The 169,962-nt window shown below is 45.5% G+C and carries 148 protein-coding genes, 1 tRNA gene and 2 pseudogenes; 49 read left to right on the forward strand and 102 right to left on the reverse strand.

Translation table 11 applies throughout. The features are described 5' to 3' along the window. Window positions 1-184 precede the first annotated feature (184 nt). The 4 genes from JMX92_RS01470 to JMX92_RS01485 all read right to left on the reverse strand — a co-directional run bounded on the left by JMX92_RS01470 (window position 185) and on the right by JMX92_RS01485 (window position 4,746). A complete protein-coding gene (locus JMX92_RS01470; protein WP_110817335.1) occupies window positions 185-1,546 on the reverse strand; it encodes a serine hydrolase domain-containing protein in 1,362 nt (453 codons plus the stop codon). Window positions 1,547-1,618: 72 nt separating this feature from the next. Beyond that, the gene (locus JMX92_RS01475) at window positions 1,619-2,149 is read right to left on the reverse strand and encodes a beta-lactamase hydrolase domain-containing protein (protein WP_201543492.1); all 531 of its coding nucleotides are present in this window, start codon (window positions 2,147-2,149) and stop codon (window positions 1,619-1,621) included. 134 nt (window positions 2,150-2,283) lie between these two features. After that, window positions 2,284-3,180 (reverse strand): MaoC family dehydratase, encoded by an 897-nt coding sequence (locus JMX92_RS01480; protein WP_011960629.1) that lies wholly within the window; start codon window positions 3,178-3,180, stop codon window positions 2,284-2,286. 165 nt (window positions 3,181-3,345) lie between these two features. After that, window positions 3,346-4,746: a 3-oxoacyl-ACP reductase gene (locus tag JMX92_RS01485; protein ID WP_011960630.1), complete on the reverse strand. Its 1,401-nt coding sequence runs from the start codon at window positions 4,744-4,746 to the stop codon at window positions 3,346-3,348. Between the two features lie 640 nt (window positions 4,747-5,386). Between JMX92_RS01485 and JMX92_RS01490 the strand changes: the two genes are divergently transcribed. Continuing rightward, window positions 5,387-7,213, forward strand: a complete 1,827-nt coding sequence (locus JMX92_RS01490) for an acetyl-CoA C-acetyltransferase (RefSeq protein WP_227675228.1) — start codon at window positions 5,387-5,389, stop codon at window positions 7,211-7,213. Window positions 7,214-7,322: 109 nt separating this feature from the next. On the opposite strand, the gene JMX92_RS01495 is transcribed toward JMX92_RS01490, so the two are convergent. The 7 genes from JMX92_RS01495 to rsmG form a co-directional block, all read right to left on the reverse strand. Next, window positions 7,323-8,450 carry a DNA polymerase III subunit delta' gene (locus JMX92_RS01495; protein WP_227675234.1) on the reverse strand — a complete coding sequence of 376 codons (1,128 nt, stop codon included), beginning with the start codon at window positions 8,448-8,450 and terminating at the stop codon, window positions 7,323-7,325. A gap of 69 nt (window positions 8,451-8,519) precedes the next feature. Next, entirely contained in the window at window positions 8,520-9,347 is an 828-nt protein-coding gene (kdsB, locus tag JMX92_RS01500; protein WP_201543496.1) for a 3-deoxy-manno-octulosonate cytidylyltransferase, read from the reverse strand. A 133-nt stretch (window positions 9,348-9,480) separates the two neighbouring features. After that, the gene (gene lpxK / locus JMX92_RS01505) at window positions 9,481-10,608 is read right to left on the reverse strand and encodes a tetraacyldisaccharide 4'-kinase (RefSeq protein ID WP_201543498.1); all 1,128 of its coding nucleotides are present in this window, start codon (window positions 10,606-10,608) and stop codon (window positions 9,481-9,483) included. Window positions 10,609-10,778: 170 nt separating this feature from the next. After that, window positions 10,779-12,611 (reverse strand): lipid A export permease/ATP-binding protein MsbA, encoded by a 1,833-nt coding sequence (gene msbA / locus JMX92_RS01510; RefSeq protein WP_413786851.1) that lies wholly within the window; start codon window positions 12,609-12,611, stop codon window positions 10,779-10,781. A 128-nt stretch (window positions 12,612-12,739) separates the two neighbouring features. Further along, on the reverse strand, window positions 12,740-13,828 hold the full coding sequence (locus tag JMX92_RS01515) for a ParB/RepB/Spo0J family partition protein (RefSeq protein WP_155587385.1): 1,089 nt from the start codon (window positions 13,826-13,828) through the stop codon (window positions 12,740-12,742). Window positions 13,829-14,068: 240 nt separating this feature from the next. After that, a complete protein-coding gene (locus JMX92_RS01520) occupies window positions 14,069-14,842 on the reverse strand; it encodes a ParA family protein (protein ID WP_011960638.1) in 774 nt (257 codons plus the stop codon). A 119-nt stretch (window positions 14,843-14,961) separates the two neighbouring features. Next, window positions 14,962-15,639: a 16S rRNA (guanine(527)-N(7))-methyltransferase RsmG gene (gene rsmG, locus JMX92_RS01525; protein WP_011960639.1), complete on the reverse strand. Its 678-nt coding sequence runs from the start codon at window positions 15,637-15,639 to the stop codon at window positions 14,962-14,964. 176 nt (window positions 15,640-15,815) lie between these two features. Here rsmG and JMX92_RS01530 point away from each other — a divergent pair, with 176 nt between their 5' ends. The 3 genes from JMX92_RS01530 to JMX92_RS01540 all read left to right on the forward strand — a co-directional run bounded on the left by JMX92_RS01530 (window position 15,816) and on the right by JMX92_RS01540 (window position 20,196). Then, the gene (locus tag JMX92_RS01530; protein ID WP_201543512.1) at window positions 15,816-18,248 is read left to right on the forward strand and encodes a Lon protease family protein; all 2,433 of its coding nucleotides are present in this window, start codon (window positions 15,816-15,818) and stop codon (window positions 18,246-18,248) included. A gap of 107 nt (window positions 18,249-18,355) precedes the next feature. Further along, window positions 18,356-19,423, forward strand: coding sequence for a helix-turn-helix transcriptional regulator (locus tag JMX92_RS01535; RefSeq protein WP_201543514.1), 1,068 nt, complete (start codon window positions 18,356-18,358; stop codon window positions 19,421-19,423). Between the two features lie 113 nt (window positions 19,424-19,536). Continuing rightward, entirely contained in the window at window positions 19,537-20,196 is a 660-nt protein-coding gene (locus JMX92_RS01540) for a TerD family protein (protein WP_110816643.1), read from the forward strand. Window positions 20,197-20,287: 91 nt separating this feature from the next. Here JMX92_RS01540 and JMX92_RS01545 read toward each other — a convergent pair whose 3' ends face one another. From JMX92_RS01545 to aceE, 3 genes are all read right to left on the reverse strand, one after another. Continuing rightward, entirely contained in the window at window positions 20,288-21,283 is a 996-nt protein-coding gene (locus JMX92_RS01545) for an ion transporter (RefSeq protein ID WP_011960643.1), read from the reverse strand. Between the two features lie 177 nt (window positions 21,284-21,460). Beyond that, window positions 21,461-23,146 (reverse strand): 2-oxo acid dehydrogenase subunit E2, encoded by a 1,686-nt coding sequence (locus JMX92_RS01550; RefSeq protein ID WP_201543516.1) that lies wholly within the window; start codon window positions 23,144-23,146, stop codon window positions 21,461-21,463. 128 nt (window positions 23,147-23,274) lie between these two features. Further along, window positions 23,275-26,100 carry a pyruvate dehydrogenase (acetyl-transferring), homodimeric type gene (gene aceE / locus JMX92_RS01555; protein ID WP_011960645.1) on the reverse strand — a complete coding sequence of 942 codons (2,826 nt, stop codon included), beginning with the start codon at window positions 26,098-26,100 and terminating at the stop codon, window positions 23,275-23,277. A gap of 586 nt (window positions 26,101-26,686) precedes the next feature. Here aceE and JMX92_RS01560 point away from each other — a divergent pair. Beyond that, window positions 26,687-27,235, forward strand: a complete 549-nt coding sequence (locus JMX92_RS01560) for a hypothetical protein (RefSeq protein WP_227675229.1) — start codon at window positions 26,687-26,689, stop codon at window positions 27,233-27,235. A 75-nt stretch (window positions 27,236-27,310) separates the two neighbouring features. Here the strand turns inward: JMX92_RS01560 and zapE are convergent, their stop codons facing one another. Together zapE and JMX92_RS01570 are read right to left on the reverse strand one after the other, a co-directional pair. Further along, the gene (zapE, locus tag JMX92_RS01565; RefSeq protein WP_011960647.1) at window positions 27,311-28,429 is read right to left on the reverse strand and encodes a cell division protein ZapE; all 1,119 of its coding nucleotides are present in this window, start codon (window positions 28,427-28,429) and stop codon (window positions 27,311-27,313) included. 56 nt (window positions 28,430-28,485) lie between these two features. Next, entirely contained in the window at window positions 28,486-29,151 is a 666-nt protein-coding gene (locus JMX92_RS01570) for an alpha/beta hydrolase (RefSeq protein ID WP_201543518.1), read from the reverse strand. Window positions 29,152-29,613: 462 nt separating this feature from the next. On the opposite strand from JMX92_RS01570, the gene JMX92_RS01575 reads away from it, so the two are divergent. Continuing rightward, complete coding sequence (locus tag JMX92_RS01575; RefSeq protein ID WP_110816645.1) at window positions 29,614-29,997, forward strand: hypothetical protein; 384 nt, start codon at window positions 29,614-29,616, stop codon at window positions 29,995-29,997. Window positions 29,998-30,058: 61 nt separating this feature from the next. Here JMX92_RS01575 and JMX92_RS01580 read toward each other — a convergent pair whose 3' ends face one another. The 11 genes from JMX92_RS01580 to JMX92_RS01630 all read right to left on the reverse strand — a co-directional run bounded on the left by JMX92_RS01580 (window position 30,059) and on the right by JMX92_RS01630 (window position 41,616). Further along, the gene (locus JMX92_RS01580) at window positions 30,059-31,096 is read right to left on the reverse strand and encodes an ABC transporter permease (RefSeq protein ID WP_110816646.1); all 1,038 of its coding nucleotides are present in this window, start codon (window positions 31,094-31,096) and stop codon (window positions 30,059-30,061) included. A gap of 1 nt (window position 31,097) precedes the next feature. Next, window positions 31,098-32,165 (reverse strand): microcin C ABC transporter permease YejB, encoded by a 1,068-nt coding sequence (locus tag JMX92_RS01585; RefSeq protein WP_201543520.1) that lies wholly within the window; start codon window positions 32,163-32,165, stop codon window positions 31,098-31,100. A gap of 69 nt (window positions 32,166-32,234) precedes the next feature. Continuing rightward, window positions 32,235-33,014: a hydroxyacylglutathione hydrolase gene (gloB, locus tag JMX92_RS01590; RefSeq protein ID WP_201543528.1), complete on the reverse strand. Its 780-nt coding sequence runs from the start codon at window positions 33,012-33,014 to the stop codon at window positions 32,235-32,237. A 69-nt stretch (window positions 33,015-33,083) separates the two neighbouring features. Next, window positions 33,084-34,943: an extracellular solute-binding protein gene (locus JMX92_RS01595; RefSeq protein WP_193564709.1), complete on the reverse strand. Its 1,860-nt coding sequence runs from the start codon at window positions 34,941-34,943 to the stop codon at window positions 33,084-33,086. 36 nt (window positions 34,944-34,979) lie between these two features. Continuing rightward, window positions 34,980-36,125 carry a 3-phosphoserine/phosphohydroxythreonine transaminase gene (gene serC, locus JMX92_RS01600; protein ID WP_201543530.1) on the reverse strand — a complete coding sequence of 382 codons (1,146 nt, stop codon included), beginning with the start codon at window positions 36,123-36,125 and terminating at the stop codon, window positions 34,980-34,982. 113 nt (window positions 36,126-36,238) lie between these two features. Continuing rightward, window positions 36,239-37,171 carry a hypothetical protein gene (locus JMX92_RS01605; protein WP_201543532.1) on the reverse strand — a complete coding sequence of 311 codons (933 nt, stop codon included), beginning with the start codon at window positions 37,169-37,171 and terminating at the stop codon, window positions 36,239-36,241. A 254-nt stretch (window positions 37,172-37,425) separates the two neighbouring features. After that, complete coding sequence (locus tag JMX92_RS01610; protein ID WP_201543534.1) at window positions 37,426-38,325, reverse strand: MetQ/NlpA family ABC transporter substrate-binding protein; 900 nt, start codon at window positions 38,323-38,325, stop codon at window positions 37,426-37,428. 244 nt (window positions 38,326-38,569) lie between these two features. Then, window positions 38,570-39,253, reverse strand: a complete 684-nt coding sequence (locus tag JMX92_RS01615; protein ID WP_011960657.1) for a methionine ABC transporter permease — start codon at window positions 39,251-39,253, stop codon at window positions 38,570-38,572. Window positions 39,254-39,256: 3 nt separating this feature from the next. Then, window positions 39,257-40,012: a methionine ABC transporter ATP-binding protein gene (locus tag JMX92_RS01620; protein ID WP_110816651.1), complete on the reverse strand. Its 756-nt coding sequence runs from the start codon at window positions 40,010-40,012 to the stop codon at window positions 39,257-39,259. 251 nt (window positions 40,013-40,263) lie between these two features. Beyond that, the gene (locus JMX92_RS01625) at window positions 40,264-40,470 is read right to left on the reverse strand and encodes a DUF2905 domain-containing protein (RefSeq protein ID WP_155587429.1); all 207 of its coding nucleotides are present in this window, start codon (window positions 40,468-40,470) and stop codon (window positions 40,264-40,266) included. A 39-nt stretch (window positions 40,471-40,509) separates the two neighbouring features. Further along, the gene (locus JMX92_RS01630) at window positions 40,510-41,616 is read right to left on the reverse strand and encodes an RNA-guided endonuclease InsQ/TnpB family protein (RefSeq protein WP_201543536.1); all 1,107 of its coding nucleotides are present in this window, start codon (window positions 41,614-41,616) and stop codon (window positions 40,510-40,512) included. A 281-nt stretch (window positions 41,617-41,897) separates the two neighbouring features. Between JMX92_RS01630 and JMX92_RS01635 the strand changes: the two genes are divergently transcribed. Further along, on the forward strand, window positions 41,898-42,572 hold the full coding sequence (locus tag JMX92_RS01635) for a hypothetical protein (RefSeq protein ID WP_110816123.1): 675 nt from the start codon (window positions 41,898-41,900) through the stop codon (window positions 42,570-42,572). On the opposite strand, the gene JMX92_RS01640 is transcribed toward JMX92_RS01635, so the two are convergent. The 4 genes from JMX92_RS01640 to JMX92_RS01655 form a co-directional block, all read right to left on the reverse strand. Beyond that, complete coding sequence (locus JMX92_RS01640; protein WP_201543538.1) at window positions 42,567-43,205, reverse strand: DUF4112 domain-containing protein; 639 nt, start codon at window positions 43,203-43,205, stop codon at window positions 42,567-42,569. The two genes, JMX92_RS01635 and JMX92_RS01640, sit on opposite strands and share 6 nt — an antisense overlap. Window positions 43,206-43,229: 24 nt before the next feature. Then, on the reverse strand, window positions 43,230-44,177 hold the full coding sequence (ubiA, locus tag JMX92_RS01645) for a 4-hydroxybenzoate octaprenyltransferase (protein ID WP_011959764.1): 948 nt from the start codon (window positions 44,175-44,177) through the stop codon (window positions 43,230-43,232). A 109-nt stretch (window positions 44,178-44,286) separates the two neighbouring features. After that, the gene (locus JMX92_RS01650) at window positions 44,287-44,982 is read right to left on the reverse strand and encodes an HAD-IA family hydrolase (protein ID WP_201543540.1); all 696 of its coding nucleotides are present in this window, start codon (window positions 44,980-44,982) and stop codon (window positions 44,287-44,289) included. 27 nt (window positions 44,983-45,009) lie between these two features. Continuing rightward, complete coding sequence (locus JMX92_RS01655; protein ID WP_011959762.1) at window positions 45,010-46,104, reverse strand: RluA family pseudouridine synthase; 1,095 nt, start codon at window positions 46,102-46,104, stop codon at window positions 45,010-45,012. Between the two features lie 1,284 nt (window positions 46,105-47,388). Between JMX92_RS01655 and JMX92_RS01660 the strand changes: the two genes are divergently transcribed. Then, window positions 47,389-51,489 (forward strand): Rne/Rng family ribonuclease, encoded by a 4,101-nt coding sequence (locus tag JMX92_RS01660; RefSeq protein ID WP_201543542.1) that lies wholly within the window; start codon window positions 47,389-47,391, stop codon window positions 51,487-51,489. Between the two features lie 136 nt (window positions 51,490-51,625). On the opposite strand, the gene JMX92_RS01665 is transcribed toward JMX92_RS01660, so the two are convergent. Then, on the reverse strand, window positions 51,626-52,543 hold the full coding sequence (locus JMX92_RS01665) for a DUF808 domain-containing protein (RefSeq protein WP_011959760.1): 918 nt from the start codon (window positions 52,541-52,543) through the stop codon (window positions 51,626-51,628). Between the two features lie 389 nt (window positions 52,544-52,932). On the opposite strand from JMX92_RS01665, the gene JMX92_RS01670 reads away from it, so the two are divergent. Both JMX92_RS01670 and JMX92_RS01675 read left to right on the forward strand, forming a co-directional pair. Continuing rightward, window positions 52,933-54,648, forward strand: coding sequence for a vWA domain-containing protein (locus JMX92_RS01670; protein WP_201543543.1), 1,716 nt, complete (start codon window positions 52,933-52,935; stop codon window positions 54,646-54,648). A 108-nt stretch (window positions 54,649-54,756) separates the two neighbouring features. After that, on the forward strand, window positions 54,757-55,416 hold the full coding sequence (locus JMX92_RS01675) for a hypothetical protein (RefSeq protein ID WP_201543545.1): 660 nt from the start codon (window positions 54,757-54,759) through the stop codon (window positions 55,414-55,416). A gap of 170 nt (window positions 55,417-55,586) precedes the next feature. Here the strand turns inward: JMX92_RS01675 and JMX92_RS01680 are convergent, their stop codons facing one another. The 3 genes from JMX92_RS01680 to ligA form a co-directional block, all read right to left on the reverse strand. Beyond that, window positions 55,587-55,925 carry a RidA family protein gene (locus tag JMX92_RS01680; RefSeq protein ID WP_201543547.1) on the reverse strand — a complete coding sequence of 113 codons (339 nt, stop codon included), beginning with the start codon at window positions 55,923-55,925 and terminating at the stop codon, window positions 55,587-55,589. A 170-nt stretch (window positions 55,926-56,095) separates the two neighbouring features. Next, window positions 56,096-57,361 (reverse strand): NAD(P)/FAD-dependent oxidoreductase, encoded by a 1,266-nt coding sequence (locus tag JMX92_RS01685; RefSeq protein ID WP_155586592.1) that lies wholly within the window; start codon window positions 57,359-57,361, stop codon window positions 56,096-56,098. A 208-nt stretch (window positions 57,362-57,569) separates the two neighbouring features. Further along, a complete protein-coding gene (ligA, locus tag JMX92_RS01690) occupies window positions 57,570-59,630 on the reverse strand; it encodes an NAD-dependent DNA ligase LigA (protein ID WP_201543549.1) in 2,061 nt (686 codons plus the stop codon). Between the two features lie 327 nt (window positions 59,631-59,957). Between ligA and JMX92_RS01695 the strand changes: the two genes are divergently transcribed. The 4 genes from JMX92_RS01695 to JMX92_RS01710 all read left to right on the forward strand — a co-directional run bounded on the left by JMX92_RS01695 (window position 59,958) and on the right by JMX92_RS01710 (window position 64,304). Next, complete coding sequence (locus JMX92_RS01695) at window positions 59,958-61,202, forward strand: acyl-CoA dehydrogenase family protein (RefSeq protein WP_201543658.1); 1,245 nt, start codon at window positions 59,958-59,960, stop codon at window positions 61,200-61,202. Between the two features lie 150 nt (window positions 61,203-61,352). Further along, window positions 61,353-62,564 carry a phosphotransferase family protein gene (locus JMX92_RS01700; protein WP_227675230.1) on the forward strand — a complete coding sequence of 404 codons (1,212 nt, stop codon included), beginning with the start codon at window positions 61,353-61,355 and terminating at the stop codon, window positions 62,562-62,564. A 60-nt stretch (window positions 62,565-62,624) separates the two neighbouring features. Further along, complete coding sequence (locus JMX92_RS01705; RefSeq protein ID WP_201543551.1) at window positions 62,625-63,359, forward strand: histidine phosphatase family protein; 735 nt, start codon at window positions 62,625-62,627, stop codon at window positions 63,357-63,359. 66 nt (window positions 63,360-63,425) lie between these two features. Continuing rightward, window positions 63,426-64,304 (forward strand): SDR family oxidoreductase, encoded by an 879-nt coding sequence (locus JMX92_RS01710; RefSeq protein ID WP_011959751.1) that lies wholly within the window; start codon window positions 63,426-63,428, stop codon window positions 64,302-64,304. 153 nt (window positions 64,305-64,457) lie between these two features. Here the strand turns inward: JMX92_RS01710 and JMX92_RS01715 are convergent, their stop codons facing one another. The 3 genes from JMX92_RS01715 to JMX92_RS01725 all read right to left on the reverse strand — a co-directional run bounded on the left by JMX92_RS01715 (window position 64,458) and on the right by JMX92_RS01725 (window position 70,458). Next, a complete protein-coding gene (locus JMX92_RS01715; protein WP_155586596.1) occupies window positions 64,458-65,483 on the reverse strand; it encodes a cell division protein ZipA C-terminal FtsZ-binding domain-containing protein in 1,026 nt (341 codons plus the stop codon). A gap of 183 nt (window positions 65,484-65,666) precedes the next feature. Further along, the gene (locus JMX92_RS01720) at window positions 65,667-69,527 is read right to left on the reverse strand and encodes an AAA family ATPase (protein WP_201543552.1); all 3,861 of its coding nucleotides are present in this window, start codon (window positions 69,525-69,527) and stop codon (window positions 65,667-65,669) included. A 118-nt stretch (window positions 69,528-69,645) separates the two neighbouring features. Then, window positions 69,646-70,458 carry a sulfite exporter TauE/SafE family protein gene (locus JMX92_RS01725; RefSeq protein ID WP_201543553.1) on the reverse strand — a complete coding sequence of 271 codons (813 nt, stop codon included), beginning with the start codon at window positions 70,456-70,458 and terminating at the stop codon, window positions 69,646-69,648. A 265-nt stretch (window positions 70,459-70,723) separates the two neighbouring features. Here JMX92_RS01725 and JMX92_RS01730 point away from each other — a divergent pair, with 265 nt between their 5' ends. Then, a complete protein-coding gene (locus JMX92_RS01730; protein WP_201543554.1) occupies window positions 70,724-71,788 on the forward strand; it encodes a biotin--[acetyl-CoA-carboxylase] ligase in 1,065 nt (354 codons plus the stop codon). 37 nt (window positions 71,789-71,825) lie between these two features. On the opposite strand, the gene JMX92_RS01735 is transcribed toward JMX92_RS01730, so the two are convergent. Then, window positions 71,826-72,809 carry an NUDIX hydrolase gene (locus tag JMX92_RS01735; protein ID WP_227675231.1) on the reverse strand — a complete coding sequence of 328 codons (984 nt, stop codon included), beginning with the start codon at window positions 72,807-72,809 and terminating at the stop codon, window positions 71,826-71,828. 229 nt (window positions 72,810-73,038) lie between these two features. Between JMX92_RS01735 and JMX92_RS01740 the strand changes: the two genes are divergently transcribed. Continuing rightward, window positions 73,039-73,602 carry an NUDIX hydrolase gene (locus JMX92_RS01740; RefSeq protein ID WP_011959745.1) on the forward strand — a complete coding sequence of 188 codons (564 nt, stop codon included), beginning with the start codon at window positions 73,039-73,041 and terminating at the stop codon, window positions 73,600-73,602. A gap of 105 nt (window positions 73,603-73,707) precedes the next feature. Further along, complete coding sequence (locus JMX92_RS01745) at window positions 73,708-74,283, forward strand: hypothetical protein (protein ID WP_201543555.1); 576 nt, start codon at window positions 73,708-73,710, stop codon at window positions 74,281-74,283. A gap of 71 nt (window positions 74,284-74,354) precedes the next feature. Here JMX92_RS01745 and JMX92_RS01750 read toward each other — a convergent pair whose 3' ends face one another. Continuing rightward, window positions 74,355-76,034 carry an NAD(P)H-hydrate dehydratase gene (locus JMX92_RS01750; RefSeq protein ID WP_201543556.1) on the reverse strand — a complete coding sequence of 560 codons (1,680 nt, stop codon included), beginning with the start codon at window positions 76,032-76,034 and terminating at the stop codon, window positions 74,355-74,357. 135 nt (window positions 76,035-76,169) lie between these two features. On the opposite strand from JMX92_RS01750, the gene queG reads away from it, so the two are divergent. Next, window positions 76,170-77,324 (forward strand): tRNA epoxyqueuosine(34) reductase QueG, encoded by a 1,155-nt coding sequence (gene queG / locus JMX92_RS01755; protein WP_201543664.1) that lies wholly within the window; start codon window positions 76,170-76,172, stop codon window positions 77,322-77,324. A gap of 243 nt (window positions 77,325-77,567) precedes the next feature. On the opposite strand, the gene lysM is transcribed toward queG, so the two are convergent. From lysM to JMX92_RS01785, 6 genes are all read right to left on the reverse strand, one after another. Beyond that, window positions 77,568-78,074, reverse strand: coding sequence for a peptidoglycan-binding protein LysM (lysM, locus tag JMX92_RS01760; protein WP_201543557.1), 507 nt, complete (start codon window positions 78,072-78,074; stop codon window positions 77,568-77,570). 368 nt (window positions 78,075-78,442) lie between these two features. Further along, on the reverse strand, window positions 78,443-78,685 hold the full coding sequence (gene acpP, locus JMX92_RS01765; protein WP_011959740.1) for an acyl carrier protein: 243 nt from the start codon (window positions 78,683-78,685) through the stop codon (window positions 78,443-78,445). A 227-nt stretch (window positions 78,686-78,912) separates the two neighbouring features. Next, window positions 78,913-79,641 (reverse strand): 3-oxoacyl-ACP reductase FabG, encoded by a 729-nt coding sequence (fabG, locus tag JMX92_RS01770; RefSeq protein ID WP_011959739.1) that lies wholly within the window; start codon window positions 79,639-79,641, stop codon window positions 78,913-78,915. Beyond that, complete coding sequence (gene fabD / locus JMX92_RS01775) at window positions 79,641-80,639, reverse strand: ACP S-malonyltransferase (RefSeq protein ID WP_011959738.1); 999 nt, start codon at window positions 80,637-80,639, stop codon at window positions 79,641-79,643. Before fabD ends, fabG begins: the two co-directional genes overlap by 1 nt. A gap of 122 nt (window positions 80,640-80,761) precedes the next feature. After that, a complete protein-coding gene (gene rpmF, locus JMX92_RS01780; RefSeq protein ID WP_201543559.1) occupies window positions 80,762-80,944 on the reverse strand; it encodes a 50S ribosomal protein L32 in 183 nt (60 codons plus the stop codon). Between the two features lie 268 nt (window positions 80,945-81,212). Next, window positions 81,213-81,827, reverse strand: coding sequence for a YceD family protein (locus JMX92_RS01785; protein WP_041773272.1), 615 nt, complete (start codon window positions 81,825-81,827; stop codon window positions 81,213-81,215). Window positions 81,828-81,940: 113 nt separating this feature from the next. Here JMX92_RS01785 and JMX92_RS01790 point away from each other — a divergent pair, with 113 nt between their 5' ends. Both JMX92_RS01790 and JMX92_RS01795 read left to right on the forward strand, forming a co-directional pair. Then, complete coding sequence (locus JMX92_RS01790) at window positions 81,941-82,612, forward strand: elongation factor P hydroxylase (protein WP_201543567.1); 672 nt, start codon at window positions 81,941-81,943, stop codon at window positions 82,610-82,612. A 171-nt stretch (window positions 82,613-82,783) separates the two neighbouring features. Continuing rightward, the gene (locus tag JMX92_RS01795) at window positions 82,784-83,404 is read left to right on the forward strand and encodes an L-threonylcarbamoyladenylate synthase (protein ID WP_201543576.1); all 621 of its coding nucleotides are present in this window, start codon (window positions 82,784-82,786) and stop codon (window positions 83,402-83,404) included. 279 nt (window positions 83,405-83,683) lie between these two features. Here the strand turns inward: JMX92_RS01795 and rplQ are convergent, their stop codons facing one another. The 33 genes from rplQ to JMX92_RS01960 all read right to left on the reverse strand — a co-directional run bounded on the left by rplQ (window position 83,684) and on the right by JMX92_RS01960 (window position 103,899). Beyond that, window positions 83,684-84,043, reverse strand: coding sequence for a 50S ribosomal protein L17 (rplQ, locus tag JMX92_RS01800; RefSeq protein WP_011959733.1), 360 nt, complete (start codon window positions 84,041-84,043; stop codon window positions 83,684-83,686). A gap of 20 nt (window positions 84,044-84,063) precedes the next feature. Next, entirely contained in the window at window positions 84,064-85,071 is a 1,008-nt protein-coding gene (locus tag JMX92_RS01805; RefSeq protein ID WP_011959732.1) for a DNA-directed RNA polymerase subunit alpha, read from the reverse strand. Between the two features lie 39 nt (window positions 85,072-85,110). Then, the gene (gene rpsD / locus JMX92_RS01810) at window positions 85,111-85,752 is read right to left on the reverse strand and encodes a 30S ribosomal protein S4 (RefSeq protein WP_011959731.1); all 642 of its coding nucleotides are present in this window, start codon (window positions 85,750-85,752) and stop codon (window positions 85,111-85,113) included. A 112-nt stretch (window positions 85,753-85,864) separates the two neighbouring features. Beyond that, window positions 85,865-86,257, reverse strand: coding sequence for a 30S ribosomal protein S11 (gene rpsK, locus JMX92_RS01815; protein ID WP_007394225.1), 393 nt, complete (start codon window positions 86,255-86,257; stop codon window positions 85,865-85,867). A 20-nt stretch (window positions 86,258-86,277) separates the two neighbouring features. Beyond that, window positions 86,278-86,634: a 30S ribosomal protein S13 gene (gene rpsM / locus JMX92_RS01820; RefSeq protein ID WP_011959730.1), complete on the reverse strand. Its 357-nt coding sequence runs from the start codon at window positions 86,632-86,634 to the stop codon at window positions 86,278-86,280. 240 nt (window positions 86,635-86,874) lie between these two features. After that, window positions 86,875-86,991: a 50S ribosomal protein L36 gene (rpmJ, locus tag JMX92_RS01825; RefSeq protein WP_007394227.1), complete on the reverse strand. Its 117-nt coding sequence runs from the start codon at window positions 86,989-86,991 to the stop codon at window positions 86,875-86,877. A 55-nt stretch (window positions 86,992-87,046) separates the two neighbouring features. Further along, window positions 87,047-88,378: a preprotein translocase subunit SecY gene (gene secY / locus JMX92_RS01830; protein WP_011959729.1), complete on the reverse strand. Its 1,332-nt coding sequence runs from the start codon at window positions 88,376-88,378 to the stop codon at window positions 87,047-87,049. Window positions 88,379-88,383: 5 nt separating this feature from the next. Continuing rightward, a complete protein-coding gene (gene rplO, locus JMX92_RS01835; protein ID WP_011959728.1) occupies window positions 88,384-88,842 on the reverse strand; it encodes a 50S ribosomal protein L15 in 459 nt (152 codons plus the stop codon). Next, window positions 88,842-89,021, reverse strand: a complete 180-nt coding sequence (rpmD, locus tag JMX92_RS01840; protein WP_011959727.1) for a 50S ribosomal protein L30 — start codon at window positions 89,019-89,021, stop codon at window positions 88,842-88,844. The genes rplO and rpmD overlap by 1 nt, the downstream gene beginning before the upstream one ends. Before the next feature lie 33 nt (window positions 89,022-89,054). Beyond that, window positions 89,055-89,552 carry a 30S ribosomal protein S5 gene (rpsE, locus tag JMX92_RS01845; RefSeq protein WP_011959726.1) on the reverse strand — a complete coding sequence of 166 codons (498 nt, stop codon included), beginning with the start codon at window positions 89,550-89,552 and terminating at the stop codon, window positions 89,055-89,057. 2 nt (window positions 89,553-89,554) lie between these two features. After that, window positions 89,555-89,905, reverse strand: coding sequence for a 50S ribosomal protein L18 (gene rplR / locus JMX92_RS01850; RefSeq protein ID WP_011959725.1), 351 nt, complete (start codon window positions 89,903-89,905; stop codon window positions 89,555-89,557). An 11-nt stretch (window positions 89,906-89,916) separates the two neighbouring features. Continuing rightward, window positions 89,917-90,450: a 50S ribosomal protein L6 gene (gene rplF / locus JMX92_RS01855; RefSeq protein WP_201543578.1), complete on the reverse strand. Its 534-nt coding sequence runs from the start codon at window positions 90,448-90,450 to the stop codon at window positions 89,917-89,919. Between the two features lie 194 nt (window positions 90,451-90,644). Continuing rightward, window positions 90,645-91,043: a 30S ribosomal protein S8 gene (gene rpsH, locus JMX92_RS01860; protein ID WP_011959723.1), complete on the reverse strand. Its 399-nt coding sequence runs from the start codon at window positions 91,041-91,043 to the stop codon at window positions 90,645-90,647. A 12-nt stretch (window positions 91,044-91,055) separates the two neighbouring features. Then, window positions 91,056-91,361 (reverse strand): 30S ribosomal protein S14, encoded by a 306-nt coding sequence (rpsN, locus tag JMX92_RS01865; RefSeq protein WP_011959722.1) that lies wholly within the window; start codon window positions 91,359-91,361, stop codon window positions 91,056-91,058. A 12-nt stretch (window positions 91,362-91,373) separates the two neighbouring features. Further along, window positions 91,374-91,910: a 50S ribosomal protein L5 gene (gene rplE, locus JMX92_RS01870; protein ID WP_007394236.1), complete on the reverse strand. Its 537-nt coding sequence runs from the start codon at window positions 91,908-91,910 to the stop codon at window positions 91,374-91,376. A 21-nt stretch (window positions 91,911-91,931) separates the two neighbouring features. Continuing rightward, window positions 91,932-92,249 (reverse strand): 50S ribosomal protein L24, encoded by a 318-nt coding sequence (gene rplX, locus JMX92_RS01875; protein ID WP_011959721.1) that lies wholly within the window; start codon window positions 92,247-92,249, stop codon window positions 91,932-91,934. Window positions 92,250-92,258: 9 nt separating this feature from the next. After that, complete coding sequence (rplN, locus tag JMX92_RS01880) at window positions 92,259-92,627, reverse strand: 50S ribosomal protein L14 (RefSeq protein WP_007394238.1); 369 nt, start codon at window positions 92,625-92,627, stop codon at window positions 92,259-92,261. 148 nt (window positions 92,628-92,775) lie between these two features. Then, a complete protein-coding gene (gene rpsQ / locus JMX92_RS01885) occupies window positions 92,776-93,063 on the reverse strand; it encodes a 30S ribosomal protein S17 (protein ID WP_011959720.1) in 288 nt (95 codons plus the stop codon). Then, window positions 93,063-93,257 (reverse strand): 50S ribosomal protein L29, encoded by a 195-nt coding sequence (rpmC, locus tag JMX92_RS01890; RefSeq protein ID WP_007394239.1) that lies wholly within the window; start codon window positions 93,255-93,257, stop codon window positions 93,063-93,065. Before rpmC ends, rpsQ begins: the two co-directional genes overlap by 1 nt. Then, a complete protein-coding gene (gene rplP / locus JMX92_RS01895) occupies window positions 93,257-93,670 on the reverse strand; it encodes a 50S ribosomal protein L16 (protein ID WP_011959719.1) in 414 nt (137 codons plus the stop codon). Before rplP ends, rpmC begins: the two co-directional genes overlap by 1 nt. Before the next feature lie 3 nt (window positions 93,671-93,673). Beyond that, window positions 93,674-94,417, reverse strand: a complete 744-nt coding sequence (gene rpsC / locus JMX92_RS01900; RefSeq protein WP_011959718.1) for a 30S ribosomal protein S3 — start codon at window positions 94,415-94,417, stop codon at window positions 93,674-93,676. A gap of 3 nt (window positions 94,418-94,420) precedes the next feature. Next, window positions 94,421-94,750, reverse strand: coding sequence for a 50S ribosomal protein L22 (gene rplV / locus JMX92_RS01905; RefSeq protein WP_011959717.1), 330 nt, complete (start codon window positions 94,748-94,750; stop codon window positions 94,421-94,423). 10 nt (window positions 94,751-94,760) lie between these two features. Further along, window positions 94,761-95,036: a 30S ribosomal protein S19 gene (gene rpsS, locus JMX92_RS01910; protein ID WP_007394243.1), complete on the reverse strand. Its 276-nt coding sequence runs from the start codon at window positions 95,034-95,036 to the stop codon at window positions 94,761-94,763. Window positions 95,037-95,047: 11 nt separating this feature from the next. Next, window positions 95,048-95,878, reverse strand: a complete 831-nt coding sequence (rplB, locus tag JMX92_RS01915; protein WP_011959716.1) for a 50S ribosomal protein L2 — start codon at window positions 95,876-95,878, stop codon at window positions 95,048-95,050. Window positions 95,879-95,889: 11 nt separating this feature from the next. Beyond that, on the reverse strand, window positions 95,890-96,240 hold the full coding sequence (rplW, locus tag JMX92_RS01920; protein ID WP_011959715.1) for a 50S ribosomal protein L23: 351 nt from the start codon (window positions 96,238-96,240) through the stop codon (window positions 95,890-95,892). Next, on the reverse strand, window positions 96,237-96,839 hold the full coding sequence (gene rplD, locus JMX92_RS01925; RefSeq protein WP_011959714.1) for a 50S ribosomal protein L4: 603 nt from the start codon (window positions 96,837-96,839) through the stop codon (window positions 96,237-96,239). Before rplD ends, rplW begins: the two co-directional genes overlap by 4 nt. A gap of 14 nt (window positions 96,840-96,853) precedes the next feature. After that, entirely contained in the window at window positions 96,854-97,492 is a 639-nt protein-coding gene (rplC, locus tag JMX92_RS01930) for a 50S ribosomal protein L3 (protein ID WP_011959713.1), read from the reverse strand. A gap of 94 nt (window positions 97,493-97,586) precedes the next feature. Then, window positions 97,587-97,898 carry a 30S ribosomal protein S10 gene (gene rpsJ, locus JMX92_RS01935; protein ID WP_007394248.1) on the reverse strand — a complete coding sequence of 104 codons (312 nt, stop codon included), beginning with the start codon at window positions 97,896-97,898 and terminating at the stop codon, window positions 97,587-97,589. 575 nt (window positions 97,899-98,473) lie between these two features. Beyond that, window positions 98,474-100,315 carry an Rne/Rng family ribonuclease gene (locus tag JMX92_RS01940; protein ID WP_201543580.1) on the reverse strand — a complete coding sequence of 614 codons (1,842 nt, stop codon included), beginning with the start codon at window positions 100,313-100,315 and terminating at the stop codon, window positions 98,474-98,476. Window positions 100,316-100,484: 169 nt separating this feature from the next. Next, window positions 100,485-101,123, reverse strand: a complete 639-nt coding sequence (locus JMX92_RS01945) for a Maf family protein (protein WP_201543582.1) — start codon at window positions 101,121-101,123, stop codon at window positions 100,485-100,487. Between the two features lie 102 nt (window positions 101,124-101,225). Next, on the reverse strand, window positions 101,226-101,714 hold the full coding sequence (gene mreD, locus JMX92_RS01950) for a rod shape-determining protein MreD (protein ID WP_011959710.1): 489 nt from the start codon (window positions 101,712-101,714) through the stop codon (window positions 101,226-101,228). A gap of 213 nt (window positions 101,715-101,927) precedes the next feature. Beyond that, window positions 101,928-102,848 (reverse strand): rod shape-determining protein MreC, encoded by a 921-nt coding sequence (mreC, locus tag JMX92_RS01955; protein WP_011959709.1) that lies wholly within the window; start codon window positions 102,846-102,848, stop codon window positions 101,928-101,930. 22 nt (window positions 102,849-102,870) lie between these two features. Further along, window positions 102,871-103,899 carry a rod shape-determining protein gene (locus tag JMX92_RS01960; RefSeq protein WP_201543584.1) on the reverse strand — a complete coding sequence of 343 codons (1,029 nt, stop codon included), beginning with the start codon at window positions 103,897-103,899 and terminating at the stop codon, window positions 102,871-102,873. Window positions 103,900-104,562: 663 nt separating this feature from the next. Between JMX92_RS01960 and gatC the strand changes: the two genes are divergently transcribed. The 17 genes from gatC (at window position 104,563) to JMX92_RS02045 (ending at window position 117,768) form a co-directional block, all read left to right on the forward strand. After that, window positions 104,563-104,901: an Asp-tRNA(Asn)/Glu-tRNA(Gln) amidotransferase subunit GatC gene (gene gatC / locus JMX92_RS01965; RefSeq protein WP_011959707.1), complete on the forward strand. Its 339-nt coding sequence runs from the start codon at window positions 104,563-104,565 to the stop codon at window positions 104,899-104,901. A 209-nt stretch (window positions 104,902-105,110) separates the two neighbouring features. Beyond that, window positions 105,111-106,610, forward strand: coding sequence for an Asp-tRNA(Asn)/Glu-tRNA(Gln) amidotransferase subunit GatA (gatA, locus tag JMX92_RS01970; protein ID WP_201543586.1), 1,500 nt, complete (start codon window positions 105,111-105,113; stop codon window positions 106,608-106,610). Continuing rightward, window positions 106,610-108,130 (forward strand): Asp-tRNA(Asn)/Glu-tRNA(Gln) amidotransferase subunit GatB, encoded by a 1,521-nt coding sequence (gene gatB, locus JMX92_RS01975; RefSeq protein ID WP_011959705.1) that lies wholly within the window; start codon window positions 106,610-106,612, stop codon window positions 108,128-108,130. The genes gatA and gatB overlap by 1 nt, the downstream gene beginning before the upstream one ends. Window positions 108,131-108,291: 161 nt before the next feature. Then, a tRNA-Pro gene (locus JMX92_RS01980) sits at window positions 108,292-108,368 on the forward strand. A 163-nt stretch (window positions 108,369-108,531) separates the two neighbouring features. Next, entirely contained in the window at window positions 108,532-109,773 is a 1,242-nt protein-coding gene (locus tag JMX92_RS01985; RefSeq protein WP_201543588.1) for a tyrosine-type recombinase/integrase, read from the forward strand. A gap of 116 nt (window positions 109,774-109,889) precedes the next feature. Then, complete coding sequence (locus JMX92_RS01990) at window positions 109,890-110,702, forward strand: hypothetical protein (RefSeq protein ID WP_201543591.1); 813 nt, start codon at window positions 109,890-109,892, stop codon at window positions 110,700-110,702. A gap of 196 nt (window positions 110,703-110,898) precedes the next feature. Continuing rightward, window positions 110,899-111,195, forward strand: a complete 297-nt coding sequence (locus JMX92_RS01995; RefSeq protein WP_227675232.1) for a helix-turn-helix transcriptional regulator — start codon at window positions 110,899-110,901, stop codon at window positions 111,193-111,195. A 4-nt stretch (window positions 111,196-111,199) separates the two neighbouring features. Continuing rightward, complete coding sequence (locus JMX92_RS02000) at window positions 111,200-111,487, forward strand: helix-turn-helix domain-containing protein (protein ID WP_201543592.1); 288 nt, start codon at window positions 111,200-111,202, stop codon at window positions 111,485-111,487. Further along, a complete protein-coding gene (locus tag JMX92_RS02005; protein WP_201543593.1) occupies window positions 111,488-111,775 on the forward strand; it encodes a hypothetical protein in 288 nt (95 codons plus the stop codon). It begins immediately after the preceding gene. Further along, window positions 111,768-112,043, forward strand: coding sequence for a hypothetical protein (locus tag JMX92_RS02010; protein ID WP_201543594.1), 276 nt, complete (start codon window positions 111,768-111,770; stop codon window positions 112,041-112,043). The genes JMX92_RS02005 and JMX92_RS02010 overlap by 8 nt, the downstream gene beginning before the upstream one ends. Then, window positions 112,030-112,557 (forward strand): hypothetical protein, encoded by a 528-nt coding sequence (locus JMX92_RS02015; protein ID WP_201543595.1) that lies wholly within the window; start codon window positions 112,030-112,032, stop codon window positions 112,555-112,557. Before JMX92_RS02010 ends, JMX92_RS02015 begins: the two co-directional genes overlap by 14 nt. Further along, window positions 112,550-113,083 carry a hypothetical protein gene (locus JMX92_RS02020; RefSeq protein ID WP_201543596.1) on the forward strand — a complete coding sequence of 178 codons (534 nt, stop codon included), beginning with the start codon at window positions 112,550-112,552 and terminating at the stop codon, window positions 113,081-113,083. The genes JMX92_RS02015 and JMX92_RS02020 overlap by 8 nt, the downstream gene beginning before the upstream one ends. Window positions 113,084-113,233: 150 nt before the next feature. Beyond that, a complete protein-coding gene (locus JMX92_RS02025; protein ID WP_201543597.1) occupies window positions 113,234-113,419 on the forward strand; it encodes a hypothetical protein in 186 nt (61 codons plus the stop codon). Then, complete coding sequence (locus tag JMX92_RS02030; RefSeq protein ID WP_201543598.1) at window positions 113,419-113,625, forward strand: hypothetical protein; 207 nt, start codon at window positions 113,419-113,421, stop codon at window positions 113,623-113,625. The genes JMX92_RS02025 and JMX92_RS02030 overlap by 1 nt, the downstream gene beginning before the upstream one ends. Next, window positions 113,618-113,944, forward strand: a complete 327-nt coding sequence (locus tag JMX92_RS02035; RefSeq protein WP_201543599.1) for a CHC2 zinc finger domain-containing protein — start codon at window positions 113,618-113,620, stop codon at window positions 113,942-113,944. The genes JMX92_RS02030 and JMX92_RS02035 overlap by 8 nt, the downstream gene beginning before the upstream one ends. A 3-nt stretch (window positions 113,945-113,947) precedes the next feature. After that, window positions 113,948-116,344, forward strand: a complete 2,397-nt coding sequence (locus tag JMX92_RS02040; protein ID WP_201543600.1) for a DUF927 domain-containing protein — start codon at window positions 113,948-113,950, stop codon at window positions 116,342-116,344. A 1,040-nt stretch (window positions 116,345-117,384) separates the two neighbouring features. Further along, the gene (locus JMX92_RS02045; protein ID WP_201543601.1) at window positions 117,385-117,768 is read left to right on the forward strand and encodes a hypothetical protein; all 384 of its coding nucleotides are present in this window, start codon (window positions 117,385-117,387) and stop codon (window positions 117,766-117,768) included. Here JMX92_RS02045 and JMX92_RS02050 read toward each other — a convergent pair. Next, window positions 117,769-118,569, reverse strand: a pseudogene (locus tag JMX92_RS02050) (IS3 family transposase). A 269-nt stretch (window positions 118,570-118,838) separates the two neighbouring features. Beyond that, window positions 118,839-119,294: a PH domain-containing protein gene (locus tag JMX92_RS02055; RefSeq protein WP_201543602.1), complete on the reverse strand. Its 456-nt coding sequence runs from the start codon at window positions 119,292-119,294 to the stop codon at window positions 118,839-118,841. 388 nt (window positions 119,295-119,682) lie between these two features. Between JMX92_RS02055 and purU the strand changes: the two genes are divergently transcribed. Continuing rightward, on the forward strand, window positions 119,683-120,567 hold the full coding sequence (gene purU / locus JMX92_RS02060) for a formyltetrahydrofolate deformylase (RefSeq protein WP_011959702.1): 885 nt from the start codon (window positions 119,683-119,685) through the stop codon (window positions 120,565-120,567). A 96-nt stretch (window positions 120,568-120,663) separates the two neighbouring features. Here purU and JMX92_RS02065 read toward each other — a convergent pair whose 3' ends face one another. The 3 genes from JMX92_RS02065 to dxs all read right to left on the reverse strand — a co-directional run bounded on the left by JMX92_RS02065 (window position 120,664) and on the right by dxs (window position 124,556). After that, window positions 120,664-121,311, reverse strand: a complete 648-nt coding sequence (locus tag JMX92_RS02065) for a hypothetical protein (protein WP_201543603.1) — start codon at window positions 121,309-121,311, stop codon at window positions 120,664-120,666. Between the two features lie 127 nt (window positions 121,312-121,438). Next, window positions 121,439-122,269: an inositol monophosphatase family protein gene (locus JMX92_RS02070; RefSeq protein ID WP_201543605.1), complete on the reverse strand. Its 831-nt coding sequence runs from the start codon at window positions 122,267-122,269 to the stop codon at window positions 121,439-121,441. A gap of 154 nt (window positions 122,270-122,423) precedes the next feature. Continuing rightward, entirely contained in the window at window positions 122,424-124,556 is a 2,133-nt protein-coding gene (dxs, locus tag JMX92_RS02075; protein ID WP_201543607.1) for a 1-deoxy-D-xylulose-5-phosphate synthase, read from the reverse strand. Window positions 124,557-125,192: 636 nt separating this feature from the next. On the opposite strand from dxs, the gene ribA reads away from it, so the two are divergent. The 3 genes from ribA (at window position 125,193) to JMX92_RS02090 (ending at window position 127,635) form a co-directional block, all read left to right on the forward strand. Further along, complete coding sequence (ribA, locus tag JMX92_RS02080; protein WP_011959698.1) at window positions 125,193-125,879, forward strand: GTP cyclohydrolase II; 687 nt, start codon at window positions 125,193-125,195, stop codon at window positions 125,877-125,879. A gap of 60 nt (window positions 125,880-125,939) precedes the next feature. Next, entirely contained in the window at window positions 125,940-126,938 is a 999-nt protein-coding gene (gene hemF, locus JMX92_RS02085; protein ID WP_011959697.1) for an oxygen-dependent coproporphyrinogen oxidase, read from the forward strand. A gap of 250 nt (window positions 126,939-127,188) precedes the next feature. Beyond that, window positions 127,189-127,635 carry a c-type cytochrome gene (locus tag JMX92_RS02090; protein ID WP_110816091.1) on the forward strand — a complete coding sequence of 149 codons (447 nt, stop codon included), beginning with the start codon at window positions 127,189-127,191 and terminating at the stop codon, window positions 127,633-127,635. Between the two features lie 103 nt (window positions 127,636-127,738). Here JMX92_RS02090 and JMX92_RS02095 read toward each other — a convergent pair whose 3' ends face one another. The 12 genes from JMX92_RS02095 to pilM form a co-directional block, all read right to left on the reverse strand. Then, complete coding sequence (locus tag JMX92_RS02095; protein WP_201543609.1) at window positions 127,739-128,686, reverse strand: mechanosensitive ion channel family protein; 948 nt, start codon at window positions 128,684-128,686, stop codon at window positions 127,739-127,741. Window positions 128,687-128,899: 213 nt separating this feature from the next. Then, entirely contained in the window at window positions 128,900-129,445 is a 546-nt protein-coding gene (gene gloA / locus JMX92_RS02100) for a lactoylglutathione lyase (RefSeq protein WP_201543611.1), read from the reverse strand. Between the two features lie 120 nt (window positions 129,446-129,565). Continuing rightward, window positions 129,566-130,213 carry a carbonic anhydrase gene (locus JMX92_RS02105; RefSeq protein ID WP_201543613.1) on the reverse strand — a complete coding sequence of 216 codons (648 nt, stop codon included), beginning with the start codon at window positions 130,211-130,213 and terminating at the stop codon, window positions 129,566-129,568. A gap of 382 nt (window positions 130,214-130,595) precedes the next feature. Further along, window positions 130,596-132,014, reverse strand: coding sequence for a glutamate synthase subunit beta (locus JMX92_RS02110; RefSeq protein ID WP_201543615.1), 1,419 nt, complete (start codon window positions 132,012-132,014; stop codon window positions 130,596-130,598). Window positions 132,015-132,230: 216 nt separating this feature from the next. Beyond that, a complete protein-coding gene (gene gltB / locus JMX92_RS02115) occupies window positions 132,231-136,754 on the reverse strand; it encodes a glutamate synthase large subunit (protein WP_227675233.1) in 4,524 nt (1,507 codons plus the stop codon). Between the two features lie 818 nt (window positions 136,755-137,572). Then, window positions 137,573-138,622 (reverse strand): hypothetical protein, encoded by a 1,050-nt coding sequence (locus JMX92_RS02120; protein ID WP_201543617.1) that lies wholly within the window; start codon window positions 138,620-138,622, stop codon window positions 137,573-137,575. Window positions 138,623-138,735: 113 nt separating this feature from the next. Beyond that, on the reverse strand, window positions 138,736-139,818 hold the full coding sequence (gene aroB, locus JMX92_RS02125; RefSeq protein WP_201543618.1) for a 3-dehydroquinate synthase: 1,083 nt from the start codon (window positions 139,816-139,818) through the stop codon (window positions 138,736-138,738). Between the two features lie 110 nt (window positions 139,819-139,928). Further along, window positions 139,929-140,471 carry a shikimate kinase gene (locus JMX92_RS02130; RefSeq protein WP_011959688.1) on the reverse strand — a complete coding sequence of 181 codons (543 nt, stop codon included), beginning with the start codon at window positions 140,469-140,471 and terminating at the stop codon, window positions 139,929-139,931. 240 nt (window positions 140,472-140,711) lie between these two features. Then, window positions 140,712-142,640 (reverse strand): type IV pilus secretin PilQ, encoded by a 1,929-nt coding sequence (locus JMX92_RS02135; protein WP_201543625.1) that lies wholly within the window; start codon window positions 142,638-142,640, stop codon window positions 140,712-140,714. A gap of 67 nt (window positions 142,641-142,707) precedes the next feature. Beyond that, window positions 142,708-144,117, reverse strand: coding sequence for a pilus assembly protein PilP (locus tag JMX92_RS02140; RefSeq protein ID WP_201543627.1), 1,410 nt, complete (start codon window positions 144,115-144,117; stop codon window positions 142,708-142,710). A 9-nt stretch (window positions 144,118-144,126) separates the two neighbouring features. After that, complete coding sequence (locus JMX92_RS02145) at window positions 144,127-144,708, reverse strand: PilN domain-containing protein (RefSeq protein ID WP_201543629.1); 582 nt, start codon at window positions 144,706-144,708, stop codon at window positions 144,127-144,129. Continuing rightward, a complete protein-coding gene (pilM, locus tag JMX92_RS02150; protein ID WP_201543630.1) occupies window positions 144,705-145,907 on the reverse strand; it encodes a type IV pilus assembly protein PilM in 1,203 nt (400 codons plus the stop codon). Before pilM ends, JMX92_RS02145 begins: the two co-directional genes overlap by 4 nt. 561 nt (window positions 145,908-146,468) lie before the next feature. Here pilM and JMX92_RS02155 point away from each other — a divergent pair. Together JMX92_RS02155 and JMX92_RS02160 are read left to right on the forward strand one after the other, a co-directional pair. After that, window positions 146,469-149,291 (forward strand): penicillin-binding protein 1A, encoded by a 2,823-nt coding sequence (locus JMX92_RS02155; RefSeq protein ID WP_201543638.1) that lies wholly within the window; start codon window positions 146,469-146,471, stop codon window positions 149,289-149,291. 299 nt (window positions 149,292-149,590) lie between these two features. After that, window positions 149,591-150,604, forward strand: a complete 1,014-nt coding sequence (locus JMX92_RS02160; RefSeq protein WP_155586631.1) for a rhodanese-related sulfurtransferase — start codon at window positions 149,591-149,593, stop codon at window positions 150,602-150,604. Window positions 150,605-150,699: 95 nt separating this feature from the next. On the opposite strand, the gene topA is transcribed toward JMX92_RS02160, so the two are convergent. The 3 genes and pseudogenes from topA to JMX92_RS02175 form a co-directional block, all read right to left on the reverse strand. After that, a complete protein-coding gene (topA, locus tag JMX92_RS02165) occupies window positions 150,700-153,354 on the reverse strand; it encodes a type I DNA topoisomerase (protein WP_201543640.1) in 2,655 nt (884 codons plus the stop codon). 200 nt (window positions 153,355-153,554) lie between these two features. Further along, entirely contained in the window at window positions 153,555-154,118 is a 564-nt protein-coding gene (locus JMX92_RS02170) for a hypothetical protein (protein ID WP_011959680.1), read from the reverse strand. Window positions 154,119-154,331: 213 nt separating this feature from the next. Next, window positions 154,332-154,973, reverse strand: a pseudogene (locus JMX92_RS02175) (ParA family protein); the annotation flags it as partial. A gap of 475 nt (window positions 154,974-155,448) precedes the next feature. Between JMX92_RS02175 and JMX92_RS02180 the strand changes: the two are divergent. Further along, window positions 155,449-155,940, forward strand: coding sequence for a DUF2799 domain-containing protein (locus tag JMX92_RS02180; RefSeq protein ID WP_110816080.1), 492 nt, complete (start codon window positions 155,449-155,451; stop codon window positions 155,938-155,940). 178 nt (window positions 155,941-156,118) lie between these two features. Here JMX92_RS02180 and JMX92_RS02185 read toward each other — a convergent pair whose 3' ends face one another. The 3 genes from JMX92_RS02185 to JMX92_RS02195 form a co-directional block, all read right to left on the reverse strand. Further along, entirely contained in the window at window positions 156,119-157,333 is a 1,215-nt protein-coding gene (locus tag JMX92_RS02185) for a multidrug effflux MFS transporter (RefSeq protein WP_155586634.1), read from the reverse strand. A gap of 317 nt (window positions 157,334-157,650) precedes the next feature. Continuing rightward, a complete protein-coding gene (locus tag JMX92_RS02190; protein WP_155586635.1) occupies window positions 157,651-158,478 on the reverse strand; it encodes a crotonase/enoyl-CoA hydratase family protein in 828 nt (275 codons plus the stop codon). A 52-nt stretch (window positions 158,479-158,530) separates the two neighbouring features. Continuing rightward, entirely contained in the window at window positions 158,531-162,004 is a 3,474-nt protein-coding gene (locus tag JMX92_RS02195; RefSeq protein WP_201543642.1) for a histidine kinase dimerization/phospho-acceptor domain-containing protein, read from the reverse strand. A gap of 179 nt (window positions 162,005-162,183) precedes the next feature. On the opposite strand from JMX92_RS02195, the gene cysM reads away from it, so the two are divergent. From cysM to mutM, 5 genes are all read left to right on the forward strand, one after another. After that, a complete protein-coding gene (gene cysM, locus JMX92_RS02200; RefSeq protein WP_110816076.1) occupies window positions 162,184-163,131 on the forward strand; it encodes a cysteine synthase CysM in 948 nt (315 codons plus the stop codon). A gap of 133 nt (window positions 163,132-163,264) precedes the next feature. Then, complete coding sequence (locus tag JMX92_RS02205; protein WP_011959673.1) at window positions 163,265-164,074, forward strand: 3'-5' exonuclease; 810 nt, start codon at window positions 163,265-163,267, stop codon at window positions 164,072-164,074. 251 nt (window positions 164,075-164,325) lie between these two features. Then, a complete protein-coding gene (rlmD, locus tag JMX92_RS02210; protein ID WP_201543651.1) occupies window positions 164,326-165,876 on the forward strand; it encodes a 23S rRNA (uracil(1939)-C(5))-methyltransferase RlmD in 1,551 nt (516 codons plus the stop codon). Window positions 165,877-166,119: 243 nt separating this feature from the next. Next, complete coding sequence (locus tag JMX92_RS02215) at window positions 166,120-168,813, forward strand: RelA/SpoT family protein (RefSeq protein WP_413786852.1); 2,694 nt, start codon at window positions 166,120-166,122, stop codon at window positions 168,811-168,813. Between the two features lie 2 nt (window positions 168,814-168,815). Beyond that, the gene (gene mutM / locus JMX92_RS02220) at window positions 168,816-169,739 is read left to right on the forward strand and encodes a bifunctional DNA-formamidopyrimidine glycosylase/DNA-(apurinic or apyrimidinic site) lyase (RefSeq protein WP_201543654.1); all 924 of its coding nucleotides are present in this window, start codon (window positions 168,816-168,818) and stop codon (window positions 169,737-169,739) included. Window positions 169,740-169,962 lie beyond the last annotated feature (223 nt).

Consider the following 169,962-nt stretch of genomic DNA (forward strand, 5'->3'; position numbering starts at 1 on the left):
GGCTTTGCCCATACTGTATTGGTATAAGATGAGCAGGCGTAGTCGGGCTCTGGGATTGCGCTCAGTCTTTGAGTGTTTGCCAAAGTCATGGTCTTCTAGGTTATGTATTGGTATGGTCATCAGTAGACTATACTATATATTTTGGGTTTGGTATTATTTTCAGGTTTAATTTACGAATCTACGCTTAATCAATTGACTTGCTAAAGTGCGCCAAAATAGCCTCAATTAAAGCGAACTGACGAATGTCAGTGGTCATAGTAACGTCATAATTGTGCACATAGGCCACCGCCAGCTGTTTTTGGGTATCACACCAAGCCATAGAGCCGTTGTAACCCATATGACCGAAAGCATACTGCAGATTCTCAGCAGGCTGACAGCGGCTAAATATACGGTGATACCCTAGGCGCCAATGCATGCTTTGAGGATGAGTGGCCGGCATAATCGCATCACTGCCTGCCACATGAACACTCGATAACTCATCAAACACCGACTCATCAATCAACCGTTTGCCTTGCCAAATCCCTTTATTGGCAAGCATGGCGTACATCTTAGCCAAGGCGTCGGCTGAAGCCACATTATTGGCCGCCGGTATTTTTGCCATCAAAGATTCAGGGGTATGATAATTAAATTCAGAGCGGCCGGCCGGCACCAACGCATACTTGAAGTCTTGCATCTTAACGCCACTCATATCAAAGTATAAATTGGCAATCTGCAAGGTTTTAAGCGGTGCATCAGACTGCTTTTGACCCAGTAGCTGCTGCCAGCAGCTGTAGCTTGGCAAGCTTTGATAAGCGGCCAAGGTGGCCTCTGAATCAGAGCGCAGCTTGGGTTTAGCACTTCTTTTTTTGACAGCTTTGTCAGCCTCATCTTCATTGATAGCGTCAGCTTCTACTAAGCCCATCACCGTATCAAAGTCGTCAAAGTTGCTAACCACCGTGCCCACCTCACCAATCTTATCGGCCGGCACCCCAAAATACATACTGTCACTAATACCTAAAGGCTCAGTCAAATACTGCTGTAAGGCTTCATTTAGAGACAAGTTAGTGGCTTTCTCGATTAGGCCCCCAATCACCCATCCCGAGACTAAAGCACTATAGGCACTTTCGGCCTGCTCATTAAAGGTGGCTTGGGGCGGCATCTGCTCAACACGCTGCAGCATCAGTTGCCAATCTGTTAGCTCTGGGGCAAAGTCAGTGATGGCTTGAATATTAAACAGTCCTGAGCGGTGAGTCAGCACTTGTCTCAAGGTAATTTGTTGCTTGCCATTGGCGGCAAATTCAGGCCAGTACTGGCTAATGGGCTGATCATAAGCCAAAATCTTATTAGAGACTAAGATATGGACTAAAGTTACCAATACGCCTTTCCCAGTCGAAAAATTCAGCCCCAATCTGTCTTTGTTCCAGCTTAAACGCGGGGTCGCTTGTCCCACAGAAGCCTGGGCCACAAGCTGCCCTTTATGATAGACCACCACAGCGCCGCCAACAGGGGCATCTTCAAGCTGTAGCTGGGTCATGATTTGGGTCAGTTGGTTTTGCAAGTTATCCATAAAGTCACTCAATGTATCGGCAAATAACGTGGTAAAGGTAAAAGCATTAAGCTTATTAGCGCTCTTAATCAATCAGCGAGGTACCAATAAGCGCATACGCACCTCTTCTTCTAGCCCCGTTAGCCCATGTTCTTTGCCTTGCTGCATGGCAGTGTCCATCTTGCGACCTCTTAACCAGCCCGCTCGCAGCGCCATACAAGCCCCGACACGATTGCCTGAGCCGCAGTGTATTAAGGTTTTTTTGCCATGATGGGTGCGCAGGGCTTTATCGAATTCTAATAAATTGACTTGTTTTAAGTCCTCTGCGCCAGCAATGGGCAAGTGAGTATAGCTGATGCCCTGAGCCTCTACCGCCGCTCGCTCATCAAAGCTTAGCTCAGACTCAGGTTGTAGGTTTATGATATGCTCAATACCCGCTTCAGCCGCTTTTACTACCTGTTCAGCAGACAGCTTGCCTGATACCACAGTCTGAGCATTGGGGAATTTGGCATTTTCTAATACTGGGGCTAAAGCAGCTTCAAGTGATATCTCAGCAGACTCACTGACACCTTCATCCTTAGTATCAGCAGATAAATTTTCGGACGTTGCCTCATCTTTTGACATATTAAATCCTTAAAAACACAACAAATTCAGCTAAGGAGTCCCTCCCTAGCTGACTAAACAGCTTCTTTTATACCAGCCGCTGTGCCCTTATTACCAATAAAACGTCTGGTATAAACATCAGCGTACCTGTCATCTTACAGTTTCTTGATAACACCGGTTAAATGGGGTCTTTTATTTTTAGCATTGTATAGATTAAATACAACCTGCTCTGAGTCTTTTAGGTTGTCTGCATTGTCGCCAATAAGCTCAACTTCTGATGGCAAGAAGATAGGCAGCTTAAAGGTAACATCCACGCGATAAGCTTCTGGCAGATCCATAAAGCTTAAGCATTTAGCTTTTGACCACATCCCATGTGCAATGGCTTTCGGAAAGCCAAAAGCTTTCGCGGTCACAGCATGCAAATGAATTAAGTTAAAATCCCCTGAAACCATAGCATAACGACGACCAATATCTTCTGGCACGGCAAAGATACTGTGAATATCATTTTGCTGAGCCTCAAGCGTTTCGCTCACGACCTTTGGTTTTTTGGTCGGACTACCGCCCTTGGTCTTTTGGCGGGATAGATAAGTAGAGGTGCCTTCCCAAACCAGCTCATCTGCGCTGTGAACTTGGGTAACAAAGTCAAACTGCTTGCCTTTGTCATGATCACGTAAATTGGCAAAGCTCACTTCCATAGTGACCACTTCGGTATCAGCAATGCGGCGATATTGAGTCACTGAGTTGGTGACGTGTACTAGCCCTAGCATAGCAAATGGGAAGGCTTCATCAACCATCATGTTCATCTGCAAGGTTTGAGATAAAACCGCAAAGTAAGTGGGCGGTACTTGACCATTGTCGGCAAAGCCACAAATGCGGCGGTAATCTTGTAGATTTGACTGATCAATGATTAACTCACCGACCTTGTAGCTGGCTTCTGGTAGAGCTTGTTGTTCTTCCTTATGGCTCTTTCCTATGACCGGTAATAATGATTTTAGTATTTTGGTATAGGTTTTACTGGCTTCAGGCAAGCTCTTGAATTCACGGGCTGTCATATAAAATCCTTGTTAAAATGTCATCTCAACTTTGTAAAATAGCCATCACTTCGATGGCTATTTTACAATACAGCGGCAGGTTTGGGTAAATTACTGCTATTTAGTTACGGCTTAGCACCTAGCATGACTGGGTTCATGTCAAATAGCAATAAAATTTATAGGCAATTAAGCGCCCAATAGACTTTGACCACAGACACGTACGATGTTGCCATTTACGCCGCCTGAAGCAGGTGCTGCCAACCAAGCAGTGGTTTCTGCCACATCAATGGGTAGACCACCTTGACTCATAGAGTTCATACGACGGCCCGCTTCACGGATAGTCAAGGGAATGGCGGCTGTCATTTGGGTTTCGATAAAGCCAGGTGCGACTGCATTAATAGTGATGCCTCTACCTTCAGCTTTTAGCTTCTTAGCGGTGGCTTGAACCAAGCCGATGACGCCCGCTTTCGAGGTAGCATAGTTAGTTTGACCTAGGTTACCGGCGATACCTGAGATTGATGATACACAGACGATACGTGCATTTTCATTCAATACATCATTATCAAATAGGTAATCGTTAATCATGGCGATACTTTGCAAATTGATGTTGATAACCATATCCCACTGCTTGTCATCCATCTTAGCCAGTGTCTTATCACGGGTTATCCCTGCGTTATGAATAATGGCATCTAGACCATTACGTTTGGCTGCAGCTTCTGCAATCTTCTCGCCAGCATCATCAGCTGTGATATCTAGAGCGAGGGTTGAGCCACCAATTTCGCCAGCCACTTTTTGTAAATCGGCTTGCTGCTGCGGCACATCTAAGCAAATAACATGTGCGCCATCACGCGCCAATACGCGTGACATAGACTCACCAATACCACGGCTTGCGCCGGTCACAAGTACCGTCTTGCCAGCCAGTGGCTTAGACCAATCTACATCGACCACACTGCCTGCACCCACACGAACTACTTGACCTGAAACATAAGCAGAGCGTGCCGACATAAAGAAGCGTAGCGTTGAGTCTAAATTCGCCTCTTCACCTTCACTCACATAAATAAGCTGCGCGGTAATACCGTTTTTGAACTCTTTACCGACAGATTTTACAAAGCCTTCTAGGGCGCGCTGTGATAATGTTTTGCCAATACGGTCGCACTCTTCTGGTGGACGACCAATAATGATCACACGGCCTGATTTTTCAACTTGACGTGCCACAGGATGGAAAAAGTCATACATCTCTTTTAAGTCAGGGGCATGAGCAATGTTACTGGCATCAAAAACCAATACTTTATATTTTTCAGTGTGCCCTTCGCTGTCTTTGGCTTCTACGCCTGCACCTGACAAAACGTCTTTGTGTGCATCATCGCCAGCAACGTATACCTCAGCATGTAGTGAACTTAACACTTGGGCGATGGCATCACTTAGACGGCTATCGTCTCCTGAGGCTGAGCCAAATAATACGCTACCACGGACGACTTTTTCACCCGGCTCAAAACGATCTAGTTTAGTCGGTAAAGGCAGTCCTAAATTTTTAGCCACTTTTTTTCCTAGCGGTGACTGTACAAACTCTCCATAGCGATCTGACATAATATCTCCTAATTTATAATATGGTGGATGAAACAATAGAATGCTTTAGCAATTCAGGGTCATGATAATGAGTGATATTTTCAGATTTAATAAGGGTTATTACACAGAAAACTGCGACTGATCAGTTCATATTTACTACCAAATCGTGCACAGCTCACCCACCTCACGACGCCTTAAAACTTACTAACTACTACCGCTGATTATCAGTGCAACCCTTAATCTCAAAGAGATACGGCCCTCATGTAAATGCAGGGTATCTAAGTTTTATCTTAGCAACATTCGCTTCACACTGGTAACGAGTTGCCCACTAACAGAAACGATATAAGATTGCCTATTATTAATGATGTGATAAAATAAAACCTAATGTTATGAGTGCACTTAACAACGATAACATTATATTATTATAGACCAACACGCCATACAATGCTTTAGTAACAATGTTAAAATTATCTCTACTTACCTAACAAGTATATTGCTGTAATCTAAACAACAATTTGAATAACAATGAACTGGGATTATATACGATTATAGCAAGCACCTAAAGCAAACAGGCCCTGCAAATGACCGTCTTTGACTCTCATTGGGTGGCTTTTAAATAAAACTTTTGGTAAATAAAACTTTTGGAATATAAGGACGTTAAATGAGTAATTCTAATCAATCAAATAAATCTGCTGACAAATCCTCTGCGGTGACCTCCACTGTGGTGAACAAAGCGGGTGAGTCATTACTAAACGATACTAACAATGCCGCCCCGACCAAAGACTCAAACACCACATCAGACTTCTCAAAATTACAGCAAGAAGTCGTCTCCACCTCAAAAACTGAGGCAGATACCGTCATCAGCGAAGATCGCGCTGCCAAACAAAAGATTATTGCCGAAGCCAAAGCACAAGCACAACAAGAAGACAATCTGTCTCAAATCGATGAGCCTGCGCAAGAAGCCACACAAGTTAAAGACAATAAAGCGGACGACGCTCAAACTCAAAAAGAGTCTAATCAAACTGAATCTAAACAAGCGCAAGAACAAGCCACCAAATCTACTGCTGAGGCGCCCAAGCAAGAAGCTTCAGACAACACCAATCAAACCCAAAAACAGTCTGGTGATAAGCCCGCTAACCAATCACCTGCTGATAAGTCAAAAACCAACAAGGAAAGCTCAATGTCAGACAATTCAAAAACCTCGAATCTTCCTCGCCGCGTCGCTATTTTAGGCGGTAACCGTATTCCATTTGCACGCTCTAATGGTCCCTATGCTGACGCCAGCAACATTGACATGTTAAGCGCCGCTTTAAACGGTCTGGTTGAGCGTTATGAATTACAAGGTGAGCGTGTTGGTGAAGTCGTGGCCGGTGCGGTATTAAAACTAAGCCGTGACTTAAACCTAACCCGTGAGTCGGCGCTTAATACCGCTCTTGACCCACAAACACCTGCCTATGATGTCTCTCAAGCCTGTGGCACTGGTTTACAAGCCACTTTTGCTGCCAGCAATAAAATTGCTCTAGGCATTATCGATTCGGCCATTACTGGTGGTGTGGACACCACTTCAGATGCCCCTATTGCTGTGGGTGATGGTCTACGCAAAGCCTTAATCAAACTAGGCGCCGCTCGCAATAACAAACAGCGCCTAAGCGCCCTAACCAGCATCAATCCAAAAGAGCTTATCGATGCGCCGCAAAATGGTGAGCCACGTACCGGTCTATCTATGGGTGATCACCAGGCCATTACCGCTTTAGAATGGAACATCAGCCGTGAAGCACAAGATGAGTTGGCAGTAAAAAGCCATCAAAACCTAGCCCGTGCCTATGAAGAGGGCTTCTTTGATGACCTAATTACCCCATACAAGGGCTTAACCCGTGATAACAACTTACGTCCAGACTCTTCACTAGAAAAATTAGCGACGCTAAAACCTGTATTTGGTAAACGTAACGCTAACCCAACCATGACAGCAGCCAACTCTACCCCTCTAACCGATGGTGCTTCTTGTGTCCTACTGGGTACAGATGAGTGGGCTGAAGCTCATGGCCTAAAACCACTGGCTTATATTGTCCATCAAGAAACTGCTGCTGTTGATTTTATTGGCAAAAATGGCCCTAAAGAAGGTCTGTTAATGGCACCTGCTTACGCTGTACCTCGTATGCTTGCACGTGCTGGCCTAACTTTACAAGACTTTGACTTCTATGAAATCCATGAAGCCTTCGCCTCACAAGTACTGTCGACTCTAGCCGCCTGGGAAGATGAGACTTTCTGTAAGGAGCGTTTGGGTCTTGATGCCCCACTAGGGTCTATTGACCGCAGTAAACTAAACGTTAATGGCTCATCACTGGCTGCAGGCCATCCATTTGCAGCAACCGGTGGTCGTATCCTAGCCACTGCTGCTAAGCTACTGGATCAAAAAGGATCAGGCCGTGCACTGATTTCAATCTGTGCAGCAGGTGGTCAAGGTGTCACTTGTATTTTAGAAAAATAAGCCCTTAGCTATTTTAATGAACCTTAGCTATTTTAATAAAGATAAAATAAGTTAAGCACAGCTAAAAAAAAGAGCCTCGGTGATGAATCGAGGCTCTTTTTTTATGCGGTTATAACAAGGCTAACGCTGCCAATAATTGATCATAAGCCATTTTATCGTTGACGTTTTGCTGACACGCTATTTTCACATCCTCAATCACAGTCATTAACGCTTGGATGGACTCAAGCTTAAGCTCAGTAATAGATTGATATTGCGCCAATGCCAAATCTTGCTGCAAGGTGGGCATCCCTAAGCATTGACGGCTAAAATCCATCAGCATAAATTCTGATAGTTTAATAAAGTCATCCAAAGACAGCTGCTTTTGCCAATAATCACTGGCCGCTATGGCGCTGCGCTTGCCGGCTCTGAGTGCCAGCCAAACCTTAACCCAAGTACCACGCTGCTGGTACCAAGCACTGCTTAGCATCTCTAAGGCAGCCAGCGGCGCGCCATTAGACAGCTTCAATGCTTGGGCCACTTGCTCAGATAAAGGCGCCGCATTATCCGATTGAGCGGGGTTTTGAGTGTGTTGTGAGACATGATTCTCTAAATAAGCAACAACCTGTTCATGCGCCATAGGATCCATCGCCACTTGCTGCACCCGGCTTCTGATGGTGGGCAATAATTTGGTAGGCATATCGCTAATCAGCAGCAAATGAATGCCCTCACGCGGCTCCTCTAAGGTTTTAAGCAGCGCATTGGCTGCAGCCACTGTCATCTTATCGGCATAATCAATAACGCAAGCCCGGCGTCCACTACTGCCCTGGCTAATAAAAGGCTGCAGCTCTCGAATGTCATCAATCTTTATAGACGGCTTTACCAAAGCTTTAGCCGCCTCATTCTCAGACGCTTTTTTGGTATTGGATTTACCGCCTTTGGTTGCAGTTGCGGCCTCCACCTCTAAACTTGGCAAACTGCTGATGGGCAACACCTGCAAATCAGGATGCGTCCCAGAGGCGAGCCATTGACAGCTTTGACACTGACCACATGCGCCTTGCTGCGAGCTTGGCTGCTCACGATTATCACAAAGTAGCCAAGCCACAAAGCGCCATACAAAAGCACGTTTACCAATCCCCTGCATCCCAGCAAATAACAAGCCATGCGGTAGACGCTCATAGCGTGCTATCAAGTTGTCCCAAGCAGTTTGCTGCCAAGGTAATACTGGGGCAAAATAGACCGGCTGCTCAGTGCTCATGATTTATAGATTTCCTAATAAAGAATGGGTGGAATATGATAAATATAGACTCAAACCTATCTAACCCTCTGCTTACTGTAGCTCGCTAATCGGTAATGCGTTAAGACGGTCTAAATCCTCTTGCAGATCTACTCCTGGCGGCAGCTGAACCGAGGCAGCTTCGATGGCAATTTTGCCTCCATTTTCAAGCACCCGCAGTTGCTCTAAGCTCTCTAAATTCTCCAAGATGCCCGGCGACCAACGCACAAAGTCTTGCAGTAGTTTTACACGATACGCATAGATACCTAGATGACGGTAAGCCTGCTTAGGCACTGTCAGCGGTGGCTGATGCGATCCCTCAGGCTGCTGCACCATCGCCATCGCATGATCTCTATCACAAGGGATAGGCGCACGACTAAAGTATAGGGCATGCTTTAAGTTATCAGTCACCACTTTGACGACCGAAGGACGCATGAATTCTTGGTAATCTAAGATAAGCTCATATAAGGTGGCCATCACGCAATCGGGTTTATTTACTAACAAGTCTTTGACCTGCTCTAATAGCTGTGGTGGCACCAAAGGCTCATCACCTTGCATATTGACCACGATATCCTCTGCGTCCCAGCCTTTTTTTTGTGCCACCTCACTGAGTCTATCGGTACCTGAGGCATGATGGGCATCGGTCATTACTACCTCATAACCAGCTTGCTGGCATACTGCTGCAATGCGCTCATCATCAGTGGCAATACACAAGTCATCCGCAAAGGTAGCTTGACTGGCTTTTTGTGCCACCCAAAGAATCATAGGTTTACCATGAATCTCTAATAGCGGCTTACCGGGCAAACGGGTGCTCTTAAAGCGGGCTGGAATTACAATATGTACTTTTGGCTTTGGGAGGGCTAAGTCAGATACTAAGGTCATAAACGCTCTCTTTATTATTTAATGCAAGCAGATTATTTAGTGCAAGCAGTGACCGCTAAACATACCGCACTGCACATTATTGGCTTCAATTATCCATAAAATCATATCAGCTGAATATACTTAGGCCCGCAGTCTACCTGTTAACACCCAGCGAGGCCAGCTGACTCATTAAAGTGCGATAACAAGGCTGGGATAAGACCGCTTGTACCGGTAACACCCAGATAGACAACTGCTGCAACTCAGGGCTAGAGGCTACCAAAGGCGCAATTTTTACCGCATCTTTTGAAGTAATAACTACCGGATACTCAGTCAAACTGGCCAAATCTTGAGCAGTAAACTGATGATGGTCGGGCATGGGTTTTTCAATCACCTCATAGCCTAGTGCGCTTAGGGTATTAAAAAACCGCTGTGGATAACCAATCCCGCTCACAGCATATACTTGATTAACAGTGGCAGGATTGATAGCCACTTGATGGGCTAATAATGGGGTAAGCTTACCCGGCTGCAAATGCATGGTGAGCTTGGGCTCCGCTGAGGGTGCGCTATCGGCGTTAAACTTAGTGGGCGACTGATGATAAATCACCGTACCTTGTCTGAGTCGGCGAATCGGCTCACGCAAAAACCCAGTGGGCAACAGCTGTTTATTACCAAAGCCACGTGCACAATCTACCACAATCCACTCAAGATCACGCTGCAGCTTATAGTGCTGTAAGCCATCATCAGCGATGATAAGCTCGGTGGCAGGCTGATATTGCATGATACTGGCAATGGCCTGCTGACGATTGGGGCATACCGCAACCACTGCTTGAGTCTCACGTACAATTAAGCAGGGCTCATCGCCCACCTCACTAGGCTTACTGTCTACGGTGACGACCTGCGGCATCGCTGACTCATCTCCACCATAGCCACGGCTTATCACTGCAACAATGATACCTTGCTGTTGTAGATAATTGACCAGTGCGATGATCAATGGCGTTTTACCACTACCGCCCACTGTGATGTTTCCCACCACCAACACTGGGACAGGCGCTTTATAAGAGGACAATACCCCTGTTTTATACAGCTTACGTCTAAGATAAGTTACTGCCCCATATAGACCACTGAACGGCCATAATAACCACAGCCACCAAGCCTGCTTTTGCCATGCATTAACCAGCCCAAGCTCAAGATTTGAAGCGCTGTTCTCTGCGCGACTCTCAGCTTGCGCCTTAGCTGCATGCGTCGTTTGGTTGGCATTATTTTTTGATGGCAGTGTGGTCATAATGAAGGCTACAAAAGTAGAAAAGAGAAGATGCCTAAGCGAGTATTAACAAGACATACGCTTCGTAACACGGCCCATTTTAAACAGGGTAGCTTACGAAGTGTGTATTTTACTGCTTAGGCTATTTTAGATGTTAATCCATATGTTAGGTTATCACTGTATTTATAACCTCAGTGGTTTTTATTAAACTCACTCTCTGCAAAATCTCTATCATACATGTGCGCATAGTGCCCCGACAAGGCCATCAAAGACTCATGTGTGCCTGATTCAATAATGCGCCCACCTTCCATCACTACAATTTTGTCAGCGGACTCAATGGTGGTTAAACGGTGCGCAATAACCAAGGTGGTTCTGTCTTGCATCACGTTATCCAATGCCTGCTGAATATAGTACTCAGACTCGTTGTCCAAAGCACTGGTGGCCTCATCTAATATCAGTACCGGTGCATCTTTTAGTAAGGCGCGTGCAATCGATAAACGCTGACGCTGACCACCAGATAGCTGTAGGCCTTCGGCACCAATATTACTGTCATAGCCTTGCGGCAATGCCATGATAAAGTCATGCGCAAAAGCAGCTTTGGCTGCCGTCACCACTTGCTCATCAGTCTTGGTAGATAAGTCGCCATAAGCAATGTTATGGCGCACTGTATCATTAAATAGGACCACTTGTTGATTGACCATACCCACCTGAGCCCGTAGCGCCGTTAGTGAAATCTGATTTAGAGGTAGACCGTCTAAATAGATGGTGCCTTCAGTGGGGTCTAAAGTACGTGTTAATAAGTTGACCAAGGTGGTTTTACCGGCGCCACTTTTGCCGACGAAGGCGACTGTCTCACCAGCGTTAACTGTCAGATTAAAGTCTCGTAAAGCCTGGGTACCATCAGGATACTGCATAGAGACATGCTCAAAGCGAATCTCGCCTTTGGCCTTATCTAAATGCTCTCCTGTATCCTGCTCTTCAGGCTCATCTAAAAGCGCAAAGATAGATTCACCAGCGGCAATACCACGCTGTAGTTTTTCATTGACATCCGTCAGATTACGTACTGGCTTACTAAGTAGACCGGCGGCGGTCAAATAGGCAATAAACTCACCTGCCGTGGTATTGGAGATCACATCAGGACGCAGCGCCAGCCAAATCACAACGGCCAACGCAGAGGCCATTAACAGCTGTACTGCAGGGGTATTAATGCTATTGGTCACCACAATTTTCATGCCCTGCTTTAGGTTTTTTAGCGAGGCTCTTTCAAAGCGGCCTTGCTCATAGCTTTGACCGCCATAGTTTTTGACCACCTGATAGCCTGTGATAACCTCATTGGTAATGTGGCTGACATCCCCCATGGTCTGCTGAATACCTTTTGACAGCTTAAGATAGCGCTTAGACGCCTTTTGTACCAATAACAAAATCGGTGGTAGCACCACAAATAAGATTAAGCTTAATCGCCAGTTGGAGTACAACAAATAACCCAATAAAGAGACCACCGTTAAGCCATCACGCAGCATGGTCTTTAACGAGTCGGTACTGGCAGATGTCACCTGCTCGACATCAAAGATAAGCTTGGAGGAGATGGTGCCTGAGGGATTGGCTAAAAAGAAAGCGTTTGGTAGCCGCAGCAGCTTATCGAACACTTCAACACGCAGTTTATAGACGAGGTTTCGTGAGATTAAAGCTGAGAAATAGTTGCCCAAAAAAGAGCCTAATCCCCGCACAAAAAATAGCAACACGATCAAAAAGGGAAACAAGTTGCGCTGCGACTGATTGCCGTGGTTAATGGCATCTGTGATGTACTGAATTAACTTAGCAATACCCACCTCAGTGGCGGAGTTGATTGCAAAGCCTACTATGGTTAAGGCAATCGCCCACCAATAAGGCTTGATATATTGCATTAAACGCAAATAAGTTTGAGTACGGGTTTTTGTTTCTGGGTTGCCAGAGACAGGCTTTGGCGGGTGACTCTGGCCAGAAGAAGTTGACGACGCCTGATTAGCCGATGGATTAGTCATCATATGCCTTATTATCAATTATAATTTAAAGCGCTAGCAAAACTGCTGACAGCTTTAAGCTAACTATATTATATGGCTCGCCTTTGACTGGCTTGAATAATAACAGTAAAGCTGTCCTTCAAGCTTTTGGACTATGTCTTAAAGTGCTGTAGCAGTGACTCAAGCTCTTCGTGACTTTGGAAGAATATCTCCATACTGCCCTTGCCACCTTTTTTCTGCTTTAATTTTACGGTAGCCCCCAGATAATCTGATAACTGCTGACTGAGCTTTTCCACTTCTGCATCTGCTTCAAGTGTGGCAGGCTTACTGCTTTTTTCAGGGTTTAAAATAGACTTTACAAGTTTTTCTGCATCACGGACAGTCATAGAAGACTCTATGATCCTCTCAGCGATGATCGGCTGCTGCTCAGAGGACAGTGATAAAAGTGCGCGCGCATGCCCCATATCTAAGTGGCCTTCGCTTAAATGCGTTTTGACCTCTTCATGCAAGTGATTAAGACGCAGCAAGTTTGATACCGTGGTTCTCGCCTTTCCAACCACGTCAGCAATCATGGCATGGCTCATACCAAACTCGGTATGAAAGCGCTGTAAAGCAGCAGCCTGCTCTATCACAGACAAGTCTTCACGTTGAATATTTTCGATAAGCGCCAGCGCAATGGCCAGCTCATCAGACAAGGCGCGTTCAATAGCAGGGATGGTCGGCTGTCCTGCCATTTTTGCGGCCCGCCAGCGGCGCTCACCAGCGATGATCTCATGGGTGATACTGTCTGAGACTTTCTCTTCTGTGGCCAAAAGCGGGCGAATGACGATTGGCTGCATCACGCCATGCTGTTTGATAGAAGATGCCAGCTCGCTAAGCGCTGTCTCGCTCATATCACGTCTGGGCTGATATTTACCAGCCTGTAGACGCTCCACCGCCATCTGCACCAAAGTCATCTCTTCTTCGGCATCACTGGGCAGCACCTCAGATTTTGGGCTAACCGCCGCAGCTTTTGGCCCCGCTATTTTCTTTTTTAGTGCCGCTTTTTTGGCACCATCAGCCCCTAAGCTTGCCACTGATTTTTCAGCAGAAGGGGCTGTCTGAGCTAAGGCTTCTTTGGCCTCGCGCTCAACTTGTCTATCGTCACGTAAGGCGGCAGCTGTGATTGCTTTTTCTTTTTTAATAGACCCGAGTAGAGCATCTAACCCTCGGTTTGCAGCTAATCCACGCTTTTTTGCCATGTTGGTTATCCTCTACTACCTGCTTACCTGATCTATGAAGTTATTTGTTGGCTGCTGTATCATTTAAGCCGTTTTATCACAAATAACCAAAAATCTGAGATGATTAATGATATTAAACCCCGTCACTTAAGGGGGGTTCATTTTAATGAATTGTACGCAGCTTGCAAGGGCAATCCTCACTTATTGCCGTGTTTGCCCCATTTATTTTACCCACCTGTACCAAATACTGGCGTATAAAAACTACTCAGGCGTTATTTGCAATTGACGCGATTGCTTAATAACTTCTGTGGCAAGCTTGCGATAAGCCTGTGCCCCTTTTGAGCTTTTTTCATAATCTAGTACTGGCATACCATGAGCCGGCGCTTCGGCCAAACGTACGTTTCTTGGAATAATGGTTTTGAACATTAAATCGCCAAAATGTGCTTCAAGCTCAGCCGATACATCATTGGCCAAGGTATTACGTGAATCAAATAAGGTTCTCAGCACGCCACGGATATGCAGCTGCGGATTAAGCTCTTTGAGTCTATCGATGGTCTGTGACAAGTCAGCCAAGCCCTCTAGTGCATAGTACTCACACTGCATAGGAATGATGACCCCTTGAGTGGCTACCATGGCATTAATGGTGAGCAAGTTTAAACTTGGCGCACAGTCAATAATCACATAATCGTAGCCTCGTAGCGATGTCATGGCTTGACTGAGCAGTAAGTGACTGTCGCTTTTGCCCATCAAAGTGATATCAATACCTGACAGATCACGGTTTGAGCCAACCACATCAAAGCCGGCAGGGCTTGGGTATACCGCCTCAGTTAACTCAACCCCATCAAGCAGCACATCAGCAATGGTCAACTCAAGCGCCCGCTTCTCAAGACCAGTACCTGATGTGGCATTGCCTTGCGGATCTAAATCAATAAGCAATACTTTTTTGCGGCGGCCTGCCAAGCTTGACGCTAGGTTTACGGCTGTGGTGGTCTTTCCCACCCCGCCTTTTTGGTTTGCAATTGCCAGAATTTCCATAGGGTTACTCGTGTTACCTCAATAAAAGCAGGTTGGTTTAAATGTTAGGATAAAAACGATAGATTAAAAATTTTACTTAAGATGTTGCAAGCAAGCGCTATAAATACAGGTGCCAATACTTAGATCACAATCTTATGTAACTCAGTTAAATGCCGTGTCTCATGCAAATAAGGCACACTCAAAGCGATATTATCGATTTGCCATTGATCTTGAAGCACCTGAAGCTCTTGTGGCTCAGGTATCAAGCCCTTCATGGCTTGTAGCCAACCGCCTTGTGCTAATCTTGGCGCCGCTGCTTCTACAAAATCTGTCAAACTGGCAAAGGCTCGAGAGGTCACCACAGCAAATTTATCCCCTTCATCAGGATTAAAGTTCTCAATGCGGCTGGCCACAGGTGTGACATTCGTCACTTGCAGCTCGCTTATCGACTGACGGATGAAGCGAATCTTTTTTTGATTGCTATCAAGTACAGTAATGGGTCGCTCAGGCTCACAAATGGCCACGATAACGCCAGGCAAGCCGGCACCGGTACCAATATCTAACAGCTTACCTGGCTTTAGATGCGGTAAAATGGCTAAGCAGTCAATGACATGCTTAATCAATGCCTCTTTTGGCTGCTTGATTGCGGTCAAATTATACGCTTTATTCCAAAATAATAGCTTGTCTAAATATAGCAATAATTTGCGGCGTTGTTCAGCGCTAATGTCTATTTTTAATTGAGTAATCGCCTCTAATAACAGCGTATCAAGCTCATCGTATTGATTAAATATCACTTTAAATTCAGCGGTGTTCATCATCTTATCAGTACCATACTGTATTATAATACAGGCAAACCCTGGGTTTAATTAAAGCCAAACAGCCTAGCGGGGCATTATAACACGTTCATGATTTTTTTAGATGTTATCCCCAATTTATCCTACGAGATACTCAGCAATATTTCACTTTTTGTTTTACTATTTGATTTGAGCCAATTATGTCTACCCCTAAGTCGCCGAGTGCTACTACCAAAAAAATGTCTGATAAAAAAAACAGCCCATCAAGCTTAAACTGTCATTCCGGCGCTGCTCGCTTTGATAAATCAGGCAATCGTACCAACAAATCTAAGCCAACTGAGCGAACAGTAGCGCAGATTAAGCATCACTGCAAAGTCGCCGCTAACAAACTCAAAAAGCACACTGACCCCTCACAGCTACCGACATCTACCCAAGTAGCAAATAAGCTTGAGCTAGGCTTCGGTCAAGCGCGGGCCGTTCACGCCCTACAGACTGCCTTTGATATCTGCGCCAATGGCTACCATGTGTTTGCGGTGGGTGAGAATGGCCTGGGTAAACGTACCTTTATTACTCAGTATCTCATAAACCAAGGTCATAACTGTCAAAAATATACAGACCCTTTAGACTGGATTTATACTTATAACTTTATCGAGCCTACTAAGTCTTGTGCCTTGGCGCTAAAAGCTGGGCATGCACGCGTCGTCGAGCAAGCGTTACTCACCATTTGGCAGGCACTTAGCCAAGCGCTTGCCGATCAGTGGCAACAAGCGCAACACAACGCCCAAAGCGCTCATTGTAGTGTCTTAGCCGCGTCGCTGCAACAAAGCGCAGATAAGCTATTAACCTCTTTATTCACACAGCACGTTGATGCGCTGCTAGATCAGTATGCTGATGACACAGCGCTTGCCGAGCCTTTTATGCGCTATGTGGCTCAGGTTAAGCAAGATATGATCCAAAATGCGGTGGCCATCGCTTGCAGTCAAATTGCCAACCAAGCCCACAGCCATGACAGTCGCTTTTATGTAGGGCCATTACAGCGCTTACCGGAGCGCTACAGCCTGACGATTATGGTCAGCCCAAGCTTAGCATCGACGCCATCGCTGACCAAGCCTTTAGTGCAGCACACACCGGATGGGGCACCGATTGTATTTGAGCCTTATCCCAAGTTATCGAATTTGCTTGGATATATAGATCAAGCCCGCCATCATGGCAGCGATGTGAGCAGCCATCGCTTGATTCAGCCAGGCGCGCTGCACAGAGCAAATGGGGGCTATCTGCTTATTGAGGCGGCAAGTCTGGCCAATCATCCAGAGGCCTGGCAGGCCCTTAAGCTTGCGTTACAAACTGGCCGCTTAGATTTGGCCCATTACCGTCAAAGCGATCATATTGGTGGGTGGTCGCTTATCCCCGACCCCATAGCCTTGAATGTCAAAGTTATTTTGTTGGGCGATTCAGAGTTATATGATCAGTATGCTGAGCAAGATACTGAGTTTAATGCACTATTTAAGGTACGCGCGGACTTTCATGAAGAAATCAGACGCACCGCCGACAATGAGCACGCCATGAGTGGCAAAATGGCTGATATTGTTAATAAATATCAGCTCAAGCATTTTGATAATAAGGCGCAAGCTGTCGTGCTTGAGTATTTAAGTTTGCAATGTGAGGATCAAAACAAGCTAAGCTTACACACCGATAGCTTAATTCAAGTATTGCTAGAAGCCAATCGTCATGCCCAACTTGCTCAATTAGCTTTGGTGGGTGCCGCTCAGGTCAAGCAGGCGCTACAAGACATCAGCTATCGCTCAAGTTATCTAAAAGAGCTGTATTTGCAAGAAATTACCGATGGCCAGCAGCTCATTAACACCTCAGGCACGGCTGTGGGACAAATCAATGCGCTGACCATTATTGACTATGCCGACAGCGAATTTGGTATGCCTGCACTGCTAACTGCTGTGGTGCAACACAGTGTCGGCTCATCCGGCGATATTTTAGACATTGAGCGTGATGTGGAGCTTGGCGGCAGTCTTCATGCTAAGGGCATGCTGATTATGAACAGCTATTTGCGCGCGCTATTTAGCCCTTATCACCCACTAAATTTCACCGCTTCACTGGCCTTTGAGCAAAGCTATGCTCATATTGATGGAGACAGCGCCACTTTGGCTGAAGCCTGTGCACTACTGTCTGCGCTGGCAGACATCCCCATCTCTCAGGCTTTAGGCATCACCGGCTCAATGAACCAATTAGGCCGAGTACAAGCGGTCGGTGGTATCAATGCTAAGGTTGCCGGCTTCTTCGATGCCTGCCTGCACCAAGGTTTAACCGGCAATCAAGGCGTTATTCTACCGCATGCCAATATCTCTCAGCTGATGCTACGTGATGATATCATTGCTGCCGTAAACGCCAAAAAATTTCATATCTATGGGGTAAAAAGCTTGAGTGATGCACTGACCATCTTAGCCGACATGCCGGTGGATACTTTAAATAAAAAGGGCCGTTATCACAAATCAAGCTTATTTGGCAAAATCATTAAAAACTTAAAAAAATGGGAAGAGCAGCTCAATCCGCCTGAGGAAATGGAAGATGAGTCAAATTCTGGAGAACAAAAACCAACCAAGCCCAATAAAACCCAGTAACCAGTATAAGCCCTACTACCTGCTGCTAAAATGTGCTATTTTTTGATAGGTGGTATGTGTTTTATTAACCAATCTATAATTGATGATGACCTTTGTGAGCATAAGATATGAGCCTAAGTAAGGACACCTCCAATGATAAAAGCGGTGCGACAGAAGCCAAGTCTGCCAATAACAGTACCGCTACCACAGCCCGACAATGGGAGTTACTGAACCTATTAGAACGTGGGAGCTGGCGGGGCACCCATCATTTACATGAGCAGCTGCACTTGGCCAACTTCGATGTCAGTCTACGCACTGTACAGCGTGATCTTAACGCGTTATCCAAACGCTTTCCTATCGAAAAAAACAACGCCAACCCCCAAGGCTGGCGCTGGAAGGAAGATGCGCCTGTACAAAGCTTACCGCACATGAACTTATCGCAGGCTGTGGCGTTCAATATGGTTGAAGCCAATTTAGCCCAGCTGTTACCACCGGCCATATTAGATGAGCTGTTCCCTTGGTTTGACTTGGCGCGCCGTCAGCTTAAAGACAGCAAGATTACCCACAATTGGCTAGATAGAGTCCGCATTGAGCCCGCCACTCAGCCCCTCATTGCCCCTGAGATTTGCCGCGAATCCAAAGACTCTATTTATCAAGCCATTTTTTATGAGCGTCAAATCAGCGCGCACTATACCCGCCGTGATAAAGATACCGCCGGTGAGTATCATCTCAACCCCATTGCCATTGTGCAGCGCGGTGTGGTGATTTATCTGCTTGCCACTAAGGTCGATGACCCTGATGAGGTGATACGCACCTTTGCTCTACACCGCTTTACTGAAGTTAAGGTAGAAGATACTCAAGCCGTCATTCCTGCCAACTTTGACCTAACCACCTATCTTGACTCAGGCGGTATGGGCTTTGCGCACTACTTATTTAGAGAGCTGCCCAATCACGGTAAAAACACTCAGATAAAACTGGTCTTCAATGGCAAAGCCGGCACCAGCCTGACTGAAAGTCGCCTCAGTGAAGATCAAAGAGTGGTCGATGATGAGCAAAGCAATACGCAGACCATCACGGCCACTGTGAACTTGACCTCTCAGCTGGTATGGTGGCTGCGCGGCTTTGGCAAACGACTGATTGCTATTGAACCTGAGATATTGGCTCAAGCGGTTTATCAAGATGAAGCTGCTCAATAGCGGATAGACTCAAAAGCTAGCAAAAACCAACAAAGTGCGATAATCTTATTTATGACACTGCCTTTAAATGGTCTAATTTTTTTTAATTGCCTTAATTCAATCAGGAGTTTCACTTGGCCTTTAGTACTTCAAGCTCAGCTGCCGCATTAGATACCAATAGCCGCACTCCCTCACACCTGCTAAGTGAGCTGCCAATAAAGGGCTCAACCTTGCTGTTTGGACTTAACTTTAAATACACTCAGGTGGTCAAAAAAGGGTTTATCAACCGCATTAAGGGCAATAAACAAACCTTAGATTTGGATTTGTCTTGTCTATTGTTCGACGAGCGGCTGCACTTGGTCGATACTGTCTGGTTCAAACAGCTGCGCGATAACTCCAGCGCCATACGTCACCAAGGTGATAGCCTAAATGGTAAGGACAGAGGCTCAGCCGCTGAGCTTGACCGCAATGTCGATATGGAAACTATAGAATTAAGACTGCCTCGCCTGCCTGATGAGGTGCATCACGTGGCGCTGTTGTTGTCTTCTTATTATGGCTATCCACTCAATCAAGTGGAGCGTGGCAATATCTACATCAGTGACGATGAGGGCAATGAGATATATACCACTGACCTAACCTTACTTAGTGGTGACAGTGCTGCTTTGTGTGTGGCAGTGTTGAGCCGAGAGCTGGGTGAATGGCGCTACACCCAGCAAGAGCTACCGCTAACTGAGTGCGCCATGCCAAAAATGACTGAACAAGTGCGCCGTGAGTTAGCGCGTATTTACGGTTAAATTAACCCTCAAAAAAGCAGGCCTAGATATGATGTCTAGGCCTGCTTTTTTTGGTCGCTGCGATACTGGTTAGACACTAAGTCTTGATATATTACAAATGCTCACCGCAATGCGGGCAGTAGTTTTTCTTATCAAGCTCTGCCATTTTGTGCTCGTATTCTTTTTCACGCAGTAGCTGTAATATCACCTCTTCAGCCTGATCTTTACTCAGTCCCAGCTCACGCCTGGTCTGGTCTATTTTAAACCTATCTTTTATTAGGTTCATGCTCTCATCTTCTAACAACAGCTCACGAAATCTTTGTTCCAATTGATCGCGTCTCTGCTCAAGCTCACTGGCCAAGCCTGAGGCTAAAATACCCGCGGGTAAGGCGGCCAAACCCACCCCTAAGATGGTAATCACTGCCCCCAAAAACTTACCCACTGTGGTCACCGGAATAACATCACCATAACCCACTGTCGTTAAGGTCACTACCGCCCACCACATAGACTTGGGAATAGACTCAAATACTTCAGGCTGTGCTTGGTTTTCGACGACATAAATACCACTAGCTGCCGTGACAATCATAATCAGCAAAATAAAAACAACCGCTTTAAACGATTCTTTTTCTTTGTGTAGCACAATCAATAAGATGCGCATAGCCGCAAAGTAACGGGTCAATTTAAGCAATCTAAACAGTCTTAATACCCGTAAGAAGCGCAAATCTACGGTGACAAAGTAATTTAAAAATGCTGGCGCAATAGACACAAAATCAATAATTGCGCCCGGGCTCTTTATCCAGTTCCAGCGGCGGCGCCAATGAGACAGCGTAGGATCAGCATCTTTATCGCGCTCGACAATGGCCCAAAGCCGCATTAAATACTCTACACTGAAAATGACCAAAGAAAAGTTTTCAAAGGCAGTAAACAAAGCTTGATTGGGAAAATACCACGCATCAACTGACTCAGCGATAACGGCTGAGACGTTAAGTAAAATCAGCACTATTAAGAACCGATCAAAGAAACGGCTCAATGACGTCTGATAGGATTCATTTTCAATAATGTTATAAACTCGTTCTCTAAACTGCAGGTATAGCGGATTGGTAAACATAGCAAACTTCAGTGAGTGAGGGTCAAAAGCAAGACAAAAAATGCGTTCTTCAGCCGATATTATAAAGGAGCGCCTGTCGATATACTAACACCCTTTACCAAAGTCAAAAAAAAGCCTTTGATGGGACAACCCATCAAAGGCAATTGTTGTGACTTATTGTTTAGCAATACGCTGTGACTATAGCAAAATACGTCTTGGGTCTGCCAACAGCTTAGCAATGTAGCGGGTAAATACAGCGGCATCTGCACCATTAATAACGCGGTGATCATACGACAAAGACAGCGGCAGCATTAAGCGTGGCTCAAAGTTTTGTGTTTTCTCATTCCAGCGAGGCTGCATGGTCGCTTCAGAAACCCCTAAGATGCCCACTTGTGGCCAGTTGACCAGCGGCGTAAAGTAAGTACCGCCTAGGTTACCTTGACTTGAGATGGTAAAGCTTGCGCCTTGTAAGTCTTTGGCACCCAACTTCTTATCACGCGCTTTGGCAGCCAGCTCACCAATTTCGATGGCGATCTGTTTAATGCCTTTGTCTTGAGCGTCTTTAATGACCGGCACAATCAAACCATCATCTGTCGCAACCGCAATACCCATATTCACCGTTTTTCTAATATGAATTTGAGTATTATCATCACTTAGGTGACTGTTGAACTTAGGATGCTGCATCAATGCGTAGGCGGTGGCTTTGACGATGAAAGCTAGGATTGTTAAGCCAATGCCTTGCGCCTTAAATTCACCTTTTAACTCACCACGCAGTTTCTCAGTCTCAGTAATATCAGATAAGTCAAACTGAGTCACCTGCGGCAAATAAGTGTTGTAATTTAGCTGCGGAATAGACACTTTTTGCAGGCGACTTAAGTCTTGGGTCTCAATCTCACCCCAGATATCTGTCTTACTCATGTCTGGTAAACTTGGCAGACCTGAGCTGACTACAGCACCAGTAGATGCAGCGGCAGAGCCCGTTTGCATATGGGCTTTTACGTAATCAAACACATCTTCTTTTAAGATGCGTGCATTAAGCGCTGTGCCCTCTACTTGAGTGATATCTACGCCTAGCTGACGCGCAAGCTTACGCACCGCAGGTCCTGCATAGACATCGGTAAGCTTGGCATTGACTTGCTGCTCACTAAGCTTCGCTGGTGCCTGACTTTGATTTTGCGCTGTTGGTTTTGGTGCGGCTTGCTTGGCGCTCTCAGGCTTATCTTGTGCTTGAGGCAGCGCTTTATTCGACTCGCTTTCTGACTTAGCCGGCGCGGCGCTTGCAGCAGCTTCTGGCGCACCTGCTGCCTTAATGACAATAAAATCTTGACCGTTGGCTACTTTATCACCAGCGGCCACCAAAATCTTCTCGACAACGCCGGATACTGGCGATGGTACTTCAACAGAGGCTTTGTCTGATTCTACCAATAATAAAGACTGCTCAGCTTCTACGCTATCACCGACGCTGACCATAATCTCAGCAATCTCAGCTTCATCCACACCCAGGTCTGGTAGCGGATAGGTCTGAGAAGTGGCAGCAGCCGGCTTATCTGCTGCTTGTGTTTGAGTTTGAGCTTCAGGCTGTGACGCTTCTTGTGATGCTTGCTCAGGCTCAGCTTCAGCTTCTGGCTCAGCTTTAGGCTGTGAGTCTGTCTGTGCAGCGTCTGCTTCAATCTCAATAAGTACTGAGCCTTCGCTAACCGTATCACCAAGTGACACCACAATCTTAGTCACAGTACCACTGGCTGAGCTGGGCACTTCTACCGCAGCTTTGTCTGATTCTAATAAGACAATATTATCATTTTCTGTAATGACATCACCGACCGAGACCATAATCTCGCTTACTTCGGCACTATCCACACCTAGATCGGGGGCTTTAATTTCCATATCTGTTCTCCAGCATTTATATAATTAGACAATGAGCGCTCATTGGATAAGCTCAAGCGATGACTGATCATATCAAGCCAGTTTGCTTTGGCTTTATCCAATGAGGCTTAACGAGAAACTAAGGCTTGCTACTCTTTGACATCATCGTCATTTAACAAAGCAGCATCGGCTTGATCCTCTGCACGCCCTTCATCTCGAATCTCATCATCGTCTTCTTCTACCAAATCTGGTACTGGATTTGGATTTACGTTGTCTGGCGCTGGAGCATCTGGGAAGTGGTCAAACTGTGGCTGTGGCTGCCAAGCAGGTGCTTGATCGGCGTCAATACCTAAGCTGGTAATGGCGTCTTTTACCAAGCGCATCTCAACTTCCCCTTCATCGGCCAAACGCTTCAAGGTAGCCACAACAATGTGCTCAGCATTGACGTGGAAGAAGTTACGTAACTGGGCACGGCTATCAGAGCGGCCATAACCATCGGTACCTAATGTAGCATAAGGACGGTTGTCTGGTAACCAAGCACGGATCTGCTCAGAGTAGTTGCGCATGTAATCAGTTGCGGCAACCACCACACCTTCATGCTGGGCCAATTGTTCAGTAACCCAAGGCACCTTCTCTTCTTCCATAGGATGCAAGCGGTTGTAATCGTCACATGCCATACCTTCACGGGCCAACTCGTTAAAGCTGGTCACGCTCCATACGTTAGCGCTTACATTGAACTCTTCATATAAGATACGTGCCGCTTTTTGTACTTCACGTAAGATAGTACCTGAGCCAAGTAATTGGACATGCGCGCTGGCATGTAGCTGGCTGTTATCTTCTAACAGATACATACCACGTTTGATGCCTTCTTCTGCGCCCTCTGGCATCGCAGGTTGGTCGTAGTTTTCATTCATTAAGGTAATGTAGTAGTACACACGCTCACCTTCACCATACATGCGGCGTAGACCATCATGCATAATGACCGCCAGCTCATAACCGTAGCATGGATCATAGCTGACACAGTTAGGTACGGTGCTAAATAGGATGTGCGAGTGACCATCTTGGTGTTGTAGACCTTCACCATTTAGCGTAGTACGGCCTGCAGTACCGCCCAATAAGAAGCCTTGTGCCTGACAATCCCCTGCTGCCCAAGCTAAGTCGCCCACGCGCTGGAAGCCAAACATTGAGTAGTAAATGTATAACGGAATCATCGGCAAGGCGTTGACCGAGTAGCTGGTGGCCAAAGCAATCCAAGCACTCATAGCGCCTGCTTCGTTAATACCTTCTTCTAACATGTGGCCATCTTTGGCTTCTTTATAACCCATTAACGCTTCGCTGTCCTCTGGGGTATAAGTCTGACCGGCTGAAGAGTAAATACCTAATTGACGGAACATCCCCTCTAGGCCAAAGGTACGAGCCTCATCAGGCACAATAGGTACCACACGATCTTGAATGTTTTTGTCTTTTAGCATTGCTGATAACAGACGTACGAACACCATAGTGGTCGACTGCTCTTTACCATTACTGCCTTTTAGCACTCTATCAAAGATAGATAAATCAGGAATATCTAACGGAATATGACCACTGCGGCGGTTAGGCAAATGACCACCTAATGACTCACGGCGACCTTTTAGGTACTTCATTTCAGGTGAGTTTTCATCAGGACGATAAAACGGCAGATGCTCTAAATCTTCATCTTTAAAAGGCAGATCAAAGCGGTCACGGAAGTATTTTAGGGCTTCTTTATCAAGTTTTTTGATTTGGTGCGCCTTGTTGACCGCTTGGGCTTGGGTAGATAGACCATATCCTTTAACGGTCTTAACCAAGACTACCGTAGGCTGACCTTTGGTCTTCATTGCTTCACTAAACGCGGCGTAGACTTTGATAGGATCATGGCCACCACGGTTTAGATGGCGGATGTCGTCATCAGTTAATTGATCAGCCATCTCTGCAAGCTCTGGGTACTTACCAAAGAACTCTTTGCGAGTGAAGGCGCCATCACGGGCTTCATACAGCTGATACTCACCATCAACCGCTTCTTCCATACGTTTTTTAAGTACGCCAGTGTGGTCTTTATCCAACAAGCTGTCCCAGCGGCCACCCCAGATAACTTTAATCACACGCCAGCCGGCACCACGGAATACAGACTCAAGCTCTTGGATAATCTTACCGTTACCACGAACTGGGCCATCTAGACGCTGTAAGTTACAGTTAACCACCCAAATTAGGTTGTCTAGCTTTTCACGACCTGCAAGCGAGATAGCGCCTAAGCTTTCTGGCTCATCCGTCTCGCCATCGCCCAAGAATGCCCAGATTTTACGGTCTTCTTTTTCTAATAAGCCACGGTTCATCATGTAGTTGTGCACGTGGGCATGATAAATAGACATGATAGGGCCTAGACCCATAGAAACCGTTGGGAACTGCCAGTAGTCAGGCATTAAGTATGGATGTGGATAGCTTGAGAGACCTTTACCCCCCACTTCGCGTCGGAAGTTCTCCAACTGCTCTTCAGTCAAACGACCTTCTAAGAAAGAGCGGGCATAGATACCTGGTGCTGAGTGACCTTGATAATAGATCATATCACCGCCGAAGTGATCGCTGGCGGCACGGAAGAAATGGTTAAAGCCAGTTTCATACAAAGTCGCACTAGACGCAAAAGTGGCTAAGTGCCCACCCAAATCATCATCGTTTTGGTTGGCACGCATGACCATCGCTAGGGCGTTATAACGAATTAAAGCGCGGATTTTGCGCTCAATACCCAAATCACCTGGGTAAGTTGGCTCATCTTCTACCGGAATGGTGTTCACATAAGCGGTATCTAGGCGGTTAAATGGTAGGCCTTCTTGCACCGCCATATTGTATAGCGCTTTTAATAAAAAGCGTGCCCGCTCTTTATCACTGTGCTTAATAACTGACTCAAATGCATCAAGCCACTCTTGGGTTTCGGTGTGGTCAGCATCGTTATAATAATTCATGACTATTGTCCCTGGTTTTTAATTTGAAAGCATAGCTCATTCACTTGACTACACTTCGTTAAATAATAGCAATTATCGTGTTCTTATGAGTAAACACTTGTAGCACCCCTAAGTATAACGCTATTGATGGCTGTTACCTATCCCTTATAAGAAATGGCTTTGGCAATAGTATTTAGATACTAAATGTTCACAATACGAAAATTAATACAATTGCAGTACAATTAAATTATATATGTAAATAAAATAAGTAAAAATACTTTATTCGTTAACATTTCTCGCTTTAATACAATGATTGTAATAAAATTATAGCAAGGGTACTTGAAACCCGTATCTATCCCTTGCTGAAAAGCAAAATAGTCAATGTCGTGAGCATATAAAAAAGTGACCTAAAAATAAGTTGGTGCCACTATCACGCCAGCTAGCACGTTATGGATAACCTACAGCGTCATTTTTACAGCGTAGAGGTTATTTATAAGCTGATTGGATTAGTTGATTTTTAGTCTGTAGCCTTGGTCCTAGCAGACCAGCTTCAAGTACAGACGCTTGTTAGTTAAACAATTTAGCAAGTATCATAAAGGAGTTCATCTTGACCCCAGTTAATTCAAGAACAGTTTCATTCTTTGCCCGCCCTGCCGCTTTTCATCCGCTAGATTATTCATCATATTATGTATCTTATAAGCGCTTTATAAAGTTTATGCTATCAAGCAGCTTGTGTTTTTTGGTGATGACTCCCGCTCAAGCAAGCCCTAGAGATCCCTTAAAAATGAGCCTGACTGCAAGCAAGGTTGTGGTGGACAAACAAGGTAAAGCCCATTATATTCCGGTAAATACAGCCAAAGTTGGCACCGTCATTCAATACAAAGCCACCTTTAGCAATACGCTACACACAGCGATCCAAAACACCACAGTCACCCTGCCTATCCCCACCAATACCGAGTTTACCGGAGAGGTATATCCACCCAGCGCTCAGGCCTCAGTTGATTATTACAACTATCGAGATTTACCCCTAATGCGCATGGTTGATGGTCAATTGGTAGAGGTTCCTAAGTCAGAATATAAGTCTTTGCGCTGGGATATCAAATACATTCCGCCACGCAAAGCGGTCAATGTGGCCTTTAATACCATCGTGCATTAAAGCGCCTACAACGCTGCAAAAAAAGGCAGATAGCCGCTATGGGTTATCTGCCTTTTTTGTGGCTAGATTTTACAGTTAGGCTTCTTGTAGCGCTGCAGGATCAACATCTAGGCGATGCTCAAGCTTTAAGTAATCCTCAGATTGCATCTCAAGCAAGCGTGAGCGTGTTCTTTCAATTTCAAAAGCCAGCTTCTCACCTTGATATAACTCTAAGATACTTTGTTCAGCTCGAATCAATAACTTAACACGGCGATCATAAAACTCATCTACCAAGTAGATAAAACGGCGGGTTGGATCACGCAGCACGTCGTTTAAGGCGGGCACGTCATCGACCAAGACTGTGGTAAAGTGATTGGCAATTTCAATAAAATCATTGGCCGATCTAGGCTCCATACACAGCTGTCTAAAGTCGCAATACAAGACGGTTTTGGTACGGGCATTGATTTTAATCTGACGACCATTAATCTCAATAGGCTCTTTAGATATTTTTTGATTGTTGGCCAAAGAGGTAAAGCGGTTAGCCAGCCAGTGACTGTTTTCTTTGGTCAATGGGTACTTATAAAGCTCAGCTTGCTGTAGTAAGCGCAAACGATAATCAATGCCTGAGTCGATATTCATTACTGTGGTGTGTTTTTCAAGCTCAGCAATGGCCGGCATAAAGCGGTCACGGTGCAGACCATCTTTATAAAGGCCCGTTGGCTCAATATTTGAGGTTGCCACCAGCGTGATACCGCGCTTAAATAGCATGGTGAATAAGTCGCCAAGTATCATAGCGTCGGATACGTTTGACACAAAAAACTCATCAAAACAAATCAGTACCGCTTCACTATGAATAATATCAGCTACTTTTTCGAGGGGATCACTGCGGCCTTGTAGCTTATTAAGCTCTTTGTGTACTCGTAGCATGAAGTGATGAAAATGCATGCGCATTTTACGCTCAATGGGTACGGACTCGAAGAACATATCCATCATCCAAGTCTTACCTCGGCCAACCCCACCCCACATATACAAGCCTTTGGGCGGCACAGGCTGTGATTTAAAAAAGCCAAACAGCCCCTTTTTTTCTTGTGAATTTTCTAATAACTGATGATAAACCCCATCAAGATAGGTCATGGCCTCTTGCTGAATAGGGTCGTGGTTAAACTCATCCGTGGCAATGGCTGCCTCATACCTTTGTAAGGGGGTTTTATTCATAGTGTCATAACCAGTTGTGTTAAAGGGTTGTCAATTAGGCGACGTGTTATCGTCAGTTATAGCGCGTGCTGCTCTAGTAGAGATCTAATTTCAGTCAGTCGACCATGGAAGAAGTGACCTGCCCCTTCTACCACATAGCTGGCAATTTGCTTATCATCGGCGAACTGCTGCATCAGATGTGGCTTGATGACGTTATCAGCATCTCCGTAAATCTCGAGGGTCTTTTGAGTCGGCAACAGCACATCAGAGGCGTCGTTATTCTCTACAGAGGGCGCCATTAATACCACTTTCACCAGCTCCATATCGCTTAGGCCCCAAATATGTGGGGTGACCATCAGCTGCTCAGCGACGCAGGCGGTAATATAGCCCCCAAAAGAAAAGCCGCCAAGCCATAGCTTGCGCGCAGGGGTCTGTAGGCTAATCCACTGTAGTACTGCCATGGCATCTTCAATCTCACCTTTGGCATAATCGTGCTCACCAGTGGACTTACCGGCACCGCGAAAGTTAAAACGAACCACATGCATACCAGCATCGCGAGCAAAGTTGAACATAGTGGTCACCACCTTATTGGTCATGGTACCACCGAATAAAGGGTTGGGATGACATAATAACGCCACACCCTTGGTATTAGCATCTTCTGGGTTCTCATGTTGCCACAGTGCTTCTACTTCAAGCACACCAACTGGGCCATCAATCAATAATTTTTGTGATTTTGTCTTCATAATTTTATCTTGTCATTATCAAAGTGTGATATTTTTTCATAATGTTAATGTAGATCCTTGCCGTAGCAAATATAGCGCTTTAGCATAAATGTCGCTTCAGCCACGCTACAACCTACTAAAATCAAAGCCTCTATATTAGCAAAAATTGGCTTCAAAGTGGGTAAGGCTGTGTTAATGGCCTGCTTATTTAAGGCTTATGGGCCGCTTGTGAGCCTATTAGTTATCATCTATAGCCCAAGTTTTACGCCCACTTGCAATACTCAGGCAACAAGCTCTACATATTTGATGCATAGCTATGTAATTAGGCAAGTGTGATGTCTTATACTATCGTCAGGGCCCTGCTCATTCAAAAAATGGTGCGGCTTTAATTCATTGAAAATGGCTGATAGATTAAAAATTAATCAATATCCCCTATTCACTTTCTAGCACTTATAGTTTTTTCGCTAAATATTTGAGGTTTTTATGACAACATTGGCTTGGAAGAAAATAACCAAATTAACCACTTTAGGTGTACTCGCCTCAGCTGCCATAGGCCTTAGTGCCTGTCAGTCCACCCCGACAGCGCCGGTCATTCAACGCGCTGACTCAACCTTTGAGACGACAGGTGTGGGCAGCACTAAAGTACAAGCGCAGGAAAATGCCTTAGCCAGCGCCAAAAAAACCTGTGGCATGCGCCAAGCCATCATCGTAAAAGATGAATTAAAGTACAACGGTGTTTTTGATGAAAAAACAGGCCGCATGATTGACCAAGTCGGCTCAATTGCCGGTGTGGTACTCGGAACAGGCAAACCCAACTTATCACGCAGTGATGATTTTGAGTATAACATTAGCTTCCGTTGTCAGTAGCGTAGATAGGTGTCACTCAAACTGGCGGGCTGACGGCTACATAGCTAATATCAGCTCGCCATTAACGTCTGGGGTCAAAGGCATCTCGCAATGCTTCACCAATAAAGATCAATAAAGACAGCACCACAGTCAGGCTAAAAAACGCCGACAATGCCAGCCAAGGCGCATCTAAGTTATTTTTACCTTGGTTCATCAGCTCCCCCAATGACGGTGAGCCTGGTGGTAGACCATAACCTAAGAAATCCAGTGAGGTTAAGGCCACGATATTAGCAGTCAAAATAAAGGGCAACTGCGATAAGCTTGAAGCCAGTGCATTGGGCAGGATATGGCGCCGCATAATTTGCCAATCTGATACCCCTAAATTATGCGCTGCACGCACATAATCAAAATTACGCGCCCGCAAAAACTCTGCCCGTACCAGTCCCACCAAGCTCATCCAGCCAAACAGTAGCATAAGCCCAAACAGTACCCAGACACTGGGGCTAAATAAGCTTACCAAAATAATAATCATAAACAGCTGCGGCAAGCCTGCCCATACTTCCATAAAGCGCTGACCTATCAAATCTGGCCAGCCCCCAAAATAGCCTTGGATGGCGCCCACCACGATACCGATCACAGATCCGGCCAAGGTTAATGCCAACCCAAATAATAACGAAATGCGCATGCCGTACAAGATACGCGCCAATACATCTCGGCCGGTGTCATCAGTGCCAAGCCAATTACTGGTATTGGGCGGTGCCGGATACGGCATGGCAATCTCCACGCTTGGCGTCTGATCGGCAAATTCAATAGGCGGCATAATCATAAAACCGTTTTGCTCAATCATGTGCTTAACCGCAGGATCTTTATAATCTGCCTCGGTTTCAAACACTCCGCCAAAGGTAGTTTCAGGATAAGCTTTAACAATAGGCACATACAACTCGCCGCCGTATTTGACCAGCAAAGGTTTATCATTGGCCACGACATTTGCCCCCATACACACAGCAAACAGCATGCAAAACAGGGCCAGCGCCAAGACGCCGAGTCTATTTTTTTTGAAGCGGTTAAGGCGTGCTTGCCAAATAGGGTTTAGCCGGTTTTTTGAAGCAGTCTGTGCCATTTTAACGTCCCTCAAAGTCAATGCGAGGGTCAATCAGATGGTAGCTGATATCACTGATGAGCTGTAACACCAATCCCACTAAAGTAAAGATAAACAAGGTGCCAAAGATTACCGTATAATCACGCTGCACAATGGCTTCAAAGCCAAGCAAGCCCAGACCATCGAGTTTAAAGATAATCTCTATTAGGAAGTTGCCGGTAAAAAAAATGCCAACAATCGCAGCCGGAATACCGGCAATGATAATAAGCATGGCATTACGAAACACGTGCCCGTAGAGCACTTGATGGCCGGTTAAACCTTTGGCCCTTGCGGTTAATACATACTGCTTGGAGAGCTCTTCCATAAAGCTAAACTTGGTCAAGTAGGTTAAGCCGGCAAATCCACCGACTGTGCTGGCCGCTAAAGGTAATGCCAAATGCCAAAAATAGTCTTTGATTTTGCCAAGGGCACTTAATTGATCGAAATTCTCTGATACCAAGCCTTGCAGAGGAAATAGTTGCCAATAGATACCGCCTGCAAATAACACCAGTAGAATAACCCCGAATACAAATACCGGAATAGCATGCCCCACTGCCAGCATAAGGGCGGTCAGCTTATCGAGCCCTGACCCATTGTGCATGGCTTTATAGATACCCAAAGGAATGGCGATAAGATAAATGAGCAAGGTACTCCACAGCCCTAAAGATATCGACACTGGCAGCTTTTCAATGATCAGCTCTGTGACCGGCTTACCTTTAAAAAACGACTCACCAAAGTCAAGCTGGGAATAGCTTTTTAGCATCAACCAAAAGCGCTCAGTCGCTGGTTTATCAAAGCCATATTGAGCTTTTATTGCCTCAACCATCTCCTGCGACAGCCCTCGAGAGCCGCGGTAGCTGTTGTCCGACATAACTGCGCCGCCCATAGCCGCCCCTGGCGCTTCAGCGTGGATTTTTGACTGTTCAATTTGAGCAATTTGCTGCTCAACCGGTCCCCCTGGCGCCGCCTGAACCAACACAAAGTTGGTCAACAAAATCAAAAACAAAGTGGGGATAATAAGCAATATACGTTTTAATATATAACGACCCATAATGCCAATCCTTAGTTTTTGCGGGGGCAAGTTGACCAAATATGACAGTCAATGAACTGAATAAGCGACTTAGAACTCATCCTTAAGTGCTCTTAGCGCAGCAAATACCGTAAGCGGCTTGGTATCTGCCAAAGTGACCTGATTTTGTACACCATCAATGACCGATAGCTCCTGGGTACGCAAAAACACATTGACCTGCTTTTCATGCGCTAATGTGACAGGTAGTGATGACTGACCTAGGGCCGTCATGCTCTCAACTTCAGTCAAACACTGCTGCATAGCCGCGTTATCAGGTTCGATGCTTAGGCCAAATTTTAAGTTGGCAGCCGTGTATTCGTGCGCCGGATAAAACAAAGTGTTATCAGGCAGCTTATTAAAGCGCTTAAAGCTGTCATGCAGCTGCTCAATAGTACCGGTGAAGACTCGGCCACAGCCGGCGCTAAACAAAGTATCGCCACAAAATACTTGCTTATGACCCTCTTTATCCAGCACATACGCCAAATGCGACTGCGTATGGCCTGGTACTGCCCACACTTGTGCAGTATAACCCCATGCGCTGACCGAGCTGCCCTCTTTGACGACTTGATCCGGCTTAACCCCATGCTCAGCGCTTGCCACCACATGCGTCATTGGATATAGCTCACGCAATTCAGCGACCCCGCCCACGTGGTCATGATGATGATGAGTGATCCAAATTGCAGTCAGCTCAAGGCCATACTGCTCCAAATAATCCGCTACCGGCTGAGCTTGACCGGGATCAATCACAATGGCTTGTTTATTCGTGTCGTTTACCAGTGCCCATATGTAATTATCGGTAAAGGCTGGAATTGGCGTGATAATTAAGCTCATGTGGCTTCCTATTGGTCTATTATTAAATGGATTTTATCAGCGTTTTTTTAGCGTTATAAAGACGTGGCATCAGCGTTTTAAGTACTTAGCAATGGTCGCATCGGCGGATTTATCAACCCACCAATAATCAACCCCCACCGCATTGTCAGGCAACTGTTTATGGTGACGATACTTATCCCAGTACACGACACGGGTTTGGGTCGAGCCATACATAGGCACCATATAATAGCCTGCCCGAAGCACCCTATCTAGCACCTTAGTGTAGAGCACAATCTGCTCTCTATTATCGGCTAGGATTATTTTAGAGATAAGATCATCAATGGCCTCATTTTTTATACCGCTATAGTTCTGATTGCCCTGTTCATCAGCTGCCTCACTGCCCCACATATAACTTTGTTCTGCCCCCGGAGACAAGCTTTGTGGGTAGCCGGCGATAATCATATCGTAATCAAAACGGCGCAGACGCTCAAGATACTGTGGCGCATCCACTTGACGGATTGAGGCATCAATACCCAGCTTTTTTAAATTGCGCACATAAGGCAACAATACTCGGCTAATCTTATCATCAGCAATGAGTATCTCAAGCTTGGCTGGCTGCCCATCCGGCTGATAAAGTTTCATATCTTGATAATAAAAACCTGCCTGTAGCAGCTTTTGGCGCGCACTTAATAAGGCTTGACGGTTATAGCCTTTGCCATCTGACTTAGGCAGCTGCCACTCTTTGAGTACCTCGTTCCGCTGAATGGGCTCAAGTTTTGCTAATAAAGGCGTCAGCACTGCTTTTTCTTGCTCAGTCGGTACGCCAGTGGCCGCAAGTTCTGAACCATAAAAGTAGCTGTCTAGACGCTCATACTGATTATAAAATAAAGTGTTATTCATCAGCTCAAAGTCAAAGGCGTCCGTAAGCGCCTGCCGCACCCTAATGTCTTGAAATAGTTTATGACGCAGATTCATCACTAAAGCCTGCATCATCACTGGATTTTTACTGGCGATAGATTCTTTTTTGATCATGCCTGCTTTGACGGCGGGGAAGGTATAGGCTGTGGCCCATTTTCTGGCTGAGCTTTCTTGACGGAAATGATATTGACCCACTTTAAAGCCCTCAAGCGCCACTTCATCACTGCCGTAATACACGTACTTGATAAACTCAAAGTTATAGCGGCCTTTATTGGCCATCACTTGCTGTCCCCAATAATTGGGATCTCGCTGATAAGTGACACTGCGTCCTTGCTCTACCTTAGCAAGCTTATAAGGCCCACTACCCATTAATGGCGTTAAGCTTAACTGCTCAAAATGCTTATCAACGGCAGCCTTTTGAAAGATAGGAAACTGACCAACTGTCAATAAAATCTCTTTATTATCGGCAGACTTAAAATAAAACTTTACTCGATGTGTATCGAGCGCTTCCACTTTATCTACCCCAGATAAATAACTGCGCACCTGCATTAAGCCCTTAGTTAATAGGGCATCGAAGGTGGCTTGCACATCTTTTGAGGTCACGGGCGTACCATCCCAGAATCGAGCTTTGGGATTGATGTGATAAATTACCCAGCTGGTGTCATAAGGATCGTAAGTAATTTTGTCCGCCAGCTGCGGATACATGACAAACGCCTCATTTAAGGAGCCGGTGAGTAAAGTATCATACATATAATCGGTACCGGCCATAGCGATGCCAGTGGTCATCCAAGGGTTGGCACTATTAAAAGTGCCTATTGCAGCTTGTGATAGCGTCCCTCCCTTAGGTGCACTTGGATTGGCATAGGGCATGGCCGGGGCTTTGCTATAACGTGCCTCGCTATTGTGCCCTATGGCGGTGACGGTGATGGGCTTAGCCTCTAAAGCATGAGGTAGGCCCAAGCTGAGCGCGGCAGTTAATACCGCCACAACTTGCCATGATTTACGCTTTGGATGCTCAGAGAACTGTGTCATCACCCTCTCCGCATAAGGTTGGTGCAAGCTGCTAATCTAAGCGTGCTTGTTGGCAAAAGCCACCATAAAGTCACACAGCGCTTGTACTGACTCAAGGCTCACTGCATTATAGATGCTGGCACGCATACCGCCCACATCACGGTGACCTTTTAAATTTAACAGCCCAGCTTGCTCCGCTTCGGCCAAAAATTTGGCATCTAAGCTGCTGTCTTTTAGGGTGAAAGGCACATTCATAATTGAGCGATACTTAGGCTCTACTGGATTGTGATAAAAGCGGCTGTCATCAATGGTTTTATATAACAGCTGCGCTTTTTGGCGGTTGATTTTTGCAATGGCCTCTAAGCCGCCCTGCGCCTCTAACCACTCAAATACCAATCCGGCCAAATACCAAGAATACGTCGCTGGCGTGTTGAGCATAGAGTCTTTATCCGCTTGGCTGGCGTAATCTAACAAAGCGGGACACCAAGCGCTGGCTTTGCCAATTAAGTCGTCACGGATGATGACAATAACCAGACCGGCAGGACCGATATTTTTTTGAGCACCGGCATAAATCATACCAAATTTAGAAACATCAATAGGTTCAGACAAGATGCAAGAAGACATATCGGCAATAATAGGCGCCTCTACCTCTGGCGTCTCAAAAATTTGTACGCCATGGATGGTCTCATTAGCACAGTAATGAAAATACTGAGCGCCTTCAGTTAACTGCCAATCACTACGATCTGGCACAGTGGCAAAGTTTGAATCTTTGCTAGAGGCCACTTCATTGATCTCGCCCAGACCAAGCTCTGCATAACGCTTGGCTTCTTTAATGGCTTTACCAGACCAAGCGCCTGTGGTGAGATAATCAGCGTTGCCTGGCTTATCGCCATCAGACAATAAGTTTAGCGGAATGGCGGAAAACTGCAGCGTTGCCCCGCCCTGCAAAAACAGCACTTTGTAATTGTCAGGAATATTCATCAAGCGGCGCAAGCTCTGCTCAGCAACTTCTGCCACCTTAATATAGTCGCCACTTCTGTGACTCATCTCCATAATAGACACACCTTTGCCCTGCCAATCTAGCATCTCAGCTTGGGCTTTTTGCAGCACTTCGGTCGGCAATGAAGCAGGACCGGCACAAAAGTTATGTAAACGATGTAAAGTATGGGCTGCATCTACTTGGGCAGAGGTTGTCTGGTTCATAATATTCCTACTAAAAACAAAGATGTGAGGGGTGATAAAACGCTTATAAGACTAAGCTTGTAAGTATAATACAATTATCAGTGCTAAAAACACAGTTAACTGGCCGATTATATTTAAGAGGCGTCATCTCTTTGGTTAAGCAATTGCCACAGCTGTCTTTTTTTATCACTATCAGCCAGCATTTGTGACAATGAGGGCACGTCAACTGAGCAAGGATGGGTAATGGCGTCAGGCATGCGTGTCAGACACCCAACTTTAGCATGATTGTTTTTGGCCAAGCAAAATACAAAGCCTGCCACACTAGCATTGGCCGACTCCTTATCACTGATACCCGTACAAATTGGGAACTTTAGCCCTTGCGGAGTTAATGATAATGCGATCAGCAAGCTTTGCCACAGCTGACGTACCGACTCATTTTCAAAAGCAGCAGTGTCAACAAGCAGTACCCAATCTCGATAATAAGCCCCCATAATCTCAAAAGGCGCTACCTGTTGCAGAGCATCTGTCAAAGCCGCTTTGGCTACCGTTGGCGGCGCTTGATGTACGTCAAGCTTCTCCTTGAGTGCTTGAATAGGATCCTTTATCGAGCGACCTTTTATCAAAGAATGTTTCGGCGATGTCCTCTCTACAGAGGCATCATTATCAGATACAGGCGCCGTAGCGGTTGCGTCGCTCTGATCGGCAGTATCTAAGCTATCTTTTGGTTGTAAGGACTGGGGCTGAGAACGGCTATAGCTTTGAGCGTCGCTTTGTTGCTGAGCGCTATTTTTTGATGCTTCACTGCCCTGTTGCTGATCCGCAGCCTGTTGCTGAGTAGTGCCCAGCAATGGTTGTTCATCTAGCGCATGACTCAGCGCCTCATAGTCGACACTTAGTGTAGCACGGTCACGCTGCACCCAAATATCTAGGCCCATAAGACCCAGAATCTGCCTTTGCTGTGCCATTATTGGCGACACCGACACCGGTGCAGGCGCTCTTATCCCAGCCATAGTATTTAAAGCAAGATGAGAGGATGTTTGAGAGGAAGCGGTTGGCGCAAAAGTCATAGCATTTCAAAATCTTGAGGTAATCGCTAAAAAAAAGGGGTACTTATTTATGATTTAGCAGTTTAACAAAAATCAGGGGACATCTCGATGTTATTTTAGCCGCTTAATAAACCGCTCACTTAAAATCTTAGAGGGCAAAGCCAAATCAACAGACAAACAAAAACCCGATACCCAATCACATATACGCTTTTGCGTCATACAATTGGATATCAGGTTATTTATAGCATTTAGTTTAAATAAACTAAGCCAAACAATTACTTAGCAGCAGTGTCTGCTTCCGCTCCCTGCTCTTCACCCCAGATTTTTGGATATTTGTAGCCTGGGAAAGCTTTATGTGCATAAGCTTTGAAGCTGTCTGAGTTATAAGCGTCGGTTACATCTTGCACCCATTTTGCGTCTTTATCTGCTGTCTTAACGGCTGACCAGTTGATATAAGCAAAGCTTTTTTCTTGATATAAGGCCTCAGTTAATTTGATGCCCGAATCGGTTGCATAGTTGCCGTTAATCACAGCAAAATCAACTTCATCACGTGCACGTGGCAACTGAGCGGCTTCAAGCTCAATGATATCAATATTCATTGGGTTGGTGGCGATATCAGATTTTGAAGCAGTTAGTGGATCTACATTGTCTTTTAGTGTAATCCAGCCCAAATCATTCATCATTACCAACGCACGAGCGAAGTTACTCGGATCGTTTGGCGCAGAAACCTTCATGCCATCATAGGCTTGGTCAAGTGAGGTTTTTTTGCCGCTGTAAATACCTAAAGGTGCGGTAGGTACTTGGAATACTTCGGTTAAATCCAAGTTATTTTCAGCTTTAAAGGTATCTAAGTAAGGCTTATGCTGGAAGATGTTGATATCTAAGTCGCCTTCAGCCAAAGCCAAGTTAGGACGCACATAGTCAGTAAAAGTCGTCAGCTTAACGGTATAACCTTTGGCTTCTAATTCACCTTTTACTTGATCACGAACCATATCAGCGAAGTCACCTTCGGTGGTACCGATAACGATGGTCTTTTTGTCTTCAGCAGCAGGTGCCTCTCCAGCTTTTGCTGTTTCTTCATTGGCGTTGTTGCTACAGCCCACCAATACCAGTCCTGAAATACCAGCGACGGTAGCGGCGGCCACAATTTTTTTGCGAATATCAACTAATGTCATTGAGCGTCCCTTATTAACATTGAAAAATTACTATTTAAAATAAAATAGGCGAAAAATCAGCTTAGTAAAATATGTTACTACAGTTTGCATAAATGTTACTGCAGGTTATAGCGCCATTGTACCTGATTAATTGGTTTTGCTTCATGAAAGTTTTGTCAGTACTTATGAGATAAATTCATTAAGCAAACTTTTTTTTATTCAACTGGTACGCCATTTAGTAATCCGCATTTTATTGCTACTTTGATTAGCGCTTATCAAGCTTAGCGGCCAACCAGTTACCGATACCTTGAATACCTACCACCATAAGTGACAGTACAATCACGATAAAGATCATAACCTCAGTTTGATAGCGGTAATAACCATAGCGAATCGCCAAGTCACCTAGACCGCCACCACCAATCATACCAGCCGCGGCTGAATAGGACAGTAAACTGATACATAAAATGGTCACAGATAATACCAAGCCTGAGCGGGCCTCAGTCAATAATACCTTGATGATGGTCATGGGACTGGCGCCCATTGAGTCCGTCGCCTCTACAATACCACGGGGTACTTCACGCAAGTTTTGCTCTACCAAACGGGCAAAATAAAACGAGCCTGCCAGCGCCAATACCAGCGAGGCGGCCACAGGACCGATACTGGTACCAATTAATGACTTAGTAAACGGACTCATCGCAATCATTAAGATCACGAAAGGAAAGGCGCGCATAAAGTTGGTAATACCGCCCAGTAGTGCATAGAGGCTTTTATTTTGCAGCAGCTGTTTATCACTGGTTAAGAATAAAAACACCCCAAACAGACCACCGATAATAATAGCCGCTGTGGTAGAGATACCCATCATGACTAAGGTATCTATCGCAGCTTGCCCAATCTCGCTACGTAACTCCCATAGTCGGGCGGTGGCATCATTGAACGTCATTGCTAGCATTGTCTAGTCCTCCTGAACCAATCCGCGGCCCACTTCAGTGTTGGCGATAATTTGACCATCGATAATATCCGCCACTTCCAATAAGTGGCCCTCATGCAACAAAGCGGCTCGATTACATATACGGCGAATCACGCTCATCTCATGGGTCACAATCACAATGGTCACCCCAAGCTTCTCATTAACCTCTTGTAAAGTGGCCAATAATGCACGGGTGGTGGAAGGATCTAACGCACTGGTTGGCTCATCTGCCAATAATACTTTAGGGTTTGGGGCAATAGCACGGGCAATACCCACACGCTGCTTTTGACCACCGGACAGCTGGGCAGGATAGTGATTGGCTCTATCGGTTAGATTAACAATCTCAAGACACTCCATCACCCGCTGATAGATATTATTTTTGGCGTAGCCGGATACTTTAAGATTAAAAGCGACGTTTTCAAAAACAGTTCGGTTAGACATCAGATTAAACTGCTGAAAAATCATACCCACATTATGACGGGCTACTCGCAGCTGCTTTGGATTCATATCCGTCAGTACATCACCATCGATAGTTACCGTGCCACCATCAGGCCGCTCCAGCAAGTTCATTAAGCGTAATAAGGTGGATTTACCTGCCCCGGAATACCCCATTAACCCAAATATCTCTCCCTGCTTTACAGTTAAAGATATGGGCTCGACAGCAGTAAACCACTGAGTTTGGCCATCTTTTTGTGTCTGGAATTTTTTATACACTTGATTTAGAACAATCATATCGCTCATGGCAGTCATCTTGAATTACGAGTTTACAGCTAAAGAAGTCACACTGGAGTTGAGTGAAATATACAGTATGAGACGCACTGTTATGAAAAATTACAAAGCGCAGTAATATAGCATATTGAGCTATTTATGGCATCCAATTATGCAAAATAAACTCATGCAGTAGCGGAATATGGTAATTCTATATCGCCTACTTTTATTGAATAAGCACCTTGTCAAATGATATCCGTTGCTTAAAATCTCTAGTTTGCAAATTAGCGCCGAAAAATAGACAGTAATAAGCTGAGCACAACACTCACCACAATCATGGTCACAATCGGAAAGTAAATACGGGTATTGCCCGACTCATAGCGAATATCGCCAGGTAACTTGCCAAACCAAGATAAGGCATTCGGAAATAAGGTCAATACGATACCAATGATGACTATTATTAACCCTATCGTTATAAATACTTTGCCCATCTCACCATACCTCACGTTGATATTGACTTCCTCCCCTCGCTAAACCGAGGGGATTGCTACAGCTAGACGGTCAAGCCCGACCGCAAGGATGTTCTTAGCAGCATTGATATCTCTATCATGCCATGTGCCACACTCAGCACACCTCCATCCTCTTATTCCAAGACCTGCTCTACCTTTTGGACTACTATCACTTATTTTAAGGCAGTGCGAACAGGTCTGGGTAGTGTAACTCTCATTCACTACCTCAAGCTGACAACCTGCATACTTGCATTTATATTCCAGTTGTCTTTTGAGTTCAAACCATCCTGCATCGTATGTCGATTTAGCTAGGTTGGTCATCGAATTAGTGAATGATCGTGATTTAACATCACCAACCACAATTAAGGCATTATCCTTGACTAATTGGGTGGTGAACTTGTGAATTAAGTCTAATCTTGAATTTTTGATTTTGGCATGGATTGCTTTGACTCGCTGTTTGTTTTTCGCTCTTTGAGCTATTGCAAGCTTTTTAGCCCATTTTTGAGTCTGCTTAATAGTTAGCTTGTCACCGTTTGAGGTGGTAGCAGACTGCTTTAAGCCTAAGTCAATACCAACGCTGCCTTTGCCACTTGCTTGTCTAGGAAAATCTTTGACGGTAATACAGGCATACCAACGATTACGGCTGTCTTGCACTATCTCAAGCGTATTGATTTGATACAAAGACAAATTGTAGCTATCGAATACGTCTATGATTACCTTTTGACCTTTACAGAGCGATAGCTGTATGGTTGATTTAAGTGCTTTTTTACCTGTTTGTCTGGTATGTAGATACTTGATAGCAGACTTTTTAAAAGGTATCCAACCAAGCGATTTGCGTTTGGCATCAGGACGATTGGTTCGCCAATTAAGTTTGGCTTTTTTAAACTGTTTAAGAGATTTGGCATGAGTTTCGTTGATGGCTTGCAAAGTTTGCGAGTGCAATCCTAAATACTCTCCACTGCCTTTGGTGTATTGGCTTAAATCATAGGCCGAAAAGTACTTACCTGTGCGTCTTAAATGCTCAAAGCTTAACGCATTAACATAGTTCCACGCATAGTTAACACTCCCAGCTAGTTTGTTTAGTTGGTTTGCATGTTTGTCTTTGATGCGTAGCTTGAGGGTTTTCATAGGGTTAGTATGGCGAGGTTAATTTTAACTTGCAATACTTTAAGTACTAATCACGACAGTGTGTGTCGCCTTATATCCACCCCCTGAAGTGGGTGGATATAAGGCGACCGGTGATAAAGTAAAGACAGATACTGCTAACAAATTCATACACAGTGTTAATCATGGTATTTGTTTCTGAATACACAGTGTGGTTAAATTTAGCTTTAGTTGGCTGATGACTGTTGCCAATACATCCATATCTATGGCTTTTATCCCCAAACTTATTTGTAAGTGAGATGCTCATGTTATCTTCTTCTGTGCTCGCCCCGACCAAAAAGCTGATTATGGCCACCTGTTTATGCAGCGCCCTTGTTGGTCTTTATGGCTGCCAAAAAACGGATGAAACCACCAAAGACACAGACAGTAACGCTGCCCAAAGCAGTACAGCCTCACAGCCTGCTGATACTGTCCCTAGCACAGAGGTTCAGACGATGGACACCCAGAGCCAAACGGTGGAAGATGTCAATGATGGTGCAGATACCGAGATTATTGATGCACAGGCTATGCAGCAGGAGCAAAGCCAGCAGGCATCGGCTATCAATACCGATCCAGCTAATGCAGATAGCAGCGCTGGGGCCACGGCATCCACCACCAAAAATGCGGCGCCCACCAGTGAGACCCAAGTTACGGATGTAGAGTATAAAGATGGCCAAGGCCGCAGTGTTTATGTGACCTTTCAGACTTCAGCTACCGCTACGTTACAGGCCAATCTTATGATGCCTTCAGGTAAACGGGTACTGCTAACTGCCCCTACTGGCCAAGGCAACAACCCCACTTATCGCTCCATTGATGGCAGTATTGAGCTGGTGACTCATGGTGGCGGCAATAATATTGATCTGATTTATCAAGGTAAGCCTATTAACTTTACAGCTGTGGATAGTGATACCGAAGTGATTAAGCCGCAAAAATCATCATAACACCCAGCCCATAATCCAACTTAGCATAGCCCACAGTGCCACGCCCAATAAAATTAGGACGATAAGTCCTAAAATATCAGGCACATGCAAATAAAGCCACGCCACCAAAGGATTGCGCCAAAATTTCGCCTGCTGCTGCTTTTTTTGTAGCGCCTGATGCATAAAAGGGCGATCAACATGAGTGGTATCAGTAATCCCATATTCTTGCTGCATGTGCTCACGTACGATCTGTAAGGTTTTGCGGCTGGGACGCAAAAATACATCCATCACCGTGCCGGCTACGGGTACAACCCCGACGACCAAATCTATCATCGCCAATCTAACCGCTGGCGTTAGTTTTTTTGCAGGGACACCAAGCTTAATCCCCAGCATAAAGGCGTAACCGGTCAATAATAAACCGGCAACATCACCTGCAATAGGCACAGTAGATAAGGCGGCATCTGCACCCACCCCTTGATTGGTAAAGGGAATGCGCACCACAGAATCCATGGTGTTGGCGAATTTGGCCAGTTTGCGCTCCATCTCTACCACTTGCTGCTTAGTCAGGCCCTGTTTTAGCAGATTTTGTTCAAACCGCTGATGCGCTGCTAGTTTAGCGTCAAGGCTTAAATCACTTTTAAAGGGTTTTGCCATGAGTCTCTCTTGGGTGTAAAAAAGTTAAGTGAGGCCATTAAACTGGATGTAAAGGCTGCTCAAAAGCACCACTAAAAACACATATCGTCCCACCCAAACATTGGCTAAAAACGCCTGAAAACAGGCCATAGGCTCACGAGTTGCACAGGCCCTATTTTGCTGAGCAAACAAAATGGCAACCAGTCCCAAGGCATAAACAGGAATTAACCCAAGGCTTGTGGGTGCAAAATAATGATAAAAAACCACACCCATTATTGCCAAAAAGGCCACTTGTAGTAACGAGATGATGACCACATCATAGCGGCCAAATAATATCGCCGTGGACTTCACCCCAATTTTTAAATCATCATCACGATCTGCCATAGCGTACTGAGTATCATAGGCTACCGTCCAGCACATGTAAGCAATAAATAACAGCCAGCACCACACATCCGGCTGCCCTTGTATGGCCACATAAGCCATGGGAATGGCCCAGCCAAATGCGGCCGCTAAGAACACCTGCGGCAAATGGGTGAACCGCTTCATAAAGGGATAAATAAACGCCAATATAAGGGCGCCGATTGACCAGTAAAACACCGCAATGGGCAGCCAAAACAATAAACTGGCACTGATAAGCGACAAGACTAAAAATGCCCCTACTGCCTCGCGTCCGGTCAATCTGCCATCGGCTAAAGGACGCCCTTTGGTGCGTGTTACCGAACCATCCACTTTACGATCAGCAAAATCATTAATCGCGCAGCCTGCAGCGCGCATCAATATCGCACCAAGCGCGAAAATCAATAGTACCGACCAAGCCGGCAGCACACTTGGTGATGCCGTTACGCTTGAGGGCGCCTGAGCGATGGCCTGGCCAAAAGCTGCCAATAATACTGCCCAGAGCGTGGGCCACAGCAGCAGCTCAATCCCGACAGGCTTATCAAAGCGGGTTAAGTGAATATAGGCTTGAAGTTTATTTTTAAAATTGGTAGTCATAGCAAGTCAGCAAAGCTAAATCAGTTACACCGAAGCGGTTGGGGGGTTAAATAAATTCAAGAGCGGCGACAATCAGCAGCGCTTTAAAAACCATTAAATTAAATCAAGCTTAGCCTGCCGTTAACAACTCAATGAGCTGTGAGGGAGTGCTTACCTGATACGTCGGGTGTTCAGCGGCGAGCACTTGCGCGCTTGCTGCACCATAATTGACCGCACTCGAGGTCATTCCCAGCGCATTGGCCATTTGGATATCATGAATGCTGTCACCAATAAAGACCGCATCTGCCACGGCGTACCCTGTCTCTTGCAAAATATCAAGCAGCATCTGCGGACTGGGTTTAGAGCCGGACTCATTAGCACAGCGGCTGCTGACAAAATAATGACGGCTATTGGCATAATCCATGACTCTATCTAAGCCGGCACGCTTTTTGCCAGTGGCCACAGCCAGTTTTTTACCCTGTGCCAGCAGTTGCTTGAACATGGCCTCGATGCCTTCAAAAAACTCAGAGTGCGGCTGATTGGGTAAGGTGCTGGCGTGGATATAGTAATCGGCGTAGCTTTGCTGAATGGCCAAGTGCTGCTCAGCGCTCGCTTGCGGATATAAGAGCTCAATACCGCGCATTAAGCTTAACCCAATGATAGACTTAACCGCTTCATCTGTGGTGCTAAAGCCATGGGCCTCTGCTGCGACATGCATGGCTTTTACAATCAGGCCGATTGAATCCATTAAGGTGCCATCCCAATCAAAAATAATCAGCGATTTTTGACTCAAGTCATGCTCAGTGTTAGTGACCACCTCATTCATAGCAATTTAACCCTCTGACAACCCAGCTTAATCTAATTTAAAATCTGCAGGCAATAACGACTGCATATCCTCAGGCAGCGGCGCTTTAATCACCTCATACTCAGGGACATCTAGCTGCCAAGCATGTAGGCATAAGCGTCGAACCCCTGAGGTATCTTTGATGTTGTACTTGTCATCGCCTAAGATAGGGTGACCCAGATACGCCAAATGCACTCGGATTTGATGGGTACGTCCAGTGTGAGGCATGGCCTCTATTAAGCTCACCGGCTCACCGTTCATCTTAAAGCGTGCCAACACCTTGCAGGTTGTCTGACTAAGCTTAGCTTCAGGATTAGCTTTATCTACTTTTACGCGGCGCTCACCATTGGCCACTGTGTAACGTAATAACGGCGCATCAATCTCAAACTCATTAAGTGCCGGCTGCCCTTTTACCAAGCACAGATAGTGCTTTTGAATGGTTTTTTCACGCAAATACTCTTGCAATACTTTAAGCGTTGAGCGCTTTTTAGCAATCATCAGTAAGCCTGACGTATCTTTATCAATGCGGTGCACCAGCTCCAAATATTTTTTGCTAGTGGCATCACGCATGGCTTCAATGACCCCAAAATCTAGGCCGCTGCCACCATGTACCGCCATGCCTGAAGGCTTATTTAGCACAATAAGCCCTTCATCTTCATAGACCACACGCTCAAGTAAGCTTTTAGCGAAGCCTTCGCTGATTACTGGTTTTTCACGAGTCGCCAGTTTCACAGGAGCAATACGCACCACATCGCCACGCTCAAGATTGTCATAAGGCTTACAGCGCTTGTTATTGATACGCACCTCATCTGAGCGAATCATCTTATAAATGTGCGCGCGCGGCATACCTTTAAGTCTGGCTAACAAAAAATTATCAATGCGTTGACCATGTTGATTACGGGTAACCTCTAGGTGGTTCACCTGTCCAAAATCCTTGATATCTTCATCGGCACTTTGTGGGCGAGCCTTGGTAGAATGGCGTCTAACTTGGGTTGGCTCAGCGCCAACGCTGGCCATTAGACCTTCTAAATCTTGCTCTATCTTGCTATTTTGACTGTTCATTTTATCTACATTTTTCTCAGGTTTTCGGTTGGATTTTGACATATTTTGTTAGGTGTTTGGCAAAAGATTTGGTATAGTCTAACACGTTGACTTTGTGTCTCGTGCATTGTTCTGTCTAAAAGCTCATTTTTATGATCACTTTGACACGCTAGCGCGGTTTCACAACAAAAACTGACTCCTTTACCGGCAGCATCCCTGTTTAGGCACTGTGGACAGTTTGTATTAGGGTGGTTATAAGCCCTGTTGTTTTTTGGATATTAAAGTCAGCCCACAACGTTATTTTCATAAACAATGATTTTGGGTGAGTGGTTTTTTTGTAGCTTACAACTACCTATTGCCGACTTGGCACCGCCGCCCCCATTTAAATTTAACATGAACACAATGCTGTAATATTTTTAGAAATTTGAGGTTTTTGGCCACAAGCCCAAACCCTCTGACTTTAAGCGCCATATGGACATAAAGTAGCCCCTAGCCAATTGCTGCAACCTTACACCTTGCACCGATTTACCCTCTAAGCTACCGCTTATGTTATGTGGTAATAAGCATGGATATAAAAGACCAAACTGTGCTAATTTGGCGGTCAAATAACCGTAAGCAAACGCTCAATAAATCTTGCGATTGTCGATAATTAAAAGCCGTTATTTGCCAAGTACGCCCCGTCAAAATTAGCTCTAAATTGATAACGAGATAAGACTTTAGACTCAAAACCCTTTAACTGATTAAGTTTTTATAATTAAGACCGACCCGATTAACAGGTCCCTAACCCTTGACTGCCATACAGTCCAGCGGTCATACCTAAATAATATAAAGAGAACTTACACCCCTCTTTATCAGTTACTACCCAGTAAAACGGATAGGTTTAATTAGCCACTTGCAACACCAGCAGGAATGCAATAAAGCCAGCTTGCTTATAACAAAGCAGCTGGAAACCGGCAGCACCCCCTGACGTTATTCGTCAGATAAGTGATATTAACCTTTACGGCCAGCCAAGTTTTATACAACTTAGCGTATCACCCAAAGCTGCACCCTTAATGACAGCAGAGTGCTTAGATTTTTTCTTCGCTTTTTTTCTGCTTGATTTTCTTGCTAAGCAATTGACAGCCACTTAATCACTTAAAAAACACTTGCTTTAAAGTTTAATTTTCAGCCACTCATTATTGGTCTTTTTGCCCAAAATAAGTCGCTTTATTGTTAGCATAATTAGCGCAGTATAATTATCAGCAACAAGCACTTCACAGGCGATATCATTTTTGCCGCCTTCATGCCAAAGCTTATCTTCTAGATACTATCAGCCATTGTGTGTCATGACCTAACTAGGACACAGCAATGAAACGCATACTGATTAACGCCACCCACAACGAAGAAGTTCGTGTCGCCTTATGTAAAGGCAACCATTTATACGACTTCGATCTTGAAAACCGCACCCGCGAACAGAAAAAAGCCAACATCTATAAAGGCCATGTCACCCGCGTAGAGCCGTCATTAGAAGCCGTATTTGTCGAATATGGCTCAAAGCGTCAAGGCTTCTTGCCAGTGCGCGAAATTGCCAGCGAATATCTGTCAGGCAACCCTCGTGAAGAAAACATCCGCAAGCTTATCAAAGAAGGCGATGAGCTTATCGTGCAAGTCGAAAAAGAAGAGCGTGGTAACAAAGGCGCCGCCCTATCTACTTATGTGTCTTTGGCCGGCCGCTATTTGGTATTAATGCCAAACAACCCGAAAGGCGGCGGTATCTCACGTCAAATCTCAGGCAAGCTGCGTGAAGACATGAAGCGTATGCTGGGTAATTTAGATTTGCCAAAAGGGATGAGCGTTATCGTACGTACTGCTGGTATCGGCAAAACTCAAGAAGATTTGCAACACGATTTAAATCACCTGCTTAATATCTGGAACGCCATTCAAGATCAAAACAAAAAATACGCCTCTCCTCGTCTTGTACATCAAGAAGCGGGGGTGGTGACTCGTGCGGTACGCGATTATCTACGTGATGATATCACTGAGATCTGGATTGATAATGAAGAGGCATTCATTGAGGCTGAGACCTTTATAAAAGCGGTTATGCCGACTCAAATTGATAAGCTGCGCAAGTACACTGACTTTGAGCCTATGTTCTCAAGCTTCAACGTTGAGCGCCAAATTGAAACCGCTTATCAGCGTGAAGTACGTTTGCCCTCTGGTGGCTCAATTGTTATTGACCAAACCGAAGCCTTGGTCTCTATCGATATCAACTCAGCCAAATCGACCAAAGGTGCGGACGTCGCTGAGACAGCCTATCACACCAACTTAGAGGCAGCCGATGAGATTGCCCGTCAGCTGCGTCTGCGTGATATGGGCGGCCTAATTGTTATCGACTTCATTGATATGAACGACAGCAAACATCAAAAAGAAGTGGAAAAACGTCTGGTTGAAGCCACCAAATACGACCGTGCTCGTGTTCAGTTTGGGGAGATTTCACGCTTTGGTCTGATGGAAATGAGCCGTCAGCGCCTACGTCCTTCTTTAGAAGAGTCCACCGGCTATATCTGCCCTCGCTGTCATGGCAACGGTATGATTCGTGATTTACGTTCGTTATCACTGTCTATCATGCGTCAAATTGAACAAACAGCCTTAAAAGAGCGTCATGGTGAGGTGCAAGCTGAAGTACCTACGGATATAGCAGCATTTTTATTAAATGAAAAGCGTGAAAGCTTGGTGTATCTTGAGCAAGACAGCGGCACCCGCATTACTATCTTGCCACATGCCCACCTTGAGTCGCCAAACTTCAATATCCACTTTAACCACCATGGCTTCGCACCCGCAAGCTATGAGCGTGTGACCGATACTCAGCAGCAAGAAACCAGTGGCCTAGGCTATGAAGTGGACTGGCAAACTGCAGAATCTGAGCGTCCAGAGCAGCAGCCTGTGCGTCAGCCGCGCAAAACAGCACCTCAAGCCAGCGCCGATACCAGCAAGCCTGCCGAGGCCGCTAAAGCCGCTGCTCCTGTGGCCAATACCGCTGCCAAACCACAGCAGCCTGCCGAGGCCCAAGTAGAACAGGCCAAACCTGCTGCCGTGGCTTGGCTATCAAACCTATTTGCCCCAACACCGCAAGCCCAGATGTCAGCCACAGTAAGCAGTGCTGATGCCGCTCAAGCGATTGAAGCCATCGTTAATACCGGTGCGCAAAGCCGAGGTGCTTTTGGTCAAGTAAGCGCCGCGCCAGCCGCTGCCCCTGTGGCTTCCGCTACTGTAGCGGCCAAACCTGCCTCTGCCACTAGCGAGCAAGCCAATAGCGCAGATGACAATGAAACCGATAATGACAAAGACCGTCGCCGCAGCCGCAACAACCGCAGCCGTAATAAATATGACAAGCGTAGCAAGCCTGACAACCGTCGCCGCAGCCAAGACAAAGAAGACAAGAAGTCGGCTGATACAGCAGACAAGTCAGACAACCGTCAGGTAGCTGAGCAAGAGCCTAACAAAGAGCTGCCTAAGCGTGAGCCTAATAGCAAACGTGAATCACGTGGTGCTATAGAGCGCGGTGACACCAAACAGCCTAACAAGGCCAGCTCAGACAACCGCTCTGATCGTAATCAAAAAACAGACGAAAAGTCACGCAGCGCCGATAAAAATGGCAGCCGCTCAAACTCTGAGCATCCGGTCGACCCTAATGAGGTGAACCTAAGAGTGACTGAAGCACAGAACACTTTGAAAAAATCCGAAGTGGTGCATATCTGTTTAGATGATGCTAAATCAAGCCAAAAATCTGCACAGGCTCAAAGTAAGCCTGAAGCGCAGCAAGCGAGCCCTAACAATCGCGCCGTAACTCGCCAGCAAAGCACTCAAGCCGAGCCTCAAGCTGACAACTCAAAGGTAGCTAAGTCTGGAGCTTCGCGTGATCATAAGCCAAGCGATGACGCATCTGCAGCTCAGCCTAACACGGCAGCTGTCACAGAGGTGGCCGAACCAGCTTCTGATATGAAAGATGGTGCTGCTCAAGGCGATCAAAAGCAAAAAGCCGATACCAAGACTGAGTCAGTCGTGGCACCCTCAGTAAGCAAAGATGCTGAGCCCAAAGCGGACCAGCCATCTAAGGTGCAAGCCAGCACAGCCCAGTCTGAACCAGCTGAAGCGGTGATTGATACTGAAGCGACTCCAGCAAAAGCTGCCGCTAGTAACGCTGCTCACGCTGCAAGATCCCCAGAGGAGGCAACTGCACAGCCTGTTGTCGCCTCAGAAGATCAGGCCCCTGAGACGGCAAGCTTAAGCTTTGATGCCAAAGAGCTGTTTGCCAACCGCTACGTGGCGGCGCAAAAATATGGTCAAGCCAGCAATGACCCGCGTGTGATCAAAGCCTCTCTTGAAGCTCAAGCTCAGTCTTTTGCAGCGCCTGAAACCGATGAGCCAGAGCTCTTAGCACCAGTGGTTACGATTACAGGCTCTGTGGGTCAATTTATCCACACTCACCTAGCCCAGCCACGTATGCGCTTGGCTAAAGATGGGGTAATTGCATGCTTCTTAGCGGCATTAAATGCGCACAAGCAGACGTCAGGCAGTACAACCAAGCCTGCTGCGAAGCGTAAAGCCGCTGCTAATAACAGCAAGCAGCACGCCAAGGCCTTTAGCTTCGTAAATTATGGCTATCAGTCCCTATCACCCAGTTATCTAGAGCGCTTTGCCCAGATGACCTCAGCGGTAGCGACCCATACCATCGAGCAAGGTAAGACTGAAGTTGAGCCAAGCCCAATTGGTGCGCGCGCCTCAAACGACCCACGTGGCCAGCATCCGGACTATACTGCCCCCGATGCTGCCTCTGACGCAGTGACACAGACTTTAGATAATGGCTTAACTGCGGGCGATGTTAGCGATACTGTGGAGGCGACACCGGCTCAAGCGGAGGCAGCGCCACAAGAAGTTAAGGATTTAGCTCAGCTACTTACGCTAAATGTCGGCCACTTTATCCGTGAAATGCTCGGTCAAGAGGGCGTGGACAGCATTGCAGCGGGACACACTGAAGCAGCTTTCTTAAAAGCCTTGCGTCAGCCGCTGCCAGTAGCCCAATCGGCCCAAAGCGCTAATGATACGCTCTTAGAGGATACCGACTCAAGCGCTGAGGCAACAGTGCAGCAAGTAGCGGATGAGGCTCATGTTACTGAAACCATAGAGCAGCCGGCCACAGCGTTAGTGAATGAGCCACAAGCCGATGCCATCAATGATGACAGCACCGAGATGCTACAAGCAGCGCACCATGCTGCTAATACGTCCAATAAAACCAGTATTGAGACTTATAAGAGCATGATTGAAAACATCTCAGAGCAGCTACTGCCGCAAACAGGACTGTTAAATCTAACCTCGCCAAAAGTGCCCAAAGCACGCTCGCGCAAGGTAAAAGAGGATGCCAAAAAGACCACAGCCACCCCTAAAGGCTCCACCGATAGTGACAGCTAACCGCTTACCCCTATCGATTGGCTGACCTTAAGGGTCATCTTTGATCATCCTAATAACAAAAAGGCCACTTAATAAATTAAGTGGTCTTTTTGTTGAGTATTGTTTTTGGTTTAGAGCTGGCGTCTTGATGATAATCTTAGTGGGCGTCACCGCGCATTTTTGAGATGGCAGTTAATATAAATAACAGCACCACCCCAATGACAAAACCTATGGCACCATTTAATAGATTGGTAGATAACCCCTCAAATACACCAGATAAGTGTGCAATGTCCTCTACCGCATGGTGTAGATAACCGATACCATGCACGATGATGCCACCACCGACTAAGAACATGGCAATAGTGCCTACGATGGTCAAAAACTTCATAAGCTTGGGAGCCGCTGACAATAAGAATTCACCGATTTTTTGGGTTATCTTACTTGCACCTGGTCTTTGCATCATGTGCAGCCCCAAGTCATCAATCTTAACAATACCTGCCACTAGGCCATAAATACCAATGGTAACCCCAATGGCTAGAACAGACAGCACAATCGCTTTGTCTAATAAATTGGCGGCGCTTAACGTCCCTAAGCCAATCACCACAATTTCAGCCGATAAGATAAAATCAGTTCGAATGGCACCTTTTACTTTCTGCTTCTCGAGCGCAACCAAGTCCACAGTGTCATCTGCATTGGCATGGATGCGCGCCTGCTGCTCTTCATCATGGGGCAACAGCTTTGGCCAAAATTTATGAATAACCTTTTCGGCACCCTCGTAACATAAGAACAAGCCACCCACCATAAGTAAAGGCGTGATAAGCCACGGCACAAAGTAGCTGATGAGAAGCGCAGCAGGTACCAAGATAAACTTATTTATCATGGAGCCTTTTGCTACTGCCCAGACCACAGGGAGCTCACGGCTAGGCTTGACTCCGCTTACCTGCTCAGCATTTAGCGCAAGATCATCCCCCAGCACGCCCACGGTCTTTTTGGCCGCCACTTTGGTCATTACCGAGACATCATCCATAATCACGCTAATATCATCGAGCAGCATTAGTAAGCTACCACCTGCCATAAAATCTCCTTAGTTATTACCTATGTTATGATGTATTTAAATCCTTATTGCCTATACTTACTCAGCCATAAAGCTCATAAAAGACCCTAACGCGCCTTACAAGCTTTTATCATAAATAACCAAGACACAGATTTAAATACAATATAAAAATTCGTATTGGGTTTATTTCAACATATATTTACTGTTAATGCTTAGTTTATCTCGTAATCTAATGAAAACCATATTACGATTGTAAGCAGTGCAGGTTAATTTAAGCACTAAGCCGACAATTATTAACATTTTATTTATATCATAGGCTCCAATTATTTATATCATGAGCCACGAACACGATGAAGAAGGCGCTAAACCCTAATGGCTTTAATGTATTTCGCCTCTAACAAGGACAGTTTATGAACATCTCAACAACTCATATACCCTGCACCGCCAACCCTAATGCTACATCCAAAGTTTGGCCACTCCTAAGTGTACTGTCTTTGTCAGTCATCACAGCCTGTGCTCCACAATCAAAAATCACGCCTGCGTCCGATAAAGCCAGCACCACAACTTTGGAGACAGCAGAGCAAAGCATTCAAGCGGATGCTGCTGCCCCAGTGGTGGTCATGGCCACCCCAGCCATGGCTGAGTCCCGCCAATTGAGCAAAATGACAGCGAATGCAAGCATCATGCCGCCCCCCTCACAAGGTTATATGGCACCAAAGCAACAAGAAAATTATGCTGAAATTGAGCCTAATGCAGTCAATGCCACCTTAGAGCAAGCCTTTGCAACGTTAAGTATCGATACCGACACCGGCAGCTATGCCAATGTACGCCGCTTTTTGAATCAAGGCCAACTGCCCCCTAAAGATGCGGTGCGGGTAGAGGAGCTGATTAATTACTTTAACTACGATTTTACAGCAGCCAAAAAACAGGCCAATGCGCCATTTTTAGTCAGTACAGAAGTGGTCAATTCTCCTTGGCACCCAACCAATCAAATTGTCAAAGTAGGCATTAAAGCCGAAGACCTATTAACCGCTAAACAAAAACAGCCGCCGGCCAACTTGGTATTTTTGGTCGATGTATCAGGCTCAATGGACACTGAAGATAAGCTGCAACTGGCGAAATCCAGCTTAAAAATGCTCACCAAACAGCTACGTGCCCAAGACAGCATCACCTTAATCACCTATGCCGGTAACACAAAGGTTGTGCTGCCCTCTACCCCAGGCAATCAGACCCAAAAAATCCTAAATGCCATTGATAACCTAACCGCCAGCGGCTCAACCAATGGTGAGGCGGCTATTAAGCTTGCTTATCAACAAGCTACTGAGCACTTTAAAAAAGACGGCATTAACCGCATTTTGATGCTCACTGATGGCGACTTTAATGTGGGGGTATCGAGTGTCAAAGACATGTTGCAAATTATCCGCAGTAATCGGGATAAGGGCATCTCATTATCGACCTTAGGCTTTGGTCAAGGCAATTATAACGATCACATGATGGAGCAAGTGGCGGATAACGGCAATGGCAACTACAGCTATATCGACAGCTTGTCTGAGGCCAAAAAAGTACTTATCGATGAGATGTCTGCTACCTTTAACACCGTGGCCAAAGACGTTAAAATTCAACTTGAATTTAATCCTGCTGCTGTCTCTGAATGGCGCTTGATTGGCTATGAAAACCGAGTATTAGCCAAAGAGGATTTTAATAATGACAATGTCGATGCAGGTGAATTGGGCGCAGGAAAATCTGTGGTGGCGCTATTTGAGGTGACTCCTGTGGGGCAAAAAGGTTTACTAGAACCAAGCCGTTACCAAAACAGCACAGCAGTCAGTGGCAATAACCGTGAACTTGGGTTTTTAAAAATTCGCTACAAGGCGCCTCAAGCTGAAAAGTCGCAGCTCTTGTCCTTCCCTATTGCCAATAGAGTAACTGCCGCGTCAGCAGATACCAATTTTGCCTTAGCAGTGGCAGGCTATGGTCAGCTGCTCACTGGCAGTAAATATGTGAATGATTTAAGCTATAGTCAACTACAAAGACTGGCCAAAAGCGGCGCTCAAAGCCCGATCGACAGCAGTGGCAGCCGTAGTGAATTTATTAAACTGGTCAGTTCGGCTGAGGCGCTAAACTAATTCCCCATAACACACACCGGCAGGTGCCAGCCTTTGTCTGTGGTTATTGGATCCACCTTATAACCTACAGATAGCTGCATCGCCTGCCCTCTTATTGAGATGTAATTTATGACCCGCTCTTTTAATACCTTACTGCCTTACAGCAGCGCTATATCCCGCTTCAAGCCTGCCCTGCTCTCTATGCTTATCGGTTGCAGCATGGTGGTTGCCGGCTGTAATCAAGCACCCAAGACTAAAGCCGATGCCTCTAAAGATAACACTGAATCAAAGACTGAATTAAAAACAGACACCAATACTGATAATAATGAGCAAACCGCGCAGCAGCCACAAAATGACCCTGATGCTCAGCCTATGATGTCCACTCAAGACAAGCCTCTAGAGATTAACTGGCGTGCGCTAGATTCCGGTGAGCAAGCGGTCGACCCCAAAAGCTTTAAGTATCCCTTTGCTTTAGACAGTGATGCGGTTCAGGCTCAAGCCAAATTTTCTGGCATATCACCTGAACAGGCGCAGCATAGCCTAACTGTGGGCATGGCCAGCAATGAGCCATTAGAAAAACTGCTGGATCAGTTGGCTGACAGCTACGTTTCACACAGCTACTCAGAAAAAGATGCCAAGCTGATTGTGTATACCACCCCCAATGTTACCCCCAGCAAATACGACTATGTGATTAAGCATGAGTTCGCTCGCGGGCTGATTTTGCCTATTGAGATTATGCCAAGCCCAGAGGGCAAGGCAGACGCTGCCAGTAACACAGCAGCGCATTAAATCTTGGGCATTAAGTCTTGGGCTGTGCTCAGAGCTTATACGGTATAAAAGGGGCTTCTTATCAAGGTCACTGTGAGCAAACCCCCTCTAAGTCATCGCCCATAATCGCCCATAAAAAAAGACAGCCAATTGGCTGTCTTTTTTATGGCTATTTGATACCTTCAGTACCTTTAAACGGCAGCAGTGACAATCATCTCGACCAATAGCTCAGGACGGGCTAAAGCCGCTTGGCCACAAGCACGAGCTGGTGGCAACACATCGCTAAACCACTCCTCCCATACCGCATTCATCGCCGCAAAGTCAGCCATGTCTTTTAGCCAAACTGTGGTAGATAAGATTTTTGATTTGTCGCTACCCACTTCTTCTAGTAGTGCTTTAATCTTCTCTAAACAGGTTAAGGTTTGTGCAGAGATATCATCCTCAGCGTTACCTACTTGTCCACATAAGTAGATGGTCTCGTTATGAATAACAATTTTGCTCATGCGCTGGTTGCTGTGTAATTTTTGCATAAATAAAGGGTCACTTAGGGTTAATTAATCTATAAAACTTGAACAACATCACTAAAAGAGGGCAATAAGCTGACAAAGAGAGGCGCCCTCTGCCAGCTTATTCATCATGCCTATCAGCTAAAGATCACACCTTAACTAAAATAGATAACATAATACCAGTAAAGTGATGATTAGTTACCAAAACGCTGTGCGCTAAAAGGTGTGGCATCCACGTACAATGGCTTATCGTTGATCATCTCTTGTACCAAGCGGCCGGTAGCTGGGCCAAGTGTAAAGCCTTGATGCGCGTGACCAAAGGCAAACCATAGATTAGGATGACGCGCCGCAGGACCAATGACTGGCTTCATATCTGACATACAAGGACGTGAGCCGCACCAAGCTTCTGACTCTACTGCTTCTTCTAATGGCAGGACGTTTTTGGCAATTTTTAATACCGCTTCAAGCTGACCGAAGTTCTTAGGTGCATTGAGCGTGGTCATCTCCGCACCCGTTGTGATGCGAATACCTTGATCCATAGGCCCCATTAAATAGCCTTTTTCGGCATCAAATAAGCTGTGACCAATACGGTTGGCTTCATCTACCTTAAAGTGCTGATGGTAGCCTCGCATTGGGAACAATGGGAAATCGTAGCCCAAAGGACGTGTCAACTCAGTCGACCAAGGGCCGGCTGCAATCACCACATGGTTACTGGTATACGTGGCCATCTCACCTGAGTTATTTTCAACGGTTACTTGCCAGATACCCTCGTCATTTTGCTCGATGGTCTTCACATTGGCTTGCTTAATCTCACCTTGCATGGCCTCAAAGCTTTTTGCATAAGTTTTTACCAAACGGCTTGGGTTTTTGACCTGCCAAGAGTTTTGCCAGTGGATACCACCAATGAACTCATCAAAGTTAACATTTGGCTCATATGCTTTTAGCTCTTCAGGGGTTAATAGCTTATATTGAACACCTTTGGATGCCGCTCTTTCAGCCAGCTTAATGGCGTAATCGAATTTTTCTTGGGTACGGTAAATTTCAAACCAGCCACCCTTACGCACTAAGTCATCCGCACCTGACGCTTGAATCATCACATCATGCTCACTGGTGCAATGCTCAATCAAAGTGGCCCATTCATCTTCAATCTTGGTCAGTTTGTTGGGCGTTGAGTTGGTCCAATACTGATATAAAGCGCTTTGATAATTAAACAAAGCTGACCAGCGATAACGAATATCCGTTCGAGTATTGGGCAGTACCTTTAAGATTTCACTCATTTGTCTTGGAAAAGCCTTAGGATACACAGCTTCTCGTTGAATAAGACCGGCATTGCCATAAGAGGTCTCTTCACCGGGCGCCTTTTTGTCCAAAACCAGCACTTTAGAATTATTCTTTTGTAGGTGCCAAGCAATTGAAGTGCCTACCATTCCTGAGCCAATCACAATAACATCGTATTGCATAAAACATCCTTTTCCTGGGCCAGTTAAATGAACTGTCAGGTTAACAAGTTGAGAATATTCAATAATAAAAAGCACGTCTGATAATCGTTTATAGAACAGACGTGCACCGCATTATGATACCGCTTTTATGCGCCTAAAGTGCTACTAATTTGATTGAGTTTTTAAATTGATTTCGGCATTTTGTTTTATTAAATGGATGAGTGTGGTGTCATGACGCCCCAATCATCTTTAAGAACTCATCCTCTAACACCACACGCACCCCCAGACTCTGCGCTTTGGTCAACTTAGAGCCTGCCTTTTCACCGGCTAATAATGCCGAGGTTTTGGCCGATACGCTGCCTGAGACCTTTGCACCCAAAGCTTGCAGATGCGCTTTGGCATCATCGCGTGACATACCGCTGGCGACCAAGGTACCTGTTATCACCCACGTTTGGCCATCAAGGGGCAGATTGTCTAAGGCCTGCTGCTCTACCTTATCCCAATACACGCCAGCTTGCTGCAATGCGTTAATGACTTCGATGTTATGCTCAGCACGGAAGAAATTATAAATAAGCTCAGCGGTGATATGGCCCACGTCAGGTACGGCCTCTAAGGCGTCAATGCTGGCGCCCATCAATTCAGGCAAATCACCAAAATATTGTGCCAGATTCTGTGCTGTGGTCTCTCCCACACCGCGAATGCCTAGCGCATAGATGAAGCGCGCCAGTGTGGTTTTTTTACTCTCTTCAATGGCGCGCAACATATTGCTAACGGACTTCTCGCCCAATTTTTCTAGAGTAACCAGCTCATCGGCATGCTCATTTAAGTGATAAATATCGGCCACAGTTTTGACGATGCCATGCTCAAAGAAACTGATTAACCAGCGCTCACCGAGCCCATCAATATCCATCGCTTTACGTGATACAAAGTGAATTAGTGCCTCTTGCTGCTGCGCAGGACAAAACAGCTCACCGGTGCAGCGTGCCAAGGCTTCACCCTCTGGCAATACCACAGGTGAGTCGCACACAGGACAGTGGGTTGGCAGCGTCACCGCCGAGGTACCCTCAGGGCGCAAATCATGCCATACCCGAGTCACTTTAGGTATCACATCGCCCGCTCGGTGGACGCTGACGGTATCACCCGCACGCACATCAAGGCGCTGGATTTCCCCGAAGTTGTGCAAGGTCACGTTACTGACCGTCACACCGCCCACTTGCACTGGCTCAAGCTTGCCCACTGGAGTCAGCTGACCGGTACGCCCCACTTGCCATTCAATACTATTGAGTGTGGTCATCACCGTTTCAGCAGGAAACTTATAGGCGGTGGCCCAGCGCGGCTCACGAGATAACGCGCCCAGTTGACTTTGTAGCGTTAAGTCATCGACCTTAATGACCATCCCATCAATTTCAAAGGCTAAATCTGCCCGTTTTTGTATCATCGACTCATAGTAGTCTTGAACTTGCTGGGCTGTTTTTACCCGCTCAAAGTCACTAACAGTAAAGCCTAACTGCTTAAGCCAGGTCAAAGCCGCCGATTGCAAAGTAATCGCTTCAGGCAAGCCTTGGTTCACCGAATACGCATAAAAAGCCAAAGGACGACTGGCAGCCACGGCTGGGTCTAATTGACGTAGACTACCTGCTGCTGCGTTACGGGGGTTGGCAAAGGTTTTATCACCATTTTCTTCTGCCAAACGGTTTAAGCGCTTAAAGCCTGCTTTTGGCATCAGTACCTCGCCCCGCACCTCAAGCACATCAATATCTTGCGCCGCTTCTATCACCAGTGGAATGTTATTGATGGTCTTCACGTTTTGGGTAATGTCCTCGCCCATTTGACCATCGCCGCGAGTCACGCCGCGCACAAATTGTCCGTTATGATATTTTAATGAAACAGCCAAGCCATCTAATTTCATCTCAATCTCATACTCAGGATTTCGATCAGCATCACTTAGACGGTCATTGACCCGGCGCATAAACTCTTGTAAGTCTTGATAATTAAAAATATTACCCAGTGACAGCATAGCAATGTCATGCTGCACTTGGGAGAATGACGGCAGAGGATTGTCGCCCACGCTAGCCGTTGGACTGTCGGGCTGAGTTAACTCAGGATAACGCTCCTCAAGCTCAATAAGACTTAAGCGCAATTGGTCATATTCATTGTCACTGATGGTCGGCTCATCCATCACATAATAAGCATTGTTGTGTTTACGCACCTGTGCGATCAAGGTACGCATTTTTGCAATGACCTCTTGAGCTTGTGCTGAGGCATGAGTGTCTGCTGTGTTTTGAGTCATAGAGCGGGCCTTATTTTAATTGCATTTTTGCGCTTAATGTTTCATTTGGTTCAAATATTTGAGTGGTCATATGATACCAATTTTGCACCTTTGCTGCCGAGCTAAAAGCCAATAAACACCGCTCAAAGCCAATAAATCCACCCTGCACTTTTCAGGGATATATCGAAAAACATAACGGCAGTCAATCAAACACCCACCGGTCAATAGTGACTCTAAAAAATAGCGCCATTAGTGATAAACTAACCAAGTGGTCAATTATAAAGTATTAAGACTCAAGGCTTTATTTTGTTATCCCCTCCCTATTTTTCACATAAAAAGGATTTTATGATGCCTGACATCAGTGCGCGTGGACAAGACTTTTATAACCGTGTCAAAGAGTTTATCCAAACCCAAATCGAACCTATTGAAGATGAGTTCTGGCAGCGTTGTCATAAGCTAAATCCTGGTGGCGACTGGCAAAGCTGGCAGTGGCCTGAGCAGTATCATACTCTGCGCAAACAGGCGAAAGCGGCCGGGCTTTGGAATATGTTTTTACCCGATGACATCTTAGGCGCTGGCCTGTCTGTGACCGAATACGCCCCCATCGCCGAATTGACCGGCCGTAGCCTCATTGCTCCCAATATCTTTAACTGCAACGCCCCTGATAGCGGAAACATGGAGCTGTTATGGTGCTATGGCAATGAGGCACAAAAGCGGCGCTTTTTAATGCCTCTTTTGGAAGGCGAAACCCGTTCTGTATTTTGTATGACTGAGCCTGCCGTAGCCTCAAGTGATGCCACCAATATGCAAGCTACTGCCATTATTGATGGCGATGATATTGTCCTAAATGGCCGCAAATGGTGGTCATCTGGCCTCGGTGATCCTGATGTAGATTTTGTTATTTTTATGGCTCACACCCCTGATGACAGCAAAGACCGCCATCATCAGCATTCTATGGTACTGGTGCCGCTAGACACTGCGGGGGTTAAGATTGAGCGCATGCTACAAGTGTTTGGTGATTATGATGCACCGCACGGCCATGGTGAGGTAGTATTCGATAATGTACGCGTGCCGGTAAGCAATATTATCGGCGGTCCAGGCATGGGCTTTGAGATTGCCCAAGGTCGCCTTGGCCCTGGCCGTATTCACCACTGTATGCGCTGTATTGGCGCCGCTGAGAAGTCACTGGAGCTGGCCATTCATCGTGGCATGAGCCGTACCAGTTTTGGCAAACCCATTTTGCAACTTGGCGGTAATATGGAGCGCATTGCTGAGGCTCGAGTCAGCATTGACCAAGCTCGCCTGCTTACCCTCTATGCCGCACAAAAGATGGACGAAAAAGGGGTAAAAGCGGCCTTAACTGAAATCTCAGCCATCAAAGTGGTGGCACCAACGGTGCTACAAGAAGTGGTCGATATGGCGATGCAAATCCACGGTGGTATGGGCGTCAGCCAAGACACCATGCTCCCAAGATTCTATGCTCAAGCACGCAGCTTACGCTTGGCCGATGGTCCCGATGAGGTGCACAAGACCATGATTGCCAAACTTGAATTAAAGAAATTGGGCTACGGCCGCCCTAAAGCTAAGCCTTAGCTCGGCTAAGCCTTATGGCATAAAAGAAATCGCCTTGTTCTTAATCACCTAATATACAGCCAAGCGGCGTCATCTACCGCTTGGGCTCAGTTTTACCGCTGCGTTATCCCAATTAATTTTTTATCTTTGCCATAGACAAAAGGACTTTTTATGAGCACCACAGATGCCACTCCCACCTCCTCAAACTCCCAGTCAACAGCCTCAACAGAAGCCAAGCCCACTGCCCAAAACTCAGTGATTGATCAGGCGGGCAAAGTACGCGCTTCTGAGACCTTAGATGGTAATGCGGTCAGCAATTGGCTACGCACCCAAGGTATTGAGGTGGCAGGTGAGCCGCAGATTACTCAGTTCTCAGGCGGTGCCTCTAACTGGACCTATCGACTGCAATACGCCAACATGGACTTAATTCTACGCCGTCCACCTGCCGGCACTAAGGCTAAGTCGGCACATGACATGGTGCGTGAGTACAAGGTGCAGCAAGCGTTGCAGGACGACTACCCTTACGTGCCAAAAATGATTGCTTTGTGTACCGATGACTCGGTGATTGGCTGCGATTTTTATGTCATGCAGCGCTTAATCGGTATTATTCCACGCGCCAACCTGCCCAAAGCCATCACCTTACAGCCGGCTCAAGTTCGCACGCTATGTACCAATGTCATCGATGCTTTAATCGAGCTACATCAAATTGACTACAAACAAAATCCTCAGTTAACGGCGCTGGGCAAAGGTGAAGGCTACTGCGAGCGTCAGGTGATCGGCTGGGACAAGCGGTATAAAAAAGCCAAGACCCCCAATGTGCCAAGCTTCTTTGTGGTGCGTCAATGGCTCAAACGCAATCTGCCAAAAGACAGCCGTATTTGTGTGATTCACAATGATTGGCGCTTTGACAATGTGGTGTTAAATCCTGACAACCCCACTGAAGTGATCGGGGTACTAGACTGGGAAATGGCTACCTTGGGCGATCCGCTCATGGACTTAGGCAGTGCGCTGGCCTACTGGGTACAAAAAGATGACAATAAAATCATGCGTCAGTCTCGCCGTCAGCCCACACATCTAGAGGGGATGATGACTCGAGAAGAGGTGGTGACATACTATCTGAACAAGACTGGCATGGCGGATAGCAACTGGGCTTTTTATGAGGTATTTGGTCTGTTCCGTCTGGCTGGTATCGCTCAGCAAATCTACTATCGTTACTATAATAAGCAGACTGATAACCCCGCTTTTAAAGATTTTTGGCTTATTATCCACGCCATTCATGCGCGCGCTTTAAAGCTTATCGCCAAGCACGAGGCCATTCGGGTAATAGACAGTGGCAAGCTGCCTGCGCCCATTCAATCTTTGGCCAAGCAGTGGTTAAAGTAGCCCTGCCTTATACTTTAAAGCTTGCTCTACATTTATTTTGATTTTGATATATGGGACTTTATGACTACCTTGCTATTTGCCAGACACGGCCAAGCCTCCTTTGGTCAACGAAATTACGATCAGCTCTCTGAGCTTGGCGCCAAACAAGCGGCGTGCTTAGGACGCCAGTATGCCAAAGCCCAGCGCAAAATTGATGCGATTGTAACGGGGTCCTTATCGCGTCAACAAGACTCAGCAACCCATTTCTTAAGCGCTTATCAAGCCGGTTATCCGGATGCTGCACAGCTTCAACCGACCCTGATCGAAGGCTTTAACGAGTTTAATCATACCGATGTGTTTGTTAAGTACAACCCTGAGTTTAGCACTGAAGTCGGTCTACTGACGGCCATTGCCAGTGCCCCTGTGCCCAAAGTGCGCTTGGCGGAGCTGTTTAATGAGGCCATGCTACGTTGGCATAGTGGCGACCATGATGAGGAGTATTTAGAAAGTTGGCCACAGTTTAATCAGCGGGTGCAGCAGGCTTTGCAGCACGTGGTTGAGCTTACCCAGCACAAGCAAGCAAACACTGCTTTGATTTTTACCTCAGGTGGGGTGATTGCTGCCATTACCGCCCATTTACTCGGTCAAAGCAGTGCCACCGCTTACAGCATTAATCGCAGCCTGATTAACACAGGCGTTACCTCGGTGGTGGTTAAGTCTACTCCATCTGATACACCGCCAAAGCTTAGGTTATTGTCACTCAACGAGCACAGTCATTTGTATCAACAGGGGCAAGATTTGCTGACGTGGCACTAAGCCCTATTTCTTAGCCGCACAAGATAATGATTCGACACACATTGTTAATAAATCACAAGGATAGCTATGAAACACACTTTATTTAGCAGTCTACAACAAGGGATTATGGGCACCTTGCAGCACAAGGCACAACAAACCAAATCCTTATTACAAAACCAAGATTTGGCTGAGTTAACCAAGCAGCAAGTCGGTAAAGATAAGACAATTTTAATCACCGGTGCCAGCTCAGGTATTGGCGCAGGTATGGCCAAAAACTTTGCCAAACTGGGCTATAACTTAGCGCTTTGTGCCCGCCGCACAGATCGTCTTGAGGCCTTAAAGGCAGAGATACTAACCAACAGCCCTAGCGTCCGTGTTGAGATTAAGTCACTGGATGTGAGCGACTATGAGGCAGTATTTAGCGTATTTGAGGCCTTTCAAGCACAGTTTGGACAAATTGATAAAGTCATCGTCAATGCCGGTGTCGGTGAAGGCCGCCGAGTAGGTACCGGCCGCTTTCATATTAACCGGCGCACCGCAGAGATTGACTTTATTTCAGCACTGGCTCAGTGTGAAGCGGCGATGCAGATTTTCCGAGCACAAAACCTCGGTCACTTAGTCGCCATATCTAGTATGTCCGCCATGCGTGGTATGCCCAAGCACTTAACGGTTTATGCCGCCAGTAAAGCAGGACTGGCTCACTTAGCAGAAGGTATCCGCGCTGAAATGATTGCCGATAAGCTACCTATCAAAGTGACCACAATCTATCCTGGCTATATTCGCACCGAAATCAATGAAGGGGCACCTAAGCTGCCCTTTGAAGTTGATGAGCAAACCGGCAGTACAGCCTTAGTCGCCGCGATCGAATCAGGTGTTGAAGAAGCTTGCGTACCTGCCCTGCCTTGGATGTTGGTGGGTAAAGCCATGAAGCATTTGCCCCTACATTTAGTCAATAAGCTGGGCTAATAACTTGGTTATTGCGTCACTAAGTACCCTGCACTTTCTCAAACTTAACATCCGCAATATAAAAAACCGTGCTCTTGTGAGAACACGGTTTTTTATTTAACCGTTTTTTATTTAACGGCCATCTTAATTTTCTGTCTTTAAAATAGTGATCAATTAACCCTGTTGATACGCAGCTTGATACTCTTGGACCTGAGCACGTAGCTGCTGTCTACGCTCACGGGTTAAGATGTCATTATTCTCATCAAGCACCAAGGTATTTAAATCATTAGAGATTAAATTGACCACACTCATCATGGTGTCGAAGCCTTGAGTCGCTTTAGGATGGGGCAGCGATAAAAACAACACCAAACCATTAAAACGAGAAGTGGGCAACAAGTTTAAATCAAAGGGCGCAATACCGTCCTGAGTCACCCCCATCATACTAAACCATAAAATACCCGAGCCATCTTTATTCTCATAACGATGGAACATATTCATGGCACCATATTTTAGGCCGTATTGCGATACGATGGACAAGATGGTCTTACCATCAATAGTGTCATAGCTGTTTTTGGGCACTAAAGTGATGTTGATATTTTCTTGTGCGTGATTAAGCGGGCTGTTTTGATCTTGGTCTGCTTCTGCCAACAGATGCTGATCAAGCATGGGGCTGTTGTCCAAGAACTCAGACTCTTGAGCGGTCTCAATAACCGGCATCAGCTTTTCGGTCGCTGAGGCCAAGCTTGAAAACAAGTCATCTTCGCCATCATCGTCTAGCGCGGCTAGATGCGGATTGGTCAATGGGCTGTCAGTGGTATTGGCAAATTGATGGGAGGCGGCAGGCGTATGCGGCATCATATCAGCTGACTGAGTGGTGCGTGCTGTGGGTACAAACTCAGTCTCAGCTGGCTTATCTAAATGATTAGGCTGCGGCTCAGCGGCAGGGGCATTATCGGCAATAACCGGCTGCAAATGCTCGCGATCTGGCACAATAACCGTCTCACCTGCTTCTAGAGCTTCCGGCTCTTCTACCAGCTTGCGCTCATGACGCGGAATAATAGGAATGCCATTTTTATCACGCATAATTGACTGAGCGTGGGCTTTATTTTTGCGAGCAGAAATACCGCGAATAATCATATACAGACCTACCACCATAATAACAACAGCGATGATAATTAAAATATAGTCTACGGTGGTCATGATGTACGTGTCCTAAAATTGAGGTAGAAAAAACGCTATTAGTCTAGCACGCTTAACCCTGCCCGTCATCAACCGCTGCGAGCAATGGGTAACTTTTTATTTGGCTTATGTTTTATTTAATTTTACCCTGAAGCATCTGGTAGTTGCTACTTAGCCAATGTAACTTTCAATGTCTATAAATCGTTAAGCCGAAGGCTCTAAATACTGCTCGGCCTCTTCTAGGCTGACACTCACCAGCGTTGAGATACCCGCTTGCGGCATGGTCACCCCTTTAAGCTCGTCGGCGATTTGCATTGCCAATTTATTGTGGCTGATAAAAATAAACTGCACCTCATCAGCTAAATCAGCAATCAAATTGGTAAAGCGCACCACGTTAGCATCATCAAGCGGTGCGTCCACCTCATCGAGCACACAAAATGGTGCAGGATGCTGCTTAAAGATAGCAAAAATAAGGCTCAGCGCTGTTAATGTCTTCTCCCCACCAGACAATACTGCCAAACGGCTGTTCTTTTTACCTTTGGGCTGCGCCATCAATTCAAGACCTGCTCGCCACTGCTCCCCTACGCCCAATTCATCGTCCTTGATTAAGGTTAAACTGGCCTGACCACCACCAAACACCTTGGTAAACAGCTGAGTGAGTGACTCATTAACCGAGTCTAAGGTTTGTAAGAACAAGGTTTTGGTTTTGCCATCGATAGAGGCAATGGCTTCACTTAAAGTATCCATACTGGCTGTTATGTCATTAATCTGCTGCTCCAGCGGAAGCAGACGCTCATCTACAGCAGCCAGCTCGGCTGCGGCCGCTAAGTTTACCGGGCCCATGTTATTAAGCTTAGCCGTTAGCTGACTTTCTGCCGCGTGCAGTTTTTCTAGCTTGGCAGCTGACACACTGCGCCCATGGGTAATATAATCGGTCAGTAAAGCCAAGGGGCTAATTTGTGTGTTTAACCCCTTTAATCGCTCACTGGCTTCTTTGATACGCTCATCAGCAATGGCCACTTGAGTGATGCTGTGCGATAACTTATCTTGTAGCTGCTGAATGTGCGATTCTAAGTCATCACGGCGGGCTTGATGCGCCTCAACGTCACTCTGTAAGCTGCCAATTACCGCTTGGCGCTCATCTAAGGCCACTTGCAGCTCATGGTGCTGCTGGCTGACTGCTTGTTGCTGGGTTTGTAATTGTGGCAGCTTGTGTTGCAGCTTATCTTGCTCTTGGATAAGCTTTTGCTGACTGCGCTCTAACTGCTGCTTGTCCTCAATAAACTGCTGTAACTGCGCCGCACTGTGCTTGGCAGCAATCTGTGCTTGGCTGTATTGCAACTGTAATTGACGTAAGCTGTCATTGTTGTCACGCTCTTGCTGACTGATTTGCTGGCGCTCTAGCTCTAGCTGTTGCTGCTGCTGTTTTGCTGCCTTTAATTCTGGCATCAAGGCTTGTAAGTGCTTGTTATCTGATTCAATTTTTTGGCTTAATGCCAACTGAGCGCTTTGGATTTCTTGCTGTTCAGCATCCAGCTCATCTCGCTGTGCTTGTAAGCGCTGCTGCTCGCTGTCTTGCCGCTCTTGTTTGGCTACCAAGGTAATTCTTTGCTGCTGTAGTTCATGGCGCTTATGCGCTGAGGCAGATAATTGTGCCAACAGCTCTTCAATAATCACAGACAGTTGCTCTTGCTTATGAGCCTGTGCTTTTATGGTGTTAGTAAGCTGCTCAATCTGGGTTTCTGTCTCATTTAAATGCGCCTCAAGTACAGCCAGACGCTGTTGTTGCTGCAAGCGAATGCTTAAAAATGACGGATGTTGTCCACTTTTATCAAGCTTACTGATATGCACTGCGCCGACTCGAGTGATTAGCCATCCTGCTTGCGTTAATATTATTATAGGTGCAGGCATGCTGTGCAGCAGCACTGCGATTTTATCTAAGTCCAGTGCTAGGTCTGTCGCGCCCTCATCTGTCTTATGCTCTTTCACATACAAATAAGTATGCTGCCACAGTCTAAGCTTGGGCGCAGCAATCAGCTCAGTTAAAGGCTTTAAATAGGGCTGTAAATCAGGTGGCAAGTCTTGCTGTTGATGCTCTGATGCAGTACTGCCCTCAAATAACACACTCTGAGGGGGCATTGCAGCGCTTTTATCTGCTTTACTTTGAGGCTTATTACTAAGCTTATCAAAGCTGTCATCAGACAGCAGACACTGAATAAATCCTGCATGGCCGTTATCGTTGCCAAAGCCGGTGGCCGGCAGTATCCCCGCATCCAGCCAAAACGCCAACCATTTATCCAAGCTTTGGGCATAAGGCTCGCCAGCGGCGGTCAGCTTAATCTGCTCGTGTAATGCTGAGAGCTGCCCAAGCGTGTGTCCTAAAGAGCGGTTAGCCGTACTGTTATCTGCAGCCGTACTGTTATCTGCAGCCATAATGGATTGAGCGCCATCTGTCGGCTGCGCTGAGGGTAACTTGGCCGGCTTTTTGGGGTGAACAATGGCATGCAACGTGTCATATTCTGCCATCAGACTGGCATGCTGCTTTTCTAACTGGGCAAGCTGTGATTGCTGCTGGTGTTGTGTCTGCTTTAATTGATTAAAAATTGGCTGCTTAGTCTCTAACTGCTCTTCAATAACCTCTTGCTGCTTAGCTAAGCCTTTAAGCTGGTTATCGATACCAGCAATCTGCTCATTTAATGGCTGCGAAACTGGGGCTGATGTCACCTCTGCGTCAGTAGCGCTAAGGGTATCACCGCTTGGGCGCACTCCCCATTTTATTGCCTCTTGCTGCCATAGCCTATCTTTGTTGTGCCATTTGGACAAATCCAGCGTGAGCCGAGATTCAGACTGTTTGGCAAGCGCAAGACGCTGCTCAACCTCTCGTTTGTCCGCCTCAATCTTAGCCACTTTGGTATTGCTTGCCTCCCAAGCCGACTGCAGCGGCGCATATTTTTTCTGCGTTTGCTGCTGCTGTACTTGCAGGGCTTCAAGCTCAGGGGCTAACTGGGTCAAGGTCTCATTTTGTGCTTGATTGTCTTGCTCGGTGGCCAACATACTGGCCTGTATTTTTTGCTGCCGATCGGCATTGGCACGTAACTTCCCTTCCAGCTGACTGAGGCTAGAGTGCAGCTCTTTGAGTTGATGCTCAACCTGCTGGCGCTGTAAATCTTGTTGGTGCAGGCTATCACGCGCCTCATCTTTTAGCCACTGCTCCTCAGCCAGACGTGCACTGACTTTGGCCAGCTTTTGTTTCAGCATACTGTCCTGAGCTTGCTGCGCCTCAAGGCTCTTAGTCAGCTGCTCTTGCTCAGCCTTGTGCTGCATTTGTGCCGCTTTGGCCTGATACAATTGCTGCGTGCCCAGCTGCTCTTTGACTTCACTTAGCTGCTGCTGCAACTGCTGATAGTGGGTGGCGCTCTCAGCTTGTTTGGCCAGCTTTTTCTTCTGACGGCTCAGCTCAGCTTCAATGTCTTGTAAGCGCTCTAAATTCTCTCGGGTTCTAAGCAGCTTTTTTTGAGTCTCTTCACGGCGGGCCTGATAGCGTGACACCCCCGCGGCCTCTTCAATAAACTCACGCAACTGTAGCGGGCTTGAGTCGACAATACGTCCTATCATCCCTTGCTGAATCACCGAGTAGCTGCGTGGTCCCAAGCCTGTGCCTAAGAATACATCGACCACATCACGGCGGCGGCATCGGGTACCATTGATAAAATAATCCGACTTACCCTCCCCATTAATCTGGCGGCGCACTGACAGCTCATGATATAAATTGAGCTCATGGCGAATACCGGTCTGCTCATCTTGGGTATGCTCAAAGGTTAGCTCAACACTGGCCAGACTTTTGGCAGCTTTATTCTGAGTACCGGCAAAAATAACATCACTCATTGCCCCACCACGCAGCTGCTTGGCAGAGGACTCGCCCAAAACCCAGCGGATGGCATCAATCACATTAGATTTACCACAGCCATTAGGCCCCACAATGGCAGTAATGCCATGGCGAAAGCTAAAAGTGGTTGGATTGGCAAAAGATTTAAAGCCGGACAATTTAAGAGATTTTAAACGCATGAAGGCCGCATAATAAGTTAAAAGATAAGAAGGAGAAAACGTAGCTGTCTATCAGCCAAATGAGCGCGGCTATTTTACCGCAAACGCGGTGATTTTTCAGGTTTTGCGCTGTGCTTATCTAAATAACACCCATGCCTGTTAGGCCTGACCACAACAACTGGCTGCCTGCGATTACCAAGAGTGCACCAAAGCCCTTTTTTAAAGTAGCAGCCGGTAATTGGTGCGCCCATTTTGCGCCCAGTTTAGCGGTGATAAAGCTGGCGATCGAGATACAAATAAATCCGGTGACATGTACAAAGCCAATGGCCCCAGAAGGCAAGCCTACCATGTCCTGACCAAACCAAGCAAAGCCTGCCGCACCCGCCAGGGCAATCGGTAATCCGCAAGCGGCTGATGTGCCTACCGCTTGACGCATCGGTAAGCCTGCCCATGTCAAAAAAGGCACAGTTAAACTGCCACCGCCGATACCGAATATTGCGGATGCCATACCAATCCCAGAGCCGGCGCCAATTTGAACCGGTGCTGAAGGTAGAGGGCGACCTAAATTTTCTTTATTGGACAAAAACAGCATCTTAAAGGCCACCAGCAGCGCTGCCACACCAATCAGTGCTTGTAGCATTAAGCCATTCATTTGATCAGCCACTGCTGCACCAAGTAAGCTGCCGACAACCAAACCAATGGCCATATTTTTCCATACTTCCCAGCGCACACCGCCACGCTTGTGGTGTGCGGTCAAAGAGCTGATGGAGGTAACCATAATGGTTGCCAGAGAGGTGCCCACTGCCAAATGCGCAATGATATCGGGTGAATAGCCATAAGCGGTGAACATCCACACCAGTGCTGGCACAATAATCATACCACCGCCCACACCGAATAGACCGGCACACACGCCTGCAAAGGTTCCTGCCAATAAAAACCACAGTATCATCATACTTGTTTCTTCCTGCCTTGTGCGCTTTGCCGATACCTATTCAATACTTAGCAAATCACAGTTAATGAGTCTTAAACTTACCTGCAGGGTCAGTATAACAAAACACCAATTTTGAAAATCAATAAAATAAGCCGAATGCAGCGCAACATATCGGCAAGCTGGGTGGCAGCTGTGCTAATATTCCCCTTATTTGTTCGCCAGTTATCAACCTCTTAAAAGCCGATTTCACACATTAGCCCCTTAAATTTATTTTGTAGGCCAAGTTATGCCCTTTGCTTCACAGTCTGTCTTAAATCAAGGCGCCAATCAGCCGTTAATACACCGTCACGTTGCCGTCAGCCCCTCTACCAATAGCGAGCTTATGCAACAACTTGCCAATGGTGACATTGACAAAACTCGCCCCTATCTACTCACTGCCAGTATGCAAACTGCCGGCCGTGGCCAGCGTACCCGAACGTGGCAGTCACCTATTGGCAATATCTATCTATCGCTGTATCACCCCTTACAATCGTCTTTGTCTGGCCTATTATCCTTGGTGGTCGGCTTGCACATCACCCGCCTGCCAGTGCTGCAAAACCTCAATCGTCAGCGCCGCAGTCTAGGCTTGCCTATAGTCGGGGTAAAATGGGCCAATGACATAGGCTATTATGACACTGAGTCTCTCAGCGCTGGTGAGACGCCCACCGCAGCTGATAAAAGCAATACCAGTTTTCATAAATTGGCGGGGATTTTGATTGAGCCTGTGGTGACAGACAATAAGATTACCGGCGTTATTATTGGGGTTGGTATGAATATCGAGGCTGCGCCTGTATTAAGTGACAGCACCAAAGAAGGCATGGATTATCAGGCCATTAGCCTAACTCAGATTATTAAGCAAACCCAAAATTATAAACAAACCCACATAGCCAATAAGGATAATGCTCACAGCGGCCATAACAGCCTGCCTTCTGACGCTCACGGCCACTTACCGCGTGCTGAGGATTTATACATACCTGTGAGCGCCACCTTGCTGCGTGCCGTGGCTCAATTTGAACAGTTTTCACAACAAAGCTACGCCCTGACACAGTTTATTGAAGACTATAGTGCAGTCAATGTGCTGGCTGGCAGACCAATCATTATTGAGCAGCCACCTTTATCCGCTCACACCACTCAAGCGACCAAACCACAAAGCGCCCAAGATAAACACTCAGATACAGTGGTGATTCACGGCGTGGTAACGGGGATAAATACGGATGGCAGCTTAGCCATAAACACCACGCAGCAAGGATACGTAGAGCCGCGCAACATCTACACAGGCACCATCCGTTTAACGGGCAAGGATAAAGGCTAAATATGCAGATTCAAGATGAAGATGAGAGTTTGATGGGTTAATCAGAGCCGTCAACCGGCTCATAATACCAAGTCACTTCGCGATCAAAACCGATCTGTAGTAAACCAGCCAGCACCCGACCGGTCAGCCCCCACACCACTTCACCATCTACACGCCAGCTGGGTGTCTTTATATTAAGGGTCTTGCCATTGATGGTATAAGGCAAAATGTGGTCTGTGGTGGGCTGCTCGATTAGCGTCTCAAAGTCAGCCCAAAAAATACGAGCAATCTCACCCAGCTCAGGCACATAGGTAATGGGCGGCTCCACCAAAGCCACGATAGGACGCACCACCAGTCCCTTTTTGGATACCTGAATTGGTAATTGACCAACAATCTGTGCTTTGCTCGGTGGTAGAGCAGTCTCTTCGCAGGCCTCTCGCAGCGCTGTAACCACATTATTACCGTCACCTGTGTCATGCTTTCCTCCCGCAAAAGACACCTCTCCGGCATGGCTGCTTAAGTGGGCAGCACGCCGAGTCAGCAGCATTTTAGGATGCGCCTCGTTGGTAATAACCACCAAAACTGCGGCATCTGCATTGTCAGTGGTGACCAGCTTATCTAAAATCCTTTGGGCTCGACTGATATCCCCTGATGACAACTCGGTATTTTTAGTTTGTGCGCCACCCTTGACCGTGGCCACCTCCTTTTTGAGTACCGATTGTATGCCATGAACTGCAGCATCAGTTGTTGTAGAGTGAGACGGATTATGCGCAGACTTGCCCTGCTCAGTAGTACGGGCATTATCTTGAGAGTTGCCTTGGAAGTGCGCCGCCAACTGCGCCTGAGTGTGAACCTTGGTGTCCGCTATGTCTTGCTTAAAGGTGGCATGCAATGTGTGCTGTTGTACCCTTTCAACCAGCTGCCTAAGCTTAGAGTGAATGACCTGCTCAGGCAACACCACCGCAAGCTCTTCAAAGCGTGGTGAGTGCTCATTTTGATACAGATTTTGTGGTACAAGTAGCGTTTCAATAGAGGATTTCATAAGGCGCGATAAACAGTAAGCCAACAAATAAGAGTGTAGGGTTAGACTAACGTATTATGCTGAAATATGCTATCTTGATGATAGATTGGCCTTAGTAATTATGTATGATAAATGCTATAACGCGTATCAGTAGCCAGCCTGTTTTTTGCTCATTTTTAACAAAGCAAGCGTTAAAAATGCGGCTTAAAATAATAAGTAATCGATTAATTTCAAAAATAAGGACTGCCCTATGGCGTACTGTTTGCAATGCGGCCAGTTAGCGGAGCATAAAATTCCTGCCGGCGACCACAACCCGCGCTTGGTCTGCCCACACTGCCATTATATTCACTATGAAAACCCTAAGGTTATTTGTGGCGCCATTGTCATCTCACAAGATAAGGTGCTGCTATGCCGCCGTGCCATTGAGCCTCGATATGGCTATTGGACTTTGCCAGCAGGGTTTATGGAGATTGGCGAAACCATGGCAGAAGGCGCCGCTCGGGAGACTGTGGAAGAAGCTGACGCTGTGGCAACACACCCGCACTTGTATTGTCTATATGACATTCCTGATATCGGTCAAATCTATGTGCTGTATCTGACCCAGTTGCAAGACGGCAAATATGGCGTCGGGCCTGAAAGCTTAGAGTGTGCCTTATTTGAAGAAAAAGACATTCCTTGGGATGACATCGCCTTTGAAGCGGTAAAACGCACTTTGCATCACTATTTTAATGACCGAAAGTCGGTCACTGAGCACAGCCAGTTTCCTATTCATCAAGAGACCATTTCAAAAGACAAGAGTATCAAGCGCTACTAATCATTTGTCACCTGATGATTTGGTTAAAATTTACATCTTGTTGCTTACTGCGTCCCACTGCTTATTGCCTGCCACTGCTTAGCTCATATAGGATAAACCGTGCTTATGTATTTATTTAAGGCTGTGCCATGGATCCATATGCACGATAGGCTTGCCAAGCCACTGTTAAATGGGACGTTCATATATGGACTAAGTGTGGCGGCGCTTGGCATAGGTGTTGCTCTGCCAGCTTGGGCCATGCCGGTGTATAAAACTACGGGAGAATTTGGTGAGGTAAAGTACTCACAATTTGCACCTAACTTTGCACCTGACATAGGCTCTCAGGTTGAAATCATACAGATGAGAGGTGATGGCCGGCCCAGTAAGCCAGGTCAATTCTCCGCCCCTGTCGCGCCGCCTCAGACCAATACGTCAACCCAGCCTGAGTCGTCTTTTACTGCACCTTTATTGTCATCTTCAGGCAGTACCAATGCAAAAAACAACCAAGCCCCTCACCCTCCCAAGACTTTGGACCCAACCATTCAGACCCAATGTAAAAAGCTGCAAGTTAATTTAATGCACTTAACCACAGGCGATGAGGTATATACGCTCAATGCTACTGGCCAAAGAGTCTATCTAACCGCCCCTATGATTGAGCTAAAGCGAGAAAATACCGAGCAACTATTGGCGCAGTACTGCTAGTTTTTACAAGTCATCCCCTTGCTCTGGCTATGCCAGCATATTGGACGATATAAGCGCTCATATTCACAGCGCTACTGAGCTTGGGTTAACTGCTGCATAATCTGTCCTACCACAGGCGGCATGTCACTGGCTTGTAGCGCCCAAACTCCTTTTTTGCGCTCAAGTACATCACCAGCCATTGCATGAATCATGACCGCTTGTATGAGAGTGCGAGAAGACTTAGGCAGTACCGATTGCGCCAGTAACCCTGCGGCCAGCCCAGACAATACATCACCCATGCCAGCCGTTGCCATTCCCGCATTGCCCGCTGCACAGACTCGTATTTCACCCTTATGTAGTACCAATGAGCCTGCACCCTTGAGCAGCCAGCTGCCATTGTATTTATTGGCCAATTGCGTGATGGCCGCCAGTCGATCTTTTTCTATCTCATCAGCCGATATATCTAGCAATCGCCCTGCCTCACCACTGTGCGGTGTATACCAGACCTCATGAGTCTTAGCATGCGCAATCAGCTGATCAATAATTTCAGGAGCCTGCTTAGCCAAGCTGGCCAAATGAAACAAACCATCGGCATCAATGATCAGGGCAATGGACTGCTGCAAAGCGGTACGCAAGTAGCGTTCAAACAGCGTAAAACTACTCTCATCTCGCCCAAGCCCCATACCTATTGCCAAGGTATCGCACTGCGCAATAAGAGACTCTACGCTTGAGGCATCATGCAAGTCTAAACTCATGGCATTAGGCACAGCGCCTATTAGACTGCCATGAAAAGCCTTATGACAAGCCACCGTCAGCTTACCCACACCTGTGGCAAAGGCTGTGCTGGCCGATAAAATAGCGGCACCACCCATACCCTGAGACCCGTCGACCTGATTACCGCCAGCGATAAGTACATGACCAAAGCTGCCCTTATGGGTATTGTGATCACGCGCAGGTAACGGCTGCGCGTGATGTTGTAGCCAAGCTTGTGGCAGCTTGCCCAACACTGTGGGTATCAGCGGCAGATCTACCAGCTTTCCGGTATAGTCCATAGCATCTTTTAGGTGCAAGCCTACTTTGCGAGCCACCAAACATAAGGTAATATCTGCCCTCACCGCTTGCTCATCGAAGACCTCACCTGTGCTTGAGACCACGCCACTTGGTACATCCACACTGACCACTTGTAAGCGATGATTGTGCTGCTTGGCTGCATTGATATAGCGAATGGCATCGGCATAAGCAGACTGAGGCGCTCGGTCTAGACCAATACCAAATAAGGCATCCACATAGACATCGGCGCTTAAGTACTCGGATTGTTCACAAACTTTAGCAAAGCTTGTTTGATTCGCTAAATGGCCGGTGAATGTCTGCTCTATTACTTGCTTGTTGTTATTTAAGGTCGCTGTAGCCTGCTGCTTGGCCAAAAGCGCATCAGCGGTACTGACCTCTGGCCCCACTTCAATGACAGCGACCTGCGCGCCTAATTGCGTCAAATAATCAGCCACCAGCCAGCCATCACCGCCATTATTACCACGGCCCACCCACACCCCTATCTTTAGCTTATCACCGGCCTTACTATAAGTGAGGTAAATCCAGTGAGCAATCTGCCAAGCAGCCTGCTGCATTAGGGCATAGCTGTCATTACCGGCATCAAACCACGCTTTTTCTATGCCATATACCTGCTTAGGGCTGTACAAGGGGACTAGCGCATCCTTAGCTTGAATAGACTGAATACTACGGGCAGCGGCGTCACAATGAGATTGCTTTGACATATCAGTAAGACTCCAAGGCAGCTTAGGTTTTATATTTGGGTAGTTATAGCTTATCATACCCCCTTAATTGAGCTTTGAGTATTGTGTCTTATTATGTCCTCCTCGTCGTCTACCCCAGCCTCTGCCACAGCGCCTATGCCAACTGCCAAAAATGCGTCCATACCGACCAATGAGTTTCAAGATGCCATCGATGTCAAGCGGTGGATTCGTGAGCAGGCAATCAAGTTAGGCTTTGCCGACTGCGGCTTTATTAGCGTTGACAATCCGCTGTTTGAAGCACAAATACAAGGTCTGCGTGACTGGCTGGCGAAAGGACATCACGGACAGCTGACCTTTATGGAGAGCAACCATGATAAGCGCGCCAATCCTGCGCTGTTGGTAGAGGGCTCACGCACCATCATCTCAGTGCGTATGGATTATCTAGAGGCGGCACCCGCACCGCGCCGTATTGAAGATAACCTGCGCCCCAATCATGCCATTATTGCCCGCTACGCCCGAGGACGTGACTATCACAAAACCATGCGCTCGCGTCTAAAAAAACTGGCTCAAAATATTGAAGCCATGCTTCCTCAGTGGCAACACTTGGATATTGGCGTAGATAGCCCTTTTGTGTTTCGTCCCTTTAGTGATTCAGCACCGATATTTGAGCGTCCTTTAGCCGATGCGGCAGGACTGGGATGGACGGGTAAACACACTTTGTTGATTAATAAAGACTCAGGCTCATTTTTTGTCTTAGGAGAGCTGTTTTTAAGCTTAGCACTGCCAGAGGATACGGCCGTTAGCGCTCACTGCGGTAGCTGTAGTGCCTGTATAGATATTTGTCCCACTCAAGCGATTGTCGCCCCTTATCAGCTCAAAGCCAGTGCCTGCATCTCTTATTTGACCATTGAGCATGATGGCGTCATTGACGAGACATACCGTAAGGCGATTGGTAATCGAGTCTTCGGCTGTGATGACTGCCAGCTTATTTGTCCTTGGAATCGTTATGCTCAAATTAGCCCTATTGACGACTTTCATGCCCGCCATAATCTAGATGACAGCTTATTAATTGAGCTGTGGCAGTGGAGCGAGCAGCAGTTCTTAAAAAGCACCGAGGGCAGCCCACTGCGCCGCACCGGTTATGTGAACTTTTTGCGTAATCTGTCTATTGGTATCGGTAATGCGCCTTATCATGCCAAACACATCGAGAAGCTTACCTCTCGTTTAGGCGAGCATGGTGAGGTATTAGATGAGCATATTCACTGGGCCATTAAGGAGCAGCTGGCTAAGCGTCACTCATCAACGTCATAACTGATAAGTCTGTGGCTCAATGTGGGATTTAAAATATCATAAACAATGACAGGTCACTTAAGCGTTTATTTGTGTTTATTTTGAAGCTAAAAAAGCCACCAACTGTTGTTGGTGGCTTTTTGGCTTAAGCGTTTCTACGTTTCCCTGTAGTAGTCTGTTAGCTATAGCAACTTAAATATAGGGCCTTAGATATAGGACCTTAAATATAGGGCCTTAGATAGAGAAGCTTAGCTATTAAACAGATTAAGGCTTAGGAATACGAAGTATTTGGCCTGGGTAGATTTTGTCTGGGCTACTTAGCATAGGCTTGTTAGCTTCAAAAATCTTGTTATATTCATTCGCAGAACCATACACTTCTTGAGCAATCTTAGATAAAGAATCACCAGATTTTACAGTGTACATCGTAGATTCAGGCGCATCTTGCTTGATATCGATGTTATCGATAACTTTAGCAACGTTTTGAACGTTACCAATAGCGATGATCGCTTTTTCACGGTCTGCTTGAGTTTCTGCATTACCACTGATTTCAGCAGTATCTGTGGTGGCGTTATACTTAACTTTTAAATTAGTGATGTTAAGGTTTTGCTGCTGAATACGCTTTAATAGCAAGTTAGCTACTGACTGTGCTGATGGCTCAGTAGAGGCAGCTGGGGTTGCATTAGCATCTGCGTGTGATTCTGTTTCTTTTTTGGCATCATCACGATTAAAAATCTTATCGCCGATATCCTTTGCAAAACTAAAAATTCCCATGAATTTCTCCTAAAAATTATTGATTATATTATTTGCCACATATTATTTTAAATAAAATTATTAGCTCAAGTCTAAGGCACATCTCAGCCAAGTAGCCAGTACCGACTGATAACTACCTTAAGCAGCGCAGCAAACAATGAGTCTTTAATATTGTGTATTTTGGTTTGTGACTTCCACTTTTAAAGTATACCCACTGCCCTTGTGATTTATTACTATTTCAATGTAGCTAATTGTTAAATTTTATTACTTACAAATGGCGTGCCGCCTGAGCACATAAACAATACACCAAAAAAAAGACCACGTACGTGCGTACATGGTCTTTTATTATCAATGCCTCTATAACCGAGTCATTGACAGCAAATTAAAGCTTAAGACTCTAATTTTGACTTGATATAGTCTACTGCTTTTTGAACGGTGGTTAATTCACTTGAATCATCATCAGGGATAGTGATATCAAAGTCATTTTCAAAGTTCATTACCAGTTCAACTAGGTCTAAAGAGTCAGCACCTAGATCGTTAATGAATGAAGAATCGCTCTTGATGTCTTCAATATTCACGTCTAGCTGTTCGGCTACAGCTGATTTTACTTTTAATTCAATTTCTTCGCTCATAGGAGTCTCCATCCTGATTGGTAATTTAAAATTTTCTAATAATGGCAATGCTTAAACTTTTCACCTGTAGTGGCCGCTCAAGCATTGAACTTTAGCATCGATCTACTAGATAGGGGTCACTATATTATCAATTATTGCGACCACTTTCATCTAAAGTGTACATCTGTTGCCTATAATAGCAAAAGTGTCGGCGTAATTCTAATTAATTAACAATTTACCTGCATATATTACATGTACATGCCACCATTGACAGGAATGACAGCGCCAGTTACATAGCTCGCCTCATCACTGGCTAAGTAAGAGACGGCAGCAGCAACATCTTCAGGCTGGCCCAGACGTCCCACAGGAACCGCATCTAACATAGAATTAAGTAGGCGCTCATCAAGCTCATCGGTCATATCCGTCTCAATAAGACCTGGGGCCACACAGTTAACGGTCACCTGACGTGAACCAATTTCGCGGGCTAAAGTACGACTAAAGCCTTCTACACCGGCTTTGGTAGCCGCATAGTTGGCTTGACCGGCGTTACCCATCTGACCCACAACTGAGGTGATATTGATGATACGACCTTTGCGCCCTTTCATCATACCCCGCATTGCCCGCTTACTCATGCGGTAAATTGAGGTTAAGTTGGTGTCTACCACTTTATCCCAATCTTCATCTTTCATACGAATGAGCAGACCATCTTGGGTGATACCTGCGTTATTGACCAATACTTGCACGCTACCATAAACGCTTTCAATTTCTTCAAATAATTTATCAATACTTTCTTGATTGGTCACATCCAAGCTGCGACCAATACCGCCAGCATCATGTAAGTACTCATCAATCGATTGAGCACCCTCAGCGGTTGTGGCAGTGCCAATCACAAAGTGACCTTCCTTAGCAAAACGCTTGGCAATAGCTTTACCGATACCACGACTGGCACCTGTAACTAAAGTGATTGTACGACTCATTATAGATCCTCATTATTTAACTTATCAAAAAGCTTAGCGAGTCGCTCTGGCTTATCAGTAGGATAAGTGGCAATAGGCGTGTCTTGTCTTTTTGCCAAATTACTCAAAACCGTGCCTGCACCGCACTCAATGATTAAATTGATGTGTTTATCGGCCAGTTTTTGCATGGTTTGAGTCCATAGCACAGGATGGCTAAGCTGCTCAGTTAACGCCTTTTTTATACCGGCGATTGTTTTTTCTTCCATGGCGTTTTTATTTTGAATTACAGGAATGCTTGGCAGCTCAAATTTGCATTCGGCCAGCTTCTCTGCCAAGGCTTCTGTGGCTGGCTGCATCAATGCGCAGTGCGAAGGTACGCTCACCTTGAGCGGCACTATACGCTTGCCCATACATTGGATATGTTGGCTTAAGATATCAACACCTTCAGAGTTGCCCGCAACCACGATTTGACCTGGGCTATTGAAGTTGGCAGCGCTCACGATGGTGTCATCATTATTGCTCTCTACTTGCTCACAGATACTAATCACCTGGCTGTTATCTAAGCCAAGTACAGCAGCCATCTTAGTATCAACCCCTACCACAGCTTGCTGCATAAAGTGGCCACGCGCGTGAACCAATTTTACAGCATCTGCAAAGCTAATTGAGCCCGCAGCACACAAGGCGCTGTACTCTCCTAAAGAGTGCCCTGCTAAAAATAGAGGTTCAATTTGAGTGTTTTGTTGCAAAATACGCCAAACGGCAATACTGGCGGTTAATAACGCAGGCTGAGTGTTCTCAGTCTTACCTAATTCAGCCTCATCTTGACACACTGCCCACAAATCAAACCCTAATGCTTCACTCGCTTCAGCAAACGTCTCTTTGACGATAGGATACGCTTCGCTCAGCTCATTTAGCATACCGACAGTTTGTGAACCTTGCCCAGGAAAAACAACCGCAATGCGACGAGGCACATCCAGTTGACCTTGTTTTTTAACTGCTTGCGACGCTTTTAGTGACATTATAAGCCTTCTTATCCCTAAATATACTCATAAAAAAAGAGCCAAGCGCCACTAATGATAAAAGGGTCATTAGTAAGGCTTAGCTCTTATATCTAACCATAATCATTTAAAATGATTATGAGTTAGTCTTCTTGACTCGCTTTAAACAATTGGCGGCCACGGTAAAAACCATCTTTAGTCATATGGTGACGACGATGTTTTTCACCAGTGGCAGCATCGATGCTTAGCTCAGCAACTTCCATATGGTGGTGTGAACGACGCATATCACGGCGTGAGCGGCTTTTACGACTTTTTTGAACAGCCATGGGTCTTGCTCCTATTTTAAAATATGCTTTGGCGGTGAGCGCCATATTTTAAATAAAAATTTATCTAAAATACAATAAGCTCACTTAGCAAAATGAGTTCTCTATTGACCTCAATAAGAGCAACTCTTATTAAAAATCAAATAGGTTTAAAATCTGGGAATAATAAACGAGAGATTATACTCGCTTTGTTCCATAAAATAAAGGGGTATTCACTTTGCAAGTTTTACGAGATCTAATCAATCAGATGAGCACGTGCTAAGATCAAGTTTTAAAGCTTACCTTTGAGTGCTTCGAGTGCGGCAAATGGGTTTTCTGCTTCCTCTTCGATAATTTCACCGACCTGCTCTACTGCCATTTCACAATCATCATGTTTGGCAGATAAAGGGACATCTAAAAGCAACTCATCCTCGACCAGTTTTTTTAGTGGTAGCAGGCGATCGCCTTTTTTATTCTCAGGCTGATCGGCGAGCAGCTCCTCTAGCAGCAGATAATCATCAGACTCATCCACCAAGCTTTCTTGCTCTTCACGCTGTAATAGTATCAGCTGCGCATCGTGAGTGACATCGATGTTCAGTGGATTAAGACAGCGCTGACACGTCACCCAAATATCGCCTGTGAACTGCATCTCTAGGGTCAATAACTGACCTTGTTTTTTCAGCTCACATCTTAAGTCAATGGGCTTATCTTGATAGTCTTCAGGGACAATATCTACCAATCGCTTTAGCAGACGTGGGGTAATGCTACCTGACCAAACATAGCCGGCATCTTCCCACTTCTCTAAATTGACGTGATTAGGTAACTGCTGTGCACTTTTTTCAGTATTATTGCTCACGTTCAAATCCGTTAAGTTAGTGGATTTCGTATCCTTGGTGTATTTTGTCATACTTCTCTCTTTTTTAAAAATGATATCGCTCATTGCTAAGCGAGGATAAGGTTGTCAGCGGCAATTAACTTGCTAAAATAGCCGCTTGCCATTTTCTTTGGATCATTAAAGCCATGTCTGTGATTAATTTTTGTGACCTACCCATAACCGCTTTGGCCAATACGCTGCTGCAAGAGATGCCAAGCACTATGCCTAAAGCGTTATCTCGTTTCAAATTCCAATGGCAACACATTACGCAGCAAACACTTAATTTGGTCAATCTAACAGATGAGCAGATAGAGGCTGTGAAGGTGGACTGGCTTATTGCTGTGTTTAATACTTTATTTGCCACTCAAAACGTCACCTTAGTACGCGGCGACTTTGAACCTGAGTATTTTCCATCAGTTGATGGACAACCTGCACGTATCGAGTTTGCACATGGCTTTTTTCAAAGCGCTCTACATGAAATCAGTCACTGGAGCTTGGCAGGTGCCCGCAGACGCACGTTGTCCGACTTTGGCTACTGGTATGCCCCCGATGGGCGTACAGAAGCCCAACAGCATGCATTTGAGCAAGTAGAGATTAAGCCGCAAGCTATAGAATGCCTACTTAGCCTAATGTGCCAACGACGCTTTCGGGTCTCACAAGACAACCTACATGCCAACTTTGATACCAGTCAGAGCACTTTTGCTATTGACGTTTATAACCAAGCGCTCAGTTACCTTAACGCCCCACAAACCCTGCCCAAAGATGCAAAAATACTGTTAACAGCTCTAGCCTACTTGTGTCATGATACTATAGCTTAGACACCCAACTAATTAATTGCCCAATTTAACTCATTAGACAATTATAAATAACCTAGTCTAGGGTCATAATGGCTAACTTTTAACTGTGCGATTCTAAAGGCGCTACAATGCAGCCTGTATCGCAAGCTCAAAGCAGCATCAGGATTGACCTTAGTTATCAGGAGGCATCTTATGCAAACTTTATACATTCACCCCGAAAACCCTCAGCCCAGACTTATCAGCCAAACTGTGGATGCATTAAACCTTGATCAGCTGATCGTCTACCCTACTGATACCAGCTATGCTTTTGGCTGCAAAATTGGCTCAAAAGAGGCCATTGAGAAGCTGCGTTTAATTCGTCAACTCGATGATAAGCATCAATTTACACTGTTGTGCCGAGATTTAAGCGAAATTGCCACCTACGCTACCGTAGATAATCAGCAGTTTAAGCTGTTAAAAGCATCCACTCCCGCGCCAATCACTTTTATTCTAGATGCCACCAAAGATGTGCCAAAGAAGTTATCGCATCCCAAGAAAAAAACCATTGGTATTCGTGTGCCCTCTAACCCGATAGCGCAGATGCTGCTAGAGGCTATGGGTGAACCGATTTTGACCAGTTCGCTTATCTTGCCCTCTACCCCATTGGCACTAGATGATCCCTTCGATATTGAAGACAAGCTGGGTAATAATATTGATGTCATGATTAACGCCGGTGTGCTAACCACCAAGCTGACCACCATAGTGGATATGACTGTCTTCCCCCCACAATTAGTGCGTCAAGGTGCTGGTGATGCCAGTCAAATTCTTGAGTAAAATGGTGTAGATCAAAGATGATATAGGGTACAGTTAACGCTAGAATTGAGATAACGGGCTAATGAATGTTAGTCCGTTATTTTTTATTTATATCTTTAGGCTTGGTGTCTACATCGAGTATTTGAAGTCAGTGAGGACAACCTAAGCTTTTTTAGGACAAATATAAGCTTTTTTTAGGACATAAGAAAACCCCAGCTACTTTATAAATTATGTAAAACAGAATTTATAAAGCTACTGAGGTTTTTTGTAGCAGATGGACTGGCCAACAACCAATAAAAATTAGTCGCGGTCTACCAGTTCAACATAAGCCATTGGTGCATTGTCACCATCACGGTTGCCACATTTGATGATACGGATGTATCCACCTGGGCGCGCTTGATAACGTGGTGCTAATGTACCAAATAACTTACCAACCATATTTTTGTTACGCATACGGCTGAATGCTAAACGGCGGTTGGCTACAGAATCTTCTTTTGCCAAAGTAATTAGAGGCTCAGCTACACGGCGAAGCTCTTTAGCTTTAGGTAATGTTGTTTTGATCAGTTCATGCTCAAACAGAGAGTTTGTCATGTTCTGGAACATTGCCTTACGATGGCTGCCGGTGCGACCCAGCTTAACTCCACTCTTACGATGTCGCATGGTCAAATATCCTTAATAGTTTAACGGCTACGGTAAGAAAAACGGTCATCAACACGTAGATCTGCTGGTGGCCAGTTTTCTAGGCGCATATCCAGTTCAAGACCTTTAGACGCTAAAACGTCTTTAATTTCGGTTAATGATTTCTTACCAAGGTTTGGTGTTTTAAGCAGTTCAGTCTCTGAACGCTGAACCAAATCGCCGATATAGTAAATGTTTTCAGCTTTTAAACAGTTGGCTGAGCGAACCGTTAGTTCAAGGTCATCCACTGGACGTAATAGTACAGGGTCAACCTCTTCTTTCTCTTTCACAGGCTCTGGCGCTTCTTCTGCTTCTAAATCTACAAAAATAGAGATTTGTTGCTGCAAAATAGTTGCTGCTTTGCGAATTGCTTCTTCAGGATCGATCGTGCCATTGGTTTCTAGTTCAATGATCAGACGGTCAAGATCCGTGCGCTGTTCAACACGAGCATTTTCAACTTGATAAGCCACACGTGAAACTGGGCTAAAGCTAGCATCCAATTTCAAGCGACCAATGGCCTTCGTGTCACCATCTTCACGGCGTAGGTTAGCAGGCTCGTAACCACGACCCATAACCACACGTAAGCGCATTTTTAGATGACCACGGTCACCTAGCGTACCTAGAACCAATTCAGGGTTAACAATATCAACGTTGTGTGGCAGTTCGATATCTGCCGCAGTGATAATGCCAGGACCTTTTTTGTCTAGTGTTAAAAACACTTCATTTTGATCGTGCATAGTAATCGCAAGACCTTTTAGATTTAACAATAAATCTAAAACGTCTTCTTGCAGACCTTCAAGAGTTGAATATTCATGATCAACTCCTTCGATTTCTGCTTCAATAACCGCTGCACCAGGCAATGAAGATAAAAGAATGCGACGAAGGGCATTACCTAGGGTATGCCCAAAGCCGCGTTCTAACGGCTCGAGCGTGACTTTTGCATTGGTTTCGTCAACCGCATCCACATTAATGGCATTAGGGGTCAGAAACTCGGTAGCATTTAGCATCATATTGTCACCTCGATTAGTTAATCAAATTATTGTTAGCGATTATTTAGAATACAATTCAACGATTAAGCTTTCGGTGATTTCTGCAGGTAGATCAATACGATCTGGAGCTTGCTTAAATGTACCTTGCATTTTGCTATGATCAACTTCTAACCACTCAGGGATACCACGTTGAGTGGCAAGTTCGATAGCATTCTTAATACGTAACTGTTCTTTCGCTTTTTCATGAATGGCGATAACGTCACCATCTTGAACTTGGATTGATGGAATGTTCACACGAACAAACTCATCGCGACCAGCTTTTTTAATCATAACCGCACGGTGGCTTACTAACTGACGTGCTTCTGCACGAGTTGAGCCAAAGCCCATACGATATACAACGTTGTCTAAACGGCGCTCTAGCATTTGCAATAGGTGTTCACCAGTTGCGCCACGAGCACGTGCAGATTCTTTATAGTAGTTAGCGAACTGACGCTCTAAAACGCCATACATACGCTTAACTTTTTGCTTCTCACGAAGCTGTAACGAGTATTCAGAAGCTTTATTGCGAGTGTTGCCATGTTGGCCAGGTACGCGACCTGCTTTTTTAGTTTTAACGTCATAAGGCTTAACACCTGATTTTAATTGTAAATCAGTACCTTCACGACGCGACAACTTTAATTTTGGACCAATATAACGGGCCATGCTTGTGTCTCCTTGAGTTACGTCTTAATAGTAACTTGTAACGGTAATTTCGTCTTAATACACACACCGTATATCTGCCAATACGTTCGGCACAATATACGGCAACAATAGTTTATACGCGACGCTTTTTAGGCGGACGGCAACCGTTGTGTGGGATTGGGGTTACATCAGATATGCTGTTAATTTTATAACCTAATGCACCTAAAGCTCTTACCGCAGACTCACGACCCGGTCCTGGACCTTTAACCAGAACATCGACATTTTTTACACCATAAGTTTCTTGAGCTGCTTTACCAGCAACTTCAGCTGCAACCTGGGCTGCAAATGGTGTAGATTTACGTGAACCACGGAAGCCTTGTCCACCTGAGGTGGCCCAAGCCAATGCATTACCTTGACGATCAGTAATCGTTACAATGGTGTTATTAAAAGACGCATGAATGTGGGCTACGCCCTCGGATACCGAACGACGTGCCGTTTTTTTACGACCACGGGTGTCTTTTGCCATCTTTTAGCTTCCTAAGTTAATTATCTTTTAATTGAACGAATCGGACCCTTACGAGTACGAGCGTTGTTCTTCGTGTTTTGACCTCTTACAGGTAAGTTACGACGATGGCGGATGCCACGGTAACAACCTAAATCGACCAAACGCTTGATATTCATTGAAACTTCACGACGTAGGTCACCCTCTGTCATGTAGTTACCAACTTCTGCACGGATAGCATCAAGCTGTGCGTCATCTAATTGACTGATTTTGGTAGTAGGAGCAATGCCAACCGTGTCTAAGATTTTCTTAGCGGTAGTACGGCCAATACCAAAAATATAAGTCAATGAAATCACTGCATGCTTGTTATCCGGGATGTTGACGCCGGCAATACGAGCCATTGATTTCTCTCCAGTTATGAAAAATGAGTCTTTATTATATTAAAAATAATCTTGAGACTTATGTTTCAGATTTTGCCATTTACTGTATCTTGTCTTTGGTCAACTGGTTTTAACGCCAAAAGCCAAATAAAAGTTAGTAAACGACGGCAAGTGGCGGATGATAGCTCATCCGCCTTTATTTTTCAAGTTTAATTCGTAAATAGTATTCTAAACGTGTCTAAAATACTCAAAAATTACTGATTAACCTTGACGCTGTTTATGACGTGGTTCTGCTTTGCAGATAACATGTACTTTACCTTTACGGCGAACTACTTTACAGCTACCACAAATTTTCTTAACAGATGCTTGAACTTTCATAATTTTCTCCTATTGAACAAACACTTTTTAGCGATTTTAAGGATAAAGTTAAGACCTATCTAATCAGTGTTTGATCATGATACTGATGTGTCATTAAGTGAGCCTGTAGCTGTGAAATGAAATCCATAACCACGACTACCATAATTAAAAGTGATGTCCCACCTAAGTGGAATGGTATGCCAAATGAAGACTGTAGTAGCATTGGCATTAAACAAATCGCCGTCATATAAATCGCCCCAATGAAGGTTAAGCGGTTTAATACGTGATCTAAATAACGCTGAGTTTGCAGACCAGGTCTAATGCCAGGAATGTATGCCCCACTACGTTTCAAGTTCTCTGCTACTTCACGTGGACTAAATACCAATGCCGTGTAGAAATAACAGAAGAAAATAATCATTGCACCAAATAAAACCAAATATAATGGCTGACCCGGTGCGAGAACTAATGACATGGTTTGTAGAATTTGCTGCCATGTACTAGGATCGGCAGAGTTACCTACCCACTGCCCCAGACTTGCTGGGAACATTAATAAAGCGCTGGCAAAAATCGCTGGGATAACGCCGGCCATATTAATCTTCAGTGGCAAATGCGACTGCTGATCGGCATAAATTTTACGACCTAGTTGCTGTTTTTGCGCATAGTTAACAGGGATGCGGCGCTGTGCTCGTTCAATAAACACAATACCTGCAGTCACTGCAATGCCTAATACCGCAAATATCAGCAGTACAATCAGACTTTGAGGGTCATTTTTGACCATTTCGAAAGACTGACCTAACATACTAGGCACACTGGATACAATGCTTGCAAAAATAAGCATTGAAATACCATTGCCCACACCGCGTTCTGTAATTTGCTCACCAAGCCACATCAAGAACATGGCGCCTGCTACAAGAGAGCTCACAGCAGGAATATAAAAGGTTAACCCTGAGGATAAAGTCAGGTTTTGACTGATTAATCCGGTACACATAAATATGGCTTGAATAGATGCCAAAAAGAGAGTCCCTTGTCGCGTATACTTGTTTAGCTTACGACGACCGGCCTCTCCTTCTTTTTTCAAAGCTTCAAGCGACGGTAGTACCGCCGACATCATCTGTACGATAATAGAAGCTGAGATGTAAGGCATGATACCCAAAGCCATAATTGACATTCGCTCTAAAGCACCACCTGAGAACATGTTGAACATGCTTAAGATGGTGTTTTCATTGCGAGAGAATAAGTCAGCTAGGCTAACCGGATTAATACCAGGAACTGGGATATGTGAACCTAAACGGTAGACAACCAGCGCCCCTATCAAAAATAACAGACGATTCCATAGCTCATCATATTTACGAATAAAAACGAGCGGGTTCATCGGAATTGCAGAGGTAGGCGCAGATTGCTTAGCCATCTAAATTACTCCTCAGTACCCTCAGTAACTTCAACAGTACCGCCGGCAGCTTCAATAGCAGCTTTAGCACCTTTAGTTACTTTAACACCTTTGAATGTATAAGCTTTAGTAATCTCGCCTGATAGGATGATACGCGCACGTTTCATGTCATGACGGATAATGTTTGCCGCTTTCAAAGTCTCAACGCTTACTACGTCGCCGTCAATCTTGTTCAGTTCAGACAGACGAACTTCAGCAGTAGTTAATGCCATTTGACTTGTGAAACCAAATTTTGGTACACGACGGAATAATGGCATTTGGCCACCTTCAAATCCACGACGAACGCCTGAACCTGAACGTGATTTTTGACCTTTAACACCACGGCCACCAGTTTTGCCTAGGCCAGAACCGATACCACGACCTTTACGGTGTGCAGTTTTTTTGGCGCCTACGCCTGGTGATAATTCGTTTAATTTAAGTCCCATTACGCTTCCTCCACTTTAACCATGTAATTGATGCGATTCACCATTCCACGGGTTGAAGGCGTGTCTTCAACTTCAACTGTATGTCCAATACGGCGTAAACCAAGGCCCATAAGACAAGCTTTGTGGCTCTTGAGGCGATGGGCACCAGATTTAATTTGAGTAACTTTCATTGTTTTCATCGTAACTCACCTACTTTAATATCTAAATAATGGTTAGCCCAAGATTTCGTCTACAGATTTACCACGTTTTGCAGCCGCCTTTTCAGGTGACGACATATCACGTAAACCATTGAATGTTGCACGTACTACGTTAGTTGGGTTCGTTGAACCATAACATTTAGTTAATACGTTTTCTACACCAGCAGATTCTAGTACAGCACGTACTGCGCCACCGGCGATTACACCAGTACCTTCGTTAGCTGGCTGCATGTATACTTTACTTGCACCATGACGGGCAATAATAGGATGCTGTAAAGTAGCGCCATCAAGATCAACAGTGATCATGTTGCGTTTTGCAGCTTCAAGTGCTTTTTGGATAGCAGCTGGAACTTCACGAGCTTTACCACGTCCAAAACCAACACGGCCATTACCATCACCAACAACAGTTAATGCTGTGAATGAGAAGATACGACCACCTTTTACAACTTTCGATACACGGTCAACAGAAACTAATTTTTCTACTAAACCGTCGTTTTGTTCTACTTTAGCCATGATTAAAACTCCAATCCATTTTCACGAGCGGCGTCAGCTAATGCTTTAACGCGGCCGTGGTATTTGAAACCACTACGGTCGAAAGCAACTTTAGTGATACCAGCAGATGTTCCACGTTCAGCGATAAGTTTACCTACAGCAGCAGCTGCGTCAACGTTACCAGTAGCGCCAGAGCGTAATGAAGCGTCAAGCGTTGAGGCTTGTGCTAATACTTCTCCGCCAGTTGGAGAAATGATCTGAGCATAGATATGGCGTGGAGTACGGTTAACAACTAACCGATGCACACCCAAATGACGGATGTGGGCACGTGTTTTTTTAGCTCGACGTAAGCGAGCAGCTTTTTTATCAAACATGTCATTTCACCTTATTTTTTCTTAGCTTCTTTACGAACCACATGCTCGTCACTATAGCGAATACCTTTACCTTTATATGGCTCAGGCGGACGATAACCACGGATTTTCGCAGCAGCTTGACCTAGTGCCTGCTTATCATTTGATTTTAAAATGATTTCAGTTTGGCTTGGCGTTTCAGCAGTTACACCTTCAGGAAGGATGTATTCAACTGGATGTGAGTAACCTACGTTTAGGGTGATTTTATTACCCGTAACTTGTGCACGGTAACCAACACCAATCAACTGAAGTTTTCTTTCAAAACCTTCAGAAACACCGATAACGAAGTTATTCAAAGTTGAACGCATAGTACCAGTGTGCATCCAAGCTTCTTTAGAGTCAGAAACAGGTGATAAGATCAGTTGACTATCTTCTTGTTTTAGCTCGACCAAATCATGCAGGTGTAAAGACATAGTACCTTTACTGCCTTTAACTTCAACCTGCTGACCGTTCAAAGTAACACTTACGCCATTAGGCAGTGCTACTGGGGCTTTAGCCACACGAGACATAGGAATATTCCTTAATAACAGATAAATAACGAATGATTATGAAAAAATTAACAGGCACTAGGCCTGTTAATTTAAATAATCAGCTCTATATTACTTAAGCTTTTTATTAGTAATCAAAACTTGGGGCCTAAATAAAGGCGCCCATTATACCTGATTAATAATGTTTTAAAAAGTTAAATAATACAAATTATGATTTAAGCAACAAATGCGATGATTTCACCACCGATGCCAGCAGCACGAGCAGCGCGATCGCTCATGATACCTTTACTGGTAGAAACAATCGCAACGCCTAAACCTTGCTGTACCGATGGGATAGCGTCTTTACCGCGGTATTGACGTAAACCTGGACGGCTGTAGCGTTTGATTACTTCGATAACAGGCTTGCCTTCGAAGTATTTCAATTCGATACTTAGTGTTGCTTTGCCATTGCCTTCGTCAGTTACTTCAGCAGAAGCGATGTAACCTTCTTGAACCAGTAGGTCAGCAATTGACTTACGTAGTTTTGAGCTTGGCATAGCAACAGAAACTTTACGTGCCATTTGTGCGTTACGGATACGGGTTAGCATATCAGCAACTGTATCTTGCATACTCATAGTATTACTCCCTTACCAACTAGCTTTACGAACGCCTGGAACATCACCTTGCATTACGCGTTCGCGTAAAATGTTACGTGATAAACCAAACTTACGGAAGTAACCATGAGGACGGCCAGTTACACCACAACGATTACGTAGTCTTACTGGAGACGAGTTACGTGGAAGAGACTGAAGTTCAAGAATGGCTTCCATTCTTTCTTCGTCACTTGCATTAACATCGCCGATGATTGCCTTAAGCTTTGCACGCTTCTCAGCATACTTAGCAACCATTTTCTCGCGCTTTAATTCGCGATTAATCATGCTCTTTTTTGCCATAATGCTTTATTCCTATTTGAATGGGAAGCCGAATGCTTTAAGCAGTGCGCGACCCTGCTCGTCATCCTGAGCAGATGTCGTGATAGTGATATCAAGCCCACGAAGGCGATCAATTTTATCATAATCAACTTCTGGGAAAACGATTTGCTCTTTAATACCTAACGAGTAGTTACCACGACCGTCGAATGCTTTTGGTGAAAAGCCGCGGAAGTCACGGATACGTGGGATAGCAATAGCAATGAGACGATCTAAAAACTCATACATTTGCTCGCCACGAAGTGTCACTTTACAGCCAATTGGCCATTCTTCACGAATTTTAAAGCCAGCGACAGATTTACGAGCTTTAGTAATTACCGGCTTCTGGCCTGCAATTGCAGTCATGTCCGCTACGGCACCTTCTAAAAGCTTCTTGTCTTGTGAAGCACCGCCAACACCCATGTTAAGAGTAATTTTGGTGATTTTTGGTACTTGCATGACGTTTTCCAAGCCTAGTTCATCTTTGATCTGTTGCTTGTACTGGTCATTGTATAGTGATTTTAATCTAGCCATTGCTATTACACCCTTAGTGTTTTACGCAGTCGCCACTACTTCACCGTTTGAGCGATAGACACGTTTTTTGTTGCCTTCATCGTCAAACTGATAAGTAATACGATCAGCTTTTTGGGTTTGCGCATTAAAAATTGCGACGTTTGAAATATGTAAAAATGCTTCTTGCTTAACAATGCCACCTTCAGCACCAGTTGCCGCATTTGGCTTTTGGTGTTTGGTTACAATATTAATGCCTTCAACTTTGATACGGTCATTTTTTACCGCTAGCACAGTGCCTTGTTTGCCTTTATCTTTCCCAGCAATAACAATGACATTGTCGCCTTTACGTAATTTAGCCATGGGTTACCTCTACAGTACTTCTGGTGCTAGTGATACAATCTTCATGAATTGATCACCACGTAGTTCACGAGTTACCGGCCCAAAGATACGAGTGGCAATCGGGGCTTTATTCTGGTTAAGCAATACAGCAGCGTTGTCATCAAAACGAAGTACTGAACCATCTGGACGACGTACACCTTTTTTGGTACGTACAACCACAGCATTCATTACATCGCCTTTCTTAACACGACCACGTGGAATTGCTTCTTTAACAGATACTTTAATGATGTCACCGACAGAGGCATAACGACGATGTGAACCGCCAAGAACCTTAATACACTGTACACGTCGTGCACCACTATTATCTGCAACTTCCAGAATTGTTTCAGTCTGAATCATCGCGTTACTCCAATCATATACAATAGGCAATAACTATACTGGTGAATAACTTCATGCAATTATAAAAATCACATGAAGTACTCACTAATTTGGTAAGTCACCACAAGGGGACGTATTCTACCAGTAATTAATGCCAATTGCAATTTGCTTATATTTTTTCCGCTGTTTCCACAACGTCTACTAATTTCCAAGACTTAGTCTTAGAGATAGGACGGGTTTCAATAATACGAACCACATCACCTTCTTTACAGACGTTATTTTCATCATGGGCTTTAATTTTTGTAGAACGACGGATCTGTTTGCCATATAGTGGGTGACGAACTTTACGCTCAATCAATACTGTAATGGACTTGTCCATCTTGTTACTGACAACCTTACCAGTAACAATACCTACACCTGTGCCCGAAACTTCGGTTTGTTGAATATCGTCACTCATTAGGCGCCTCTTTGTTTTTCATTAATCAAAGTCTTGATCTGAGCGATCGCACGGCGATTGGCTCTGACTTCGTGGGTGCTACCTAGTTGACCGGTGGCTTTTGCCATACGAAGACGGAAAGCATCAAGTTGCTTCTCATCTAGTAATCCAGTCAGCTCTTCTACTGATTTGTCTCGTAATTCACTGATCTTCATTACATTATCGTCCGCTTAACAATGGTAGTTTTGAAGGGAAGCTTAGCTGCTGCAAGCGTGAACGCTTCGCGGGCTAACTCTTCTGAAACCCCTTCGATCTCATAAAGCATTTTACCTGGTTTGATTTCGCATACCCAGTACTCAACAGGACCTTTACCTTTACCCATACGAACTTCTAATGGTTTGTTAGTAATTGGCTTGTCAGGGAATACACGGATCCAGATCTTACCACCACGTTTTACTTTACGAGTGATGGTACGACGTGCCGCTTCAATTTGACGTGCTGTCATACGACCACGACCAACTGATTTTAGGCCAAACTGACCAAATGCAACGGTGCTACCACGATGTGCTAAACCCGTGTTACGCCCTTTATGCATTTTACGAAATTTGGTACGTTTTGGTTGTAACATAGCTTAACCTCTATCTGTGTTTGCTCTGTCTGAATTGCGGCGGTTGCTGTTACTACGGCCGCGACGTTTTGGCGCACGAGTCTTATCTTCTTTAGGAGGATTATAAACGCTATCCATACCATCTAGAATTTCACCACGGAATACCCATACTTTAACACCGATGGTTCCGTAAGTAGTCTCTGCACGAACTGATGCATAATCGATATCAGCACGTAGCGTATGTAAAGGTACACGACCTTCACGATACCACTCAGTACGAGCGATTTCAGCACCACCTAAACGACCAGACAGTTCTACTTTAATACCTTGAGCACCAGAGCGCATGCTGTTTTGAACGGCGCGCTTCATCGCACGACGGAACATAACACGGCGCTCTAGTTGGCTGGCGATACCTTCAGCAACTAGACGAGCATCTAAATCTGGAGAAGTGATTTCTTCGATATTAACCTGAGCAGGTACGCCCATCATTTTGGTTAATTCTTTTTGTAACTTCTCAATATCTTCGCCTTTTTTACCAATAACGATACCAGGACGAGCCGTTGAAATTGTGATCTTAGCTGCGCCAGTAGGACGCTCGATCATAATGTGGCTAATCATAGCATTGTCTAGCTTCTTACGAAGATAGTCACGTACTTGAAGATCGTTAAGTAGGTATTCAGAATACTGTTTTGGGTCTGCATACCAGTTAGCATTGTGTTTTTTTACAACGCCAAGACGAATTCCGATTGGATGTACTTTTTGTCCCATGAGTTATTCTCCTACCTTAACAGTGATGTGACAGGTACGTTTACTGATACGATCAGCACGACCCTTTGCACGTGGTAGGATACGCTTTAGCGTGATGCCTTCATCCACATAGATAGTTGATACTTTAAGCGTATCGATATCTAAACCGTGGTTGTGTTCAGCGTTTGCGATAGCAGACTCAAGACATTTCTTAACGAATACTGCGCCTTTTTTATTGCTGAACGCAAGGATATCCAAAGCACGCTCAATAGACTTACCACGAACTTCATCTGCGACAAGTCGAACTTTCTGTGCCGAAATGGCGGCACCGCGTAATTTTGCAGTTACTTCCATAGTGAGCACCTTATTTTTTTGCTTTCTTGTCAAAGCCATGACCGCGATAAGTGCGAGTCGGGGCAAATTCACCTAGTTTATGGCCAACCATTTGCTCACTAATGATAACCGGTACATGTGTACGGCCGTTGTGAACAGAAATTGTTAGACCAACCATTTGTGGCAGAATCATCGAGCGACGTGACCAAGTTTTAATAGGCTTGCGTGAGTTTGACTCTACAGCTTTTTCTACTTTGGCAAACAGATGCGCATCAATGAATGGACCTTTTTTCAATGAACGAGGCATGAAATTTTCCTTTATTTCTTCTTGGCGCGACGGCGACGGATGATCATACTGTCAGTACGCTTGTTAGAACGCGTTTTAAGACCTTTAGTCTTCTGACCCCATGGCGTTGTTGGATGTTTACCCATTGTACGACCTTCACCACCACCGTGTGGGTGATCTACTGGGTTCATCGCAGTACCACGAACCGTTGGGCGAACACCACGCCAACGAGATGCACCTGCTTTACCAAGTGATTTTAGGTTATTTTCAGTGTTTGAAACTTCACCGATAACGGCACGGCAATTTACGTGTACACGACGAGTTTCGCCTGAACGTAGACGTAGGATTGCGTAAATACCTTCTTTACCTAGTAACTGAACTGAAGCACCAGCTGAGCGAGCCATTTGCGCGCCTTTACCGATTTTTAGTTCAATATTACTGATGGTAGTACCAACAGGAATATTTTTTAGAGGTAAACAGTTACCTGGACGGATTGGTGATGCTTCACCTGACAATACTGTATCGCCAACTTTAAGTTTCTTAGGAGCGATGATATAACGACGCTCACCATCAGCATACTTAAGAAGGGCAATATGTGCAGTACGGTTTGGATCGTATTCGATACGCTCTACCGTTGCTGGGATATTGTCTTTAGTACGTTTGAAGTCGATAATACGATAGTGTTGCTTGTGTCCACCACCAATGTGACGTGATGTAATACGACCATTGTTATTACGACCACCTGATCTACCTTGTGCTTCAACAAGTGGGGCATGCGGACGACCTTTGTAAAGGTGTGGATGCACCACTTTTTCAACAAAACGGCGACCTGGTGATGTTGGCTTTGCTTTTACGATAGGCATGATTTGTATCCTTATTCGTTGTTCGCTGTTTCGCTAGTAGAAGCTGCATTATCTGCAATCTCTTCACCAGCATCAGCCATTTGTACATCTTGACCAGCTTTTAACGTCACATAGGCTTTTTTATAGTCATTACGACGACCTACAGTGCGACCAAAGCGCTTTGTTTTACCTTTAACATTTAAGGTGTTTACCTTAGTAACTTCCACACCTTCAAACATTAACTCGACTGCTTTTTTGATTTCACGCTTGGTGGCATTGTTATCAACTTTGAAAACTTGAACACCTAACGAGTCACCTAACAGCTGAGATTTCTCTGAGAACACAGGCCCTTTTAAGACCTGATAAAGTCTTGCGTTGTTCATGCTAGTGCTTCCTCAAATTGTTTCGCTGCGTCAACAGACATGATGACTTTATCAAACGCAATCAAGCTAACTGGATCCACTTCGTTAGTACCTAGAACATTCACATGTGGAATGTTGCGGGCAGCTAAGTATAGATTCTCATCAACTTCATTGGTCACGATTAATGCACGTGGTGCATTAAGTTCTGCCAATTTGCTAATTAATTCTTTTGTCTTTGGCGCTGACACAGTGATGCTGTCAACTAAAATTAGACGGTCTTGGCGAACTAATTCAGCTAAGATACACTGCATCGCACCGCGATACATTTTACGGTTCACTTTTTGTGACCAGTCTTGTGGCTTGGCAGCAAACGCTCGACCACCACCAACCCAAATTGGGCTACGAGTAGAACCAGCACGTGCACGGCCAGTACCTTTTTGACGCCATGGTTTTTTACCACCGCCAGAAACTTCAGCACGAGTCTTTTGTGCGCGGGTACCTTGACGTGCGCCTGCTAAATAAGCAGTGACGACTTGGTGAACGAGGGCTTCGTTGAATTCACGACCAAATGCCGTGTCAGACAGCTCAACCGCTGCGCCTGTAACAGTTTTTAAATTCACGTTAATCCCCTTGCTTAGGCTTTGATTGACGGACGTACGATGACATCGCCACCATTGGCACCTGGAATGGCACCTTTAATGACGAGAAGACCTTTTTCAGCGTCTACTGACACGACTTCAAGTCCTTGAACGGTAACACGTTTGTTACCCATTTGCCCTGGCATTTTCTTACCTTTGAAAACTTTACCTGGGCTTTGGTTCTGACCTGTGGAACCCAATACGCGATGCGATACTGAGTTACCGTGTGTAGCATCTTGCATACTAAAGTTATGACGTTTTACGCCACCTTGGAAGCCTTTACCTTTACTTTGACCTGTAACATCAACAAGTTGCCCTGCTTCAAATAGGTCAGCAGCAATTTCGCTACCCGCTTCACGTCCTTCAAGTTCTTCTTCTGTAACACGAAATTCCCACACACCGCGGCCGGCTTTAACGCCTGCTTTAGCAAAGTGACCTTTTTGTGCTGCTGTTACGCGGCTGTCACGACGCTCACCTGTGGTGATCTGGATGGCTTGATAGCCGTCAGTGTCATTCGTTTTGATTTGAGTAATGCGGTTTGCATCGACCTCAACAACCGTTACAGGGATAGAAGCGCCTGTTTCAGTGAAGACACGGGTCATGCCGCATTTCTTACCGACTAAACCGATCGCCATGTTAAACCTCTTTATATCTTCAATTAATATTCTGGGTAATTGTTAGTATGTCGCTCTATATTAATCAGTACGTATTATTATAGAAACGTACTTATTAACCCAATGCGATTTGAACGTCTACACCAGCAGCCAAGTCCAACTTCATCAATGCGTCTACTGTTTTATCAGTAGGTTGCACGATGTCAAGCATACGCTTGTGAGTACGAATCTCGTACTGATCTCGCGCGTCTTTGTTGACGTGTGGCGAGGTTAGGACGTTGAAACGCTCGATGCGAGTAGGCAACGGTACAGGACCACAAACTTGCGCACCAGTGCGCTTTGCGGTATCGACAATCTCTTGTGCCGACTGATCGATCAATCTATGATCAAAAGACTTTAGTCGGATACGGATTCTCTGGTTAGCCATGCCAGCAAGCTCCTAATAAATGGTTTTATCATCAACGATAACCCAAATGGCGAACGTTAAATGACAAATAGCCGTTATATAAATGATTTATTTTTTGGTCAAATCGTGAGATTAATCACATGAGACAATTCAAAAAACAAAATAAGTTTAATCCTTGCCCACCATTTCTATATAAGAAGGTAGCAAAGAAGATTGAAATTAGTGCCAAAAACGATGCTTTGGCTGTATTAACGTCAAGCTTTACAAGTGTTTACTATTCAATACGCTGCCGTATCTGATCACACTTACTTGGAACGCTCATATAAATTCAGTGGGTTGTATTATACATAGCTGACAGCCAATTGCAAGTATATTATTGGTGTTTATCGCCATATATTTGGGGTTATTACGCCCTTTTTACATTTTAATAACATCCCTATTTTAGGTGTCTAATTTGACTATAAATTAACCAAAACTTATCTGATAGTAAGGCGATAGCAGGGCTAAAGTGTCTAAAAAACAACCAGTTTATAACGCTTAGGCTTGTCTTTAAAAAAGCCAGCAACCGCTTAAAATGATTTGTACTTAGCATGCAACTAATCTAAGACGATATCATACTGCTCTTGGGTATATAAATTCTCTACCTCAAACGTGATAACTCGGCCCAAAAGATACTCTAAGTCAGCGACTGTGTCTGCTTCAGATGAGAGTAGCAAGTCAATTACCGAAGCGTGCGCCACCACCGTAAACTTCTTAGGTGAGTTATAAGTTCGGGCACAGCGCATAATTTCACGGAAAATCTCAAAGCAAACGGTTTCTGCTGTCTTGATAAAGCCCTTACCCTCACACGTCTTACATGGCTCGCAAAGCTGCTGCTCTAATGACTCACGTGTGCGCTTGCGGGTCATCTCGACCAGTCCAAGCTCACTGACCTGAGTAATTTTGGTTTTGGCATAGTCTTGTGACAGCTGATATTGTAAATTCTCTAACACATCATCTTTGTGCTGCTGCTCGAGCATATCAATAAAATCAAGGATGATGATGCCGCCTAAATTACGCAGTCTAAGCTGACGGGCAATAGCATGAGTGGCTTCCAAATTAGTTTTATATACCGTGTCCTCAAGCGAGCGGCCACCCACAAAAGAGCCGGTATTGACATCAATGGTGGTCATTGCCTCGGTTTGATCGATAATCAGGTAGCCGCCCGATTTTAAGTCTACTCGGCGCTTTAACGCATCACGCAAATCCTCTTCAACCCGGTGCACATCAAATAAAGGCTGCTCGCCACTGTAAGGCAGGATACGTGGATAAATAAAAGGCACAAACTCTTTGGCAAACTGACGCACCTCATTGTACATACCTTCGTGATCGACAATGACTTTTTCGGTATCTGGATGCACCAAATCTCGGATAGAGCGCAGTGGAAGCGACAATTCTTGATAAATCAACACCGCACTTTGACCACTACCCGCTGAGGCTTCTTTACGCGCTTGAATGGTGCGCCATAGCTGTACTAGATAGTAGATATCCTCTTCTAGCTTGGCCACTGGTACCCGCTCTGCGGCGGTACGAGCAATAAGCCCGCCGGTAAGATTGACCGTTTGCATCAGTGCGCCAAGCTCAGTCTTTAAACGGTGGCGCTCTTCTTCATTGTCGATGCGCTGCGAGATACCGATGTGCTCACTGGAGGGCAAATATACCAGATAGCGCGATGGCAAGGATATATTGGTGGTAAGACGGGCGCCTTTGGTACCGAGCTGGTCTTTGGTGACCTGTACCAGTATTTTTTGGCCTTCATGCAGCCGATATTGAATTAATTCATGACGTGGCGGCTCGATAATCTGACGCTCTTTGACCGCAGCGGGCTTGGTATCGGCTTTGGTAATGGCGTTACCCACCATATCGGGAGAGTCAATCTCAAGTAGCGCGTTATCGAGCAGATCATTTTTTAGATTGTCGGACTCATCTGCTAAAGCCGATTTTTTTTCGCGTAAGCTGCCCGCCTCAATTTCTGTCTTCGCAGACAACGGGTCAGCCTCCATAGCGGGCTCAGTTTCTGCTATTACAGATGCCATGGCGTCACTTGCCGTCACCACATTTTCAGCAATGTGCTCACAGCGATCTACTGGCATACTGGTTAATACGGTCGGTTCTTGCTTAGCGTTGTGACGTATCTCAGGGGCCTTGTCTGCCGTAGGGGCAGGACGGGCAATACGGCGCATATCATTAACATGCAAAAAGGCGGTACGAGACTGGCCAATTTCAACAAAAGCGGCCTGCATTCCAGGCAAAACACGCACCACAGTACCCAAATAGATATTGCCAACCAGACCCAGCTTATTATGCCGCTCAATATAAACCTCACTAACCACACCGTTATCTAAAACAGCGACTCGAGATTCCATTGGGCTGACATTAATGAGTAGCTCTTCTGACATAGCAGACCTTTTATCTTATTATAAGTTAATGACAATCTATAAATGAATGATACGCTGATAAGTTCAGGACACTCAAAACGTTAGGACTCTCAGTGTACCACTGACTTTGATAAATTGTTATCTTGCACCAAGTTATTGTTAGGCAGCCTACCTTATGAGTGCCTAGATATTATAAGTCAGCCGCTTGTTGCTGCATACGTTTAATAGCAGCTAAGGTTTGCGCCAGCGGCAGACCCACCACATTAGAGTAGCTGCCATTAATGCGCTCCACCCATGCGGCGCCTTTACCTTGAATGGCATACCCACCGGCTTTGTCTGCAGGCTCTCCGCTTCGCCAGTAGTCCTCCATCGCCGCCTTATTGAGCGTAATGAATTTTACCGCTGTTTTTTCAAGTAAGTTATCGGTTAATACAACCTGCCCGCACTCATCAATCAAGGTTAACTGTACCGCAGTCCATACGGCATGCTCGGTATCAGACATCTGCTGCCACATCCTAAAGGCATCCTCTTTATCAATGGGCTTCACCAAAATAGAGCGGCCATCAGGCAAGACACCAATGGTATCTGAGGTAATTACCAAAAAAAGTTGACGCTCAGTGCTTGCTGTCTTTACCGGCATCTGTGATACCAAGCTGTGACACGCTGCTACAGCCTTCGCCCCCACCATACGCACGATATAATCTTGCGGGCTCTCCCCGGCTTGCACCGTTTCATCTACCTCAGCGCTATGTATCACAAAGTCAAGATCAGCCATAGCCAACAGCTGCTGACGGCGCGGTGAAGTCGAGGCAAGAACAACAGTTATCATAATATCGGCTGGGTTATCCACATTAAATGAATGATTAAAAGTGAGCGCACAAAACAGACAGCACTTGGTATGTTAAAGGTGTGAATGGTTATGTACTTAGGGCTATGAATACTTGTTGATAAAACGGTGCAGTCCAAAAAATACCAACGGCCAGCTAATGACACTGACCAATAAGCTAAAAATTGCACTGGCATAAAATATGTTCTGGGTCAGGTATTGCACAATCCATAACGTCAGCTGAAACACGATAAGTGCCCCTGTCGCCACCGTCCAAGCAACGGGCAGATTAACTTGCTTGATATACTGCCCAACAAAACGCAGCGAAAATGCCATAATCACTGCCGCAAATCCTTGCTGCCCTAAGCGGGTATCTAACAACAAGTCTGAGATAATACCAATGGCAAAAGCGGTCACCACCCCCACATAGCGCGGTTTATAGATAAGCCAAAAAATAAGCACCATAATAAGTGCCATGGGCCGTAGCTTCGAGGCATCCAAACTAAGCGGGTAGATATTAACGACAGAAGCCGCCACAAAACTTGCAATAACCAACAGCAAAGATTGTAACGGGCTTAAGGGAGACTTGATCATAATTGCGGTAGCGCCTGTTAAGAAACCTAAGTTCAAAATCTTAATTCAAAAATGTAGCAAAATCACCTAGTTTTTGAACCAAAGACACAGGGTTGCTAAACACTAAGCCCACAAACACACTGTGCCATGGGCTTAGTTTAAGATAAACACCAAGTCATCTGGCTTAGTGTTTAACGACGAGCTTGCTGCCTGCCATAGACCAGCTTAGACAGGCTAAGGCTCATCAATAGGACGGCTTGGGGGCACATACGGGGCCTGAGTAAGCTCTAATGACCCGGTAAAGCTGTCATCGGAATAACGCGGAGAGTGCTTGCTGTCTTGCATAATGAGCACATACGAGCTGTTCACAAAATCAGCTGCGGGCGTTACTTCGATATTCATAAAATTATCATTTTGCTCAGGATTAATATATTCAATACGGCCCACACGATATCCAGCTGGAAACCGGCCACCGAGCCCTGATGATATGAGCTCATCACCGACTCGGATATCTGAGGTCTTAAATATATAATCCAGCTTCAAGGAGCTTGGCGTGCCCTCCCCTGAAACAATAGCACGCTGGCCGGTACGTCGCACTGTCACTGACACTGACTGCAATTCATCAGTGATTAATAACAAACGGCTGGTATTGGGATACACATTAATAATTTGTCCCAAGATGCCATTTTCATCGATCGCGGTCTGACCGACTTCCACCCCATCATTGCTGCCTTTATTCAGCACCACAATCTGCTTTAGGGGGTTGGTATCTGTGCCGATAACCTGTGCCAAATTCAAATCATATTGATCCGGCTTGGTCGTCGACAAGATGCCTTGCAAGCGGGCGTTTTGGGCCAACACATAATCCTGCTGCTGTAGTTTGGCCTGAGCATGCAACAATTGGGCATGCAGCTGTACGTTTTCGCGACGCAGCGCCTCTTTACTCATCAAAGTGCCATCTGCCCAGTGACTCACAAAACTTGGCAGCACAGACATCTGATAAATAGGCTGCATGGCCGAATGACTGGTATCACGGATTGGTGTGAACCAGTCAGGGTTCTTGCTATCCAGTAACATCAAAATCATAGCGACCAATAACACGGCCGCTGTTTTTCGTAACGATAGACTGTACTGAGCAAAGATGCTTGTTGGCATATTAAATTTATAAACTCATCGGCTACACAAAAATCATATTAAGACTTTTATTATTGATAAATGCTAATGCAGCACCGCCGCCACGGCTCACACACGTTAAGGGGTCTTCTGCAACGGTAACCGGTAGGCCGGTTTCTTTTGACAATAATTTATCAAAGTTACGCAATAAAGCGCCGCCACCGGTTAACACGATACCACGCTCAGCGATGTCTGATGACAATTCAGGTGGCGTCTGTTCTAGGGCCGTTTTTACCGCACTAACAATACCGGTTAATGAGTCGCTTAATGCCTTTTGAACTTCTTCAGAGGTGATCGTTAAGGTCTTAGGCACCCCTTCAGCCATACTACGGCCGCGCACTTCAACTTCAAGCTTGGCATCTTCATCAATGGCCGAGCCTACGCTTTGCTTGATACGCTCAGCTGTGGTTTCACCAATGACGCAGCCATGATTGCGGCGAACGTGCGTGATAATCGCCTCATCAAAGATGTCGCCGCCGATACGGATAGAGTCGGCATAGACACAGCCTGATAATGAGATGACGGCAATCTCAGTGGTACCACCACCGATATCCACAACCATAGAGCCACTGGCTTCATGCACTGGTAGGTCGGCACCAATGGCAGCTGCCATCGGCTCTTCTAATAAAAAGACTTTGTTGGCGCCAGCAGAAGATACCGCTTCACGAATGGCACGACGCTCAACTAAGGTCGATTTGCAAGGCACACAAACCACAACGTTTGGCTGAGCCAAAAAGCGACGCGCTTTTACTTTATTGATGAAGTGCTTTAGCATTTTTTGAGTAACCTCAAAATCTGCAATAACCCCATCTTTTAACGGGCGAATGGCGGTGATATTGTCCGGTGTACGACCCAGCATTTGCTTTGCATCGATGCCGACAGCAGCTACCGTTGGATTTTGAGTGCGATTACTACGCAGAGCCACTACCGTGGGCTCGTCGAGAACCACACCCTTTCCAGGCGCATAAATCAATGTGTTGGCAGTACCAAGGTCAATGGCGATATTGTTAGATAGAAATCCAAACGGGTTCATGTATCGTGTTTCCAGCGTATTGCGAGTTAAAGAGAAGCCGTCATCATCAGCCGTTAATTCGCTAAGATTGGCTCTCAAATAAGTGAGTTTGATTTACTAAAAAATATTCTAAGATATTGCCGAGCAGATATAAGCACACACTTTAACTAAAGTTAAGTATGACGACAAGGAAAAACCTAAAAAGGTTCGTCAAATATTCAAGTGGTGCAAATTATAGCGCTTAATTGTCGATAAATCATGTCAATCTCTAACTTTTCATCTTTATACAGTACACTAATTTGCAACATCTCATGTCAAACCTGTTGCCAACCGCCTAAGCTTGGGGTATGACCATCGTTTATGACCCTGCTTATTGATAGATGGCTCATGTCATTAGTATCCGCCTTATCTCACTTTAGCGCTTTAGCCACTGGCCATTATCACAAGGTAACCACTGAAAATAACTGCCAGTTGCTTTATAATATCCGCCAATTTCATGATTGTAGTGACCCGCAAGCCTGCTTAGGAATAAATACACGGGCAAGCACGCTTTTTTAACTGAGTTTGAGCCTTATATTTATCAGCAGCGTATCTGTCTGCGGTATCTTTAATGCCTTAATGTATTGCCCCATTGATTGTCTTAATTATTTTTATTAACTAATCTAAAAAAGGATGCTTTGTTTCATGACTACCCCAATCCAAAATCCACAAGCGCCTATCGGCGATCTTCGTGATGACAAAATCTGCACAGCCGATATTTTAGAGGTAGCCAAGCTGTCACGTCTGGCCGTCGATGAAGAAACTGCGCAAAACTTCGCAGAAGACATCGACAAAATCCTAGCCATGATGCATACCCTATCGAGCGTCGATACCGAAGGCTTAACGCCATTAGCCAACGTTCATGAAGCGGCTCAAGAGCTGCGTGCTGATATCCCCAATCCAGATATCGACCGTGAATTGAATCAATCTATCGCCCCAGCCGTTGAGCAAGGCTTGTACCTAGTACCTCAGGTCATTGAATAGCATTTAGCTTGGCTGCTAGCTTTGTCTGTCTGCTAGGGGCAAAAAATAAAATAGCCCGCTTAGCATAAAAACTCGCCATAGCCGCCTATCAAGCGCTGGCACACGTGACATAAAACAACAACAGCCATACGCTTAACTGACTTTATGGCTTATGCCCTATTACTCACTTAACCGATTACTTAGTTAATTACTCAATATGGACACCCAATATGTCTGATTTACATCACTTATCCATTGCAAAACTGGTAGATGGCTTACAGAACCAGCACTTTAGCAGTGTCGAATTAACCGATCATTTTTTAAAGCGTATCAATACGTTAGATAAAAAAGTTAACAGCTTTATTACCATCGATGAAGAAGGCGCCCGTCAAGCGGCACAACAAGCCGATGACAGACGTAGCGCAGGCGATAACTCAGTTTTACTGGGTCTGCCTATGGCGCACAAAGATCTGTTCTGTACCAAGGGACTATTGACCACTTCAGGCTCAAAGATACTACACAACTTCGTCTCCCCTTATGACGCCACTATCGTATCAAACATCCGTGAAGCGGGCGCTGTGTGCTTAGGTAAACTCAATATGGACGAGTTTGCGATGGGCTCAGATAACGAAAGCTCATACTATGGTGCCGTGCATAACCCTTGGGACTTAAGCCGTGTGCCTGGTGGCTCATCTGGTGGCTCTGCTGCTGCCGTGGCTGCCGGCTTCGTGCCTTTTGCAACAGGTAGTGATACAGGTGGTTCTATTCGCCAGCCAGCCTCATTCTGTGGTTTAACCGGTATTAAGCCTACCTACGGCCGTGTGTCACGCTTTGGTATGATTGCCTACGCTTCAAGCTTAGATCAGGCCGGTACGTTCGGCCGCTCAGCACAAGACTGCGCGTATTTATTACAGCCCATGGCCGGTCATGATGCCCGTGATGCGACCTCCATCAAGCGTGATGTACCTGATTATGTGGCAGACTTAGAATCGGCCGCCGCACAAGCAGACGCTGACAAGCCTTTTGCCGGTCTACGTATCGGTGTGGCCAAAGAATACTTCGGTAAAGGACTAGACGCGGAAGTGGATGCCAACGTTCGCGCCGCCTTAAAGCAATATGAAGAGCTGGGTGCCACCATTGTCGAGGTGAACATCACTGACCCTGAGATTACTCTAGCCACTTACTATATGTTGGCCCCTGCTGAGGCCTCATCGAACCTATCACGCTTTGATGGGGTACGTTTTGGTTACCGCTGTGAAGACCCTAAAGACTTAGCTGACTTATATACCCGCTCACGCTCTGAGGGCTTTGGGGTGGAAGTACAACGCCGTATCTTGATGGGTACTTATGCACTATCAGCCGGCTATTTTGATGCCTATTACACCAAGGCACAAAAAGTTCGCCGCCTGATTTTACAAGACTTCAAAAACGCCTTTGAGAAGTGTGATGTGATTGCCAGTCCTACTGCGCCTACGGCAGCCTATAAGCTAGATGCCGCCCTAGATCCGGTGACCATGTACCTAGGTGACGTCTACACCATCGGCGTAAACCTTGCCGGTCTACCTGCCATTAGCATGCCAGCGGGCTTCACCGAATCAGGCTTACCTATTGGTCTACAGCTGATTGGCAACCACTGGGATGACAGCAAGCTATTATCAACGGCACATATCTTCCAACAACACACTGACCATCACACTAAGCTATCTGCTACTGCACAGGAGAGCATCTAATGACTGCTATCACTGAAAGCAACACCACCCATCAGCCCGTTCGCAAAGAGTTATTAATCGATGGCTATGAAGTGGTCATTGGTATCGAGATTCACTGTCAGCTCAATACCGACAGTAAAATCTTCTCAAGCTCGCCCACTAAGTTTGGTAATGAGCCCAACACTCAGGCCAATATCGTTGACTTAGGCTTGCCTGGCGTATTACCAGTATTAAACGAGGGGCTTATCGAGCGTGCCTTGAAATTTGGCATCGGCGTCAACGCTGAGCTGGGTATGCTCAATACTTTTGATCGTAAAAACTACTTCTACCCTGATCTTCCAAAAGGCTATCAGATTACCCAGATGGAAAACCCCATCGTCGGTAAAGGCTACATTGATGTTATCGTTAATGAAGGCCAGAAGAATGAATATGCCAAACGCATCGGCATCACCCGTGGCCATTTAGAAGAAGATGCCGGTAAATCAGTGCATGATGCGGTACCCGGCATGACTGGTGTGGACTTAAACCGTGCTGGCACGCCGCTTATTGAAATTGTCTCTGAGCCTGACATGCGCTCAGCCAGCGAAGCGGTGGCGTACATTAAAGCCATTCATCAGCTGGTTACTTGGCTTGATATCTCAGATGCCATCATGGCAGAAGGCTCATTCCGCTGCGACTGTAACGTGTCTGTGCGTCAGCCGGGCGAAGAGTTTGGTACCCGTACTGAGCTTAAAAACCTAAACTCATTTCGTAACATCGAAAATGCGATCAAACGTGAAATCGAGCGTCAAATCGACATCATTGAAGATGGCGGAAAAGTCGTCCAGGCTACCATGCTGTATGATCCAGAAGCCGATGAAACACGCATCATGCGTACCAAAGAAGACGCGGACGATTACCGCTACTTCCCAGATCCTGACTTATTGCCAGTACGTATCGAGCAAGAGACCGTAGATGCCATTCGTGCCAGCATGCCAGAGCTGCCTGTGGTGCGCCGTGAGCGCTTTAGCACTGAGCTTGGCTTATCAGAGTATGATGCCCGCATCTTGACCGATAGCCGTGAATTGGCAGACTATTTTGAGAGCGTATTAGCCACAGTGGGTACTGAGCACGCTAAGCTGGCCGCCAACTGGATTATGGGTGACCTACTTGGCGCCTTAAACAAAGATGACAAGACCATTACCGACTCGCCCATTAGCGAAGTACAATTGGCTGGTCTGCTAAAACGTCTTAATGACAATACCCTATCAGGTAAGTTGGCCAAGCAAGTATTTACTGCGCTATATGACGGTGAAGGCGGCAATGAGGCTGATGCAGCAGACAAGATTATCGAGGCCAAAGGCTTAAAGCAAGAGACGGATACTGGCGCTATTAAAGCCATCGTGGAAGAGGTCATTGCTAACAACCAAGCCATGGTTGATGAATATAAAGGCGGTAAAGAGAAAGCCTTTAACGGTCTAGTCGGTCAAGTAATGAAAGCCAGCCGTGGTAAAGCCAACCCGCAGCAAGTGAACCAGATTCTAAAAGAGATTTTAGGATAATACTTAAATCACTTATGACACAACAGGTGATCTAAAAGCACTTTTATACCGGGTAGGTCATGCTTTATGGCCTACCTTTTTGTTTTTCTGCAACATATATGGCCGGATAATGCATACAACCCCTTGCAAAATTTCTAATATTAAGTAAAATAGCAGTCCATCGGGGCGTAGCGCAGTCTGGTAGCGCACTACACTGGGGGTGTAGTGGTCGCAGGTTCAAATCCTGCCGTTCCGACCAAACACAATATTAGGGCATACCGTCATTGACCGTATGCCCTTTATTTTGGGCGTTTTTCAGGTATTGAGCGTTATATAGGTGTATGGCGTTCCATATAGAATGTTGGTATTATTGTTGGTATTGAGCAGTACCAACATGGACAATACCAACAAAGGATAACCCCATGCCCCTAACCCATACAGGTATCAACAAGCTACAGCCTAGCGCCACCTCTATAGCCACAAAACGACCTGATAAACACAGTGATGGTAACGGGCTGCAATTATGGGTGCGTTATACGGGCGTTAAGTCATGGATTAGCGCCTACAGGTGGCAAGGCAAACAGCAAACCCTCACTATTGGCACTTATCCAGTAATGAGCCTACAAAATGCACGCCAGCGCAATATTGAGATTAAAAGGCTTATAGCTGATGGCATCAACCCTAAAGACGATAAGAAAAAGACACAAGCAGATAATGACGGTTCAAGGGCGTTCGATACCATAGCCCAGCGGTGGCATGATGACCGTAAGGCGCACATTGCCGCTACCACCTATAGCCGTGATTACTCACAATACCAGCGCGATATTAAGCCCGTCATTGGACACATGAACATAGAGGACATAACCGCACCTGATGTTTTGGCTATTGGTAAAGCTATCGAAGCACGGGGCGCTAGTGATATGGCAAGGCGTGCAATGCGTCAAACAGGGCAAATATTCAAACAAGCAATCCGTGAGGGCTTAACCAACCTCAACCCAGCCAACGACCTAACCGAAGCCTTAAAGCCCCATAAGGTGAAGCATCATAGCCGTATCACCAGCCAGCAATTACCAAAGCTACTACAAGATATTAACGCCTATGAGGGTGACCTACTGGTGAAGCTGGGCTTATGGTTTATGTGCTATACGTTTGTGAGAACGCAAGAATTGCGCTTTATGGAATGGAGCGAGATAGACTACAAAGCTAAGTTATGGCGCATACCAGCCGACAAAATGAAAATGGATAGACCGCACTTAGTACCGCTTGCCCCTCAAACAATGGCTATCTTAGAGCAAATCAAGGCGCTAGGCTTTTCGGACAAGTATGTTTTCTTTAATACCTCAACCCGTAAGCCATACAGTACAAACGCTTTTATCACTGCCCTATGGCGCATGGGTTATAAGGGCAGAATGACGGGGCACGGCTTTAGAGGACTTGCCAGCACTACCCTACATGAACAGGAATACATGCACGAAGCAATAGAGCTACAGCTGGCACATGAGAAAGAGAACAAAATCAGCAAAGCCTATAACGGGGCGCAGCATCTACCCTACAGAACCAAGATGATGAATGAATGGGCAAACTTTATTGATGATGCTTACGCTGGCAAGATTGATAACTTAATACGTGCAGACTTTAAACAACAAAAACAAAAGCATGGCTAACATCATGCTGTAACGACTATGCAAGGCTAGGACTAATTACCCGAACGACAGCAACCGCACCCTTATGCTGTCACTGCCTTGCACCTACTTTGATTTAAGGGTGTAGGGGTGTGAACGTGAGTAATAACAATTTTTTTGGCACTATTGCAGATGAGTTTATGAATGCTTTATCTGATGCAGATTTATATAAACTTATGGATGTTATAAGCGTTGAAGATGCAGCGGCATTGATTGCTGGTGTAAGTCCTAACAATGTTTATCATGATTACTATGCTGGTGAGGGATATATAGCAATACGCACCAATCAAGGTGACCCATATAACGCACAAGAGGTTTTTTCGATTAGCTTAAAAACGCTAGGACACGCCATAAAATCAGGTAAATTAAATGCTCATATAGTTATTACGCCAAACGTTGAAAGCCTTACTCAGGATTGCTTAAATAAAGACTGGATAGCTATATCAGATATTGATACAGCTAAAACCACTATAGATAGAGATGATTTAAGAGAATGGCTATCAGATAGAGGCGTTTTTCCGCATTTATTATTTCCAAACGGCAAAAAAGACGACTACATGAACCAAAAACACCCAAATTATTCTGCTAAGTTGGCTCTATGTGTTAGAGCATGGGAGGAAGCACAAACCGCCAATCTTAACGGTAAAAGAGTGAAAGGGTTTATAGAAGACTGGATGAAAGATAACGCCAAAGCCTTTGGTGTGACTAATACAGGTGACAAGTTTTTCAAAGACCTTGCTGCTATTCCGAACTGGGACGTTACAGGTGGTAGAGCTAAAGCCAAACCTACCCCCCTAAAAGTAAGTAAAAGCGCAGATAAAAACCTAGCTACTGAGATACAAAAAAAACTTACTGTTAATTTACCTAATGAACTACCTAAAAAAGATATAGATTTTGACATACCTTTTTAATACCCCCTATATTTTCAGACCTTTATTTTATTGAGCTAAGAAGAAAATGAACTTGTTTTTTATTGTAAAAAAGATTTTTTAGGGGGGTAGCAATAGCATTACCTTTCCGTCTATTCTGCCCCCCTTAATACCCCCTAAACTATCCATATCGCAGCACACCGCAGCGGTGCAAATCATACGATATGGAGCAGTTAAAATGACACAGCAACAAGCCACCCAAAACACGCCAGTTATTCCCTTTACTGGTGACACCTCGAACGACACCGAACCAACCACCGCAAACAGTCCAGCTATGCAACTGCCTACTACGGGCATGGGTAGAGCAAAGGACATTTTGCCATTCCTACCCTTTAGCAAAACCACCCTTTTTGAATGGTCAAAAGATGGACGTTTCCCAGCTGGCAAGAAGCTAAGCCCTACCATGACCGCATGGAGCTATGCAGACATTCACGAATGGCTTAATTCTCACACCTCAACCACTAGCGAGGTATAGAGCCATGACTACTACAGCCACCGCTACCGCCCCAGTGACAAACGAGCAAGCACCTAAAACCCAAATAGAGATTGTTAAAGCGCACCTGATGACAGGGGCAACAATCACCACATGGGACGCTTACCGCCTTTACCAAATCACATGCCTAGCACAGCGCATACATGACTTACGAACGGCTGGATTAACCATTCAAAGTGAAATGGTCAAACATAATAATAAGTGGTTTTCTGTTTATTGGCTCGATGAAGCAACATTACTTGAAAGCGAATTATCTAACAGTGAGGTGAACTAAATGAATAACCACCCTAGCATATCAATCGACACCCCAGCCAGCCGCCTAGTGACCGTGGATAGCCTTTACTTACGTCTTATGAATGACCGCGTACAAGATATTTATATTAATACCGACCACCTAGCCACCGCGCTAGATGCTATCAATACAAAAGACGATGTTAGCCAAGGCGTGCTTGTGGCAGTCAAAGCAGCACTACTGAGCAATAGCGAGCTGGCAGGTATTGTTAGCGAGATGTTTTGTGAGCACGCATTACCGTACCAAGCGGAGGCAACAAGCCATGAGTGATAACGACTTTATAACTCAAGTCATGGACGGGCTAAAAGAACAGGGCTTTTTGATGATACCTGATGACTTTATCGACCAGCTCATCATTACCTTGCACGCCAATGTGACAACCATTAACACCATGACCCAATTAGCAGAAATAGAAGTAAAAATGTTAGGCAGTTTGTTACCGACAGGCAGCCGACAAGTGGAGTCATTAAAAGAGCTATCGAAAAACATAGCAGAAATCGCCTTTAACGTGGAGGACGTAAGAAATGACCAACGATAACAGAACCAGTATAAAAGCCAGCCACGGGGCGCACAATCGCATACAGCCACATAAACGAGGCTTACTACTTAGCTTTATTATATTTATGGCATGGGTTGCTGGTATTGGCTTAGCACTGGCATTAATCGCTTGCCAGCCAGTCAATGCAAAACCGATTGCAACCGATGATAACAGCGGTTACTATATAGACCTCTCGAAAACTAAAAGCGGCAAGCCAAGCCGTTACTTATTGGCTTTTTTTGTGCCTGTTATTGATGCGGACTCTCAATCCTTATCAAAACATACAGACACCGCCCCAAACGCGCATTTAAGCGCATCAAGGGGGCAAACCATCATATCTATAGCAAGTCACTTGCTAACCGACTATGACGGGTTGACGCTGCAAAATAAAATAGCCGTAAGGCGAATATGCAGGGCGGTTGCTTTTAGTACCGAGAGTAAGACCCGTCACCCTATACTTTTACCGTATAGCGTGGCACATACTCAAAAACTAAAAGGAGGCTATCATGCCTAATTCAATCCGTAACACTTCTATCAAAACCCAACCAAAATTTAAAGCAGGCGATAAAGTTTACTGCCCTAACTTAGGGGATAGTATCTTTACGCTTGTCTATATATCCATCGACTGCCTAGCCATCGTTATCGGTAATGTTGAATGCTTATTCCGTCCAGATGGCAGAGGCTATTTTTCTGATGGCCACACCCTGCCCCAGATATTCCACGTAACCGAAACCAACCGCCAAGCCATATATGATTTATATGGTATCAAAGTCTCTTTTTATCCTAATCATTGGGAACGCAAGCACGGCTATGTAAATGCTGATGGCGTATTCTACTGCCCAAAATTCACTATCACAAAAGACGGCGAACGCTTAGAAATACACGGCGTTACTCATTCTTATGGCTATGTTGACGGTTATCAGATACTTATGCACCTTCAGGCGGCATCTGATGCTGATTATGAGCTTACTCCTATGTTATGGCTCGCTGCCCCTCAAGCAACGCTTGAAAGCGACTTGCCAGCTAAGGAGGCTGACTAATGAACACAGTGAACCTTAATCGATTGTTAGTTATGTTGCTTCTAATCTTTATTCCTTTGATGTTGGCAAAGTGTGCACTCAATGAGAGTAAAAACGCGTACGAGGAGCAGCCGCAAAGCCTCTCATTTAACGACAGAGGAGCTTTAAAGCATGAATAGCGATAATGATACGGATAAGCGCCTAAAAGCCCACAGCGAGCAAATTCAGGCCGATGATGAGCCTATCCCCACCTTTATGAATGCCCAGCTTGCCTATGCCAAATCTAAGCGCAGCAAACAGTCTGAGCAAAAGAAGAAAGCATATAAAAAGAGATGGCTCAAAAAAGGGGGTAAGTAATGCGAATTAATCCAAATGATTGGTACATGATCCTACTCGATGATGAGCCGTTAATACCTGAGCATATCGATAGCATTATGGACTATTGGACAGCTGAGACGGTGCTCGAATTTATGAAATTGATTGACCCTAGCAAGGAGCTGATCATTCAGAAAGTGGGCTTTATAGATACAGAGCAGGCAAGTAGTGAGGTGGGGCATGGCTGACTTAATAATGGACTACTTAAAGAAGAATAAGCAGCGCCAAGCCAGCACCCATCAAGGCAGGTTAGATAAATCACGCCTGCCAGAGCCGCGGCACTTCTATAGCGCCTATGGATTTACGCTCAAAGGCTCAAGCGGCTGGCAAATGGTGAAATGCCCATTCCATGATGATGCTCATGCCTCAATGGGTATCAATCGCTCGCATGGTGGCTTTAAATGCCACGCCTGTGGGGTCAGTGGTGATTTAATTGGCTTTTATATGCAATACCACCAAGCCGACTTTAAGAGCGCCTGTAATGCTTTAAATATTAAGAAGGGGTAACCCATGATAGATTTAAAAAATATTGAAGCTGCTATTGCTGCAGTTGCTAGAAATGATAAAAAAGATTTAAGCGAGTATGAGGCCTACCCTAGCCACACTTACAGGGGCTCGCAAGGCAAGATGATTTATGTGAAATCGCGCTATAAGCACCCTGCTACAGGTGATAAGTGGATCAGGTCGTTTCACTTTGATGAGGCAGGCAAGCTGCTATATGGTGAGCCTGACTTCAATAAAGCCTACCCTGAAGGCGGCGGCAAAAAACCACTCTATCAACTGCCTGACATACTTCAATCCAGTAGTGAGCCTGTTTATTTCTTTGAAGGAGAGCAGAAAGCAGAGCTTGCCAAGCAATTAGGATTTATTGGTACTACCACAGGCGGAGCTAGTACGGTTGATAAACACTATCTTGAGCCTGTGAGAGGCCGCAGGGTTTATCTGTGGGCTGATTATGATGAAGCAGGGGGTAAGTGGCTGCAAAGTCTCTATCCACCGCTAAAGGCCTTAGATTGTGAAATCAGTGTCATTAATGCCAGCGAGTTAGGCATACCTGAAAAGGGTGATATTGTCGATTGGGTGGAGCTTCAGCATAAAGATGGAGAAGATGACGGCGGCATCAATCTTTTAATAAAAAAACTGCCCACCTATGAAGATGAGCAGCTTGGCAAACTTTTAAACGATGATAAAAGTAATGTACCGAATAGCATTATAGCAGTTGAACCTGTGTTTGAACATGAAAACGGCGTTTTTGAGTACGTCCAAAAAACCAATGGTACAGAGCTTTATTTCAATACTTATAAAGATGATGGAGAACTGAAAAGAGCAATTTGGGTTTGCTCGAAAATTGAGGTATTAGCACGCAGTAGAGATACAAACGGCAAATCATGGGGCATATTGCTTGAATGGCTGGATTATGATGGCAAAACCCATAAATGCGCAATGCCTGCCGAGTCTCTACGGGATAGCAGCGAATATCAAAAGCAATTACTCAATGAAGGGTTAAGACTTAATAACGATGCTTTAAAAAAATTAGATGCTTTTTTTATCAACCACCCTACCGATAAACGGGTGAGATGCGTTAATAAAGTTGGCTGGCACCATGACTCTTATGTACTGCCTGAACGTACCTTTGGAAAAGATAAGGACTCTATTGTATATCAACCAGAGTACCACGCCGAAAACGTTTACACGCAAAAAGGCACGCTTGAACAGTGGCGCAGTGAGCTATGCAAGCCTTTAGTTGAGCAAACACGAATTGCTTTTGCGGTATCGGTAGGCTTTTCAGGCCAGTTGCTAGAGCTATTAGGGCATAAGGGCGCTATATTCCATATTATTGGCGGCTCAACCATGGGCAAGTCTATAGGTATGAATGTTGCCGGCTCAATATGGGGCAATCCTGAAAAGTTTTGCGATACATGGCGCTCAACTGATAACGGGCTGGAGGCTAAGGCGGTATCACGCAATGATTGTATTATCTGCCTCGATGAAATTAACCAAGGTAACCCCAAATCAGTGGCGCAGTCAACCTATATGCTTATTAATGGCAAAGCAAAGACCAGAGCCAAAGCCAGCGGCGGCAATAGGGCTGACCCTGAGTGGCGCTTAATGGGGTTGTCTAATGGTGAAAAGACGTTACCAACCTATCTTAAAGAGGCTGGAATAACGGTTAATGCCGGGCAATTAGTGAGACTGATCCATATTGATGCAGACGCAGGCAAAGGCTATAAAAGTTTTGATAGTATTGTTATGGGTAATAGTGGCGCTGAGCAGGCAAGCGTCATTACCAGCTTGTACCAGCAATACCATGGCACTGCCGGCATTGCGTGGCTTGAATATTTAGCTCAGGATAAGCAAGCCCACACCGTGACAGCAAGTAATCTTATGCAAGGCTTTATCAACCAGTACAGCGGACTCAGTGAGCAATCAGGGCGCGTTTTAGCTTCATTTGCAATTGTCGCGGCAGCTGGTGAAATGGCTACCAATGCAGGAATAACAGGCTGGCAAGAAGGACAAGCAACCAATGCGGCAAAAGTCTGTTTTCAAAGCTACCTTGATAACTATGGCAGTAGTGCAAACCATGAAGATAAACAGATAATAGATCACATCGCTTTATATCTTGAGAAGTATGGCGGCAGCCGTTTTCAACGTGTAGAAGATAATGTTCAGCTTATGAGTGAGCGAGCTGGATATTACCGAGCAAGTGATAATCTTTATTTGTTTGGTGAGAACTCATTCAAGCAAGAATGCTTACCTTTTGACTTGAAGATGGTAGTTAATGTACTGAAGAAATATGACTTGCTTAAAACCAACTCAGGCAGCAATAAATTGAAGGTTAATAATGCTAATGTCGATATTGAACGAGCTTATGCAATCAAAGGAGAAATAATTAATTTTCAGATTTAATAAAATATAGCTGGAACTCCGGGAACTCCGGGAACGCCCTTTAGTATCAAGGGCTAGAGAGAACTGGAACAAGTGGAACGTTCCCGGAACTGGCTGGAACTGGAATTAATTCCCGTATGACGTTCCCGGAACTAGCTGGAACGAGTTCCGGCTTTCAATCCTTGCAAACCCTTGAAAACATTGGGAGTTCCCGAAATTCCCGAAGTTCCGGGTAGAAATATAGCATTATAGGTTTTAGATAGGCGTTATTTAAAATAGCGCCTTTTTTGTTGCTTGAAAGATGGCTGCAACCTGATAAAACCTGAGATTTATTTTGATTTTTCGGACATTGTAAGGCGGGTAGTTTTTCGGAGTGATTTGGGAGTGAATGGCGGTAGTTTTCATACACTATTAAAAGGGAGTTTCTTTACACTATAAAAAGAGGTTATTACACACGCCTTGAGTTTTCGTACACGCTTAGAGTCACACCAATGCAAAGGCAGTTTATGGAGCAGTACGCGCGCGCAGGGAGGCTATAGAACGGCAAGATTACGGCAAGACTAAATGAGGATTGAACCTAAGGTATTACTGAGGTTTTTGGACACCGTAGAGGGTAGTTTTTGGAGTCCATAAAAGGGACTTTATGCACAGGTATCGTAAGGGACTTTTCGGACATCTTAGAGCGCCGTTAAAATAATACTTGGAGTCCATAAAAGGGGGGAATTTTCGGACACGTTAAGCGGGGGGTATTATTCTTAATATTGAGTGCACATTAAGCGGACACCGCCCCAAATGGCACGCGCAAAATAAAAGCCGTTTTAAAAATAGGTTAAAGCCCTAAGCATAGCGCAATCACTGCCAGCGCAAAGCCTAACGCCTGATAATTGGTTAAAGCAGGCAGGTTAAGAAGTTAATAAAAGTTAAAGCGGAAAAGCAATAGCTAAACTTTTAATTACGCGGCTGTAAAAATATGCGTATGGAGGCGGTGACCGCTTGCCAAGTCATGAACAATTACACCGCCCTGCCTTAGTTTATGGAACAGTACGCGCACGGGGTATATTTTGCCCATGCTGGATAGTTTCGCGACAAGTATCGTAAGCGAGCACTGCCCTACTATGTTGAAAAATGTTGAAACGGCAAACAGTGAAAATAATTACAAAATAATATTGAGTGAAGCAGCAAACAGCCAAAAAAGGGCGTTATTAAAAACGATTGTTGGTATTATTGTTGGTATCGTCATAAAACAAAAACATCAAACCCATATAAATCAAGACATACAGACTATACTTTACTTCCTGCCGTTCCGACCATATATTAAAAAGACCTGTCATATTTATATGGCAGGTCTTTTTTTATATATATTTCAAAGATTTTCCGGTAAGTCAGGCTCAGTCTTGATTAATCCCTGGTATCAATGCCTTAGACTTAAAATTGGCAAACTTTAGTTACGCCACTTGACGATAATAATCCAACCATAACTGTCTTGGCGATTTATATCCTAAACCCTTTTGAATTCTTGTTTGGTTGTAGAACAGCTCAATATATCTAATAATATCATTGATGGTATTAAATCTAGTCTTATAGTCTTGCTGATATACTAGCTCATTCTTTAATACGCCGCGGAAGCTTTCTTTTGGCGCGTTGTCATATGAGCGAGGATAAATAAGTGTCTGGCGACACTTACCGAGTCCAAGGCAGAAGGCTATGCCTGTATTGGGTTACCTTTACCGCTCATTGAACCTATAAACTGGTGATGATTTTGTGATATGCATGGTTACAGTACTGAATGCCTCTATCTCTTGATACCATGCTCTTCATTGATACTTCTGATCACGTAGAGGTTGATATCGCGATTTAGCCAGTCATATAGCTTGAGGGTCTAACTCCTAAAATACGACACATACAGCTGATGCTAAAGACTGCATGATTTTAATAAAGACTTACTTCACGAGCTATGCTTGGCAAAGTACATGCTGCCTTTTTTAATATCCCACTTACCTCTTCAGCTATTCTCAGTTGTCGCTTTAAACGTCTTACCTCTTCAAGAGCGCTTATAATATCAGGATGTGCTCAGTGCCTACAAGCTTGCTCTAATTAGCTTTATTATACTATTTGGACAAGGTCTGGGTCTGCATGGCAATTTATATCTGCTTTGAGGTAGCTGAAACGTTACCATTATTGTCTGCTATCTTCTTGACTGCTTCTTCTTTAAATTCTGAGCTGTAGGTTCTTATTTTCTTGATAATGGTAAACTTATATTATGTTGCTTAGTTTACAAAGTATTATTATGATATTTTCACACTATTAGGTATAGCTGCATAACTTAAGTACAAAAACCTCCGATATAGTCGGGGCTATTCAAACTCTTGTTTTATTAAATTCGATTACCTCACCCGTTCTGTGTTAATCAAAAAACTCAAAGACACTTTGGCAAATTACGGTATATTTAGTGGTATAAGTGTTGGTACTGAAAGAAACAATACCAACACTTTTAATAGTTTCAGTCGATACAAGTTTAATCAAATTGCTCAGGATTTTCTAAAAATTCATTTACGGCCATGCGAAATTGTGTGGGATTACTAATATAAGGAATGGGCGTTTTTATACCGCCAGTCCCTGAAACTACAACGGTGCCATAATTTAATAGTCTACCAAAGATGCTTTGTGTCACCATCAGTCCTTCTACTTTCTCCAAACGCAGCTCTATTGTATCCCTTCTAATAAATCCTGTCTTAGCAATGACTCTTTTGCTTGTTAAAGCCAACTCAGTAGTCAATACTCTAATAATTGCTATACCTAAAAAAATAACAGCTAAAAGAAAACTCCCCCCGGCTCCTTCTCCTTCACCTAAGGTGCCAAGCAAAAAAATTACCCCTAGCAAAATATAAGGCCATTGTGACCACCATGATACCTTAGCTCTATTAATAACCCTTTCATTAGTTGTCAAGTTTGCATCAATATAACTAGCCATAAATAACCTCGCAGCAATTAAATTTCAGTTTTTTATTACAACAAAATAATTATAACTTAATATTAACATTTCTGTAATATAGCTGAACTATGTTTACCATCAAGATATCCTCAACAACATAGAAACTTATGATTTAAATTTTTCTGTTATAGCGCTTAACCCAATCTTAATTATAAGCTTCACACGAATTAATGTGAGCTTTGTTCAAATCAATAAAACCGATTTCGAAATTGACTTATTGTCAATTCACTGCACGCCAGTACCTGCTATAATGGCGCGATCCTTTAATACCTTTAACAACATCAATATCTTCATTACAAACCTTTAGAACAGGCGGTCAGTCAGTGATTGACTGCTTTTTTTCATCTTATTTTTTAGTGAGTTATTCATGTCAAAAAATACACAATCCCTAAATCCTGCCATTGACACCGCCACTCTATTAATCAAATGTAAAGACCAAGCTGGCATCGTCCAAGCCGTCTCTGAATTTATCCATCGTTATGGCGCTAATATCATTACTTTAGACCAATACTCAACCGCACATGAAGGCGGCCAGTATTTTATGCGCCTAGAGTTCGCCTTAGCTGGATTAAGTGAGATTATTGAAAACTTCGAGGCCAGTTTTTCGCACACAGTGGCCAAACGTTATGAGATGCAGTGGCGCTTGCATGACAATGCGATTAAGACCAAAGTGGGCATACTGGTCTCAAAATTTGACCACGCCCTACTCGACCTCCTGTGGCGTCATCAGCGTGGCTTATTAGATTGTGATATTACCTGCGTAGTCAGCAACCATAATGATCTACGCCAAGCGGTAGAAAACTTTGGTATTCCTTTTCATCACGTACAAGTCACCAAAGATAATAAAGCCGAGGCTGAAGAACAAATTCATCAGATTATGGCTGGTAATGATTTACTGGTATTGGCGCGTTACATGCAAATTTTGTCTGAAGATTTCGTCAGTCGTTGGCCCATGCAGATTATCAATATCCACCACTCCTTCTTGCCAGCTTTCGTCGGCGCCGACCCCTATCGCCAAGCCTTTGACAAAGGGGTAAAACTAATTGGGGCCACAGCGCACTACGTGACCGCCGATCTGGATCAAGGCCCGATTATCGAGCAGGATGTGCACCGAGTTACTCACCGTCAAGGGGTAACCGAGCTGCGTGCTATTGGCCGTGACGTGGAGCGTAATGTGCTGGCACGTGCAGTAAACTGGCATGTACAAAACCGAGTGATTGTCAGTGGTAACAAGACCATTGTGTTTAACTGATATTAATAAAATAATAGCCAAAAAAAGTGGGTGGCATTGTAAAAATGCCACCCACTTTTTATTATCTAACTCTTTTTGCTTATCTTTATTTCTTTGTTACTTACTTATAAAACGACTGCCTTCAGCTGGCTCAATTAATAGCCTTACGCCCATCTCAGAGATTTCACAAACATATACTCTTTCTCCAACGACTCCTATGGCCCGTTGGTGGGTCTTTTGCAAAATATAATTAGAGAAAGCTTGATCTAATAACTCTGCTACTTTGGCCTTAGCTTCTGATGGTGACAGCTCGGGATTTAACGCCAACACGGAAGCCGTCACTAACTGCGATAATTTAGCCCCCGATTTTTCTAACTGCTCATTGGAGGGCATGGTGTAAATTAACGCTTCTAGCACTCCAGAATCATTCACCTCGCCGGTAAGGCTTATGTGATGCGGATAATCTATTATAAAGGCATCACCTGAGTCTCCTTCTGCAACCTTGGTCACGGTCATAGCCGCAAATTCAGTATTGGCAAGTAACTCATTTAGCTTATTGCCATAATCTTCAGCTTTAATATCAAAGTTTGGCTTTTTAATCAACTTGGCAACTTGGCCATGATTCGGGGTCTGAGTATGGCCAATAGGGGCCACATCTTCTGTATTAGTTACAGCCGCTTTAGGTTCCGCCTTTTCCGACTCTGCATTACAGCCTGCGATTAAAATTATGCAGGCAGTTAGGGCACTCAGCACTGGCTTTTTCATGGCTTATCCTAATTATTATATTTCATCTATTTAAATAGCTATTTTATCGTTATAAACCAAATTTATTGGTTTAAAAAAGCCCATAAATCATAATGATCTATGGGCTTTAATCAGACTAAATTTTGTCTTAACGAACCGCATCGCCCCAAGTCGGCACAACCATCTTCATTAATGGCTTTAACAGTTTAACGTTACAGGCAAAAATAGAGCCCGTTTCCATCGCTTTGTGAGCGCCATTATGATCCACTACCACGCCACGCGCTTCGTTGACCAACAGTTCGCCGGCAGCGATATCCCAACGCTTTAACTTCATTTCAAAGTAACCATCAAAGCGGCCAGCGGCTACATAAGCCAAATCTAGCGCTGCTGAGCCCAGACGGCGAACTTGCCCCCCTTCTTCAGCGATTTTTTGTAACGTAGCAAAATGCTCTTTGGCATAAGAGACCACTTGATCACCGCGTTGACGCTCAAGCGGGTGGCCTGTCGTGAATAAGCCGCCTTCGATGGTTTTGCGTTGGCTGACTTGCAGACGGCGCTGATTTAGACGAGCACCTTTACCACGGCTGGCTGAGAACATCTCATCACGGATAGGATCATAGATAACGCCATGTTCAGTAACGCCGTTATGCTGCACTGCGATAGAAATACAAAAATGAGGAACGCCATGTACGAAATTGTCCGTACCATCTAGCGGGTCGATAATCCAGCACCATTCAGAGTCGCTACCTTGGCCCTCTTGTAAGCCAAACTCTTCTCCCAAAAACGAATGATTGGGATAGTTGTATTTTAAAGTTTCGATAGTCAATTCTTCACTAAATCGGTCAATCTTAGTGACAAGACCTTCAAGGCCTTTAGATTCGGTATCGAATTCAATTTTGTGGCGGTTTTGATGCGCTTTTAATAGCTCAGCACCGACTTTTTCAGCAGCGCGGGCTGCTATTACGACCATTGGTTCCATAATTTTCCTATTTGCTCGACTAAAGCGGTTAAAAACTCAGCTGAAATACTCAGTTGAGTGGTGTTGATTTAAGAAGGAGAAAAAACAGCGGGGCCAAGCGTGGCCCATATTTTGTGATTGAGGTTAAAACCTATTTTTAAGCAGGTCATACCGCTTATTTTACCGCAAGTAGCGCCTGCAGGTGAGCAGTAACGCCAGCCACATCTAAGCCACATTCGGCCAATTGTTGTTCATGGCTACCATGCGCGATAAACTCATCAGCAATACCAATATTTTTTATACGCACGCCTTGCTGAATGCACGCGGTGTGATTGAGTAAATACTCATTAACCGCACTGCCGGCACCGCCCATGACTGCATGCTCTTCTAAAGTTACCATATGGGTATAGCCTTGCGCCAACAGCTCATCTAACAGCTGGGTGTCCAGTGGCTTAACCCAGCGCATATTTACCACGCTCACAGTAATGGCACCAAGCTCGGTGGCAGCAATTAAGTTTTGCGCCGCCGCTTCAGCGGTAGTGACCATGGGTCCAAAGGCCAGTAGCGCAATCTTTACTTCAGGCTGAGCGCTTGAGTCTGAATGATAAGTCGACTCAATCACCCCTTTACCGACCTCATAGCACTGAGCAGGTTTAACAATAGTGGCACCAGGGCCGGTACCACGAGGGTAACGTACCGCACTTGGGCCTTGATACTCATAGCATGTGTTGAGTAATTGGTAGCACTCATGTTCATCTTTTGGGGTGGCAACGATTAAGTTTGGCACGCAGCGCATATAAGCCAAATCAAACACGCCTGCATGGGTCGCCCCATCTTCCCCGACCAAGCCTGCCCGGTCAATCCCGAAAGTGACATCTAGATTTTGTAAGGCCACATCATGAATCAGCTGATCATAACCACGCTGCAAAAAAGTGGAATAAATCGCGACCACAGGCTTAACGTCTAAAGTGGCCATACCCGCTGCCAAAGTCACGGCATGCTGCTCAGCAATCGCCACATCAAAAAACTGCTTAGGATAACGCTGTGCAAATTCCGTCATACCAGAGCCGGACTCCATAGCCGGTGTAATGGCAATCAGCTTTGGGTCTACTGCCGCTTTATCGCATAAAAAGTCACCGAAAACATCAGAGTACTTTTTCTTAGCCAGCTGAGTTGGGGCGCTTTGGACAGATGCTTGTTTTTCGAAGTTGGCTTGAGCGTCGGCAGCTTTGGGCTCTAGTTTTTCGGGCAATTTGCTAATAGCATGGTATTTTACCGGATCGCCTTCAGCGGGGATAAAGCCTTTACCTTTGGTGGTATAGACATGGACCAGTACCGGCCCTGAGACGTTTTTGGCACGCTCAAGCACCCTTAGTAACTCAGGTAGGTCATGACCATCAAAGGGGCCAAAATAGGTAAAGCCAATGGCTTTAAATAAGTTATCAGCCACTTGGGGAATATCGCGTATGGCGCTGTGACGTGCTCGGCGATCCGCCAAAGGCATCTCAGGACGATGCGTCAGCTTAGGCTTGCCACCTGCCGTAATATCTACCTGATAGCCTGATTCCCAAAGCATGGCCAAGTGGCGCGAAAAGCCCCCAATTGAGCAAGAGATCGACATGTCATTGTCGTTGAGAACCACCAATAAATCAGCGTCTTGTTGCACTGCATCATTTAAAGCTTCAAAAGCCATACCACCGGTCATGGCGCCATCACCAATCACACAAGCGACTTTGGCATCTGACTTGAGGTGACGCAGCGCTAAGCTCATGCCTAAGCCTGCTGAAATCGAGGTAGAAGAATGGCCTACCCCAAAGGTATCATATTCAGACTCTTGACGCTCAGGAAAAGCAGTCAGACCTTGCTTGGCGCGAATAGTGGCCAAACGATCTCTACGACCAGTCAACACTTTATGGGCATAGGCCTGATGACCGACGTCCCAGACCAGCTTATCTTTTGGGGTATCTAATAGGTAATGCAAAGCGATGGTTAATTCAATCACCCCCAAGTTTGCACCAAAATGTCCGCCGCTTTGACCGGCAGAATATAGCAAGTATTCACGTAACTCATCTGCTAAAACAAGCAACTGAGCCTGAGATAAGGGTTTTAAATCAGCAGGAGACTCTATACTATCTAATAAAGGGGTATGAGGACGTGTTGTAGGAATTGCACTAAATAGGCGCATGGCTGCCGGCTTTTTTGCCACAGCATCCGAAATGGCCATATCAACACTGTTATCTTCAGAGGTTGAGTCCATTTGTTGCGAGGGCGCAGGCTTGGGCGTAGTGGAGTTAGAATATTGCTGCATAGACCTTACAAAACCTACTAATCTTAGTATAGACGCTGTCTATCGAATTGAGGTAACTCAACTCAATATTAAAATTGCTTATGCTGGGATATAAAAGTACCACAACCTTAAGCGGAGCATCAGTGTGAGTGAATATGGGTATAAAATAATTATCTGTCTTTTGACACATGTGCACCATTTTGGCGTACATTGATAAGATATCAGACCTATGCATCTTCTGCACAGATTAAAACCCGTTCCAGTAGTCATTATTGCGGCAGTCTGTATTTTAAGACTTGATATTTAGGCATCTGCCGTCATTTACTTCCCTATGATAAGTTATAATGGTATAGCGACACCATACCGTCTTAATCAAAAGAATAATTATAGTGGACCAGCGACTAACCGCTTGGTAGGTCTCTTGTAAGCCAGCCAAGCTTCAATGACGCCAACACTGTATCGGGATTAAGAGTATGGCATAATAGCATTTTTTTTCATTTAGCGCTTTATTCATCGGACTGGCTGTGTGAATTTTCTATGTTTTTAATCGCAGTTTGTTTGACAATGCGGGGTGATTAAGCCCTAAAGCGCTTGGTTTGCCTTGATATATCAACCTAACTCACTCCTCCTTCACGAATATGACTCTTTAGGTCTGTAATGTCTCAACTACCTTCAACAAACGAAACTCACTCTCCTTATAAATTCATCAGTAAAGCCCGTCTCCCAACGGCGCATGGTCAATTTGATATCCACGTGTTTGAGAATGCAGAAGGCCAAGAGCATGTTATGCTCACTTGCGGCTTGCCGACTGATAACACTGATGATGTAGCCAATAAAGAGAAACTGCCACCTTTGGTACGTATCCATTCTGAGTGTCTAACTGGTGATGCTTTTTCCTCTTTAAAATGCGACTGCGGTCCCCAGCTAAATGCAACGATGCAGGCCATACAACAAGAAGGATGTGGCGCTATTTTGTATTTGCGTCAAGAGGGGCGCGGTATTGGACTGACCAATAAAATCCGAGCTTATGCACTACAAGATCAAGGTCACGATACACTCGATGCCAACCTGTTGCTCGGCCTACCCGCTGATGCCAGAACGTATGAAATGTGTAAGCCCATGCTCGATCATGTGGGCATCAGCAAGCTGCGTCTTATGACCAACAATCCAGATAAACTCAGCTATCTAGAAGACTTAGGCTTTGAGGTGGTGGAGCGTATTCCGCTGGTAGTGGGACTTAATCCTTTTAATGTGGATTATTTGGCCACCAAGCGTGAGCGCATGGGTCATCATTTGAACAATGACATCTCCTCTTTAGTATTTAAGCCCATCTCGGAGCAATAATACTTCAGTTACTATTTTTGCGAGCGATATAAATCTACCCCTGACTTAATGGAGCATGGTATGAGCTTAACCAACACTGGCATCAATAATGCCGCCCCAATTGTTGATAATCCTGATAGCCCCACTGCCAAGGACATTCAGCGTGTACGTGATTTTTTGATTCAGTTACAAGCCAATATCTGCCAAGCTCTAGAACAGCAAGAAATCGACGGCGGTGGTTCAGCGACTTTTGTGCCCGATGATTGGCAACGCCCTGAGGGCGGCGGTGGTCGCTCTTGCGTTATGGCCGATGGTGCGGTTATCGAAAAAGCGGGGGTTATGTTTAGCCACATTCATATCAGCAACCTGCCTGCCACCGCCACTGCTCGCCATCCTGACATTGCTGGCCGTAAAGCTCAGGCCATGGGCGTGTCACTTGTGGTGCATCCGCGCAACCCAAATGTGCCTACCAGCCATGCTAATGTGCGCTTGTTTGTCGCTGAAAAAGAAGGCGAAGATCCGATTTGGTGGTTTGGTGGCGGCTTTGATTTAACCCCTTTTTATCCTGTCCTAGAGGACTGTGTGCATTGGCATCACGTATGCCATGAGCTGTGTGCGCCTTTTGGTGAAGAGATTTATCCTGAATTTAAAAAATGGTGTGATGATTATTTTTATCTGCGCCACCGCAATGAGCAGCGCGGCGTGGGCGGCCTGTTCTATGATGACGTCAATACCCAAAGCCGCGGCTGGGACTTTGAGACTTGCTTTAAATTTATGCAAGCGGTCGGCCAAGGTTATCTAGATGGCATAATTCCTATTTTTGAAAAGCGCAAACAGTTGCCATACACCGAGCAGCAACGAGAGTTTCAGCTGTATCGCCGTGGCCGCTACGTAGAGTACAACTTAGTTTATGATCGGGGTACTTTATTCGGCTTGCAAAGTAATGGACGCATTGAGTCAATTTTGGTCAGCTTACCACCGCTGACTGGCTGGCAGTATCGTTATGAGCCAGAGGCTGGCACCCCTGAATATGAGCTTACAGATTTTTATCTAAAACCGCGTGATTGGCTGGCCCTATAGACTGTGCGCTGGCATAAATAGCTAACAAAGATATCTGCGCCTAATAAATAAGCCTACCGTGCCTTGTTAACAATATATCCACATTTGACTTGAGCAATTTAAAAATTCTTTGCTAGTATTAGCCCTATGCAATCTACTTGATACCCCATGACTTTTGAACCGCGCATTTTTAGGTATTGCTTATAAGCATTTTAAAAAGAAATATAAGTAGGGAGCTTTACGTTAAAACAACAACAGCAAGGAGACAGCCATGCCGATTAAATCTTTAATGCTAGCCACTTTATTGCCCTTAAGCTTAGCCCTATCCGCTTGTAACTCAGGCGGCGTAAGCTCAGATGTGAGCGCACGTCAAGACACCATGAAAAACTGGAAAGATACCAAAGACTCAATGGAGAGCATGATTAAATCTCCGCAAAGCTTTGATGCTGCTAAGTTTAAAGAAGATACCCAGTTTTTGGCGGATGATGCCTTGACCCCTTGGCAACATTTCCAAGACAAAGCGGCAGTGGGTGGCGCCAACACGACTGTTTGGTCGAACCCAGAAGGCTTTACAGCCGCAGCAGAAAAATTCAAACAAGCCGCAACCAACCTAAACACTGTGGCGCAAAGTGCGACCACAGCAGATCAAGTTCAGCCCGCCTTTAATGAATTAGGCGAAAGCTGCAAGTCTTGTCACCAAGAGTTCAAAGCCAAGTAAGCTGCCCTTTTATTGCAGCAAGATTGTGCCTAAAAAGCGCCTGTAACCAAATAATGAGCGCCGCCCCATAAGTTAGGTCTAACGTATGGGGCGGCGCTCAAATTCACTTACTGCTGCTTTTATGAGCGCAGCTTTGTGACACCTGCTGGGCGCTTACCATGTTGTCTATTAAAGCTTGGGCTGAGGCATCACTAAAATCCAAGGTGCGAATCGGAAAAGGTATACTGACCCCGGCCGCATCCAAATGTGATTTTGTCTGTACAATCACTTCATGAATAGAGGCCACCTTATTGGCCTGTGTCCCATCATCGATATACCAGCGCACCTTCAAGTCAATGCTTGAGCCACTAAATTCAGTCGCCACCACCGAAGGCTCAGCCAACTTAGAGACGGTCTCAGACTGCTTTAATGCCTCTAGTATCGCCGCTTTCGCCTCATTAATATCATCTTGATAACTAATGCCGACCGTCAGCTCTAACCGGCGACGCTTATACGCCGTATTCACCGTTAATGCACTGGTATACAGCTGAGAATTGGGGATGACCACTTGTCGCCCATCATAGGTGCGAATGGTGGTCGCACGTACCTTAATGTCTTCAACCGTCCCTTCATAGTCTCCTGAGACAATCTGATCTCCGATACGAAACGGCTCAGACAGCAGCAATAAAATACCGGACAACAGGTTTTGGAAGATGTCCTTGAAGGCAAAACCGATGGCCACCGAACCAATGCCCAGCGCACCGACCAATTTGGCAGGGGTGAACCCAGGGATGGCAATGACCATGGCCACCATCACTCCCACGAAGATAATGAGTGCGCCACCAATACGCTGAAAAACCCTGATCAAGTTACGGTGGGTGTGCGTCTTTAATAATAGCTTAGTGACAAGCTTTTTGAACAGTATCGACAGCAGCCAAAACAGCAGCAGCACCGATAAGGCCACAATAAAATAAGGCAGCCGTACGATAAAGTCATTCACCATTTGATTGGCAGCAGATGCTATGGTCTGGTATTCGTTAATCTTATCGCTGACACTATCAAGCTGTGGCATAGTACTCCTATTGGGCAATTTAAGCGGCTTTCTTCAATTCTAACGCTTTTTTGAGGCAGTTTTTAGGGCTGTTTTTTATTCGTCGGTTAATTTTGAGTTAAAAAAAACCGGTTCTACTGTTAGCAAAACCGGCGTTAATACCTCTTAGTGACTTTTATAAAACGTGTTAAGTTTATAACGCTTTAGAGGCACAGTATGCACTTGTACAATCTATTAACCCATAAGATCAGCTTGTACCACTTCAATCCAGTAACCATCAACATCTTTGATAAACACCACGTTCTTCATTTTTCCCTCTTCTGGGCGTTTTTTGAACTCTACGTTGTTTTTATCAAACCACTCTACGGCAGCAGTTAAGTCAGGGACGCTAAAGCAAATGTGACCAAAACCTTGTGGCTCAGCATTGCCGTCATGATAAATACGTCCTGGCTGGGTCTCGGTGCCATAGTTATGGGTCAACTCTAAAATACCACGTTGACGGAAAGTATAAATCGCTAATTCTTCGTTTTCTGGCAAATTGGCGCGCTCGTCATCGGTTAATTTGGCCAAAAAGTACAAATCAAACGCCATTTCTGGGAATTTTTTTACCGTCAAAAGCGTCATACCCAGCACACCGGTATAAAATTCAAGCGACGCTTTGGGGTCTTTAACCCGTAGCATGGTGTGGTTAAAAGTATAACCTGTGGTTGCCGCAGCAATCGGCTGTACGCCATCTACCACAACGGAGCCTTTGGGTTGGTCAACATGATTAACAGACATTATTACATCCTTTATATCAAATACATCACTGATAAAAACAGTATCTAGTACCACGACCACCTAGCCTAAAAGGCATCTGAATCAAGCCGGTCACCCTATACTGTTTATCGGGGCAAAAACTTACATGGGCAAAAATTCAACTTCACCGGTATCTAAGTTGTATTCGGCACCCACAATGAGCAGCTCACCGGTACGGTTCATGTCTTCAAGTAGGCGTGAGGCATGCTTTAATTGACTCACAGACATACGCACATTGGCAGTGATTGAGCTATCAATAAGTTTTTGTTTATCTACCTCACCACCTTTGGCCGTAGCCAACTCATGTAGGTTATAGACACTGGGGCGAATACGATCAACGATAGATTGCAAGTTGGTGGTATAGTTTTGCTCTGGGTTCATCAAAGCATCCACGCAAGCGGTCACTGCGCCGCAATTTGAATGGCCAAGTACCACAACCAAACGGGTATCAAACTTCTCAACAGCAAATTCGATAGAGCCAATTTGGGAAGGTGCGACCACATTACCAGCAACACGAATAACAAACAAGTCACCAAGGCCTTGGTCAAATACAATTTCAACCGGCACACGGGCATCTGAGCAGCCAAGAATAATGGCAAAAGGATCTTGCTCTGAGATCAGCTCATGACGCGTGGCGACCGCATTTCCAGGGTTATTTAAGCTTTTGACATAGCGGTCATTACCAACTTTTAACCACTGCAGGGCTTCCTCGCCAGTTTTTGGTCTCTCTCCTGAGTTTCTTGATGGCATAATTATAATCTCATTATAGTTTAAGGTATTAAAAAGGTGCCGTAGCTGACGACATCTGCGCTAATTTTAGCATAGGCACTGGGCATTCTTAGCCCTTAATCTGCTCAGCTTTACAGACACTGCACAATTTCTTTTTAAGCGGAACGGCTTTATTAAGCTACTCTTTATGCTGTCTGTTTGCTGACTTATCTGCTGTTTTTTATCCTATTATTGAGTTTATTTGGTCGGTGCATTATCGGTGAGCCCTACTCGCAGTTAACTCATAACGTCATAGCTAGAGTTAGCGTTAAAGTTAGCTCATAATCGCCAGACAGCATAAAGCCCTAACAAGTAGGGCTTTATTGATAAACAGCTTAAGAGTGAGCTTAGCGCCTTTGCTGGATTACACTTCTAGATAATCCAAGATGCCTTTGGCCGCTTCACGACCTTCCCAAATGGCAGTGACCACTAGGTCCGAGCCTCGCACCATATCACCGCCAGCAAAAATCTTAGGGTTGCTGGTCTGAAACTTAAAGGCTTGCTCTTCAGGCGCCAAAACGCGCCCTGAGTTATCAATCTTAACTGCGCTTTGCTCAAACCAGTCAGCAGGACTTGGGCGGAAGCCAAAGGCCATAATAACCGCATCACATTCAATAATCTCTTCTGAATTGGGAATGGGCTCAGGACGCTGACGACCTCGGTTATCTGGTTTGCCCAGCTGAGTGGTCACCACTTTCACACCGGTCACTTGACCATTTAGCCCCACAATCTGGGTCGGCTGACGGTTAAATAAAAACTCAACCCCCTCCTCTTTGGCATTTTTTACTTCACGTAGCGAGCCTGGCATGTTGGCTTCATCTCGGCGATAGGCACAGACCACACGCTCAGCACCTTGACGGATGGCAGTACGGTTACAATCCATAGCAGTATCGCCGCCGCCTAACACCACAACCTTTTTGTCTTTTAGGTTGATGTACTGGCTTGGATCTTGTTCCCACTCATTGCAGCGATTGACGTTGGCAATTAAGTAATCTAGGGCATCATACACCCCAAATAGCTCTTCGCCTCGATAACCGCCACGCATATAAGTATACGTGCCCATGCCCATGAACACGGCATCGTAGTCTTCTAACAGCTCATCAATGGTCACATCTGTACCAATTTCAGTATTTAAGCGAAACTCAATACCCATGCCTTCAAATACTGTGCGGCGATTGCGCATCACCTGTTTTTCCATCTTAAATTCAGGAATACCAAAGGTTAATAAACCGCCAATTTCAGGGCGTTTATCAAACACAACAGGCTTCACACCCGCGCGCACCAAAATATCGGCACAGCCTAGACCAGCAGGACCGGCACCAATAATGGCCACCTTTTTATCCGTCCACTGCACATCACTCATATCTGGGCGCCAACCTAGGGCGAAGGCCGTATCGTTGATGTATTTTTCGACATTACCAATGGTCACAGCGCCAAAGCCATCATTTAAAGTACAAGCGCCTTCACATAATCTATCTTGGGGGCACACACGGCCACACACTTCAGGTAAAGTGTTGGTGCGGTGACAAAGCTCAGCCGCTTGGAAAATCTGACCTTCAGTGGCAAGCTTTAACCAGTTAGGAATGTAGTTATGTACCGGACACTTCCACTCACAATAAGGGTTACCGCACTCTAAGCAGCGGTGGGCTTGCTGCGCCGCCTCAGTCGCCTCAAAGGGACTATAAATCTCCACAAATTCGGTAGAGCGGGTGACGATGTCTTTTTTCTCAGGCTCACGACGGGGCACGTCCAAAAACTGAAAATTGTTATTAATACGCTTCATTAGGGTTTTGTCTCCTTAAGTTGGTATTACATTTAGGACAATTATGGCCAAATAAAGGCTGCTGTTAATCATCTACTAAACGCAAAACCTGCCGCACGAGGGGGTGGCTACCCTCAGTTGGACAAAATATACGGGGTAAAGGTCAAGCAATTATCGGTTAAGCGCTGTGGCCTTAATCTATCAAGACCACAGCTTATGGCTTCGCTTAGCGCTGCCTTATTGTGGATCTGCGGTGGTGCTATGCAGCAATGATGCCATATTAGCGGCTTTTGGTTTCACCAAGAATACTTTGCGCACATAATGCTCAAAGTCAGCCAAAATCTGACGGCCCCAAGCACTGCCTGTCTTCTCCACATGGGTTTCAATAATCTGTTTTAGATAAATGCGGTGCTCTTCGGTCTGCTCGCTTGAGATACGATGCAAGTCAATAAGCTCATGATTACAACGATCAAAGAAGCTGTTATCTAAATCGAGTACGAAGGCAAAACCACCGGTCATACCTGCCCCGAAGTTAAGCCCGGTTTTACCCAGTACCGTGACCACACCACCTGTCATATATTCACAGCAGTGATCACCCACGCCCTCGATAACGGCGTGTGCGCCTGAGTTACGTACCGCAAAGCGCTCACCCGCTGTCCCTGAAGCATATAGCTTACCACCGGTGGCACCATACAAACAGGTGTTACCGATAATGGCGGTTTCTTGTGAGGCAAACGTTGAGCCTTTGGGCGGATAAATAACAATCTCACCGCCTGCCATGCCTTTGCCCACATAGTCATTGGCATCGCCTTCAAGCTCAATATTAAGCCCACCTGCGTTCCACACGCCCAAGCTTTGACCCGCGGTACCCGCCAAGTGCAGCTTGATGGGGCTATCTGACATGCCTAAATTACCCCACACCTGAGCAATTTCACCTGAGATACGTGCCCCAATTGAGCGGTCACAGTTGCCCACTTGATAGCTGTAAGTACCGCCATGACCTTGGCGAATGGCCAAAATCATATCATCGACCATTTTTTCAGCCAATAAGCCTTTATCAAAGGGCTCATTGCGCTCAACTTGGCAAGTATGTGGTTTGCCCTCTGCGGCAGGATGAGTGCGCAGTAGTGGCGATAAATCTAGGTTACGCTGCTGATCGGTAGTGCCCTCTAACAGCTCTAATAAATCTGTACGGCCTACCAACTCTTCCATAGTACGTACGCCTAAGAAGGCCAGCCATTCACGGGTCTCGGTGGCGACAAACTTAAAGAAGTTAATCAACATTTCAGCTTCACCGATAAAGTGCTCATCACGCAGACGTGCTTGCTGAGTGGCAACCCCTGTCGGACAGTTGTTTAGATGGCAGATACGTAGGTATTTACAGCCCACCGCAATCATAGGCGTGGTACCAAAGCCGAAGCTTTCTGCCCCCAAAATAGCCGCTTTGACCACATCAAGACCTGTCTTTAAGCCCCCATCGGTTTGCATCCGTACTTTGTCACGCAGACCGTTAACACGCAAAGACTGATGCGCTTCGGCCAAACCAAGCTCCCACGGTGAGCCGGCATGGTGAATAGAGGACAAAGGTGATGCTGCTGTACCGCCGTCATATCCTGAGACGGTAATCAAGTCTGCATACGCTTTTGCCACACCAGTGGCGATGGTGCCTACGCCTGGGCGCGATACCAATTTGACCGATACTAAGGCTTCTGGGTTGACTTGCTTTAAGTCAAAAATAAGCTGTGCCAAATCTTCAATAGAGTAAATATCATGATGTGGTGGGGGTGAAATCAAAGTCACACCCGGCACTGAATAGCGTAGACGAGCGATTAACGAGTTGACCTTACCCCCTGGCAACTGCCCGCCTTCGCCCGGTTTTGCACCCTGAGCCACTTTAATCTGCATCACTTGTGCTGAGCGCAGATAAGCTGGGGTTACCCCAAAGCGACCTGATGCAATCTGTTTGATTTTTGAGTTACGCATGGTGCCATAACGCACAGGGTCTTCACCGCCCTCACCGGAGTTGGAACGGCCGCCGATGGTATTCATCGCCATCGCAATTGCTTCGTGCGCTTCAGGGGATAATGCCCCTAATGACATACCCGCTGAATCAAAGCGTGGCAAGATTGCCTCGATACCCTCAACTTCATCCACGCTAATGGGGTTGTCTGATTTAAGGGCTAACAAATCGCGCAAGGTGGCCACAGGGCGCATATTCACCAAGTTGGCGTATTCACGGTAATTCTCATAATCGCCAGTGCGTACCGCTTTGTGTAAGGTGTTAATCACATCTGGGTTAAATGCGTGATACTCTTTATTAAACACAAACTTGAGCATACCACCTTGGTCTAGCGGGGTGCGGCGACTAAAGGCATTTTTGGCCAATAACGCTTGGTCTTTGGTCAAGTCTTCAAAAGTGGCGCCTTTAATACGGCTTTGCACCCCTTTAAAGCACATCTCAACGATCTCTTCTGATAAGCCAACGGCTTCAAATAGTTGCGCGCCGCGATAAGAGACAATGGTTGAGATACCCATTTTAGATAAGATTTTAAGCAGTCCTTTATCCAAGCCTTTGCGGAAATTGGCACGTGCTTGCAGTGGATCGCCCAACAATTCACCTGACGCCACTAAATCTGAGATAACATCGTAGGCCAAGTACGGATACACACACGTGGCACCAAAGCCGATCAAGACTGCCACTTGATGTGAGTCACGCGCCACGCCCGTTTCTACAATTAAGTTGGCATCGGTACGCAGACCTTTTTCGATTAGGTAATGATGCACAGCACCAGTGACCAAAATAGCGTTGGCGGGCAATTTACCTTTCTCAATGCCTTTGTCCGACAAGATAATTAAGGTCTTTTTGGCTAAAACCGCCTGCTCAACTTGTTCACAAATTTGCTTAATTGCCACCTCTAAGCTTAACGACTCATCATAGTTGATGTCGATACGCTGACTTAAAAAGGCGGGGTCCTCCAAGGCTTCAATTTGCTGCATTTTGCTCGGTGACAGCACGGGTGAGGCCAGAATAATACGGTGCGCATCACGAGGAGTTGGGTTAAAGATGTTGGTCTCTGCACCCAAACAGGTTTGCAATGACATCACGATAGACTCACGCAAGGGGTCAATCGGGGGATTGGTGACCTGAGCGAACTGCTGGCGGAAGAAGTCGGCTACGTTACGTACTTGCTTAGACAGCACCGCAACAGGGGTATCGTCTCCCATTGAACCCACCGGCTCTTGGCCACTTTCGGCATTGGGACGGATAATCTCAGTGCGCTCTTCATTGGTAATGTTGAACATTTTTTGTAGCGCTTTTAGCGGCTCACCGAGTACACCCTGTTCAAGCAGCTTCTCTTCTATCTGCTCATTATCACGGATGCGGGTGGCTTCTTCACGCAGCCATTTGCGATAAGGGTGCGCTTTTTTTAGGCGATTGCTGATAACTTGATCGTCTAGTACTTCACCATTTAAGGTATCGATAACCAGCATTTGGCCAGGCCCAACACGGCCTTTGGCAATCACGTCATTGGGATCATAGTCCCAAACCCCAATCTCTGAGGCAACCGTAATGTAGCCATTTTTGGTGGTGACCCAGCGTGACGGGCGCAAACCATTGCGGTCAAGCATACACACCGCATAGCGACCATCTTGGATCACCAGACCTGCCGGTCCATCCCAAGGCTCCATATGCTGCGAGTAGAACTCATAAAAGGCACGCAAGTCCATGTCCATGCTGTCCACGTTCTGCCAAGCGGGTGGCACCAAAATAGACATCGCATGGAACAAGGTCATACCCCCTGAAATAAGCACCTCAAGCATGTTATCAAGGCTTGAAGAGTCAGAGCCGGTACGGTTCACTAACGGGTGTAGCTGAGTAATCTCTGGCAGCTTTGGCGTTTCAAGTTTTGGCGTACGTGCCACAGACCAGTTACGGTTGGCAGTAATGGTATTTAGCTCACCGTTGTGTGCCAAATAACGAAACGGCTGAGCCAATGGCCAACGCGGTAAGGTATTGGTTGAGAAGCGCTGATGGAACACCACAATATGCGAGTGCAGGCGGCTGTCTTGCAAGTCACTATAAAAGGCAGGCAAGTCAGAGGGCATAACAAGGCCCTTATAAATGACTGTCTGGCAATTTAATGAGGTCACATAAAACAGCTCATCATCGGTCAGTGCAAGCTCAGCTTTTTTGCGGGCGACATACAGCTTGCGGTTAAAATCCTCAACGCTTAAATCACTAGGAGCATTCACAAAAATCTGTTTAAACTGCGGCAAAGATTCACGGCCGATCTCACCCACAATGGATAAATCCACAGGCACATCACGCCAGCCGGCAACCGTTAAGCCTTGGGCTGCCACTTCTTTGTCCAATACTTGTTGACTGTGTGCAGCAAGCTTTTCATCCAGATTTAAAAACACCATACCGACAGCGAAGTTTTCATCGAGCTCAAGGCCAAGCTCTGAGGCCACGGTATGGAAGAAGTCAACTGGCTTGGCCAATAATAAGCCACACCCATCGCCTGTTTTACCATCAGCGGCTACACCACCACGGTGGGTCATACAGCTTAAGCTATGAATGGCAGTTTTTACTAAATGGTGGCTGGGTTTGCCTTCGATGTGAGCAACTAGGCCAAAGCCGCAGTTATCGGTGAAATCGTCAGGAGAAGCAAGATAGGTGGGGGTGTCTATAGCGGGGGGTTGTGTGTGGTTCTGAGTGTGGTCTAAGGTTGCAGGATTGGCTATAAAATTCTGGGTCATGGCGTGTCCTTTATTTATGTGATGCCAGTTACGCACCACTAAATGAATATTCGAGATAGACACAACTGTCAGGATGGATAGCACAGCTGTGTTAGGAAATGGGCCAAAAAATAGAGAGTAGCAATAATTAACTCACTGTTTATCTATATCTTAATGACTATAACGCTTTGTGGATTCTTATTTAACCAATAATATATTGGCAAAACAGTCACTCCAAACCTAGATGAATACGATGAAATTAGGATAATAGGCAACACTTCATCACACCCATAAGGCAGTTATCGACCATCGCAAAAACGTTAAAAATAATGGTCTATACCGAGCCTAGCAATCGCTTTATATAGATAAAAATAGTAATACTCACTATCATTAAAATAAATACCTACGATAACCTAGCTAAACGTCGTATAACCCATATTAGAGAAACATAACTATAAAATCCAGTGAAATTTATGGATTGAATTATATTTTTCTTCACATTTTATTTGTAGCCAAACCTTTATTAAGTAATAACTTTTTATTATAAGCACCATTAGAAAAACTTTGGTTAGTTGTCTTATTGTGTGCCTTTACTGTCTAATCAATTAGACAAATCACAACCTTATCGCCTTATCAATAAAGCTTAGCCACGCACTATAACGCTGTTTTTAGCTGCCCTGTTATGCGCCAAGATTATGGGGTGATTTAATAACTTCTTTGTTAACTGCCTAAGCTTTATTGATAAAAACCAGATAAAAACCAGACAAAAACCAGACAAAAAAAAGGTACTCTATGATTTCAAGAGTACCTTAGATAATGGCTATGTCATCGCCAAAAAACTATTCAGTTTTTTCATCAATGAGCTGCTTAATACTGTCATTACCAGATTTTTGAGTGTTTTTACTGGCCTCGGCAGGCTTAGTAAGTTCTGGCTTTGGTTTTTCTGCTTTTGGTTTTGCAGCCTCTTCTTTGGGTTTGGCATTGTTTTTTGGTGGAGTCGGCTCAACGCTTGGCTGAATATTACCCTCTGATGGGCTGACGACTTTGCGCTCTTCTTGTACCGATAGCGTGTCGTTGGTATTATTCGAGGTTTTAATGTCACTGCTTGGGCGAGCACTGCTGTTATTAGTGCCGCTGCTGTCGCTGCTTTGACTTTGTGCTTGGCTGCTATTATTGCTCGATTGTGGCTCACTAACGATGCGGCGACGTGGCGCAATTTCGCTGCGAGTAGCTTGTAGCTTAACCTGACGGGCACGGTTGCGAGATAGGTCTTTAATAGGCGCCGACAGCTCATAGTTTTCAATGACCGTTAAGTACCCAGAGATCTCTTCGGGGATTACTTGGACGTTAGCCGGTAAATCAAAGTCAACGCTACTGGCCGCATTAACAGCCAGTTGTTCACTTGGCATCACATCATAGGTAAGCAGATAACGCGGCTGATTGTTTGAATCACGATAGCGGAAATAGGCGAATTTTTGACGGTCTTTGCGTGAATTAAGGTAGTCAGTGATAATCTCGTGCTCAGACACATCCATCACCTGAACGGTCCATTTACCCTTAAATTTCTTTAAATACTTGGCATCTTTAAACTCAGGCGGATAATCACGTAAATCTCGCACTAAAGCATCAAATGAGATAGGTTTGACATCGGCATTCAATTCATTAAGCTTATCGATACGAGTTACTTGATCAATTTTTGAGGCGATTGCTTCAGGAGGCACCTCGGTTTCGGCCTTTTTTTCATCATCAAAAACAGGCGCGGCACTGAACATCCATAAAGCTAGGGCGGCTGCACTGACTAATAAAGCCGTAATCAACCACACGCTAGCCACAAGCCGCTTTTTGGTTTTTTGAGGCATATTAGAAGGTGAGCTTTTTGTGATTGCCATAGAGCAAATCCAGTCAATAAAGAGATATTGAAATAGTTAATTAAACTTAAATCATATGAATCAAACGCACACTATTATACTGTGTGAGTCCTTGTGCTGTCATTAACTGCTGTTTAATTAGGTACGCAGCTTGCAAGCACCTCTTCAAGCAGCTTAGGCTCAAAGTCAGCAGTAACGACGGCATCACCCACTGATTTTAACAAAATCAGCCTAACTTGTCCTGACTTAACTTTTTTATCGTGCTGCATTAAGTCAAGGGCAATTTGGGTATCTATGCTAGGCGGCTGTGTGGGCAGCTTGGCCGATATCAACACCGCACAGATACGCTGCAGCTGCGCCTCACTTATCCAGCCCATCTTATGCGACAGCTGAGCGGCCTGCACCATTCCGGCAGCCACTGCCTCGCCGTGCAGCCACTGACCATAGCCCTCATGGGTCTCAATCACATGACCGAAGGTATGACCAAAGTTTAGCAGCGCCCGCTTACCCGCTTCGCGCTCATCTTGTGCCACGATATCGGCCTTGTACTGACAACAGCGCGCCACCGCTTCTGCCAATGCCACTTTATCAAGCCCCATTAAAGCGGCCATATTGTCCTCTAACCAATCTAAAAACGTCTCGTCCATAATCAGCGCGTATTTGATCACCTCAGCCATACCCGCTGACAACTCACGCTGGGGCAAGGTGGTCAAGGTGTGCATATCAGCCAGCACCATTTGTGGCTGCCAAAAGGCGCCAATCATGTTTTTACCCTTTGGATGATTAATGCCTGTTTTACCGCCCACACTAGAATCCACTTGAGATAATAAGGTGGTTGGGATTTGGATAAAATTCACCCCGCGCATAAAGCTTGCCGCAGCAAAGCCGGTCATATCGCCAATCACCCCACCGCCTAGGGCCACCAAGGTCACGTCACGGCTGCAGTGGTTGTCCATCAAGGCGTCATAAATGGTATCAATATACTTTTGAGTCTTGTATTGCTCACCGTCTGGTAGCACCACACTCATTACCTCAAAGTCCTCTTTTAGCCCCGCAGCCAAGTCTGCTAGATACAGCTTTTCAACTGTGGTGTTGGTGACTATCATCACTTGTTTGCCCTTGATATAAGGCGCAATTTCTTTGGCCATATCACACTGACTGGTGATAATGATGGGATAATCATGGCTTTGGGTGTGGACGACTAAATTTGCTTTCATAAGACTCTCAACATCCATTTTAGGCTTAATATCAATACGCTGGGCAATCAATACGCTTACTAACTAAAAGACAGACTCGCTTATCGCTTTTCCGCTAAGGGTTTATAGACTTAGGATTTCATGTGCTCAGGATAATGCTGCTTTAACGCTTCTATGATTTTTTTGAGCATATAGCGTGGGTAGCCATCGCCGGTCTCCACCACGATATCTGCCACTTCGCGGTATAACGGGTCACGCACATCGAACAAAGACTGCAGCACCGCTCGAGGATTGGGGGTATTTAATAAAGGACGCGACTTATCTTTGGCGGTTCTTTTAAGCTGTACATCCACATTGGCCCGCAAATAAATGGTAATGCCTTGCTTGGTTAGATTATCTCTATTTTGTGGCTGCATCACTACCCCGCCACCTGTCGCCAATACCACATTGGGCAAAGCTGTCAGCTCAGCAATAGCACGTGCTTCACGCTCTCGAAACCCCGTCTCACCCTCTTTTTCGAAGATCCACGGAATATCGGCGCCTGTCTGCTCACAAATATAGTGATCACTGTCTATAAAATCTCGGCCCAAATGTTTTGCCAACAGCTTACCAACCGTAGTTTTCCCCGCTCCCATAGGGCCTACAATAAATAATGACGGCAGTGTCGATTGCATTATTATCTCTCACATAAATTCACGGATTATACAGGCATTTATAGGTTTAGTCCCAGTTAGCTGTATCCGTTTTAAAAAGTATTATTGCTGTTAATAATAGCAACTCGCCCAAGCCTTGACCACACTTTAAAGCTGCACCGCTACGCTTTGCCCACACAGTCAAAAGCCTTACTGCTTTAACACAGCCAGTTTTATTAAGCTCCTTTATGTTTATGGCGGCCAGTCGATACTACATTGATATTAGGGCAGCTGCATCAGCTTAGGGGTGACAAAGATAAGCAGCTCTTGTTGGTCATTACGGCGCAAGTCTTGTTTAAATAAGCGGCCTATATGAGGCAAGTCACCAAAAAAAGGCACCTTTTGGGTATTATTAAAAATCTGATTGCGATAAATACCGCCCAGTACCAGAGTTTGGCCATCACCGACAGTTACTCTGGTGCTTAATCGGTCTGTATCTATCAATATCACCCCATTGCCGACGGGATTGGGCCGGCCATTTTCGATATTTAATTGTAATGATATTTTGTCTTCTGGCGTGATACTAGGCGTAACCTGTAGGCTCAATAAGGCCTCCTCAAACTGAGTGGTGGTACCACCGCCTTCTGACTCACTTTGATAAGGGATTTTGGTTCCAGAAGATACAGTGGCCGTTTGTTTGTCCAAAGTCAGTATCTTAGGGGTAGAGATAACTTCGCCACGGCCTTCAGCCTGCATCGCCGATAATTCCAAATCAATCATCAAATCTGACATGCTAAGTAGACCAAATGCAATACGTCCGGCCGGATTGCTAATCCCTAAGTCGACATTAAGATTGTCTGGGCGAGTAATAGCGTATCCCGCTCGACTTTTATTACGGCCTTTATAAGCGGTATTTGGAGCACTAAAGCTTTTTAAATCAGCCAAAGTTTGATCACTTGCGCCCACTAACAGATCATCATTGTGCGCCACTCCTTTTGATAACAACCCCCATTTAACCCCCATCTCTTTGCTAAAGTTGTCGGTGGCACTAACCATTCTGACCTCAATCATTACCTGACGCACTGGGATATCTATCTGCTTAATCAAAGCGTGAATATTGGACAGGCTATCAGCGGTATCTTTGATAATTAAAGTATTGGTACGCGCATCTACTGCAATCATCCCTCGGCTCGATAGCAAGCGGCTACTGACAGGCAAGTTCAAGCGTGTTACTACAGCAGGTAAAGCTGAGGGTGCATTGGCGACAGCCGTTGAAGCCGGTAGATGTTGCATGGCCACAGGGGTAGGTGTAGGGCTGCCACTGGCTTTAATAATCAAGGCTTGTAGGTCTGCTGCCTTGGCATAATTAAGCCGAATATACTCACTGCGCAGTGGCATCAGTGCTTGAGACTGCTGCTCAATGGCTAACTGCTGGGCCCGCTGTTTGGCCATCTGTGCCAGTGGCGCAACCAAAATTACATTACCTTGGGTTTGTTTGCCCAGCTGCTGACTGGTAAGGATAATATCTAACGCCTGATCCCAAGGCACATTGACCAAATTGAGCATTAAGCTGCCTGTTACTTGATCAGTGGCGACAATATTGGTATCGGTAAATTGAGATAACAGATGCAGCACGCTGCGCACCTCAACCTGTTGGAAGTCCACCGAAATGGGTTTGCCGCTATATATTTTTGGGGTGACAGTATTTTGTTGAATTGCTCTGACCGGCTGAATCTGGATTTTAATGAGATTATCTAATTGATAGCTTTGATACTCAAAATCTTTGGATACCGTGAAGATAAGCCAAGTGTCTTTACCGCGCTGATCGGCCTCAATACGTTGTAATAACCCAGTGAGCTTCTGGCCAAGTACAGGCATTGACCCGTGTGCTGATGAGGCTGTCACCCCTTTTAAGCGCACTAGTAATGTATTGCCTTGGCGCTTAATCTCAATCTGGGTGTCCGGATTATCTAATGCAATCTGCAGCATCTCTTGATTTTCAGACAGGCGCTGATAGTCAATCTGATAAGGCGCGGCAAAAGAGTTGAACGCTTTAGCAGTGACAGTATCTGGCTGCTCTTGCACATTGATGAGTGCAGAAGTTGCCGCTGGTGCTTGGCTGCTAAGACTGACAGTCACCGCCAGTGTGAGCGCTTGCATTGCCCTAAATTTGAGCCGTAGCTGATAAACCTCAGGCCTAAAAAACATCATGTGCTGTTCCTAATAAAGGGCATAATAAAAAGTGACGCTCAAAGCAAGATTGTGCTTTTGTATCTAGCTAAAAGGGGGCGATTAGACTAACTCTGCGCTTGGTTTTACCGCTCTCTGGGATGAGCACCGTTTCTACCAAGTTAAGATGAGTGGGCGTAATCTCTACCACTCGGCCCTGATGCAGTCCCAGATAATCACCTATTTTTACAGCAGTAATCACCCCATCTGGCCGCTGCACCAGACCTTGTGTGGTGGCAGCTCCCCACCCCATCATCCCGCGATAGGTCAGCTGAGATAGCCCATAATATTCCATCGCTTGGCGTATGCGGCCGCTGCCCTCTCCTGACCACACAGCTGGCGGGATAACTGCATTGGTCAGGTTATCTGCCTTATTTACGTCAAGGTTAGCTGCCGGCTTGCCAGCCTGTACTACCGTCACATCTGGCACAGCGCTGTGTTTAACTAATATGGACTTAAATCCAAAAGGATCACGGTTAGATGCTGTCTGATAGACAGTGGAGAGCAAAGAATTTGTCTGGGTTTTATCGGTATGCGACCTATTTGTACGAGTTGTCTTAGGATTATCTGAGTCTGACAGGCTATTTAAGGCTAAATTGCCAAGCTTAGCTTGAGTCTCAGCACTCAAAACATAGGCGTTAGCTTGTAGCCTCAAAGACAATTGCGGCTGTAAGGTGCTACCGGTCTTTAATCGTGTTAATTCAAAATCATATGCCACTATCAGCTTAGGTAGCAACGCTAAATCCGCCAAAAAACCTCCTAACTGCTGATATTCGGCCACGGCTAAGAGGGTCATAGGCTGCTCAATAAACAGCTTTTCGGCAGTGGCTGCTGTCCTAACCTGTGGGGAGATATCCTTGTTAGAGCTGGGATTGGCAGCATCTACTGTGTCTGCTGCCATCAGCTGATCCGAGCGGTTATCAGAGTCTTTGTGAGCCACCGACTGCGTAGGCAAGGCTAAGTTTTTGAACACGATATGATTGCTGCGACCCGCTTCAGTGATTTGTTGTAGTAGCGTTGAGGGCGCTGCGCCACTTGCCATCTGACGCTCAGCAAATGATGGCTCTACAGCCTCACCTGTTAAACTCTGTGGTTGTGAATTATCGGAGCTATCAAGCAGACCAAGGCGCTGTATCTGCTCAATAAAGCCTTGCTGTAATGCTTGGATCTGGGCATCATTGTCAGGTAACTGCTTAAGTTTAAGCTGCTTTTCATTGGCGGCGGCCAATAAAACCTGGTGTTGATTTTGCGCCGCCTCAATACGAGCCAACTGCTGACGAATCGGTAGCATATAGCTAATCACAGCCATACTCAGTGTGATAAGCAGAATAATAAAAACTTTAACGAACCTCGGCCAGCTACCATAGTTTTGGGTATCTAGGCTTTGCATTTGATAAATAAGTGGCCAAATTCGCCCTTTAGTTTGCCCTGTTTTTTTGACGCGAGCAGCTAGGCTCATAATGCTTCCTTACTTAGTAGACGGACGGTACTGACTGCTAATCACAAAATCCATGTTCGTAGCAGGCAATATCTTGATGGTGTCATCTTCTTTAATGGCATCTGCGCCGGCCACCTGAATATGCTGCACTTGTACCTGATGTAGCCAAGTGCTGCGCTCTAAAGCCGCCATCAGATCAGTAACTTGCTGGGCTGTGCTGGCTTTTCCAGTAACGCTCAATAAATTGCCTTGTCTTTTGATACCAGTCAGATATAAGCCTTCAGGTACTGCTTTTGCTATGTCACGCCAGAGCGCAGATAATGCCAAGCGCTGACTTTGTCGTTGATTGAGCAGCTCTATCTGAGCGCGTATGGTGTGTTGGTGTTGCTGTAACACCTCACTGCTGGTAATCTGCGCCTCTAACTGAGCATTGCTGAGCACCAGTTGACTATTAAGATGCTGCTGCTTGGCATGTGCTTGATAAAAATGTCCCCACACCAAAATACAGCAGACCACCGCTGCTAAAATGCTCATGACCACCATCTGTCTAAAGCGCTTGTTATGGTGAGCACGCCGCTTGGCACGCCATGGCAATAAATTAATATGGCTCACAGATATGCCTGATTTTGCATCTGACAACGCAGTGCCAGACCACAAGCACTCATTAGCCTAGGCGCCTCGGCATATAACTCATCCCTATCGACTTGATCAGACACTTTCATTTGTCCAAATGGATTGGCCACACTAACCTCACAGCTTAGCTGGTCTTTTAGCATCGCCTCGATATCAGGCAAAAGTGCACTACCGCCGCACAGCATAATATGCTCAGTGACGACTGCCGGTGCTAAAGCAGCATAAGCGTCAAAAGCTTGGGTGATATGCTCCGCTAAATCAGCGACAAACTGCGTATAAACCTTGGTCAAATCTGCATTCTTGTGAGACCGCTTGTGCCGACCACTGCCCTGCTGCTGGCAAGTGATGTATGCCGCTAAATCGTGCTTTATTATCACAGCCTGCGACAAGTCTATACCCTGCTGACTGGCAATGGCCTGAGTCAATTGAGCGCCGCCAAACAGCTGCTGGGACTGATAGACCAATTGTCCTGATTGGTGACTATAAAAAGTGGTGCGGCTCTCGCCAATATCAATAAGCGCCACGGTCTGTGGCGTATTAGCTGGCGCAAATGAGTGATTAGGCGCCAAGTTGTTATGTGCCAAGTTGTTATGTGCCAAGTTGTTTGGCGTGAAGTTGTTTGGCTTATGAACAGATAAATTATCCCAAGCCAATTGAAAAGCGCATATCTGGGCGTGTGACTCCAAATCAACGACCTTGGGCTGTAACTGTGCAAAGGTAAGGCTATCCGCTTGCTGCTCAACGTGCTCTAAGCGCGCAGGAACCAAAAGTACCTGCTGCATACTGTCATCAGTATCAGCCGGACCTTGAATCTGAAAATCTAGGCAGACTTGTGATAAAGGATAGGGAATGTGCTGATCGGCATCGATATGAATTTGCGCTTCTATCTCATCTTCTGTCAGCTCCGCAGGCATTTCAATTATTTTGGTCAGTGCCAAGCTAGTAGGCAAAGCTATGGCAGCTTGTTTGGATTGACTGCCTATGCGCTGCACCAGATGCGCAATATGGTCACCTATCTGTTCACAGTCTACGATTTGATTGTCTATGACCTCACCTGGTGGTAACGTCTTAATGGCATAGCCTAACAGCTGAGTGTGACCTTTATGATGGCAAATTTCGACCAAAGTTACCGCCGTATTGCTGATTGCCACACCCAGCCAAGCCTGAGGCTTTGCCATAAAAAACCCTAATCGCAAACTGCCTCTCCTTATCGCGCATAGCCTTCTTGGGTTATTCACCCTAATTATTTAAAAGTACTTTGTCAATTTATTTTTAATTTAAATTAACTAAATATTTTAGATTTTTATCAAAATTAGGGCACAAAACCAGCTATCAAAAAGGCACACCCTCTCCTATGCTTATTGCGCTGTATGTTAACAACGTGCCGACAATGGCTACTTTCAATTTAGGCTACACTATTGGGCAAAAATACGCCTCAGCTTTGACCCCTTAATCTCAGCACTGCCATTTAAAGGGCGTGGTATTTATAGCCAAAATACGTCTACAGCCGCTGGTAGAAGCGAGCCGGACTCTGTGTTTTAATGTTAGGTCTATAAGATATCGCTCATTTACTTTATAATTTGCTTTATAATTGTAGCCATAAGCGTAGTCATAAGCTTGCAATTTGCGCCTACTGCCCATTTGATAAACCGATAAATAATCAGTGATATCAATAGGTAAGCTTAATTTTGCGGGGTCTTCTATGTCTAATATTTCAGTTTTTAATTAATAGAGTCACTATGCCTCAATCGTCTGCTAACTCTCGTCTTATCCATTATATTGTGTCCATTTTGTTGGCCATCGTAGCGCTGGCCCTCATTTTGGTTCTGGCATTCCCTATTGGATTTTATGGGATGGCCATGTACATCACGCCTAACTTGCCCAGCATCTCTGAGATGAAAAGCACCAATCTTGAGATGCCTTTGCAGATTTATAGTAAAGATGACAAGTTAATCGGCCAATACGGCAATCGTATGTCATTACCGGTGACCTATGATGACATTCCAAAGAATTTTATTAATGCCTTTTTGGCAGCAGAAGACTCTTCATTCTATGAGCACAGCGGGATTAGTATTAAGGGTTTGGGCCGTGCCATTACTGAAATTATTACAGAAGACGGCGGTCAGACAGGTGGCTCTACCATTACCATGCAGGTAGCTAAGAACTACTTTTTAAGCCCCGAGCGTACTTTTAGCCGTAAGCTAACTGAGTTGTATCTGGCGCGTAGTATCGAAGATCAGCTGAGCAAAGAAGAGATTTTAACCTTATACGTTAATAAGATTTATATGGGTGAAGGCGCCTACGGTATTCGTGCGGCAGCCAAAAAATATTACAGTAAATCGCTCGATAAGCTAACCATCGCTGAGATGGCAACCTTAGCCGGTCTACCTAAAGCACCGTCACAAAACAACCCTGTGTCAAATCCTGAAGAAGCACTTGAGCGACGTAACTGGATTTTGGGACGCATGTTAGAGCTTGGTTATATCACCCAAGCTCAGCATGACACAGCCGTCAAAGAACCCATCGGCGTGCATTTGTACAAAGAGCAGCTGGATGTGAACATGCCCTATTTGGCAGAGATGACCCGCCGCACCTTGGTAGATCGTTATGGCGAGGATGTGGTCAATGCCGGCTGGCGTGTTAAGCTTACTGTCGATAGTGAAGACCAAAAAGCGGCAGATACCGCCATTAAAAAAGGTCTGATTGGCTATGATCGTCGTCACGGCTGGCGCGGTGTGGAAGCACATGGTGAGCCTTTATCCAAATTCACCACGTATTCTAATATGGTACCGGCCAAGGTAGTAGAGGTCAGCGGCCGCAGCTTTAAGGCTGAGTTAGCAGATGGCGAAGTGGTCACCGTACCTTGGTCAGGCATGAGCTGGGCCAAAGAATACTTAGATGCCAACCGCATCAGACGCTATCCTAACAGTGCCTCAGATCTTGTCAAAAAAGACGATATCGTGCGTTTAATTGCCAACGAAAATAAAACCGCTTGGCGCTTAACTCAAATACCCAAAGTTCAAGGTAGCTTGGTTGCGCTCGACCCTGAGACTGGTGCGGTTGAAGCCTTGGTTGGTGGCTTTGATTTCCGTTATAGTAAATTTAACCGAGCCACTCAAGGTTGGCGTCAGCCCGGCTCAACCATCAAGCCTTTAAACTATGCGGCGGCCTTAGAAAAAGGCTATCGTCCCGACAGTATGATTTCAGATGGTCCACTGCGTATTGGTGATTGGCAGCCCAAAAACTCCGATAACCGCTTTTATGGGGATATGACCATTCGCCGTGGCCTTATTTTGTCACGTAACCTAGTGTCTATTCGCCTATTACAAGCCGTTGGCACCTCAGATGCACGTCAATTATTAGATCAATTTGGTTTGGATAAAGACAAGCTACCCACCACCTTATCGCTTGCTTTAGGGGCAGGGCAAGCAACGCCTCTACAGATGGCCACTGCGTATTCCGCCTTTGCCAACGGCGGTCACCGCATTCAGCCGTACCTTATTTATCAAATTTATGATTATGACAATAAGCTGTTGTACTTGGCCAACCCACAACGTGCTTGCGCATTATGCTTTAACAATGATCTACAAAAACTCAATGCTAAGCTAAAACAAGACTATGAGAAGCAGGCCGAAGCCGATGCCAAATTACACCAATTGGCGTTAAAAGCGCTAGCAGAAGATCCTAAGCTATTACAAGTCGCGGATAGTACTCAGTCCGAAACTGTAGACTCAGCAGATGACGGCGCAGAGGATGAGGCAGATAACGCCAAGGCCAAACCCAAAAATAGCAAAGCGTCATTACAAGCAGCCATTGAGGCCATCCGCTACGATGCTGGCCCACAATCTGATCGCTTGAAGCCTGTGCCGATTACCTATCAAGTGGCTGACCAAGCCCCACGTATCTTAAAGCCAAATGTGGCTTATGAGATGGCGGGCATGCTGCGTGACGTTATTCAAAGAGGAACGGGCACTCGAGCCAAAGCCTTAGGCCGTACAGATGTCGGTGGTAAAACAGGGACGACCAATGAGATGAAGGATGCTTGGTTTGCCGGCTTCCACCCCACTCAAGTCTCTATTGTATGGGTGGGCTTCGATCAACCCTCAACGCTAGGTCGAGGCGAATATGGTGGTGTGGCTGCCCTACCTATTTGGGTAGATTATATGCGCACTGCGTTAAAATCTGTGCCTTATCAGTGGGTTAGTGTCAATAATAAAGCCAAATCAGAAACCGCAAAACAAGAGGTGATTAATTTATCCGATGATAATGACAACACCACGGCCGGTGCTACTGGCAGCGGCAGCGATGCTCGCATCACCAATCAAAAGGTCACAGACGGTGTTGTCAGACCACCAAGAGCCTCTTTGATTGAAAGGCAGCCGCCTAAACCGGTTGAACCCTCTAAGCCGGTCAATAGCAACAATAACAGCAACAGTAATAGCAGTACCAATGCCGATACCAGCGGTACCAGAGCAGCGCCAAAACCTGCTCCCAAACCCGCTGAGAAGCCCAAAGCTGAACCTAAGCCTACAGAGAACAAAGCCGCACCGGCAAATGACTAATTCTGTAACTTAGCCACTTAAACGGCCACAAGTGTTACCAATATTGACCTAAAACCACTGACTAAAAAAATCAGTGAGTCAGCATCAAGAGCGCTATGAAAATAGCGCTTTTATTGTTATAAACTGTCCTCAATTATAGAGTACTGGGTATGGCTCACCCTTTTTTATCAGGTCACATGTTTTAAAGCATGTGGCCATGACACTGCTTAATGGTATATAAATTAAGCTTATCACGTCATTGCACAGCGCATTGACTTAATCACGCACTAGGTTTACGACTTAGACGGCAGGAGAAAATTATGACCACATCAGCCACATTGACAGAAACCAACAACATCGTTGTCACTGCTTTATATAAATTTACCCGCTTTAATGACTATGAAAACTACCGTGAGCCTCTGCGCCAACTCATGCTAGATAAAGGCGTGCGTGGCACCTTATTATTGGCCTCTGAAGGCATTAACGGCACTATCTCTGGCGACCGCGCTGGTATTGATGCCGTGCTTGCTTATATTCAAGACATTCCTGCCATCGGCGCTTTAGAGTATAAAGAGTCATTCACTGATACACAGCCATTTTTTCGCACCAAAGTAAAACTCAAAAAAGAAATCGTTACCATGGGTGTAGAAGGCATTGACCCGCTACAATCGGTTGGGCGCTACGTAAAACCTAGCGAATGGAATGACTTAATCAGCGACCCAGATGTATTATTAATCGACACTCGTAATGATTATGAAGTCCAAATCGGTACGTTCAAAAATGCAGTAAATCCAAAAACTGAAACCTTCCGTGAGTTCCCAGAATACGTAAAAAATGAGCTTGACCCAAACAAACATAAAAAAGTAGCGATGTTTTGTACCGGTGGTATTCGCTGCGAAAAGTCTACTGCTTATTTGCGTGAGCAAGGCTTTGATGAGGTATACCATTTAGAAGGTGGTATCTTAAAGTATTTAGAAGAAGTACCGGCTGAGGAGTCGATGTGGGAAGGCGATTGCTTCGTATTTGATAATCGCGTGGCAGTTAATCACAGCCTACAAAAAAGCGAATACGATCAGTGCTATGCCTGCCGCATGCCCATCACCGAAGCAGATAAGCAGCATCCTGCCTATGTCAAAGGGGAGTCTTGCCCGCACTGCATCGATAAAGCGACTGAAGAACAGCGTGCCCGCTTTCGTGAGCGTCAACGTCAGATCCAATTGGCCAAGCAGCGCGGCGAAGTCCATATTGGTGCAGACGTTAATGACGTGATTGAAGCACGCAAACAACAAAAGCTGCAAGCCCGACTTGAGCAGCAAGAAGACGAGCTTAAATAAGCGGTGCTACCCCTTGTTGTTATCTAACAGCGCTATCATTTAACATAAAAAATCCCAGTCAATTGACTGGGATTTTTTATGGCTGTGGCTAAAGGCTACTCCTCTACCCACTCGCCTTTACGCCAGTAAACGCCCCAACGCGTGGCCTTACCTGTTTTTAAGCTCTCAGAGCCAATGTACTGCTCTTTTTGCTTACGTGACCAGCGCAAAATGGTAGGGTTGCCCTCCGGATCTTGATCTGGACCATCAAACAAATACTGGAACTTATCATCCATCTTGTCCTTAATGGTGCGCAGCTCAGACAGCTTAGGGGGACGCGTCTCGCGCACTTTAGGGAACTTAGAGGCCGCTAAGAATAGACCGGCAGCCCCCTCTCGTAAGATAAAGTGATCCTCATGCTTGGTCGACTTAAGCTCTGGCATATCAATAGGATCCATGCGCGGCGGTGCAGGCTCACCATTTTTGAGCACTTTGCGGGTATTATCACACTTATTACAAGCAAAATAAGGACCAAAGCGGCCGGTCTTAAGCTCCATCTGACCATCACATTTATTACAGTCAATGGTCGGCGCATCAGAGCCTGGCACCTCGAACATACCTTCTTCTAATAAATAGCCATCACAGTCTGGGTTGTTACCACAGATATGCAGCTTGAGGCCACCATCCACAATATAGCCATCCATCGCTGTGCTACACTTAGGACAACGTTTTTTCTCCATCAACTCTTTGACTTCAGCGCTTTCATCGATTTCGCTGTCATCTAAGTTGGCGAAGGCTTCTACCGGCATTAAGTTTTTGGTACCCTTACAGCGCTCTTTGGGTGGCAAGTTGTAGCCAGTACAGCCTAAGAATACACCGGTTGAGCCATTACGCAGCTGCATTGGTCGGCCACATAAATCGCAATGCACGTCGGGTACATCGGTGGGATCATTCGGGCGCATACCGTCTTTATCTTTGGCATGCTCAAGCTTAGTCTTAAAGTCCCCATAAAAGTCATCTAATACCGCTTTCCAATCTTGATCGCCTTGTGCCACATGATCAAGCTCATCTTCAAGCCCCGCAGTAAAGGTATAATCCATCAGCTCAGGGAAGCTTTCGGTTAGACGGTCGGTGACAATATCACCCATCTTCTCAGCATACAGACGCTTGTTTTCTAAGCGAACATACCCTCTGTCTTGAATGGTTGAGATGATAGAGGCATAAGTTGATGGACGGCCGATGCCTTTTTTCTCAAGCTCTTTAACTAAGCTTGCTTCCGTATAACGCGCTGGCGGCTTAGTGAAGTGCTGACTGGGATCTAGTTTTATTAAATTAAGCTCATCGCCTTGTTTGACATCAGGCAATAAGGTGTCATCGGTTTTGGTAGGTGGCATAACCTTGGTAAAGCCGTCAAAGGTCATGGTGCGACCGCGGGCTTTTAGCTCAACATCGCCCGCCTCTACCAATAGATTAACCGACTTATATTTTGCCGGTAGCATCTGACAGGCCACAAACTGACGCCAAATCAGCTCATATAAGCGAATCGCATCACGATCCACCCCTTTGAGCTGGGTGGATTTTAAATTGGCATTGGTCGGACGAATGGCTTCGTGAGCCTCTTGTGCGTTTTGTTTGCTGCCATAAAAATTAGGCTTTTCTGGCAAGTATTTAGAGCCGTAATTCTCTTCAATAAAGCCGCGCACACTAGCCAAGGCATCATTGGATAAGAAGGTTGAATCGGTACGCATATAAGTAATGTGACCAGCTTCGTACAAGCGCTGAGCTAGCATCATGGTCTTTTTGACAGGAAAGCCCAAACGTGTGCTGGCCGCTTGCTGTAAAGTAGAGGTAATAAAAGGCGCACTCGGCTTAGATTGAGTGGGCTTCTCTTCACGCTCTTTGACCACGAAGGTGGCCGGTTTTAATACGGCCAGTACGGCATCAGTCTGCGCTTTGTTGCCAAGCTTGAGTACTTTGCCTGCCTGTTTGACGGCCTCTAAGCGAATGGGAGTATCTGCAGCCACATTGGCATTATCGCTACCTTTCATGGTGGTATCGGCGTGAATTTGCCAATACTCTTCTGGAATAAAGGCACGGATTTCACGTTCACGCTCGACCACAAGCCGAGTGGCTACTGACTGTACTCGCCCAGCCGATAAGCCACGGGCAATTTTTTGCCACAGTAGCGGCGAGACCATAAACCCAACCACTCTGTCTAAGAAGCGGCGTGCTTGCTGCGCATTCACCCGGTCAATATCAAGCTTACCGGGCTCTTTAAATGCATTTTGAATGGCCGATTTGGTAATCTCGTTAAACACCACACGCTGATACTTGCTGTCATCTCCGCCGATAACCTCACGCAAATGCCAAGCAATCGCTTCCCCTTCTCTATCCAAATCCGTTGCCAGATAAATCTTATCGGCATCTTTGGCCAAGGCTTTAAGCTCTTTAATCACTTTGGTTTTATTAGGCAGCACTTCATACACAGCTTTCCAGCCGTGCTCAGGGTCAATACCCATTCTACGTACCAAAGCCTGCTGCGCTTTGTCTTCTTTGCTTAGCTTTTCATCCGTCTTGGTCGCTTTTTTCTTAACGCCACTGCTGGTGGGCAAGTCACGCACATGACCAATACTTGAGCGTACAATAAAGTCATCACCCAAATATTTGTTGATGGTTTTTGCTTTGGCAGGAGACTCCACAATGACCAGTGATTTGCCTTTTGCACTGGCCGCGGGGGTCGAGGTTGTTTTTTTAGCTGTGGTTTTAGCCATTGATATCAAAGTCCTAATTAAACTTTCTTATAAATTATATTTTTTATAGTCTGGTGAGCTCAGCCAAAGATCTGCTTTAAATGTCTGGCTTTGGCCTAAATCTGCATTGACGTTACACTGCTAACAGTTGCGCTGTCAACAAGGTTTTTCAAGAGCAAGCAGTAACTAAAGTGTCAATTGACTGGATTTATGAGCTTATATCAGCCTTTATTAGCCAGCTTTTGCGCCCATTGATACATGGCGGCTTTGAGCGCTAATAAATCTGGCTCAATGTGCTGCGGATCATAATTGGGATTGGTATTGGGCTTCACATAACCGCTGTCCTCCCAAAATACCACCAAGCTATTGGCCTTGGTATAAACGGCTTTTACAAGCGGGGTGATGCTGGCTGGCAAATTGAGCGGTTCATGGTCTAAGCGATAAGTCACATCCTGCGTACCAGCGTTACCCTGCGCGCCATCATTAACCTCTATTTGTGTACCACTGGTACTGTCCGGACGCAGCTCACCGTCTATGACTTGATAACGGGTTTCAGGGAATTTCATGTCATCTAGAATTAAGGCATACTGCCCCATCATCCCCTTGCCATACTCATTATTGCGGCCCCGAATCCAATCAGGGCAGGCAACGAGTTTGGGGTTTAGTTCCAAGCGGCGCGCCGTCATCCGCAGCTTATCCAAGCGCACATCGACGCCACTAGGTTTTAAGGCCATAATGCTGCCTAATACAAATAATCCAATAGCAATCGCTACCCAAGTTCCCATATTTTTTCCGTAAGTTGTAAGAAGTAACAAATAGCGCGCTAGTTTATTAGGTTTTTGCTTTTATTCATACCACGTTGAGTTATCCTTGGTTTTTTTTGACGACTTTCCGGCCTTGTGCATACCTGTGTTGCTTTTTGCTTGTGGCAGTTTTTCCAGACTAGCGGGAATCTCACTGCCTGCCAATACCTCTTCGTACTTAGTAGCCACTTTGGGCATCAGCGCATCCATCACCGGCTGCCACTGTGCTTGAATGTCTCGGTAGCGTTTTTGAGTATGATCAAAAATGGCCAATCCTTGCTCAGCCAACTGTGGATATAAGCTTCTTTCACTAATCCAGGCTAAGGGCGGCTGGCCTATATTTTCAAAAAATCTCTGCAACGTTAAATTGGTGCTACTTTGTGACCGCACTCGGTTGGCTAGCAGATGAATATCGACCTTACCTTTACGGATACGCTTGATATCTTGAATGGATTTTAAAAACTGCTTGGTACTGTCAGCATCGAAGATAGACGGTAACACTGGAATCAAAATAGCACGGGCTTCACTGATTAGCGACTCTGCGCGATCGCCACTTAAAGAGCCTGGCGCATCGATAATCAGCCAGTCTTTTTTACCTAAGGTTTTGGCCACTTTTTTGGGCAAGTCACCAATATCTTCTTCATCGCACCAATCTACTGCATAAATTTTTGCGGCGGTATCGGGTCGCTGCTTTAGCCAACGTAGGCTTGATCTTTGGGGGTCGGCATCAGCTAAGGCGACGGTCTGACCTTGATTAGCCAATGCCGCAGCTAGCGTAATGGCGACAGAGGTTTTACCACAGCCACCTTTTTGATTTGCTATTAATACAGTTTTCATAATCGTTGCTCATTTTATTTTTTATATGTCGTTTTAATCTGCTGTTCTCAGCGCTTTTGTTAAAGTCATACTGTTTTACTGTCCTATCCCTATTTATATCTGTTTTTTATAAGGGTGTCGACTTGTTATCTCTTAATTTCGCGCCCGTGCCCTGTCGCCTTATTATGTCATGACCTAATAGCCGCTTAAGTCGTTGATAATACCTTGTTTCTATCGCTTATCTTGCTAGCACAACTTTAGAGTATAACTTGATAGCGTGTTAAGATTTTTTGCCACTTACACAATTCTACCGGTATTCGCTCAAAGCTCAAGTAAATATCAACAACGCTTTTATGGCATCAGCCGCAATACAATGCAATACATGAACTGTGTTGACAGCTTGGCTTATCATCATCTTTATAATAACAGAAGCACAATAGCCGATAAGTGAATAACGTGGCACTATAAGTAATGGCTTTTTTTAAGGAGCAATAAGATGACTTTTTTGCAAACCACGTTACTGACCACCGTATTCGGTACGGCTATGATTGTGCTGTCTGGTTGCGCAACTACCCAAGCGCTATCGCCGCAGCAGTGTCAGGCAGGCAACTGGCAAGATATTGGCTATGCCGACGGGCTGGCTGGTCGCTCGGGCGCCTATTTCGGTAGGCATATTGAAAACTGTAGTCCGGTGGCCAATAGTGCACCAAACCGCGAGTTGTGGGAGCAAGGTCGTCAGCAAGGCTTAAAGCAGTTTTGTACCGAGCTTAATGCTTATAAGCTTGGCCGTGAGGGTTATGCTTGGCAGCCGGTTTGTCCGCTTGAGAACATAGAAAAACTAGAAGAGGCTTATAATCAGGGTCGCTACTATTATCTGCGTCAACGAGATATGGAGTACTTGAGTGCGCCTTATCCTTGGGGCTACGGGCGTTATGGCTACGCTTCACCTTATAGCTGGCGCAGTCCTTTTTGGCGTCCAGGCTGGTGATACGTCAACGCACTGTTGATGCGTACTCTGGGCAACTCCCACCAAGCCAAACGGTGATGGTGGGTAGTCTTTGCGGCCCATAGTACCGCCAATTTAGGCGCTATCTACAAAACGTATTTTCTGCGTCAAAGCAGCTGCTTATGGCTGCATGTTGCTGGCGTGACCCCGTGTCTTACCTCTACTCTAGGTTTAAATTCTTATCCATGCGATAAATCAAAAAGGTGCCCAAACACATTAAAATTGACATGGTGGCCCCAAGCTTAAACACAGGGTTTACCGGAAATAAGTTGAGCAATAAGCCGCCAAAAATACCCACACAAAACATTAATGAGCCTTGTAAGGCACTGGCCATACCGGCGCGGTGTTTTTGAAACGCCAAGGCAATTGCTGAGGCATTCGGCTGAGTTAACCCCAAACCGGCAATACAGAAGAAAATACAGATAAGTACCAATGGCAACCAAGCCTCTGCACCATAAATCACACCTAACAACAACAGTCCTATCGCAGCAACTGCCTGCATAACTGCCCCAAAACGCAGTAAGCTAATCAGACGAAACCTATTGGTTAAAAACTGGTTCACCTGAGTGAGTGCCACAAAGCCTGCGGCATTCATACCAAATATTAAACTAAACTGGCTCTCCGTTAGCCCATAGCCATCCATTAACAGCTCGGGCGCTGCACTGATATAAACAAACATTGAGCCCATTAATAGACCGGCACCAATAGCCGGAAACCCAAAAGAGGGATCTTTTAGTAAGTCTAGATATTGACTTAAAATGGTATTCAAAGGTTTGTAATTTCGGTTTTCTTCAGTCAAGGTTTCTTTAAAAAAGAACTTGGTCAGCAGCAAGTTTAGTACCCCAAAACCTGCCAAGAACCAAAAAATCACATGCCAATCAAAAAAGCGTAAAAATGCGGCACCCAGTGAAGGCGCTAAAATTGGCGCCAGTCCCATCACCAATACCATAATAGAGAAGGCTTTGGCCATTTGTTTGGGCGGCAAGGTATCACGAATGGCGGCTCGGGTAACCACCGCCCCAACACACGCCCCTAAAGCTTGCAAGGTGCGCGCTGCAAACAGCACATATTGACTGTCGGTGGTGGCACAAATCAGCGAAGCAATGACATACAAGGTCATACCAAAATACAGCGGCTTGACTCGGCCAACGCGGTCACTTAACGGCCCATATATCAGCTGGCCGAAGACCAAGCCGGCAAAATATGCCGGTACTGAGTTTGAAATCTGAGCGGTACTGACCCCAAAATCCTCAGCCATTGTCGGCAGCGCAGGTAGGTACATGTCGATAGATAATGGGCCGATGGCCACGATAAGCCCCAGCATCATAATCCATGCTACAGGCAGTTTTGGCGTAGAAGTTTGAGTATTTGACATAAATCTCACACAGACCTAAAGGTTGAATATAGGTATTACCTATTTATTTTATTGTGATGTTATTAATACACTTGATATCACCAATATCAAAAAGCAACCTTATGATGATACCCAATTTAACACAGGTAGCCTACTCTTATCCTTTATATAGTCAACGAAATTTACGCATGCTTACCGAACTACAAAGTGATGTTCACCCCCGCTGTAAAATTAACCTTTAAAAACCAAAAAGCCCAGTAGGTTTTATCGCTTACTGGGCTCATGACTGGGCTTTTAGTTTAAAAATAACGCAGTGCTCACTACCGGCTATGTCACCCCTAACTAAATTGACGCTTTAAAAACTGTACACTATTGTCTTTGGCTTTTTTTATCGCTAATTTACGGTTTTTGCCCCCACCCATCAGCTTAAGTTGCCACATTTTTTCTTGATACAAAGCACAAAAGCTTTGTTTGGTCATCTGATTAATGACCCGTTTACTGGCCAATACGGCATCAGGTGAACGGGTGGCAATCTCTGTGGCCAAAGCTTGCGCACGCTCATAAGGAGTATCGTCAATGTGAGTGACTAAGTGCAGCTGCTCAGCTTGCTTGGCATCAATTAAGCGCGCGGTCATGGTCAGCTCTTTTAGGACATCTACTGGCAACACATGAAGGGCTGACTGAGTCAATCCCATGTCGGGCACTAAGCCCCATTTGGCCTCCATAATCGCAAACTGACAATCGGGGGTGGAGATACGAAAATCACAGGCTAAAGCCAGTTGCATGCCTGCCCCAATACAATAACCTTGGGTAACCACAATCACCGGCACTGGCACTTCACGCCATATTAAACATACTCTTTGAAAGATACTTTGGGTCGGCTTTAGCAGCTCATACAAGCCCATCATGGCATTTTTGGGATTGTTTAAGTCACTAAGATCAATACCAGCACAAAAGCTATCGCCTGCCCCATTGATAATCACTGAACGGATGCTACGGTCTTTTTTTAGGCGCTCAGCCACATCGATAAGCTCACGCATCATACGCAGGCTCATGGCGTTTTTTTTGTCCGGGCGATTGAGCGAGACGGTCAACACCTCATCGGCCTCACTTAACGCCAATGTGGTGTATTTTTCATTTAATTTTTGACTGAATAAAGATGACATATTAGCTCTCTGCTTAGGATTAGTTAAGGTCAGTTCCGTTAACTTTATAGGGTTAGATCATTTTCCAAGTCATATCATTTTCACTTAATGCTTTCTCATCACTTTCTTGCATCTGCTGAGTAATATAAGCATCTAAATCCAAAGCTTGCAACATTTTTAGGCTAGAAATAAGGACTGTATAGTACTCCTCAAGCATTGCAAATTGCGACGGTATGGTATGCTGCACATTAAGCAGGCATTTGTCTTCTAAATCTTGGCTAGCTTGACGGATTTGCGGTACCCCAGAGTAACGACTGGCGCCTAAGATACGATGGGCAATCTGTGCCAATTGCTCACGGTCTCTATCTTCCCACGCTTGCTGCAAGGCTTGTAGCTCATCGGCGACAGAATCTTGCATCATATGTAGCAGCTGCTTGGCCAAGTCCGGCTTATTGGCCGAGCGCATGAGCGCATCCTTCCAGTCCACAATAAGTAACTCATCTTGCACCTGCTCATGCTCATCTTGCTTTTGTTTTTGTGCCAAGTTAGGCTCAGGCTTTAAGGCCGGATTTGCGGCCTCAGCACCCCGCCCCAGCCAGCGCTGCAGAATTTGTAATAGCTGCGGGCGACTAATGGGCTTGCCCACATAATCATCAATACCAGCGGCAATAAACTTGTCTTTACCATCGGCCAAGCCATGCGCCGTTAGCGCAATAATAGGCAAGCGTTTGTGGTAATTTTTATGCTCTTTTTGCGCATCGGCCTCCAACTGACGAATCTTTTTTGCTGCCTCATCGCCTGACATGCGCGGCATTTGTACATCCATAAATACCAAATCAATGGTGGTAGGCTGAACGGGTAAGCTTGAGCTTTGAGCGTCTTTTGGGGTTGCGTCCGGCGCCTTATCCTCTAAGGCGGCTGCCTGCTCACTATCGTAAGTGTCATACATGAGCTGCTTGCCAATAATCTCTACGGCATCATAACCACTGTTGGCGGTAATCACCTTAATACCCAGCTCGCTTAACAAGGCATCTAGTACCAGTAAATTGGGCAGATGATCGTCGACAGCCAAGATGGTCACTCCTTGCCAAGTTGGAGGGGCCACCAAGGTTGAGACATTGGTAGTGCGGGTGTCTAACATGCTATATAACTGGCGCTTATCTAGCGGCTGATACAGCCCCATCGCCTTGTAACGCTCAAGCAACGTGGCATCTAGCGCCACTTGATAGCCATAAATGGCCAGCTTACCTTGATAATGCAGACGGATTTGCTTTAATAATGCGGCCCGATCTTCACGAGTTTCACTCTCGCCGCCATCAATCACCACCCAATCCCAGCGGTTGCCCTCCTCTTTTAACTTCTCAAGAGCACCGGCCAAAGAGCGTGCCATGGTCACATTGATATTGAGCGGCCGCACTGCTGCCATAAACACTTGAATGCTAGAAGGATGGTTAATCCATACCAGCATATCAAAGGGTTTGTCATCATCACCTTGAGTTTGTGCGAACGGGCGTAACATGGGGAGCTGGAGCTGCTCATCGGTCAATTCTTGCTCATAGCCGACGCCAAACTCTTGGTCAGATAACTCATCTATATCGACATAAGAGGGAATACTAAACCAGAAGGTTGCGCCGGTTCTCATCGGGTTCTTATTCACCGATCCTGCCGATAAGCCTGGCTCAGGTAGCACCAATTGCGACTGGGCGGCATTGTTATCATTGTCGTAAAAACCAATTTTACCGCCCATAAGCTTGGCTAATTGTTTGGAAATCACCAGCCCTAGACCCGTGCCGCCATATTGACGGGTAATAGATGGGTCTCCTTGGCTAAAGCTTTTGAACAACTGGCTTTTGGCTTTTTCAGATAATCCATGTCCGGTGTCTTGTATTGCAATATGTATCATGCTGCCGCTGTTGTCTTTGTCAGTGGCCACTTTGGCATGATGACTCTTGGCCTCGTCTTCTGACTGTCCACTGGCTTCAATCACGCTGGCATCTTCAATCTCATCGATGCCGACTCGCACCACCACTTCACCCACATCAGTGAATTTAATAGCGTTACCCACTAAGTTGGTTAGCACCTGCTTGACCCGTAGTGCATCCCCAATAATGGTATTGGGTACATCATTGTAGTAGAGCACTGCCATGCGCAGGCCTTTTTCAGCAGCCAGCGGCGAGAGCATATCCATCACATCATAAATGGCAGAATATAAGCTAAACTCATGTTTATCTAGCACCAGCTTGCCGGCCTCAATCTTTGAGAAATCTAAGACATCATTCACGAGTGCCAATAGGTGTGCAGAGGATTTACGAATGGTCTGCACATACAAATCCTGCTCAGCCGTTAGATCGCCATGTCGAGCCAATAGGTTAATAAAGCCATCAATACTGTTGAGCGGCGTGCGCAGCTCATGGCTAATATTGGCCAAAAACGCCGATTTGGCTTGGCTACTGGAGATGGCCTGATCGCGTGCTTCACGAATAAAGATGTTTTGCATTTCCATCTCATCAAAGGCATCTCGTAAGTCATCTTCAGTCTGATCTGAGTGATCCTTGAGCTCTTGAAAGTCACCATATAAGCGGCGCAATGTCTTGAGCAGATCTTGTTGCAACTGGTTGAGCTCGCCACTTGACTGGGTATTGACTGGCAGATACATGTTCTCAGGAGTGATTTGCTGCAAATGCAGTCTTAAATCATAAATAGGGGCAATCCAGCGCTTGGCATAGATATTTAAGCTTAGCAGCAGCATTAATAAAGTGAATAATCCGGTAATACCCAGCCCTAGCCACACCTTAAGCCGAGCAATGGTCAATGGCTCATTGTCCATATCAACAAATAGCCAATACTGCATGCCTTCATAATTGCCCAGTGAGCGGCCGTACGCTGTGCCGATCTCAGTCGGGATGCCTGAAATAAAGCCTTGCTGATCGGCCTTGTATTGCTGACTCATCTGCTCCCAAGAGGTGGTGCTGATATCGCCCGACGCTGCCAATACCTTGCCATTAGAGTCAATGATTGCCACACGCTGCACGTGCTGATTGTTATTCATAGAAGATAAAATAAAGCCAATCCGCTTTTTTACATCATCTAGTGATTTTAGGCTTTGCTCAACCTCAGGCTCATCGGCCACGGCTTTCGCATCAATCAGCTCATCGGGCAAAGTCATCTTAACGACAGCATCCGCGGCCCTATCCTGTGTGCTTTGTATTTGCGCCGCCGGCTTTGGCAGCACTTTGTCAGAAGCAGCTTCCGTATCCACTTGCCAAGTAGATGGCCCCTCATTGGCTTGACGGCTTGAATGTTGAGGGGCTACTTGCTGCTCAGTTAGGCTTTGATTGCTAAGAATAACCGGCAGCAGTTGTTTTACCATGGGTTCATAGCGAATTAAAGCGGCAGTCGCCAGTGTGTGCTGCTCAGATTTAATGGCTTTGCTGGACTCTTTTTGGACTAAATACGCCCCCACCGCAGCAAGAATAACTATCGGCAAAAACACCAGCAAAATAAGCTGAGCATAAGCACTGCTAAAATCGATTATTTTTTTTCGCATAAAGAATAAGGCTATTTTGAGGGCAATAAACCAAGAAAGAATAAGCGCCAAGAGCGCCGCTAGATTAAGTGTAACAGGTTTTCAACGTATTGCAGATAACCTGAGAGGGCGCAAAATGTTATAATCTTTTGCACTTATCATCATACAATACCTACCGCCAATTTGTACTGAGGGCCTTTATGTCAAATACGTCGCAAAATTCTGTGAACTTTATCCAACAAGTCACCACTTTATCAGACTGCTTAGGCAACACGCCTTTAGTTGCACTACAGCGTCTACCCAAGCTTGAAGGGATAGATACTTCGGTACAAGTTTTGGCCAAGCTTGAAGGCAACAACCCTGCCAGCTCAGTAAAAGACCGCCCTGCCTTTAATATGATTTTACAGGCCGAAAAACGTGGAGAAATTAAGCCAGGTGATACGTTAATTGAGGCCACCAGTGGCAATACTGGTATTGCTTTGGCGATGGTAGCTGCCATGCGTGGCTATAAAATGATTTTGTTGATGCCCACCAACTCCACCCAAGAGCGCAAAGATGCCATGGCCGCTTATGGCGCCACTTTAATTGAAGTGGACGAAGGTATTGAAGCCGCTCGTGACCAAGCTTTGCAGCTACAGGCTGAGGGCAAAGGCATCGTCTTAAACCAATTCGCCAACCCAGATAACAGCGCTGCTCACTACCAAACCACAGGACCTGAGCTGTGGCGTCAAACTGGCGGACGTATCACCCACTTTATCAGCTCAATGGGTACCACAGGAACCATATCAGGCACCGGTAAATATCTCAAAGAGCAAAACCCAGATATCCAAGTTATTGGTTTACAGCCCGATGCAGACTCTGCCATTGCCGGTATTCGCCGCTGGCCTGAGGAATACAGACCAGCCATCTATGACCCCACAGTGATTGATCGCACCATAGACATCAGCCAACATACTGCAGAAGAGTACATGCGCAAATTAGCACGCACCGAAGGCATTCTAGCTGGGGTTTCTTCAGGTGCAGCCGCTTGGGCAGCGCTACAAGTGGCCAAAGAGATTAAAGACACTCAGCCAGACGCTGTGATTGCCTTCATCGTCTGTGACCGTGGTGATCGATACTTATCTACTGGGTTATTTACCGCCCAATAGCTTTGGTTTATCGCTGTGGTTTATATTGCTTTAGCTTATTGTGCTTTAGCCACTTTCATATCATCTTTGCTCGATGTGCCCTTGTATATCAAAGACAGCTTGAACGGCTCTCTTAAAAAATAGGTGAACTGCCATGCCCGACTTTTCTAAAACCCCCGTTTTGGTGTTTGATATTGAAACTGTGGCAGATATTGAAGGGGCACGCCGGGTGTATCCGCAGCTGGCCAAACTCAATGATGACGATACCTTAACAGCGCTCACTAGCCTACGACTCCAAGAAGCAGGACATGACTTTATGCGCCTGCCGCTTCAAAAAATTGTCTGTATCTCTGTGTTGTATATCAAAGATGGCCAGTTCTCTTTGTTTTCATTGACCGCAGATACTTTAAGCGAAAAAGAGATTATATCTACCTTCTTTCGTGCTTTTAAAGACCTAAATAGCTTGCCACAACTGGTGAGCTGGAATGGTTCAGCTTTTGATATTCCTGTACTCATTTATCGGGCCATGCAATATGACTTAAGCGTGCCGCTGCTGTTCGAGGAAGGTCATCGCATCACTAATATGCGTTATGATAATTACGTCAATCGCTTTCACACTCGGCATTTGGACTTGATGGACCGCTTTAGTCAATATGGTGGCAGTCGCCGAGAATCCATGACTATTGTTGCTAGCCTATATGGTCTACCAGGAAAAATGGCCGTAAAAGCCAGCCAAGTGGCGCAAATGGTCGCTGATAGTCAGTGGCGTGAGCTAAGCCTGTACTGTGAGTCTGATGTGCTAAATACTTGGCTTATTTATCTGCGCTGGCTGCGCTTAACTGGTGTCTTATCCTCTAGCGACTTTGATATGTGGCAGGCACAGACTCAGGATTATCTGACCAAAAAGCTCGATGATAACAATCAGGTTCAGCATCAGCTGTTTTTGGATCACTGGCAACGGTAACTTTTCTTAGTTGTTAATTATCTATCGTAAAACTAAGCTCATTTCTACACTGACAGCGCATGGCTAAATGACGTTTTATGCCCTGAGTGCTAGCTTTTTAATCATTGTTAAGCGCTTTTTCGTTCTATGCGAGGTAAACACAGTTGTCATTATTGATAACACTGCGGCCTCGGGTTATGCGTTTATGTGTTAAAATCACCCCCACAGTTCACCCCCTTATTTTTCAGCACATTTAACAGATAGGCAGGTTTATGCAGCCCACCGATACCAACAACATTTCTTCTAAAGCCAACAGTAGCGCTGACCATGCGTCATTGGCCGCAGCACCGAGCAAGAAGCTCTCTAAGCCCAGCTCGCGTGTGCGTCGTCGCCTAAAAGATGCGCCACCTCTTGCCTTCAAAATTGACGGCTTATCCCATGACGGACGTGGTGTGGCTATTTATGGCAATGAGTTTGGCGTAGAAGATGGCCACAGTGAAGACAAACATGGCAAAAAGGTGTTCGTAAGCTTCGCCCTGCCCGATGAGTCAGTCAAGGTACGCTTGACCAACAGCCGCAAAAGCTTTGAAGAGGGCGATGCGGTTGAGCTTATCGCCAACCCTCATCCTGAGCGTCAGACCCCGCCTTGTCCACACTTTGGGACCTGTGGCGGCTGTAGCTTGCAGCACTGGCAACCTGAGGGCCAAATTGCCTTTAAACAGACGGTATTGGCCGAGCTACTTGAACACCAAGCCAATATCCAGCCCGATAACTGGCTGCAGCCAGTGGTGGCTGATCGCCTAGGCTATCGTACCAAAGCGCGTATGGGCGTGCGTTATGTGGCCAAAAAAGATACCGCCTTGGTCGGCTTTCGCGAACGTAATAGCAACTTCTTAGCCGAGCTAAACGAGTGTCACATTCTTGATAAGCGCATTGGCTTTGAGCTTGAGAACCTCAAGAGCTTAATCAGCAGTTTAGAGGCGCGGGCGCACATTGCCCAGATTGAATTGGCGATGGGTGAAGCCATCCCTGAGCTTAAAGATGGCAATCAACCTGTGGCCTTAATTTTACGTCATTTAGAGCCGCTATCTAAAGGTGATATTGATCAGCTAAAGGCGTTCTTTAAAGCACGCAATTGGCAGCTATATTTGCAGTCTAAAGGCCCGGAGAGTATTGAGCGTATTGCTCTACATGACACAGACGATGTCAGTGAGCAGTTTGGCCGCTTGTATTATCAATTACCTGAATTTAACTTAACTTATGAGTTTATTCCAACTGACTTTACCCAAGTTAACTTATCGGTTAATCGCAAGATGACCAAGCTGGCTTGCGACTTGTTGGATTTAAAACCTGGTGAGCGTGTGCTTGATTTATTCAGTGGTCTAGGCAATTTTAGTCTGCCTTTAGCCCGTTTGGTGGGCGGTGAAGATGGCACACAAGGCCTGGCCATTGGGGTAGAAGGCTCAGATGCTATGACAGCACGTGCCGCTGATAATGCCAAACGCAACGGTATTAGCAACACTGAGTTTTATAATCAAGACTTAACTCAAGACTTTAGCGAGCAGCCTTGGGCGCAGCAAGGTTTTGATGCCATCTTGATTGACCCGCCTCGCTCAGGTGCTTGGGAAGTTATGCAGTATCTACCCCGCTTTAACGCCTCACGCATTGTTTATGTGTCTTGTAATCCTGCCACTTTAGCACGGGATACCAAGGCGTTACTTGAGCAAGGCTACCGTTTAACAGATGCCGGCGTAATGGACATGTTCTGTCATACAGGTCATGTAGAATCTATTGCACGTTTTGAAAAATTACAAACCGTTTAGCGTTTAGAACTTTCAACCTAATCTTATATGACAAATGCGCCTAAGCTAAGGCATTAAAACCTTTATTATCAAATTGGGTTTTGCCTTAGTATGGGCCGCGCTCATGTTACCTTTAGTTCACAACAGTTCACACAGCTAAGCTTGAATTTTTATCTGTAAATAAGATAATAATAAATAAGAGTTAGGTAACAGTAAGCGCATGGTCATTGGAAGTGGGCGACATTGTGTCAGCCCCGGTGTGGTGTGCTAAGGGAGGATTACTTGGTAAAAGTTCGTGAAGGGTTGCCCCTTATTGACGGTCAGACAACAACAGAAGATAGTGCCTCCCTAGCTGCACAAATGATTGCTCAGCAGCAGCACGGCTATTACAATCCCAGCCGCTTATCTTTTGAGATGCTCAACGAAGATCTAAAAAAACAGTTAGCAACCTCAAAGCTGACGACGGCTATGGATCGCTCAATACAAGCAGATTATTTGCCTCTAAATGATGCCGCCTTAGTCAAGCGACTTCAGCTTGATACCCTCACCTATTGTCATAATGACAGCAATAATAACAATGCTACCAATGAGATAGGCATACCCGGTAGTATGTCAACTCAGCACAGCCCTGCCAAAAATGAAGCCCCCACAACTGATGAGCCAAGCAAAGATAAGAAGCTGGCTGATAATACGATTATTGATCTGCCCGCTTGGCTAAAAGCGGTGTCTTTACGGGTTAATATTCCTGAACTTCCTGATTTGGCCAAAGCCTGTGATTTAATCGGCACAAAGTCTAGCCTAGGAGAAGAGGACAACCGCTCTAGTGCCTATATGACAGGTATCGGCATGACCGATATCTTAACCTACCTCTACCAAGATGAAGATGCGCTCACCGCAGCCATGTTATATCGAGCGGCTCGTACCCAACTGATTTCTCATGAGCGTATTCAAGAGATATTCGGCAATGAAGTCGCCACACTCGTCAGAGATGCACTGGCCTTGGGACAGTTGTCAGAAACCATAGAAAGCAACAAACGCTTAGAGGATCACTTCGCTAATAATCAGCGTGAGCAGCTGTCAAATATTTACAGCATGCTTATTTCAATGACCAATGATGTGCGTGTGGTGCTCATTAAACTTGCAGAGCGTACCTTTGCTATGCGTGAGCTGTCCTATGCCAGTGAAGAGCGTCGACAGCGTGTGGCACGGGAAGTTATGACCATCTATGCCCCTTTGGCACATCGCTTAGGTATTGCTCAGATTAAATGGGAGCTTGAGGACTTAGCCTTCCGTTATTTGGCACCTGAGCGCTATAAAGAAATTGCCAAATTACTGTCCGAAAAACGCAGTGAGCGTGAAGAATACATTGAGCGAGTCCAAGCTCAGCTAGAAGCGGCTTTGGCTGAATCTGGCATTAAAGGTGAGGTTTCAGGCCGCGTTAAGCACATTTACTCCATCTATCGCAAAATGAAATTAAAAGGCTTGTCGTTTCATCAGCTTTATGACATCCGTGCATTGCGCGTTTTGGTCGACACGCAAGCTGAGTGTTACCATACTTTAGGCCTAGTACATGGCATGTGGCGTCATATTCCTGAGCAATTTGACGACTATATTACCAACCCTAAAGCCAATGGTTATCGCTCGCTACACACAGCCGTGATTGCCGAAAATAAATCACTAGAGATTCAAATACGTACCCATCAGATGCACTTTGAAGCTGAGCTGGGTATGTGCGCCCATGTCAATTACAAAGAGGGCGGCAAAAACAAGCAAGATGCTTATTTGAGTCAAAAAATCAACTCACTACGCCAGCTGTTATTGGCTGGCAGTGATACCACCAATAAAAACTTAATCCAAGACGGGATTAACAAAGGGCCACATGAGGGCTTAACTGACGAGTTTGACCATGAGCTTGATGAAGAAGAGCAATTGGTTGACTTTGGTGAGCTTGAGCATATTTATGTGTTTAGCCGAGATGGGGACATTACTGAGCTGCCTAAAGGCGCTACCGTGCTTGATTTTGCCTACTATGTGCATACCCAAGTGGGTAACCGTGCTCAGGCAGCACGGGTTAACCAGCGCTATGTACCACTCACCTATCAGCTCAAAACCGGTGAGCAGGTGGAGATTATTACCAAGTCTTCCCGTGAGCCCAATCGGGATTGGTTAGTGCCCTCACTTGGCTATATCCAAACCAGTCGTGCCCGCTCAAAACTGCGCCAGTGGTTTAACAAACAAGACCGTGATAAAAACATCGATATTGGTAAGCAAATGCTGGCCAAAGAGCTGACTCGTCTGTCAGTACACCCCAATAGCATTAGCCTAAAAGATTACGTTAAACATTTTAATAACGTCAACTCCCCCGATGATATCTTGGTAGGATTGGTTACCGGAGAAATTGGCCTACACCAGTTAACAGGTCATATCTCCCGTGAGCTTGATCTGGTTATTGATAATGAAGAGCAAGACTATGCGCCCAGCGTACATCCTAAAGTCACCGGTAAGCTCGATGCCTATAAGATCAATATTGATGGGCTAGATAATATCGAAATGCGCTTTGCCAATTGCTGCCAGCCAGTATATGGCGAGCCTATTGCCGGCTTTATCACCCAAAGTAGTGGCGTCTCTATTCATAACCGCGGCTGTGCAGAATATGCCCGCTTAATTGAACGTGAGCCTGAACGTCAGATTTCAGCGTCCTGGGTCTCTCAGCAGACCAGCTATCAGCCGGTTGAGATTATTATCGAAGCTTACGACAGACGGGGCTTACTGCGAGATTTGACCCAAGTGATTGACAAAGAGAATGTCAATATTCGCGGCGTGGATACCAATAGCGATGATGACAACGTGGCACATCTAAAATTTCGCTTAGAGGTCACCGGCTTATCTCAGTTATCAAAGCTACTGGCCAAGCTTGAGCAGCAGCCTGGAATTTTACACGCCAGAAGAGCAATCTAGTTATGCCTGAATTACCTGAAGTCGAAACCACTAAAACCAGCCTTAAGCCTTTGCTCAAGAAACAAGTGGCGCAGGTTGACGTGTATCAGCCCAAATTGCGCTGGCCGGTACCAGATGATATTCATCGCTTACAGGGCTATACTTTGCAGCAAGTAGAGCGCCGTGCTAAGTACTTAATTTTACAATTTCAACGCCTCCCCTCTCAAAGTGGCGCCAAAACTGCTAATATGCCTGATACCAAGTCGATAATCATCCACCTAGGTATGTCAGGCAGTCTGCAACAATTCCCAGTTGGCACGGACAAGCGCAAACACGATCATTTAATTATGCAATATAAAGCGGATGATACAGAGCCAGCCATACAGCTGCACTATCATGACCCTCGCCGCTTTGGGGCAATTTTATGGTTCGATGATTATGCCGAAAAACTGTTTGATCATCTAGGTATAGAGCCCTTAGATGACCAATTTTCAGGCGACTACCTGTTTGATAAGATTCATAGAGTCGCTGAGAATGCCATCCGCAGTTGTCATAACAAACCGCTGTTAAAGCCCATTAGTCGGCCTATCAAAGCGGTGATTATGGATCAAGAAGTTGTGGTCGGGGTCGGTAATATTTATGCCACAGAGAGTTTGTTTTTATCAGGCATCCATCCTATCACCCCTGCCGATCAGCTGAGTAAAGTGCAGTTAGCTGAACTGGTAAAATACATCAAAGAGATTTTAAAACGGTCAATCACTCAAGGTGGCTCAACTTTAAAAGACTTTACCGTAGCCAGTGGTACAACCGGATACTTTCAGCAAACACTGTTGGTCTATGGCAAATATAAATCACCTTGCCCGACTTGTGGTGCTGGTATTGATAAGGTAGTGATAACCGGCCGCGCCAGTACCTTTTGTCCCACTTGTCAGCCCGAGCCATCTTAATCTCGCTTACGGTCACCTAACATTAAAAAAAGAGACTAACCTAGGTTAGTCTCTTTTTATGTGGCATCTAACTTATACCAAACCCAAAATATATAGTATAATCTACTGATGACCATACCAATACATAACCTAGAAGACCATGACTTTGGCAAACACTCAAAGACTGAGCGCAATCCCAGAGCCCGACTACGCCTGCTCATCTTATACCAATACAGTATGCTCA

Source organism: Psychrobacter sp. H7-1 (assembly GCF_904846585.1).
Lineage (GTDB): Bacteria > Pseudomonadota > Gammaproteobacteria > Pseudomonadales > Moraxellaceae > Psychrobacter > Psychrobacter raelei.

What these genes read in the sequence shown, in the direction of transcription:
- JMX92_RS01470 (WP_110817335.1), bottom strand. Translation starts at nt 1,546, where the DNA reads ATGGATAACTTGCAAAACCAACTGACCCAAATCATGACCCAGCTACAG.
- JMX92_RS01475 (WP_201543492.1), bottom strand. Translation starts at nt 2,149, where the DNA reads ATGTCAAAAGATGAGGCAACGTCCGAAAATTTATCTGCTGATACTAAG.
- JMX92_RS01480 (WP_011960629.1), bottom strand. Translation starts at nt 3,180, where the DNA reads ATGACAGCCCGTGAATTCAAGAGCTTGCCTGAAGCCAGTAAAACCTAT.
- JMX92_RS01485 (WP_011960630.1), bottom strand. Translation starts at nt 4,746, where the DNA reads ATGTCAGATCGCTATGGAGAGTTTGTACAGTCACCGCTAGGAAAAAAA.
- JMX92_RS01490 (WP_227675228.1), top strand. Translation starts at nt 5,387, where the DNA reads ATGAGTAATTCTAATCAATCAAATAAATCTGCTGACAAATCCTCTGCG.
- kdsB (WP_201543496.1), bottom strand. Translation starts at nt 9,347, where the DNA reads ATGACCTTAGTATCTGACTTAGCCCTCCCAAAGCCAAAAGTACATATT.
- lpxK (WP_201543498.1), bottom strand. Translation starts at nt 10,608, where the DNA reads ATGACCACACTGCCATCAAAAAATAATGCCAACCAAACGACGCATGCA.
- msbA (WP_413786851.1), bottom strand. Translation starts at nt 12,611, where the DNA reads ATGATGACTAATCCATCGGCTAATCAGGCGTCGTCAACTTCTTCTGGC.
- JMX92_RS01515 (WP_155587385.1), bottom strand. Translation starts at nt 13,828, where the DNA reads ATGGCAAAAAAGCGTGGATTAGCTGCAAACCGAGGGTTAGATGCTCTA.
- JMX92_RS01520 (WP_011960638.1), bottom strand. Translation starts at nt 14,842, where the DNA reads ATGGAAATTCTGGCAATTGCAAACCAAAAAGGCGGGGTGGGAAAGACC.
- rsmG (WP_011960639.1), bottom strand. Translation starts at nt 15,639, where the DNA reads ATGATGAACACCGCTGAATTTAAAGTGATATTTAATCAATACGATGAG.
- JMX92_RS01530 (WP_201543512.1), top strand. Translation starts at nt 15,816, where the DNA reads ATGTCTACCCCTAAGTCGCCGAGTGCTACTACCAAAAAAATGTCTGAT.
- JMX92_RS01535 (WP_201543514.1), top strand. Translation starts at nt 18,356, where the DNA reads ATGAGCCTAAGTAAGGACACCTCCAATGATAAAAGCGGTGCGACAGAA.
- JMX92_RS01545 (WP_011960643.1), bottom strand. Translation starts at nt 21,283, where the DNA reads ATGTTTACCAATCCGCTATACCTGCAGTTTAGAGAACGAGTTTATAAC.
- JMX92_RS01550 (WP_201543516.1), bottom strand. Translation starts at nt 23,146, where the DNA reads ATGGAAATTAAAGCCCCCGATCTAGGTGTGGATAGTGCCGAAGTAAGC.
- aceE (WP_011960645.1), bottom strand. Translation starts at nt 26,100, where the DNA reads ATGAATTATTATAACGATGCTGACCACACCGAAACCCAAGAGTGGCTT.
- zapE (WP_011960647.1), bottom strand. Translation starts at nt 28,429, where the DNA reads ATGAATAAAACCCCCTTACAAAGGTATGAGGCAGCCATTGCCACGGAT.
- JMX92_RS01570 (WP_201543518.1), bottom strand. Translation starts at nt 29,151, where the DNA reads ATGAAGACAAAATCACAAAAATTATTGATTGATGGCCCAGTTGGTGTG.
- JMX92_RS01575 (WP_110816645.1), top strand. Translation starts at nt 29,614, where the DNA reads ATGACAACATTGGCTTGGAAGAAAATAACCAAATTAACCACTTTAGGT.
- JMX92_RS01580 (WP_110816646.1), bottom strand. Translation starts at nt 31,096, where the DNA reads ATGGCACAGACTGCTTCAAAAAACCGGCTAAACCCTATTTGGCAAGCA.
- JMX92_RS01585 (WP_201543520.1), bottom strand. Translation starts at nt 32,165, where the DNA reads ATGGGTCGTTATATATTAAAACGTATATTGCTTATTATCCCCACTTTG.
- gloB (WP_201543528.1), bottom strand. Translation starts at nt 33,014, where the DNA reads ATGAGCTTAATTATCACGCCAATTCCAGCCTTTACCGATAATTACATA.
- JMX92_RS01595 (WP_193564709.1), bottom strand. Translation starts at nt 34,943, where the DNA reads ATGACACAGTTCTCTGAGCATCCAAAGCGTAAATCATGGCAAGTTGTG.
- serC (WP_201543530.1), bottom strand. Translation starts at nt 36,125, where the DNA reads ATGAACCAGACAACCTCTGCCCAAGTAGATGCAGCCCATACTTTACAT.
- JMX92_RS01605 (WP_201543532.1), bottom strand. Translation starts at nt 37,171, where the DNA reads ATGACTTTTGCGCCAACCGCTTCCTCTCAAACATCCTCTCATCTTGCT.
- JMX92_RS01610 (WP_201543534.1), bottom strand. Translation starts at nt 38,325, where the DNA reads ATGACATTAGTTGATATTCGCAAAAAAATTGTGGCCGCCGCTACCGTC.
- JMX92_RS01615 (WP_011960657.1), bottom strand. Translation starts at nt 39,253, where the DNA reads ATGCTAGCAATGACGTTCAATGATGCCACCGCCCGACTATGGGAGTTA.
- JMX92_RS01620 (WP_110816651.1), bottom strand. Translation starts at nt 40,012, where the DNA reads ATGAGCGATATGATTGTTCTAAATCAAGTGTATAAAAAATTCCAGACA.
- JMX92_RS01625 (WP_155587429.1), bottom strand. Translation starts at nt 40,470, where the DNA reads ATGGGCAAAGTATTTATAACGATAGGGTTAATAATAGTCATCATTGGT.
- JMX92_RS01630 (WP_201543536.1), bottom strand. Translation starts at nt 41,616, where the DNA reads ATGAAAACCCTCAAGCTACGCATCAAAGACAAACATGCAAACCAACTA.
- JMX92_RS01635 (WP_110816123.1), top strand. Translation starts at nt 41,898, where the DNA reads ATGTTATCTTCTTCTGTGCTCGCCCCGACCAAAAAGCTGATTATGGCC.
- JMX92_RS01640 (WP_201543538.1), bottom strand. Translation starts at nt 43,205, where the DNA reads ATGGCAAAACCCTTTAAAAGTGATTTAAGCCTTGACGCTAAACTAGCA.
- ubiA (WP_011959764.1), bottom strand. Translation starts at nt 44,177, where the DNA reads ATGACTACCAATTTTAAAAATAAACTTCAAGCCTATATTCACTTAACC.
- JMX92_RS01650 (WP_201543540.1), bottom strand. Translation starts at nt 44,982, where the DNA reads ATGAATGAGGTGGTCACTAACACTGAGCATGACTTGAGTCAAAAATCG.
- JMX92_RS01655 (WP_011959762.1), bottom strand. Translation starts at nt 46,104, where the DNA reads ATGTCAAAATCCAACCGAAAACCTGAGAAAAATGTAGATAAAATGAAC.
- JMX92_RS01660 (WP_201543542.1), top strand. Translation starts at nt 47,389, where the DNA reads ATGAAACGCATACTGATTAACGCCACCCACAACGAAGAAGTTCGTGTC.
- JMX92_RS01665 (WP_011959760.1), bottom strand. Translation starts at nt 52,543, where the DNA reads ATGGCAGGTGGTAGCTTACTAATGCTGCTCGATGATATTAGCGTGATT.
- JMX92_RS01670 (WP_201543543.1), top strand. Translation starts at nt 52,933, where the DNA reads ATGAACATCTCAACAACTCATATACCCTGCACCGCCAACCCTAATGCT.
- JMX92_RS01675 (WP_201543545.1), top strand. Translation starts at nt 54,757, where the DNA reads ATGACCCGCTCTTTTAATACCTTACTGCCTTACAGCAGCGCTATATCC.
- JMX92_RS01680 (WP_201543547.1), bottom strand. Translation starts at nt 55,925, where the DNA reads ATGCAAAAATTACACAGCAACCAGCGCATGAGCAAAATTGTTATTCAT.
- JMX92_RS01685 (WP_155586592.1), bottom strand. Translation starts at nt 57,361, where the DNA reads ATGCAATACGATGTTATTGTGATTGGCTCAGGAATGGTAGGCACTTCA.
- ligA (WP_201543549.1), bottom strand. Translation starts at nt 59,630, where the DNA reads ATGACTCAAAACACAGCAGACACTCATGCCTCAGCACAAGCTCAAGAG.
- JMX92_RS01695 (WP_201543658.1), top strand. Translation starts at nt 59,958, where the DNA reads ATGCCTGACATCAGTGCGCGTGGACAAGACTTTTATAACCGTGTCAAA.
- JMX92_RS01700 (WP_227675230.1), top strand. Translation starts at nt 61,353, where the DNA reads ATGAGCACCACAGATGCCACTCCCACCTCCTCAAACTCCCAGTCAACA.
- JMX92_RS01705 (WP_201543551.1), top strand. Translation starts at nt 62,625, where the DNA reads ATGACTACCTTGCTATTTGCCAGACACGGCCAAGCCTCCTTTGGTCAA.
- JMX92_RS01710 (WP_011959751.1), top strand. Translation starts at nt 63,426, where the DNA reads ATGAAACACACTTTATTTAGCAGTCTACAACAAGGGATTATGGGCACC.
- JMX92_RS01715 (WP_155586596.1), bottom strand. Translation starts at nt 65,483, where the DNA reads ATGACCACCGTAGACTATATTTTAATTATCATCGCTGTTGTTATTATG.
- JMX92_RS01720 (WP_201543552.1), bottom strand. Translation starts at nt 69,527, where the DNA reads ATGCGTTTAAAATCTCTTAAATTGTCCGGCTTTAAATCTTTTGCCAAT.
- JMX92_RS01725 (WP_201543553.1), bottom strand. Translation starts at nt 70,458, where the DNA reads ATGATGATACTGTGGTTTTTATTGGCAGGAACCTTTGCAGGCGTGTGT.
- JMX92_RS01730 (WP_201543554.1), top strand. Translation starts at nt 70,724, where the DNA reads ATGCCCTTTGCTTCACAGTCTGTCTTAAATCAAGGCGCCAATCAGCCG.
- JMX92_RS01735 (WP_227675231.1), bottom strand. Translation starts at nt 72,809, where the DNA reads ATGAAATCCTCTATTGAAACGCTACTTGTACCACAAAATCTGTATCAA.
- JMX92_RS01740 (WP_011959745.1), top strand. Translation starts at nt 73,039, where the DNA reads ATGGCGTACTGTTTGCAATGCGGCCAGTTAGCGGAGCATAAAATTCCT.
- JMX92_RS01745 (WP_201543555.1), top strand. Translation starts at nt 73,708, where the DNA reads ATGTATTTATTTAAGGCTGTGCCATGGATCCATATGCACGATAGGCTT.
- JMX92_RS01750 (WP_201543556.1), bottom strand. Translation starts at nt 76,034, where the DNA reads ATGTCAAAGCAATCTCATTGTGACGCCGCTGCCCGTAGTATTCAGTCT.
- queG (WP_201543664.1), top strand. Translation starts at nt 76,170, where the DNA reads ATGCCAACTGCCAAAAATGCGTCCATACCGACCAATGAGTTTCAAGAT.
- lysM (WP_201543557.1), bottom strand. Translation starts at nt 78,074, where the DNA reads ATGGGAATTTTTAGTTTTGCAAAGGATATCGGCGATAAGATTTTTAAT.
- acpP (WP_011959740.1), bottom strand. Translation starts at nt 78,685, where the DNA reads ATGAGCGAAGAAATTGAATTAAAAGTAAAATCAGCTGTAGCCGAACAG.
- fabG (WP_011959739.1), bottom strand. Translation starts at nt 79,641, where the DNA reads ATGAGTCGTACAATCACTTTAGTTACAGGTGCCAGTCGTGGTATCGGT.
- fabD (WP_011959738.1), bottom strand. Translation starts at nt 80,639, where the DNA reads ATGTCACTAAAAGCGTCGCAAGCAGTTAAAAAACAAGGTCAACTGGAT.
- rpmF (WP_201543559.1), bottom strand. Translation starts at nt 80,944, where the DNA reads ATGGCTGTTCAAAAAAGTCGTAAAAGCCGCTCACGCCGTGATATGCGT.
- JMX92_RS01785 (WP_041773272.1), bottom strand. Translation starts at nt 81,827, where the DNA reads ATGACAAAATACACCAAGGATACGAAATCCACTAACTTAACGGATTTG.
- JMX92_RS01790 (WP_201543567.1), top strand. Translation starts at nt 81,941, where the DNA reads ATGTCTGTGATTAATTTTTGTGACCTACCCATAACCGCTTTGGCCAAT.
- JMX92_RS01795 (WP_201543576.1), top strand. Translation starts at nt 82,784, where the DNA reads ATGCAAACTTTATACATTCACCCCGAAAACCCTCAGCCCAGACTTATC.
- rplQ (WP_011959733.1), bottom strand. Translation starts at nt 84,043, where the DNA reads ATGCGACATCGTAAGAGTGGAGTTAAGCTGGGTCGCACCGGCAGCCAT.
- JMX92_RS01805 (WP_011959732.1), bottom strand. Translation starts at nt 85,071, where the DNA reads ATGATGCTAAATGCTACCGAGTTTCTGACCCCTAATGCCATTAATGTG.
- rpsD (WP_011959731.1), bottom strand. Translation starts at nt 85,752, where the DNA reads ATGGCCCGTTATATTGGTCCAAAATTAAAGTTGTCGCGTCGTGAAGGT.
- rpsK (WP_007394225.1), bottom strand. Translation starts at nt 86,257, where the DNA reads ATGGCAAAAGACACCCGTGGTCGTAAAAAAACGGCACGTCGTTCGGTA.
- rpsM (WP_011959730.1), bottom strand. Translation starts at nt 86,634, where the DNA reads ATGGCTCGTATTGCCGGCGTCAACATCCCGGATAACAAGCATGCAGTG.
- rpmJ (WP_007394227.1), bottom strand. Translation starts at nt 86,991, where the DNA reads ATGAAAGTTCAAGCATCTGTTAAGAAAATTTGTGGTAGCTGTAAAGTA.
- secY (WP_011959729.1), bottom strand. Translation starts at nt 88,378, where the DNA reads ATGGCTAAGCAATCTGCGCCTACCTCTGCAATTCCGATGAACCCGCTC.
- rplO (WP_011959728.1), bottom strand. Translation starts at nt 88,842, where the DNA reads ATGGGACTTAAATTAAACGAATTATCACCAGGCGTAGGCGCCAAAAAA.
- rpmD (WP_011959727.1), bottom strand. Translation starts at nt 89,021, where the DNA reads ATGAAAACAATGAAAGTTACTCAAATTAAATCTGGTGCCCATCGCCTC.
- rpsE (WP_011959726.1), bottom strand. Translation starts at nt 89,552, where the DNA reads ATGGCTAAAGTAGAACAAAACGACGGTTTAGTAGAAAAATTAGTTTCT.
- rplR (WP_011959725.1), bottom strand. Translation starts at nt 89,905, where the DNA reads ATGTTTGATAAAAAAGCTGCTCGCTTACGTCGAGCTAAAAAAACACGT.
- rplF (WP_201543578.1), bottom strand. Translation starts at nt 90,450, where the DNA reads ATGTCTCGTGTGGCTAAAGCCCCAGTAGCACTGCCTAATGGCGTAAGT.
- rpsH (WP_011959723.1), bottom strand. Translation starts at nt 91,043, where the DNA reads ATGAGTATGCAAGATACAGTTGCTGATATGCTAACCCGTATCCGTAAC.
- rpsN (WP_011959722.1), bottom strand. Translation starts at nt 91,361, where the DNA reads ATGGCAAAAAAGAGCATGATTAATCGCGAATTAAAGCGCGAGAAAATG.
- rplE (WP_007394236.1), bottom strand. Translation starts at nt 91,910, where the DNA reads ATGGCTAGATTAAAATCACTATACAATGACCAGTACAAGCAACAGATC.
- rplX (WP_011959721.1), bottom strand. Translation starts at nt 92,249, where the DNA reads ATGGCTAAATTACGTAAAGGCGACAATGTCATTGTTATTGCTGGGAAA.
- rplN (WP_007394238.1), bottom strand. Translation starts at nt 92,627, where the DNA reads ATGATTCAGACTGAAACAATTCTGGAAGTTGCAGATAATAGTGGTGCA.
- rpsQ (WP_011959720.1), bottom strand. Translation starts at nt 93,063, where the DNA reads ATGAGTGACGATATTCAACAAACCGAAGTTTCGGGCACAGGTGTAGGT.
- rpmC (WP_007394239.1), bottom strand. Translation starts at nt 93,257, where the DNA reads ATGAAGATCAGTGAATTACGAGACAAATCAGTAGAAGAGCTGACTGGA.
- rplP (WP_011959719.1), bottom strand. Translation starts at nt 93,670, where the DNA reads ATGTTACAACCAAAACGTACCAAATTTCGTAAAATGCATAAAGGGCGT.
- rpsC (WP_011959718.1), bottom strand. Translation starts at nt 94,417, where the DNA reads ATGGGACAAAAAGTACATCCAATCGGAATTCGTCTTGGCGTTGTAAAA.
- rplV (WP_011959717.1), bottom strand. Translation starts at nt 94,750, where the DNA reads ATGGAAGTAACTGCAAAATTACGCGGTGCCGCCATTTCGGCACAGAAA.
- rpsS (WP_007394243.1), bottom strand. Translation starts at nt 95,036, where the DNA reads ATGCCTCGTTCATTGAAAAAAGGTCCATTCATTGATGCGCATCTGTTT.
- rplB (WP_011959716.1), bottom strand. Translation starts at nt 95,878, where the DNA reads ATGCCTATCGTAAAAGCAAAGCCAACATCACCAGGTCGCCGTTTTGTT.
- rplW (WP_011959715.1), bottom strand. Translation starts at nt 96,240, where the DNA reads ATGAACAACGCAAGACTTTATCAGGTCTTAAAAGGGCCTGTGTTCTCA.
- rplC (WP_011959713.1), bottom strand. Translation starts at nt 97,492, where the DNA reads ATGGCGATCGGTTTAGTCGGTAAGAAATGCGGCATGACCCGTGTCTTC.
- rpsJ (WP_007394248.1), bottom strand. Translation starts at nt 97,898, where the DNA reads ATGGCTAACCAGAGAATCCGTATCCGACTAAAGTCTTTTGATCATAGA.
- JMX92_RS01940 (WP_201543580.1), bottom strand. Translation starts at nt 100,315, where the DNA reads ATGTCAGAAGAGCTACTCATTAATGTCAGCCCAATGGAATCTCGAGTC.
- JMX92_RS01945 (WP_201543582.1), bottom strand. Translation starts at nt 101,123, where the DNA reads ATGATAACTGTTGTTCTTGCCTCGACTTCACCGCGCCGTCAGCAGCTG.
- mreD (WP_011959710.1), bottom strand. Translation starts at nt 101,714, where the DNA reads ATGATCAAGTCTCCCTTAAGCCCGTTACAATCTTTGCTGTTGGTTATT.
- mreC (WP_011959709.1), bottom strand. Translation starts at nt 102,848, where the DNA reads ATGCCAACAAGCATCTTTGCTCAGTACAGTCTATCGTTACGAAAAACA.
- JMX92_RS01960 (WP_201543584.1), bottom strand. Translation starts at nt 103,899, where the DNA reads ATGAACCCGTTTGGATTTCTATCTAACAATATCGCCATTGACCTTGGT.
- gatC (WP_011959707.1), top strand. Translation starts at nt 104,563, where the DNA reads ATGACTACCCCAATCCAAAATCCACAAGCGCCTATCGGCGATCTTCGT.
- gatA (WP_201543586.1), top strand. Translation starts at nt 105,111, where the DNA reads ATGTCTGATTTACATCACTTATCCATTGCAAAACTGGTAGATGGCTTA.
- gatB (WP_011959705.1), top strand. Translation starts at nt 106,610, where the DNA reads ATGACTGCTATCACTGAAAGCAACACCACCCATCAGCCCGTTCGCAAA.
- JMX92_RS01985 (WP_201543588.1), top strand. Translation starts at nt 108,532, where the DNA reads ATGCCCCTAACCCATACAGGTATCAACAAGCTACAGCCTAGCGCCACC.
- JMX92_RS01995 (WP_227675232.1), top strand. Translation starts at nt 110,899, where the DNA reads ATGACACAGCAACAAGCCACCCAAAACACGCCAGTTATTCCCTTTACT.
- JMX92_RS02000 (WP_201543592.1), top strand. Translation starts at nt 111,200, where the DNA reads ATGACTACTACAGCCACCGCTACCGCCCCAGTGACAAACGAGCAAGCA.
- JMX92_RS02005 (WP_201543593.1), top strand. Translation starts at nt 111,488, where the DNA reads ATGAATAACCACCCTAGCATATCAATCGACACCCCAGCCAGCCGCCTA.
- JMX92_RS02010 (WP_201543594.1), top strand. Translation starts at nt 111,768, where the DNA reads ATGAGTGATAACGACTTTATAACTCAAGTCATGGACGGGCTAAAAGAA.
- JMX92_RS02015 (WP_201543595.1), top strand. Translation starts at nt 112,030, where the DNA reads ATGACCAACGATAACAGAACCAGTATAAAAGCCAGCCACGGGGCGCAC.
- JMX92_RS02020 (WP_201543596.1), top strand. Translation starts at nt 112,550, where the DNA reads ATGCCTAATTCAATCCGTAACACTTCTATCAAAACCCAACCAAAATTT.
- JMX92_RS02025 (WP_201543597.1), top strand. Translation starts at nt 113,234, where the DNA reads ATGAATAGCGATAATGATACGGATAAGCGCCTAAAAGCCCACAGCGAG.
- JMX92_RS02030 (WP_201543598.1), top strand. Translation starts at nt 113,419, where the DNA reads ATGCGAATTAATCCAAATGATTGGTACATGATCCTACTCGATGATGAG.
- JMX92_RS02035 (WP_201543599.1), top strand. Translation starts at nt 113,618, where the DNA reads ATGGCTGACTTAATAATGGACTACTTAAAGAAGAATAAGCAGCGCCAA.
- JMX92_RS02040 (WP_201543600.1), top strand. Translation starts at nt 113,948, where the DNA reads ATGATAGATTTAAAAAATATTGAAGCTGCTATTGCTGCAGTTGCTAGA.
- JMX92_RS02055 (WP_201543602.1), bottom strand. Translation starts at nt 119,294, where the DNA reads ATGGCTAGTTATATTGATGCAAACTTGACAACTAATGAAAGGGTTATT.
- purU (WP_011959702.1), top strand. Translation starts at nt 119,683, where the DNA reads ATGTCAAAAAATACACAATCCCTAAATCCTGCCATTGACACCGCCACT.
- JMX92_RS02065 (WP_201543603.1), bottom strand. Translation starts at nt 121,311, where the DNA reads ATGAAAAAGCCAGTGCTGAGTGCCCTAACTGCCTGCATAATTTTAATC.
- JMX92_RS02070 (WP_201543605.1), bottom strand. Translation starts at nt 122,269, where the DNA reads ATGGAACCAATGGTCGTAATAGCAGCCCGCGCTGCTGAAAAAGTCGGT.
- dxs (WP_201543607.1), bottom strand. Translation starts at nt 124,556, where the DNA reads ATGCAGCAATATTCTAACTCCACTACGCCCAAGCCTGCGCCCTCGCAA.
- ribA (WP_011959698.1), top strand. Translation starts at nt 125,193, where the DNA reads ATGTCTCAACTACCTTCAACAAACGAAACTCACTCTCCTTATAAATTC.
- hemF (WP_011959697.1), top strand. Translation starts at nt 125,940, where the DNA reads ATGAGCTTAACCAACACTGGCATCAATAATGCCGCCCCAATTGTTGAT.
- JMX92_RS02090 (WP_110816091.1), top strand. Translation starts at nt 127,189, where the DNA reads ATGCCGATTAAATCTTTAATGCTAGCCACTTTATTGCCCTTAAGCTTA.
- JMX92_RS02095 (WP_201543609.1), bottom strand. Translation starts at nt 128,686, where the DNA reads ATGCCACAGCTTGATAGTGTCAGCGATAAGATTAACGAATACCAGACC.
- gloA (WP_201543611.1), bottom strand. Translation starts at nt 129,445, where the DNA reads ATGTCTGTTAATCATGTTGACCAACCCAAAGGCTCCGTTGTGGTAGAT.
- JMX92_RS02105 (WP_201543613.1), bottom strand. Translation starts at nt 130,213, where the DNA reads ATGCCATCAAGAAACTCAGGAGAGAGACCAAAAACTGGCGAGGAAGCC.
- JMX92_RS02110 (WP_201543615.1), bottom strand. Translation starts at nt 132,014, where the DNA reads ATGAAGCGTATTAATAACAATTTTCAGTTTTTGGACGTGCCCCGTCGT.
- gltB (WP_227675233.1), bottom strand. Translation starts at nt 136,754, where the DNA reads ATGACCCAGAATTTTATAGCCAATCCTGCAACCTTAGACCACACTCAG.
- JMX92_RS02120 (WP_201543617.1), bottom strand. Translation starts at nt 138,622, where the DNA reads ATGGCAATCACAAAAAGCTCACCTTCTAATATGCCTCAAAAAACCAAA.
- aroB (WP_201543618.1), bottom strand. Translation starts at nt 139,818, where the DNA reads ATGAAAGCAAATTTAGTCGTCCACACCCAAAGCCATGATTATCCCATC.
- JMX92_RS02130 (WP_011959688.1), bottom strand. Translation starts at nt 140,471, where the DNA reads ATGCAATCGACACTGCCGTCATTATTTATTGTAGGCCCTATGGGAGCG.
- JMX92_RS02135 (WP_201543625.1), bottom strand. Translation starts at nt 142,640, where the DNA reads ATGATGTTTTTTAGGCCTGAGGTTTATCAGCTACGGCTCAAATTTAGG.
- JMX92_RS02140 (WP_201543627.1), bottom strand. Translation starts at nt 144,117, where the DNA reads ATGAGCCTAGCTGCTCGCGTCAAAAAAACAGGGCAAACTAAAGGGCGA.
- pilM (WP_201543630.1), bottom strand. Translation starts at nt 145,907, where the DNA reads ATGGCAAAGCCTCAGGCTTGGCTGGGTGTGGCAATCAGCAATACGGCG.
- JMX92_RS02155 (WP_201543638.1), top strand. Translation starts at nt 146,469, where the DNA reads ATGCCTCAATCGTCTGCTAACTCTCGTCTTATCCATTATATTGTGTCC.
- JMX92_RS02160 (WP_155586631.1), top strand. Translation starts at nt 149,591, where the DNA reads ATGACCACATCAGCCACATTGACAGAAACCAACAACATCGTTGTCACT.
- topA (WP_201543640.1), bottom strand. Translation starts at nt 153,354, where the DNA reads ATGGCTAAAACCACAGCTAAAAAAACAACCTCGACCCCCGCGGCCAGT.
- JMX92_RS02170 (WP_011959680.1), bottom strand. Translation starts at nt 154,118, where the DNA reads ATGGGAACTTGGGTAGCGATTGCTATTGGATTATTTGTATTAGGCAGC.
- JMX92_RS02180 (WP_110816080.1), top strand. Translation starts at nt 155,449, where the DNA reads ATGACTTTTTTGCAAACCACGTTACTGACCACCGTATTCGGTACGGCT.
- JMX92_RS02185 (WP_155586634.1), bottom strand. Translation starts at nt 157,333, where the DNA reads ATGTCAAATACTCAAACTTCTACGCCAAAACTGCCTGTAGCATGGATT.
- JMX92_RS02190 (WP_155586635.1), bottom strand. Translation starts at nt 158,478, where the DNA reads ATGTCATCTTTATTCAGTCAAAAATTAAATGAAAAATACACCACATTG.
- JMX92_RS02195 (WP_201543642.1), bottom strand. Translation starts at nt 162,004, where the DNA reads ATGCGAAAAAAAATAATCGATTTTAGCAGTGCTTATGCTCAGCTTATT.
- cysM (WP_110816076.1), top strand. Translation starts at nt 162,184, where the DNA reads ATGTCAAATACGTCGCAAAATTCTGTGAACTTTATCCAACAAGTCACC.
- JMX92_RS02205 (WP_011959673.1), top strand. Translation starts at nt 163,265, where the DNA reads ATGCCCGACTTTTCTAAAACCCCCGTTTTGGTGTTTGATATTGAAACT.
- rlmD (WP_201543651.1), top strand. Translation starts at nt 164,326, where the DNA reads ATGCAGCCCACCGATACCAACAACATTTCTTCTAAAGCCAACAGTAGC.
- mutM (WP_201543654.1), top strand. Translation starts at nt 168,816, where the DNA reads ATGCCTGAATTACCTGAAGTCGAAACCACTAAAACCAGCCTTAAGCCT.